General features: G+C 59.7%; 201 protein-coding genes, 1 other RNA gene and 3 pseudogenes (1 of these 205 only partly in view). 112 read left to right on the top strand and 93 right to left on the bottom strand.

Annotation, left to right across the window (positions count from 1 at the left end; all coding sequences use genetic code 11):
* The 3 genes from JFT85_RS19275 to JFT85_RS19285 form a co-directional block, all read right to left on the bottom strand.
* On the bottom strand, positions 1-233 hold the 5' end (the start) of the coding sequence (locus JFT85_RS19275; RefSeq protein ID WP_201230278.1) for an ABC transporter permease. It extends 1,033 nt beyond the left edge of the window; only the first 233 of its 1,266 coding nucleotides appear in the window; its start codon is at positions 231-233; its stop codon lies beyond the left edge, outside the window.
* Position 234: 1 nt separating this feature from the next.
* Positions 235-945 (bottom strand): ABC transporter ATP-binding protein, encoded by a 711-nt coding sequence (locus tag JFT85_RS19280; RefSeq protein WP_053258242.1) that lies wholly within the window; start codon positions 943-945, stop codon positions 235-237.
* 88 nt (positions 946-1,033) lie between these two features.
* The gene (locus tag JFT85_RS19285) at positions 1,034-1,654 is read right to left on the bottom strand and encodes a DUF2796 domain-containing protein (RefSeq protein WP_053258241.1); all 621 of its coding nucleotides are present in this window, start codon (positions 1,652-1,654) and stop codon (positions 1,034-1,036) included.
* 131 nt (positions 1,655-1,785) lie between these two features.
* Here JFT85_RS19285 and JFT85_RS19290 point away from each other — a divergent pair, with 131 nt between their 5' ends.
* Positions 1,786-2,127, top strand: a complete 342-nt coding sequence (locus tag JFT85_RS19290) for a hypothetical protein (protein ID WP_053258240.1) — start codon at positions 1,786-1,788, stop codon at positions 2,125-2,127.
* On the opposite strand, the gene trxA is transcribed toward JFT85_RS19290, so the two are convergent.
* From trxA to JFT85_RS19305, 3 genes are all read right to left on the bottom strand, one after another.
* Positions 2,124-2,996 carry a thioredoxin gene (gene trxA / locus JFT85_RS19295; RefSeq protein ID WP_053258239.1) on the bottom strand — a complete coding sequence of 291 codons (873 nt, stop codon included), beginning with the start codon at positions 2,994-2,996 and terminating at the stop codon, positions 2,124-2,126. The genes JFT85_RS19290 and trxA overlap by 4 nt on opposite strands.
* A 127-nt stretch (positions 2,997-3,123) precedes the next feature.
* A complete protein-coding gene (locus JFT85_RS19300) occupies positions 3,124-3,780 on the bottom strand; it encodes a class I SAM-dependent methyltransferase (RefSeq protein WP_069551241.1) in 657 nt (218 codons plus the stop codon).
* The gene (locus tag JFT85_RS19305) at positions 3,777-4,232 is read right to left on the bottom strand and encodes a YbaY family lipoprotein (RefSeq protein WP_053258237.1); all 456 of its coding nucleotides are present in this window, start codon (positions 4,230-4,232) and stop codon (positions 3,777-3,779) included. The genes JFT85_RS19300 and JFT85_RS19305 overlap by 4 nt, the downstream gene beginning before the upstream one ends.
* 139 nt (positions 4,233-4,371) lie before the next feature.
* On the opposite strand from JFT85_RS19305, the gene nrdR reads away from it, so the two are divergent.
* The 12 genes from nrdR to JFT85_RS19365 all read left to right on the top strand — a co-directional run bounded on the left by nrdR (position 4,372) and on the right by JFT85_RS19365 (position 13,248).
* A complete protein-coding gene (gene nrdR / locus JFT85_RS19310) occupies positions 4,372-4,842 on the top strand; it encodes a transcriptional regulator NrdR (protein ID WP_053258286.1) in 471 nt (156 codons plus the stop codon).
* Positions 4,839-5,975 carry a bifunctional diaminohydroxyphosphoribosylaminopyrimidine deaminase/5-amino-6-(5-phosphoribosylamino)uracil reductase RibD gene (gene ribD / locus JFT85_RS19315; protein ID WP_078827413.1) on the top strand — a complete coding sequence of 379 codons (1,137 nt, stop codon included), beginning with the start codon at positions 4,839-4,841 and terminating at the stop codon, positions 5,973-5,975. Before nrdR ends, ribD begins: the two co-directional genes overlap by 4 nt.
* 47 nt (positions 5,976-6,022) lie before the next feature.
* On the top strand, positions 6,023-6,685 hold the full coding sequence (locus JFT85_RS19320; protein WP_116629434.1) for a riboflavin synthase: 663 nt from the start codon (positions 6,023-6,025) through the stop codon (positions 6,683-6,685).
* 15 nt (positions 6,686-6,700) lie between these two features.
* Positions 6,701-7,792 (top strand): bifunctional 3,4-dihydroxy-2-butanone-4-phosphate synthase/GTP cyclohydrolase II, encoded by a 1,092-nt coding sequence (gene ribBA / locus JFT85_RS19325; RefSeq protein WP_053258234.1) that lies wholly within the window; start codon positions 6,701-6,703, stop codon positions 7,790-7,792.
* An 88-nt stretch (positions 7,793-7,880) separates the two neighbouring features.
* Positions 7,881-8,357, top strand: coding sequence for a 6,7-dimethyl-8-ribityllumazine synthase (ribH, locus tag JFT85_RS19330; RefSeq protein WP_003194576.1), 477 nt, complete (start codon positions 7,881-7,883; stop codon positions 8,355-8,357).
* Positions 8,354-8,854, top strand: a complete 501-nt coding sequence (gene nusB / locus JFT85_RS19335) for a transcription antitermination factor NusB (RefSeq protein ID WP_053258233.1) — start codon at positions 8,354-8,356, stop codon at positions 8,852-8,854. Before ribH ends, nusB begins: the two co-directional genes overlap by 4 nt.
* Before the next feature lie 179 nt (positions 8,855-9,033).
* Positions 9,034-9,999 carry a thiamine-phosphate kinase gene (thiL, locus tag JFT85_RS19340; RefSeq protein ID WP_053258232.1) on the top strand — a complete coding sequence of 322 codons (966 nt, stop codon included), beginning with the start codon at positions 9,034-9,036 and terminating at the stop codon, positions 9,997-9,999.
* Positions 10,000-10,055: 56 nt separating this feature from the next.
* Positions 10,056-10,778 carry a substrate-binding periplasmic protein gene (locus tag JFT85_RS19345; protein WP_053258231.1) on the top strand — a complete coding sequence of 241 codons (723 nt, stop codon included), beginning with the start codon at positions 10,056-10,058 and terminating at the stop codon, positions 10,776-10,778.
* A gap of 129 nt (positions 10,779-10,907) precedes the next feature.
* Positions 10,908-11,525: a GTP cyclohydrolase II gene (gene ribA / locus JFT85_RS19350; protein ID WP_053258230.1), complete on the top strand. Its 618-nt coding sequence runs from the start codon at positions 10,908-10,910 to the stop codon at positions 11,523-11,525.
* On the top strand, positions 11,522-11,941 hold the full coding sequence (locus tag JFT85_RS19355; RefSeq protein ID WP_053258229.1) for a nuclear FMR1 interacting 1 family protein: 420 nt from the start codon (positions 11,522-11,524) through the stop codon (positions 11,939-11,941). Before ribA ends, JFT85_RS19355 begins: the two co-directional genes overlap by 4 nt.
* The gene (locus JFT85_RS19360; RefSeq protein WP_201230280.1) at positions 11,938-12,738 is read left to right on the top strand and encodes a cobalamin-binding protein; all 801 of its coding nucleotides are present in this window, start codon (positions 11,938-11,940) and stop codon (positions 12,736-12,738) included. The genes JFT85_RS19355 and JFT85_RS19360 overlap by 4 nt, the downstream gene beginning before the upstream one ends.
* Positions 12,739-12,876: 138 nt before the next feature.
* Positions 12,877-13,248 (top strand): hypothetical protein, encoded by a 372-nt coding sequence (locus tag JFT85_RS19365; RefSeq protein ID WP_078827408.1) that lies wholly within the window; start codon positions 12,877-12,879, stop codon positions 13,246-13,248.
* A 262-nt stretch (positions 13,249-13,510) separates the two neighbouring features.
* Here the strand turns inward: JFT85_RS19365 and JFT85_RS19370 are convergent, their stop codons facing one another.
* The 8 genes from JFT85_RS19370 to JFT85_RS19405 all read right to left on the bottom strand — a co-directional run bounded on the left by JFT85_RS19370 (position 13,511) and on the right by JFT85_RS19405 (position 24,443).
* Positions 13,511-15,412 (bottom strand): TonB-dependent receptor domain-containing protein, encoded by a 1,902-nt coding sequence (locus tag JFT85_RS19370; RefSeq protein ID WP_201230282.1) that lies wholly within the window; start codon positions 15,410-15,412, stop codon positions 13,511-13,513.
* Positions 15,413-15,569: 157 nt separating this feature from the next.
* Entirely contained in the window at positions 15,570-17,468 is a 1,899-nt protein-coding gene (gene dxs / locus JFT85_RS19375; RefSeq protein WP_053258225.1) for a 1-deoxy-D-xylulose-5-phosphate synthase, read from the bottom strand.
* Between the two features lie 110 nt (positions 17,469-17,578).
* The gene (gene ispA, locus JFT85_RS19380; RefSeq protein ID WP_053258224.1) at positions 17,579-18,466 is read right to left on the bottom strand and encodes a (2E,6E)-farnesyl diphosphate synthase; all 888 of its coding nucleotides are present in this window, start codon (positions 18,464-18,466) and stop codon (positions 17,579-17,581) included.
* Positions 18,463-18,705, bottom strand: coding sequence for an exodeoxyribonuclease VII small subunit (locus JFT85_RS19385; RefSeq protein ID WP_003176346.1), 243 nt, complete (start codon positions 18,703-18,705; stop codon positions 18,463-18,465). Before JFT85_RS19385 ends, ispA begins: the two co-directional genes overlap by 4 nt.
* 89 nt (positions 18,706-18,794) lie before the next feature.
* Positions 18,795-19,934, bottom strand: coding sequence for a Fic family protein (locus tag JFT85_RS19390; RefSeq protein WP_201230284.1), 1,140 nt, complete (start codon positions 19,932-19,934; stop codon positions 18,795-18,797).
* Positions 19,935-20,060: 126 nt separating this feature from the next.
* Positions 20,061-20,438, bottom strand: a complete 378-nt coding sequence (locus tag JFT85_RS19395) for a MerR family transcriptional regulator (RefSeq protein WP_069551236.1) — start codon at positions 20,436-20,438, stop codon at positions 20,061-20,063.
* Entirely contained in the window at positions 20,377-21,021 is a 645-nt protein-coding gene (locus tag JFT85_RS19400; protein ID WP_073638335.1) for an NAD(P)H-dependent oxidoreductase, read from the bottom strand. Before JFT85_RS19400 ends, JFT85_RS19395 begins: the two co-directional genes overlap by 62 nt.
* 254 nt (positions 21,022-21,275) lie before the next feature.
* On the bottom strand, positions 21,276-24,443 hold the full coding sequence (locus tag JFT85_RS19405) for a hypothetical protein (RefSeq protein WP_169875965.1): 3,168 nt from the start codon (positions 24,441-24,443) through the stop codon (positions 21,276-21,278).
* Positions 24,444-25,050: 607 nt separating this feature from the next.
* Here JFT85_RS19405 and JFT85_RS19410 point away from each other — a divergent pair.
* The 8 genes and pseudogenes from JFT85_RS19410 to JFT85_RS19445 all read left to right on the top strand — a co-directional run bounded on the left by JFT85_RS19410 (position 25,051) and on the right by JFT85_RS19445 (position 30,281).
* Entirely contained in the window at positions 25,051-25,632 is a 582-nt protein-coding gene (locus JFT85_RS19410) for a YjfI family protein (RefSeq protein ID WP_094470401.1), read from the top strand.
* Positions 25,633-25,649: 17 nt separating this feature from the next.
* Positions 25,650-26,348 carry a PspA/IM30 family protein gene (locus tag JFT85_RS19415; protein WP_053258218.1) on the top strand — a complete coding sequence of 233 codons (699 nt, stop codon included), beginning with the start codon at positions 25,650-25,652 and terminating at the stop codon, positions 26,346-26,348.
* Positions 26,349-26,480: 132 nt separating this feature from the next.
* Complete coding sequence (locus JFT85_RS19420; RefSeq protein ID WP_069551233.1) at positions 26,481-27,041, top strand: rhomboid family intramembrane serine protease; 561 nt, start codon at positions 26,481-26,483, stop codon at positions 27,039-27,041.
* Between the two features lie 107 nt (positions 27,042-27,148).
* Positions 27,149-27,274 (top strand): annotated as a pseudogene (locus JFT85_RS19425) (potassium channel protein); the annotation flags it as partial.
* Complete coding sequence (locus JFT85_RS19430) at positions 27,261-27,935, top strand: DUF2491 family protein (protein ID WP_078827403.1); 675 nt, start codon at positions 27,261-27,263, stop codon at positions 27,933-27,935. The pseudogene JFT85_RS19425 and the gene JFT85_RS19430, both read left to right, overlap by 14 nt.
* A gap of 15 nt (positions 27,936-27,950) precedes the next feature.
* Positions 27,951-28,379, top strand: coding sequence for a DUF350 domain-containing protein (locus tag JFT85_RS19435; RefSeq protein WP_053258214.1), 429 nt, complete (start codon positions 27,951-27,953; stop codon positions 28,377-28,379).
* Between the two features lie 18 nt (positions 28,380-28,397).
* Positions 28,398-29,111, top strand: coding sequence for a DUF1190 domain-containing protein (locus tag JFT85_RS19440; RefSeq protein WP_073638332.1), 714 nt, complete (start codon positions 28,398-28,400; stop codon positions 29,109-29,111).
* Positions 29,112-29,123: 12 nt separating this feature from the next.
* Positions 29,124-30,281 carry a glutathionylspermidine synthase family protein gene (locus JFT85_RS19445; RefSeq protein ID WP_201230286.1) on the top strand — a complete coding sequence of 386 codons (1,158 nt, stop codon included), beginning with the start codon at positions 29,124-29,126 and terminating at the stop codon, positions 30,279-30,281.
* A 196-nt stretch (positions 30,282-30,477) separates the two neighbouring features.
* Here the strand turns inward: JFT85_RS19445 and ycaC are convergent, their stop codons facing one another.
* The 7 genes from ycaC to JFT85_RS19480 all read right to left on the bottom strand — a co-directional run bounded on the left by ycaC (position 30,478) and on the right by JFT85_RS19480 (position 38,321).
* A complete protein-coding gene (ycaC, locus tag JFT85_RS19450) occupies positions 30,478-31,110 on the bottom strand; it encodes an isochorismate family cysteine hydrolase YcaC (RefSeq protein WP_053258211.1) in 633 nt (210 codons plus the stop codon).
* A gap of 123 nt (positions 31,111-31,233) precedes the next feature.
* On the bottom strand, positions 31,234-31,614 hold the full coding sequence (locus tag JFT85_RS19455) for a Zn-ribbon domain-containing OB-fold protein (protein ID WP_053258210.1): 381 nt from the start codon (positions 31,612-31,614) through the stop codon (positions 31,234-31,236).
* Position 31,615: 1 nt separating this feature from the next.
* Positions 31,616-32,794, bottom strand: a complete 1,179-nt coding sequence (locus JFT85_RS19460; RefSeq protein WP_169875968.1) for a thiolase domain-containing protein — start codon at positions 32,792-32,794, stop codon at positions 31,616-31,618.
* Complete coding sequence (locus JFT85_RS19465; RefSeq protein WP_201230288.1) at positions 32,791-34,788, bottom strand: acetoacetate--CoA ligase; 1,998 nt, start codon at positions 34,786-34,788, stop codon at positions 32,791-32,793. Before JFT85_RS19465 ends, JFT85_RS19460 begins: the two co-directional genes overlap by 4 nt.
* Before the next feature lie 119 nt (positions 34,789-34,907).
* Entirely contained in the window at positions 34,908-35,636 is a 729-nt protein-coding gene (locus tag JFT85_RS19470; protein WP_073638330.1) for a TetR family transcriptional regulator, read from the bottom strand.
* A gap of 74 nt (positions 35,637-35,710) precedes the next feature.
* The gene (locus JFT85_RS19475; RefSeq protein ID WP_201230290.1) at positions 35,711-37,006 is read right to left on the bottom strand and encodes an aspartate aminotransferase family protein; all 1,296 of its coding nucleotides are present in this window, start codon (positions 37,004-37,006) and stop codon (positions 35,711-35,713) included.
* Entirely contained in the window at positions 36,990-38,321 is a 1,332-nt protein-coding gene (locus JFT85_RS19480) for an amino acid permease (RefSeq protein ID WP_242486546.1), read from the bottom strand. Before JFT85_RS19480 ends, JFT85_RS19475 begins: the two co-directional genes overlap by 17 nt.
* A gap of 638 nt (positions 38,322-38,959) precedes the next feature.
* Here JFT85_RS19480 and JFT85_RS19485 point away from each other — a divergent pair.
* Complete coding sequence (locus JFT85_RS19485; protein ID WP_201230294.1) at positions 38,960-39,196, top strand: hypothetical protein; 237 nt, start codon at positions 38,960-38,962, stop codon at positions 39,194-39,196.
* 65 nt (positions 39,197-39,261) lie between these two features.
* On the opposite strand, the gene fic is transcribed toward JFT85_RS19485, so the two are convergent.
* The 10 genes from fic to exaC all read right to left on the bottom strand — a co-directional run bounded on the left by fic (position 39,262) and on the right by exaC (position 50,301).
* Positions 39,262-40,383 (bottom strand): protein adenylyltransferase Fic, encoded by a 1,122-nt coding sequence (gene fic / locus JFT85_RS19490; protein WP_053258204.1) that lies wholly within the window; start codon positions 40,381-40,383, stop codon positions 39,262-39,264.
* 496 nt (positions 40,384-40,879) lie between these two features.
* Entirely contained in the window at positions 40,880-41,650 is a 771-nt protein-coding gene (locus tag JFT85_RS19495) for a LexA family transcriptional regulator (protein WP_201230296.1), read from the bottom strand.
* A gap of 215 nt (positions 41,651-41,865) precedes the next feature.
* Positions 41,866-42,393 (bottom strand): inorganic diphosphatase, encoded by a 528-nt coding sequence (gene ppa / locus JFT85_RS19500; RefSeq protein WP_201230298.1) that lies wholly within the window; start codon positions 42,391-42,393, stop codon positions 41,866-41,868.
* A 93-nt stretch (positions 42,394-42,486) separates the two neighbouring features.
* Complete coding sequence (locus JFT85_RS19505) at positions 42,487-43,317, bottom strand: M90 family metallopeptidase (protein WP_201230300.1); 831 nt, start codon at positions 43,315-43,317, stop codon at positions 42,487-42,489.
* Between the two features lie 6 nt (positions 43,318-43,323).
* Positions 43,324-43,980 carry a DedA family protein gene (locus tag JFT85_RS19510; RefSeq protein ID WP_053258201.1) on the bottom strand — a complete coding sequence of 219 codons (657 nt, stop codon included), beginning with the start codon at positions 43,978-43,980 and terminating at the stop codon, positions 43,324-43,326.
* Positions 43,981-44,304: 324 nt separating this feature from the next.
* Entirely contained in the window at positions 44,305-44,763 is a 459-nt protein-coding gene (locus tag JFT85_RS19515) for a GNAT family N-acetyltransferase (RefSeq protein ID WP_053258200.1), read from the bottom strand.
* Between the two features lie 88 nt (positions 44,764-44,851).
* Positions 44,852-45,688: an ethanolamine ammonia-lyase subunit EutC gene (gene eutC / locus JFT85_RS19520; RefSeq protein WP_053258199.1), complete on the bottom strand. Its 837-nt coding sequence runs from the start codon at positions 45,686-45,688 to the stop codon at positions 44,852-44,854.
* Positions 45,685-47,079, bottom strand: coding sequence for an ethanolamine ammonia-lyase subunit EutB (locus tag JFT85_RS19525; RefSeq protein WP_053258198.1), 1,395 nt, complete (start codon positions 47,077-47,079; stop codon positions 45,685-45,687). Before JFT85_RS19525 ends, eutC begins: the two co-directional genes overlap by 4 nt.
* Before the next feature lie 64 nt (positions 47,080-47,143).
* Positions 47,144-48,577, bottom strand: coding sequence for an ethanolamine permease (eat, locus tag JFT85_RS19530; protein ID WP_053258197.1), 1,434 nt, complete (start codon positions 48,575-48,577; stop codon positions 47,144-47,146).
* 203 nt (positions 48,578-48,780) lie between these two features.
* Positions 48,781-50,301 carry an acetaldehyde dehydrogenase ExaC gene (gene exaC, locus JFT85_RS19535; RefSeq protein WP_053258196.1) on the bottom strand — a complete coding sequence of 507 codons (1,521 nt, stop codon included), beginning with the start codon at positions 50,299-50,301 and terminating at the stop codon, positions 48,781-48,783.
* A 272-nt stretch (positions 50,302-50,573) separates the two neighbouring features.
* Here exaC and JFT85_RS19540 point away from each other — a divergent pair, with 272 nt between their 5' ends.
* From JFT85_RS19540 to JFT85_RS19570, 7 genes are all read left to right on the top strand, one after another.
* Positions 50,574-52,481, top strand: coding sequence for a sigma-54-dependent Fis family transcriptional regulator (locus tag JFT85_RS19540; protein ID WP_201230302.1), 1,908 nt, complete (start codon positions 50,574-50,576; stop codon positions 52,479-52,481).
* Between the two features lie 176 nt (positions 52,482-52,657).
* Positions 52,658-55,858 (top strand): hypothetical protein, encoded by a 3,201-nt coding sequence (locus tag JFT85_RS19545; protein ID WP_201230304.1) that lies wholly within the window; start codon positions 52,658-52,660, stop codon positions 55,856-55,858.
* 278 nt (positions 55,859-56,136) lie between these two features.
* Entirely contained in the window at positions 56,137-57,087 is a 951-nt protein-coding gene (locus JFT85_RS19550; protein ID WP_053258193.1) for a hypothetical protein, read from the top strand.
* 588 nt (positions 57,088-57,675) lie between these two features.
* A complete protein-coding gene (locus JFT85_RS19555; RefSeq protein WP_186353901.1) occupies positions 57,676-57,921 on the top strand; it encodes a hypothetical protein in 246 nt (81 codons plus the stop codon).
* 113 nt (positions 57,922-58,034) lie between these two features.
* Positions 58,035-59,384: a UDP-N-acetylmuramate:L-alanyl-gamma-D-glutamyl-meso-diaminopimelate ligase gene (gene mpl, locus JFT85_RS19560; RefSeq protein ID WP_053258191.1), complete on the top strand. Its 1,350-nt coding sequence runs from the start codon at positions 58,035-58,037 to the stop codon at positions 59,382-59,384.
* The gene (gene ubiX, locus JFT85_RS19565) at positions 59,381-60,010 is read left to right on the top strand and encodes a flavin prenyltransferase UbiX (protein ID WP_053258190.1); all 630 of its coding nucleotides are present in this window, start codon (positions 59,381-59,383) and stop codon (positions 60,008-60,010) included. Before mpl ends, ubiX begins: the two co-directional genes overlap by 4 nt.
* Complete coding sequence (locus JFT85_RS19570) at positions 60,003-60,287, top strand: YceK/YidQ family lipoprotein (protein WP_069551223.1); 285 nt, start codon at positions 60,003-60,005, stop codon at positions 60,285-60,287. The genes ubiX and JFT85_RS19570 overlap by 8 nt, the downstream gene beginning before the upstream one ends.
* 132 nt (positions 60,288-60,419) lie before the next feature.
* Here JFT85_RS19570 and JFT85_RS19575 read toward each other — a convergent pair whose 3' ends face one another.
* The 3 genes from JFT85_RS19575 to JFT85_RS19585 form a co-directional block, all read right to left on the bottom strand.
* Positions 60,420-61,061 (bottom strand): oxidoreductase, encoded by a 642-nt coding sequence (locus JFT85_RS19575; RefSeq protein ID WP_053258188.1) that lies wholly within the window; start codon positions 61,059-61,061, stop codon positions 60,420-60,422.
* Between the two features lie 29 nt (positions 61,062-61,090).
* Positions 61,091-62,809 carry a C13 family peptidase gene (locus JFT85_RS19580; RefSeq protein WP_053258187.1) on the bottom strand — a complete coding sequence of 573 codons (1,719 nt, stop codon included), beginning with the start codon at positions 62,807-62,809 and terminating at the stop codon, positions 61,091-61,093.
* Between the two features lie 105 nt (positions 62,810-62,914).
* Complete coding sequence (locus tag JFT85_RS19585; protein WP_201230306.1) at positions 62,915-63,370, bottom strand: MaoC family dehydratase; 456 nt, start codon at positions 63,368-63,370, stop codon at positions 62,915-62,917.
* Positions 63,371-63,528: 158 nt separating this feature from the next.
* Here JFT85_RS19585 and JFT85_RS19590 point away from each other — a divergent pair, with 158 nt between their 5' ends.
* The 3 genes from JFT85_RS19590 to JFT85_RS19600 are packed head-to-tail and all read left to right on the top strand — an operon-like array spanning position 63,529 to position 65,210.
* Positions 63,529-63,882 (top strand): CidA/LrgA family protein, encoded by a 354-nt coding sequence (locus JFT85_RS19590; RefSeq protein WP_053258185.1) that lies wholly within the window; start codon positions 63,529-63,531, stop codon positions 63,880-63,882.
* Positions 63,879-64,595: an LrgB family protein gene (locus JFT85_RS19595; RefSeq protein ID WP_201230308.1), complete on the top strand. Its 717-nt coding sequence runs from the start codon at positions 63,879-63,881 to the stop codon at positions 64,593-64,595. Before JFT85_RS19590 ends, JFT85_RS19595 begins: the two co-directional genes overlap by 4 nt.
* A 21-nt stretch (positions 64,596-64,616) precedes the next feature.
* Positions 64,617-65,210, top strand: coding sequence for an LON peptidase substrate-binding domain-containing protein (locus JFT85_RS19600; RefSeq protein WP_053258183.1), 594 nt, complete (start codon positions 64,617-64,619; stop codon positions 65,208-65,210).
* On the opposite strand, the gene JFT85_RS19605 is transcribed toward JFT85_RS19600, so the two are convergent.
* Together JFT85_RS19605 and JFT85_RS19610 are read right to left on the bottom strand one after the other, a co-directional pair.
* Positions 65,204-66,520, bottom strand: a complete 1,317-nt coding sequence (locus JFT85_RS19605) for a bifunctional DedA family/phosphatase PAP2 family protein (protein WP_053258182.1) — start codon at positions 66,518-66,520, stop codon at positions 65,204-65,206. The genes JFT85_RS19600 and JFT85_RS19605 overlap by 7 nt on opposite strands.
* Before the next feature lie 79 nt (positions 66,521-66,599).
* A complete protein-coding gene (locus tag JFT85_RS19610; protein WP_053258181.1) occupies positions 66,600-67,283 on the bottom strand; it encodes a DNA-3-methyladenine glycosylase in 684 nt (227 codons plus the stop codon).
* 175 nt (positions 67,284-67,458) lie between these two features.
* Here JFT85_RS19610 and JFT85_RS19615 point away from each other — a divergent pair, with 175 nt between their 5' ends.
* From JFT85_RS19615 to JFT85_RS19675, 13 genes are all read left to right on the top strand, one after another.
* Positions 67,459-68,724, top strand: coding sequence for a glutamate-5-semialdehyde dehydrogenase (locus tag JFT85_RS19615; protein ID WP_053258180.1), 1,266 nt, complete (start codon positions 67,459-67,461; stop codon positions 68,722-68,724).
* On the top strand, positions 68,724-69,368 hold the full coding sequence (nadD, locus tag JFT85_RS19620) for a nicotinate-nucleotide adenylyltransferase (RefSeq protein WP_053258179.1): 645 nt from the start codon (positions 68,724-68,726) through the stop codon (positions 69,366-69,368). Before JFT85_RS19615 ends, nadD begins: the two co-directional genes overlap by 1 nt.
* 69 nt (positions 69,369-69,437) lie before the next feature.
* Positions 69,438-69,932: a ribosome silencing factor gene (gene rsfS, locus JFT85_RS19625; RefSeq protein WP_053258178.1), complete on the top strand. Its 495-nt coding sequence runs from the start codon at positions 69,438-69,440 to the stop codon at positions 69,930-69,932.
* A gap of 9 nt (positions 69,933-69,941) precedes the next feature.
* On the top strand, positions 69,942-70,409 hold the full coding sequence (gene rlmH, locus JFT85_RS19630; protein WP_003176297.1) for a 23S rRNA (pseudouridine(1915)-N(3))-methyltransferase RlmH: 468 nt from the start codon (positions 69,942-69,944) through the stop codon (positions 70,407-70,409).
* A 15-nt stretch (positions 70,410-70,424) separates the two neighbouring features.
* Positions 70,425-72,323: a penicillin-binding protein 2 gene (gene mrdA / locus JFT85_RS19635; RefSeq protein ID WP_053258177.1), complete on the top strand. Its 1,899-nt coding sequence runs from the start codon at positions 70,425-70,427 to the stop codon at positions 72,321-72,323.
* A 31-nt stretch (positions 72,324-72,354) separates the two neighbouring features.
* A complete protein-coding gene (gene rodA, locus JFT85_RS19640) occupies positions 72,355-73,458 on the top strand; it encodes a rod shape-determining protein RodA (protein WP_053258284.1) in 1,104 nt (367 codons plus the stop codon).
* A 17-nt stretch (positions 73,459-73,475) separates the two neighbouring features.
* Positions 73,476-74,486: a lytic murein transglycosylase B gene (mltB, locus tag JFT85_RS19645; protein ID WP_053258176.1), complete on the top strand. Its 1,011-nt coding sequence runs from the start codon at positions 73,476-73,478 to the stop codon at positions 74,484-74,486.
* Positions 74,486-75,487, top strand: a complete 1,002-nt coding sequence (locus JFT85_RS19650) for a septal ring lytic transglycosylase RlpA family protein (protein WP_053258175.1) — start codon at positions 74,486-74,488, stop codon at positions 75,485-75,487. Before mltB ends, JFT85_RS19650 begins: the two co-directional genes overlap by 1 nt.
* Positions 75,488-75,665: 178 nt before the next feature.
* Complete coding sequence (locus JFT85_RS19655; RefSeq protein ID WP_053258174.1) at positions 75,666-76,823, top strand: D-alanyl-D-alanine carboxypeptidase family protein; 1,158 nt, start codon at positions 75,666-75,668, stop codon at positions 76,821-76,823.
* An 85-nt stretch (positions 76,824-76,908) separates the two neighbouring features.
* Positions 76,909-77,184: a DUF493 domain-containing protein gene (locus JFT85_RS19660; RefSeq protein ID WP_053258173.1), complete on the top strand. Its 276-nt coding sequence runs from the start codon at positions 76,909-76,911 to the stop codon at positions 77,182-77,184.
* On the top strand, positions 77,184-77,831 hold the full coding sequence (lipB, locus tag JFT85_RS19665; RefSeq protein WP_053258172.1) for a lipoyl(octanoyl) transferase LipB: 648 nt from the start codon (positions 77,184-77,186) through the stop codon (positions 77,829-77,831). Before JFT85_RS19660 ends, lipB begins: the two co-directional genes overlap by 1 nt.
* A 26-nt stretch (positions 77,832-77,857) precedes the next feature.
* Positions 77,858-78,859: a lipoyl synthase gene (gene lipA, locus JFT85_RS19670; protein WP_162163623.1), complete on the top strand. Its 1,002-nt coding sequence runs from the start codon at positions 77,858-77,860 to the stop codon at positions 78,857-78,859.
* 154 nt (positions 78,860-79,013) lie between these two features.
* Positions 79,014-79,943, top strand: a complete 930-nt coding sequence (locus JFT85_RS19675; RefSeq protein ID WP_201230310.1) for a S66 peptidase family protein — start codon at positions 79,014-79,016, stop codon at positions 79,941-79,943.
* Positions 79,944-80,068: 125 nt separating this feature from the next.
* Here JFT85_RS19675 and JFT85_RS19680 read toward each other — a convergent pair whose 3' ends face one another.
* The 5 genes from JFT85_RS19680 to leuS form a co-directional block, all read right to left on the bottom strand.
* Positions 80,069-81,394, bottom strand: coding sequence for a lytic murein transglycosylase (locus JFT85_RS19680; RefSeq protein ID WP_053258170.1), 1,326 nt, complete (start codon positions 81,392-81,394; stop codon positions 80,069-80,071).
* A 61-nt stretch (positions 81,395-81,455) separates the two neighbouring features.
* Positions 81,456-81,620: an alternative ribosome rescue factor ArfA gene (gene arfA / locus JFT85_RS19685; protein ID WP_003176285.1), complete on the bottom strand. Its 165-nt coding sequence runs from the start codon at positions 81,618-81,620 to the stop codon at positions 81,456-81,458.
* 148 nt (positions 81,621-81,768) lie between these two features.
* Positions 81,769-82,806 (bottom strand): DNA polymerase III subunit delta, encoded by a 1,038-nt coding sequence (holA, locus tag JFT85_RS19690; protein WP_073638318.1) that lies wholly within the window; start codon positions 82,804-82,806, stop codon positions 81,769-81,771.
* Between the two features lie 39 nt (positions 82,807-82,845).
* Entirely contained in the window at positions 82,846-83,451 is a 606-nt protein-coding gene (locus JFT85_RS19695; RefSeq protein WP_053258168.1) for an LPS-assembly lipoprotein LptE, read from the bottom strand.
* 88 nt (positions 83,452-83,539) lie between these two features.
* On the bottom strand, positions 83,540-86,146 hold the full coding sequence (gene leuS, locus JFT85_RS19700; RefSeq protein ID WP_201230313.1) for a leucine--tRNA ligase: 2,607 nt from the start codon (positions 86,144-86,146) through the stop codon (positions 83,540-83,542).
* 261 nt (positions 86,147-86,407) lie between these two features.
* Here leuS and JFT85_RS19705 point away from each other — a divergent pair, with 261 nt between their 5' ends.
* Positions 86,408-86,725 carry a hypothetical protein gene (locus JFT85_RS19705; protein ID WP_053258166.1) on the top strand — a complete coding sequence of 106 codons (318 nt, stop codon included), beginning with the start codon at positions 86,408-86,410 and terminating at the stop codon, positions 86,723-86,725.
* A gap of 97 nt (positions 86,726-86,822) precedes the next feature.
* The gene (locus JFT85_RS19710; RefSeq protein ID WP_053258165.1) at positions 86,823-87,584 is read left to right on the top strand and encodes a YdcF family protein; all 762 of its coding nucleotides are present in this window, start codon (positions 86,823-86,825) and stop codon (positions 87,582-87,584) included.
* 123 nt (positions 87,585-87,707) lie between these two features.
* Here JFT85_RS19710 and lnt read toward each other — a convergent pair whose 3' ends face one another.
* The 5 genes from lnt to miaB form a co-directional block, all read right to left on the bottom strand.
* The gene (lnt, locus tag JFT85_RS19715; protein ID WP_069551258.1) at positions 87,708-89,231 is read right to left on the bottom strand and encodes an apolipoprotein N-acyltransferase; all 1,524 of its coding nucleotides are present in this window, start codon (positions 89,229-89,231) and stop codon (positions 87,708-87,710) included.
* 272 nt (positions 89,232-89,503) lie between these two features.
* Entirely contained in the window at positions 89,504-90,343 is an 840-nt protein-coding gene (locus JFT85_RS19720; protein ID WP_015373027.1) for an HlyC/CorC family transporter, read from the bottom strand.
* Between the two features lie 43 nt (positions 90,344-90,386).
* On the bottom strand, positions 90,387-90,845 hold the full coding sequence (gene ybeY / locus JFT85_RS19725; RefSeq protein WP_053258164.1) for an rRNA maturation RNase YbeY: 459 nt from the start codon (positions 90,843-90,845) through the stop codon (positions 90,387-90,389).
* Complete coding sequence (locus tag JFT85_RS19730; protein WP_053258163.1) at positions 90,838-91,842, bottom strand: PhoH family protein; 1,005 nt, start codon at positions 91,840-91,842, stop codon at positions 90,838-90,840. The genes ybeY and JFT85_RS19730 overlap by 8 nt, the downstream gene beginning before the upstream one ends.
* A 228-nt stretch (positions 91,843-92,070) precedes the next feature.
* Positions 92,071-93,399 (bottom strand): tRNA (N6-isopentenyl adenosine(37)-C2)-methylthiotransferase MiaB, encoded by a 1,329-nt coding sequence (miaB, locus tag JFT85_RS19735; protein ID WP_201230314.1) that lies wholly within the window; start codon positions 93,397-93,399, stop codon positions 92,071-92,073.
* Positions 93,400-93,530: 131 nt separating this feature from the next.
* On the opposite strand from miaB, the gene JFT85_RS19740 reads away from it, so the two are divergent.
* A complete protein-coding gene (locus JFT85_RS19740; RefSeq protein ID WP_003194436.1) occupies positions 93,531-93,857 on the top strand; it encodes a DUF1820 family protein in 327 nt (108 codons plus the stop codon).
* 38 nt (positions 93,858-93,895) lie between these two features.
* Here JFT85_RS19740 and JFT85_RS19745 read toward each other — a convergent pair whose 3' ends face one another.
* From JFT85_RS19745 to JFT85_RS19760, 4 genes are all read right to left on the bottom strand, one after another.
* Positions 93,896-94,450 carry a tetratricopeptide repeat protein gene (locus JFT85_RS19745; protein ID WP_053258161.1) on the bottom strand — a complete coding sequence of 185 codons (555 nt, stop codon included), beginning with the start codon at positions 94,448-94,450 and terminating at the stop codon, positions 93,896-93,898.
* Between the two features lie 225 nt (positions 94,451-94,675).
* On the bottom strand, positions 94,676-95,959 hold the full coding sequence (gene hemL / locus JFT85_RS19750; RefSeq protein ID WP_069551220.1) for a glutamate-1-semialdehyde 2,1-aminomutase: 1,284 nt from the start codon (positions 95,957-95,959) through the stop codon (positions 94,676-94,678).
* Between the two features lie 11 nt (positions 95,960-95,970).
* Positions 95,971-96,600, bottom strand: coding sequence for a thiamine phosphate synthase (gene thiE, locus JFT85_RS19755; protein ID WP_053258159.1), 630 nt, complete (start codon positions 96,598-96,600; stop codon positions 95,971-95,973).
* A 32-nt stretch (positions 96,601-96,632) separates the two neighbouring features.
* Positions 96,633-97,430 (bottom strand): hydroxymethylpyrimidine/phosphomethylpyrimidine kinase, encoded by a 798-nt coding sequence (locus JFT85_RS19760; protein WP_053258158.1) that lies wholly within the window; start codon positions 97,428-97,430, stop codon positions 96,633-96,635.
* A 288-nt stretch (positions 97,431-97,718) separates the two neighbouring features.
* Between JFT85_RS19760 and JFT85_RS19765 the strand changes: the two genes are divergently transcribed.
* The 4 genes from JFT85_RS19765 to JFT85_RS19780 all read left to right on the top strand — a co-directional run bounded on the left by JFT85_RS19765 (position 97,719) and on the right by JFT85_RS19780 (position 104,196).
* A complete protein-coding gene (locus tag JFT85_RS19765) occupies positions 97,719-100,097 on the top strand; it encodes a hybrid sensor histidine kinase/response regulator (RefSeq protein WP_078827379.1) in 2,379 nt (792 codons plus the stop codon).
* A gap of 87 nt (positions 100,098-100,184) precedes the next feature.
* Complete coding sequence (locus tag JFT85_RS19770; RefSeq protein ID WP_053258156.1) at positions 100,185-101,834, top strand: acyl-CoA dehydrogenase family protein; 1,650 nt, start codon at positions 100,185-100,187, stop codon at positions 101,832-101,834.
* A 182-nt stretch (positions 101,835-102,016) separates the two neighbouring features.
* On the top strand, positions 102,017-103,489 hold the full coding sequence (amn, locus tag JFT85_RS19775; protein WP_162232034.1) for an AMP nucleosidase: 1,473 nt from the start codon (positions 102,017-102,019) through the stop codon (positions 103,487-103,489).
* 71 nt (positions 103,490-103,560) lie between these two features.
* Positions 103,561-104,196, top strand: a complete 636-nt coding sequence (locus JFT85_RS19780; protein ID WP_053258154.1) for a pseudouridine synthase — start codon at positions 103,561-103,563, stop codon at positions 104,194-104,196.
* Here JFT85_RS19780 and JFT85_RS19785 read toward each other — a convergent pair.
* On the bottom strand, positions 104,191-104,400 hold the full coding sequence (locus tag JFT85_RS19785) for a DUF2788 domain-containing protein (RefSeq protein ID WP_025999909.1): 210 nt from the start codon (positions 104,398-104,400) through the stop codon (positions 104,191-104,193). The genes JFT85_RS19780 and JFT85_RS19785 overlap by 6 nt on opposite strands.
* A 204-nt stretch (positions 104,401-104,604) precedes the next feature.
* Complete coding sequence (locus JFT85_RS19790) at positions 104,605-105,084, bottom strand: Lrp/AsnC family transcriptional regulator (protein ID WP_003194418.1); 480 nt, start codon at positions 105,082-105,084, stop codon at positions 104,605-104,607.
* 456 nt (positions 105,085-105,540) lie between these two features.
* On the opposite strand from JFT85_RS19790, the gene JFT85_RS19795 reads away from it, so the two are divergent.
* Complete coding sequence (locus JFT85_RS19795) at positions 105,541-106,629, top strand: DUF6515 family protein (protein ID WP_201230316.1); 1,089 nt, start codon at positions 105,541-105,543, stop codon at positions 106,627-106,629.
* Here JFT85_RS19795 and JFT85_RS19800 read toward each other — a convergent pair.
* Both JFT85_RS19800 and JFT85_RS19805 read right to left on the bottom strand, forming a co-directional pair.
* Positions 106,626-107,519: a cation diffusion facilitator family transporter gene (locus JFT85_RS19800; RefSeq protein WP_069551215.1), complete on the bottom strand. Its 894-nt coding sequence runs from the start codon at positions 107,517-107,519 to the stop codon at positions 106,626-106,628. The genes JFT85_RS19795 and JFT85_RS19800 overlap by 4 nt on opposite strands.
* A gap of 15 nt (positions 107,520-107,534) precedes the next feature.
* On the bottom strand, positions 107,535-107,954 hold the full coding sequence (locus tag JFT85_RS19805; protein ID WP_053258151.1) for a hypothetical protein: 420 nt from the start codon (positions 107,952-107,954) through the stop codon (positions 107,535-107,537).
* 252 nt (positions 107,955-108,206) lie between these two features.
* On the opposite strand from JFT85_RS19805, the gene hrpB reads away from it, so the two are divergent.
* Positions 108,207-110,714: an ATP-dependent helicase HrpB gene (gene hrpB / locus JFT85_RS19810; protein ID WP_078827376.1), complete on the top strand. Its 2,508-nt coding sequence runs from the start codon at positions 108,207-108,209 to the stop codon at positions 110,712-110,714.
* A gap of 137 nt (positions 110,715-110,851) precedes the next feature.
* Here the strand turns inward: hrpB and JFT85_RS19815 are convergent, their stop codons facing one another.
* Entirely contained in the window at positions 110,852-111,940 is a 1,089-nt protein-coding gene (locus JFT85_RS19815) for an endonuclease/exonuclease/phosphatase family protein (RefSeq protein WP_201230317.1), read from the bottom strand.
* A 40-nt stretch (positions 111,941-111,980) separates the two neighbouring features.
* Positions 111,981-112,640, bottom strand: coding sequence for a YciC family protein (locus JFT85_RS19820; protein ID WP_053258282.1), 660 nt, complete (start codon positions 112,638-112,640; stop codon positions 111,981-111,983).
* 180 nt (positions 112,641-112,820) lie between these two features.
* Here JFT85_RS19820 and JFT85_RS19825 point away from each other — a divergent pair, with 180 nt between their 5' ends.
* The 3 genes from JFT85_RS19825 to JFT85_RS19835 all read left to right on the top strand — a co-directional run bounded on the left by JFT85_RS19825 (position 112,821) and on the right by JFT85_RS19835 (position 114,853).
* A complete protein-coding gene (locus JFT85_RS19825; protein ID WP_053258148.1) occupies positions 112,821-113,594 on the top strand; it encodes a DUF2076 domain-containing protein in 774 nt (257 codons plus the stop codon).
* 128 nt (positions 113,595-113,722) lie between these two features.
* A complete protein-coding gene (locus JFT85_RS19830) occupies positions 113,723-114,199 on the top strand; it encodes a LabA-like NYN domain-containing protein (protein WP_053258147.1) in 477 nt (158 codons plus the stop codon).
* 42 nt (positions 114,200-114,241) lie between these two features.
* A complete protein-coding gene (locus JFT85_RS19835; RefSeq protein WP_053258146.1) occupies positions 114,242-114,853 on the top strand; it encodes a 3'-5' exonuclease in 612 nt (203 codons plus the stop codon).
* Positions 114,854-114,992: 139 nt separating this feature from the next.
* Here JFT85_RS19835 and JFT85_RS19840 read toward each other — a convergent pair whose 3' ends face one another.
* Positions 114,993-115,301, bottom strand: a complete 309-nt coding sequence (locus JFT85_RS19840; protein WP_201230918.1) for a DUF6124 family protein — start codon at positions 115,299-115,301, stop codon at positions 114,993-114,995.
* A gap of 484 nt (positions 115,302-115,785) precedes the next feature.
* Between JFT85_RS19840 and JFT85_RS19845 the strand changes: the two genes are divergently transcribed.
* Together JFT85_RS19845 and JFT85_RS19850 are read left to right on the top strand one after the other, a co-directional pair.
* Entirely contained in the window at positions 115,786-116,352 is a 567-nt protein-coding gene (locus tag JFT85_RS19845) for a hypothetical protein (RefSeq protein WP_069551212.1), read from the top strand.
* Positions 116,342-116,605, top strand: coding sequence for an acyl carrier protein (locus JFT85_RS19850; RefSeq protein WP_201230318.1), 264 nt, complete (start codon positions 116,342-116,344; stop codon positions 116,603-116,605). The genes JFT85_RS19845 and JFT85_RS19850 overlap by 11 nt, the downstream gene beginning before the upstream one ends.
* Positions 116,606-116,725: 120 nt before the next feature.
* Here the strand turns inward: JFT85_RS19850 and JFT85_RS19855 are convergent, their stop codons facing one another.
* Entirely contained in the window at positions 116,726-117,187 is a 462-nt protein-coding gene (locus JFT85_RS19855; RefSeq protein WP_053258144.1) for an Lrp/AsnC family transcriptional regulator, read from the bottom strand.
* A 160-nt stretch (positions 117,188-117,347) separates the two neighbouring features.
* Here JFT85_RS19855 and yedA point away from each other — a divergent pair, with 160 nt between their 5' ends.
* Together yedA and JFT85_RS19865 are read left to right on the top strand one after the other, a co-directional pair.
* Positions 117,348-118,244: a drug/metabolite exporter YedA gene (yedA, locus tag JFT85_RS19860; RefSeq protein WP_053258143.1), complete on the top strand. Its 897-nt coding sequence runs from the start codon at positions 117,348-117,350 to the stop codon at positions 118,242-118,244.
* 48 nt (positions 118,245-118,292) lie between these two features.
* The gene (locus tag JFT85_RS19865; protein ID WP_078827370.1) at positions 118,293-119,630 is read left to right on the top strand and encodes a DEAD/DEAH box helicase; all 1,338 of its coding nucleotides are present in this window, start codon (positions 118,293-118,295) and stop codon (positions 119,628-119,630) included.
* Between the two features lie 116 nt (positions 119,631-119,746).
* Here the strand turns inward: JFT85_RS19865 and JFT85_RS19870 are convergent, their stop codons facing one another.
* Entirely contained in the window at positions 119,747-120,973 is a 1,227-nt protein-coding gene (locus tag JFT85_RS19870; RefSeq protein ID WP_078827369.1) for a TIGR03862 family flavoprotein, read from the bottom strand.
* Between the two features lie 170 nt (positions 120,974-121,143).
* Positions 121,144-122,064 carry a histone deacetylase family protein gene (locus JFT85_RS19875; protein ID WP_053258140.1) on the bottom strand — a complete coding sequence of 307 codons (921 nt, stop codon included), beginning with the start codon at positions 122,062-122,064 and terminating at the stop codon, positions 121,144-121,146.
* Between the two features lie 75 nt (positions 122,065-122,139).
* Here JFT85_RS19875 and JFT85_RS19880 point away from each other — a divergent pair, with 75 nt between their 5' ends.
* The 3 genes from JFT85_RS19880 to JFT85_RS19890 are packed head-to-tail and all read left to right on the top strand — an operon-like array spanning position 122,140 to position 124,204.
* Positions 122,140-122,709 (top strand): GNAT family N-acetyltransferase, encoded by a 570-nt coding sequence (locus JFT85_RS19880; protein WP_069551208.1) that lies wholly within the window; start codon positions 122,140-122,142, stop codon positions 122,707-122,709.
* A gap of 41 nt (positions 122,710-122,750) precedes the next feature.
* The gene (gene tesB, locus JFT85_RS19885) at positions 122,751-123,620 is read left to right on the top strand and encodes an acyl-CoA thioesterase II (RefSeq protein ID WP_053258138.1); all 870 of its coding nucleotides are present in this window, start codon (positions 122,751-122,753) and stop codon (positions 123,618-123,620) included.
* The gene (locus tag JFT85_RS19890) at positions 123,617-124,204 is read left to right on the top strand and encodes an HAD family hydrolase (RefSeq protein WP_053258137.1); all 588 of its coding nucleotides are present in this window, start codon (positions 123,617-123,619) and stop codon (positions 124,202-124,204) included. Before tesB ends, JFT85_RS19890 begins: the two co-directional genes overlap by 4 nt.
* 136 nt (positions 124,205-124,340) lie before the next feature.
* Here JFT85_RS19890 and JFT85_RS19895 read toward each other — a convergent pair whose 3' ends face one another.
* From JFT85_RS19895 to JFT85_RS19905, 3 genes are all read right to left on the bottom strand, one after another.
* A complete protein-coding gene (locus JFT85_RS19895) occupies positions 124,341-125,327 on the bottom strand; it encodes a hypothetical protein (protein WP_073638308.1) in 987 nt (328 codons plus the stop codon).
* On the bottom strand, positions 125,328-126,215 hold the full coding sequence (ypfJ, locus tag JFT85_RS19900) for a KPN_02809 family neutral zinc metallopeptidase (protein ID WP_069551206.1): 888 nt from the start codon (positions 126,213-126,215) through the stop codon (positions 125,328-125,330). It abuts the gene before it with no gap.
* 170 nt (positions 126,216-126,385) lie between these two features.
* The gene (locus JFT85_RS19905) at positions 126,386-126,802 is read right to left on the bottom strand and encodes a membrane lipoprotein lipid attachment site-containing protein (RefSeq protein ID WP_053258134.1); all 417 of its coding nucleotides are present in this window, start codon (positions 126,800-126,802) and stop codon (positions 126,386-126,388) included.
* A 199-nt stretch (positions 126,803-127,001) separates the two neighbouring features.
* Here JFT85_RS19905 and JFT85_RS19910 point away from each other — a divergent pair, with 199 nt between their 5' ends.
* Positions 127,002-127,880: a DMT family transporter gene (locus JFT85_RS19910; protein WP_053258133.1), complete on the top strand. Its 879-nt coding sequence runs from the start codon at positions 127,002-127,004 to the stop codon at positions 127,878-127,880.
* Position 127,881: 1 nt separating this feature from the next.
* Here JFT85_RS19910 and JFT85_RS19915 read toward each other — a convergent pair whose 3' ends face one another.
* A complete protein-coding gene (locus tag JFT85_RS19915) occupies positions 127,882-129,216 on the bottom strand; it encodes an MFS transporter (RefSeq protein WP_053258132.1) in 1,335 nt (444 codons plus the stop codon).
* Positions 129,217-129,441: 225 nt separating this feature from the next.
* Here JFT85_RS19915 and quiC point away from each other — a divergent pair, with 225 nt between their 5' ends.
* Positions 129,442-131,343 (top strand): 3-dehydroshikimate dehydratase QuiC, encoded by a 1,902-nt coding sequence (quiC, locus tag JFT85_RS19920; protein WP_073638306.1) that lies wholly within the window; start codon positions 129,442-129,444, stop codon positions 131,341-131,343.
* Between the two features lie 76 nt (positions 131,344-131,419).
* Entirely contained in the window at positions 131,420-132,085 is a 666-nt protein-coding gene (locus JFT85_RS19925) for a TetR/AcrR family transcriptional regulator (RefSeq protein WP_053258130.1), read from the top strand.
* 59 nt (positions 132,086-132,144) lie between these two features.
* On the opposite strand, the gene JFT85_RS19930 is transcribed toward JFT85_RS19925, so the two are convergent.
* A complete protein-coding gene (locus JFT85_RS19930) occupies positions 132,145-132,999 on the bottom strand; it encodes a shikimate dehydrogenase (RefSeq protein ID WP_069551204.1) in 855 nt (284 codons plus the stop codon).
* Between the two features lie 5 nt (positions 133,000-133,004).
* Positions 133,005-133,445, bottom strand: coding sequence for a type II 3-dehydroquinate dehydratase (gene aroQ / locus JFT85_RS19935; protein WP_069551203.1), 441 nt, complete (start codon positions 133,443-133,445; stop codon positions 133,005-133,007).
* Positions 133,446-133,718: 273 nt separating this feature from the next.
* On the opposite strand from aroQ, the gene JFT85_RS19940 reads away from it, so the two are divergent.
* The gene (locus tag JFT85_RS19940; RefSeq protein ID WP_053258127.1) at positions 133,719-134,147 is read left to right on the top strand and encodes a DUF4160 domain-containing protein; all 429 of its coding nucleotides are present in this window, start codon (positions 133,719-133,721) and stop codon (positions 134,145-134,147) included.
* On the top strand, positions 134,144-134,584 hold the full coding sequence (locus JFT85_RS19945; protein ID WP_053258126.1) for a DUF2442 domain-containing protein: 441 nt from the start codon (positions 134,144-134,146) through the stop codon (positions 134,582-134,584). The genes JFT85_RS19940 and JFT85_RS19945 overlap by 4 nt, the downstream gene beginning before the upstream one ends.
* Before the next feature lie 6 nt (positions 134,585-134,590).
* Here JFT85_RS19945 and trmA read toward each other — a convergent pair whose 3' ends face one another.
* Together trmA and JFT85_RS19955 are read right to left on the bottom strand one after the other, a co-directional pair.
* Positions 134,591-135,670: a tRNA (uridine(54)-C5)-methyltransferase TrmA gene (gene trmA / locus JFT85_RS19950; protein ID WP_073638302.1), complete on the bottom strand. Its 1,080-nt coding sequence runs from the start codon at positions 135,668-135,670 to the stop codon at positions 134,591-134,593.
* On the bottom strand, positions 135,667-136,962 hold the full coding sequence (locus tag JFT85_RS19955) for an NCS2 family permease (RefSeq protein WP_053258124.1): 1,296 nt from the start codon (positions 136,960-136,962) through the stop codon (positions 135,667-135,669). The genes trmA and JFT85_RS19955 overlap by 4 nt, the downstream gene beginning before the upstream one ends.
* A 210-nt stretch (positions 136,963-137,172) precedes the next feature.
* Between JFT85_RS19955 and JFT85_RS19960 the strand changes: the two genes are divergently transcribed.
* The 4 genes from JFT85_RS19960 to JFT85_RS19975 all read left to right on the top strand — a co-directional run bounded on the left by JFT85_RS19960 (position 137,173) and on the right by JFT85_RS19975 (position 141,400).
* Positions 137,173-137,616 (top strand): DUF4879 domain-containing protein, encoded by a 444-nt coding sequence (locus JFT85_RS19960; protein WP_053258123.1) that lies wholly within the window; start codon positions 137,173-137,175, stop codon positions 137,614-137,616.
* Positions 137,617-137,712: 96 nt separating this feature from the next.
* Positions 137,713-138,234, top strand: a complete 522-nt coding sequence (locus tag JFT85_RS19965) for a (2Fe-2S)-binding protein (RefSeq protein ID WP_169875990.1) — start codon at positions 137,713-137,715, stop codon at positions 138,232-138,234.
* Positions 138,231-139,220, top strand: a complete 990-nt coding sequence (locus tag JFT85_RS19970) for an FAD binding domain-containing protein (RefSeq protein WP_053258121.1) — start codon at positions 138,231-138,233, stop codon at positions 139,218-139,220. Before JFT85_RS19965 ends, JFT85_RS19970 begins: the two co-directional genes overlap by 4 nt.
* Complete coding sequence (locus JFT85_RS19975; protein WP_053258120.1) at positions 139,217-141,400, top strand: xanthine dehydrogenase family protein molybdopterin-binding subunit; 2,184 nt, start codon at positions 139,217-139,219, stop codon at positions 141,398-141,400. Before JFT85_RS19970 ends, JFT85_RS19975 begins: the two co-directional genes overlap by 4 nt.
* Before the next feature lie 156 nt (positions 141,401-141,556).
* On the opposite strand, the gene JFT85_RS19980 is transcribed toward JFT85_RS19975, so the two are convergent.
* Positions 141,557-142,795: an MFS transporter gene (locus tag JFT85_RS19980; RefSeq protein ID WP_053258119.1), complete on the bottom strand. Its 1,239-nt coding sequence runs from the start codon at positions 142,793-142,795 to the stop codon at positions 141,557-141,559.
* A 329-nt stretch (positions 142,796-143,124) separates the two neighbouring features.
* On the opposite strand from JFT85_RS19980, the gene JFT85_RS19985 reads away from it, so the two are divergent.
* Genes JFT85_RS19985 through JFT85_RS19995 form a run of 3 tightly spaced genes read left to right on the top strand, consistent with a single transcriptional unit; the run spans position 143,125 to position 145,753 of the window.
* Complete coding sequence (locus tag JFT85_RS19985) at positions 143,125-144,564, top strand: cytochrome ubiquinol oxidase subunit I (RefSeq protein WP_053258118.1); 1,440 nt, start codon at positions 143,125-143,127, stop codon at positions 144,562-144,564.
* 1 nt (position 144,565) lies between these two features.
* Positions 144,566-145,573: a cytochrome d ubiquinol oxidase subunit II gene (cydB, locus tag JFT85_RS19990; RefSeq protein WP_053258117.1), complete on the top strand. Its 1,008-nt coding sequence runs from the start codon at positions 144,566-144,568 to the stop codon at positions 145,571-145,573.
* A 12-nt stretch (positions 145,574-145,585) separates the two neighbouring features.
* Positions 145,586-145,753: a DUF2474 domain-containing protein gene (locus tag JFT85_RS19995; RefSeq protein WP_064502999.1), complete on the top strand. Its 168-nt coding sequence runs from the start codon at positions 145,586-145,588 to the stop codon at positions 145,751-145,753.
* A 64-nt stretch (positions 145,754-145,817) separates the two neighbouring features.
* Here JFT85_RS19995 and JFT85_RS20000 read toward each other — a convergent pair whose 3' ends face one another.
* Positions 145,818-146,942, bottom strand: coding sequence for a methyltransferase (locus JFT85_RS20000; RefSeq protein WP_187602049.1), 1,125 nt, complete (start codon positions 146,940-146,942; stop codon positions 145,818-145,820).
* 181 nt (positions 146,943-147,123) lie between these two features.
* Complete coding sequence (locus JFT85_RS20005) at positions 147,124-147,834, bottom strand: helix-turn-helix transcriptional regulator (RefSeq protein ID WP_053258115.1); 711 nt, start codon at positions 147,832-147,834, stop codon at positions 147,124-147,126.
* 454 nt (positions 147,835-148,288) lie between these two features.
* Between JFT85_RS20005 and JFT85_RS20010 the strand changes: the two genes are divergently transcribed.
* Complete coding sequence (locus JFT85_RS20010; protein WP_053258114.1) at positions 148,289-149,065, top strand: ferredoxin--NADP reductase; 777 nt, start codon at positions 148,289-148,291, stop codon at positions 149,063-149,065.
* Between the two features lie 43 nt (positions 149,066-149,108).
* Here the strand turns inward: JFT85_RS20010 and mscL are convergent, their stop codons facing one another.
* Positions 149,109-149,525, bottom strand: coding sequence for a large-conductance mechanosensitive channel protein MscL (gene mscL / locus JFT85_RS20015; RefSeq protein ID WP_053258113.1), 417 nt, complete (start codon positions 149,523-149,525; stop codon positions 149,109-149,111).
* A 287-nt stretch (positions 149,526-149,812) separates the two neighbouring features.
* Between mscL and katB the strand changes: the two genes are divergently transcribed.
* From katB to JFT85_RS20035, 4 genes are read left to right on the top strand one after another with little or no spacing between them, the layout of a single operon-like run.
* The gene (gene katB, locus JFT85_RS20020) at positions 149,813-151,354 is read left to right on the top strand and encodes a catalase KatB (protein WP_069551200.1); all 1,542 of its coding nucleotides are present in this window, start codon (positions 149,813-149,815) and stop codon (positions 151,352-151,354) included.
* Positions 151,355-151,410: 56 nt separating this feature from the next.
* Complete coding sequence (locus JFT85_RS20025) at positions 151,411-151,950, top strand: ankyrin repeat domain-containing protein (protein ID WP_053258111.1); 540 nt, start codon at positions 151,411-151,413, stop codon at positions 151,948-151,950.
* Between the two features lie 35 nt (positions 151,951-151,985).
* The gene (gene radA, locus JFT85_RS20030) at positions 151,986-153,353 is read left to right on the top strand and encodes a DNA repair protein RadA (protein ID WP_053258110.1); all 1,368 of its coding nucleotides are present in this window, start codon (positions 151,986-151,988) and stop codon (positions 153,351-153,353) included.
* Between the two features lie 26 nt (positions 153,354-153,379).
* Positions 153,380-154,114 carry a hypothetical protein gene (locus JFT85_RS20035; protein ID WP_169876000.1) on the top strand — a complete coding sequence of 245 codons (735 nt, stop codon included), beginning with the start codon at positions 153,380-153,382 and terminating at the stop codon, positions 154,112-154,114.
* A 43-nt stretch (positions 154,115-154,157) separates the two neighbouring features.
* On the opposite strand, the gene JFT85_RS20040 is transcribed toward JFT85_RS20035, so the two are convergent.
* Positions 154,158-154,526, bottom strand: a complete 369-nt coding sequence (locus JFT85_RS20040; protein WP_053258109.1) for a PilZ domain-containing protein — start codon at positions 154,524-154,526, stop codon at positions 154,158-154,160.
* 174 nt (positions 154,527-154,700) lie between these two features.
* On the opposite strand from JFT85_RS20040, the gene JFT85_RS20045 reads away from it, so the two are divergent.
* The 3 genes from JFT85_RS20045 (at position 154,701) to yjiA (ending at position 158,096) form a co-directional block, all read left to right on the top strand.
* Positions 154,701-156,767: a carbon starvation CstA family protein gene (locus JFT85_RS20045; RefSeq protein ID WP_053258108.1), complete on the top strand. Its 2,067-nt coding sequence runs from the start codon at positions 154,701-154,703 to the stop codon at positions 156,765-156,767.
* A 15-nt stretch (positions 156,768-156,782) separates the two neighbouring features.
* Positions 156,783-156,980 (top strand): YbdD/YjiX family protein, encoded by a 198-nt coding sequence (locus tag JFT85_RS20050; RefSeq protein ID WP_003194308.1) that lies wholly within the window; start codon positions 156,783-156,785, stop codon positions 156,978-156,980.
* A gap of 156 nt (positions 156,981-157,136) precedes the next feature.
* The gene (gene yjiA / locus JFT85_RS20055) at positions 157,137-158,096 is read left to right on the top strand and encodes a GTPase (RefSeq protein ID WP_069551197.1); all 960 of its coding nucleotides are present in this window, start codon (positions 157,137-157,139) and stop codon (positions 158,094-158,096) included.
* 194 nt (positions 158,097-158,290) lie between these two features.
* Here yjiA and glyA read toward each other — a convergent pair whose 3' ends face one another.
* Positions 158,291-159,544 (bottom strand): serine hydroxymethyltransferase, encoded by a 1,254-nt coding sequence (glyA, locus tag JFT85_RS20060; RefSeq protein ID WP_064454215.1) that lies wholly within the window; start codon positions 159,542-159,544, stop codon positions 158,291-158,293.
* A gap of 240 nt (positions 159,545-159,784) precedes the next feature.
* Positions 159,785-163,636 (bottom strand): sensor domain-containing protein, encoded by a 3,852-nt coding sequence (locus JFT85_RS20065; RefSeq protein WP_169875994.1) that lies wholly within the window; start codon positions 163,634-163,636, stop codon positions 159,785-159,787.
* Positions 163,637-163,919: 283 nt separating this feature from the next.
* Between JFT85_RS20065 and ettA the strand changes: the two genes are divergently transcribed.
* Positions 163,920-165,584 carry an energy-dependent translational throttle protein EttA gene (gene ettA, locus JFT85_RS20070; RefSeq protein WP_053258104.1) on the top strand — a complete coding sequence of 555 codons (1,665 nt, stop codon included), beginning with the start codon at positions 163,920-163,922 and terminating at the stop codon, positions 165,582-165,584.
* A gap of 348 nt (positions 165,585-165,932) precedes the next feature.
* The gene (gdhA, locus tag JFT85_RS20075; protein WP_053258103.1) at positions 165,933-167,270 is read left to right on the top strand and encodes an NADP-specific glutamate dehydrogenase; all 1,338 of its coding nucleotides are present in this window, start codon (positions 165,933-165,935) and stop codon (positions 167,268-167,270) included.
* Here gdhA and JFT85_RS20080 read toward each other — a convergent pair.
* Together JFT85_RS20080 and JFT85_RS20085 are read right to left on the bottom strand one after the other, a co-directional pair.
* Positions 167,267-167,764, bottom strand: coding sequence for a GreA/GreB family elongation factor (locus tag JFT85_RS20080; protein ID WP_201230319.1), 498 nt, complete (start codon positions 167,762-167,764; stop codon positions 167,267-167,269). The genes gdhA and JFT85_RS20080 overlap by 4 nt on opposite strands.
* Positions 167,765-167,834: 70 nt before the next feature.
* Positions 167,835-168,191: a hypothetical protein gene (locus tag JFT85_RS20085; protein ID WP_053258101.1), complete on the bottom strand. Its 357-nt coding sequence runs from the start codon at positions 168,189-168,191 to the stop codon at positions 167,835-167,837.
* A gap of 427 nt (positions 168,192-168,618) precedes the next feature.
* On the opposite strand from JFT85_RS20085, the gene JFT85_RS20090 reads away from it, so the two are divergent.
* Positions 168,619-168,909, top strand: a complete 291-nt coding sequence (locus JFT85_RS20090) for a DUF3077 domain-containing protein (RefSeq protein WP_053258100.1) — start codon at positions 168,619-168,621, stop codon at positions 168,907-168,909.
* A 55-nt stretch (positions 168,910-168,964) separates the two neighbouring features.
* On the opposite strand, the gene JFT85_RS20095 is transcribed toward JFT85_RS20090, so the two are convergent.
* From JFT85_RS20095 to JFT85_RS20105, 3 genes are all read right to left on the bottom strand, one after another.
* A complete protein-coding gene (locus tag JFT85_RS20095) occupies positions 168,965-169,270 on the bottom strand; it encodes a chorismate mutase (RefSeq protein ID WP_053258099.1) in 306 nt (101 codons plus the stop codon).
* A 1,389-nt stretch (positions 169,271-170,659) separates the two neighbouring features.
* A complete protein-coding gene (locus JFT85_RS20100; protein ID WP_201230320.1) occupies positions 170,660-172,513 on the bottom strand; it encodes an Lnb N-terminal periplasmic domain-containing protein in 1,854 nt (617 codons plus the stop codon).
* A gap of 91 nt (positions 172,514-172,604) precedes the next feature.
* Positions 172,605-173,093: a DUF3015 domain-containing protein gene (locus tag JFT85_RS20105; protein ID WP_017139294.1), complete on the bottom strand. Its 489-nt coding sequence runs from the start codon at positions 173,091-173,093 to the stop codon at positions 172,605-172,607.
* Between the two features lie 267 nt (positions 173,094-173,360).
* On the opposite strand from JFT85_RS20105, the gene JFT85_RS20110 reads away from it, so the two are divergent.
* Together JFT85_RS20110 and JFT85_RS20115 are read left to right on the top strand one after the other, a co-directional pair.
* Positions 173,361-175,799: a Lon protease family protein gene (locus JFT85_RS20110; RefSeq protein ID WP_053258097.1), complete on the top strand. Its 2,439-nt coding sequence runs from the start codon at positions 173,361-173,363 to the stop codon at positions 175,797-175,799.
* A 313-nt stretch (positions 175,800-176,112) separates the two neighbouring features.
* Positions 176,113-176,442, top strand: coding sequence for a PA4575 family protein (locus JFT85_RS20115; protein ID WP_069552508.1), 330 nt, complete (start codon positions 176,113-176,115; stop codon positions 176,440-176,442).
* Between the two features lie 3 nt (positions 176,443-176,445).
* Here the strand turns inward: JFT85_RS20115 and JFT85_RS20120 are convergent, their stop codons facing one another.
* A complete protein-coding gene (locus JFT85_RS20120) occupies positions 176,446-178,269 on the bottom strand; it encodes a hypothetical protein (protein ID WP_201230321.1) in 1,824 nt (607 codons plus the stop codon).
* A 162-nt stretch (positions 178,270-178,431) separates the two neighbouring features.
* Between JFT85_RS20120 and JFT85_RS20125 the strand changes: the two genes are divergently transcribed.
* Entirely contained in the window at positions 178,432-178,920 is a 489-nt protein-coding gene (locus tag JFT85_RS20125; protein ID WP_053258095.1) for a TIGR00645 family protein, read from the top strand.
* 15 nt (positions 178,921-178,935) lie between these two features.
* Here JFT85_RS20125 and JFT85_RS20130 read toward each other — a convergent pair whose 3' ends face one another.
* Together JFT85_RS20130 and JFT85_RS20135 are read right to left on the bottom strand one after the other, a co-directional pair.
* On the bottom strand, positions 178,936-180,369 hold the full coding sequence (locus tag JFT85_RS20130) for an ArnT family glycosyltransferase (RefSeq protein WP_053258094.1): 1,434 nt from the start codon (positions 180,367-180,369) through the stop codon (positions 178,936-178,938).
* Positions 180,370-180,497: 128 nt separating this feature from the next.
* A complete protein-coding gene (locus JFT85_RS20135) occupies positions 180,498-181,523 on the bottom strand; it encodes a hypothetical protein (protein ID WP_053258093.1) in 1,026 nt (341 codons plus the stop codon).
* 555 nt (positions 181,524-182,078) lie between these two features.
* Here JFT85_RS20135 and JFT85_RS20140 point away from each other — a divergent pair.
* Positions 182,079-182,618, top strand: coding sequence for a hypothetical protein (locus tag JFT85_RS20140; protein ID WP_201230322.1), 540 nt, complete (start codon positions 182,079-182,081; stop codon positions 182,616-182,618).
* A 178-nt stretch (positions 182,619-182,796) separates the two neighbouring features.
* Here JFT85_RS20140 and JFT85_RS28490 read toward each other — a convergent pair.
* A pseudogene (locus tag JFT85_RS28490) lies at positions 182,797-182,946 on the bottom strand (site-specific integrase); the annotation flags it as partial.
* A 62-nt stretch (positions 182,947-183,008) separates the two neighbouring features.
* Between JFT85_RS28490 and JFT85_RS20145 the strand changes: the two are divergent.
* From JFT85_RS20145 to JFT85_RS20170, 6 genes and pseudogenes are all read left to right on the top strand, one after another.
* Positions 183,009-184,171 (top strand): annotated as a pseudogene (locus JFT85_RS20145) (IS3 family transposase).
* Positions 184,172-184,792: 621 nt separating this feature from the next.
* Positions 184,793-188,059: a DISARM system SNF2-like helicase DrmD gene (gene drmD / locus JFT85_RS20150; protein ID WP_242486547.1), complete on the top strand. Its 3,267-nt coding sequence runs from the start codon at positions 184,793-184,795 to the stop codon at positions 188,057-188,059.
* Positions 188,056-193,137: an Eco57I restriction-modification methylase domain-containing protein gene (locus JFT85_RS20155; RefSeq protein WP_201230323.1), complete on the top strand. Its 5,082-nt coding sequence runs from the start codon at positions 188,056-188,058 to the stop codon at positions 193,135-193,137. The genes drmD and JFT85_RS20155 overlap by 4 nt, the downstream gene beginning before the upstream one ends.
* Positions 193,137-199,088, top strand: a complete 5,952-nt coding sequence (locus JFT85_RS20160) for a DEAD/DEAH box helicase (protein ID WP_201230325.1) — start codon at positions 193,137-193,139, stop codon at positions 199,086-199,088. Before JFT85_RS20155 ends, JFT85_RS20160 begins: the two co-directional genes overlap by 1 nt.
* Positions 199,089-199,475: 387 nt before the next feature.
* Positions 199,476-200,639 (top strand): dsDNA nuclease domain-containing protein, encoded by a 1,164-nt coding sequence (locus JFT85_RS20165; protein WP_201230327.1) that lies wholly within the window; start codon positions 199,476-199,478, stop codon positions 200,637-200,639.
* 33 nt (positions 200,640-200,672) lie between these two features.
* Positions 200,673-202,388, top strand: a complete 1,716-nt coding sequence (locus JFT85_RS20170) for a hypothetical protein (RefSeq protein ID WP_201230330.1) — start codon at positions 200,673-200,675, stop codon at positions 202,386-202,388.
* A gap of 63 nt (positions 202,389-202,451) precedes the next feature.
* Here the strand turns inward: JFT85_RS20170 and JFT85_RS20175 are convergent, their stop codons facing one another.
* From JFT85_RS20175 to JFT85_RS20195, 5 genes are all read right to left on the bottom strand, one after another.
* Positions 202,452-203,708 (bottom strand): integrase domain-containing protein, encoded by a 1,257-nt coding sequence (locus tag JFT85_RS20175; protein ID WP_201230331.1) that lies wholly within the window; start codon positions 203,706-203,708, stop codon positions 202,452-202,454.
* A gap of 184 nt (positions 203,709-203,892) precedes the next feature.
* Positions 203,893-204,289, bottom strand: a transfer-messenger RNA (tmRNA) gene (gene ssrA / locus JFT85_RS20180).
* Between the two features lie 104 nt (positions 204,290-204,393).
* Positions 204,394-204,672, bottom strand: coding sequence for a hypothetical protein (locus JFT85_RS20185; protein ID WP_053258092.1), 279 nt, complete (start codon positions 204,670-204,672; stop codon positions 204,394-204,396).
* 136 nt (positions 204,673-204,808) lie between these two features.
* Positions 204,809-207,619, bottom strand: coding sequence for an FAD-binding and (Fe-S)-binding domain-containing protein (locus JFT85_RS20190; RefSeq protein ID WP_201230333.1), 2,811 nt, complete (start codon positions 207,617-207,619; stop codon positions 204,809-204,811).
* A gap of 70 nt (positions 207,620-207,689) precedes the next feature.
* Positions 207,690-209,384: a lactate permease LctP family transporter gene (locus JFT85_RS20195; protein ID WP_053258090.1), complete on the bottom strand. Its 1,695-nt coding sequence runs from the start codon at positions 209,382-209,384 to the stop codon at positions 207,690-207,692.
* A 262-nt stretch (positions 209,385-209,646) separates the two neighbouring features.
* Between JFT85_RS20195 and JFT85_RS20200 the strand changes: the two genes are divergently transcribed.
* Positions 209,647-210,414, top strand: a complete 768-nt coding sequence (locus JFT85_RS20200) for a GntR family transcriptional regulator (protein WP_053258089.1) — start codon at positions 209,647-209,649, stop codon at positions 210,412-210,414.
* A gap of 38 nt (positions 210,415-210,452) precedes the next feature.
* Here JFT85_RS20200 and smpB read toward each other — a convergent pair whose 3' ends face one another.
* On the bottom strand, positions 210,453-210,935 hold the full coding sequence (gene smpB, locus JFT85_RS20205; RefSeq protein WP_003176160.1) for an SsrA-binding protein SmpB: 483 nt from the start codon (positions 210,933-210,935) through the stop codon (positions 210,453-210,455).
* A 166-nt stretch (positions 210,936-211,101) separates the two neighbouring features.
* Here smpB and JFT85_RS20210 point away from each other — a divergent pair, with 166 nt between their 5' ends.
* Together JFT85_RS20210 and JFT85_RS20215 are read left to right on the top strand one after the other, a co-directional pair.
* Positions 211,102-211,536 (top strand): type II toxin-antitoxin system RatA family toxin, encoded by a 435-nt coding sequence (locus tag JFT85_RS20210; RefSeq protein ID WP_053258088.1) that lies wholly within the window; start codon positions 211,102-211,104, stop codon positions 211,534-211,536.
* The gene (locus JFT85_RS20215; RefSeq protein ID WP_053258087.1) at positions 211,529-211,831 is read left to right on the top strand and encodes an RnfH family protein; all 303 of its coding nucleotides are present in this window, start codon (positions 211,529-211,531) and stop codon (positions 211,829-211,831) included. The genes JFT85_RS20210 and JFT85_RS20215 overlap by 8 nt, the downstream gene beginning before the upstream one ends.
* Positions 211,832-211,895: 64 nt before the next feature.
* Here JFT85_RS20215 and JFT85_RS20220 read toward each other — a convergent pair whose 3' ends face one another.
* On the bottom strand, positions 211,896-212,423 hold the full coding sequence (locus JFT85_RS20220; protein ID WP_053258086.1) for an outer membrane protein assembly factor BamE: 528 nt from the start codon (positions 212,421-212,423) through the stop codon (positions 211,896-211,898).
* Between the two features lie 98 nt (positions 212,424-212,521).
* On the opposite strand from JFT85_RS20220, the gene fur reads away from it, so the two are divergent.
* Entirely contained in the window at positions 212,522-212,926 is a 405-nt protein-coding gene (gene fur / locus JFT85_RS20225) for a ferric iron uptake transcriptional regulator (RefSeq protein WP_053258085.1), read from the top strand.
* A 97-nt stretch (positions 212,927-213,023) separates the two neighbouring features.
* On the opposite strand, the gene recN is transcribed toward fur, so the two are convergent.
* Positions 213,024-214,697, bottom strand: coding sequence for a DNA repair protein RecN (gene recN, locus JFT85_RS20230; RefSeq protein WP_053258084.1), 1,674 nt, complete (start codon positions 214,695-214,697; stop codon positions 213,024-213,026).
* Between the two features lie 253 nt (positions 214,698-214,950).
* Between recN and grpE the strand changes: the two genes are divergently transcribed.
* The 8 genes from grpE to JFT85_RS20270 all read left to right on the top strand — a co-directional run bounded on the left by grpE (position 214,951) and on the right by JFT85_RS20270 (position 225,418).
* A complete protein-coding gene (grpE, locus tag JFT85_RS20235; RefSeq protein ID WP_053258083.1) occupies positions 214,951-215,511 on the top strand; it encodes a nucleotide exchange factor GrpE in 561 nt (186 codons plus the stop codon).
* A gap of 102 nt (positions 215,512-215,613) precedes the next feature.
* The gene (dnaK, locus tag JFT85_RS20240) at positions 215,614-217,530 is read left to right on the top strand and encodes a molecular chaperone DnaK (RefSeq protein WP_053258082.1); all 1,917 of its coding nucleotides are present in this window, start codon (positions 215,614-215,616) and stop codon (positions 217,528-217,530) included.
* 317 nt (positions 217,531-217,847) lie between these two features.
* Positions 217,848-218,972, top strand: coding sequence for a molecular chaperone DnaJ (gene dnaJ / locus JFT85_RS20245; RefSeq protein WP_053258081.1), 1,125 nt, complete (start codon positions 217,848-217,850; stop codon positions 218,970-218,972).
* A 10-nt stretch (positions 218,973-218,982) separates the two neighbouring features.
* The gene (gene dapB, locus JFT85_RS20250) at positions 218,983-219,789 is read left to right on the top strand and encodes a 4-hydroxy-tetrahydrodipicolinate reductase (RefSeq protein ID WP_053258080.1); all 807 of its coding nucleotides are present in this window, start codon (positions 218,983-218,985) and stop codon (positions 219,787-219,789) included.
* Between the two features lie 259 nt (positions 219,790-220,048).
* Complete coding sequence (gene carA, locus JFT85_RS20255; RefSeq protein WP_053258079.1) at positions 220,049-221,185, top strand: glutamine-hydrolyzing carbamoyl-phosphate synthase small subunit; 1,137 nt, start codon at positions 220,049-220,051, stop codon at positions 221,183-221,185.
* 105 nt (positions 221,186-221,290) lie between these two features.
* On the top strand, positions 221,291-224,512 hold the full coding sequence (carB, locus tag JFT85_RS20260; RefSeq protein ID WP_201230343.1) for a carbamoyl-phosphate synthase large subunit: 3,222 nt from the start codon (positions 221,291-221,293) through the stop codon (positions 224,510-224,512).
* Entirely contained in the window at positions 224,509-224,985 is a 477-nt protein-coding gene (gene greA, locus JFT85_RS20265) for a transcription elongation factor GreA (RefSeq protein ID WP_069552500.1), read from the top strand. Before carB ends, greA begins: the two co-directional genes overlap by 4 nt.
* Positions 224,986-225,013: 28 nt before the next feature.
* Positions 225,014-225,418: an MFS transporter gene (locus JFT85_RS20270; RefSeq protein ID WP_169876296.1), complete on the top strand. Its 405-nt coding sequence runs from the start codon at positions 225,014-225,016 to the stop codon at positions 225,416-225,418.
* A gap of 23 nt (positions 225,419-225,441) precedes the next feature.
* On the opposite strand, the gene JFT85_RS20275 is transcribed toward JFT85_RS20270, so the two are convergent.
* A complete protein-coding gene (locus JFT85_RS20275; protein WP_017139256.1) occupies positions 225,442-225,750 on the bottom strand; it encodes a YhbY family RNA-binding protein in 309 nt (102 codons plus the stop codon).
* Between the two features lie 105 nt (positions 225,751-225,855).
* On the opposite strand from JFT85_RS20275, the gene rlmE reads away from it, so the two are divergent.
* The 3 genes from rlmE (at position 225,856) to folP (ending at position 229,477) form a co-directional block, all read left to right on the top strand.
* Positions 225,856-226,506, top strand: coding sequence for a 23S rRNA (uridine(2552)-2'-O)-methyltransferase RlmE (gene rlmE, locus JFT85_RS20280; RefSeq protein ID WP_032862906.1), 651 nt, complete (start codon positions 225,856-225,858; stop codon positions 226,504-226,506).
* A gap of 200 nt (positions 226,507-226,706) precedes the next feature.
* Complete coding sequence (gene ftsH, locus JFT85_RS20285) at positions 226,707-228,617, top strand: ATP-dependent zinc metalloprotease FtsH (protein WP_017478564.1); 1,911 nt, start codon at positions 226,707-226,709, stop codon at positions 228,615-228,617.
* A gap of 8 nt (positions 228,618-228,625) precedes the next feature.
* Positions 228,626-229,477 carry a dihydropteroate synthase gene (gene folP, locus JFT85_RS20290; RefSeq protein WP_169876299.1) on the top strand — a complete coding sequence of 284 codons (852 nt, stop codon included), beginning with the start codon at positions 228,626-228,628 and terminating at the stop codon, positions 229,475-229,477.
* Positions 229,478-229,488: the final 11 nt, after the last annotated feature.

The raw sequence follows: 229,488 nt of genomic DNA on the forward strand, positions 1-229,488 counted from the left end.
GTGGCGTTGCCGATGCGGAACACCGAGTACAGCAGCAGGTTGACCGAGCCGGAACGGGCGCCGACGATCAGGTCGGTGCCGCTGATGGTGCTGGCGAAGCTGTTGCGCGCCTCGACGCGCACGCGCTCCACCGCCAGCAGCAGGCACACCGACAGGGCGATGGCGAACGCGGTGAGGATCGCGGTAAAGCGGCGGTTAGCCAGGCTGGCCATGGCTAGACGAAACAAATACATCTCAAACCTCTGCGGGCGTGGCGGCGCGATTGAGTTCGGCCAGCGACAGGTTGCGGTCGAACAACGGCGCCAGGCTCTGGTCATGGCTGACAAACAACAGGCTGGCGCCCGCGTCGCGGCATTCGGCGAACAACAACTGTATGAATGCTTCGCGAGCGTCGTAGTCCAGGGCCGAGGTGGGCTCGTCGGCAATCACCAGTTCCGGTTGGCCGATCAACGCACGGGCTGCGGCCACCCGTTGTTGCTGGCCGATGGACAGCGAGTCGGCACGCCGCTCCAGCAGGTTTTTGTCGTTCAAACCCAAATGCGCGAGCAAGGTCGCGGCGGCCTGGTCCACACTGCCGTGGCGCTGAATCGCCCGTTGCGCGCGCAGCTTGGAAAAGTGGCAAGGCAACTCGACGTTCTCGCGCACCGACAGAAACGGCAGCAGGTTGAACTGCTGGAAAATGTAGCCGGTGTGGTCGACGCGGAAGCGGTCGCGGGCGCTCGCCGACAGCTCGGTCAATTCCTGGCCGAGCAGGCGGATGCTGCCCTGGCTGGGTTTCTGCACGCCGCCCAGCAGGCCGAGCAGGGTGGTTTTGCCACTGCCGCTCGGGCCCTTGAGAAACAGCGTTTCCCCCGCTTCCAGGCGGAACGCGGGAATGTCCAGCAACTGTGGGTGGCCGGGCCAGTTGAAGCCCAGGTCAGACAGTTCGATTAACGCTTGGGTCATGGGGAATCAGGGTCGCCTGGTGGTAGGAAGTAGCGCCGATCCACTGTGGCAGCAGGCAAGCCAGCCCCACAGTGATCGGGTTTTCACATCAGAATTTCAGGGTAGCTGCCTGTGCCGTCGCTTCCACACCTTGCTGGCCGCTTGGGCCGATCAACTGCACGTTGATTTTTTGGGTGGCAGGGAAGGTCTTGAACACTTGGCTCAGGTCCAGAGTGCTCAGGGCCGTCGGCGTGGCGCAGGTGAACTGGTAGTGGGCGTGGATTTCGCTGTGATCATGATGATGCGCGTGGGCGGCTGCGCCTTTGCCGTCGGTGGCGTGGTCATCATCATCGTCGTCGTCATGATCGGCTTCAGGCTTGTCGCCGAACAACGGGCTGTTGAGCTCCTGGGTGCTGATCACGCAACCGGCAGCTTTAGGCAAGTTGAACAGGGCCAACGGGTTTTCCAGCTGTTTGCGGCTGGCCGCGACCTTGGCTTTATCGGCGGGGGTGGTGGCCTGATGTTCAAAACCCACGAGGTTCATGGCCGGGCTGTCAAATTCCAGCTCCAGCGCCTGGCCGTCGAGCACCGCATTGAGGCGACCGACGCCGTGTTCGTGGGCGCCCAGGCTGCCGTGCTCGTGTTCATGGTCGTGGTCGTGCTCGTCAGCCGCATGAGCAATGGCGAGTGGCAGCAGGGCAAACGGCAAAGCGAGCAGCAGACGGCGCATGTGTAGGCTCCAGAACATGAAAGTTTTGTTATGTAATCTTATAACGATAGGCCGCGAGTTTGAACGCCCGCTTGGCGATGCGCAAGTCGCGTGGGAGCATGCGGGTCGGAAAAATGCTGGGAGTAAGGACGATGTTACGCATTCGTGGAACCGTCGGCGACTTGCCGGTGGATTTGACCCTGGAACTCGACGACGGCGATTGGGCACGGCTGGGCGCGCATTTGCAGGCGGCGCCGGCAGCCAGCGTGCCGACTGCTGCACCGGTCAAACACACCGACGATCTGTGGCAGAGCGCCCAGGACCTGTTGCGCCAGGCCGGGCAACTCAATGGGCTGGAGTTGCTCGACCAGTTGGAAGGTTTGGCAGGTGACGCGGCGTCAGGCAAGCGCCTGTTGGTGCGCCTGCGCCACAGTGCCAGCGTGAAAGTCGCCAGCGGCGGGGATACGCCGCTGTACAGCTGGGTCGGCGATTAATACAGCGCGGCGAACAACTTGCGGCGGTACACGGTGACCAGCGGGTGGTCATTGCCGAGCAATTCGAATACTTGCAGCAAGGTCTTGTGCGGCAAGCCTTCGCTGTAGCTGCGATTGCGGATAAACAGCTTGAGCAGGCCTTCCAGCGCGGCGTCGTATTGCTGGCGAGCGAGTTGCTGAATGGCCAACTGATAGGCCGCTTCATCGTCCTGCGGGTTTTGCGCCAGGCGGCTTTTCAAGTCGGCGGCGTCCGGCAAATCGGCCGCCTGGCGCAGGAAGGTAATTTGCGCCTTGGCCCCGGCGAGGGCGGCTTTGTGGTCGTCGCTTTTTACGGCGTCGAGCACGGTCTGGGCTTCGCCCAACTCACCGCGCTCGGCCAGGCAACGCGCATACAGGATCAGCGCGGCGGCGTTGGTGTTGTCTTCGCCCAGCAGTGCGACCAGGACCGCTTCGGCATCGCTGACACGGCCTTCGGCAAACAACGCCTGGGCCTGTTCCAGTGGGTCAGCGGCCGCTGGCGGCGGCATCTGCACATGCGGCTCCAGCATCGCCCTTACCGCAGACTCCGGCTGCGCCCCGGCAAACCCGTCCACGGGCTGGCCGTCCTTGAACAGCACCACGGTGGGCAGGCTCTGAATGCCAAAACGCGCGACGATATCCTGCTCGGCCTCGCAATCGATCTTGGCCAGCAGCAGCTCGCCTTGATAACTCTCGGCAATTTTCGCCAGCATGGGCATCAACGCCTTGCACGGCGCGCACCACTCAGCCCAGAAATCCACGAGTACGGGTTTTTCGAAGGAGTTCTGGATCACGGCCTGGTCGAAGTTGGCGGTGGTGACGTCGAAGATGTACGGCGTGGGCTCACTCATGGGGCGTCTCGAATCAAGCGGGAATGGGGCAACTATAAGGGGATGCAGTCCAGATCGCCATCGCGGGCAAGCCCGCTCCCACAGCGGCACTCAGTCATCTGTGGGCGCGAGCTTGCCCGCGATGGCCTCAAGAGCGCCGCGAATGGTACAGGCTCACCTTGCGAAACTCCCAAGGCTCGGCCAGATCGGGCAGGGTCAGCGCATCAAGGATTTCCAGGCGTTGGTAAGCCGGGTGCTGGAAGTCGCGTACCCGCGAGTCTGCCACCAGTGCCTCGCGGCCACGGGTAAGGAACTGGTCGAGCAGCGGCAGGTTGGCGCGGTCGTAGAGCACGTCGGCGACCAGGATCAGGTCGAAGCGGTCGGCTTCGGCGAAAAAGTCTGCTGAATAACTCAGCTCCACCGCGTTGAGTTCGGCGTTTACCCGGCAAGCGGCCAATGCCAGCGGGTCTAAATCACACGCGACCACTTCCCGCGCACCCGCCTTGACGGCGGCGATCCCGGCCACGCCGGAACCGGCGCCAAAATCCAGCACGCGTTTGCCGGCGACCCACTCGGGGTTGGCCGCCAGGTAGCGCGCCAGCGCCAGGCCGCTGGCCCAGCAAAAACTCCAGTAGGGCGGTTCATGCAGGATGCGTCGGGTCTCTTCGGGGCTGAAGGCGCGGTCCATATTGTCCGCGTCGAGCAGCCACAATGAGAGCGCGGTGCCCGGCAGTGGGCAGGGCACCAATTGCGCGTCGCCGATCAGTTCGCTCAGCGCCCGTTGCAGGTCCAGCGGTGGCGTCATGGTGCCTTGACGAGTTGCAGGGGGCCGGTGGTCTGGGTGATGGCTTGGGTGATGCGCACGGCAGGCAGGTGCAGGATCAACTGGCCGGACTGGCTGGCGCGACCGCGCAATTCAACCCGCGCACCGGCCGGGAAGGCGTCCGGGTTGAAGCGCAGACGGAAGGCCACGGGCTTGCCGTTGCCGGTCAGCACACTGCTGGCGAGCAGTTGTTGCGGGCGGTTGCGCTCGTCGATCACCAGCAGCGCCAGTTCGACTTCGGCGTTGGCCGGCACGCCGTTGAGGGTGCCGTTGATTTCACGCTGAAACGCCGGCAGCGGGCCCAGGTCTTCAATACCGGGGACTTTTTTCTCTTGGGCGGGCGTTGGTTGCGGTACCGACGGTTTCGGGGCTTCGCTGCTGCAGGCGACCAGGAAACTGAACAGGGTGAGTAAAACAAGTGGTCGTAACTGCATGTACGGCTCCAGAAAGGGCAAAATCCGTGGCTTAAAAAATATGAAACATAATAGTCAGCCTATATACCGTAAAGGCTATGGCTTGTCTTGCCATGGGGATGCGCTACCATGGCCCTCCCTTTTTTTGTTGCCTGCCACCATGCACTGTCCCTTCTGCGGTGCCAACGACACCAAGGTCATTGACTCACGTCTGGTCGCCGAGGGCGATCAAGTACGTCGCCGGCGTGAATGCCTGGCCTCTGGCTGCGGTGAACGTTTCACCACCTTCGAAACCGCCGAACTGGTGTTGCCACGTCTGATCAAGTCCGACGGCAGCCGCCAGCCTTTCGACGAAGAAAAACTGCGCGCCGGTATGCAGCGCGCGCTGGAAAAACGCCCGGTGAGTGTCGAGCGCCTGGAAGCTGCGCTGGCGCATATCAAGCACAAGCTGCGTGCGACCGGCGAGCGCGAGGTCAAGAGCCTGGTGGTTGGAGAGCTGGTGATGGGCGAGCTGCAAAAGCTCGACGAAGTCGCCTATATCCGTTTCGCCTCGGTGTATCGACGCTTCCAGGACCTCAATGAGTTCCGCGAAGAGATCGACCGCCTGGCCCGTGAGCCGGTAAAGAAATGACCGCACCTTCTGCAGAACAGGCCATCCTCGACGCCCATTACATGGCCCGCGCCCTCGAATTGGCGCGCAAGGGCGTGTACACCACCCATCCCAACCCGCGTGTGGGCTGCGTGATTGTGCGGGATGGGCAGATTGTCGGCGAAGGCTGGCATGAGCGCACCGGCGAACCCCATGCCGAGCCGAATGCGTTGCGCGCCGCCGGTGACAAGGCGCGTGGCGCCACGGTGTACGTGACCCTTGAACCCTGCAGCCACCACGGGCGGACACCGCCTTGCGCCGATGCACTGGTGAGCGCCGGTGTCGCGAGAGTGGTCGCCGGGATGCAGGACCCCAACCCGGAAGTGGCCGGGCGTGGCCTGCAGCGTTTGGCCCAAGCCGGTATCGAAACCCACAGCGGCGTGCTGGAAAGTGAAGCGCGCGCGCTCAACCCGGGCTTCCTCAAGCGCATGGAACACGGCCTGCCGTTCGTGCGGGTCAAGCTGGCGATGAGTCTGGACGGCCGCACCGCGATGGCCAGTGGCGAAAGCCAATGGATCACCGGCCCTGCCGCCCGCGCCGCCGTACAGCGCCTGCGCGCCGAGGCCAGCGTGGTGTTGACCGGTGCTGATACGGTGCTGGCCGACGGTGCCCGCCTGACCGTACGTGCCGCCGAACTGGGCCTGGACGAAGCCACCACTGCGCTGGCCATGTCCCGCCCGCCATTGCGCGTGCTGATCGACGGCCGCCTGCGGGTGCCGCTCAACGCGCCATTCTTCAAGGCCGGCCCGGCGCTGGTCATCACCTGCGTTACCCCAGAGAACCAGTTCCCCCGTGGGCCCGAATGCCTGGTCGTGCCAGGCGTTGACGGTCAGGTTGACCTGCGCTCGGCGCTGGTCGCGCTGGCGGCCAGGGGTGTCAACGACGTGTTGGTCGAGGCCGGCCCAAGCCTGGCGGGGGCGTTTGCCCAGCAGGGGTTGGTCGACGAGTACGTGATATTCGTCGCCGGCAAGTTTCTGGGCTCCGCCGCCCGCCCTTTGCTGGACTGGCCGCTTGATAAACTCGCCGACGCCCCCCAACTCAAGATCACTGAAATGCGCGCTGTAGGCGATGACTGGCGAGTCACTGCCATCCCTCTTCCAGCAGCGAGCGTATAATTCTGACCGGGCGCTCAAGCGCCCGTCCCGTTTTCCAGGAGAAGGCCATGTTCACCGGCATTATCGAATCCATCGGCAGCATCCGCGCCATGACCCCCAAAGGCGGTGATGTGCGCTTGCTGGTTGAAACCGGCAAGCTCGACCTGGGCGACGTCAAGCTGGGCGACAGTATCGCCGTCAGCGGCGTGTGCCTGACCGTCATCGAGCTGCCGGGCAATGGCTTTGCCGCCGACGTCAGCCGGGAAACCCTGGACTGCACCGCGATGAACGACCTCAAAGCCGGCAGCCCGGTCAACCTCGAAAAGGCGCTGACCCCAACCACCCGACTCGGTGGCCACCTGGTCAGCGGTCACGTCGACGGCGTCGGCGAGGTGGTGGCGCGCAGCGAAAACGCACGTGCCGTGGAATTCCGCATCCGTGCGCCCAAAGAGCTGGCCAAGTACATCGCCCACAAAGGCTCGATCACCGTCGACGGCACCAGCCTGACCGTGAACGCCGTGAATGGCGCCGAATTTGAACTGACCATCATTCCCCACACCCTGAGCGAAACCATCATGGCGTCATACCAGCCAGGTCGCCGGGTGAACCTGGAAGTCGACTTGCTTGCCCGTTACCTGGAGCGCTTGTTGTTGGGCGATAAGGCCGCAGAGCCAACCGGGAGTAACATCACTGAAAGTTTTCTGGCCGCTAACGGCTACCTGAAATCCTGACCAAGGGGGTGCCGCGTGGCGCTCAATAGCATCGAAGAACTGGTTGAAGACATCCGCCAAGGCAAGATGGTCATCCTGATGGATGACGAAGATCGCGAGAACGAAGGCGATATCATCATGGCCGCCGAGGCCTGCAAGGCTGAGCACATCAACTTCATGGCCAAGCACGCCCGTGGGCTGATCTGCATGCCCATGAGCCGCGAGCGTTGCGAATTGCTCAAGCTGCCCTTGATGGCGCCGCGCAACGGGTCGGGTTTCGGCACCAAGTTCACCGTGTCCATTGAAGCGACCACCGGCGTTACCACCGGTATTTCTGCCGCAGACCGCGCACGCACGGTGCAAGCCGCCGCCGCCAAAGACGCCAAGGCGGAAGACATCGTCAGCCCCGGCCACATTTTCCCGCTGATGGCCCAACCGGGCGGCACCCTCGCTCGCGCCGGCCACACCGAAGCTGCCTGCGACCTGGCGCGCATGGCCGGTTTCGAGCCGAGCGGCGTGATCTGCGAAGTGATGAACGACGACGGCACCATGGCCCGTCGCGCTGAACTCGAAGCCTTTGCCGCCGAACACAACATCAAGATCGGCACCATTGCCGACCTGATTCACTACCGCATGATCCACGAACGTACCGTTCAGCGGATTGCCGAGCAGCCGCTGGACAGCGAACTGGGCCAATTCAATTTGGTGACCTACCGTGATTCAGTGGAAGGCGACGTGCACATGGCCCTGACCCTGGGCACCATTTGCGCCGACGAACCGACCCTGGTGCGCGTGCACAACATGGACCCGCTGCGCGACCTGCTGATGGTCAAGCAGCCCGGCCGCTGGAGCCTGCGCGCCGCCATGGCGGCGGTCTCCGCGGCAGGCAGCGGTGTGGTGTTGCTGTTGGGTAACCCGGTGGATGGCGACGTGTTGCTCGCGCATATTCGCGAAACCGCCGAGAACACGCAGGTCAAAACGCCGACCACCTACAGCATCGTCGGTGCCGGTTCGCAGATCCTTCGCGACCTGGGTGTACGCAAAATGCGCTTGATGAGTGCACCGATGAAATTTAATGCGATATCCGGTTTCGACCTGGAAGTTGTAGAATACGTGCCCTCCGAATAACGGCCGGCTATTTTTGCCCCTTGTTCGCGGTTAAATCATCACTGAGGGACGCACTTTTCGCGTCCCGGCTCTTTAAGAGATTTGTCGAATGACCCTGAAGACCATCGAAGGTACCTTCATCGCCCCCAAAGGCCGCTATGCCCTGGTAGTTGGCCGCTTCAACAGCTTCGTGGTTGAAAGCCTGGTAAGCGGTGCCGTTGACGCCCTGGTTCGCCACGGTGTGAGCGAGAGCGATATCACCCTCATCCGTGCCCCTGGCGCCTTCGAAATTCCTCTGGTTGCGCAAAAAGTTGCCCAACAGGGTGAGTACGCGGCGATCATCGCCCTGGGCGCGGTCATTCGTGGCGGTACTCCGCATTTCGAATACGTGGCGGGCGAATGCACCAAGGGCCTGGCCCAGGTGTCCATGGAGTTCGGCGTGCCAGTCGCTTTCGGCGTACTGACCGTCGATTCCATCGAGCAAGCCATCGAGCGTTCCGGCACCAAGGCCGGTAACAAAGGCGCTGAAGCAGCCCTGTCCGCGCTGGAAATGGTCAGCCTGCTGTCGCAGTTGGAGGCCAAGTGATTTCTGACGAGAGCGATCAGTTCAACCCTCAGGACCCACGCCCTGCGGATGCCGGCAAGCCATCCAAAAGCGAGAAACGACGTAAAGCACGTCAACTCGCCACCCAGGCGCTGTACCAGCGTTTGCTGGCGGGCGCTTCGCTGAACGAAATCGAAGCGCAGTTTCGCGTCGATAACGACTTCACGTTTGCCGATCAGAGCTACTTCCACGACATCCTGCACGGTGTGCATGCCAACCTGACCGAGATCGACACGGCACTGGCGCCATGCCTGGACCTGACCATCGAAGAGCTGGACCCGGTTGAACTGTGCGTGATGCGCCTGTCGACCTGGGAGCTGCTCAAGCGCGTCGACGTGCCGTACCGCGTGGTCATCAACGAAGGTATCGAGCTGGCGAAAGTCTACGGTTCGACCGACGGCCACAAGTTCGTCAACGGCGTGCTCGACAAGCTGGCCCCGCGCCTGCGCGAAGCCGAAGTGAAGGAACACAAGCGCTAAGTTGCGCTTGAGTTCCTGTGCCTTGCCTTACCAATGCGTTCCTGTTTTGGTGAGTGGCTGTTGCTGCCAGACAAGGCGCCGCGACGACTCATAGCGTGCTATGGGGAGGAGCGGCAACGCAGTATGGCGGCAACAGACGCCGCCAAAAAGGAACCGCAGTGGTGAGGCAGGGCACATTGATGGGTGAGTTCGAGCTGATCCGCAAGTACTTCGCCGCCGCGCCGTGTGCGCAGGGCGGTGAAGGTATTGCCCTGGGGATCGGCGACGACTGCGCCTTGCTGGCGCTCCCCGCCGGGGAGCATTTGGCAATCTCCACCGATACCTTAGTGGCCGGCGTGCACTTTGCCGACCCGTGTGACCCGTTCCTGCTCGGCCAGCGCTCGCTGGCCGTGGCAGTGAGCGACCTGGCCGCCATGGGCGCCCATCCCCTCGCGTTTACCCTTGCCCTTACCACCCCGACGGTTGATGCCGATTGGCTGCAACGCTATGCCCAGGGTTTGAATGCCATGGCGCAAAGCTGCGGTGTGGGCCTGGTGGGCGGCGACACCACGCGCGGGCCGCTGAGCCTGACCCTGACGGTGTTTGGTCGAGTGCCGGCCGGGCAGGCATTGACGCGCAACGGTGCACAGCCGGGTGACCTGCTGTGTGTGGGTGGTGAACTTGGCAATGCCGCTGGCGCCTTGCCGTTGGTGCTGGGGCAACGTACGGCTGACGCCGCCATCGCTGAGCCGTTGCTCGCCCATTACTGGTCACCGCAACCGCAGTTGGCACTCGGCCTGGCGCTTCGCGGCAAGGCGACATCGGCCATGGATATTTCCGACGGCTTGTTGGCCGATTGCGGGCATATCGCCAAGGCGTCGGCTGTCAGCCTGCTGGTTGAGCGTCAGGCGTTGCCGCTGTCCGCGGCGTTGCTGGCGTTTGTCGGTGATGATGAAGCCCGTGTTGCCGCGCTGAGTGGGGGCGACGACTACGTGCTGGCCTTCACCTTGCCCCGCGCCGAGTTGGCACCCTTGTTGGCGAACGGCTGGCCGATCCATGTGATCGGCCGGGTCGAGGCAGGGCAGGGCGTGACGCTGCTCGACGCCACTGGGCAAGACATCACCCCGGTCGTGCGCGGCTATCAACATTTTCACGAGGCGCCGTAAGCCCACGAGCATGCGCTACCCTCTATACCGTTATCACGGTGTAGGAGGTTGTCACCATGGTTGTGCGCCGCTGGCTGCTGATCATGATGTGTGCCGCGTCGCTGGTGCTGGCAGATGAAGCCCCCGTCCCTGGCAAGGTGGTGCTGGCCAGCGAGGAATGGAGCAACTACACCAACAAAGATGGCAGTGGTCTGGCCTGGGATGTCTTGCGTCAGGTCTTCGAACCGGCCGACATCACCGTGCAAACCCGCACCGTGCCCTATACCCGCTCGATCGGGCTGGCCCAGCGGGGTGAGGTGGACGGCTGGGTGGGCGCCTATCGCGATGAAGCCAGCGGCGTGTTGTACCCGCACTGGCACTTCGACGCCGACCACATCTACGCACTCGGCTTGGCAACGGCGCCGACGCCGAGCCTCGCCACCCTGGGCAATTACCGCTTGGCGTGGGTGCGCGGCTATAAGTACGAGGCGTACTTGCCGAACCTGCACCGCTTCAACCAGATCGAGCGCCGTGACAGCATCCTGCCGATGCTGCAACACGCTCGCGTCGACTTCTATATCGACTCCCTTACCGAAGCCAACCTCGTGCTGAGTCAGTCGGATGAGCCGTCGCAATTCAAGCTCACTCATATTGCCGAGCTGCCGCTCTATGTAGGCTTCGCCGACACTGAGCGCGGGCGCGCCTTGATGGCCGTCTATGACCGGCGCATGGCGGCCTTGATCGACAGTGGCGAGCTGAAGCCGATTTTCCTGCGCTGGAAACAGCCGTATCCATTCTGACCTGCATAGAACCTGGACGAAGGCCAATCGAACCGATTGATCTTTATCAGCGATAATTCAGCTTAAGCGTCCGTAGGAACCTGCTGTTACAATGACGCCCTCTGTGAAATCTGAAATCAGGAGCACACGGTGCCCGTCGTTTTCGTCGCTGCTTCCAAGCTGCCTACCCCTTTTGCCACGTTCACCATGAATGGCTTTCTCGAAGAGGCCAACGGGCGCGAGCACGTTGTGCTCAGCCTGGGTGACATCGCCGACGGCGCGCCGGTGCTCGGCCGCGTGCACTCCGAGTGCCTGACCGGCGACGCGCTGTTCAGCCAGCGCTGCGACTGCGGATCGCAATTGGAAGCGGCCATGCGGGCGATTGCCCGTGAAGGCCGTGGCGTCTTGCTGTACTTGCGTCAGGAAGGCCGTGGCATTGGCCTGATGAACAAGATACGGGCTTACGAGCTGCAGGACGGCGGCGCCGATACTGTCGAAGCCAACGAGCGCCTGGGCTTCGCCGCCGACCAACGTGACTACGGCATCTGCCTGCCGATGCTGGAACATCTGGGGGTGAAATCCCTGCGCCTGATGACCAACAACCCGCGTAAGGTCAAAGCCTTGACCGACATGGGCATCACCGTGGCCGAGCGTGTGCCGCTGCACACCGGGCAAAACCCGCATAACAAACTCTACCTGGCCACCAAAGCCAGCAAGCTCGACCACATGATGGGTAACGAGCATCAAGGCGAGGTCGACCGCGCGTGACCCGTGGCCAGGTAAAACGCCGACTGTCCTTCAACTGGTGGCAGTACCTGGCCCTGGCAGTGCTCCCGTTGTTTGTCATCAACCTGGTGTTTGGTCAGGCCGAATCCCTGCTTCCCGTACTGGCCATGCCGTTCTTTATTGCCGGCGTGGCCTCGATGTTTCTGAGCCTGCGTTATTTCCATGGCTATAAACACGCGCTGATTGCCACTTCCAAAGCCCTCGACACGCCCGAAGAACCGGCTGCCTGGATCACCCTCGCGGCACGTCGGCGAACGGCGTTGCTGGTGGCTGCCCTGCCAGCCTGGATCGGTGCGTTAGCGGTGTTTGTCGGCCTGGAGGCGGTGCCGCTGTGCCTGCTGGCGCTGTCGACGCTGGTGCTGTTTTACCTCTATCGCATTCCGCGTCAGTTGGGATGAGGCGTTACTGGCTGGCGGTCCTGCTGCTGGTCTTCAGTGCCCAGGCATTGGCGGTCGAGCGGGTGGTCAGCCTGGCGCCGTCGCTCTCTGAAATTGTGCTTGAACTGGGCGCTGCCGACTTACTGGTTGGCGTGCTCGATGGCGGCGACCGGCCGGCGGCGTTGGCGAACGTGCCGTCGGTGGGGCATTACGGGCAACTGAACATGGAGCGCCTGCTCAGCCTCAAGCCCGACCTTATTCTGTTATGGCCCGGCAGCATTGGCCCGGCACAGCGCGAGCAGTTGCTGCGCCTGAATATCCCCGTGTACGTCGCTGAACCTCACAGCCTTGAACAACTGACCACCCAGATCCAGGCGATTGCTCAACAAGTGGGCCGCGAGGAGGCTGGCCGGCAGTTAGCCGCGCAGTTGCGCCAGCGTCTGGTCGAGCTGCGCCAGCGCTATCAGCGTACCGAGCCGTTGCGAGTGTTTTACCAAGTGTGGAATCAGCCGCTATACACCGTCGGCGGCGGGCAGATCATCAGCGATGCCCTGGCGGTCTGCGGGGCACGCAATGTGTTTGCCGACCTCAAGCTGCCGGCGCCGCAGGTCAGCGTCGAGTCGGTGTTGCAGCGCAACCCGCAGCTGATTCTGGCCGCCGATCAGGCACAACTCGACGCCTGGAAGGCTTGGCCCCAAATCGCCGCAGTGGCCGACGCTCGGTTGCAGATTGTGCCGGATAAGGGGCTGGAGCGGCCGAGTGGGCAGATGGTCGAGGCTATTGCGAAGCTCTGCCAGTCAATCGCGCCCGAGCGCTGATTAACCATCGTAGTTTCGCCTTATACGTTCGGATTGATCTGTCATGAATGCCGGACGTTGCCGCCAGAACTGCATGAGCCACGATGTTAGTTTCGCTGCCTGCCCACTCGGGTTGATCAAGCAGCTTAAGGACACATCATGCGTTACTTTTTGGCGTTGGCAGGTATGGCCCTCACATTGGCGTTAATCAGCGGGTGCGATCTCTCCCAACGGATCACCGCGCTCAGGACATTCGGTGCTCATCCTGTGGTGGACCGCTCTTCGTCGATGGACAGCACCCAGCAGGACATGCTGAACATTCAGGCACCCACGAAAATCACCGCTATCCGTGGCGGCACGGCACAGTGCTTCGATTACGCATTGGCACGTGACGGGAAAAAAGCGGATTACTTTGTGTCGTTCACCTCGCAGGGTTGGGCTAACGCCTGGGGGTATTCAACCTGCAGCGCAGCGCTGGCAGACGGCAGCCTTGCATCCAATGCGCGCATCAACAGAATCCCTCAGCGTTGATGGCGTGTTACCGCCATCGCGCTGGTGTGCGCGCGCACCGCGGCTGAGCGCCCGCGATCGGTCACCTGTAGGCAATTGGGTATTAACAGAACCCAGTGTCCGGCAGAAAATTTCTGCGGCAAGGCTGAGTCTTGATCGAGCGTGTGTTCGCAAGCATCGTCCATCAGACGGCTTGTGGCGTTTGCGTGCGTCTTCTGACTGCTTGCCTTGGAACACGGTTTTTTCCGCTACTGCGCCAGGTCCATCGAGATTCAATGTATGGCTAAAACATTGGCGTCCAGGTGACCCCGAACATCCATGCCCGGCCTTCTTCGCGATAATGCTGATTGTTCTGGAAATTGAGGTCCTGGTAGCTGTACATCGCCCTGGCATAGGTCTTGTCTAGCACGTTATCCACCTTGATCGACAGCAACACCTCGCGGCTCAACGCCCAACTGCTGCGCAGCCCCAACAACGCGTAACCGCCCAGGCGATTACGATTGTCTTCATCGTCGTAACTGCTGCTGATCGCTTGCCAGCTGGCGCCGACGCTCAACTGATCGAATTGTCGATCCAAATCCACGTTCAGCGTGCGGCGCGCACGGCGGGCCAACGTGTGGCCGGTATCGCGGTCACGCGGGTCGATGATCGAAACCCCCAGGTTGCCCTGCCAGCCGAACAGCTCTTGCTTGAGCGCCGCTTCAACGCCATTGATACGCGCCGACGCCACGTTTTGCGGCTTGCTGGTGCTGTCGAGGATGATCGCGTTGCTTAAGTCGGTGCGATACAGCGAGGCCTCTACGCGTGTGCTGTCACTCAGTTGGCTGCGCCATTGCAGCTCGTAGCTCTTCGAGGTCTCGGGCTGCAGGTTGGGGTTGCTGTACTGGGTGTCAGGGTAATAAAGGTCGTTGAAGGTCGGCGCGCGGAAGCCTTCGCTGTAGCTCAGCAGCACGTCATTGTCAGGGTTGATCGGCACGGTAAGGGTGCCGCTCCAACTGTTCTGGCTGCCAAACTGCTGGTTCTGGTCGCGCCGCAGGCCCAGTTCCGTGGAGAACCGCTCGCTATGGAAGCGATGCTGCACAAAGGCGGCACGGTTCCAGCGGCTGTTTTCGGTAAAGGCGGTGCTGCCGTTGAAGCGATCTTCGTACCCGTCACCGCCGAGAATCAGGCTGTTCTGATCATCGAGCGTCAGGTCGTTCTGCCAGTTGAGCGAATCGCGATAGGTGTTGAATACACTGAAATCAGCGCTGAGCTTATCGCGCTTGGTGTCGCGGTTTTCGCTGTGGCCCAGCTCCAGGCGCGACTGCCAGCGCTCATTGAGCTTGGCGTCGACATAGCCACTGGCGCTGCTCACGGTGTAGTCGGTGTAGGGTTTTTGCCCGACACTTTGCCCGCTGGCGGCGTCGTAGCGGCCGAAGCTGTTGTCGTACTCTGACTTGCCACGGTTATCCAGCAGGTTGAAGCCCACTTCCAGCGCATCGTTGATGGCGTGGCTGAGGTTCAGGCTAATCGATTGATTGCGATAGGCATCACGGTCGCCATCGCTGGCAAACGACGCGTGGGAGGCGTTGATCCCCGCCGTTTCATCCAGGCTCGCCCCCAGGTTGAAGCGTGTGTGCTCGTCACCGCCGGAGAGGCCAAGGCTACGCTCCCACGTCTGGTGGCTGCCAAACCCCAGCTTCAGGCGCGGCTGCAGGCCTTGTTCGGCATTACGCCGGGTAAATATCTGGATCACCCCGCCGATTGCATCGCTGCCGTAGATCACCGAACGTGAGCCGCGCAGCACTTCCACGCGTTCAATCTGATCGACGTTCAGGTACTGCAACCCGCTGTCACCGGAGGTGGTATTGGCGATACGTTGGCCATCGACCAGCACCAGGCTTTGCGCGGATTTGGTGCCGCGAATGTAGATCCCCGGCAGGCTGCCACGGCCACCGGTGCGCGCCACTTGCACGCCGGGTACGCGGCTGAGCAGGTCGGTCACGCTGGTCGGTTGCAGGCGGTCAATGTCATCGCGGGTGAACACGGTGTTGGCCGCACTGCTGTCATTGCGGGCCTGCACCTGACGGTTGGCGCTGATCACGACGTCCGGGAGTTTAAGCGCGTCGTCGCGCTCGAAGGCATCGGCGAGCAAGTCAGTGCTGGGGAGCAGCAGCAAGGGCAGGGCAAAGCGAAAGCGGGTCATGGGCTGTCCCTGGCATTTGAAAATGGCATAAAACCAATGTGGGAGCGGGCTCGCTCGCGAATGCGGCGGCACCTTCAACCTCTCGGTTGACTGATACCCCGCATTCGCGAGCAAGCTCGCTCCCACAGGTTGGCCCGGTTTTCACCGGGAGGTCGGGTTACAGGCCGAGCAGTGCCATGCGTTCGCGCACCGAGGCTTCAATCCCGGCCTCGTCCAGCCCGCATTCGGCAAGCATCTGCGCCGGCTTGGCATGTTCGACGTACACGTCCGGCAAGCCCAGGTGCAGCACCGACTTGAGGATATTCTCCCGCGCCAGGAACTCACTGACCGCCGCACCGGCGCCGCCCATGATGGCGTTTTCTTCGACCGTCACCAGCAGCTCATGGCTCGCGGCGATTTCGCGCACGAGGGCTTCGTCCAGCGGTTTGACGAAGCGCATGTCGACCACGGTGGCGTCGATCTTCTCGGCGACTTTGAGGGCTTCGGCCAATTGCACGCCAAACACCAGGAATGCGGTCTTGCTGCCCTGGCGGCGAACAATGCCCTTGCCGATTTCAATCGGCTCAAGGTCTTTTTCGATCAGCGCATTCGGGCCGTTGCCGCGTGGGTAACGCACGGCGGCCGGGCCGTTGTACACGTGACCGGTGCTGAGCATCTTGCGCAGTTCGTTCTCGTCGCTCGGCGTCATCACCAGCATGCCGGGAATGCAGCGCAAGTAGGACAAATCAAAACTGCCGGCGTGGGTCGGGCCGTCTTCGCCGACCAAGCCTGCGCGGTCGATGGCGAACAGCACGTCGAGATTCTGCACCGCCACATCATGAACGAGCTGGTCATAGCCGCGTTGCAGGAACGTGGAGTAGATCGCCACCACCGGTTTCGCGCCTTCGCAGGCCATACCGGCCGCAAACGTCACGGCGTGCTGCTCGGCAATCGCCACGTCGAAATAGCGCAGCGGGAAACGCTCGCTGAACGCCACCAGGTCGGAGCCTTCCTTCATCGCCGGGGTAATCCCCACCAGGCGTGGGTCGGCGGCGGCCATGTCGCACAGCCATTCGCCAAATACGCCGGAATACTTCGGCCCGCTGGCCTTTTTCGGCGCGGCGGCGGGAGCGTCCACAGGCTCGAGCTTGGTGATCGCGTGGTAACCAATCGGGTCGACTTCCGCCGGGGCGAAGCCTTTGCCTTTTTTGGTGACGATGTGCAGGAATTGCGGGCCCTTGAGGTCACGCATGTTGCGCAGCGTGGCGATCAGGGTCGGCAGGTCATGGCCGTCGATCGGGCCAATGTAGTTCCAGCCCAGTTCTTCGAACAGGGTGCCAGGCACCAGCATGCCCTTGGCATATTCTTCGGTACGCCGGGCAATTTCCCACGCGCCGGGCAGGCGCGAGAGCACCTTCTTGCTGCCTTCGCGCATGCTGGCGTAGGTGCGGCTGGAGAGGATTTTTGCCAGGTAGTTGGACAGGCCACCGACGTTGCGCGAGATCGACATGTCGTTGTCGTTAAGGATCACCAACATGTTGGCGTTCACTTCCGGCGCATGGTTCAGCGCTTCGAACGCCATGCCGGCGGTCAGCGCGCCATCGCCAATCACGGCAATCGCCTTGCGGTCGCTGCCTTGCAGGCGGGCGGCAATCGCCATGCCCAGCGCCGCACTGATGGAGGTGCTGGAGTGGCCGACGCCAAAGGTGTCGTACTCGCTTTCGGCGCGACGCGGGAAGGCGGCCAGGCCGTCCTTCTGACGCAGGGTGCCCATGCGCTCGCGACGGCCAGTGAGGATTTTATGCGGATACGCCTGATGGCCCACGTCCCACACCAGCCGGTCGTCCGGGGTGTCGAACACGTAATGCAAGGCGATGGTCAGCTCGATAACGCCCAGCCCTGCACCGAAATGCCCACCGGTCTGACCGACCGTGTAGAGCAATTCCAGGCGCAACTCATCGGCCAGGGTTTCCAGCTCGGCTTCACCCAGTCGACGCAGGCCGTCCGGCGTGGCAGCACGGTCGAGCAGGGGCGTGGACGGGCGCTTGCGGGGAATCTCTTGGAACGTCGTGGGCATCAGGCGAATCGTTATAGGTATAGAAGAGGCGGCAGTTTACCTCAAGCCGTGCAAACTGCCCACGCAGAGCGCCGAACTTGGCTGATATGCGGCGCTAATAGCCCGCGTTATCAGTGGCGGCGTTCGACGATATACCGCGCCAGGTCGCGAAGTGGCTCGGCCGCCGCGTCGAAAGGTCGCAGGGCATTCAGGGCCTGGTCACGCAGTTCCAGGGCATACGCCTTGGCGGCTTCGAGGCCGAGCAGGGCCGGATATGTCGGTTTATCGCGTGCGGCATCCGCACCTTGGCGCTTGCCGAGGGTCGCGGTGTCACTTTCGACGTCGAGAATGTCGTCTTGCACCTGGAAGGCCAGGCCGATGGCTTGGGAATAGGTCTGCAAGGACGCCAACTGCGCAGCGTCGGCCCGACCGCTGGCCAGGGCGCCGAGGTGCACGGCGGCTTCGATCAGTGCACCGGTCTTGTGGCGGTGCATGTGTTCAAGGGCTTGCTGGTCCAGCTTGAGGCTGACCGAACCCATGTCGATCGCTTGCCCGCCGACCATGCCGGCCGGGCCTGCGGCCACCGCAAGTGCCGTGACCATGCGCAGGCTGATCTCGGCATTCACGCTGTTCAGGCGCGGGTCCAGCAAGGCGCTGAACGCCAGGCTCTGCAAGCCGTCACCGGCGAGGATCGCATAGGCTTCATCAAAAGCTTTGTGGGTGGTCGGCTGGCCGCGACGCAAGTCATCGTCGTCCATCGCCGGCAAATCGTCATGCACCAGGGAGTAGGCGTGAATCAGCTCGACCGCACACGCCGCGCCATTGGCCTGCTCGGCAGGCGCGCCCAGGGCTTCACACGCGGCATACGCCAGCAACGGGCGCACACGCTTGCCACCATTCATCACGCTGTAGCGCATGGCAGCATAGAGGCGGTTCATTTCCGGGCTTGGCGCAACAAACAAGGGCTCGAGCGCCGCATTGACCCGGGCTTGGCTACTGGCCTGATACGCGTCGATCATTCCGGCTGTTCCGCATCGAAAGGTTCTTCGGCCAACTCCCCGTCACGTTCCAGCAGCACCTGGACCTTCTGCTCCGCCTGCGCCAAGGCGCTCTGGCAGTCGCGGGTCAGGCCGATACCTTGCTCAAACGCCGTCAGCGAGTCCTCCAGCGACAACTCGCCGTTCTCCAGACGCTCGACCAGGGTTTGCAGGTCGGCGAGGGATTGTTCGAAATCGAGTGCAACTTTTTTGCGGGCCATGGCGGCTATTCCGGTAGACGGTAAACCGGCGCGACACTAGCAGACATGGGGATTCTGGGCAAATGAGCGGGCAAATGAGTGGGGGCGCTTCAGTCGTCTCGGCCATTGATTTGATAACGCGTACTACGGCCTCCGCCGGGCAAGCGGACCAGGCAGTTTTTTTCCAGCAGATCAGCCAGATGGCGGGTTGCAGTAGCCTTGGACGCCTTCGCCACGGCCTGGTACTGCGCGGCGCTGATGCCGTGTTCGAAGCCCTTTTCATCGCCGTCGAGCAGGCGGTTGAGTACCTTGATCTGTTCGGTGGACAACGAGAGGTCGCGGTGCTGCTGCCAGAACCGGGGCTTGCCTAGGACGCGTTCTATTCGCGCCATCGCCTGCTGCAGGCTGCGCAACAGGGTTTTCAAAAACCACGCCAGCCAATCAGTGATATCCAGTGTGGCCTTCTGGCTGGACTCCAGCGCGCTGTAGTAACCGGCGCGGTCCTCGAGGATGCTGGCTGACATGGCATAAAAACGGATGGCCTGATGGTCGCCCTGGGCCAATGCCAAATCAGTGATTGCGCGGGTCAGGCGACCATTGCCGTCATCGAACGGATGCAGCGTGACAAACCAGAAGTGCGCGACGCCAGCGCGGATCAGCGGGTCCAGCTCTGGCTGGTTGCGGCTGGTTTCGAACCATTCGAGAAAATCACCCAGCCCTTGCTCCAGGCCTCGGCGCGGTGGCGCCTCGAAATGGACCGTTGGCCGATCAAGTCGCCCCGACACCACCTGCATGGACTCATCTCCCCTCAGTGCGCCGACATTGAGCGCACGTGGGGCAAAGCCAGCTTCCGGGGTGGGGAACACCCAGTGATGCCAATTCAATAAGCGCGTAAGAGTGAACGGCTGCGCGAATTGCTCGGTGGCGTCCATCATCAGTTCGGCGAGGCCTTCACTGCGTCGACTCACCTGGTCGTCCTGCATCGCCTCCAGGCCCAAGCGCCGCGCCAGAGAGGAACGCACGGAGCCGACATTCAGCTGCTCGCCCTCGATTGCCGAGGAGGTCAGAATATTTTGCAGCAACGCATCCAGCTCATTCTGCGCACTGACTGTCTGGCTGACGGAGCCAAGCATGCCCAGCAGCTTGCCTTGGGCTTGCCCGCACTCGCGCAGCAAGACCGCCAGCTGTCCGGGCTGCCAATGAAAGTGGGGCCAATCGGTGTGTTGCCAGATCCAGTACGGATGATCCATGGGGCATGCCTGGGTGCGTGAGCCGAATAAAAACGTTATTCGGCTCATTTTTTGAGCCGATTGTGCATCCTATTCGGCTCATCGTCCACCAGACACCGAGCCAGACGGCGGCGTCGTCCGGGAAAGTCAGTCACTGTCAGCGGTTAAATAACACTGCCCCTGCGCGTCCTTAAGCTGTGCTTCAAACGCGATCAACCCCGCCTGCATCTGCTGCAACCCGGCAATCTGTCCGGCCAGTTCGCGCTTCTTACTGGCGATGGCCTGCTCTGCCCGTGCCCAAGGCAGGGCATCGCCTTGGTGCCCGTGCAAAATCCCCTGCAACTCCTTGAGCTTGAAACCCAACTGCTGGGCGCACTTGATCAATGCCAACAGCTCGACACTGTGCGCGGAATAGACCCGATAGCGCCCCTCCCGCTGCGGTACTGGCAACAGGCCTATCGCCTCATAGTGACGAATCGCCTTGATGGTCGTGCCCGATAACTGCGCGGCTTTGCCGATGTACATGAAAACTCCCTTTTCCCATTAGTCCGCCCGCCTGTGTCAGCCACTTTGCGCGGTGCGCTGGCGTAGATCCCAGCACCGGCCCGAACAGCAACGTCTTGGTCGGCCGGATGCCGCAAAACGCCAGGGTCGCGCTGCGCAGTTGATGAATGCCCGGCATGCGGTAGAACCAGCGGTAATACCACGGCGGCGTGTCCAGGGTCACCAACAAGTGCGCGGTTCGGCCGAGCAGCAGCTTGTCAGGAAACAACTTGCCTTCGCGGTATTTAAAGGCAAAGCCGGGTAGGAAAATACGGTCGATAAACCCCTTCAACACCGCCGGAATACCGCCCCACCAGATCGGGAAAACGAAAGCCAGGTGGGTGGCCCAGAGGATGTCGGACTGGGCGCTGAGCAAATCGGGCTCCAACGCCTGGATCTGCGTGTAGCCGTGGTGAAGAATGGGGTCGAAAGTCAGATCGCCCAGGGATAGCACGCGTACCTGGTGACCGGCGACTTTTGCGCTGTGGATGTAGGCTTCGGCCAAGGCTGAACACAGGCTCGTGGTGGAAGGGTGGCCGAGGATGACCAGGATGCGTTGGTGCATGGGGTGAGGTCCTGAGCGTCGAAGCGTTCAGGGTAGGGTGTGCCGTATAGGGGAGAGTCAAGGGCCGCCCGGTTAAGCGAACCCAATACTCAAAGCAGCAACGATCCAAGGTGGGAGCGGGCTTGCTCGCGAAGACGTCGGCCCAGCAAACATTGAGGTTGACTGAACCACCGCTTTCGCGAGCAAGCCCGCTCCCACCGGGATCTGCACTTAACAGAACAGCAGGGGCTTGCCTGAAAAATGCCTACGCAACATCAGGCCGTGTGCTTGCTCCCTGTGTCCATGTCCGTGCTGCCCCAAGGCCGCCAATCATCAGTATGCCGCTCACTGCCATGTGGCCCGCTGGAGCTGGTCCCACCTGCCAGGAATTTTTCCCACAGGTTCTTGCTGTCGGGGTCACTGTCTTTGTGCAGGTAGGGCGCCAGCCGCGCCAGGGAGCTGCCTTTTTTGTCTTCGGTTTCCTTGAAGTGTTTCCACTCGTCCGACTGGTACTCGAACATCGACTTGTCGTCCGGCGTGTCACGGCCGCCATACATATAGGTGGCATAACGCGCGTATTCGAGCTTGTCGCCCCAGTCGTCCTTGGTTACGCCGGCAGCGGCGAGGTCCTTGAAGAACTTGCCCTGGGAATCGGTGAGCTTTTGCAGCTTGGCATGCTCGACCGCTTCGGCGATCAGGGTGCCTGCGACCCCGAAGATCACCCCGGCCACGGCGAAAATCGGGCCCGCCACACGGGCACCGATGGCGAGCCCGCGAATAACCGTCGCGGCCACATCACCGGCCAGTTTGCCGGCCAGGTGCGCGCCTTTGGGGGCGAACATCGCGATGGTATTGGCAATCGCCATACCGGTGCCGGACGCACCGCCGCCCAGCGTGAAGGCAGCGTCGGTTTTTTCCAGTGCGGTCTTGGCGTTTTTCAGTTTGCGCGCGCCGGAAACGATGTCCATCACGCCGCCGGTCAAATCCAGGCCGGCGCCGCCCATAAAGCGCAGGAACGAGCGCCCGGAGGCGATCGCAATTTCAGATTTCGAAGCCGGGGCGCCTTTGCCGGGAATGTCCTTGACGCCCATGTGTTCGCCAAGGGATTTGGCGGCGTTGTCATACTCCTTGACCTCATCGGCCGACAGGTTGCCCACGTCGAGCTGCTTGAGGGTTTCGGAAGACTCTTTGACGCGGCTGCTGATGGATGCGGCCAGCGCGTCAGATTGTTCGGTGGCTTTCTTGCCCCAGATATCCGGCAGGTTCTCATCGATCAGGCCTAGCCATTCGGTGGCTTTGATTTTAGGCGGGCCTTTGCCGTCTTTGTCCACGGCAGGGTCATAGGTTTTAGTGCCACCCAGGGTTTCCACAATGTTCGAGCCGAACTTGAGGAAGTCGTTGGTAAAGCTCAAGCCGGCGACCAGGTCTTTCGCGGCGGCGATTTTCTGGTCGTCGGTCATGTTGCCGCCGCCATTGGCGAGTTGCAGGGCGCCGCTGACCAGGTTCATGGTGCCCGCCATCGCACTCAGCCCGCCGGTGGAGCTGGCGGTGTGCAGTACCGTCTTCAAGGAACCGGCCGCCGCTTCGCGATTGGCGCCCAGGCCCTTCAATTGGGTGTCGACCACCTTGTCGATGGCTTTCGGGTCGCCGCTGGCAGCCGCCAGACGAATGGCCGCGGCGATCTGTTTGTTTTCTGCCGGGGTCAGCCCTTTGATATGGCCGTCGAGGATGTCGATCTCATCCTTCATTTTTTTGTACATGTCGTAGGCTTTGTCGCCCTTGTCCAGCCCACCCAGGGCGGCGTTGATGCCGCCCTTGATCATGGTGAACGAGGCCTTCAGCCCACTTTCGGCATTCTCCGGCGAGACCTTGTCGGGGTTTTCCATGTAGGTGTTGAGTTGGTGCGTCATCATGTTCTGGTCGAAGGTCTGACGGCGCGCGGTGAAGCTGTCCGGTTCGAGAATGCGCAGCGACTCGAAATAGCGGTCCACGTCCAACTCGGCCATTTCCGATTTTTTCGGATCGCCCGAGTCATTCATGGCGATTACATATTCTTCGAAGTTCAAGTTGGCATCACGGCTGCCATCTTTAAACAGCGCCGGGAACACTTGTTCGCGCACTTCATTCAAGCGGTCTTGCGACAAACTACCGACACTTTTCTTTAGTTCGGCGTCGTAACGATCTTTAATCCCTTCCTTGCCCATCAACGTGGAAATTTCTTTGGCGAGTTTGTCTTCGTCGACCATCTCCTTCACGTCGTTGCCGTTGAGCTTGGTCGGGGTCTTGTCCGTTTCCCGGTAAGTGCCGCTGCCCAGGTTGATGCTCTCGGCATAGCCGTACAGGTCGTAGCCACTGTCCAGTGCGGCCTGGGCGTCCATCAGCTTGACGATCTTGGCTTCATCCGAGTCTTCGCTCAGCTTGCCGCTCTTGATGTCATCGCGAATGCCCTGCACAAAGTTCTCGGCCGTCTGGCCGCCCACGGTCTTGTCGTTGGGCAACTCCATGTCCATTAACCCTTCGGCGCCGAAGGTGGGGATGTTGTAGGTGTCGCGCAGGGCCTGCACGTCCTGCGGCTCATCGGGTGGCGCGGCCTTGTCGGTATGGGTCGCGTCTTTGACGTGCATCAGGTCACCCTTGAGGCTTGAGTAGCCGTACTTGCCGAAATCCTGCAAGCGGCCGGCCTCGGTGCCGTGGCGGGCTTCTTTGTCTTTGGTGAAGCCATCAATGCTGTCGTTGTCTTTGTTGCGGGCGTCATAACCGGTCAGCAACTTGCCGTTTTCATCGATACTGACCACGTGCTCCAGCACCTGGGTGGCGCGGTACGCGGCGTCGGCATCGTGGTCGAAATCCCCCACCTGTTTCTTGAGGTTCTCCTTCACATCGCTCTGGTTACCGAGGTTTTTCAGCAGCGGTGTGGCGTCGATAATCTCCTTGGCCGAGCGCGTATCACCGTCGGGGCGCTTCTGCTGGTCGCCCAAGTCCGACTTCACCACCTCGCCGCGCAGGCTCGAATAGCCGTACTTGCCGAAATCCTGCAGGCGGCCGGCCTCGGTGCCGTGCCGAGCGTCGCCGTCCTTGGTGAACCCGTCGATGCTGTTGTTGCCGACATTTTCGCCAGCAGTCAACTTGCCACTCTCATCGATGTACTCGACATGTTCGAGCACTTTGGAGGCGCGATAGGCCGCGTCCGCGTCCTTCTCAAAATCGCCGACCTGCTTTTTAAGGTTGTCCTTGACCCCACTTTGATTGCCCAGTTGGGCGAGCAGCGGCGTGTCATCAATGATTTGCTGGGCCGAGCGGGTATCACCCTCAGGGCGTTTCTGGCCCTTGCCCAACTCATCCTTGGGCGCAGAGGCTTTTTTGACGGATTTTTCCCAGGCAGCGACGGAGCTTTTAGGGGTGACCGCGGCGTCCTTTGGGGTCGTTTCTACCTTCGCTACCATGGTTCTTCTCCTGATGTAATTAGTGCCCCGGCGTCTTTTAAGACGCGCAGGGGCGCCCAACTTCCTGGATAACTACCCGAGGCTGTTTATTGAATAACAAGAGGGCGGCCTTAGTGGCGCGGCCGCTGTGCATGAGTGCTGCCAATAACACTGTCACGCAACTTAGCATGATGAATTAGCCGACTAGCCCAGCCTTCACAACAATTCACAACGCCACGGCTAATGTGGAACATTCAGGGCGTAGTGCCGGCCCCTGCAAAAAAAGCGCGCCATTCAGTGCAGGCTTATCCTAGAGCGCGGCAAGCGACGTGTTGAGGCGCTGTCAGCGCCGCATAACCGTTCATCAGATTGCGATGCAGTCGTGTCAACCTTGGCCAAGGGGGGCTTTCGGCTGGGGCGCAAACGCCAGGTAAAAAATCTCACGCGTGAGCTATTGAGCATGCCGAACATTACCTGTAGATTTTCTCACGCGTGAGTTTTTCACAACGAGGTCAGTACAATGAAAAGCAGCTCTCCATCGAGCCCGCCAGCAGGGCCCGATACCGATTCAACAAGCCGCAAGGGAGAGCGCTTGAAATCGCCTGCGAAAAAGCCATCGAGCTTTTACATGAAGCAGATGCGCGCGGGCTTGGCGGCCGCCGGTTATGTGAAACACGAGACTTGGGTGCTTCCCGAAAACCGAAGCCTGCTCAAGCAGATGGAGAAACAGCTTCGCCAGCCGATTCTGGCTGGCTCATTCATGTCGGAGAATTTCATGAGCGCAGGTACTAACTGGAATATCGATCGCCTCTTCACGGCTTTTCAGGCGTTGGACGAAGTGGTGTCCAACGACATTACGCTTTCTCTGGTTCAAGGCTCCGAGTCCAGCATCAAGCTGGAAATGAACGACTTCGGGGGCTTGCCGATTTATATCGCGGTAGTGGGCGAGCAGATCATCGTGGACACCGTGCTGGTCGACGTCGAGTCCATCAACGACGTAACCGCCTTCAATGACGCAGTGCTGCGCAGTCGGGAAATGTTCCCGTTGTCTTCGATCGGTATCGAGTCCATGCCTAACGGGCAAGTTGTTTACAACATGTTTGGCGCACTGAGTTCCGACTCCAGCCTGACTAACATCGTGACCGAGGTGAAAACCCTGGTTGATAACGTGCAGCGCGCCAGCGAAGCCTTCGAACGTTTCTTCAATTAATTATTCGGGAGTATCCAATGACTCAGTCCATCTGGAGCAAATTGTTCACCGCGCTGCGTGGCGGTGCCAGCGAAGTCGGCGAATCGATCGTTGACCAACAAGCCCTGCGCATCCTCGACCAGGAAATTCGCGACGCCGACACGGCGCTGGCCAACGCCAAGCGTGAGCTGGTCAGCATCATGGCCAAGCACAAGCTGGCGTCTGATCGCGTGGGCGAGTACGACGCCAAGATCAAGGACCTGGAGTCCAAAGCGATGGCGGCTATCCAGGCCAATCGCGAAGACCTCGCCCTGGAAGTCGCCGAAGCCATTTCGACCCTGACCAACGAGCGTGACGTCGAGCAAAAGCAGACCACCGAGTTCGGCGGGTACGCTGAGAGCATGCGCAAAGACATCACCAAAGCCGAAAGCCGGATCAAAAGCCTGCGCCAGCAAGTGGACATGGCCAAGGCGCGTGAAAGCGTACAAAAGGCCCAGGTCAGCGCGTCCATCGCCAGTGGCGGTGCCAACGGCAAGCTGGAAACCGCCGTCGGTACGCTGAACCGCTTGCAAGCCAAGCAGCAGCAACGTGCCGCTGAACTGCAAGCCCAGGATCAACTGGCTGAGGCCTCCACGGGCAACGACCTGGAGCGCAAGCTGCGCGAAGCTGGCATTACGCCGGACACAGGCAGCGCCAACGCGATTCTGGAACGCCTGAAGCAAAAGTCGGCTGAGTAAAAAGCGCCGAAGCAGGCCGGGCAGGTCAGTTAAGTGAACGAAATGCTCAAAGCAGCGGCGCTCCCACAGAGGCCTTGCACTTAACTGACCGGCATTCAGGTCTGCCCTTCCTTTTTTTACCTCGAGGTCAGGATGAATACCCTCAAGGGTTTCAAGACAATCGCCGGCCTGGCCGTTTTTATGGTCGCGCTGCAACTGCTCAATGTCGCCACCGGTTACAGCCTCATGGCATTCGGCCTGGTCCCGAGAACCGTGCAGGGGCTGTTCGGCATCCTCGCCTCACCTTTTTTACACGCGTCCTTCGCTCACCTGAGCGCCAACCTGATTGCTTTTTTGGTGCTGGGCAGCCTGGTCATTGTCGAAGGGCTCAACCGGTTCATTGCCGTCAGCGCGATCATCATTCTGCTGGGCGGCTCGCTGGTCTGGCTGTTCGGTTTCAGCGGCGTGCACGTCGGCGCCAGCGGCTGGGTATTCGGCCTATGGGCCTACCTGCTGTCTCGCGCCTGGTTCCACCGCAGCTGGAGCAACCTGATCATCGCCGGTGTGGTGGCGGTGCTGTATGGCGGCCTGATTCTTGGCTTTCTGCCGCGCCAGGGGATTTCCTTCGAAGGTCATCTGTTTGGTGCGCTCGCCGGGTTTATTGCGGCCAAGGTACTTCTCTCTACGCCGCGCAGCAGGTTTAATGCCGGGTGAATGCCGAGGCGATGACGTCATCAGGAATCAAGTACCCAGGGAATCGGGACGACATGTCGATTTTTCTTTTATTGCGCCTATACGCGGCCTGCCGCTTTCACCGCTTCGGTTACCGCGCCAACGCGGCTCGACACCCCTCAATCAACCCGCCTGGCGCCACGTGCGTTGAAGGCGGCGAACGCTTCTACATCGCCTCCACCCGCCTCAAGGAAATCTCCAATGGGATGGTTTAAACAGTTGATGGGGCTTGAGGCCCCGCAAGCGAATACAGAATCGAAATGGACCGCAGGCCAAACCCTGCCGGCCACGGGCCCGTTGGGCCTGGCGCCGGGCAAAGGCGTGATGTTCGACACGAGCCTGAAATTGCTGCTCGATGAGAAAACCACGGTGGTGATCCCCGGCTCCCAGGAAATCTGGGCCAACGGCAGCGTTGACCTCGGGCAATCGACCTGGCTGTCGCGCTACTACATGAACGACGAAGATTACTGGCTGCAGGTGCACACCACCGGCGAGATCGCCGGGCAGGTCGAGTCGGTGATCCTGTTCAACTACCTGAGCGTCGTCACTATCAGCAGTGAAGCGGAACTGCGTCGGCTGGCCGGGCCACAAAGCCTGATCGGGCTGCCGACCTACACCCACGACGGCGTCGAATACGCCCGCGTGTGGGGCAGCGAGCCTGGCCAGACAGAACTGGTGGCGATGACCGAACAGGTGATCAACCCCGAGACCGCCTACACCGTCGAGCACCGTTCGATGCTGTACGCCCGCGACACAGGCCTGACCGATCGCCGAGAGTTTTTGCTGTTTTCCGTCGAAGAAGACGCCGAAGGCACCATCAGCTTGAGCACCTCGCTGGGCATTTCGCTGTACACAACCGACCTGACTGCGCTCTAAAAAAGGAACACGTCCATGCTAGAAGCTCTCTCCATCTCTCTGAACAAGGCGGCTGTGTTCGGGTTTGTCACCTATATCCTCGGGGCTGCGATCATTTTCGCGCTGTTCCAGTTCATCTACACCCGCGTCACCCCGCACAAGGAGTTCGAACTGATCCGTGCCGGCAACGTGTCGGCGGCGGTCGCCCTGGGCGGTGCCATCATCGGTTTCGCCATTCCGGCCAGCAACGTGATTGCCTACTCGATCAGCATCCTCGACTTCGTCGTCTGGGCGGTGATCGCCGCCGGCGTCCAACTGTTGGCCTTTCTGCTGACCAGCCTGGTGCTCAAAGGCACGTCCGAGCGCATCAAGAACGGCGAACTCGCGGCCGGTATCTACGTGGCCGCCGTGGCCATCAGCGTCGGCATGTTGAATGCCGCGTGCATGACGCCCACCCAGTACTGATTGCGCACGGAGCTCTCGATGAAACGAAGCAAGTACGTCCAGCTGTCGCTGGCAGCGTCGGTCGCCATGGCGATATCCGGTTGTGGGCCGACGGAAAAAACCTACGATTTGCAGAAGAAGTACAACTTCCAGTCGGTTCAGCAATGCGCCGATGAAAAGCTGCCGGTCGACGTGTGCTCGGACGCCTACATGACGGCCATGGCCGAGCATCGCCGCATTGCCCCGGTGTACGACAGCCAGACCGATTGCGATGCCGACTTTGTCGCCGGCTGGTGCCAGCAGGATTCCACCGGCAAGTTCATCCCCAAACTCGGCGGTTTTGAACTGACCGCCGCCGGCCAGGTGACCCAATCCCAGGTCGATGCGGCCAATGCGCAAGCCGGCGGTTCCCAAGCGAACAGTGGCGGCTCAGGCTTCTCCACCAGCAGCCTGCTGACCGGCCTGCTGATCGGCAACATGCTCAGCAACAATCGCAACAGCTACCGCTCCGAGCCGGTGTATCGCTATCGCGATGATCGCGGCAATTACGGCAACTCGACGCTCAACCAGCGGGTCTCGAATGGGGCGACATTCGGCCGTTCGAATCAGTCCCGGTACGGCAGCAGCAATTACACCAACACGCTGCGCTCCTCCAGCAAGCCGGTGTCCGTGGCGTCCTCTACCTCGCGTGGCGGCTTTGGCAGCAAAGCCAGCGCCCGCAGCGGCTGGGGCGGCGGTGGGTCGAGCAGTTAAGGAAACCGGGCCATGAAGAAGATCCACTGCGCAGAACGTCCTGACTGGCAACAGACTGCCGAGAGTCTCGGCTTTCTGTTCCACACCATCGACGGCGAACCCTACTGGGACGAGCGCGCGTACTACCAATTCACGCTCGAGCAAATCGAGCGCGACCTCGAAGACCCGACCACCGAGATCCATGACATGTGCATGGACCTCGTGGCCCGCGTGGTGCAAAGCGAAGAGCTGCTGGAACGGCTGAGCATTCCTGCGCCGTACTTCGACATGATTCGAACCTCATGGCTCGAAGGCCACCCGCACCTGTACGGGCGCATGGACTTCTCCTACAACGGCACTGGGCCCGCCAAACTGCTCGAACTCAACTACGACACGCCGACCAGCCTCTACGAGGCGGCGGCGTTTCAATGGGGCTGGCTGGAACAATGCATCGAACGCGGCCTGCTGCCCAAGCATGCCGACCAGTTCAATAGTATCGACACCAAACTGCACCAGGCCTTCGCCCAATTGCAGGTCAACCAACCGTTCTACTTCGCCTCGATGAAAGACTCGGTCGAAGACAAAGGCACCACCGACTACCTGCGCCTCGTCGCGGAAAAGGTCGGTATCGAATCACGCCACATCGACATCGAAGACATCGGCCTGACCAGCGACGGCCGTTTCGTCGACCTCGAAGATCGCTGGATTCCCCACCTGTTCAAATTGCACGCCTGGGAATTCATCTTCCACGAGCCCTTCGGCACCGCGATTGCCCAGTGCGATACGCAGTTTTTCGAGCCCGCGTGGAAAGCCATCCTCTCCAACAAAGGCATCCTGCCGCTGTTGTGGGAATTCAATAAAGGCCACTCCAACCTGCTCGCGTCCCACCTGGATACCGACCCCGGCAAAGCCGTGCCAAAAGGCTGGGTGCGCAAACCGTTCTTCTCCCGCGAAGGCGCCAACATCGAACTGCAAACCGCCGACGGCCTGATCGTAAAAGAAGACGGCCCCTACACCGATGCGCCGTTCATCCTCCAGGAGTTCGCGCCGCTGCCGCGCTTTGGCGACAGCTACACGCTGATCGGGTCCTGGGTGATTGGCGATCAAGCCGCTGGCATCGGCGTGCGCGAAGACAATAGTTTGATTACCAAGGATTCCAGCCGGTTTTTGCCGCACCTGATCCTCGACTGAGTAAGGGCAAACACCGCGTCTGTGGTGAGTGGGCTTGCCCCAATACTCAAAGCAGCGAAGATCAAATGTGGGAGCGGCGGTGCGACGATTCGACTTGCTCGCGAAGACGGTGTATCAGTCACCGAATTTATCGACTGATTCACCGCCATCGCGGGCAAGCCCACTCCCACAGTTTTTTGAGGGCCGCCCCTCAACCTCAGCCCTGACGCGCCGTCACCGCCGCGTACCCATTCATCAAATTCCGATAGTTAGGAATCCGCTGAGACAACAAATTCCCCAACCCTTCCATGTCATTGCGCCAGTCGCCCTGCAACTCACACGCCACCGAAAACCAATTCATCAACTGCGCCCCCGCCTGGGTCATCCGGCTCCACGCCGCCTGCTGCACCGTGGTATTGAACGTGCCCGAGGCATCCGTCACCACAAACACCTCAAACCCTTCCGCCAGCGCTGACAACGTCGGGAACGCCACACACACATCCGTCACCACACCCGCAATGATGATCTGCTTACGCCCAGTCGCCTTGACCGCCTTAACGAAATCCTCGTTATCCCACGCATTAATCTGACCAGGGCGCGCAATATACGGCGCCTGCGGGAACATCTCCTTCAACTCCGGCACCAACGGGCCATTAGGGCCTTGCTCGAAACTGGTGGTGAGGATGGTCGGCAAGTTGAAGAACTTGGCCAGGTCCGCCAGGGCCAGCACGTTGTTCTTGAACTCGTTGGGGGAGAAGTCCTGCACCAGCGAGATCAGCCCGGTTTGGTGGTCGACCAGCAGGACTACGGCGTCGTCTTTGTTCAAACGGCTAAGGGTTGGCGTGCTCATGGTTGAATCCTTTTTTTGTTTAGGTTGGGTTGGCGTTGCGTTCAACATGGGCACAGATTAATGGGTGAGTTAGCAGTGATAAATCGGCTGGCGCGTGTCTTACCGTCAACTCAAAAAGGACAATCAAACCGATGGAACAAACACGGGGACTTTTTGGCCGTTCGGCGTGGGCGCAAACGCCACCTTGAGCCGTTGCCCGATGCGCAAGCGGTGCGCAGCGTCACACTGGATGACCGACAACATCGTTGGCCCTTCGTCGAGCGTCACGTAGGCAATGCAATGCACGTCGTCTGCGCGCCCGCTATAGCTGAAGCTGTACAACGTGGCGCCACCGCTGGCGACGATCCAATCGGTTGCGGTGCTGCCGGTGAAGGGGCTGTGATCGCGGGGGTAGTAGTAGGCCTTGCCGGTGTCCAGGCAGCGGCGTAGCAACAGTTGGTCTTGATTGGCCGCGGCCCAGAAGGGCGCACTTTCCGGGGTGATGTGCGGTGAGGTCAGTGGCATATCAGAGGCGCTCCAGTATGAGTGTGGCGCTGCCGTGGCGTGAACCCAGCAGGCCGCCGGTGCCGTGGGCCAGAGCCAGTGCGCAATGCGGCCGTTGAACGGCCGGGTGTGCTTCGCCGCGCAACTGGCGCACGGCCTCGATCAGTCTGGCCATGCCGCCGCGATGGCCGGGGTGGTTATTGCACAGGCCGCCGCCGTCAGTGTTTACCGCCAAGGGGCCGACACCGCTGATCAACTTGCCGTCGGCGACAAAGGCGCCGCCTTGGCCAGGGGCGCAAAAACCAAGGTTTTCCAGCTGGATCAATACGGTGATGGTGAAGCTGTCGTACAGCGAGGCGTAGTCAATATCGCCCGGTGTCAGGCGCGCCTCGCCGAATGCGTCGGCGCCGGATTGCGCGCCGCCCGAGGTCAGCAGGTCGAAGTAACCACCGTTCAGATGGTTAATCGCGTAGCCCGAACCGATAGGCGTAATCAGCGGCCGTTTGAGCGAGCGCGCAATGGCCGGATGGACCAGCACCAGCGCGCCGCCGCCGTCGCTGATCACACAGCAGTCCAAGCGCCGCAAAGGGGCGGCGATCAAGGGTGAACTCAGTACGTCTTCCACCGTCACCACATTGCGCAACATCGCCTGCGGGTTGTGTTGGGCATGGTGCGACGCCGCGACTTTTATCCAGGCCAGTTGCTCGGCCGTGGTGCCGTGTTCGTACTGATGGCGCATGGCGCACATCGCGTAGAGGTTGACCACGGCAGCGCCATAGGGCGTTTCAAACGGCGCTTCACACGCGCTGTACGCGGGGTCTGATGCGCTGCTTTGCGGACGTTGGCGCTCGGCACGCGGGCGCCCGGCCTGGGTGATCAAGGCGACGCGGCAGCGCCCATCGGCGATGGCGCGTGCAGCCTGGGCGACTTGATGCATGTAGGACGAGCCCCAACTTTCCGTCGTATCCAAATGGCGTGGCTGGATGCCCAGGTACTCGACCATGGAGAACGGCCCTACGCCTGGCGCCCCCCAGCCCGGCACATCACTGGCGCAGAAATAGCCGTCGACATCACCGAGGCTCAGCCCTGCATCCTCCAGGGCGCCGCGTGCCACATCGGCATGCAACTGCGCCAGGGAGCGGTCCGTGGCGTGACGGGTAGGGTGTTCATAGGCTCCCGCGATATAAGCTTTACCCCTCATGGCTGGCAGCTCCGGGCGGCGTATTCGATAAAGAACTCAAGCGCCTGCGGGTCACGCATGGCGCTGGGGTTGGCGACTTTCTGCGGGTCGTGCCCCATCAGGATCCGGCGTACCGGCACTTCCATTTTTTTCCCGGTGAGGGTGGTGGGAATCAGCGGTACAGCCAGGATGCAGTCCGGCACATGCCGAGGTGTGCACGCCAGGCGCAGGCAATCATTCACGCGTTGCTGCAAAGGCTCATCCAACACCGCGTCGGCACGCAGCTGGACAAACAGCGGCATAAAGAAACCGCCCTGGGGCAAATCAAGGTTAACGATCAGTGCATCCTCGATTTCTGCGATGTGCTCCAGCGCCCGATAAATCTCCGCCGTGCCGATCCGCACGCCAAAGCGGTTCAGCGTCGCATCGGAACGCCCCAGCACCTGGCAGCCGCCGCGTGCATTGAGTAAAAAGAAATCCCCATGGCGCCATACGCCGGGCCACGGCTGAAAGTAGCTGTCGCGATAGCGCTCGCCCGTGGGGTCATTCCAGAAATACACCGGCATCGACGGCATGGGCGACCTCACCACCAGCTCGCCGACTTGATCGATCACCGGCTGGCCGTGCGCATCAAATGCATGGGCATCCACCCCCAGGGCGCGCGCCTGGATCTCGCCGGCATACACCGGCAAGGTCGGTACGCCACTGAGCAACCCGGTGCAGATATCCGTACCGCCGCTGCCCGTGTTGACCCACACCGCCGCGTTCAGGTTGCGATAAAACCATGCATTACACTGCGGTGAAACCGGCGACCCCACCGGCATTACCGTGCGCAGTGCGTGCAGGTCAAAACGCTCGCCGGGCACTATGCCCTCGCGCTGCATCAGCTCTATGTAGGTGGGGCTGGTGCCGAAAAAACTCGCCCGGCTGTCTTGCAGGATTTGCCACAGCGCATCGGTGCCTGGCCAGGTGGGATGGCCGTCGTAAAGCACCGGGCGTACACCGCAGAGCAAGGCGCTGAACAAGGTGTTCCACATCATCCAGCCGGTGGTGGTGAAAATAAAGGCGGTATCACCCGGACGAAAATCCAGGTGCAGATGCAGTGCTTTGAGCTGCTCCAGCAGAACCCCGCCATGGCTGTGAACGATGGCTTTGGGCACCCCCGTGGTGCCGGACGAGAACAGTACCCACAACGGATGATCAAAGGGGACTTGCGCGCACTGGAAATCGGCGGCGGGCACACTGGGGCGCCGGCGCAAACTGTGCCAGTCGATGGCGTTAGCCAGCGTCAATGGCTCATCAGCAAACAGCGTCGGCAGCACAATCACCTGCTGGATACTGCCTAACTCGTCGACGATCTGCCGGACCTGGTCACGCCGGTCAAACGCCTTGCCGCCATACCGGTAGCCGTCCACCGCCAACAACACTTTCGGCGCTAATTGCCGCACCCGATCCAGCACACCCTCACTGCCGAAATCCGGCGAGCAACTGGCCCAGATCGCACCGATGGCTGCGCAGGCACACAGCGCAATCATCGCCTCGGGGATGTTTGGCAGGTAAGCCACCACGCGATCACCGGGCACTACGCCGAGCTCTCGCAGATAGCTGGCGAGCGTGCGTACTTGGTCGGAGAACTCAGCCCAGGGCAAGCCCTGCAAGGCGGCGGATTCGCTCAGGTAGAGCAGCGCATCGCCTTGCCGTTCGTTGCGCAAAATGTGTTCGGCAAAATTCAGCTGCGCGCCGGGAAACCACTCAGTACCCGGCATCCTGCGATCACCCAGCACCGCGTGGTATGGGCTACTGGCCTGCACCCTAAAGTGATCCCAGATCGATTGCCAGAAAGCGTCCAGATCATCGACCGACCACTGCCATAGCCCGTGGTAGTCGACAAAGCTCAGCCCGCGCTCGCGTTTGAGCCAAGCCAGGTAATGCGTGAGGCGGGTAGGTTGGATATGTTCAGGGGAGGGCTGCCAAAGCCGTTGGCCCTGGACCACTTCGTTGAATGCAGTCGCCACGATTAAAGACCTCTGACGTTTTTGTTTTTAGGGTCATGGGGTATTCATACGTGGCGGACTGTAACGCCAAATTGTACGGCGTACAATTAATGGGCTTTCTGATTATGTTGTGCGATTTTTCAGTGACGCGCCGCCAGGGTTTCCAGGCCGCAGAGGAAGGTCTCGACATAAAACGCAAAGCTCTCATGCAGCGGCGCGTGCACACCATTTTGCCAGCGCAGGCTGAAACCGCGGTTGCTCAGTTGGTTCATGTTCTGCGCAAGGGTCGGGTGCTGCTCGGCGTCAATGGCCTGCAGGCTTTCCTGTACTTGGTGCTGCCACGCCTCGGTGTCCTCCGGCAGCGGGGCGAACTCCAAGGTGGTGAAACCGGCAAGGGCGGCGATAAAGGTGTTGTAGGCGCCAGCCAATGAAGGCCCGCTGAAACCCGCTTGCTGCAATGCCGCCAATACGCCTTCCACCAACTTGAAGTCGGTGCGGGTGTTGGAGACCAGTTGCGCACCAAGCAACGGCGCGACATTCGGGTGCTGGTGCACAGCGTTATGGCAATTAACCAGGGTGGCGCGAAGGTAGTCCTGCCAGCGTTCCTGAGGCTGCGGTGCGACCTGTTCGAGGACTTTGGCCAACACTTCGCTCAACAGCAATTCACGTGACGAGACGTACCAATAAATGGCCGTGGGGTACACGCCCAGGCTATTTGCCAAGTTGCGCAGGCTGCATTTTTCCAGGCCTTCGCGGTCAATCAACGCCAATGCGGCGGCGATAATCGTGTCTTTATTCAGTTGGTTTTGCGGGTCTTCGCCAACGGTTTTTTTACGCCTGCCTCGTGGGTTTGCGGTTCTGCTGGTCATGGACGTTGTTCCGGTTGAGCGACGGCGAAAGGATAGCCGGTCGTCGATTCGCTGTCGCTCTTCCAGGTAGGGCGTCAGTCGCCGGTCAACATGCCGCCATAGCGTTCGACAAAAGCCTGTGTAGCGTTAACCAGTCGATTCATTTCGCGCTCGGTCAGCGGCAGGCTCAACGCAAACAGCCCGCGCCGCGCACTGTAGATCCCACCTTCAAGCAGGTGGAAAAAGAACAGGTCCCGTAGGCTGTTTCGGTCTGTCGGGATATCCGTGGGCCGCAGGATCGGCCTGCCCGTGGGATGCAGGTTCATCACTGAACCCTGCCCGGTAAACTGCATCGGCATGCAGGCGAGCACCTCGTTCAGTTGCTCGCGTAACCGGTCGCCCCTCGCATTCAACGCAAGGGCTTGCTCACGGGTATACACCTGCTCCAATCCAGCGATACCCGCCGCCATGGTCAGTACGTTGTTGTTGAAGGTGCCTGCGTGAGAGAGGCGGCCATGGCGCGGATCGAACTGCGCCATGATGTCTCGTCGGCCACCCAACATGCCACAGGGCATCCCGCCGCCGAGGTATTTGCCCAGGGTCATCAGGTCCGGCTTTATACCGAGCTTTTCTTGTAAACCGCCTGGGCCAAGGCGTGAAGTCATCACCTCATCGAACACCAGCAATACCCCGTGTGCACGGCTCAACGCGCGCAAACCCTCGAGAAAGCCCGGCGCGGCGCAGATACAGCCACCGGCGCCCAACATCGGCTCCACGAGGATCGCCGCACACGCGCCAGGGTGCTCAAACAGCAAACGCTCGACACTGCGTAGATCGTTGTAATCCGCCAGGTACACGCGGTGGGGCACATTCATCGGCGTGCCTGGCCCGGCAAAACTCAGCACGCCGCCGTGATAAGCGCCGTTAAACGCGATGACGCCGTCGCGCCCGGTGTAGGCCCGTGCCGCCGCCAGCGCGAGCAGGTTCGCCTCGGTACCGGAATTGGTAAAGCGCACCTGTTCGATACAACCGAAGCGCTCCACGATCAGCGTTGCCAACCGCGCTTCCAGTTGGGTGTGGGCGCTGAGGTTCAGCCCGTTCGCCATCGCCGTCGTCAGCGCCTGGATGATCACCGGGTGAGAGTGCCCATACAGCGCTGCGGTGTATTCGGCGAGAAAGTCGACATAACGATGCCCGTCCAGGTCATCAAGAAAACAGCCCGTCCCGCCCGACATCACCAACGGAAACGGCTCATAAAACAGCACTGAGCGGGTATTGCCACCCGGCATTACCCGCGTGGCCAAGTCCAGTTGCCGGGCGCTGTTGGGGTTGGCGTGGGTGTAGCGGTTGATGCAGTGCTGCAACACGGACATATCAGGCGCTGTGAACATCGCTCACCTCCTTGGATGCGTTGCGCTTTGGATACACCAGCAGCAACAGCGCAAACCAGGCCGCCGCCACATAAAACGCCGTGCGCGTCTCCGGGTCGCGAATCACCAGCACCGTCAACCCAGCCAAAAACAACAGTACCAACACGCTGCTGCCCCGCGCCCACGGCAAGCGATACGCCATCAGCCGCAACTCACCGCGCTGCACCTTGCGCCGATACGCCATATGCGTGGCGATGATCACCGCCCACACCCAAATCAACAGGCCCAAAATGCCGGTGATCAATAGGTTGAAAATACGTTCCGGCATCAGATAGTTCAGCAAGACCCCCACCAGCAAAATCGCAGTCGACACCATCAAACAACGCGCCGGCACCTGGCGCGGGCTCAACACCTGCAATTGACGGGGTGCCTGCTGAATATGCGACAGCGCAAACAACATCCGGCTGGTGGCAAACAACCCGGTATTGCACGACGACGCCAGCGCACTGATCACCACAAAATTGATCAACCCGGCCGCAACCCCCAGGCCAATGCTGTCGAACACCCTCACAAACGGGCTTTGCGAGGTATCGATCTGGTTCCAGGGGTAAAGGGCCATGATCACTGCGATCGACCCGATATAAAAAATTGCCATCCGCCAGATGATGCTATTGATCGCGCGCGGCAATGTGCGCTCCGGGTTGGCCGTTTCCGCCGCGACCAAGCCAATCACCTCGACCCCGGCAAAGGTAAACGCCGCCAACGGTATCGCGTACCAAAAGCCACTCCAGCCATTCGGGAAAAACCCGCCGTGCCGCCACAGGTGGGTGATTGAAGGGGTGGTCTGCGACGATGTCTCGAGCCCGAACAGCAGAATCGCCAAGCCTGCAGCAATCAGCCCGACAATCGTCACCACCTTGATCAACGCCAGCCAGAACTCCACCTCGCCAAACGTCTTCACCGCAAACAAATTGATCACCATCAACACCACCGTGGTGACCAACGCCGGAATCCACTGCGCCAACTCCGGGAACCAATACTTCATCAACAAACCGATCCCCGTAACCTCCAGCACCCCCACCAGAATCCAGATCAACCAATACGACCACCCGGTGATAAACGCCACCCGCGGCCCCAAAAACTCCTCTGCATACGTTGCAAACGACCCGCTACCGGGCCGGTACAACGACAACTCCCCCAGCGCCCGCGCAATCAAATAAACCATCCCCCCACACAACGCATACGCCAGCAACAACGCCGGCCCCGCCGTGGCAATTGCCTTACCCGAACCCAGAAACAAACCGGCCCCAATAATGCCGCCGATAGCAATCAACATCACATGACGCTCCTTGAGCGACCGTGCCAAGCCATGGTTGGAAGAGTGAAGCGGTGGTGTGGACATCAGCATTCCCCGAGCTGTATTGCACAGCAGTAGTGAGGTGGCCCGGCTCAGACCGGATTTTATTGTACGGTGTGCAATAAGCAGGTTTTAGGCCAAATGCCAAACGTGGCGGCGAGCGGTTTTTAAAGGCGCTGTTTAGCTATGTTTGTAGGAAGGATTCTTGGGGCGATGTTGATTCTGGGGAGGAGGCAAGCGTGTCACCTGGGGAAACAGATGGGTGGGGGGATACGGTCGAGTATTGGGGCGATTTTCAAAGGCCAGCAGGGCGGATCCCTTTCATTTGCAGGACGTTTCCTAGAGAATTCCAGTCGCTTGCGCCAGCTAAACTCCGCGACTAGGCTGCGTTCCGTCACTGCCTATTCAGTGATCGGGTTTAGTCGCCCGGATTCGATTGGCGCATAAGCAATTCATGAGTCAGGCACCCCTTCGCCTGCATCTTATGGTGGCTGTGCGCAGGGCACCTCCGGGTGCGCCGGGTTCCCAATCGACCGGTCGACTAACCTGCGTACAGCTGCCGCCTTTCGTTTAGTCGCGGATCTTGGCAGCTCCAAATTATCGATTGGAGTTTTGCTATGGATAACGTTGTATCGGATTCGCCGTCATCGGCCGCGACTCAGCCATTTACTGTCAATGAAGAGCTGAGCTTTGAAGATGCCTGGCTGCGTGTGGCCGAGTTGCTGCAGTGCGCGGTGGCTACCTCGCAGGTACTGGGTGAACCGCTGGGCGCGCCGCATCGGGCGGTGATGCATTTGGTTGAGATGGCGAAGATGGTGGCGGATCGGGCTGTGGAGTGTTTGCAGCCGAAGTAAGAAAACGTCGCCTGTTCAGTCTTCACCGTGCAGGCGATTCAATACTCAATGTCCTTCACTACGGCTCAGGTGTACGTCTTGAAGTCGTTGCTGTCGCGAATCAGTAGCTGCATCAGCTTGGGATGAATGAAGAGCTTTTCCTTGCCAACCTGAACCTCCTGTAGAACGCCAATGGAGACCAACTCTTTGAGGTAGCGGGAGGCGGCCTGGCGTTGAGCGATCTGCTTATCCACGACGTTGCTAATGCGGCAGTAGGGTTGCTCGAAAATCACATCCACTAATTCGCGGGTATAGGTTTTCGGCAGACGTTCACGAACAAACTGGCTGGTGTGTTCGGATAGGCCGCGAATAGCGGCAATTTTGGCGCTGGTCCAACGGGCGGTTTCCTCTACGGCGGTGAGCATGTAGAGCAGCCAGGGCTCCCAGGCTTGCTCGCGGGTCACATCAAGCAGCAGTCGGTAGTAATCGGCTCTATGCGCAATGATGAAATGGCTGAGGTAGAGAATCGGCAGATTCAGCAGACCTTCCTGAATCAGGTACAGGGTATTGAGTACCCGGCCGGTACGGCCATTGCCGTCGGTGAACGGGTGAATGGCCTCGAATTGATAGTGCCCCACGGCCATTCGTACCAAAGGATCGAGGTCTGTCTCGTTGTGTAAAAAACGTTCCCAATTGGCTAGCAAGTCGCGTAAGCGATCTTCGCCCTCTGGTGGCGTGTAGATGATCTCGCCGGTGCGGTCATTGGCTAGCTGGACGCCTGGTACACGGCGAATGTCCATGTTCACGCCCTTGAGCGTGCGACAGATTTCTACTGCCGTGCCTGTGGAGAGTGGGCGCTCAGCCAACGATTGGTAACCGTTATGAAGAGCCTTGCGGTACCGCAGGGCTTCTTTGGTCGCGGGGTCCGCGTGATTTGCTCCATCCTGGGCATGCTGGAAGAGCAGGTCCGTGGTGGTGACGATACTTTCAATCTCGGAGCTGTCCTTGGCTTCCAGCAAGGGGATGGTATTGATCAGCATCGTTTGGTTAGGGATCAGCTCGGCAGCTTGTTTCAATTCGGCCAAGGCTGCGCGGGCCTCAATGCAGCGTTTGAGTACTGCCCGGGTTTCCAGCTGTGCTGACGGCGGTAGTGGCGGAAGCTGGTTGTAAGGCTTATCGGCTTGCCATGGGAAATGAGGTGTTGTCATGGATGAGGGTGTGTCCACGAGGTTCATTTATAGGCGAGGTCGCTTTCATAAGCGCTCTCTCATGGCGTCAGTGTAAGCATGTGGGTGTCATGTGTCGCTATTTTATGATTTTTGCGACATGTCTTGTTCTTGTGTCGCTGGCGGCGACACTTTAGCTATGAGTCAACGAGCTAGGCGGCTATTAATTGAGGCGCGCGCTTTAGAATAGAGTTTTTGCGGAGTAAGGGTGATAGTCGCAGCGTGCCTACTTGCCCCAGCAGGTACCAATGCGTTTTTGAGGTTAAAAGGGCATTAAAAAGCCGGCTTGTGGCCGGCTTCTCGGGGACTGCCTCAGCTTGTTTTTGACAAACCTCACCAGCCTTCAAATCGCTCAGCCAACATCAAGTCTGACTGAATAGTAGGGGCATCAGCGGGAACTCCTCCGCATCGCCAAGCAGGGTGGATAGCGCAAAGCCACCCCCTGCCAAATGTGGGCGGCATGATACCCACATTCATTTCAAATGCCTACCTCCGGGTCCGATTTAGAGCCTTCCCAGCCCAGCAGGTGTTCGTCCAGTGGCACCGGTCGGCGGTTGTTGAGGGTGGACCACCAGAACACCCAGCCGACGATCTCGAAGTTCTGTTCGAAGCGTTGTTCGTGGGTGAGGTATTCGTCGGGGTGTTCGCTGGCGTTGTGGCTGCGCATGCGCAGGCCGCCGCCGGGGCGGTTGTAGAGGTATTTGATGCGCAGCATGCCGTCGTGTTCGACGGCGTAGATTTCGCCGTCGGTGATTTGCGTGCGGCCGCGGTCGATGGCGAGGGTGGCGCCTTGTTGGATGATGTCGATCATGCTGTTGTCGACCATGTAGGCGCCTACCGCGCGGTCGGGGTTTACGTTGAGGGTTTCGAGGGTGTGCAGGGAGACGCGGATGCGTTCGCTGGAGGTGAAGGTGGGGTGGAGAAGAATCTCCACGTCGATTTTTTCCGGGAGGCAGGCGGGGCCTGTGAGGTATTTGCCGCTGTCTTCGCGGGTGCGCAATCCTTTGGCGGTGTCCGGGCCTTCCAGCAGGAAGTTGGCCGGTGGGTGTTTGAGGCCTTCGCCGGTGCGTAGCCAACGGCTGGAGACGCAGAGCAGTTCTGCGATCTCGTTGAGTCGGGCCATGGGCACGCCGCGTTTGAACCAGTTGTTCACGTGTTGAGGCGTGACACCGCGGTTCTTGGCGAAGTCGGAGGCGGAAAGATGAACTTCCCGCAGTAGTGCTTTTAGTCGATCACCTGATGTATTCATAAACGCAGAGTTTACTGGCCGAAAAAATACATCAAATAAACTATGCGTTGAATTGCGCGTGTAGGGATTTGCTTAGTTGTAGTCCGATATTTCAGAGTTCTAATTTGGTTAAACGCTGCGCATTAAACATTGAACTTTGAGTTTAAATTTTTCCCACAAAAAAAGCCCCGAATCGTCGGGGCTTTTTTGATTGCCAGGGCAATGAGGAGCGGGTATCAGCCTTTGTAGGCAGCGACCGACTTCATGATCTCGGCGCGGGCGGCGTCTGCGTTGCCCCAACCGTCGATCTTCACCCATTTGCCTTTTTCGAGGTCTTTGTAGTTCTCGAAGAAGTGCTTGATCTGTTCCAGCAGCAGTGGCGGCAGGTCAGTGTATTCCTTCACGTCCACGTACAGCTGGCACAGCTTGTCGTGGGGTACCGCGATAACTTTGGCATCGCCGCCGCCGTCGTCGGTCATGTTCAGGATGCCGACTGGGCGTGCGCGGATCACCGAGCCTGGGGTTACCGGGTAAGGGGTTACCACCAGCACGTCGAGGGGGTCACCGTCGTCAGCCAGGGTGTTCGGGATGAAACCGTAGTTGGCCGGGTAGAACATCGGGGTGGCCATGAAACGGTCAACGAACAGGCAGTCGCTGTCTTTGTCGATTTCGTATTTGATCGGCGCGTGGTTGGCCGGAATTTCGATGGCGACGTAGATGTCGTTCGGCAGGTCTTTGCCAGCCGGAATCTTGCTGTAGCTCATTGGGCGTTGCCCCCGTAGTTGGCCATGGAACATGGCCGGATTGGCCTAAAAGTGGCGGCGATTATAGGCATATTCTGACGCCGACGCTATGCGTCAGACGTCGTGTGGCGCGTGGTGTTCAGTCTGATAGCGGGTGTCGCTGGCTTGCAGCTGGGTCAGGCGGGCCAACGGGTCCTGGCGATAGAAGCGACTCAGTTGCGCGTACACCTGGGGATAAGTGCTGACCAGTAAATCCGGGGCGCTGAAAAAATATTCGCTGGTGACCGCAAAGAACTCTGCCGGGTTTTCGGCGGCGTAGGGGTCTATCTCGGTGTCGGCGTGCGGGTTGGCGTCCAGCTGGCGGTTGAGGTCGTCAAAGGCGCTTTGCATCACGCTGGCCCATTCCTGCACGCGCATGTCGTGGTGCAGCGGCGGCAGGCCGTTGGCGTCGCCGTTGAGCATGTCGAGCTTGTGCGCCAGTTCGTGGATCACCAGGTTGTAGCCTTCCCACTGGCCGCTGGCCAATACGCCGGGCCAAGCGAGGATCACCGGGCCTTGTTGCCAGGCTTCGCCGCTGTGTTCGCCGTCCCACTCATGCTCGACGCCGCTGGCATCGCGATGGCGCTGGGGGCTGAGGAAGTCGTCGGGGTACAGCACGATTTCGTGGAAACCCTGGTACCAATCGAGGTCGCCGAGGTTCATCAGCGGTAATTGCGCCTGGGCGGCGAGCAGCAGGCGTTGTTCCTGGTGCAGGTCGACGCCGGGCAGGGCGGTGAGGTGTTTTTCGGCGAGGAACACCACGCAGGCTTCGCGTAACCACTGGTCTTGCTCGGCGCTGATGCCGTCGAGGAAGGTCAGGTGGTGCCGCACCCGTTGCCAGGTGTCATCGGCAATCGGGTGCTTGGCCAGCAGGCGCCGGCGACGCCAGGCGCTGAGGGACCACATCGCGGGTTACTGCGGTTTGGCTTCGGAAGACGTGCGGCCAAAGCGGCTGCGGACCACACCGATGATCATCGGCACCAGCGACAGCAGGATGATAAACACCACCAGCAGCGAGAGGTTTTTCTTGATAAACGGCACGTTGCCGAAGAAGTAACCCAGGGTCACCAGGCCACCGACCCAGATGATGGTGCCGAAGACGCTGAAGCCGAAGAAGCGCGGGTAGGGCATTTTGGCGATGCCGGCGACGAACGGCGCAAAGGTGCGCAGGATCGGCAGGAAGCGCGCCAGGGTCACGGTTTTGCCGCCGTGCTTGTCGTAGAAGTCGTGGGTTTTTTGCAGGTAGTCGCGGCGGAAGATTTTCGAGTTCGGGTTGCTGAACAAGCGTTCCCCGGCCGTTCGTCCGATCACGTAGTTGGTACTGTCGCCGAGGATAGCTGCGAGCATTAACAGGCCGCCCAGCAGTACCGGGTCCATGCCGCCGCCTGCGGCGATGGCGCCGGCAATAAACAGCAAGGAGTCACCGGGCAGGAAAGGCATGACCACCAGCCCGGTTTCGCAAAAGATAACCAGGAACAGAATGGCGTAGATCCACACTCCGTAGTTTCTTACCAGCATGTCGAGGTACACGTCGAGATGCAGGATAAGGTCGAGCGGGTTGAAATCCATGGATGGCACCTGTGTGAATGGCCCGGCTCAGCAGGCCTGTGCGGAAGCTACGGGTAAGTTAGGCTACAAGCTTATGTCGCGATTCTTACAGCTCTGAGAGGTCCGCATTATACGGATTGAGAGGTGAAAAGCGTGTTGGTTTTGTAGCGGGGAGTGTCGCTGGTAGCAAGGCTTTACACCGATCTAAATGTTGCTCAGATGTAAATGTGGGAGCGGGCTTGTTCGCGAAAGCGGTGGGTCAGTCGAATCTTTATTAACTGATACACCGCTTTCGCGAGCAAGCCCGCTCCCACAGGGGGATCTATGGTGGTTGGGCTAACAGCGTCAGTCCTCACTGATCGGCAACACGTAGTTCTTGAACTCCGTGTCTTCCCGAAACCCGATCGACTCGTACGTCTTCTGCGCCACGTCATTGTTGCTGCTGGTCGACACCCGCAGCCGCACCGCGTGAGTTTCCTTGGCCATTTTTTTCGCCGTGCGCATCAGGTTATCCGCCACCAACTGCCGGCGGGCGTCTTCAGCCACGTAGATGTCGTTGAGGATCCATACCCGTTTCAGCGACAGCGACGAAAAGCTCGGGTATAGCTGGCAAAACCCAAGCAGCCTCTTGTCGTCGTCATCGGCCAGGGCCAGGTAGATCACCGACTCCTTTCGGCGCAGGCGCTTTTCCAGAAAGGCTCGCGACGAGTCCGGGAAGGGCAAAGCCCCGTAGAACTCGCGGTATTTGACGAACAGAGGCGTCAACAGGTCCAGGTGTTCCAGGGTCGCTTGAGTAATCCGCATGCCAGGCCTCAACTTCCAAAGGGGTATGACCACACACGCGGCCGTGACTGGATGCTGCCTAATGGTGAAAAAAAGTGCAATCGCGCTGCTATTGGTCATCCGGTGGGCTGAGTAGGAAATTGCCTTTCATCAGGTCGGGATCATCGGATTCGAGGGTCATCACCTGCGCCTCGTCCTTGAGATTGACCCCCGACAGCTGCCGACGGCACGCCTCTTTCATCAAGTACAGCAAGCGATGCGCGGCCATGCCGTAGCTCAACCCCTCAAGCCGTACGTTGGAGATGCAGTTGCGATAGGCGTCGGTCAGGCCGACCTTGGGGTTGTACGTGAAATACAGGCCCAGGCTGTCCGGCGAACTGAGCCCCGGGCGTTCACCAATCAAAATCACCACCATCTTGGCGCCGAGTAACTGGGCGACTTCATCGGCGACCGCCACACGGCCTTGTTCCACCAGGATCACGGGCGACAAGGACCAGCCTTCGGCGTGGGTCTGTTCTTCCATGCGCGTAAGAAACGGCAACGTATGTTTATGCACGGCCAGCGCCGACAGACCATCGGCCACCACGATGGCCAGGTCTACGCCGCCAGGGTTGGCCGCCGCGTAGTCGCGCAGGCGTTGCGCCGACTCATCACTCAAGCGCCGCCCCAGGTCCGGGCGTTGCAGGTACATATGGCGGTCAACCGCAGCGCTGTGCAGCAACAGGCTGTCGCGCCCACGCTCGGCCATCTGGCTGCTCAGGCCCGCGGCGTCGAAGGGCAGGTGCACTGCGTCGCGCGCCTGGGCGTGGGCGAACTGGAAGTCCAGCTGCGCGCCGGTGGGGATGCTGGTGCCGGTGCGGCCCAGGGCAATGCGCGCCGGGGTCAGGCGGCGCAGTTCCAGCCACGGATTATCAGGCAGTTCTACTTGCACGGGCGGCTCCTTCATCCCAATTGCTTCAAGGCGTGGCGAAACGCCGGTGGCAGGCTGTTGCCGAAGTGCACTTTGCCGTCGGCTTGCGTGAAGATGCCCATTTTCGCCAGCCACTGTTCAAACTCCGGCGCCGGCTTTAAGCCCAGTGTCTGGCGGGCGTACAGGGCGTCGTGGAACGAGGTGGTCTGGTAGTTGAGCATGATGTCGTCGGAGCCGGGGATGCCCATGATGAAGTTGATCCCGGCCACGCCCAGCAGGGTCAGCAGGGTGTCCATGTCGTCCTGGTCGGCTTCGGCGTGGTTGGTGTAGCAGATGTCGCACCCCATCGGCACGCCGAGCAGCTTGCCGCAGAAGTGGTCTTCGAGGCCGGCGCGGATAATCTGCTTGCCGTTGTACAGGTACTCGGGGCCGATAAACCCGACGACGGTGTTCACCAGGAACGGTTTGAAATGCCGCGCCACGGCGTAGGCACGGGTTTCGCAGGTTTGCTGGTCAACGCCAAAGTGCGCGTTGGCCGACAAGGCGCTGCCCTGGCCGGTTTCGAAATACATCAGGTTCTGACCCAAGGTGCCGCGATTCAGGCTCAAGCCCGCCTCGTAACCTTCCTGCAGCACGCTGAGGCTGATGCCGAAACTGGCGTTGGCGGCCTCGGTGCCGGCAATCGACTGAAACACCAGGTCCAGCGGCACGCCACGGTTGATGGCCTCGATGGAGGTGGTGACGTGGGTCAGCACGCAGGCCTGGGTCGGGATTTCGTAGCGCTGGATGATCGCGTCGAGCATCTCCAGCATCGCGCAGATCGAGGCGATGCTGTCGGTGGCCGGGTTGATGCCGATCATGGCGTCGCCGTTGCCGTAGAGCAGGCCGTCGAGAATGCTTGCGGCGATGCCCGCCGGTTCGTCCGTAGGATGGTTGGGCTGCAGGCGCGTCGACAGGCGCCCGCGCAGGCCCATGGTGCCGCGAAATTGGGTGACCACGCGGATCTTCTGCGCGACCAATACCAGGTCCTGCACGCGCATGATCTTGGAGACGGCGGCGGCCATTTCCGGGGTCAGCCCCGGCGCCAGGGCGCGTAGGCTGTGTTCGTCGGCCGCGTCACTGAGCAGCCAGTCACGCAGGCCGCCGACGGTCAGGTGGCTGACCACGCTAAACGCCGGTTTATCGTGGGTGTCGATGATCAGCCGCGTGACTTCGTCGCTTTCGTAGGGGATCAGCGCTTCTTCCAGGAAGTGTTTCAACGGAATGTTCGCCAACGCCATCTGCGCGGCCACGCGCTCGCCGTCGTTCTGCGCGGCCACACCGGCGAGGAAGTCTCCGGAACGCGCGGGGCTGGCCTTGGCCATCACGTCCTTGAGGCTGTCGAAGCGGTAGGTTTGAGTACCCACCGCGTGGGAAAAGCTTGCCATACAGTGTCTCCTTGGCGACGCGGGCGGGCTGAGAGTAAAGCGCCCGCGTCGAGGTTTACGGCAGTTAGTGCAAGGCGGCCTCTGCGGCCTGGATCGCCGCGAATTCCTCTTCCGGCGTGCCCGCTACCAAGTGATGCCGGCTGTAGAAAGCAAAGTAAGCAATTAATACTCCATAGATGATCGCAGCGCCAATCACCACCCGTGGATCCACCAGAAAGCCCGCCACGACGGCCACGCAGGCGAGCACCAGCGCAACGCCGGAGGTGAAAATGCCGCCCGGTGTGCGGTACGGACGGTCCATTTTGGGGCGACGGATGCGCAAGGTGATGTGCGCGGCCATCATCAGCACGTAGGAAATGGTCGCGCCAAACACGGCCACCAGGATCAGCAAGTCACCCTGGCCGGTCAGCGACAGGCCGAAACCGATGATGCCGGGGATCACCAACGCGAGCACTGGCGCCTTGCTTTTATTGGTCTGGGACAGTTTGCGCGGCAGGTAGCCGGCGCGGGACAAGGCGAAGATCTGCCGCGAATAGGCGTAGATAATCGAGAAAAAGCTCGCGATCAACCCCGCCAGGCCGACCAGATTGACGAAGCCGCCCATCCAGGTTGAACCGCCGTAGGAGAGTGCCAGTGCTTCCACCAGCGGGTTGCCGGATTTGATCAGCGCGTAAGTGCCGGCGCCGCCCGGTGCGATCACCAGAATCAGCAGGGCAAAACTGGTCAGCACCACAATGGCGCCAATCAGGCCGCGAGGCAGATCGCGTTTAGGGTTTTTGGTTTCTTCAGCGGCCAGTGGTACGCCTTCAACGGCCAGGAAAAACCAGATTGCATAGGGAATTGCCGCCCATACGCCGACGTAGCCGAACGGCAGGAACGTGCTGGCGCCTTTGGCTTCCGTGACCGGGATGTCCAGCAAGTTGGCGACGTTGAAGTGCGGCACCATCGACACCAGGAATACACCCAGGGCAATCGCCGCGACAGCCGTAATCACAAACATCAGCTTCAAGGCTTCACCCACGCCAAAGATGTGGATGCCAATAAAGATGATGTAGAACGCCAGGTAAATCATCCAGCCGCCAATGCCGAACAGCGACTCGCAATAAGCGCCGATAAACACCGCGATGGCAGCGGGGGCGATGGCGTATTCGATCAGGATGGCGGTGCCCGTGAGGAACCCGCCCCACGGGCCGAATGCGCTGCGGGCAAAACCGTAGCCGCCGCCGGCGGTGGGGATCATCGAAGACAGTTCAGCCAGAGAAAAACACATGCACAGGTACATGGTGGCCATCAGTAAGGTGGCAAGGAACATGCCGCCCCAACCACCCTGGGCCAGGCCGAAGTTCCAGCCGGCATAGTCGCCGGAGATTACATAGGCAACGCCGAGGCCGACTAACAGCACCCAGCCGGCGGCACCTTTTTTTAATTCGCGTTGTTGGAAGTAGTCGCTGCCGACTTTTTCGAAGTCGACGGAAGAGCCAGTAGGTTCGCTAGGCATGGGAAAGTACCGTCCGTTCTTATTGTTTTAGCTCGGCCTCTGGGTGCCGAATGCGAGTTGCAAGTACTTGCGAAGATCTAATGTGGGGGCTGGCTTGCCTGCGATAGCATCACCGCGCTGTGCCTGACACACCGAGGTGCCTGCATCGCAGGCAAGCCAGCTCCCACACTTGATTGCATTTCAAATGGGGGAGCGGGTGTTAGTTAGAAAAAGCCCAGCGGATTAATGTCGTAGCTCACCAGCAAGTTTTTGGTCTGCTGGTAGTGGTCCAACATCATCTTGTGTGTCTCACGGCCCACGCCGGACTTCTTGTAACCGCCGAACGCGGCGTGCGCCGGGTACAGGTGGTAGCAGTTGGTCCACACGCGGCCCGCCTTGATCGCACGGCCCATGCGGTAGGCGCGGTTGATGTCGCGGGTCCACACGCCGGCGCCGAGGCCGAACTCGGTGTCGTTGGCAATCGCCAGGGCTTCGGCTTCGTCCTTGAAGGTGGTGATGCTCACCACCGGGCCAAAGATTTCTTCCTGGAACACGCGCATTTCGTTGGTGCCCTTGAGCAGCGTCGGCTGGATGTAATAACCACCGGCCATGTCGCCGCTGAGCTGCTCGACCTTGCCGCCCGTCAGCAGTTGTGCGCCTTCGCCTTTGGCGATTTCCAGGTAGGACAGGATCTTGTCGAACTGCTGCTCGGACGCCTGGGCGCCGACCATGGTGTCGGTGTCCAGCGGGTCGCCGCGTTTGATCTGCTCGACCTTCTTCATCACCACTTTCATGAAGTCGTCGTAGATCGACTCTTCTACCAGCGCGCGGGAAGGGCAGGTGCACACTTCGCCCTGGTTGAAGAATGCCAGCACCAGGCCTTCGGCGGCCTTTTCGATGAACGACGGCTCAGCCTTCATGATGTCAGCGAAGAAGATGTTCGGCGACTTGCCGCCCAGTTCGACGGTGGACGGAATAATGTTCTCGGCCGCCGCGTGCATGATGTGCGAGCCCACAGGCGTGGAGCCGGTGAAGGCGATCTTGGCGATGCGTTTGCTGGTGGCCAGGGCTTCGCCGGCTTCTTTGCCGAAACCGTGCACCACGTTCAGCACGCCTGGCGGCAGCAGGTCGCCGATCAACTCCATCAGCACGCTGATGCCCAGCGGGGTTTGTTCAGCGGGTTTGAGCACCACGCAGTTACCGGCGGCCAGGGCCGGCGCCAGTTTCCACGCGGCCATCAGCAGTGGGAAGTTCCACGGGATGATCTGGCCGACCACGCCCAGCGGTTCGTGGAAGTGGTATGACGCGGTCAGTTCGTTGATCTCGGCGCTGGTGCCTTCCTGGGCGCGGATGCAACCGGCGAAGTAGCGGAAGTGGTCAGCGGCCAACGGGATGTCGGCGTTGAGGGTTTCCCGCACGGCCTTGCCGTTGTCCCAGGTTTCGGTGATGGCCAGCAGTTCGAGGTTCTGTTCGATGCGGTCGGCAATTTTCAGCAGCACCAGCGAACGGTCCTGAGCCGAGGTCTTGCCCCAGGCATCTGCGGCGGCATGGGCGGCGTCGAGGGCTTTGTCGATGTCTTTGGCAGTGGAGCGCGGGAATTCGGCGATGGGCTTGCCGTTGACCGGCGAGGTGTTGGAGAAGTAGTTGCCATCCACCGGCGCAACGAATTCGCCGCCGATGTAGTTACCGTACTTGGCCTTGAACGAAACGATCGCGCCTTCAGTACCGGGATGTGCATAACGCATGGTGGGTATCTCCTGACTTTTATGTTTATTGGAGTTCAGCGGTGTTGCGCTTGATAAAGCGTAGAGCAAAGGTTGGGCCACTGCGTTGCAGGCCAGGTAAATCAAGGGCTTGGGGTTTGTTGCAAGGCGTTGCTGTGACAGGCGTGGTACAGGTGGGGTGACAGTTTGTGCCATAAACGGTACAGCCTGTGACCGGTGGGTCTGCCCGGGATTGCAATGGCCGGATGGCTGGGGGATGCTGGCTGCTCTCCCGCAGAGAGAATAATAAGAACATGCACAACGATCATTTCAGTCGCCATGCCCAGCAAGTCCTGACCGTCACCCGTGGGCAAGACCTTGCCCAAGGCCCCGGCAGCGACCCGTCCATCGCCCGCTCCTGGCTGCGCTGCCTGGAGGAATACCACCTCGACCCCGCGTTGAGCATCGCCCCCACCGTGCTTGAGCATGGCCGCCTGCTGGAAAGCCGCGAACGCCTGCAACAGGTGCTGAGCATCGCCGGCAGTGAGATGAACAGCCTGCATCAACAGCTCTCCGGCGCAGGCCATGCGGTGCTGCTCACCGATGCGCGCGGGGTGATCCTCAACTGTGTCACCGCGCCGTCCGAGCGCAAGATTTTCGAGCGCGCCGGGCTGTGGCTGGGGGCGGACTGGAGCGAGGCGTGCGAAGGCACCAATGGCATCGGCACCTGCCTGGTGGAGCGCCAGTCCCTGACGATTCACCGCGATGAGCACTTTCGCGGCCGCCATACGGGGCTGACCTGTTCGGCGAGCCCGGTGTTCGATCCCCAGGGTGAGTTGCTGGCGGTGCTGGACGTGTCGTCGGCGCGCGAGGCGGTGTCGCGTCAGAGCCAGTTTCACACCATGGCACTGGTGAACTTGTCGGCGAAGATGATCGAGAGCTGTTACTTCCTGCGCCATTTTGAGAACCACTGGCTGCTGCGCTTTCACTTGCAGGCAGAATCGGTGGGGTTGTTCAGCGAAGGACTGCTGGCGTTCGACGGTGAAGGGCGTATCTGTGCGGTCAACCAGAGCGCGCTGAACCTGCTGGGGCAAGCGCGTGGCGGTTTGCTGGGGCAGCCGGTGGAGGCGTTTTTTGAATGCACCCTCGACCAGTTGCTCGGCCGCGCCAGCGCCAACGCTACCGCCAGCTGGCCGCTGCGAACGCGAGATGGCCGGTCTTTGTTCGCCGTATTGCGCGGGCAGGCGCGCCGCGCGCCGCCGCTCATGGCCAAGCCCGAAGCGCCACGCCTGCCGGGCATCTGCCTGGGCGACCCTGCGTTGCAGAGTGATTTTAACAAGGCGCTGAGGGTGTTCGAGCGTGACGTGCCGCTGCTGATCAACGGCGAAACCGGCTGCGGTAAAGAGGCGTTCGCCAAGGCCGTGCATCAGGCCAGTTCGCGTGCCAATAACGCCTTCGTCGCTCTCAACTGTGCCGCCATCCCGGAAAACCTGATTGAAAGCGAGTTGTTCGGTTACCGCGGCGGCAGCTTTACCGGCGCGTTGAAAGAAGGCATGCGTGGCAAATTGCAGCAAGCCGACGGCGGCACGCTGTTTCTCGATGAGATTGGCGACATGCCTTTCGCGTTGCAAACCCGTCTTTTAAGGGTACTGGAAGATCGCGTGGTGGTGCCCATCGGCGGTGCGCCGCAGGCGGTAGACGTCAGAATCATCAGCGCCACCCATCGTGACCTGTTAGCACGTGTTGCGAACGGTAGCTTCCGCGAAGATCTTTACTATCGTCTCAACGGTCTTGAAATAGCCGTGCCGCCCCTGCGTGAGCGGAGTGATAAAGCGCAATTACTGGCGTTTTTGCTGGCGGAAGAGGCAGCAGGACAGGTTGTGTTGCTTGATGAGAAGGCGCGCCACGCGTTGCTCGACTACGCCTGGCCGGGCAACGTTCGGCAATTGCGCAACGTACTTCGCACCTTGGCGGCCTTGTGCGAGAACGGGCGAATCAGGTTAGACGATTTGCCGCCCCTCATTCGCCAGGCGCGAGCGGCGATGGTTGTCGAGCCCCGGCAGGGGGGCGCTCTGGACGATGCAGAGCGCGTAGTGTTGCTCAACGCACTGAAGCAGCAACATTGGCACATGTCCCACGCAGCAGAAAGTTTGGGAGTGAGCCGGAATACGCTTTACCGCAAGTTACGCAAGCATGGAATCGAACGGTGTCCACAAGTGTGATCTGCACGTTGTTAGCGCAGCACGTATGAAGCGTGATTATTAGGCGCTGATAAGGGCACTATTTAGAGCTGAAATATCTGGATAAATTTTCCCGAATTTTTTTTGTATGATTTGTAAGACATTGCACCACTCAGCGTACGAAGAGTTATTCATTTGAATCGTACGCGGGTGTGGAAATGACAAATTTTCAAGACTTTAGAGTAACGCCTACCTTATCAGGCAGCGTGGTTGGCGAACCTCCTGCGGCGGCCATCAATAGTGCAGTCGTTCACAGCAACACACACGCGCAAATGCCTGACACTCCCGAAACGCGTGCAATGGCTGACGCTCAGTTGGCGAAGCCCTATGCGATCGCATTAGCGACGCGCTCCTATCACACCTCAATAGGGCCGCCTGACGTTCAAGTTACCCCTGAGTCCACACTCGGGCGTTGGCGCACCCTATTGGACAGTGCTTTCAAAAGCCCTGGATTTTTATCGTGGGCGAAAGTACAGGGGCTTGATACCAGGAGCCTCAAACTGGATCCCTTCCTCGGGGAGTTGACCGGCATTGTAAATGGCAAGATGCAAACGTTTTCCCTAAAAGATGATTCGGGCTGGGCAGATGTTTCTCGTGTGCTGTTGTCGATTGCCAGGGGCATCGCTCCAATGCCCGGGCAGGCGTTCAATTACCCCTGGCCGGACGGTAAGGTGCCGTTTTACACGGTGGGGCGATTTTACGGAGAGCCTATCGACCTCTCCCCTTCGCAAGCTGCCTCGCACATTAAGAAATTGAAAGAAGGCGCCGCGTTTGAGTTTGCACCTGTGGGGCATGCGGCGCAGCGATCGGTAGAAGCATTAGCGGAGCAGGGCAAGGCGCAGGGTGATGACGCTAACCGTCATGCACTTATCGCTGCACTGAGGTCCCAGGTAGACGATGCTGAAGGGAAGATCGATCTGAATAACGTTATGGTCCCGATTGACCGACGTTCAAGTTTATTTCTTACCGAACAGCGCCGGGAGATAAGTGTTGCACAACTGCTCGAAAGGCAAGGGCATAAACTACCCGTCGACAGCACGCAGGCGCATGGCCTGGCTAACGCACTGACCTTTGACCTTGCGCATAGGGTGCCTGGGGTTGACGCTGGGGGCGTCAGGCATATTGGTGGGCTGTTGAACAGAACTGAACTACGCAAGATGAAAGCGGTGGTGGATCAGTGGAAGTTGAAGCATGCAAGCCAGGCACCTGATCCGCAGACAGGGGGTGGGGCAGGCAGTTTGTTACGCGGCCTGATCAGCACACTTACGACGTCTACAAAGAAGGTGATTGCGGACAACCCTTCATTTGCTTTTGACCAACTCATCCGGTCGCCCGAGGCGCAGGCGTTGGGCAAAACCATACAAGGTAGAATCAAATTAGCAGCGTCGCCGACCGGTGCAACTGAGGCCTTGACTGCGGCGCTTGTGCAAGAGCTTGACCCTAATCCAGGAAAGTCACGTTTCAACGTGGCGGGTTATAACCTCTATAAAAGCGAAAATGTAGGTGCCACCGCTGCTGAAATCGTCAAGCGTTTTACCGCTTACCTTGAAACTAAGGTGGGTGTTGAAGCGGCGCCTCTTGCTGCGCAACTATTACTGTCAGCCGTCGCCCCTGAACTGCTGGTAAAAAACATTCCACCTGAACTTGTTTATGGGACTCATACGTGGGTGGATTTTTCTATAGCCGTTGCACTGGTAGAGCAAGAAGCGCCTGGCGCATCGGGGAACATGACGCTCAGTCAAGTCATGAACTATGCGGAAGCGCAACTTAGTATTCTTGACGGTGGGGATGAGTTAGCTGCCGCATCAACCGATGCGCTTATTGCGTGGGGCCTCGCTAATAAGGTGATTAAAAACAAACCCCAGGGTCACTATACGTTCGAAGACGTTGAGCAATCATTAACGGTGTTAAAAAAGCAGAAAAAGGAATTGGCGTGGGCACGCGCTGAGCTGATGAAGCCAGCGCCCACTCGGGAGGCGTTGGCGCTGGCTGAGTTCCAGCGGGTGTTCCCGGGGGTTGACCCGACGAAGATAACATTACGAAGTAAAATGGATGACAAGTATCGTGTCTCGCCACTTGATGTCTTCATGACGAAGCCTCTTAATCTGGACTGGTGGGAGCCGATAAATAAAGAGAAACTACCTTGGGAAACGATTAAGTCTCGCTTTTCCGAGCTTGGTCCAGACATCAATAAAACATTTTCTGAAGCGTTTGAAGACTATACAAAGACTCAAGCGGCGGCCTGGGCTATCCAGTTCAAGTACCAGGTTTCTCTGCTGCCTATAGCCGTACAAGAGCGTATAAACCAAGCGGATGTCACGTTCATGGGCGTGTCTCGCCCTTTTTTGGGTACAGAAGAAACGAACAACCACCGACTGTACCCCGGGCGCCGACCACGAACGCCGACCCCTAATGAACTCAAAGAGTTGGAAGGGCGGCAAGGTGTACTTATGAAAGTGCAGGGAGCTGATGGCAAGGTCGAGTACTATAGTTACTACCCAGGCCTGGGAAAAATCGTTAAGGAAAAGGGTAATCCGGGAGAACAGTCAAATTTTGACGACAGCAAGTATTTCGCCCCGAAGTACAGAGCCCGCGTACGCGGCACATATGATGTTTTTACGAAATTTGATGCCACCAATCAGGACCGTGATTTGCCTGAGGTAACCGGTGAAGGACGAGTTCCTTATTTTTCTCGACGAAACGGTTCGCTGGCTACCGTGGTGGGTAAGTTTTTTACAAAAGATTATGGGTATTTGAAAGCACTGTATGCCGGTCAAACGAGGATTGAAAAAAATACAGCAAGTATTCAAGCTGTCAATAATTTTTTGCTTTCGCTTATTCCTTTTTATGACGGTATTAAAGATGCGATAAAGGGTAATGTTGCGGGCGCAGTGTTTAATATCGGGTTCGATATTTTGGGGTTCTTTCTTCCCGGGGCAAGTGCCGCGAGCAAGGCGATGAAACTGGGCAAGTCAGCAGGTAAAGTACTCAAACGCTCTTTTTTTGCTGGTCTCGGCGCTTCGGCGGGCGTTACCGATGCTATTAACCTGCCGAGGAATATTAAGCGGGGGGTGGTGGCTGTCGGTAAGGATATGACGAAGGTGTACAAACACGCCGATGAGGTGCTTTCTCGACTCAAAGGCAACTATAGGTCTTATGAAGTAACACGGACTTATAAGGACGGTGATATCGTCAAGGGCTTCTATCAAGTGGAATCAGATGGTGTGCGTAGGCCAATCGTCGCTGTCTTAAATAAGGGGGTTTGGTATGCGTACAGTTCCCTCATGAATACACCCTTTGGTCCTCAGTTAGCGCAATTTGGTGTGCTGAACGCACTGACGCCGTCGAATAAAACGTAATGATGTTCAGGCGGGTGGATTGACGAGCGCTCACCGCATTAGTGTGAGTGCTTTATAAGCGATGCGCATCGATGAGCGATTTAGCTGGCTGATGAGTTTCAGGCTGGCTGTTGAAGTGTACCTGCGCGCCTGGAAAGTATTCTCCAAGATTGTTGCGTATTTGTCATAGGGCTAAACTATTTGTTTTGTAGCTTGGAACTGCTGCGGCCTGTCTGTTACACAGTAAGTGGAAGAAATGGATGGCTTTCTAATGCAAATCAATCATTAGGTAGATCATTATGATGTTTTCAAATGCAGCCGCAAGGCCGGTAGTATTCTCAAAGATTGGGGAGTTTTTCAGTGGTGGATTCACCAGAACCGAAACGCCTAGTTCTATAAAGGTAGGTGAAGCACCTAAGGTAGAAGGCCCGGGAGGGTCCAAGCCGGCAGACGGTAGCAATAACGATTTTGATCAGGGTTTTGTTGATAAAAAGGTGGGCTTCGACGGGCCGGGTCAAGCCACGGGTCATCGCCAGACTGGGAATGCCCCTGATACAGAGGCCCCAGTTACTCCGGAAGTGGCTCAATACAGAGAAGCCAACAGGAAGAAGTGGCAAGCTCAAAAAGATGCTGGCTCCCGGGATAAGCTATTTGCTCAGCCGACGGCAGGTCGAGTAGACGGAAAGGAGGTGGAGCCTTTTTCACAGAGTAAGCTGGAAGAAAGCGCCCAGGCGGTCGTGAATGCTAAAGCTGCGAAGGCGGATCGAGCACTCCCGCTTGAAAGGCGAAATATTGTCAAGGTCGCCGCAATTACGGCAGCGATCACAGTACCCTTAACAGTTGCCGGGACATTTGCCGCCAACGTCCTTCTTGAATTTCTCAAGCCCAAAATCAATCCAGCGCAAAAACCGGCCACAGAGCAACATGTTATGGAGTCGCGGTTGGTTGATGAATCTCAAAGGGGTGTATTCCTATTAGCCAATACGTTGGGTAGCCTTCGTACAGAATATGGTGTCACCCCAAGTATTGAATGGTTGGCAAAGACAAATGAAGAGCGGATGGACTATCTTGATGAAATACTTGACTTCCTCGAAGTAGAATTTGCTAAAGAAGCGGAAAAGCTGAAGATTAAAGTTGAGGCCCCGAAACCCGGTGCGCAGGAAGATGATATCAAGAGCCGGGCTATTGGCATGGAATCCAGAATGGCATACATCACCGAGCTGATGAAAGCTATCACCGCCAAGCAATAGTTAATCCCAGCGTTGTACACGTTGTAGTGGGTTGTTTCGACGGATCCACTGCTTAAGCAGTTGCTCACGTAACAGGGGCAACTGCTGACGCTGTTTTCATACAATAACCTCTGGTCACGCTGTCTCAAGGCGATCAGCCCGCATCACATGCACACCTCGCCTGTACCCATCCTTGGCCCGTACCTGCGCATCCCCGCACGCGTAAGTTTCCTCGCCGTGCAGCAACTGATCGTCGCATCCACCAGCGTGCCGTGACGCCGCAGCAAACCACGATCACCCAGATAGCCATTGGGGTAGGCTGTATGCAGTTGTTAGTTATATTAATCGACATAATTGTCTCGTGGCTTAGTTGTTCTGGGACTTATTGGGTGGTGTGGGCCAATTAATGTTTGAGTGCCGGGGAAGCCGCTCTTCAATGTCAAACACTGTCTGGTTGGCTTTCTGGTCAGTGGGTCTGCGCTCAGGGTATAGGGAATTAAAATAGCTCGCCAATTTGGACTGTTCGAATGATTGCCTTTGAAGGTTGGCGCTTATCAAGTAAGCCTTAAACTTGGTTGACCTTATAAAAATTTTTCGCAATTCGCGCTGTTGATTCAGGTGCGCTGGAAAAAAATGCTCGGGGTTTCAGAGCAACATCTAAAGAAAGCCGCTCGGCAGAACGGCATCGTTTATAAGCCGCATAAACCCGGCGAACAAATCCCTGCCGATGCAAAAGGGCGCCTTGGCCTGATTGAAAGGAAATTCGAACGCATGGTCGAGTCTTATGAAAACCTGCGCTTGCTGGCTGCGATAAAAGCCAGCCAGCGCGAAACCGGGGCCTCTGCCACCGCGTGAACAAGGCGCCATCGAGCGAGGTGCCTGGCGCATTTCGCTCGCGCTGCAACCGTTTAAAAGGTGCGATTTCCTACTCCCTGCGCTAACCTGCCTCGATGTTTACGAGGTCAACTATGCACATTCATATTCTAGGTATTTGCGGCACATTCATGGGTTCGATGGCGGTTCTGGCCAAAGAGCTGGGCCATCACGTCACGGGTTCCGACGCCAACGTCTACCCGCCCATGAGCACCCAGCTGCAGGCCCAGGGTATTGAACTGACCCAAGGTTACGACCCCGCGCAATTCGACCCGGTGCCGGACCTGGTGGTGATCGGCAACGCCATGTCCCGTGGCAACCCGGCGGTCGAATATGTACTCAACAAAGGTTTGCCGTATGTGTCCGGCCCGCAGTGGCTGGCCGACCATGTGCTGCAAGGCCGTTGGGTACTGGCGGTGGCGGGCACCCATGGCAAGACCACCACCAGCAGCATGCTGGCCTGGGTGTTGGAACACGCGGGCATGAGCCCGGGCTTTTTGATTGGTGGGGTGCCGCAAAACTTCTCGGTGTCGGCGCGCCTGGGCGATACGCCGTTTTTTGTGATTGAGGCCGATGAGTACGACAGCGCCTTCTTCGACAAACGCTCCAAATTCGTCCACTACCGCCCGCGCACCGCGATCCTCAACAACCTCGAGTTCGATCACGCAGACATTTTCCCCGATCTGGCCGCCATCGAGCGCCAGTTTCACCATTTGGTGCGCACCATCCCAAGCGAAGGCCTGGTGATCCACCCGACCACCGAACCGGCCTTGCAGCGCGTGATCGACATGGGCTGCTGGACGCCGGTGCAAACCACCGGTGTGGGTGGGCAATGGCAGGTTAACTTGCTCAGTGAAGACGGCTCGCGTTTTGAAGTGCTGTTCGAAGGTCAGGCCCAAGGCATCGTCGACTGGGGCATGACCGGCCAGCACAATGTCGCCAACGCTTTGGTCACCCTGGCAGCCGCCAGGCATGTGGGCGTGGTGCCTGCCATGGGCATCGCGGCATTGAGCGCGTTCAAGAGCGTGAAGCGCCGCATGGAAAAAGTCGCCGACGTGAATGGGATCACCATCTACGACGACTTTGCCCACCACCCGACGGCCATTGCCACCACGCTGGATGGCCTGCGCAAGCGAGTCGGTGATGCCAATATCATTGCCATTATCGAGCCGCGCTCCAATTCCATGAAGCTCGGCGCGCACCGCGATGGTTTGCCGGAAAGCGTCAACGACGCCGACCAAGTGGTCTGGTACGCCCCGGCCAACCTCGGCTGGGACCTGCCGGCGATTGCGGCGCTGTGCACAGTGCCTTCGATCGTGTGTGACTCCATTGAGTCGATCATCGAACACGTCAAACACCAGGCCAAGCCCGGCACCCATGTGGTGGTCATGAGCAACGGCGGCTTCGGCGGCCTGCACGGCAAGCTGGCCGAGGCGCTCAAATGAGTGGCCCGGAACGCATTACCCTGGCGATGACGGGCGCATCCGGTGCGCCTTATGGCCTGCGCCTGCTGGACTGTCTGGTACGTGAAGATCGCGAAGTGCACTTTCTGATTTCCAAGGCCGCGCAACTGGTACTGGCCACCGAGACGGATGTGCAACTGCCGGCCAAGGTGCAGATGATGCAAGCCTTCCTCACCGAGTACACCGGGGCGGCGGCGGGGCAGATCAAGGTTTACGGCAAAGAGGACTGGATGTCGCCAGTGGCCTCCGGCTCCGGTGCGCCGGCGGCGATGGTGGTGGTGCCGTGCTCCACCGGCACCTTGTCGGCGATTGCCACGGGCGCCTGCAACAACCTGATCGAGCGGGCGGCGGACGTGACCCTGAAGGAGCGCCGCCAGTTGATCCTGGTGCCGCGCGAGGCGCCGTATTCGAGTATCCACCTGGAGCACATGCTCAAGTTGTCGAACATGGGCGTGACCATCTTGCCGGCCTCGCCGGGTTTCTATCACCAGCCGCAAACCATCGATGACCTGGTGGACTTCGTCGTCGCACGGGTCCTCAACCTGCTGAACATTCCCCAGGACATGCTGCCGCGTTGGGGCGAGCACCATTTGAGCAGTGATGAATAAGGCGCTGCTGGTGGTGTTGGCGTTGCAGCTGACGGGCTGCGCCACGGCGCGCACGCTGGATGCGGCGCAACCTGGGGCGCCGGTGGTGTATGCCGGCACGCGGCTGGATTTGTATGCGATCAACGGCGGCTGTTGTGCCAAAGACCGCTTTGGCGCTGAGGCGCCGAGCTATCCGCATGTGGATCTGCCGGCCAGTGCGGTGCTCGATACCTTGTTGTTGCCGTTGTCATTATTGACGGTGTTGGGCGTGGGGTTTAATGCCACCGGCGGGCTTTAACCCCAGACTTATAAGCGACCTGAATCTATTGTGGGAGCGGGCTTGCTCGCGAATGCGGCGTGTCAGTCAGCTTAAGCATCGACTGAAACACCACATTCGCGAGCAAGCCCGCTCCCACATTTTTAGAGCGTATTACTTGCCGAGCTTGCGCAACTCATCCGACTCCACCACCCGCACGCCATCTTGCTCTTCCAGCGCCAGGCGCCACATGGCGCGGGCCAGTTCGCAAACTTCGATACCGTGGTATTTGCCCGGAATCAACCGCGACAACGGCCCGGCAATCTTCTCGGCCAGGCGCGATTCCAGACGCTCCCCCAGCAGCAAAGAAGGCCGCACGATGGTCAGTTGCGGCCAGTCCTGAGCCCTCAACGCCTGTTCCATCTCGCCTTTGACCCGGTTGTAGAAGATTGAGGATTTCGGGTCGGCGCCAATCGCGCTGATGACGATCAGGTGCCGTGCGCCCAATTCCCGTGCGCGCTTGGCGAAGGCCACTACCATGTCCAGGTCGACAGCTTTGAAGGCGGCCTCGGAACCCGCCTGCTTGATGGTTGTACCCAGGCAGCAGAAGGCGATATCCACCTGGCCGCTCAATTGCGGCAGGAACACTGCCGGGTCACCCACGGGATTTTCCAGGCGTGGGTGTTCGGCCAGTGGTTTGCGACTCGGCGCCAGTACGCGGGTCACCGTCGGCTCGTTGAGCAGGCGGTCCAGCAGGTGCTCGCCAGTCAGGCCGGAGGCGCCGGCAAGCAAAATATGCTGAGGTGTCAGGTACATGGTGTTTCCCCCTTGTTACACGTTACAGCTTAGTTGCCTTTGGCTTCCTTGCTATTCATTGAGACGCTTTCGAGCGCCTTTCGTGCCTGCTGTTTACGTAATAGTTGCCAATGGGCGATCACGCCTTTGGGCGCCCAGATCTGCGGTTCGGAGGCTTCGAAGTTGTCCGCCTGTTCGCGTTCGGCGACATGCAGTTGCGCCAGTTTGAAGGCTTGTTGCAAGTCATCGGTCTGGTTGAAGGCTTGTGCGAAAAGGGCATCGCCGAAGTAGGTGAAGTCTGCCTCTTCTGAGCAACCGAACGACACGCGGTCGGCGCGGGAGGCGGTCATGATCAGCGTGCGCTCGTCCTTCAGTGCCGGGATAAAACCGCCCGAGTAGCAGGCGGAAATCACGATGATCTTGTCGCGGTTTTTCAGCGGCGCGAGCACGGCGGCCAGTTCATCGGCAGGCAGGTCGGCCAGTTCCATGCGCGGTTGGTCCAGCACCAATTCATGTTCGTGGGTGCCGTGGCTGGTCATGTAGATAAACACCAGGTCTTGCGGCCCGGTGCGTTCGGCGAGGGTTTGCACGGCGCGGCGCAGGCTTTCGCGGGTGGCCAGGGGGCGGTCGGCGATGTGGTCGCGGTGGTTGACCAGGCGAATCTGCCCGCGCGCCCCGAAGCGGGTGGCGAGCAGGTTGCTGACGTAATCGGCCTCACGCAGGAACACGCTTTGCTTGCCATCACCGGCCAGCGCGAGGGTGTACAACTCGACGGCGCCCGTTGAGGGTGGCACGGCAGCGAGGGCGGCATCGAGCAGGCGGCCTTGGGCCAGTACGCCGATTTCCAGCGGGTCGGGCAGTAGCTTGCCGTCGGCATCGCGCACGCGCATGCCATTGACCCAGGTGCCGGCCTGCACGGTGCCGTCGGTGAGGACGAGGGTGCCGGTGCCTTGATAGCTGTCGCTGTCGAAGCCGCCGATGTAGAAGCTGCCATCCGTGAGGTTCAGGCGGCCTTGACCGGAGAAGCGCCATTCACTGAACTGGCCGACATAGTGGCTGCCATCAACGCCGATCAGCTCGCCTTTGCCACTGAGTGCGCCTTCCTTGAACTGACCGATCCACACGTCGCCGTCGGCGTTTTCATAACGGCCTTTGCCATTGAGCTGGTTCTGTTTGAACTGGCCGACATAGATATCGCCGTCGGCGCTGTTGAAGGTGCCGTTGCCTTCGAGCTGGCCGTCGACAAAGTGGCCGCTGAACTGGTTGCCACTGTCGTCGTTGCGCTGGCCTTCGCCATTCGGTTTGCCGTGGGCGAACTGGCCCTGGTACTGGCTGCCGTCGGGCAGTTCCAGGCGGCCGAGGCCGGAGTACTGATCGTCCTTGAATTCGCCGCGGTAGGTCATTTGCCCCTCTTTGAGGGTGCCTTCGCCGTTGCGTCGACCGTTCTTGAAACCGCCGACGTAGCTGCTGCCCGCCGTGGTCAGGCTGCCCTGGCCGTCGAACAGGCCTTGCTGGAACTGGCCTTTATAGACCTCGCCGTTGCTGCCATGCCATTCGCCCTGGCCATGCCACTGGCCTTTGTCGAACTGGCCGGCGTACCAACTGCCGTTGGGGTAGTCCACGCGACCCTGGCCTTGCAGTAAGCCATTGACCACATCGCCACGGTAGCGGCCGCCGTCGGGCAGGCGCGCATCGGGCGGCAACAGCGATTCGCCGTCTCCGCAAGCGGTGAGCAACAGGGCAAGGGCAAGGGGAGCGAGTGGGCGCATAGCGGGATCCGGATAATTGAGCGCCGAGTATGCCGCAGCTGCGAGTTTCATACATAAATTTACATACACTGTGGCAAGGTTTATCCCCTCACCACAGGCAAGGCCTTACACGAAGCAGAGTGACAGCGACTCAGCGATGTAAGCAGGTTTTTCCTGGCCTTCGATTTCCAGCGTGGCGGTGGCCTTAAATAGCCATTGGCCAGGTTTTTTCTCGTTGACGTCGGTGAGCGTGACGTTCAGGCGGACCTTGGATTCAACCTTCACGGGCTGGATGAAACGCACGCTGTCCAGGCCATAGTTGACGGCCATCTTCAGGTCTTCGGGCATGATCAGGATGTCTTCCATGAGCTTGGGCATCAACGACAGCGACAGGAAACCATGTGCGATGGTGCTGCCGAATGGCGTCTTGGCCGCCTTGACCGGGTCGACGTGGATGAACTGATGATCGCCAGTGGCCTCTGCGAACAGGTTGATACGCGCCTGGTCGATGGTGAGCCATTCGGAACGTCCCAGTTCCTTGCCGACATAATCTTTGAGTTGCGCTACAGGTACATAGGGCATTGCGACTCTCCTTGGTTCATCGTTTTTTTAGATGTGCGAATTCCATCTTAGATCATCATGGGCAACCAGCCCGGTCAACCCACCATGCTTTTGGCGAATGCCGGCGCATAGAGCGGGCGTGCTTATAATGCGGGCGAGCGTCGAGGGGGAGAGAACGCATGCTGTTACGTGGCCTGACATGGCTGGTGCTGTTTCAATTGATGGGCACCGCCATCAATCATTTGCTGTTGCCGGTGCTGCCGGGGCCGATCATCGGCTTGCTGTTGATGCTGGGGTTTCTGATCTGGCGCGGTGAAGTCGGCGAACCCTTGAGCCTGGCCGCCAGCAGTCTGTTGCGTTATTTGCCGTTGCTGCTGGTGCCGCCGGCGGTGGGCGTGATGGTGTATGCCAAGGACATTGCCGCAGACTTCTGGGCCATCATCGGCGCACTGGTGTTGTCGCTGGTGATTGCCATGGGCGTTGTCGGCGTACTCATGCAGTCCATGGTCAAGCGCAAGGAGGAGGATCAATGACCGTCGACTGGCACGGCGCATGGACGGCAGTGATTCATCACCCGCTGTTCGGCATCGGTATCACCCTTGGCGCCTATCAACTGGTGCTGGCGGCGTTCGAGAAAACCCGCTGGATCTTCCTGCAACCGGTCCTGGTGTCCATGCTGCTGGTCATCGGCGTCTTGCTCTCCTGCGGCCTGACTTACGCCGAGTACCGCAAGAGCACCGAGATCATGGGCATCCTGCTCGGTCCTGCAACCGTGGCCCTGGCGGTGCCGCTCTTTTTGAACCTGCGCAGGATTCGCCAATTGTTCTGGCCGATTTTTACTACGCTGGTGATAGGCGGTGTGTTGGCCACCGGTTTGTGCGTCTTGCTGGGCTGGGGGGTTGGCGCCGAACATCGGATGCTGATGACCATGGCGCCCAAGTCGGTCACCTCACCGATAGCCATGCTGGTGGCCGAGCAGATCGGCGGCGTGGCCGCGCTGGCCGCCGTGTTCGTGCTGATTACCGGCGTGATCGGCGCGATGATCGGCCCGGCGTACCTGTCACGGTTGGGCGTGCACAGCCCTGAGGCGCGCGGCATGGCCCTGGGCATGACCGCCCACGCCGTCGGCACGTCGGTGGCCTTGCAGGAAAGCGAAGAGTGCGGCGCCTTTGCGGCGCTGGCCATGAGTCTGATGGGTGTGGCCACGGCGGTTTTTCTGCCGCTTGCTGTGTCCGTGATCGTTTAAACCGGGTTTAAGGAAACCTTTATGAGTCTGGCGCTGTTCCCGCTCAATACCGTGCTGTTCCCAGGCTGCACCCTCGATTTGCAACTGTTCGAGGCGCGCTACCTGGACATGATCAGCCGCTGCATGAAAAAGGGCGAAAGCTTTGGCGTGGTGTGCATCCTCGACGGCAGGGAAGTGGGCGTGGCCCCGGACGGCTATGCACTGATCGGCTGTGAAGCGCTGATCCGCGATTTCAAACAACAGGATAATGGCCTGCTGGGGATTCGCGTCGAAGGCGGGCGCCGGTTTCGTGTGCGTGACGCGGGGGTGCAGAAGGACCAGTTGCTGGTGGCCGAGGTGCAATGGCTCGAAGAAGTGCCAGACCAGCCTTTGGAAGAAGAGGATGCCGACCTGTTGGCGTTGCTTCAGGCCCTGGCCGAGCATCCGATGGTCGCCTCGCTGGACATGGGCACCCACGCCGACGGCCAGCAAGCCCTGGGCAATCAGCTCGCGTACCTGCTGCCGTTCACCGAGGCCGACAAGATCGACCTGCTGCAACTCGATGATCCGCAGCAACGGCTGGATGCGATCCAGATGTTGCTCGACGAATTGCAGGGCGAACTGTTCACTCAATAGGCGTAGCGCAACAAGGCGTGCGGGGTGCCGGTGAGGGCGATAAAGCTCAGCACTGCCAGCAGCACCGGAAGCAGCAGCCACCAGGTTTTCTGCGGCATCGCCGGCAGCGGGCTGCGATACTGGATGACGGCCAGGCTGAACGCGCACACCGTCATCGCCAGCAGCGTGCCAGCGAGGATGTCCGTCGGCCAATGCGCGCCCAGGTAAACCCGCGACAGCGCAATGAAGGCGGCCGGAATACAGCCCAGCAGCATCCAGGTCAGGCGCAACCGCGTGGGTTGGCCGCGACCGGCCAGCACCGCCAGCGCCAGGAAAAACGCAAAGGCGCCGGAGGCGTGGCCGCTGGGCATGCTGAAGCTGGTCAGTGGGTCCGTGAGGATTTCCGGTCGACCACGGGCAAAAAACAGTTTGGTGCCGGTGTTGATCACCGCCGCCCCCGCCAAGGTGGCGCCGACGAACACGGCATGCCGCCATTGCCGCGCCACCAGCAACAGGCCAGTGAAAATCGCGCTGGCGATAAACATCTTCCTGAACTCACCCAGTTGGGTAATCCGCACCATCACCTCGTCCAGCCACGGGCTGCGGTGCTCCTGCACCAGCGCACTGAGGCCCTGGTCGAAGTGGTTGAGGTGGGGATAACCGATAAACAGGGCGATCAACAAGGTCAGGCTGGCGCCACCGACCCACACAGTGGCGCGACGATGGCCGCGCAGGCTGCTGTTCAAGCTCAAACCCAGCAACACCGCGATACACCCGGCCACAATCCCGGCTTCCAGCCAGAAACCTTCCGGCAGCGGCAGGCGGAACGCGGCGCCGGTGGCCCAGCCTGGCAGCAGGTAGGCCACCGACCAACCGGCGGCGGCCAGCACGCTGACGGCGGCAAACCGTGGGAACGGCATATCGCACATGCCCGCCACCATCGGCAGCATGGGGCGCAGCGGGCCGATGAAACGCCCGACCAGCAGGCTGGCGATGCCGTATTTGTGGAAGTAGGTTTCGGCGCCGTTCATCCATTCCGGGTGGTGGCGTAAACCGGGCAAACGCCGGATGTTCTGATGGAAGTGTCGGCCCAGGTAGTAGGAAACCCCGTCGCCAAGCAAACCGCCGAGAAAGCCCAGCAGCAAGGTTTCACTCAGCGACAGCGCGCCGCTGCCGGCCAGGGCCGCAATGGCAAACAGCAAGACGGTGCCTGGCACGATCAGACCGGCGATGGCCAGGCATTCAACGCACGCGACGATAAATACCGCCACCGCCAGCCATTCGGGGTTCAGTGTGAGCCAGCCGGTAATGCTATCGAGCCATTGGCCCATAAAACGTCACTCCATTTATGCAAGACATAACCTGAGTCAGTGGCCCCGTTGCGCGGCCGGTCTCACTGTTCAATTCAATTCAAATCAAAAAATAATCACGACCTTCGACCTGGCCCCGGCGCAGTGGGTTCCGGGTGCAATAAGGCGCATAGCCAGCATCGACGAAGCGGTACATCAGGTGTTCATCGCGCCCGCTGGGGATGCCCAGGCGGGTGGTCTGGATGATCTGTGTCGGGGTTTGGCCTACGTCTTCAACAAACAGCCGTTCCTGATCGAAGCGCTTGGCATCCCACACCGGCACTTTCAGGCCCAGGGCTTTGCACAGCAGCGTTTGGCCGGCGCAGAGCTTTTGCGATGGGCGCGGATGGCCATTGGCGTCCGGGTTGTTGAGCAGCATCTGCGCCAGGCTGGCCGGGCCGGACACCTCATCGACCCACGGATAAGCCGATTTGATCAGCACCGCATTGCCGGGGCCGTGAGCGCTGAAGTTCAGCGAATCACCACCACGGGCGTAGTACATGTAGATGTGACCGCCATCCAGAAACAAAGCCTTACGCTTTTCTGTGTAGCCAAGCGATGCATGGCTGCCTTTTTCGGCCACGTAATAGGCTTCGGTTTCAATAATTCGCGCGCAAAGCCAGATATCGCCGACGCGATGACGTATGACTTTTCCGAGTAGTTCTCGCGCAAGAACTTGCGCGTCACGGTCGAAGAAACGGTCGGGCAGGGCGCTGGCGGTGGGCTGCGGAGCAAAACTGGGCATGGCTGTCTGGGGTTAATACGGCTAAATGTGACGGAATAATAACAACTCCCGCCTTAATTACGGCTGAACCCCAGGTTTTTACAGTTCATTTCGACCATCCGCCCCTCACCGCTGTCAGTCAGGCGGCGTCACAGCTATAATCTGCCGCTTTCCTCTTTGCCAAGACTCCCTGACCATGACTGAGTCCGTTCTTGACTACATGACCCGCCTGGGTCGCGCTGCCCGGCAGGCCTCGCGGTTGATCGCCCGTGCGAGCACTGCGCAGAAGAACCGCGCCCTGTTGGCCGCCGCCGATGCTCTGGATGCTTCGCGCTCCGAGTTGGCGGTCGCTAACGAACGGGACCTGGCCAATGGCCGCGCCAATGGCCTCGAGCCAGCCCTGCTGGACCGCCTGGCGCTGACGCCGGCGCGTATCGACGACATGATCGAAGGCCTGCGTCAGGTGGCCAAGCTGCCTGACCCCATCGGTGAAATCCGCGATATGCGCTACCTGCCATCCGGCATTCAGGTGGGCAAAATGCGCGTGCCCCTGGGCGTGATCGGCATTATTTATGAGTCGCGCCCGAATGTGACCATCGACGCTGCGAGCCTGTGCCTCAAGTCGGGCAACGCGACCATCTTGCGTGGCGGTTCCGAGGCGATCAATTCCAACCGCGCCATTGCCGCGTGCATTCAGCAGGGCCTGGCCGTGGCCGAGTTGCCGGCCGAAGTGGTGCAGGTGGTGGAAACCACCGATCGCGCCGCCGTAGGCGCGCTGATCACCATGCCGGAATTTGTCGACGTGATCGTGCCACGCGGTGGCAAGGGCCTGATTGAGCGCGTCAGCCGTGATGCCAAAGTGCCGGTGATCAAGCACCTCGACGGCGTGTGCCACGTGTTCATCGACGTCGCCGCCGATATCGACAAGGCGATCCGCATCGCCGACAACGCCAAGACCCACCGCTATGCCCCCTGCAACACCATGGAAACCCTGCTGGTGCACGTCGGCATTGCCGATCGCGTGCTGCCGCCGCTGGCTGCCATCTACCGGGACAAGGGTGTGGAATTGCGCGGTTGTGAGCGTACCCGGGCGCTGCTCGGTGCGGACGTGATCGAGGCGACCGAAGAAGACTGGTACACCGAGTACACGGCGCCGATCCTGTCGATCAAGATCGTCGACGATCTGGACCAGGCCATCGAACACATCAACACGTACGGCTCCAAGCACACCGACGCTATTGTTTCCGAGCATTTCAGCGACGCCCGGCGTTTCCTCAACGAAGTGGATTCCGCTTCGGTGATGGTCAACGCCTCGACGCGGTTTGCCGACGGCTTCGAGTATGGCCTGGGGGCGGAGATCGGCATCTCCACCGACAAGCTCCACGCACGCGGCCCGGTTGGCCTGGAAGGCCTGACCAGCGAGAAGTACGTGGTGTTCGGCGACGGTCATGTGCGCACTTGATGGCTAAACGCATCGGGCTGCTCGGCGGTACCTTCGACCCCGTGCACATCGGCCATTTGCGCAGTGCCCTGGAAGTCGCGGATGCCCTCGCGCTGGATGAGCTGCGCCTGGCACCCAATGCACGGCCGCCGCATCGCGATACGCCGCAGGTGTCTGCGCAGCAGCGCCTGGAAATGGTGCGCCTCGCCGTAGACGGGATTGCGCCGCTGGTGGTGGACGACCGCGAGCTCAAACGCGATAAACCGTCCTACACTGTCGATACCCTGGAACTGATGCGTGCCGAGTTGGCCGCGGATGACCAGTTGTTTCTGCTTTTGGGCTGGGACGCATTTTGCGGCCTGCCCTCTTGGCATCGCTGGGAGGAACTCCTCCAGCATTGCCACATCCTGGTTTTGCAACGCCCGGATGCCGACAGCGAACCGCCGGATGCCTTGCGCAACCTGCTGGCCGCGCGGTCGGTAAGTGACCCCTTGGCCCTGACCGGGCCGAACGGGAATATTGCATTCGTCTGGCAGACCCCGCTTGCGGTGTCCGCCACCCAGATCCGTCAACTGCTGGCCAGCGGGAAGTCGGTACGTTTCCTGGTGCCTGACGCGGTCCTGGCCTACATCGATGCGCACGGACTTTACCGTGCGTCGAACTGAAAAGGCGCGCTTGAACGCACGAACAATCGTGCAGCGAGCGCCCGAACATACGAGCAAAACGAGTTTTATATGACGAACAAAGACGTAAGCAAAGTTAAGCGCAAAGGCACGTTCAAAAGCGCCCCGCTGCCAGTTGAAGCGCACACCGGCCCTGAGCTGGCTGGCGAAGAGCTGGTAAAAGTCGCCGTGGCTGCCCTGGAAGATGTTAAGGCCCAGGACATCCAGATTCTGGACGTGCGCGACAAGCAGAGCATCACCGACTTCATGATCATCGCCACCGGTACCTCCAACCGCCAGATCGGCGCGATGCTGGACAAGGTTCGCGAAGCCGTCAAAGCCCAAGGCGTGAAGCCGCTGGGTGAAGAAGGCAAGGGCGACAGCGACTGGGTACTGCTGGACATGGACGACGTGATCGTTCACATGATGACTTCCAACGCCCGTCAGTTCTACGACCTGGAGCGTCTGTGGAAAGGCGCCGAGCAGAGCCGTGCCGCTGATGGCAAGCACCACAGCCCGGAAGTGGGCCACGCGCACTTCGACAAGCTCAACAAAGACCAGGAATAAGGAACGGCTGTGCGCCTGCGTCTGATCGCTGTCGGTTCACGCATGCCCAAGTGGGTGGAAGAAGGCTGGCATGAGTATGCCAAGCGTCTGCCCGCTGAGCTGTCGCTGGAACTGGTGGAAATACCGCTCAACACCCGGGGCAAGAATGCCGACGTGGCGCGCTTTATCCGTCAGGAAGGCGAAGCCATGTTGGCCAAGGTCGGCCCCAACGAGCGCATCGTCACCCTTGAGGTGCACGGTAAGCCCTGGAGCACCGAGCAGTTGGCGGTGGAACTGGACCGCTGGCGCCTGGATTCGCGCACCGTCAACTTCATGGTCGGCGGTCCCGAAGGGCTGGCGCCGGAGGTCTGTGCACGGGCGGACCAGCGCTGGTCGCTGTCGGCACTTACGCTGCCGCACCCGTTGGTAAGGATTCTGATCGGTGAACAGCTGTATCGCGCCTGGACAGTTCTGTCCGGGCACCCTTACCACAAATAATCTGCGCCCCTCCCGATGACCCAGCCGATCCGCATCAAGGACCACGAGAAAGACGCACGTCTGGTGCGCTCGCGGGTCATTTTCGGCGCGTTTTTGGTGGTGGGTCTGATTGCGGTGCTGATTGCGCGCCTGTATTTCCTGCAGGTGATCCAGTACGACTATCACTCCACGCTGTCGGAGAACAATCGGGTGCATGTGCAGCCGATTCCGCCGACCCGTGGGCTGATTTTCGACCGCAATGGCGTGGTGGTCGCGGATAACCGGCCCAGCTTCAGCCTGAGCATGACCCGTGAGCGTTCCGGCGACTGGCAGCAGATCCTCGATGTCATCGTCGAAGTGCTGCAACTGACGCCGGAAGACCGGGTGATCTTCGAAAAACGCATGAAGCAGGGGCGCCGGCCCTTCGAGCCGGTGCCGATCCTGTTTGAGCTGACTGAAGAGCAGATCGCACGGATCGCGGTGAACCAGTTCCGGCTGCCCGGTGTGGAAGTGGTGGCGCAGTTGGTGCGGCATTATCCGCAAGGGGCGCATTTTGCCCATTCGGTCGGCTACATGGGCCGAATCAACGAGAAAGAGCTGAAAAGCCTCGATCCGGTGAATTACAGCGGCACCCACCACATTGGCAAAACCGGTATCGAGCGTTTCTACGAGCCCGAGCTGCATGGCCAGGTGGGTTACGAGGAAGTCGAGACCAACGCCCGAGGCCGCGTGCTGCGGGTGCTCAAGCGCACCGACCCGGTGCCGGGCAAGGACATTGTGCTGAGCCTGGACATCAAGCTGCAGGAAGCGGCCGAAATGGCGCTCGGCGGTCGGCGTGGCGCCGTGGTGGCGCTGGACCCGAAGACCGGCGAAGTGCTGGCGATGGTCAGTCAGCCGAGTTTCGACCCTAACCTGTTTGTGACCGGAATCAGCTTCAAGGCCTACGCCGAACTGCGTGATTCGGTTGATCGACCGCTGTTCAACCGCGTACTGCGCGGGCTCTATCCGCCAGGCTCGACGATCAAGCCGGCGGTGGCGATTGCCGGCCTGGATTCGGGCGTCGTGACCGCATCGAGCCGCGTGTACGATCCGGGCTACTACATGCTGCCCAACTACGATCACAAATACCGTAACTGGAACCGCACCGGTGACGGCTATGTCGACCTGGATACCGCGATCATGCGCTCCAACGACACCTATTTTTATGACCTGGCCCACAAGCTGGGGATCGACCGGCTATCTGCCTATATGGGCAAGTTCGGCCTGGGTCAGAAAGTCTCCCTGGACATGTTCGAAGAATCCCCCGGCCTGATGCCGTCGCGGGAGTGGAAGCGCGCGACCCGTCGACAGGCGTGGTTCCCGGGTGAAACCCTGATTCTCGGGATTGGCCAGGGTTATATGCAGGCGACGCCGCTGCAGCTGGCTCAGGCCACGGCGCTGGTGGCCAACAAGGGCATCTGGAACCGCCCGCACCTGGCCAAGACCATCGAGGGCGAGAAACCTGTGGATGAGAACCCGATTGCTGACATCGTGCTGCGCGACCCGTCCGACTGGACCAAGGTCAACCACGGCATGCAGCAAGTGATGCACGGCGCCCGTGGTACCGCGCGCAAGGCAGCGGTCGGCGCGCAGTATCGGATTGCCGGCAAGAGCGGTACCGCCCAGGTGGTCGCGATCAAGCAGGGCGAGAAATATGACCGTTCCAAGGTTCAAGAGCGCCACCGTGACCACGCCTTGTTTGTCGGGTTTGCCCCGGCCGACGACCCGAAAATCGTGGTGGCGGTGATGGTTGAAAACGGCGAGTCCGGCTCCGGCGTCGCAGCGCCCGTGGTGCGTCAAGTGATGGATGCCTGGCTGTTGGCCGACGACGGCAGGCTCAAACCCGAGTATGGCGGCCCCCCTTCAAGCACCGAGGTTACGGCCCGTGAAGAGTAATTTTGACCGCATCCTCTCCAGCGAAGATGTGATGCGTCGGCGTGCGACGTTGCTGCAGCGTTTGCACATTGATGGCCCGTTGCTGATCCTGCTGCTGACCCTTGCCGCCGGCAGCCTGTTCGTCCTTTATTCGGCCAGCGGCAAGAACTGGGACCTGTTGATCAAGCAGGCCTCATCGTTCGGCCTGGGTCTGTTGTCGATGGTGGTGATTGCCCAGTTGGAGCCGCGTTTCATGGCGCGCTGGGTGCCACTCGGTTATGTCGCCGGCGTATTGCTGCTGGTGGTGGTGGACGTGATGGGCCACAACGCCATGGGCGCGACGCGCTGGATCAACATTCCAGGGGTGATTCGCTTCCAGCCGTCGGAATTCATGAAGATCCTGATGCCGGCGACCATCGCCTGGTACCTGTCCAAACGCACCTTGCCGCCACAGCTCAAGCACGTCGGGATCAGCCTGATCCTGATCGGCGTGCCATTCATTCTGATCGTGCGCCAGCCGGACCTCGGCACCTCGCTGCTGATCCTCGCGGGCGGTGCGTTCGTGCTGTTTATGGGCGGTTTGCGCTGGCGCTGGATCCTCAGCGTGCTGGCTGCGGCCATCCCGGTGGCCGTGGCCATGTGGTTCTTCTTTATGCACGACTACCAGAAGCAGCGGATCTTGACGTTCCTCGACCCGGAGAGCGACCCGCTCGGCACCGGCTGGAACATCATCCAGTCCAAGGCCGCGATCGGCTCTGGCGGTGTATTTGGTAAGGGCTGGTTACTGGGCACTCAGTCGCACCTCGACTTTTTGCCCGAGAGCCACACCGACTTCATCATCGCGGTAATGGGCGAAGAGTTCGGCCTGGTGGGCATTTGCGCGCTGTTGCTGATTTATTTGCTGTTGATTGGTCGCGGGCTGGTGATTACCGCGCAAGCGCAGACGCTGTTCGGTAAATTACTTGCCGGCAGCCTGACCATGACTTTTTTTGTTTACGTTTTCGTCAACATCGGTATGGTCAGTGGCCTGTTGCCGGTGGTTGGGGTGCCGTTGCCGTTCATTAGCTACGGCGGAACTTCGCTGGTGACATTGCTGTCAGCGTTTGGGGTTTTGATGTCGATTCACACGCATCGCAAGTGGATCGCGCAGGTTTGAATAAGGTGAAGATGTCAATGCAAGTAATGCGCGGCTGGGCGACTCGGCATGCGTCCTGGATGGGCCTGATTGGGCTGCTGGGCGCGACGCAAGAGGTGCAGGCCGGTGACTACGATGGCTCACCCCAGGTCGCCGAATTTGTCGGTGAAATGACCCGCGACTACGGTTTCGCCGGTGAACAGCTGATGGGCGTGTTCCGCGAAGCCCAGCGCAAGCAGGCGATCCTCGACGCGATCTCGCGTCCCGCCGAGCGTGTAAAACAGTGGAAAGACTATCGCCCGATGTTCCTCACCGACGCCCGTGTGGCCCGTGGTGTGGATTTCTGGCGCCAGCACGAGGCCGTGCTGGCGCGCGCCGAGCAGGAGTACGGCGTGCCGGCTCAGGTGATCGTCGCGATCATCGGCATTGAAACCTTTTACGGGCGCAACACCGGCAGCTATCGGGTGATCGACGCCTTGTCGACCCTGGGCTTCGATTACCCGCCGCGCGCCGAGTTCTTCCGCAAGGAGCTGCGCGAGTTCCTGCTGCTGGCCCGCGAAGAGCAGGTTGATCCGCTGACCCTCAAAGGCTCCTACGCCGGTGCGATGGGCTTGCCGCAGTTCATGCCGAGCAGCTTTCGTGCTTATGCGGTGGATTTCGACGGCGACGGCCACATCAACATCTGGAGCAACCCCGACGACGCCATTGGCAGCGTGGCCAGCTACTTCAAGCGCCACGGTTGGGTGTCTGGCGAGCCGGTAGTGGTGCGTGCCGAGGTTACCGGTGATCGCGCCGACGAAGGCCTGACCCAGGGAATCGAGCCGGTCAAGACCGTCGGGGAGTTGCGAGCGCTGGGCTGGTCGAGTCAGAATGCGCCACGCGATGATATGCCGGTGACGGCGTTCCGCCTCGAAGGTGAAAACGGCCCGGAATACTGGATGGGCCTGAAGAATTTTTACGCAATCACGCGTTATAACCGCAGTGTGATGTACGCCATGGCCGTGCATCAGCTGTCAGACATGCTGGTCCAAGCACGGGGCAACAAGTAATGCGGGTATCGCCGTTCAATAAACCGCTCAAGCTGGTGGCGTTCGCCGCGTTGTCCCTGCTGGTCGTCAGTTGCTCATCCACCACCAGTCGCGCGCCTGCGAAGAAGGGCGGCGCTATTGTCCGTGCCCAGCCGGGGTTGGACATCAACCGCGCGCACAAAGACGGCGCGCCCTGGTGGGATGTCGACGTTTCGAAAATCCCGGATGCCACGCCAACCCTGCACACCGGGCCGTACAAGGCCAACCCCTATACCGTGCTGGGCAAGAACTACTTTCCGCTGCAGGATTCCAAGACCTATGTCCAGTCGGGCACAGCGTCCTGGTATGGCACCAAGTTCCACGGCCAGAACACCGCCAACGGCGAAGTGTATGACCTGTACGGCATGAGCGCGGCCCACAAGACCTTGCCGCTGCCCAGTTACGTACGCGTCACCAACCTGGACAACAACCGCTCGGTGATCCTGCGGGTCAACGACCGTGGCCCGTTCTATTCGGACCGGATCATCGACTTGTCCTACGCCGCGGCCAAGAAACTCGGTTATGCCGAAATCGGCACCGCGCGGGTGAAAGTCGAGGGCATCGACCCGGCGCAGTATTGGGCCCAGCGTGGCAAACCGGCACCGTTGATGCTTAATGAACCGCAAACTCCGCAACCGCAAGTGACCGCATCCGCCGGCAAGATCGAACAGTGGACACCGCCTCCGGCACAGCACGCGCCGGACACCGTTGTCGTGCCGCGCGCGGCACCGGGGGCCTCTACCGTGGGCGGTCAGTACCTGCAAGTGGGCGCTTTCGCCAACCCGGACGCGGCAGAACTGTTAAGGTCCAAGCTCAGCGGCATGGTCAATGCGCCGGTTTTTATCAGCTCCATCGTGCGTAACCAGCAGACCCTGCACCGTGTGCGCATGGGGCCGATTGGCTCGCCAAGCGAAGTGGCGCAGGTTCAGAACAGCGTACGCCTGGCCAACCTGGGGCAACCCAGCGTGGTCACCGCTGAATAACAAAGATTGATGGCTCTGGCGCGTACGCGGGCCTGAGCCCTGGTTGTTGGCTCGTTGAACAATAAAAACCCAGGGGCAAGGGGTGAGCGGGCAACCGAACACGTGACAGTCTGGCAGCGGGCTGTCTGAATAGTTTTGCCCGCGAGGGCAAGTTTCCATAAGCAATTTCGAGAGACGGATGAACATCACCACCTTAGCCAAACGCACGTGCCTGCTTCTTTCGCTGATCATCACTCCGGCCGCCTGGGCGGTTGAAATGGTGCCGGCTTCCCCGCAACTGGCCGCCAAGGCCTGGGTTCTCATGGATGCCGCCAGCGGCAACGTGCTGGTCGAGAACAACGGTGACCAGCGTCTGCCACCGGCCAGCCTGACCAAGCTGATGACGGCTTACATCGCGACCCTGGAAATCCGTCGCGGCCAGATCGGCGAAAACGACCCGGTCACGGTCAGCGAAAATGCCTGGCGCACCGGCGGTTCGCGGATGTTCATCAAGGTGGGTTCGCAAGTCACCGTGAGCGACCTGCTGCACGGCATCATCATCCAGTCGGGTAACGACGCCAGCGTGGCCCTGTCCGAGCACATCGCCGGCAGTGAAGACGCGTTCGCCGACTTGATGAACAAGACCGCCGGCGACCTGGGCTTGACCAACAGCCACTTCATGAACCCGACTGGCCTGCCGAACCCTGAGCACTACTCGTCGGCTCACGACATGGCGGTGCTGGCTCGCGCGATCATCCGTGTCGACCCGGTGCACTACGCGATCTACTCCCAGAAGGAATTCTTCTGGAACAACATCAAGCAGCCTAACCGCAACCTGCTGCTGTGGCGCGACAAAACCGTTGATGGCCTGAAAACCGGCCACACCGACGAAGCCGGCTACTGCATGGTGTCGTCCGCTGTACGTGATGGCCAGCGCCTGATCGCCGTCGTATTCGGCACCAACAGCGAGCAGGCCCGTGCGGCCGAGACGCAAAAACTGCTGACCTACGGTTTCCGATTCTTCGAAACCCAGACCTTCTACCAGAAGGGTGCCGAGCTTGCGTCCGCGCCGGTATGGAAAGGTGCTACCCACCAAGTCAAGGCCGGCCTGGCTGAAGACCTGACCCTGACCATGCCTAAAGGCCAGCTGAAAAAGCTCGCTGCCAGCATGACCATGAACCCGCAATTGGTCGCGCCAATCGCCAAGGGTGACGTTATCGGTAAAGTCGAAGTGAAACTGGACGACAAGGTGGTGCACAGCGCCGACCTGATCGCGCTGGACGCCGTCGACGAAGGTGGTATCTTCCGCCGCGTGTGGGATAGCATCCGTCTATTCTTCTACAGCTTGTTCAACTGATAAGTGTGCACCTGCAAAGCCCCGTGTTAATCCGACACGGGGCTTTGCCCGTCGCCACGGCTTACGCTTACGAGGCCGTTACGCCATGACCGATAAAGAAGTAAAGGCGCCAAAGATCGAATTCCCAAACGTGGACTATCCCGTCAAGGTGATCAGCGATACCGGTGTGGGCAACAAAGACACGATTCTTGAGATCGTGCGTAAACACGCGACAATCAATGACAACCGGGTGGACGAGCGTTTGAGCTCCAACGGTAAATACACCACGATCCAGTTGCACATCGTTGCGACCGGTCAAGATCAGCTCTACGACATCAACAGTGAACTGCGGGCCACCGGCTTCGTGCACATGGTGCTGTGATGTCAGAGGTCCTGGGCTTTCGCGAGCTCGGCCAGATGGACTACGAGCCCGTCTGGCACGCCATGCAGCGCTTCACCAATGAGCGCGGAACCTCGGCCCCGGATGAAATCTGGCTGGTGGAGCACCCGCCGGTGTTCACCCAGGGCCAGGCCGGCAAGGCCGAGCACCTGCTGTTGCCGGGGGATATTCCGGTGGTGCAGGTCGACCGAGGTGGTCAAGTGACATACCATGGCCCGGGTCAGCTGGTGGCTTATCTGTTGCTGGACGTGCGCAAGCTTGGGTTTGGCGTACGTGACCTGGTAAGCCGTATGGAGGCTTGCCTGATCGAGCTGTTGGCCAGTTACGGCGTGAATGCCGCGGCCAAGCCCGATGCACCCGGTGTGTACGTGAACGGCGCGAAAATCGCCTCACTCGGTTTGCGGATTCGCCACGGTTGTTCCTTTCATGGCCTGGCCCTGAATGTGGACATGGACCTGGCGCCGTTTCGGCGGATCAACCCGTGCGGTTATGCCGGGCTGGCGATGACCCAACTGAGCGACCACGCCACACCGATTAAATTTGCCGAGGTAAGTGCCCGGCTGCGTGCGCAGCTCGTCAAACACCTCGACTATGCTGAGCAGACGACCCTCACGGGCGGAATCGACTGATTATGACTACTGATGCAGTGCAAACCATGATCCCGACGCTGGATGTTACCGAACGTCCGGCCCCGGCCCCGCGTGCCAAGGTGGAAGCCGGCGTCAAGCTGCGCGGCGCCGAGAAGGTTGCACGCATCCCGGTGAAGATCATTCCGACCACCGAACTGCCGAAAAAACCGGACTGGATTCGCGTGCGTATCCCGGTTTCGCCGGAAGTCGACCGTATCAAGGCCCTGCTGCGCAAACACAAGCTGCACAGCGTGTGCGAAGAAGCGTCCTGCCCGAACCTGGGTGAGTGCTTCTCCGGCGGCACCGCCACCTTCATGATCATGGGTGACATCTGCACCCGTCGTTGCCCGTTCTGCGACGTTGGCCACGGCCGGCCGAAGCCGCTGGACGTGAACGAGCCGGAAAGCCTGGCCATTGCCATTGCCGACCTGAAACTCAAATACGTGGTAATCACCTCGGTAGACCGCGACGACCTGCGTGACGGCGGTGCTCAGCACTTTGCCGACTGCATCCGCGAAATCCGCAAGCTGTCGCCGAACGTGATGCTCGAAACCCTGGTTCCTGACTATCGCGGTCGCATGGACGTCGCGCTGGAAATCACCGCGGCCGAGCCACCGGATGTGTTCAACCACAACCTGGAAACCGTGCCACGCCTGTACAAGGCGGCGCGCCCGGGTTCGGACTACCAGTGGTCGCTGACCCTGCTGCAGAAATTCAAGCAGATGATGCCGCACATCCCGACCAAATCCGGCCTGATGCTGGGCCTGGGCGAAACCGACGAAGAAGTGATCGAAGTCATGAAGCGCATGCGCGAACACGACATCGATATGCTGACCCTGGGGCAGTACCTGCAACCGTCCCGCAGCCACTTGCCGGTGCAGCGTTTCGTGCACCCGGACACCTTCGCCTGGTTCGCCGAGGAAGGTTACAAGATGGGCTTCAAGAACGTGGCGTCCGGCCCTCTGGTACGGTCCTCGTACCACGCTGATGAACAGGCCAAGCTGGTCAAGGCGAGCCTGGTTTCCTGATAGGGTTTGCGTAACGCCGCTTATCCAATGTGGGAGCGGGCTTGCTCGCGAAAGCGGTGTTTCAGTCGACGGATGTGTTGGCTGGCACTCCGCCTTCGCGGGTAAGCCCGCTCCCACATTTCGTTCTGCGTTGTTATAAAGAGGGAGAGCATGGATGACGACTCAACTCGCGGCGGCGGTGCCTGTTTTGCGTGCCGAAGGTGTGATCGGCCTGATCGCCCCTGCCGGCCCTGCCGCACTGGAGGTTGAAAAAGCCGGGCAATGGATGCGCGCCCGTGGCCACGAACTGCGGATATTCTCGGGTGTGTATGAGCGCGACGGCTACCTGGCCGGCAGTGATGACGTGCGCCTGCGCGACTTGCACGCGGCTTTTGCCGATCCGCAAATCGATGCCATCTTCTGCCTGCGTGGCGGCTACGGCACACCGCGCTTGCTCGACCGGCTGGACTTCGAGCTGATTCGCGCCAATCCCAAACCGTTCGTGGGTTATAGCGATATCACGGCGCTGCACCTTGCCATCAACCGTTACGCGGGTTTCGTGACCTTTCATGGGCCGATGCTTAACGCCGACCTGCTCGGTGACAAGCAGCCGCCTACCGAGTCGTCCTTGTTCAGCCTGCTACGGGGCCAACTCCGCGCCGGTAGCGTGCTCGCGCACCCGGTGGCCTACCCGCTGACGACGATTGAGCCTGGCATCGCCTGTGGGCGCTTGCTCGGCGGCAACCTGTCAATGATCGCGGCGGTGATGGGCACAGCCTACGAAATCGATGCGCAAGGCATCATCCTGTTTATCGAAGACGTCAACGAGCCGATTTATCGAATTGACCGCCTGCTGACCCATTTGCGCCTGGCGGGCAAGCTGGCCCAGGTCGCGGGGGTGTTGGTGGGCGACGTGTCGGGGGTGGATAACGCGGCGCTTTCGCGGCTGCTGAAGCAGACCTTCGAGCCGTTGTGCATACCGGTGTTGTCCGGCTGGCGCAGTGGCCACTGCGATCCGAACCTGACGCTGCCAATGGGCGCGTTGGTGCGTTTGGATGCAGGGGAGCAGCGGGTGGTGCTGGAGCAGGATGTCGTTCTGAGCTGATTTTCGTCTGTCATACGGTCTTCGAGAGCAAGCCCGCTCCCATATTCAACCGTGTCCATACGTTGGAGTGCGGTCTAATGTGGGAGCGGGCTTGCTCGCGAATAAGGCAGCCGCCGTATGCCGATCTAGCGGCTCTGCAACGACTCCAGCAGTTTCACCGTCGGATACCCATCCGCCGGCCAACCCAACGACTGCTGCGCCGCTCGGATCGCCTTACGCGTATTCGCGCCGATAATGCCGTCCGGGTTGCCGGCGTCATAGCCTTTGGCGCTGAGCGCCGTCTGCAAATCGATGCGCTGGGAACGACTCAGCGGCAGTTCATCTTTTGGCCAATCGCCACGAATCACACCGGCGCCCCCAAACCGCTCTGACAACAGGCCCACCGCCAGCGCGTAGGACGACGAGTTGTTGTACTTGAGAATCGCGCGGAAGTTATCCAGCACCAGGAACGCCGGGCCACGGTAGCCTGCCGGCAGCAGCAGGGCAGCGGACAATTGGTCGACGTTTGGCGGCATGCTCGCGCCTGGCGGCAGCTGGATGCCGAGCTTCATCCACTCGCCAACGGGCTTGCGTATGCCGCCATCGGCGAGGGCGTAATCGAAGTTCGCCGGCAACTGGTTGACCTCAAAGCCCCACGGCTGGCCTTTCTGCCAGCCGGAGCTTTGCAGGTAGTGCGCGGTAGAGGCGAGGGCGTCGGCTGGGCTGTTCCAGATATCGCGACGACCGTCACCATCGAAGTCGACGGCGTGGGTGTTGTAGGTGGTCGGGATGAACTGGGTCTGGCCCATGGCGCCGGCCCAGGAGCCTTTCATCTGGTCGGCGGAAATATCGCCATGCTGGATGATTTGCAGCGCCGCCAGCAGTTGCGCCTGGGCGAAGGCCGGGCGACGGCCTTCATAAGCCAGGGTCGCCAGGGAGCGAATCACCGAATTATTGCCCTGGAACTGACCGAAATTGCTTTCCATCCCCCACACCGACACCAGCGCCTGGCGGTCGACGCCATAACGTTGCTCGATGCTTTGCAGGATATCGGCGTACTTGATCAGCAAGGCCTGGCCGTTACGTACGCGCACCGGCGACAGGGCGCCGTCGAGGTATTCCCATACCGGCCGGGAAAATTCCGGTTGGCTGCGGTCTGCGCGAATCACCGCCATGTCGGGGGTGACGCCGGCAAAGGCGTTATCGAAGACGGTAGGCGCAATCCCGGCTTTCATGGCTTCCGCGCGAAAGCCAGCCATCCATTCGGCAAAGGTCTGGGTCGGTTGGATATCAAGATTATCCACCGCCAAGGGCGCCACCACAGCAGGCGCAACGGCCGGCACGGTCTGGAGTTTTGGCAGGGGTTGAGCGTCCGCGGCGGTCGGTTTTTCCGCGCAGGCGACAAGCAGAATGAGGCTGGAGGCAGCAATCAATTGGCGAAGGTGCCAACGACGGGAAAGACTAGAGGGCATGCACAGGTCCAGGGATTACAAATCAGGTACAGACCTTATCATGCCGGAGGGGCGCTTGCCTTCAGGCAGCCAGAAAGTAAGAAGCCTCCCAGCTATTAGACTGGAAGGCTTCGCGGCGGTAGCTGCCTTTGCCCTTGCCGGCGCGTTCCTGACGGCTGCGGAACAGTGGCTGGGCGATGATGGATTTGGCCTTGTTGGGGCCATGCTTGGATGGCTTTTTGCTCATGTCGGTGCTCTCTTTATGCAGGCTTGAGATGGGATGAAGCGGTGCAAATCATCTGCCGAAGTGGCGCCGCTGTAAAGCCCGGCGCTGTGTAGGAAATAGACAGGCTCTGAACGGTTGCACCGTTAAAAGGTGGGAGCGGTTGAAACCGTTATTCAGCAGGCAATGTCAGGCGCTGGCCAGACATCAACAGTGACAAACGACTCAGGCTCATCCACGGCGAGCCGGCAGCCTGGCCTTTGATCTGCGCATCGATGCGCTGCGCTTCCAGCAACAATTGCGCCCAGCGTTGCGCCGAGTAGCGTTGCAGGGCTTTGCTCATCAGCGGTTTGCGCTTGTCCCACACGGGCGGTTTGGCCTGGCTGAAGCATTTGTCCAACGGTGTGCCCTGGCTGTATTGCAGGGAAATATTGGCCAGTACCCGCAGTTCCCGGGCCAGGGCCCACAGAATCACCGGTGGCTCCACCCCTTCGCCACGCAACCCTTCAAGCATGCGCAACGCGTGGGCGGGTTCGCCGTTAAGAATCGCATCCACCAGCCCGAACACGTCAAAGCGAGCGCTATCGGCCACTGCGCCCTGGACGGTTTCGACCGTGATCTGCCCATCTTCAGCCATCAACTTGAGCTTTTCGATTTCCTGGGCGGCGGCAAGCAGGTTGCCTTCGACCCGGGCGGCAATCAGCTCTACCGCGTCTTGGGTCGCCGACAGCCCGGATTGGGACAGGCGCTGACGAATCCACTGCGGCAACTGGTTGCTGTCCACTGGCCAGATCTGGATGAACTGGGTTTGCGGACCTTCTACCAGTGCCTTGCCCCACTTGGTTTTCTGCGCGCTGCCATCAAGCTTGGGCAGGCTGATCAGCAACACCGTGTCTTCAGCGGGGCGCGAGCAGTATTCCATCAAGGCCGCCGCACCCTTGTCCCCTGGCTTGCCCGAAGGCAGGCGCAGTTCCAACAGGCGTTTTTCGGCGAACAGCGACATGCTCGCTCCCGCTTGCAGCAGCGTCCCCCAGTCGAAACTGGCATCGGCACTGAACACCTGGCGTTCGTCGAAGCCTTGCTGGCGTGCGGCGGTGCGAATGGCGTCGGCGGCTTCCTGGCACAACAGCGGGTCATCACCGCTGACGATATAGACAGGCGCGAGGCCGCCTTGCAGGTGTTTGGCGAGTTGGGCGGGGGCGAGTTTCATAGGCGGGGCGAACGGGGCGCCAGAGGCGCCCCGTCTGGCTTACTCGACAGGGACTTCAACAGGCGACTGTTTCGGCGTGTTGTCTTCATACTCTTTCGCGGCTTTCAGGGCATCGGCGTCAGCCTTGGCCTTGTTGTCGGCCGTTTGCTGCAAGGCAGCCAGTTTGTCCGGGGACAGCTGTTGCAAGCGAACCATCAGGCGCTGCACCAGCTCACTGCGCATTTCCTTGCGAGCCTGGAGGATCTCCGAGTCCGAACCCACCAGGTTGTTACCGTCGTGGCTCACAACCTTCTGCACTTCAACCTTGTCACCCATCAACGGCAGGTGGTCGCGGCCTTGCAGTTCATAGATGACCAGGCTGCTCAGCTCAATGTCCGACGCACGGCCGGCACTGGCGTAGCTGAGGTTGCGCTGGGTTTCTTTCTCGTCCACCAGGACCAGTTTGTAGGGCGCACCGGCGCCGACACGCACACCGCTGTTTTCCAGGGTCTGGCGCAGTTGCGTCACGGTATTGCCGTAGGCGTTGCGGGCGCTGACGTCCAGTTCCTTGATGCTCAGTTCATTGGTGCCGGTGCCGCGCAGCTGGAAGCCGCAAGCGCTCAGCAGCACAGCGAGGCCCATCACCAGCAAATTGCGTTTGATCATTTTGTTGCTCCCCTTGAAACCATGTGGGCCTTATCGAGGCCTTAAAGGTTTAGTTCGGCGCAGGGCTCAAGCCCTGCGCCCGATCCGATTAGCTGGCGACGATATTGACCAGTTTGCCAGGCACTACGATCACTTTGCGGATCGTCAGGCCTTCGGTAAAGCGCAGCACGTTCTCGTTGATACGCGCGGCCGCTTCCACTTCTTCACGGCTGGCACTGGCCGGCATGTCGATCTGGCCACGCAGTTTACCGTTGACCTGAATCATCAGTTGCAACGTGTCCTGTACCAGGGCGCTGTCATCCTGTACCGGCCATTCGGCGTCGATCACCGCGCCGTCGTGGCCCAAGCGGCTCCACAGTTCGTGGCTGATGTGCGGCGTGATGGGCGCCAGCAGCAGCACGACCGTTTCCAGGCCTTCCTGTACCAGCGCGCGGTCCTGTTCGGTGGCTTGCGGAGCTTTTTCCAGCACGTTCATCAGCGTCATCACCTGGGCGATGGCGGTGTTGAATTTGTGGTTCTGGCCTACGTCCTGGCTCGCTTGGCGGATGGCCAGGTGCGTGCTGCGACGAATGGCTTTCTGTTCATCGCTCAACGACGCCACGTCCAGCGTGCCCGGAAGGCCCTGGCTGACATGAGCGTGCGCCAGGCGCCAGACGCGCTTGAGGAAGCGGTGCGAACCTTCGACGCCGGAGTCGGACCATTCGGCGCTCATGTCAGGCGGCGAGGCGAACATCATGAACAGGCGGCAGGTATCGGCGCCAAACTGATCGATCATCGACTGAGGGTCGACGCCGTTGTTCTTCGACTTGGCCATCTTTTCGGTGCCGCCGATTTCCACCGGCAGGCCGTCGGCGATCAGCTTGGCGCTGATGACCTTGGCTTTGCTGTCACGCTCGAGTTCGACATCCGCCGGGTTGAACCAGGTGTAGGCGCCATTGGCTTCGCGGCGATAGTAAGTATCGGCGATCACCATGCCCTGGGTCAGCAGGTTCTTGAACGGCTCATCGGAGCTCACCAGGCCTTCGTCGCGCATCAGCTTGTGGAAGAAGCGCGCATAGAGCAGGTGGAGAATGGCGTGTTCGATGCCACCGATGTACTGGTCCACCGGCAACCAATGGTCGGCTGCGGATTTTTCCACCAGGCCGCCTTCATAGTGCGGCGAGGCGTAGCGAGCGTAGTACCAGGAGGACTCGACGAAGGTGTCCATGGTGTCGGTTTCACGCTTGGCCGGTGCGCCGCATTTCGGGCAGCTGCATTCGTAGAACTCGGGCATGCGCGCCAATGGCGAACCGGCGCCATCCGGCACCACGTCTTCCGGCAGTACCACCGGCAGCTGGTCTTCCGGCACCGGCACATCACCGCAGGTTTTGCAGTGGATGATCGGGATCGGGCAGCCCCAGTAGCGCTGGCGGCTGATGCCCCAGTCGCGCAGGCGGAACTGGGTGCGCGAGGCACCGAGGTTTTTCTTGATCAGTGCGACTTCGATGGCGTCGAAAGCGCCTGCGAAGTCCAGGCCGTCGAATTCGCCGGAGTTGATCAGTTCGCCGTGCTCACCGTAGGCGTCCTGCCACGGGGCCGGGTTGGTATCACCCGAGCTGGTGCGCACTACCGACTTGATCGGCAGGTTGTACTTGGTGGCGAATTCGAAATCGCGCTCGTCGTGGGCGGGCACAGCCATTACTGCGCCATCGCCGTAGTGCATCAGCACATAGTTGGCGACCCATACCGGCAGCTTCTCGCCGGTCAGTGGGTGCTCGACGAAGAGCCCGGTTGGCAGGCCTTTTTTCTCCTGGGTGGCGACGTCGGCTTCGGCCACGCTGCCGCCTTTGCATTCGGCGATGAACGCCTGCAGCTCAGGGTTGTTCTGTGCAGCCTGGGTGGCCAGCGGGTGCTCGGCGGCCACGGCGACGTAGGTTGCGCCCATCAGGGTGTCTGGACGGGTAGTGAAGACTTTGAGTGCGCCGGCTTCGCCGATCGAGTCGACGTTGTACGGGAATTGCACTTCCATGCCTTTGGACTTGCCGATCCAGTTGCGCTGCATGGTCTTGACCTGTTCAGGCCAGCCCGGCAGGTCGTCGAGGCTCGACAGCAGTTCATCCGCGTAGGCGGTGATCTTGAAGTAGTACATCGGGATTTCGCGCTTTTCGATCAGCGCGCCGGAACGCCAGCCGCGACCGTCGATAACCTGTTCGTTGGCCAGTACGGTCTGGTCGACCGGGTCCCAGTTCACGGTGCCGCTCTTTTTGTAGATCACCCCTTTTTGGAACAGGCGAGTGAACAGCCATTGTTCCCAACGGTAGTAATCCGGCTTGCAGGTGGTCACTTCGCGGGACCAGTCCACCGCCAGGCCCAGGCTGCGCAGTTGGGTCTTCATGTAGGCGATGTTTTCGTAGGTCCACTTGGCGGGCGCTACGTTGTTTTTCATCGCGGCGTTTTCTGCCGGCATGCCGAAGGCGTCCCAACCCATGGGTTGCAGGACGTTCTTGCCGAGCATGCGCTGGTAGCGCGAGATGACGTCGCCGATGGTGTAGTTACGCACGTGCCCCATGTGTAGCTTGCCGCTGGGGTAAGGGAACATCGATAGGCAGTAGTAAGTCTCCTTGCCTGGCTGTTCACTGACTTCAAAGGACTTTTGCTCGTCCCAGAAGGATTGGGCGGCATTTTCTATTTCACGGGGCTGATATTGTTCGTGCATGGCTACTTTTGAACTGAATAGGGGTGGCCTAATCCTCTTCGGTGCAACGTTCAGGTTGATCGACACCAAAAAGCGGCGCGTCCGTGCCCAAACCCTGCGGGAAGTGGAGTTACAGGAAGCGCCGTAGCATACATGACCCCACTCTATCGAGGGAAACCCTGATTGCGCAGGCAGGGCCGTCTGTCGCGGCGCCGGGCAGGCGCAGCGATGGAGACTACGCTGTTTATTGGGGAGTGAGTCTTATCTTCAATGAGGTGAGGGATGGTTGAATCGCAGCGAACTCTAACGAAACCGCAGTTGTACGAAGGATTGATCGACCGTTTGGGTCGGGCATTGGATGCTGCAAGAACCGCAGGCCGATTGCGTGATGAACGGCCTTTGGAACTGGAGTTGCGAGGCTTGAGCCAGGCAGAACTTGAATTGATCAAGGTCTACCTGGAATTGAATCACCACCGTGCCTCTCGGGAGCAGGCTTCCCCGCCTGTTCAAGTGCCCTCGCGTTCGGCCAAGGTGATCTGGCTGAAAGACGTGGCTGCCGGTCGCGGCTCCGAAAAACACCGGGCCGTACGCTGCAAGTGACACACAGTGTTAGCCGTCAGCCTTATCTAAAAAGGCGCGTAAAGATTGTCGCTGAACCCCGTTGCATCTAGGCTTCGGGCATCTTTGGAGATGCCCGATGCCTTTTCGTTATTTCATTAAACAGTTGCTGCTGCCGCCCGGTATTTTTTTGCTGTTGCTGGTGTTTGCCTGGTGGTTTCGCAAAAGTCGCCCGCGCCTGGCAGGCTTTTGTTTCGCCGTGGGGTTGGGCGGGATGTGGCTGATCAGCCTGCCGGTGGTGGTGCAATGGGGCGCACATGCCCTTGAAACCGAACCGCCCTTGGCCCGCGAAGAGTGGGCAACGCTGGCCCAGCGCGCCGATGCGATTGTGGTGCTGGGCTCCGGGCGTGAACGCGGTGACCCCGCATGGGGCACCGACCAACCCACCGGGATCGGGCTTGAGCGCCAGCGTTATGCGGCGCGTCTGGCCAAGGCTTCCGGGTTGCCGGTGCTGACCAGCGGCGGCTTGCACTATGGCACGCCGCCGAGTGAGGCTGAGCTTATGGCGGTGTCGATGCAGGATGACTTCGGCGTTACGGTACGCTGGAAGGAAGAGCGCAGCCGTACCACTTGGGAAAACGCGCAGATGAGCGCCGAGATTCTGTTGCCGCAAGGCATCAAGCGTGTGGTGGTGGTGACCCAGGCCTGGCACATGCCGCGCGCCGTCTGGAGCTTTGAGAAGGCCGGTTTCACTGTGGTGCCGGGGCCGGTGGGCTTTTTGGGCGTGGACAATGCCCGGCCCTTGGGCGGCTGGATGCCTGAGTTTGTGTCGGTGTGGCGCAGCGGGCAGTTGATCAATGAGGCGGTGGGGCAGGTGGGGTATCGGTTGTTTTACCGATAGCACCGCAATTCAAAATGTGGGAGCGGGCTTGCTCGCGAATGCAGTGGTTCAGCCAGCCCATACAGTGACTGACACCCCGCTTTCGCGAGCAAGCCCGCTCCCACATTGGTTTTGCAGTGTCTGTTAAACCGTTTTGGACATCCGACCCGCCAGCAGCGCCCAGCCAAACAAGCCCAGGCACACGATGATCAGCGGCCACGAGCGCCATTGCAGGTACGGCGTCAGGTTGTGCATCGGCACCACTTCACCGTAGAGAATCCCGCGCTCGAACTGCGGGATCTGCTCGGTGATCTGCCCAAACGGGTTGATCAGGCCGGTGACACCGTTGTTGGTCGCGCGGATCATCCAGCGACCCGCTTCCAGTGCGCGCATCTGCGCCATTTGCAGGTGTTGCAGTGGGCCGATGGAACGGCCGAACCAGGTGTCGTTGCTGATCGTCAGCAACAGATCGCTCTGGGCCGACAGGCCGGCGGCAAATTCCGGGTACACCACTTCATAACAAATGAACGGCGCAATCTGATAGCCCTTGGCTTGCAGCATCGCCTGATCGGCCGGGCCACGGGCGAAGTCGGACATCGGCAAGTCGAAGAAGGCAATCAGCCCGCGCAGCATGTCTTGCAGCGGCACGTATTCGCCAAAGGGCACCAGCTTCTGCTTCAAGTAAGTGCCTTCGCCCTCGCCAACCACGGTAATGCCGTTGTAGTAGCGCTTCTGGTGGTGCACTTCCTGGCGGATCGGCACGCCGGTGATCAGCGCGGTGTGCCGGTCGGCGGCGAATTTGCCCATCATGCCCAGGTAGCCTTCGACGGATTCCTTGAGCACCGGTACGGCGGTTTCCGGCCACACCAACAAATCGACACGCTTGGAGCTGAAGCTCATGTCGCGGTACAGCGCCAACTGCGCATTGAGCTGCTCAGGGTCCCACTTCATGCTTTGTTCGACATTGCCCTGCACCGCGGCCACGCTCAGGGGGGCGCCAGAAGGCGTCGTCCAGGCATGATGCTTGAGTGCCAAGCCGATGGCCCACGGCGCAACCAGCAGCACCAGGCCCGCACCGATAAAACCGTTGCGCTTGCTCGCCAGCAGGCGCGGCAGGTTGCACAGCACGGCAGCGGTCAATGCCAGGGCGAAGGAAATCAGCCACATCCCACCCAGCGGCGCGAGGCCGGTGAGTGGGCCGTCCAGCTGGCTGTAGCCGGAGTACAGCCATGGGAAACCGGTCAGGAACCAGCCACGAAACGCTTCCTGGCCAACCCACAGCGCAGCAAACGTCAGCGCATCGGCCAGCGGCGCTTCATTACGACGCAGCCAGCGTGCCCATAACCAGGCGGGCAGGGCGAAGAACCAGGCAATCGCAGCGGTAAACAGCAGCATCAAAAAGCCAGCGAGCAACACCGAAGCGCCGCCGAAGTGGTGGATGCTGTAGTAGATCCAACTGGTGCCAGCGCCAAACAGGCCGAACCCGAAACACCAGCCACGGCCCAGGGCCTGACGGGGAGTCAGCTCGCGCAGGCCGATATAGAACACGCCGACGGCCACCAGTGCAAATGGCCACAGGTCGAACGGCGCCAGCGCCAGGGTAGTGATGGCGCCGGCCACCACGGCCAGCAAATTGCCGGGCCAGCCGGGAGCAGTGAGACGGCGCATGTCGGGGTGGGTCATCAGCTATTTCCTGTGTCGCGCCGGGCCTGCTGCGACACAGGGCAGGCGCGAGGAGTGTGGTTTGGTTGTTCCAAATGAATGACGAGTAACGCAGCCCTGTTCCGCAGCAGGCCCGGCCCTTCGGGTTGCCCCTTAGAACGGGCCATGCTGCGTTGCAGGCTTTGAAAAGGGGATGCCATTTCCTCTGGCCTGCGCCTTGCCTGGCCCGTTCTAAGGGGCAATGCGACACAGGAAACAGCTAATGACCCACCCCTTCCTTAGCGGGCAATCGGTGTCAGGCGAATCAGATGAATCCGGCGGCTGTCGGCATTCAGGATGCGGAACCGATACGCGCCGATCTCGGTGGTCTCGTTACGCTTGGGCAGGTGCCCGAACGCACTCATCACCAGGCCACCGACGGTGTCGAACTCATCGTCGGAGAATTCGCTGTCGAAGAACTCGTTGAAGTTTTCGATCGGCGTCAGTGCCTTGACCAGGAAGTCACCGCTGGGCAGAGGCTTGATGTAGCTGTCTTCTTCGACGTCGTGCTCGTCTTCGATATCGCCGACGATCTGTTCCAGCACGTCCTCGATGGTCACCAGGCCCGCTACGCCACCGTATTCGTCGATCACAATGGCCATGTGATTGTGGTTGGCGCGGAATTCGCGCAGCAGCACATTCAGGCGCTTGGATTCAGGCACGAAGGTGGCTGGGCGCAGCAGGTCCTTGATGTTGAAGTTGTCGCCGTTCTCCTTGAGGATCAACGGCAGCAGGTCCTTGGCCAGCAGGACACCCATGACGTCGTCATGGCTTTCACCGATTACCGGGTAGCGCGAGTGCGCCGAATCGATCACGGCCGGGAGGAATTCCCGTGGAGTCTGGGTCGCCTTGATGCTGATCATCTGCGAGCGCGGGACCATGATGTCCCGAACTTGCAGGTCAGCCACCTGGATGGCGCCTTCGACGATGGCCAGTGCTTCGCTGTCCAGCAACTTGTTCTGATGAGCCTCGCGCAGCAGCTCCAGCAGCTCCTGGCGGTTTTTCGGCTCGTGGGCAAAAGCCTGGGTCAGTTTACCCAGCCATGACTTCTGCCCGTTGCTCGATCGGTCTTCGCTCATAGCGATTACTCTAAATCCTTTGTTGTGTCAGTAAGGTGTCGTTTCAGTTTTCGTCGTCAGCGTAAGGGTCGCGGTGACCCAATTCAGCAAGCAACGTTTGTTCCAGTGTTTCCATTTCCTCGGCTTCGTCATCGTCTATATGGTCGTAACCCAAGAGATGCAAGCAGCCGTGGATGACTAGATGGGCCCAATGGGCCTCAAGTTCCTTGCCTTGTTCCTTCGCTTCGCGTTCCACCACCTCGACGCAGATCACCAGATCGCCCAGCAAGGGGATATCCAGTAACTCATCCGGTACGTCGGCGGGGAAGGACAGCACGTTGGTCGCGTAGTCCTTTTGGCGCCAGGTGTGATTCAGTTCACGGCCTTCGGGCTCGTCCACCAGGCGGATGGTCAGTTCGGAGTCGGCGGTGCGCTGGCGCAGGGCCAGTGCGCACCATTGACGGAACTGTTCTTCGCTGGGGGCGGGCGCTTCGGTGGCCAGCTGCAGGTCAAGCTCAAGCATCGCGGCGAACGTCCTTGGCGGGTGCGTCGTCCTTGTGGTCGAAGCGCTCGTAGGCCTCGACAATGCGCTGCACCAGCGGGTGGCGCACCACGTCTTTAGGCATGAAATGCGTGAAGCTGATGCCCGGCACGTCCTTGAGCACTTCGATCACCTGCGCAAGCCCCGACTTGGTGCCCTTGGGCAGGTCGACCTGGGTGACGTCACCGGTGATCACGGCGGTGGAGCCGAAACCGATACGGGTGAGGAACATCTTCATCTGTTCGACGGTGGTGTTCTGGCTTTCGTCGAGAATGATGAAACTGTTGTTCAAGGTACGGCCGCGCATGTAAGCCAGCGGGGCGATCTCGATGACCTGACGCTCGATCAGCTTGGCCACGTATTCAAAGCCGAGCATCTCGTAGAGCGCGTCATAGAGCGGGCGCAGGTACGGGTCGATCTTCTGGGCCAGGTCGCCGGGCAGGAAGCCGAGCTTCTCGCCGGCTTCGACCGCCGGGCGCACCAGCAGGATGCGGCGAACTTGCTCGCGCTCCAGGGCATCCACCGCACAGGCCACGGCCAGGTAGGTCTTGCCGGTACCCGCGGGGCCGATGCCGAAGTTGATGTCGTTGCCGAGAATTTCTTTGACGTAGCGCTGCTGATTCAAGCCGCGTGGGCGAATCATGCCTTTTTTGGTGCGCAGGGCCACGCTGGCTTCGGCCACCGGGTTGTTGGCCAGGTCTTCCACGGCAGATTCCTGCAGGTACAGGTGCACGGTCTCCGGCGACAGCTCACTACCCTTGGTTTCGCGGTAGAGGCGGCGGAGCAGGTTCTCTGCAGACGTGGTGTGCTGGGGTTCACCAATAAGCTCGAACTGATTGCCGCGGTTGCGGATCTCGATGCTCAGGCGTTGTTCGATCAGGCGCAGGTGCTCGTCGAACTGTCCGCACAGGTTGGCGAAACGGCGAGCCTCAAAAGGTTCGAGGATAAAACGATGGGGTTCTGCTATGGGTGCGTTCAAGGTTGCTTTTAGCCGCCCTTTGGCTGTTTAGGTGAAGGAGAGGATAACGCCAGCGCTCGGCGTGCGAAAGCACTTATATATAGCGCGAGTTCAGCGCAGTTCCTATGTGGGAGCGGGCTTGCTCGCGAAGGCGGTGGGTCAGCTAATACATGTATCAACTGATCCACCGCCTTCGCGAGCAAGCCCGCTCCCACATTTTGATCTCAATCAGTCAGAAATATGGGTGGGTTACTGCACCAGCGAGCCGCGCAGCGAGTGCGGTTGCGCCGCATCAATGTGTACGTCGGCAAACTGGCCGATCAGGGTTGGATTGTCGCAACGGAAATTGACGATTCGGTTGTTCTCGGTACGGCCTTGCAACTCGCCCGGGTCTTTTTTCGAGTAGTCGGTGACCAGGATCCGCTGGATCGAACCGACCATTTGTCGGCTGATCTCGAAGCCTTGTTGGTTCAGGCGGTGTTGCAGCGCATTCAGGCGCTCTTTTTTCAGCGCTTCCGGCGTCTCATCCAGCAGGTCCGCGGCCGGGGTGCCCGGACGCTGGCTGTAGACGAACGAGTATGAGAAGTCGAAGCCGACGTCCTCGATCAACTTCATGGTTTGCTGGAAGTCTTTCTCGGTCTCACCGGGGAAGCCGACGATGAAGTCCGAGCTGATGCAGATACCTGGCACTGCCGCACGCAATTTGCGCAGTTTGGATTTGTACTCCAGCGCGGTGTGGTTGCGCTTCATCGCCGACAGGATACGGTCCGAGCCTGACTGCACCGGCAAGTGCAGGTGCTTGACCAGCTCCGGCACCTCGGTGTGTGCCTGAATAAGGCTGTCGGAGAACTCCAGCGGGTGCGAAGTGGTGTAGCGGATGCGCTCGATGCCATCAACGGCGGCAACCACGCGGATCAGCTCCGCCAGGTCGGCCAAGCGCCCGTCGTGGGTCTGGCCGCGATAGCCGTTGACGTTCTGGCCCAGCAGGGTCACTTCGCGCACGCCGTTTTCGGCCAGGTGGATGATTTCCGACATCACGTCGTCAAACGGCCGGCTGACTTCTTCGCCACGGGTGTAAGGCACTACGCAGAAGGTGCAGTACTTGCTGCAGCCTTCCATCACCGACACATAAGCGCTCGGCCCATCGATGCGTGGCTCGGGCAAATGGTCGAATTTTTCGATTTCGGGGAACGACACATCGACCTGCGGCAGCTTGGTGATGCGCGCGGCGTCGATCATTTCCGGCAGGCGGTGCAGGGTTTGCGGGCCGAACACCACGTCGACATACGGCGCGCGGTCGCGGATCGCGGCGCCTTCCTGGCTGGCCACGCAACCACCGACGGCGATCACCATCTCCGGGTTGGCCAGTTTCAATTCGCGCCAGCGGCCCAGCTGCGAGTACACACGGTCCTGGGCCCGCTCGCGAATCGAGCAGGTATTGAGCAGGATTACGTCGGCATCTTCGGCGCGGGCAGTGACTTCCAGGGCCTGGTGTTCGCCCAGCAGATCGACCATGCGCGAGCTGTCGTACTCGTTCATCTGGCAACCGTGGGTTTCGATGTAAAGCTTCTTGGCCATGGGAATCGTCAACTGGTGGTAAAGAACCGCGCATTATAGGGGGCATGCCCATTGGTTCCTAGCGCTGTGCATCGGGTGCCATGCTATAGTTCGCGCCCTCTTTTATATCCCCGATGTGTTATTCGCCCACCATGACGAAACGTGAAGCTCCAATCTACAAGGTGATTTTCCTTAACCAGGGCCAGGTGTTCGAAATGTACGCCAAGCAGATCTATCAAAGTGATCTGTGGGGCTTCCTGGAAGTGGAAGAGTTCGTCTTTGGCGAGCGCACCCAGTTGGTCGTCGACCCGGGCGAAGAAAAACTCAAGGCGCAGTTTGAAGGCGTGGTGCGCAGCTTTGTGCCGATGCATTCGATTGTGCGCATCGACGAAGTGGAGCGCCTGGGCACGCCGAAGATCAGCGAGGCCCGTGGCACCAGCAATGTCATGCCGTTTCCGATGCCGATGCCTGAGAAGTAAGGCGTTAGACCGAGCAGGCCTAAACAGGCACTGAAGAATTAAGGCAGTGGTGAGAAGGGCGAACGCCCATCGGCACTCTGCAATTCCTGCAGATAATTGCGGAAAATCTGGCCCAACACTTGGGTGGCCAATTCCAGCTCATCGCGCTGCATGTGCTCGGCGACTTCGTCGGCCGTGTCCAGCGCGTCTTCCGCACCGTTGACCGCCGCCATTTTCAGCACAATGTACGCCTGGACGTTGTTGGCCGGCACGCCTTCGCCTTTGAAGAACATGTTGCCCAGCTGGAATTGCGCCTGGGCGTGGCCCTGCAACGAAGCCTTCTCGAAGTAGCTCAGGGCTTTGTTGAGGTCGCGGGCAGGGTTTTTTTCGTCGTGGTAGTACTGGCCCAACTCGTATTGCGCCTGCGCATCCCCGCCGTCAGCCTGTTTCTGGCACGCGCTCAGGGCTTCGGCCTGGCTGTCTGGCTGGGTATTGAGGGTGCAACGACCCATCGCTGGGATTAACAACGAGTTGCCGCCTGCTTGTGCATGTGCCAGCAGAGGCTGAAGGAGCAACAGGCAGCCCAGAACCAGGGTGCGGCCGGTGCGTTTCATGGGAATCGACTTACCTCTGACGGGGCACGCGGACCCTCGTGGAGTCCAATAAGCGCGCATTATGAAATAAGCAGGCCCCTGCTTACAAAGTCTTTACTCGTTTTTCTGCTGCGTAGGCAAGTTATCTGCCGGATTGCAGGTGATTTCTCGAAAAAAGTAGGAAATCTCTGTAGGCAAGGTAGCAAATCTGACGCTGCCAGGGGCAACGTCAGATTTATCTGCCCCTTACTTCAGGGCCGCGAAGGCGCGCTCGGCAGCATCCAGGGTCAGTTTCAACTCCGCTTCGCCATGGGCGATCGACGTGAAGCCGGCTTCGAAGGCGCTCGGTGCCAGATAAACGCCGCCTTCCAGCATCAAGTGGAAGAAGCGCTTGAACAGGTCGGCATCGCTGCCCATCACGTCATCGAAAGTGACGATATCGTCGGCGCCACTGAAGTACAGGCCGAACATGCCGCCCGCCTGAGTGGTGACAAACGGAATGCCGGCCGCATCGGCGCGCTGTTGCAGGCCATCCAGCAGGCGAGTGGTGTAGTCCGTCAGTTCGGCGTGGAAGCCCGGGCGACTGATCAGGCGCAGGGTGGTCAGGCCGGCGGCCATGGCCAGTGGGTTACCCGACAGGGTGCCCGCCTGGTAGACCGGGCCCAGCGGTGCGATGTGCTGCATGATTTCGCGTTTGCCGCCGAAGCAACCCACCGGCATGCCGCCACCGATGATCTTGCCGAAGGTGCTAAGGTCCGGCGTGACACCGTAATAAGCCTGGGCGCCACCGAGGGCAACGCGGAAACCGGTCATCACTTCGTCGAAAATCAGCACCACGCCGTGCTTGTCGCACTGTTCGCGCAGGCCTTCAAGAAAGCCTGGCGCTGGCGGTACGCAGTTCATGTTGCCGGCGACCGGCTCGACGATGATGCACGCGACCTCTTGACCGACTTCGCTGAGCATCTGCTCGACGGCGGCGATGTCGTTGAACGGCAAGGTCAGAGTGTGTTTGGCAAACGCTGCCGGTACACCGGCCGAACTCGGTACGCCCTGGGTCAGCAGGCCGGAGCCGGCTTTCACCAGCAGGCTGTCGGAGTGGCCGTGGTAGCAGCCTTCGAACTTGATGATGCTGTCGCGGCCGGTGAAACCACGGGCCAGGCGAATCGCACTCATGGTGGCTTCGGTGCCGGAGCTGACCATGCGCACCATTTCCATCGACGGCACGATCGCGCACACCAGATCGGCCATCTCGGTTTCCATGGCGGTCGGGGCGCCATAGGACAAACCGTGTTGCAACTGCTGGCGCACTGCGTCCAGCACCTGCGGATGGCTGTGGCCGAGGATCATCGGGCCCCAGGAACCCACATAGTCCACGTAGCGCTTGTCATCTTCGTCGGTGACGTACGCGCCTTCGGCGTGCTTGAAGAACAACGGCGTGCCGCCCACGCTCTTGAACGCACGCACGGGGGAGTTCACACCGCCGGGGATGTGTTTCTGGGCATTGGCAAACAGGGTTTCGGAACGGGACATGATCGGGCTCTCTAAACTGAATACTTAAGAAGATCGTTGAACGCGCGCGCGCGGCGGGTGACTTCCTGGGTGCTGTCGGCACCGAACAGGCCGTGCACCACGGCGAGCAGGTCGGCACCGTGGGCCACCAGCGGTTCGGCGTTCTCCAGGGTGACGCCGCCAATCACACAGATCGGCAGTTGCAGGCGCGCGCGGGCCTGGGACAGCATTTCAACAGTGGCGGCGGGTGCGCCGGGCTTGGTGCTGGAGTTAAAGAAGCGACCGAAGGCGACGTAGCTGGCGCCTTCTTTGGCGGCGTGTTCGGCCAGTTCGATCTGGCTGTGGCAAGTAGCGCCGATGATCGCCTTGGGCCCCAGTAATGCTCGGGCCGGGGTCAGCGGGCCGTCGGTCTGGCCCAGGTGCACGCCAACGCCCAGGCGCGCGGCCAATTCGGCGTCATCGTTGATGATCAGTTGCGTCTTGTAGCGCGAGCACAGCTCTCGCAGTTTCTCCGCTTCACGCAAGCGCCGGGCTTCATCGCTGCTTTTGTCGCGGTACTGCAACAGGGTCACACCGCCGTCCAGCGCCGCTTCGACGTAGGCGAGGAATTTGCCGGCCAACAGTTGACTGTCGGTAATGGCGTAAAGGCCACGTAGTTTCATGGGGCAGGCCTCTTGCTGTTAAAAGCACAAAGTTACGAGCAGAAATCCAGCGGCAGCCGGCGCGGCACAAACTGGCCCTGGCCGAGTTGTTCAGCGTCACGCAGGGTGCGCCAAGTGTAGTTGAGCGCCGATTGCACGGCGCTGACCAGGCCTTCGCCTTGAGCGATCCGACCGGCCAACGCGCTGGCGAGCGTGCAGCCTGAGCCGTGATAGCTGCCGGGCAGGCGCTGGCAGGTGAAGGTCTGGTGTGTGCCATCGCGGCTGTAGAGGCGGTTGTGCACTTCATGCTCGTCGCCGTGGCCGCCGGTAATCAGCAGGTGCTTGATAAACGGCAAGAGCTTCTCGGCGCACTCGTCGGCCGTGCCATTTGGCAACTCGGCGAGAATGCGCGCTTCCGGCAAGTTGGGCGTGGCGATCAACGACAGCGGTAACAGCCGCTCACGCATGGCGTAACCCACTTCGTCCTTGCCCAGGCTGCCACCGCCGCCGGCACGCAGCACCGGGTCGCACACCACCGGCAGGTGCGGGTGCGCCTGCAGCAGTTCGACCACGGTGTCGACCATCGCGGTGGAGCCGAGCATGCCGAGCTTTACGGCTGCCACTTCGGAGTCGCCGAGCACGGCATTGGCCTGGGCCATTACCCACTCGCGGTCGAGCACACGGAAGTCGATGACATTGACGGTGTTTTGCACGGTCAACGCGGTGACGGCCGGTGCCGCATGACAGCCTTGGGCAAGCAGGGCTTCGATATCTGCCTGCAAGCCGGCGCCACCACTGGGATCATGGCCGGAGAGACAGAGGACAACGGGGCGAGAGCTGTAGATATTCATGGTGCGCGAGCTTACCACCAAACGCTTTTTGCGTGGCTGTTGGGCGAAGGGGAAATTTCGGTGTCTGCCCGGGCGTGTTTAGCGCTGTTTACGCGTTGCTTTTTACGTTTAAAAAACGCGCTGAAAGGCCCGTTTTAGAGCCTTTCAAAAAATTATTTCAATGGTGTCCAATGGCCTCTACCGGCTATGCTAAAGTGGATCCAAACAAACTACTGTATCGCCGGTGTACGTCTACTCAAAAGGAATGGGGGGCTTTTGACACAACCGGGCAGGCCACGCTGGGGCTTTATGCGCTATTTGCTGATCTTATTATTGTGCGGGCTGCCGATGCTCGCCGGCGCCGTCGAGTTCAACCAGGGCACGCGAAGCCTGCCGCTGGGCCGGGTCATGCAAGTGCTCGAAGACCCCACCGACGCCCTCACCATCGCTGACGTCAGTTCCCCCGCTTACGCTGCTCAATTCAAACCCCATGACAAAGCCACCCTCAACGCCGGTTACTCGCGCTCGGTGTTCTGGCTCAAGGTCGACCTGCATTACACCGCCACTGACCCCCGCGCGCCACGCACCTGGTTTCTGGAGCTGGCATACCCACCGCTGAATCATCTGGACCTGTACCAGAACGACGGCACCGGCAACTACCGGTTGGCCACCCGCACCGGCAGCACGTTGCCGTTTTCCAGCCGTGAAGTACGGGCGAGCAACTACCTGTTCAAGCTCAACTTTGTGCCCAACCAGCAACACACCGTCTACCTGCGCCTGCAAAGCCAAGGCTCGATCCAGGCCCCATTGACGCTCTGGTCCGCCACTGCCTACCTTGAAGAACAGCCTCTGCGCCTGTATGTGTTGGGCGCAATCTATGGCGTCTTGCTGGGGATGCTGGTCTACAACCTGTTCATCTACTTGAGCGTGCGCGACACCAGCTACCTTTATTACATCCTCTATATCGCCTCGTTTGGCGTTTACCAGCTGTCGGTCAATGGCGTGGCCGTGGAGTACTTCTGGCCCAACAACCCGTGGTGGGCGAACGCGGCGGTGCCGTTCCTGATCGGGTCGGCTGCGCTGTTCGGCAGCTTGTTTGCCCGCAGCTTCCTGCACACCGCACAACACAGCCGCTGGCTCAATCGCATATTGCTGACCCTGGCTGCTTGCGGTGGCGTGGTGATGGTATTGGCGCTGTTGACCAGCTACGCCGTGGCCCTGCGCCTGGCCACCGGCCTGGCGCTGGTGTTCACCGTGACCATCTTTATTGCTGCTATCAAGGCCTGGTGTTGCGGCCAGCGCATGGCGCGCTATTTCATCATTGCCTGGTCGGCGTTTCTGCTGGGTGGGGTGGTCAACACGCTGATGGTGTTGGGTTACCTGCCCAATATGTTCCTCACCATGTACGCCAGCCAACTCGGCTCGGCCATCGAAGTGGCACTGCTTTCCCTGGCCTTGGCGGATCGCATCAACGGCATGCGCGAGCAGCAGGCGCAGATTCTGTTCGACGCCAGCCAGAAGCTTGAAGTGCTCAACCAGCAATTGGCGCGCAGTAACCGGCTGAAAGACGAGTTCCTCGCCACCCTGACCCACGAGCTGCGCACCCCCATGAACGGCGTGATCGGCTCTTTGGAGTTGATGCAAACCGTGCCGCTGGACGAGGACCTGGCCCAGTACCAGCAAACCGCCGCCGGTTCCGCGCGGGACATGATGCGTATGGTCAACGGCATACTCACGCTGACCGAGTTGCAGGCCGGACGCCTCACGGCCCAGCCCCAGGTGTTCAGCCTGCGTGGCGCGCTCGACACCTTGCGTCAGCAATTCTGCGCCAGCGCCCAGAGCAAAGGCCTGGCATTTTCCATCGACGTGGCCGACGAGCTGCCGGACCGGGTGATCGGCGATGCGGACAAACTGATCCACTGCCTGGACTGCCTGCTCGACAATGCCTTCAAGTTCACCCACGAAGGCGCTGTGCGCTTGCGCGTGGTGGGTGTGCCGCAAAGTGATGGCGGGCTGTGCCTGAGCTTTATTGTGACCGACAGTGGTATTGGCTTTGCCTTTCTCGACGAGGCCACGCTTTATCAGCGCTTCTTCCAGCTCGACGGCTCGACCACCCGTGAATACGGCGGCCTGGGGATCGGCCTGGCGATTTGCCGGCAGTTGATCGAGCTGCTCGGTGGGCGCCTGACCCACCATTCCGAGCCGCGCAAGGGCAGCCGCTTCCAGTTGGACGTGAGCGTCAGCCCGGTGCCGCTTGAGCCAAAGCCGGTGGGGCAGGTGCCCCTCACCCAGCGCGCCGCACAGGATTGCACGGTGCTGTTGGTGGACGACAATAGCGTGGGCCAACTGGCGGTGCGCGGCATGCTGCTCAAGCTGGGTTACCGGGTGAAAACCGTGGACAACGGTGCGGCCGCTCTGACCCTGTTGCAGGCTGAAACATTTGATGCGGTGCTGCTCGATGTGCCTGAAGGCGGCTTCTCTCTGTGTTGTCAGATTCGTGCGCTGCCCGGCTGCGGCGAGCTGCCGGTGATCGCCCTGAGTACCTCGCTGCAAGCCCCGGATCGCGAGCGCTGTCATGGCGTAGGCGTTACAGATCGTCTCAGCAAGCCGGTGCGTTTCGAGGCGTTGCAGGGCGTGCTGGAGCGCCTTCTGCTGTGCCCGTTAGAGGGCGAAAGCGCCGGACATTAGGCGCGTATGCCACTTTTTTAAGCCGGATGACGGTGCTTAACTGAAATCCAGGCCTCAATGCACGTGGCCTTTTCCAGGAGGCCCGTCATGAACCTGCATCAGTTCGCCGAAACCCACGACGTCACCAACCAGCCGCCGTCTCTGGACGGCACCAACCTGTACCGCATCGACCTGCCGCTGCAAGAGTGGTCGCGCCGCTATGGCGCCGGCTGGGCCGAGGCGCGTATCGACGCGTATGGCGCGCTGGCGGGTGGGCCACTGATGGCGGCCGGGTTCCTGGCGAACCAGAACAAACCGGTGTTCAACAGCCATGACCGTTATGGCCATCGTATTGACCTGGTGGAGTTTCATCCGGCGTATCACGAACTGATGCGCACGGCCGTCGAGCATGGCCTGCCGTCGCTGCCCTGGGCCCATCCGCAGTCGGGCGCGCATGTGGCCCGCGCCGCCATGACGTACCTGCACAGCCAGGCCGAAGCCGGTACCGGTTGCCCGCTGACCATGACGTTCGCCTGCGTCCCGGCGCTGCGCCTGCAACCGGATCTGGCGCAGACCTGGCTGCCGAAAATTCTCAACACCGAATACGACCCGCGCAACGTCGGTATTGCCCACAAAGCCGGCGCCACCATTGGCATGGCCATGACTGAGAAACAAGGCGGCACCGACGTGCGCGCCAATACCACGCGTGCTTACCCCGTGGGCGCGGGCGGCCCTGGCCAAGCCTATGAACTGGTGGGGCACAAGTGGTTCTGCTCGGCGCCGATGTGCGACGGGTTCCTGACCCTGGCCCAGACCGACAAAGGCCTGACCTGTTTCCTGCTGCCCCGGCACCGCCCGGATGACACACGCAACGAGTTCTACATCCAGCGCTTGAAAAACAAACTCGGCAACGGCTCCAACGCCTCCAGCGAAGTGGAGTTTCGTGGCGCCCTGGCCTGGATGATCGGCGAAGAGGGCCGTGGTGTGCCGACCATCATCGAAATGGTCGCGATGACCCGTTTCGATTGCATGGTGGGCTCCAGTGCGTTGATGCGTCAGGCGCTGACCCAGGCCAGCCATCATTGTGCCCATCGTTTGGTCGGCGGCCGCGTCCTCAGTGAACAGCCACTGATGCAGAACGTGCTGGCCGACCTGGCCCTGGAAAGTGAAGCGTCGCTGGCCTTGAGCATGCGCATGGGCCGCGCGCTGGATCACCTTGATAACGAGCAGGAAGCCAAATTCGCCCGGCTGGTGACGGCGGTGGGCAAGTATTGGATCTGCAAGCGCGCGCCGGCGATGATCAACGAGGCCGCCGAGTGCATGGGCGGCGCGGGCTATGTTGAGGACAGCATTCTGCCGCGCTTGTACCGGGAGGCGCCGGTGAATTCGACGTGGGAAGGCTCCGGCAATGTTCAGTGCCTGGACGTGCTGCGGGCGCTGTCCAAAGAGCCGGGTGTGCTGGAGGCACTGTTTGTCGAGTTGGGGAGTGGGCATGGCGACAAACACGTGGCGCGGCACATCGAAGCGTTGAAGTCGGCCTTCATGGACACTCAGGATATCCAGTACCGTGCGCGCCAATTGACGGAGGACATCGCCGTGGCGTTGCAGGCCAAGCTGTTGCTGGAGGCCGGGAATGCGGCGGTCAGTGATGGTTTTATTGCCAGCCGACTGGGCGAGTCGTCCGGTCGGGTGTACGGCACTTTGCCGCGCGGTGTGAATGTTGAGGCGATTGTCGCCCGCTCGACCCCAAACCGCTGACTAAACTCGCTCAAAATGTGGCAGCGGGCTTGCTCGCGAATGCGCTGTATCAGTCGCCTATTCAGCAACTGACAGACCGTATTCGCGAGCAAGCCCGCTCCCACATTGATCGCAATCCAATTCCACTGTTTCAGTGAGGCCGGGATACAGGCAAGATAAAGGTCTGCACGTCAGAACACAGGATGCTTACCGTGACCGAAGCTTTTGTTGTCGTTCAAACCGCTGAAGAAGCCGTGGATCGGCTGGCGGCTCTTCATGAGCGTGCTACCGGCGCGCTCAATCAAGCCCTCAAGCAATACCTCAAGGACCGCGTCGAACCCGACGCCGAACAACGCGCACTGTTCCGCTATCCTGAACTGCGCCTGACCTACCACTGCCACGGCGAAGTCCCACAGACCACCCGCGCGTATGCCAAAGTCCAGCTGCCGGGGACCTACAGCGTTACCGTTACCCATCCGGCGGCATTCCGTAAATACCTGTTGGAGCAACTGGTGCCGCTGATGCACGACTTCACCGTAACGGTGGAAGTCGGCGTCAGCCAGCAGAACATTCCCTACCCGTATGTGGTGGAGCAGGGCGACGAATTGGCCGGCTCCGGCGTGACTGCCGCGACCCTGGCGCGCGTGTTCCCCAGCACCGATTTGTCCGCCGCCACCGATGGCATTGCCGACGGCCTCTACGACTGGGAAAACACCGACCCGCTGCCGCTGGCGCTGTTCGATGCCGCCCGCGTGGACTTTTCCCTGCGCCGCCTGGTGCACTACACCGGCAGTGACTGGCGCCATGTGCAGCCGTGGATCCTGCTGACCAACTACCACCGCTATGTTGACCAGTTCATCCTGCATGGCCTGGAGCAACTGCGTAGTGACCCACGGTTTATCCGCATGGTGCTGCCGGGCAACGTGATCATCGACAAGAGCATGGATCACGGCGAAGCGTCGGCAATTGCTGCCGGCGTGGTCTGGCATCGTTATCAGATGCCGGCCTATCACCTGCAGGCCACTGACGGCCACGGCGTGACGTTGGTGAACATCGGCGTCGGCCCGTCCAACGCAAAAAACATCACCGACCACCTTGCGGTGCTGCGCCCACATTGCTGGCTGATGATTGGTCACTGCGGCGGCCTGCGCCAATCCCAGACCATCGGCGACTACGTACTGGCCCACGCCTATATGCGCCGCGACGGGATTCTCGACCGCGTGGTACCGCCGAACATCCCGATCCCGGCCCTGGCCGAAGTGCAGATGGCCTTGCAGCAAGCGGCGGCGAATGTCACCGGCGAAAAAGGCGAAGAGCTGAAAAAACGCCTGCGCACCGGCACCGTGCTGACCTACGACGATCGTAACTGGGAGCTGCGTTGGGCCCAGGAACGGCCGCTGATCAACTTGTCCCGCGCGGTGGCCGTGGACATGGAAAGCGGCACCATCGCCGCCCAGGGTTATCGCTTGCGGGTGCCGTATGGCACGTTGCTGTGTGTTTCGGACAAACCACTGCACAGCGAAATCAAGCTGCCGGGTTCGGCCAACGCGTTCTATGAACGTGCGGTCAGCCAGCACTTGAAGATCGGCATCGAGGCGGTGGACCTGTTGCGCACCGAACTCAACTCGCTGCACTCGCGCAAACTGCGCAGTTTCGACGAACCGCCGTTCCGCTAAGCGGTTGGGATGGTCATTTAACGGTCAGGCCACTAGCATTGTCGGTCCTGACCGTTAGATGTTCCTTTGCCATGTCCCGTCCCTCCCGTCCCGATTCGCGCCGCCCTGGCGTGAAACCGCCTTACTCCGCAGCGCGTCGTGTCGCCAAAGCGCCACCGGCCGAGCCGAAGTTGGTGCTGTTCAATAAACCGTTCGACGTGCTGACCCAGTTCAGCGACGAAGGCGGGCGCGCGACCCTCAAGGATTTTATCGACATCCCCGGCATCTACCCGGCGGGCCGCCTGGACCGTGACAGCGAAGGCCTGTTGCTGTTGACCAACGATGGCCAACTGCAGGCGCGGATTGCCGACCCCAAGCACAAGCTGGCGAAAACCTATTGGGTGCAAGTCGAAGGCGAGCCCACCGAAGAGCAACTGCAACGCCTGCGTGACGGCGTGGAGCTTAACGACGGCATGACCTTGCCCGCCGAAGCTCGGCAATTGGAGGAGCCCGAGCTATGGCCGCGCAACCCGCCGGTACGGTTCCGTAAAAGCGTGCCGACGCACTGGCTGGAGCTGGTGATTCGCGAAGGGCGTAACCGCCAGGTACGGCGCATGACCGCTGCGGTGGGCTTGCCGACCTTGCGCCTGGTGCGCGTGCGTATCGGCGAGTGGTCGATTGATGGCCTGGATCAAGGCCAATGGAAGGAAGTGCCGGCGCGGTTATAGCGCGCCGGACTCGATCAGGCCGATCACCACGCTTTTGATGATGAACGCCGCCACGCCCAGGCCCAGCACAAAAAACAGAATGAACGAGCCAAAGCGCCCGGCTTTGGACTTCTTCGCCAGGTCCCAGACGATAAAACCCATGAAAATGATCAGAATGGTGACCAGGCCGGTCATCATCCATTCTTCAAACAGGGCAGGGTCGATGTTGTTCATGGGCTTTTTCCGACAGGGCGGGCGGGCAAGTATACGGCAGCGTTACAGACGCAATATTGACCTGAGTCGAAGTGCAGTCCAAATGTGGGAGCGGGCTTGCTCGCGAATGCGGTGGGTCAGCCACCTATTCATTAACTGACAGACCGCATTCGCGAGCAAGCCCGCTCCCACAGGGGATCTTCAGTGTGTTTGAGATCAGGTACGCAGGTGCGTCAGCGGCAGCTCGGTGCTGTTCAATACCTGGTTGAGCACAAAGCTGGAGCGCACGCTGGTCACGCCTTCAATGCGGGTGAGGTGGCCCAGCAGCAGTTTTTGATAGTGATCCATGTCCGGCACCACCACTTTCAACTGATAGTCAGCATCCATCCCGGTCACCAGACTGCATTCCAGCACTTGCGGCAGCGTGCGAATCGCGGCTTCAAAGTTCTCGAACCGCTCGGGCGTGTGGCGGTCCATGCCGATCAGCACATAGGCCGTGAGGCTCAAACCGAGCATCTTGCGGTCGAGCAGGGCGACCTGGCGTGCGATGTAGCCGTCATCTTCCAACTGCTTGACCCGGCGCGAGCAGGGCGACGGCGACAAGCCGATGCGTTCGGCCAACTCCTGGTTGGAGATCCTCGCGTCGCGCTGCAATTCCGCCAAAATACTCAGGTCGTATCGGTCAAGCTTGCTCATTGGGTTGGCCTTTGTCGTAACTATTGCGGCGAATTATCTATGAAGGGTTAAAAATTGCGCAAGCACTGTTTATTGACGCAATCTTCGCAATCATCTATCGGCGCGTTGGGCCTATGATTACCAACAGAATCACCGCCTGGACAACAGTCCACTGCAGCCAGCCCAATCAGGCCCGCTGCGGCCGCCACCCCAGCAGGGTTGAGCCGGCCTCCAGGCTGCACACTGTCCACAAGACGGCGTGAGGTGAGCCAACGTCAAAAGCGTTGAGCCAGGACGAAATTCTCAAGGGGTGGCCGACGGGTCACCCCTTTTCTTTTGCGTGGGTTTTACCTGCCTCTCTTTATCTGCAAACAAAGTTCTCGTGACTGATAACCTGTCTCAGAACCGGGTGAGGCTTTTCCAGTCTCATACTATGAGGCCGGACACTCGAGGCCCTAATCCGCAGTGAGGAATAGCATGAAGCGCATCTGGCGTATGGCAGGTGTAGGTTTGCTGATGGTCACCGTCGGCACGCAAGTGATGGCCGACGACCCGCGCTCAGAAGGCGGCGGTCAGCATGAAAGAGGCCCGGAAGGCGGGCGGCAAGGTAACGAACAGCCGCGCCCGCAAAATAACCCACCGCGCCCGCAGAACAATCAACCGCGCCCGGAGAATAACCAGCCGCGGCCACAGAACCCACAGTTCGAGAACCATCCGCCGCGCCCGCAGAACCAGCACTTTGATCGCGCCGAGCAACCGCCGCACGGCGGCGGGCAGTGGCAAGGTCGCCCGCAAGGTGCCGAGCCGCCTCGGCCAGCACCGCAACCGGCGAATAATCTGCCGATTCAAGGTCGCCCGGACACGGTTCGGCAAACCCAGGAGCCGCGCCAGGGCAACTATCAGGACATCCCGCGCCGCAACGACGGCAACCCGCATTGGCAGGCAGGGAATGGCGCACGCCCAGTTGGCGGCTTCAATGGCCACCCCAATGACAACCGCTGGCCAGGTCGCCCTGATGGGCACGGCAACGGCTGGGGCCCGGGGCCGCAATATCGCCCAGGCCATATGGTTGATCGCTTCCCCGACCGTAACTACCGCGTGCCCTACCGTGGCCAGGATTACTTCTTCTCTGGCGGCTACTGGTATCGCCCGCAAGGCCCGCGTTACGTGGTGGTGACGCCGCCCTACGGCATCCGTGTGCAGTACCTGCCGGACTATGCGCGGGAAGTGTGGGTGGGCAGCGCGCTGTTTTTCCTCGCCGCCGGTGCCTATTACACCTACGAAAGCAGTACCCAGCAGTACGTGGTGGTGCAACCGCCGACAGAAGTGCCGGCGCCGCAACCCGCACCGCAAGGCAATGGTTATGACGTGGTCGCCTATCCGGCGAACGGCCAATCACCGGCCCAGGTGCAGCAGGATGGCTACGACTGTTATCGCTGGGCGGTGCAGCAAAGTGGTTTCGATCCGCAGGCGGTCTCCTACGCCCCGGCCCCGGCGGTGGTGCAAACCTACCGCCAGGCCCAGGGTAACTGCCTGACCAGTCGTGGCTATCAGGTGCAGTATTAGGCCTTGGCGCCCGTGACGACTTCCCTCGGGTCGGCGTGCACCAGCACTTCGGCCCGAGGGTAGGCTTTGTGAATGGCATCGGCGGCCTGGTCGCTGATGCCATGGGCCACTGACAGCGTCAATTCGCCGGGCAATTCCAGATGCAGTTGCACAAACCAATGGCTGCCGGAGATCCGCGTGCGTAAATCATGGGCACCCAGCACGCCGGGGACGCCACGCGCCAGTTCCAGCATGTGCTGGCTGACGTCCGGCGGCAGTTCCTCGTCCATCAACACCGCAAAGCTTTCCCGGGCGATCTGGATCGCACTCCACAAAATGTAGACGGCAATTCCCAGGCCGAACCACGCGTCGACTTGATGGAAACCAAAACCGGCCAACACCAAGGCCACCAGGATGCTGCCGTTGAGCATCAAGTCCGAGCGGTAATGCAACGAGTCGGCACGCACCGCGTTGGAGCCGGTTTCGCGAATCACGCGGTGTTGCAGCATCAGCAACGCCACGGTCATCACCAGTGAAAACACGATCACGCCGATGCTCAACCACGGTGCGCCGACCGGTTCAGGATGCTGCAAACGCTGGTACGCCTGGAACGCAATCAGCAGCGCACTGCCGGCGATAAACAGTGCTTGAGCCATGCCCGACAGTGATTCCGCCTTGCCATGCCCATAGCGGTGATCGTCATCGGCCGGGCGCAGTGCGTAATGCACCGCCAGCAGATTCAGCAGCGACGTCACGCCGTCGAGCAGTGAGTCGGTCAACCCGGCGAGCATACTCACCGAGCCACTGAGCCACCAGGCGATGGCCTTGGTGATAATCAGCGCACAGGCCACGCCCACCGAAGCGCGGGTGGCCAGGCGCAAGAGCCTTGCGTGTTCGGGGCTGCTCGTCATAGGCGGGTCGAATCCTCAAGCGGCAGGTTGCAGGCCCAGGGACGCGAGTTGTTGCACGCTGCCCTTGAACTGGATCATGCGCGGGTCATCCAGCGGCAGGGTGTGACCGGTTTCTTTCTGGATGATGGTTTGCAGCTTGGCGTTGTCGACTTTGCCGTCGGCACCAATGGCTTCATGCAACTTCTCTGGCGCGACTTGCGCGGTTTTGCCTGGCTCGAAATAGATCGCGCCGGTGGCGAAGTCGACGCCGAATGCGATCAACCCCGGGATCACATAAAACAGCAGGCCAACGGCATCGAGCACGGCAATCGCCGGGTCGATCTTGCCGTCGATCTGGCCACGGCGGTCGGGGTAGAAAATCGAACCGCAGGCCGTGAGTTGGCTCAGCAGGGTGACGGCGAGGACACCGCCGATGACACGGGAAGCGATACGCATAAAATTCTCCTGAACACGGTTGAAAGGTGACTATAAGCCAGATCCACGCGACGACGACTATCCAATGTGGGAGCGGGCTTGCTCGCGAATGCGGTCGTTCAGAAACATATTCGTCGACTGACAGATTGCGTTCGCGAGCAAGCCCGCTCCCACCGTTGGCCGTTTTTATCTTCGAAGCCAGTGGTGTCTTTGAGACCACCACCGGCATCCGGCAGTTCGCCGTTATACTCGCCGCTCTGCTTTGGAGCCAGTATGAATTCGTTGCCGATTGATGATGTTTTACCTGCCCTGCGTGACGCCTTGGCGAATCGCCATGAAGCCGTGCTGGAAGCGCCGCCCGGCGCCGGTAAAACCACCCGCGTGCCCTTGGCCTTGTTGAACGAGCCATGGCTGGCGGGGCAAACCATCCTGATGCTCGAGCCCCGCCGTCTCGCCGCGCGCGCGGCCGCCGAACGCCTGGCCAGTGAGCTGGGCGAAAAGGTCGGCGAAACCGTTGGTTATCGTATCCGCCTCGACAGCAAGGTCGGCCCCACGACGCGCATCGAAGTGGTCACCGAAGGCATCCTCACCCGCCGCCTGCAGGACGACCCGGCGCTGGAGGGCGTGGGCCTGCTGATCTTCGACGAATTCCACGAGCGCAGCCTCGACGCCGACCTGGCGCTGGCCCTGAGCCTGAACGGCCGCGACCTGTTTCGCGATGAACAGCCGCTGAAAATCCTGCTGATGTCCGCCACCCTCGAAGGCGAGCGCCTGGCCGGGCTGCTGGATGACGCGCCGATCCTGCGCAGTGAAGGGCGCATGTTCCCGGTGCAGATGCGCTGGGGGCGGCCGTACCAGGCCGGTGAATTTATCGAGCCGCGCGTGGTGCAGACCATCCTTGAGGCTGTGCATGACCAAACCGGCAGCATTCTGGTGTTCCTGCCGGGGCAAGCGGAGATTCGCCGGGTTAACCAGCAACTGGCTGACGCTTTGGGGGATCGCAGTGATGTCCTGCTCTGCCCGCTGCATGGCGAGCTCGACCTTAATGCCCAGCGCGCGGCCATCGACCCGGCGCCGGCGGGTAAACGCAAAGTGGTGCTGGCCACCAACATCGCCGAGACCAGCCTGACCATCAACGGTGTGCGCGTGGTGATCGACGCCGGGCTGGCGCGGGTGCCGCGGTTCGACCCGGGCAGCGGCATGACCCGCCTCGACACCCAACGCATCTCCCGTGCCAGTGCTACTCAGCGCGCCGGCCGGGCAGGGCGGCTGGAGCCGGGCGTGTGTTATCGCCTGTGGTCCGAGGACCAGCACGAAGGTCTGGCTGCGTACGGCAGCGCGGAAATCCTCGCCGCCGACCTCGCCGGCCTGGCCTTGCAGTTAGCGCGCTGGGGCGTCACACCCACGCAGTTGGTGTGGCTGGATGCGCCGCCGACTGCCGCGTATGCCCAGGCCCAGGACCTGCTGGTGCGCCTCGGTGCCTTGAATGACGAACAACTCACCGCCCATGGCCAGAAAATGGCCGAGTTGCCGGCCCATCCGCGTATCGCCCATCTGCTGCTGCGCGGGCAGGATTTGGGGCTGGCGTCGACTGCGTGTGATGTCGCCGCGCTGTTAGGTGAGCGGGATATCTTGCGCGGTGGCGGCGCCGATTTGCACAGCCGCCTGGCCTTGATGTCCGGCGAAGAACGCGCACGTGGCACCCAAGCTGGCGTGCAGCGGGCCAAGCAACTGGCGCGGCAATACCGCAGCTACTTAAGAGGCACGGCGACTCAAGCCGTGGCCGATCCCGACCACCCGCGCTGGCTCGGTGCTTTGCTGGCGCTGGCCTACCCGGACCGCGTCGCCCAGCAACGTCGCCCCGGTGGCGCCGAATACCGCCTGGCCAACGGCCGCGCCGCGCTGTTCGCCGACGCCGACAGCTTGATGAAACAACCCTGGTTGGTGATCGCCGACCTCGGCAGCCGGCAGGGCCAGCGCGAAGAACGCATCTACCTCGCGGCGGACTTCGATCCGGCGCTGTTCGACACGGTGCTCGCCGAGCAAGTGCGCAACGTTGACCAGTTGGATTGGGACGAACGCGAAGGCGTGCTGCGTGCTGAACGCCAGCGCAAAGTCGGCGAACTGGTGCTGAGCCGTGAACCGCTGACCGGCCTCGACGAGTCTGCCCGCAGCCAGGCGCTGGTTAACCTCGTGCGCCGCAAAGGCCTGGAGCTGCTGCCGTGGACGCCTGAACTGCGCCAATGGCAGGCCCGCGTGATGCTGCTGCGCCACCTGGACGCCGGTAAAACCAGCGAATGGCCCGACATCAGTGACACGGCGTTGCTTGCCAGCCTGGAACACTGGCTGATGCCGTATCTGGGCAAAGTCTCGCGCCTGAGCCATTTCGCCAACCTGGATATTTCCAGTTTCCTGCACAACCTGCTGCCGTGGCCGCTGCCCCAACGCCTGGACGAGCTGGCGCCGCAGCATGTGAAAGTGCCGTCGGGCTCCTCGGTACGTTTGGACTACAGCGAACAGCCGCCGATTCTGGCGGTGCGCTTGCAGGAGTTGTTCGGGCTGGCGGACACCCCGCGCATTGCCGGTGGGCGCCAAGTGGTCAAGCTGCACCTGCTGTCCCCGGCGCGACGGCCGGTGCAGGTGACGCAGGACCTGGCGAACTTCTGGCGCAGCACGTATGCCGAGGTGAAGAAGGACTTGAAGGGGCGGTACCCGAAGCATTACTGGCCGGATGACCCGTTGGTGGCCGAACCAACCGCCCGGATCAAACCCCGCAAGTAGGTCGTGTGGAGATCAAATGTGGGAGCTGGCTTGCCTGCGATACAGACGACTCGGTCTATCTGGTTCACCGAGGCGATGCTATCGCAGGCAAGCCAGCTCCCACACAAGCCCGCTTTCTACAGGGTTTGAGGTGTTGGTTATTGCGCAGCCGGCAGCAGGAAGCGGGCAATCACCGGCAAGTGATTGGAGATGCGCAGCGTGTCTTCCTGGCGTACTTTGGCTTCCACCCGCTTGATGCGTGGGCTGTAGAACAGATAGTCGAGCGTACGATCCGGCCCTTCTACGCTGGGGTCATTCGGGAAGTTTGTCAGCCATTTCTCACGATCAATCCCGCTGGATTCACTGTTACTCGGGATCATCGGGTACTTGTCCCACAGCAGATGCAGCTCACTGTCCGGCGAATACTGGCCGCGCTTAACCGCGTCCAGGCGCAGGAATTGCCCCAGTGGCAGCAAGTTGAAGTCCCCGCCGATCAGCCATGGCGTGCCACGGCCTTCGAACTTATCCAGCAGCTTCACCGTGGCTTTCGCTTGCGCTTGCACTGCTGACCGCCCAGGCATGTTGCCATCCAGCCGGGTATTGAGCACCGCCAGTTGGCCGCCATCGCTCAGCGGCAAATAGGTCAGCAACAAGGCCGGTCTGGGTTGGAACTGGCGGCTGATAAAGTTGGCCGGCGACACCGGGAGTTGCAGGCGTTCGGCGTGTTCGATCTGGTAACGGCTCAGGGTCACCAGTTTGCGGCCGACGCTGCCGAAGATATGCAGGTTGGGCACAAAATCGGCTTTCCAGTCGAAGGCCTGGGCGCTGCACGGGTAGAGGTCGACCAAGCGTTCCTGAAGCAAGGCCACCTGGTCCTGGTAGTGGGACGATTTGGCGCCTTCGTCGAGTTCCTGCAACAGCAGAATGTCGGGGTGTTCGTCGCGGATCACCCGCGCCACTTCATCCAGGCTTGAGGCCATGTCTTCCACGGTCGGGCGGTCGTCCGGGCCGCTGCCGTCGGCGGTGTCGTACCAGAACACGTAGTTCTTGCCGGCCAGGTATTGCACGTTCCAGGTCATGACCTTGAGCGCTTGCCCGGGCAGCAGGGTCGGCGCACGGGGCGCGACGCAGCTGACGGGCAGGGTTTCCTTGTCGACAGGGCGCCAGGTCAGGCTGTAGATCAGGGCTGTGAGCAGGCCCGCGATGATCAAGAGGCTCAACAGGGTGATGCGCAATAAACGGGTCATTGGCTCGGCTTATAGCGTTTCAGAGGTGGCACGGAGCATATCACCGTGCGTCGGCATCGCCACCGATCAACATGAATAAACGGAACAGCACCACACTGGTAAACAGTTGCAGAAAGCTGTGGGCGCTGTCGATCAGTACGCCCAGCAGCGGCGCGGGATCGGGATACGCCGCCACGCTGGCGCCCTTGAGCAGCCACAGGGGCGTCATCACGCACAGCAGGCACACCAGAATTCGCCAGAAGTGCCCGCGAGTCAGGCGAAAGCTTTCCTTCATCGCCTCCAGCGCCGACAGGCCGCGCAGCACCAGCAGGTACTCGGCAAACGCGAGCACCACCATCAGCCACAGGCCCGGCAGGAAATACAACGACAGGCCGAGCAGAATCAGCAGCGTGCTGATAGCCGTGAGCAGGGCGAAGCGTGGCCACAGGGTCAGGGCCATGGCCCACACATCTTTAGTGCGCGGCGACTCGCCACGGGTGCGCGCGTCCAGAAACAGGATCAAGGCGCCCGTGTACAGCGGGTACACCAACAACCCCACCACCACGCTGTAGCCGGGAAAGGCATCCGGGCCCAGCGTGTGGTCGAGCACCTGTTGCAGCAGGGCTTCGAGAATCACCAGCGGCAGGCACAGCTGGACGATGGCGCCCAGGTTGCGTTGGGTGAAACGGAAGGAGTCGCGCAATACGTCTAACGGATTCATCAGGTTCATCACAGGCCGAAAAGCAAGGCCGACACTTTAACCGATCATGACGAGAGGTGAGCAAACGTAAACCTTTCGTAAAGACCATTGAAACGTCTAGTAACAGCCCCATTACTGTTACGTAGCGTGCCTGACCCTGGGCAAGCCCATGATTTCTACCGGCAATCTAACGAGGTCGCCATGAACAGCGAAGAGCAAACCCTGATCGATGGACTGTTTTCACGGTTGCAGCAAGCCGAAACGGACTCAGCCCCCCGCGACGCCCTGGCCGAAGCGCGGATCAAGGAGCACATGACTCGCCAACCGGCCGCCGGGTACTACATGACCCAGTCGATTCTGGTGCAAGAGCACGCGATCAAGAGTCTCGACGCGCAGAACAAGCAACAGGCGCAGCAGATCCAGCAATTGCAGGACGAATTGCAGCAGGCCAAATCCCAGGCGGCGCAACCTGCGCAGAGCAGCGGGGGGTTCCTGTCGAGCATCTTTGGCGGCGGCAGTTCGCGTGACGCCCAGCCTGCGCAAAGCGCCCCGGCGTCTTCCGGTGGCGGCTGGCGTGAGCCGGCGCGGCCCTCGTTCGGCCAGCCCGCGCCGCAACAGCAGAACTACGGTGCGCCGCAGCAGAACTATCAACAGCCGCAACAGGCGCCAGCAGCGCCCATCGGCAGTGGCTTCCTCGGCGGCGCGCTGAAAACCGCCGCCGGTGTCGCGGGTGGCGTAATGCTGGCCGAAGGCATCAGCAGCCTGTTCAACCACAACTCGCAACAGCCGCAAGTCGTGGAAGAAATCATCCGCGAAGAACCGGCGCCCGCCAGTGACAACAGTAACTGGGGCAACGACGACCAGAAGTTTGCCGGCAATGACAACTGGGGCAGCGACAACGGCTCCGACAGCTTCGCCGACAACGACTATTCCGACGATTCCTCCTCGTTTGGCGACGACGACTCCTTCGTCTGAGCCGCACTCAACCGGGGCGCTTCGTCGCCCCGGGCTGATTTTTCGCTGAAACTTTCCCATGGCTGGCATACTGGCGCCTTTGCGGGCCTTCGCGTTCGAGGTCCAAGCGGCAGCCATGGGGAAGTGCGGTGAAGAAAATTGCGGTGTTCGCCGATGTACAAAACCTCTACTACACCGTGCGCCAGGCGTATGGCTGCCACTTCAATTACGCCGCCCTGTGGGCTGACATCAGCGCGCGCGGGCAGATCGTCGAGGCGTATGCGTATGCCATCGACCGTGGCGACAGCAAGCAGCAGCAATTCCAGCAGATCCTGCGCAACCTGGGCTTTACGGTAAAACTCAAGCCGTACATCCAGCGCGCCGATGGCTCGGCCAAGGGCGACTGGGACGTGGGCATCACCCTCGACATCATGGATGCCGCCGACCACGTCGACGAAGTGGTGCTGGCCTCCGGCGACGGTGATTTCGACATGCTGCTCGACCGCATCATCCAAAAGCATGGCGTCGAAGCCGTGGCCTACGGCGTGCCAGGGCTGACGGCCAACTCGCTGATACGCGCCGCCAGCCGCTACGTGCCGATCGAAGGCGCACTGCTGCTCAAATAAGCGCAGCGGCTCAATAAATAGTTAGACGGAGTTGGAACAGGTTTGGAACGTATAGCGGTCATCGACTTTGAAACCACCGGCATCACCCCGAGCAGCCACTGCCGGGCCACGGAAATCGCGGTGGTGATCCTTGAGCGCGGCCAAATCGTGGACCGCTACCAGAGCCTGATGAATGCCGGCGTGCGTGTGCCGGGCTTTATTGAACAACTCACCGGCATCAGCAACGCCATGTTGCGCAGCGCGCCACCGGCCGAGCGGGTGATGAACGAAGTCAACGAGTTCGTGGGCACCACGCCATTGCTGGCGCACAACGCCGCGTTCGACCAGAAGTTCTGGGACTTCGAACTGGGCCTGATCCGCCGCACCCGCCTGCAAAAATTCGCCTGCTCGCTGCTGCTGGCCCGTCGCTTGATGCCGGCGGCACCGAACCACAAACTCGGCACGTTGAATTCCTTCGCGCAACTGCCCCACACCGGCAAGGCTCACCGGGCGATGGCGGATGCGGAAATGGCGGCCAACCTCACCGCGCACCTGGCCGAGCAATTGCGCGGTACGCATGGGTTGCGAGAACTGTCCCACGACCTGCTGTGCACCTTGCAGAAAGTGCCGGCGGCGAAGATCAATGAACACCTGAAGAAGCATCGCGGGTTCTAAACCGGCCACCCGCCCAAGAACACCGACGTTTCAAATGTGGGAGGGGGCTTGCTCCCGATCGCGGTGTGTCCGCTAATCATCCAGTGGCTGACACACTGCAATCGGGAGCAAGCCCCCTCCCACATGAGTGATGCGGTGTTCATCGCGGTTGCACACACTCCAACGCCCGACCTACCACGTCCTTCGCCATCCCCACCAAATGCATCACCGCTCGCTGTTGCGCATTCATCGCTTCAGCCGACCCGTGCGCCGTCTCCACCGCGCAATGCAGCAAGTCGGCCGCATGGGCGAGGGCGTCTTCGAAGCTAAGGTTGTCATTTAGAACAAAGTTGGGCGCGTCCTGGGCGGAAGCTTTGAGGTAGTAGTCGATGGCTCGGCGGTTGAGCAGGGCGTCTTCGCTGAGGAAGTCTGGTGTGGAGCGAGGTGGATCGGGGGTAACTTTGATCATCATGTAGCCTCTCCGTCAGTTAAGAAGCTGCAACCGTTCGCTTGCACACGAATTTAGGGTGGCAGCAGTACGCGGGTGTGCAAGACCGTGACGGAGTCCGGTAGATCCGAAGATCTCCCGCGTACAGCTGCCATAACGAATCACGCCTGAAATACAGACGTTGAGAGTTAAGGCTGATGCGTATTACCGTCGTCGGACTTGCACGTCCAGTCATCGAACACTCGATGACTGGGCGAGACTAGCGACCTGATCCGACGGAAACAAGGCCGTGGAATTCTCTAGGAAACGTCCCGCAAATGAAAGAGATCGGTCTTGCTGGCCATTGAAATATCAGCGTTTTGTGGGGGCTTTTACGCTCTTTCTGAGTGGTCAGTAGGCTGAGCCCTATTGCTCCGTCGGACCTTTCTGGTTTTTCTTTTCACCCATCCCTCGCCCTTGCTGCGACCTAACATTACACCTGTTATTTACGTAAAAGGACTACGTCATGCAGGAAAGCGACCTCCACACAGCAATTATGCGAAGCCAGTCTGAACTCCAACGTAATGGCGTAGACCTCGGCTCAACTTCCAGCATGGCGTTTCATTTGGGCAACACAATGACAAGCTGCCCGGCAGTCATGCTTTTACCTCATTCGCCAGGTTGGACGCATGGCGCCAGTTACACGTTACTCAGGCCCATTCAGGCGGACTCCACTGTGCCTGACACCACTGTTGACGACCTCTGGAAATGTACACAGCAACACTACGGTTTGACGGCGGCAACGGCGCTTACTGGCGCGGCGGGCATACCGATCAGCAAGATCGCCGTGGGAACTTGGGTCCACGTTGGCTCCAGTAAAACGACGAACCTGGCCAGCCTCATTGGAATGCGCTTTTTCCCTCGTACACTGATCAGGCAACCAACAATGGCTAGGATGGCAAAAGCAACGTTTGGCACCGTCCGGGTATTTGGCATTATTGGGCGGGGCATTCCCTTCGTTGCTGTGGGGTTAGCCGTTTTTGACTTAATCAGTATTGGTAAGTGTGCCTATGAGGCGAGAAGTGGAAGGTAGCCCTACCAGAGCCGAGATCACAGAAAAAGTGATCCAACTGTTCGTCGATATCATTGGTTTTATTGACCGAAGCCAAGTGACGGAAAATACGGATTTCATCCATGACTTCAAGATCATCGATGACGATTTGACCTGCTTCGTCATGCAGATCAAGTGGCAATTCAACCTGCAGGCGACTCAGGAGGATTGGGATCACATCATGAGCATCAAGCAGATTGTCGACTTGATCGTTCAGCGCTCAATTTTGCAGTGAGGCCGCTGACGCTATCGCAGGCAAGCCAGCTCCCACATTTGACCGAGCTCGCCAGGGCTGGATGCAATCTATTGTGGGAGCGGGCTTGTCGGATCGCCGCATCGCCGCGATGGCGGTGTATCAGCCGCCATTTTTGCCATTGGCCTCCAACTGCCCCAACGGCACCCGCCGCTCTATCGCGCTGGACAAAATAATCGAGGTCTTGCTGAACCCGAACTTCGCCACCCGGTTGATCAGGTTCTCCAACTCCGGCATCGAGCCCACTGCCGCCTGCATGATCACGCACGGGTCGCCTGTCACCCGGTGGCATTCGGTTAGTTCGGGGATTTCAGCCAATGCGTCGTACACCTTCTGGCTGCCGTTGTTGGTCAAGCGCAGCTCGATCGTGCACTGGATCGGCAAGCCGATTTTGGACAGGTCCACCTTGGCCTGATACCCGGTGATTACGCCGCTGGCTTCCAGCTTGGCCACGCGTTCAGCCACGGCCGGCGCGGAGAGGTTTACCGTGCGGGCCAGTTCGGCGTAGGAAGCGCGGCCGTCTTTGAGCAGGGCGCTGAGGAGCATGCGGTCGTATTTGTCCATGATAAGGCTCCGGTCATGCGTGGCTTTCGAATCCACGGGTTATAGCCCTCATAACCATGCTTTGAAAAGTGTATGGGCGCTTTAAACAGGTTTTGTAACTTATGTTTAGCGTGCTGCCTTTTTAGAATAAGCCTCCCGTTCCCTGCCGCAGAGCTACCCAATGCCTGGCCCACGTCGCTTTCCCTTACCGTTGATCGCCGCCTTTTTTGCGTTGTATGTGATCTGGGGTTCTACCTACCTGGTGATTCGAATCGGCGTGGAGTACTGGCCGCCGCTGATGTTGGGCGGGATTCGATTCCTGGTGGCGGGGTTGGCGATGTATGGCTTTTTGCGCTGGCGCGGGGCGCCTGCGCCGACGTGGGTGCAGTGGAAGGCGGCCGCCAAGATCGGCGTTTTGCTGCTGACCTTTGGTAATGGCGCGGTGACGGTGGCCGAACACACCGGGGTGGCCTCCGGTGTGGCCGCGCTGGCGGTGGCGACGGTGCCGTTGTTCACCTTGTTGTGCGGGTATTTCTGGGGCGCGCGTAATACGCGTCTGGAGTGGGCCGGGGTGGTGCTGGGGATTATCGGCATCGCCATGCTCAACATGGGCTCCAACCTGCAATCGAGCCCGACAGGTGCCATGTTGTTGCTGTTTGCTGCCGCTTCCTGGGCCTTCGGTTCGGTATGGAGCCGGCATTTGCCGCTGCCGCCGGGCGCCATGGCCAGCGCGGCCGAGATGATCATTGCGGGTGTGTTGTTGCTGGTGGGCAGTGCACTGACCGGTGAGCGACTGCATTCCATCCCGCCGCTTGAGGGCTGGCTGGCCTTGGCGTATCTGGCCGTGTTTGGCTCGATCATCGCCTTCAACGCCTATATGTACCTGCTCAAGCACGTGCGCCCGGCGGCGGCGACCAGCTATGCCTATGTGAACCCGGCCGTCGCCGTGTTGTTGGGCATTGTGTTCGTCGGCGAGACCATCGGCATGGAAGAAGCCTTGGCCATGCTGGTGATCATCAGCGCGGTGCTGTTGATCAGCCTGCCCCAGTGGCGAAAGCCCAAGCCGGAAATAAGGTAAACTGCGGCGCATTACGCCTATGCGCTGAATTTTTCCTACGGTAAACACATGACTTTCGCCACCCTTGGCCTGATCGAACCCTTGCTGCGCGCCCTTGAGACGCTTGGCTACCAGACCCCGACGCCGGTGCAGGCGCAAGCCATTCCGGCGGTGCTGGCCGGTCGCGACCTGATGGCTGCGGCCCAGACCGGCACCGGCAAGACCGCCGGTTTCGCCCTGCCGCTCCTGCAACTGCTGACCATGGAAGGGCCGAAAGTCGCTGCCAACTCGGCGCGCGCGCTGATCCTGTGCCCGACCCGTGAACTGGCCGAGCAGGTTCATGCCAGTGTTGCCGAGTACGCCCAGCACCTGCCGCTGACCACTTACGCGGTGTATGGCGGCGTGAGCATCAACCCGCAGATGATGAAGCTGCGCAAGGGCGTCGACATTCTGGTCGCCACGCCTGGCCGCCTGATCGACCTGTTCCGCCAGAACGCACTGAAGCTCAATCAGCTGCAAACCCTGGTGCTGGATGAAGCCGACCGCATGCTCGACCTGGGCTTCTCCGAAGAGCTGGCCAACATTTATCGCATGCTGCCGAAAAAGCGCCAGACCTTGCTGTTCTCCGCAACCTTCTCCGATGAGATCCGCTTGCTGGCCGGGCAGATGCTCAACGACCCACTGACTGTTGAAGTCAGCCCGCGCAACGTCGCCGCCAACACCGTGAAGCAATGGGTGGTGCCGGTGGACAAGAAGCGCAAGCCGGAGCTGTTTGTGCACCTGATGCGCAAAGGCCGCTGGAAGCAGGTGCTGGTGTTCGCCAAGACCCGTAACGGCGTGGATGCGCTGGTGGATAAATTGCAGGGCCTGGGCATCAATGCCGATGGCATCCACGGCGACAAGCCCCAAGCCACTCGTCAGCGTGCACTGGACCGTTTCAAGTCCAGCGATGTGCAGATTCTGGTCGCCACCGACGTGGCCGCGCGGGGGTTGGATATTGAAGACTTGCCGCTGGTGGTCAACTTTGACCTGCCGATCGTGGCCGAGGATTACATCCACCGTATCGGCCGCACCGGCCGCGCAGGTAACACCGGTGAGGCGATTTCCCTGGTGTGTGCCGATGAGGTGAACATGCTGTCGGCCATCGAGATGCTGACGCGTCAGACCTTGACCCGCAAGATGGAAGCGGATTTCGAGCCTGAGCACCGCGTGCCGGATACCGACGCCAGTGGGCAGGTGGTGAAGAAGCCGAAGAAACCGAAGAAGCCTAAGGCGTCGGGTGGCGGTGGCGGTAAGCGCAATTTGGGTAAGTGGGTGGACAGTGGCGACGTAGCGCCGGCTGAGCCGTCGATTAAGCCGGTGCGCAAGGTGCCGGTGTTTAATACTGGGCCGCGTAAGAAAAAATAAGATTTGAGGCGTTATTGAGGGCCTCTTCGCGAGCAAGCCCGCTCCCACATTTGAAATGCATTCCAAGTGTGGGAGCGGGCTTGCTCGCGAAGGCGACGTTGAATTCGCCACAGACCTCAGCGCTTAAGCCACTCCAACAGGCCACGCCCAGCCGCTCTGCCGCTGGCAAAGCATCCTGTGAGTAGGTAGCCGCCGGTCGGCGCTTCCCAATCCAGCATCTCCCCCGCACAAAACACCCCCGGCAATTGCTTGAGCATCAACCGCTCATCCAACGCCTCGAACGGCACGCCGCCCGCGGTGCTGATCGCCTCATCCATTGGCCGTGTCTTCACCAGCGTCAGTGGCAGTGCCTTGATATCCACCGCCAACAGCGCCGGATCATTGAAGTGCGCGCTAGGCGCCAACTCACGCAACAGCGCCGCTTTCACCCCGTCCAACCCCAACTGGCTGTGCAAATGCTTGCTCATCGAGCGCGAACCACGCGGTTTGGCCAAGGCCGCCTGGACTTTGTCCAACGGCTTGCTTGGCAGCAGGTCGATGTGCACGGTGGCTGAGCCCGCGCGGTTGATCGCTTCACGAATCGGTGCCGACAGTGCGTAGATCAAACTGCCCTCGATACCCGTGGCCGTGACCACACATTCCCCCAGCCGAGGCTTGTCATCCGCCACGCCGATGGCGACGTTTTTCAACGGCGCGCCGGCGAATTTGCTGACCATCAATTCGCTCCAGGCTGACACCTCGAAGCCGCAATTGCTCGGTTGCAGCGGGGCGCAGGGCACGCCTTTGTCTTCCAGCAATGTGAGCCACGCGCCGTCGGAGCCCAGGCGTGACCAACTGCCGCCACCCACGGCCAGCAGCATGGCATCGCTGTGGACAGTTTTCTCGCCGTCCGGGCTGTGGATAAGTGAACCGCCGTCGGCGGTCCAGCCCAACCAACGATGCCGGGTGTGGATAACCACGCCATGGTCGCGCAGGCGCTTGAGCCAGGCGCGCAGCAGCGGGGCGGCTTTCATGTCGGTAGGAAACACGCGGCCGGAGGTGCCGACAAAGGTTTGAATGCCCAGGCCATGAATCCATTCGCACAACGCCTCGGCACCAAACCCGCGCAGCAATGGCGCCATCTGCGGCGCGCGTTCGGCGTAGCGCGACAGGAACGCGGGGTAGGCCTCGGAGTGGGTGATGTTCATGCCGCCCACGCCCGCCAGCAGGAATTTGCGCCCCACCGACGGCATGCCGTCATACAGGTCCACCTGCACGCCCGCCTGGCTCAAGACTTCAGCGGCCATCAGCCCGGCAGGGCCGCCGCCGATGATGGTGACGTGGTGAGAAGGGGCTTGAGGCATGGGCAAGGCTACGGTCGCGGAATAGGCCGAGCATTCTACCCGACGGCGGCATCGCTGCCTGATCAAAAAACGTACACTTTCCTACAAGCCATACGGTCACTCGCTCTCAGGCGCTTACGCTCAAGTTATCCACAGGCCGTTCCACAGGCATTGTGGGTAACGCTCACACTTCAATGACAACCGGATGACGTCCACACCCGCTGTGCACTGTGATGCAGGATGCCGTGGCGGCGGGCCAGGGCAGGGCGGTCCTTGCTGTAGCCACCACCAATCACGCCCATGACCGGAATGTCGCGGCCCAGGCAGTGGCGCATCACGCTTTCATCCCGCGCGGCGAGGCCTGCATCTGTCAGCTTGAGGTAACCGAGGGCGTCATCTTTATGCACATCGACACCGGCGTCGTACAGCACCAGGTCCGGCTGGTAGAGCGGCAGCAAATAGTTGAGCGCGTCGTCCACGGTTTTGAGGTAATCGGCATCGCCCATGCCCATGGGCAGCGGGATGTCCCAGTCACTCTGGGCCTTGCGGGCGGGGAAGTTTTTTTCGCAGTGCAGCGACACGGTGATTGCATCCGGCGTGTCGTGGAGGATGCGTGCGGTGCCGTCGCCCTGATGCACGTCACAGTCGAAGATCAGTATGCGGTTGACCCGCCCGCTGGCCAGCAGGTAATGGCTGATCACCGCGAGGTCATTGAAGATGCAAAAGCCGGCCGGGTAATCGTAATGCGCATGATGGGTGCCACCCGCCAGGTGGCAGGCCAGGCCGTGTTCCAGCGCCTGTTCGGCGGCCAGTATCGAGCCGCCGACCGCGCGCACAGTGCGCCGGGCCAGGGCTTCGTTCCAGGGCAGGCCGAGGCGGCGTTGGTCTTCACGGGACAACTCGCCGCTCAGGTAGCGTTCGATATATCCAGGTTCATGGGCGAGGGCCAGAATCTCTGCCGGGCACAGCTCCGGGCGCAGCAATTGGCTGTCCTCGGTCAGGCCGCTGTCCACCAGGTGGTCGCGCAACAGGCGAAACTTATCCATGGGGAACCGGTGGTCCGCTGGGAACTCGGGGCTGTAGTCGTCGTGGTAGATCAGTGGCAAGGGCATGGGATTTTCTGACGGGAACCTGCGAAGGATCTTACCAGCGCTGTACACTCACGCACATGGCAAGGGAGGGGACCCATGGAGCCGATACTGGAGTTGGAAAGCGCACGTCTGGTGCTGCGCCAATGGCGCGACAGCGACCTGCCGGAATTTGCGCGCATGTGCGCCGACTCGCAGGTGATGCGCTATTTCCCGGCCAAATTGAGCCATCTGGAAAGCGCCGCACTGATTGGGCGGATTCGCGGCCATTTTGCCGAATACGGTTTTGGCTTTTGGGCCTTGCAGCGCAAGGACACGCGCGAGTTTATCGGCCTGACCGGGCTGCAAAATGTCAATTTCGCAGCCGATTTTGTGCCGGCCGTCGAGATCGGCTGGCGCCTGGCCCGTGAGCACTGGGGCCTGGGCTACGCCAGCGAAGCGGCCTGGACTGCATTGCGCTGTGGTTTCGATCGGCTGCAACTGGATGAAATCCTGTCCTTCACCACCGAAACCAATCTGCCATCACAAAAAGTCATGCAGGCCATCGGTATGCATTACGATCCCCAGGCAGATTTTGAACACCCCAAGGTCGCAGCCGATGACCCGCTGCGCCATCACGTTTTGTATCGCATCACCCGCGCCCAATGGTTGGACACGCTGCACGGATAAGCAGCCCGGAATGCCCTATCGATTGTTGTAGGAGTTGCTCTATGAGCCAAGTATTGGAAGATCTGGTGGACTTGCTGACCCTGGAGCCGATTGAGGAAAACCTCTTTCGCGGCCGCAGCCAGGACCTGGGCTTTCGCCAATTGTTCGGCGGCCAGGTGCTCGGCCAGTCGTTGTCGGCGGCCAGCCAGACCGTAGAAGAAGCGCGGCACGTGCATTCCTTGCATGGTTATTTCCTGCGCCCCGGCGACGCCGCATTGCCGGTGGTGTATTCGGTAGACCGCGTGCGCGATGGCGGCAGCTTCAGCACGCGGCGCGTCACCGCGATCCAGAAGGGCAACCCGATTTTCACCTGCACCACCTCGTTCCAGTACGACGAACAAGGCTTCGAGCACCAGACCACCATGCCGGTGGTCGTCGGCCCGGAAAACCTGCCGTCGGAACTGGAGCTGACCAAACAACGCGCGCACCTGATCCCTGAGCACATGCGCGAAAAGTTGCTGTGCCCCAAGCCCATCGAAGTGCGCCCGGTCACTGAGAAAGACCCGTTCAACCCGCAGCCGTCCGACCCGGTCAAGTACGTGTGGTTCAGGGCTGACGGTGCCTTGGCCGACGCGCCGGCGCTGCATAAATACCTGTTGGCCTATGCGTCGGACTTCGGCCTGCTGACCACCTCGCTGCTGCCCCACGGCAAGACGGTGTGGCAGAAAGACATGCAAGTCGCCAGCCTCGACCATGCACTCTGGTTCCACGCTGACCTGCGCGCCGATGACTGGTTGCTGTACGCGATGGACAGTCCGTGGGCCGGCAACTCGCGTGGTTTCTCGCGGGGCAGCGTGTACAACCGCGCCGGCCAACTGGTGGCTTCGGTCACCCAGGAAGGGCTGATTCGCCATCGCAAGGATTGGGCATGAGCCTGTCGGAGGTTAAGCACTGGGTCTTTGATATGGACGGCACCCTCACGGTGGCCGTGCATGATTTTGCGGCCATTCGCGTGGCTCTGGAGATTCCGCCCGAGGCTGACATTCTCACCCACCTCGCGGCGTTGCCGGCCGATGTGGCGGCGGCCAAGCATGCGTGGTTGCTGGAGCATGAGCGGGCGCTGGCCGTCGGCTCGGTTGCTGCCGATGGCGCAGTGGCGCTGGTGCGTGAATTGGCCGGGCGGGGTTACCGTCTGGGCATCCTGACCCGCAATGCGCGGGAGTTGGCGCATATCACGCTGGAAGCGATTGGTCTGGCGGACTGTTTCGCTGTCGAGGATGTGCTGGGGCGTGAAGATGCGCCGCCCAAGCCGAATCCGGGTGGTTTGCTGAAACTGGCGACGGCTTGGGAAGTGGCGCCAAGCGAGATGGTGATGGTCGGGGATTACCGCTTTGACCTGGACTGTGGCCGCGCGGCGGGGACCAGGACAGTGTTGGTGAACTTGCCCGAGAACCCGTGGCCGGAGTTGGCGGATTGGCATGCTGAGGATTGTGCAGCCCTGCGCCAGATGATCTGAACCTGGCACCACCGATCAAATGTGGGAAGGGGCTTGCTCCCGATAGCGGTGTATCAGTCAGCCTATACGAAGCTGACAGACCGCCATCGGGAGCAAGCCCCCTCCCACATGTTTAATCCGGTTTCGTCAGTGCCTGCTATTTCCCGAACAACACCTTCTCGCCCTCAGGCGAGGTAAACATCTTATCGCCGTCGTGCCCGACCCCCGGTACTTCCACCAGTTTGTGGCTCAGCTGCGGATGGCGTGCTTTGAGGTAGTCAACGTAGTTATGCCCACGAACCAACCGATACGCGCCCTGGGTTTCGGCTTCGCAGCTCTTATCCAGCGCCGGGTGGTTTGGGTCGATGTCCTGCTGGCCCAGCAGGTAGGTGACGTTGCGTGACACGTAAGCCTGTTCAAGCTGCTGCGCACGCTGTCCTTTGGCGTAGTCGGGCAGATTTTGCATGCCGTACTTCCAGTCGTTGAAGCCAGGGCAACTGGCTGCATCAAAGGTTACCGGCCGCTGTGGGCTGAAGTAGGCGTAGGACGATGGGTTGGCCACCACATAACGCAGGCTGATGCCCTCGGTTTGCAACAGCGGGTGGTCGTGGCCGGTGAGGGCAAAACGCTGTATCACCTGGCCACCGCCGGAGTGGCCGGCCACGACGATTTCTTTCAGCGCCGGGAACAGCTTGCGGTTGCCCAAGTGCTTGATGATCTGGTCAAGCGCGCCGTAGGAGCTGACCTGGCCTGGACCGGTCGACGGTGCGCCGGCCATCCAGTCATTGCCGCTCCAACGCAGCACTGGGTTGCCCAGGTGATTGCGCGTTATGTCCGACTCATTGAGAAACTGCGGCGCGATCACCAGCGTGCTGGCGGCCACACCGGCGTGTTCGGCGGCATCTTCGCCACTTTTCAGGTAGGTCTGCGCGTTACGCAGGCGACCGTGCACGATGATGAGCGCGCGGGTGACCTGAGGCAGCGGCTTGCCCCAGTCCTGGCTCAAGCCAAGACTGAGGTCGCCCGCATCCAAATGGAAACGATCGGGGCTGACCACCTTGACGCCGTGGTCTTTCTCGGCGGCCCAGGTGAAGGAGGAACACGTGATCAACACGCTCAACAGCCATCCCAATCGTTTATTCATTTAAAGACTCTTCGCCGTAAACGTGTCGCATTGAGAGATCTGGCCCTGGGCGAAGCCGGTTTTGAACCAGCGAACACGCTGTGCCGAGGTGCCGTGGGTAAACGAGTCGGGCACGACGCGCCCTTGACCCTGTTGTTGCAAACGGTCGTCGCCGATGGCGTTGGCCGCATTCAGTGCTGCTTCAATATCGCCAGGCTCCAGCCAGTTCAGGCGTTTTTGCGCGCGGTTGGCCCACACGCCAGCGAAACAGTCGGCTTGCAGTTCCTGGCGTACCAACAACCCGCCGTCGCCTTGCATCTGCCGGCCCTGTTGGCGTGCGGCCTGGATCTTGGCCGAGATGCCCAGCAGGGTTTGCACGTGGTGCCCGACTTCGTGGGCGATCACGTAGGCCTGGGCGAACTCGCCGGAGGCCTTGAAGCGCTGCGACATTTCCCGGAAGAAATCCAGGTCCAGATACACTTGCTGGTCGGCCGGGCAATAGAACGGGCCGCTGGCCGAGGTGGCGCCACCGCAGGCAGAATTCACCCGGCCACGGAACAGAATCAATTTCGGGTTCTTGTAGGCCAACCCATTTTCCTGGAACACCTGGCCCCAGGTGTCTTCGGTATCCCCCAGAATCGCCCGGACGAAGTCGGCCTGCTGGTCATTGGCCGGCGGAGCCTGTTGCGGTTGCGTGCTCACCGAGGGCGCTTGTTCCATCTGGCCGGTCAACTGGCCGAGGATCTGCAACGGGTCCTGGCCGGTCAGCCAGCCGATGCCGACAATCAGCACAATCGCCGTGAGGCTCAGGCCCTTGCCGCCCCCAAAACGCATGCCGCCACCGCCGCCGCCACTGTCATCGCGGGCATCTACCACGTTGTCGCTGCGTCGGCCTTTTTTCCATAGCATGGGGCAATCCTCTCGATAAACCTGTGGAACACTTTTTTCAGAACAGTGTTGTTGGTGCGTATGAATGGCGCCAGCCCGGCTGTCCGACAAGTAACGAGAGCTGCGTAGTATCGCTGCTGTCAGGCGGAGTGGCACGGGCGCCAGATGAAAGTTGTGTCAGCAACGCCGGGTCAGTCGCGGCAATACCCTTCGCCGGTATCGACCACCAGGCAGTCCTTTTTATCCGCCAGCCATTTCAGGCCAGTGGCTTCACCGTCGCCGGCGTGCAGCAGTTGCGGGCCGTCCGGGCGAGTGAACGTGATGCCTTCTTCGTTGGCTTCACCCTTGAAGGTACCTGAGTCGTCAGCGTCGAGGCCGTATTTCATGGTGAGAAGGTAGTGGCCGCGGCCGATGCTGTCGTCCTTGGCGATGGTCAGGTTCAGGCCTTCGACGCCAATCCACTTGCCGACCCATTTGTCCGTGGGCGGGGTCGCCGGTACCAGCGTGGCTTGCACGGAGGCGGGTGCGGGTTTCGGGGCTTCCTTGGGTTCCTTGTTACAGGCGGTGAGCAGGGCAAGGGCAGAAAGAACAAAGAGTGTCTTTTTCATAGCGGCAAGGCCTTGGTTAAAAAGTGTGCAACGCGCGGGCTAACGTGCAGCGTTGGACTCAAATCCCGTGATTTAGTGCGCTGTTCGCACGCTGTTTGGTTATGCTCTTGGGGCAGACTACGGCCCGGCTGCTAGATTACCGGGTTGAGTGCTACCGCGTTCAATGCTCAGCGTTCAGCCCGCCATGCAAGAGAATTAAATGACTGTCAGCACCCCACTTTCCGGCGTCAACCATCCTTTCAAAGGCATCCTGCTGATTGTGGTGGCGACGTTTCTGTTTTCCAGCCACGACGCCTTGTCCAAATACCTGGCCGGGTTTTATCCGATAGTGATGGTGGTGTGGGCGCGTTACCTGGTGCACACCTTGCTGATGGCCGGGATCTTCCTGCCGCAATCGGGCCTGCGTGTGCTGCGCAGCAAGCGCCCGGGGATGCAGGTGGTGCGGGCCTTGTGCCTGTTGGGCACAAGCCTGTTCTTTACTGCGGCGCTGCATTACATCCCGTTGGCGGAAGCCACGGCGGTGAACTTCCTGGCGCCGATCCTGGTGACGGCGCTGTCCGTGCCGTTGCTCGGTGAGCGCGTGACGCGTGGTCAATGGCTGGCGGTGATCTGCGGGTTTATCGGGGTGCTGATCATCATCCACCCGGGCGGCGAGTTGTTCACACCGGCCGTGTTGCTGCCGCTGTGTTCGGCGCTGTTCTTCTGTTTCTACCAACTGCTCACACGCATCTTGAGCAAATACGACACCCCAACCACCAGTAACTTCTTCGCCGGCCTGTGCAATACCTTGGTGATGAGCGCGCTGGTGCCATTCTTCTGGCAGCTCCCTACGCTGTGGCACGGTGTGTTGATGCTGGCGCTGGGCACTTGCGGGATGACGGCGCACTTGCTGCTGACCCAGGCGTTCCGCTTCGCGGCGCCGGCCTTGCTGGCGCCGTTCGGCTACTGCCAGATCGTGTTCGCGGGGTTGTTGGGCTGGCTGGTGTTCAACCATACCCCCGACTTGACCACGGTGGTCGGCATCGGGGTGATCTGCATGAGTGGGTTGGCCGCTGCCTGGCAGCAGCGGCGTCGGTGAGTCAAACGTCGACGGTAGGAATCTTGCGCGGTGCCATGAAGTACATCCAGGTCAGCGCAATGAAGTACATCGCCGGGATCAGGGTGAACAGCACGGTGTAGTTATTGTTGGTCACCGTAAGGATATGGCCGACGATCTGGGTCATGAACATGCCGCCGATGGCCGCGCACATACCGCCGAAACCGAACACTGTGCTCATCATGTGCTTGGGCGTGTAGTCCATCACCAGGCTCCAGATGTTGGCGGTCCAGGCCTGGTGCGCGCCGATGGCCAGGGAGATGGCAAACACCGCGACCCACAACTGGCTGGAGCCGGCCGCCATGATCACGCCGACGATGCAGCAGGCAAACAGCAGCATCGACAACAGCCGCGCCTTGATTGCATTCATCCCGCGGCCGATCAGGAATGACGACAGAATCCCCCCACCCACGCTGCCGAAGTCCGCTGTCAGGTAAATGATGATCAGCGGGATCCCCATCTGCGTCACGTTGATGCCCAGGTTGTATTGCTGGTTCAAGAACGGCGGCAGCCAATACAGGTAGAACCAGAACACCGGTGCGGTCATCGCATAGGCGAGGGCGAAGGCCCAGGTGCCACGCATGCGCAGGATGCGGCTGAAAGGCACGCTCGGTTGTTCCGGTTCGGACTCCTGTTGCACGTAGTCCAATTCGGATTGTTTGGCCGTTGGATGGTCTTCCGGGTTGTAGTACTTCAAACCCCAGAACACCAGCCAGATTGCGCCCAGCGACGCCATGCACAGGAACGCTGCCTGCCAGCCCCAGACATGGAGGATCAGTGGCAGCAGCATCGGCGTCATCATTGCGCCCACGTTGGTGCCGGCATTGAAGATACCGGTAGCCACCGCGCGTTCACCGGCCGGGAACCACAACCGTGTGGTCTTGACGCAAGCCGGGTAGTTGGCGGCTTCGGTCAGGCCGAGGATGAAACGGCACACCATAAAGCCGACGGCCGAGGTGGCCAGGCCGTGGGCGCCGGTTGCCAGGCTCCATAACAGCACGGCGCAGAAGAACACGCGCTTCACGCCGACGCGGTCGATCAAGCGACCTTGCAGCACAAAGCCGATGGCGTAGCCGACCTGGAACCAGAAGTTGATGTTGGCGTAATCCATCGCCGTCCAGCTCATCTCTTTGGCCAGGATCGGTTGCATCACGCCCAGGGCGGCGCGGTCGATGTAGTTGAGGGTGGTGGCGAAGAACACCAGGGCCAGCATGCCCCAGCGAGTTTTACCCACGGCCATTGCGCCACGGATTTTGTCGCCGATGCCGGCGTGCGGGTTGCCCGGGCGCGCGGCCAGGGCGGAGTTTTGCAGAGGCATGAGGTCGTACCCGTTTTTTGAAATTTTTATGGTGTGTTCTGGGTCTTTTTTTCTGTGAAGGTTGCGTCGTCGATGGTGCGCAGCGGTTAAAAAACCGTCAATTCGCCAAACGGGCATAGTGTTCGGTAATCGCACGAAAAACTAACCGGTTCGTACATTTTAATTGCTGCGTGTAGGCTAGGGGCGAATAATTTGCCGCAAATAACAACTGCCGGGAGTCGCCTTATGCAACGTTCCATTGCCACCGTTTCCTTGAGCGGTACCCTGCCGGAAAAGCTTGAAGCCATTGCCGCCGCCGGGTTTGATGGGGTTGAGATCTTCGAGAACGACCTGTTGTATTACGACGGCAGCCCGCGCGAAGTTAAACAAATGTGTGCCGACCTCGGCATTGCCATCACGTTGTTCCAGCCGTTTCGCGACTTTGAAGGCTGTCGCCGTGATCGCCTGGCACGCAACCTGGAGCGCGCCGAGCGCAAGTTCGATTTGATGCAGGAACTGGGCACCGACCTGGTGCTGGTGTGCAGCAATGCCTCGGCCGATTGCGTGGGCGATGAACGCATTCTACTGGATGACCTCGGCCTTTTGGCGGAGCACGCCGGTCGCCGTGGCCTGCGTATTGGTTACGAAGCACTGGCCTGGGGCAAGCACGTGAACACCTGGCAGCAGGTGTGGAGCCTGGTGCGTCAGGTCGATCACCCGAGCCTTGGCGTGTTGCTCGACAGCTTCCACACGCTGTCGCTGAAGGGTGACCCAAGCGCCATCGCCGAGATCCCCGGTGACAAGATCTTTTTTGTGCAAATGGCTGACGCACCGATCCTGGCCATGAATGTGCTGGAGTGGAGTCGACATTTCCGCTGTTTCCCAGGGCAGGGCGAATTTGATTTGGCGGGGTTCCTGGCGCCGATTATCAAGACGGGTTACACCGGGCCGTTGTCCCTGGAAATTTTCAATGATGGTTTCCGCGCGGCGCCGACCCGAGCGAACGCGGCGGATGGCTTGCGCTCGCTGCTGTATCTGGAAGAGAAAACCCGTCAACGCCTGGCGCAGGAACAACCGGCTGCACCGGTGGACATCTTGTTTGAAACCCCGGCCGCCAGCGAATACGACGGCATCGAATTTCTTGAGTTTGCCGTGGATGAAAGCCTCGGCGCCAAACTGACTCACTGGCTGGAACGCCTGGGTTTCGTCAAGGCCGGGCAGCACCGGTCCAAAAGTGTCAGCCTGTTGCGCCAGGGTGATATCAACCTGATTCTCAACTGTGAACCTTATTCCTTTGCCCATAACTTTTTCGACGCCCACGGGCCGTCTTTATGCGCCACGGCGATTCGGGTCAAGGACAGCGCAAAAGCCTTGGAGCGGGCGGTGGCCTATAAGGGGCAGCCCTATCGCGGGCTGGTCGGCCCCAACGAGCTTGAGCTGGCGGCCGTCCGTGCGCCGGACGGCAGCCTGATTTACCTGGTGGACCAGAGTGAGGGCGGGCTATACGACACCGACTTCAACCTGCAACCGGCCACTGCCTCAAGTGGCGGCCTGTTGCGCATCGACCATATGGCCATGGCGCTGCCGGCCGACAGCCTCGACAGCTGGGTGCTGTTCTACAAGAGCCTGCTGGACTTCGAAGCCGATGACGAAGTGGTGCTCCCCGACCCCTACGGCTTGGTAAAAAGCCGCGCGTTGCGCAGCCGCTGCAGTTCGATTCGCCTGCCGTTGAATATTTCCGAGAACCGCAACACCGCGATTTCCCACGCGCTGTCGAGTTATCGCGGCTCGGGTGTGCATCACATTGCCTTCGACTGTGCGGACATTTTCGCGGAGGTGAGCCGCGCCAAAGAGGCGGGCGTGCCGTTGCTGGATATCCCGCTCAACTATTACGACGACCTGGCGGCGCGGTTTGATTTCGACGACGAGTTCCTCAGCGAGCTGGCGTACTACAACGTGCTGTACGACCGTGACGCGCAAGGCGGTGAGTTGTTTCATGTCTACACCGAGCCGTTCGAAGGGCGGTTTTTCTTTGAGATCATCCAGCGCAAAAATGGCTATGCCGGTTATGGCGCGGCCAACGTGGCGGTGCGCCTGGCGGCGATGGCCAAGTCCCGCAGCGGCGCAGCACGCCAGGCTCGGTTGTAACGGCTGACAGGTGCTTCCTTCAGAGAGCGCCGCGGCCCATAATCACGGCCTGCATAACAATGGCCGTGAGCGCACCATGACCTCGAGTCCCGATCTCCCCGCGGTGTCAGACGCACCGCGCAAGAGTCGTAAGAACAATCCCGAAAAGACCCGCGAAAATATACTGCAGGAAGCCATTGTCGAGTTTGTTCAACAGGGCCTGTCCGGTGCTCGCGTGGATGCGATTGCCGAGCGCATTCATACCTCGAAACGCATGATCTACTACTACTTCGGCAGCAAGGAGCAGTTGTACATCGAGGTGCTGGAAAAGCTCTACGGCGATATTCGCAACACGGAAACCCGCATGAACCTCACGGCCCTGGAGCCGCGTGAAGCGATTCGCAGGCTGGTGGAGTTCACCTTTGATCACCACGACCAGAACGTGGACTTCGTGCGTATTGTCAGTATCGAAAATATCAACAACGCCGAGTTCGTAAAGCGCTCGGATTCGATCAAGGCAATGAACAGCAACATCCTCGAAGCGCTGGGGGCCACGTTGCGGCGGGGGGCTGAGATGGGCGTATTTCGCCAAGGATTGAACCCGTTGGACGTGCATTTGCTGATCAACTCATTCAGCTTTTACCGCGTGTCCAATCGCCATACGTTCAGTGAGATTTTTCAGATCGAACTGTCGGATGAGGCCGTCAAACAGCGTCATCGCGAGATGATTTGTGAATCGGTGATGCGTTACCTGCAGGCTTGAGGACACCGTGGAACCGGATGTGGAGCGAGCAAGCCCGCTCCCACAGTTGCATTGGGTTTCTACTGCGAGGTGTTCATGCTCTGAAAATGCGCCAGCATCCTTTGCGCATCCGGCACTTCGCCACTGAACAATTCAAACGCCTTCACGGCCTGAAACACCGCCATGTTGCCGCCATCCAGCGTACGGCAGCCCAAGGCGCGGGCGCTGCGTAGCAGCTCGGTTTCCAGTGGGAAATACACGATTTCCGCGACCCATAACTCAGCCCGTAACAGGGCAGGCGGCACCGGTGTGCCGGGCAGCTTGGCCATGCCCATCGGGGTGGTGTTGACCAAACCGTCTGCCTCGGCCATGGCGTTTTCCAGGTGGCTGCCGACCTGCGCGCGACTGGCCCCGAACCGCCGCGCAAGGTTATCCACAAGGTCGCGGGCACGGCTGGCGTCGACGTCGAAAATACTCAAGTGCTCCACGCCTTCGGCCAGCAGCGCATGAGCCACCGCTGCGCCTGCACCGCCAGCACCCATCTGGACGACACGGTGGCGGTCGACGTCATTCAAGTTTCTGCGAAAACCTTCGGCGAACCCCAGGCAATCGGTGTTGTGGCCGATGCGTTTGCCTGCCTTGAATACCACCGTGTTAACCGCCCCAATGCCCCGGGCCTCGTCGGATAATTCATCGAGCAGCGGCAGGATCGCCTGCTTGCATGGGTAGGTAATGTTCAACCCGGTGAACTGCATCAACTCGGCCGCCTTCAGCAGGTCGGGCAGGGCGTCGATGCTCAGTTGCAGTGGCTCCAGATCGATCAGGCGATACAAATAGCGCAGGCCTTGGGCGTCACCTTCCTGCTCATGCAAGGCGGGTGTACGGGAGGCCTGGATGCCTGAGCCGATCAGGCCGGCGAGGATGCGCGGTTTCATCGGGCTCATCCTTTCAACGTGTGGCTGAAATGTTCCAGGGCAAGGTGATAGCCGTGGCTGCCAAACCCGGCGAGTACCGCGGTGGCAATGGGTGAGACAAAGGAATGATGCCGAAACGCCTCGCGCGCATGCACGTTGGATAAATGCACTTCGATCACTGGCACTTCACTGGCAACCAATGCGTCGCGAATCGCCACCGAGGTGTGGGTCCAGGCCGCCGGGTTGATCACGATCCCGGCGCAGCGGGCGCGGGCCCCGTGGATCCAGTCCAGTAATTCGCCTTCGTGGTTGGTCTGGCGGAATTCGATTTTCATGCCTAGTTTTTCGGCGCTGCGGCCACACAGCGCAGCCACGTCGGCCAGGGTTTCATGGCCGTAAGTAGCGGGCTCGCGGGTACCGAGCAGGTTGAGATTGGGGCCGTTGAGTACCAGCACGATCGGCGGCATAGGGAGTGTCTCCACAGTTATTATTGGTTGTGGAGATAAAATGTACTGAATGGTTAATTTGGTCAATTGGTGGCCGCAGATGTGTTCGATTATCGAACTGTTAATCGGTAACGGCGGTTCTCCAGACGCGGCCACGCGCGGTTACAAGACCTTATTCGACGCTTCCTCCTTCGCGACTAACCTGTGAAAAACCTCCCTGATCATGCAGCCGCCTATCGGGCTGCAGGAGGAAAAGTGTTACCTGACAGAAAATAACCTAACGGATGGGTTACGATGAAAGTAGGGGCTTACAAAGGATATGTGATTGCGGTTTTCCTCAGGGACGAACATTGCCCGCCTCATGTTCATGTCAAGGGAAAGGCATGGGATGCGCGCTTTCGTTTCAGCTTTCTGGATGGACGCGTGGCGTTGTGGGATGTGAACCCCGAACGGTGCCGGCCAGCGGGCGCGATTCTGGAAGGTATTCGCCAGGCCCTCATGCAGCCGCATTATTTGGCGCGGGCGCGCAGGATCTGGTGGCAGAAGCTGCAAACGGTCTGCCTGGAGAACCATTCCTGGGACTGGGATGCTGATGAGGTGGTGCCAGGGTTAGTCATTCGGCGTGGAGTGTATGTGATCGCCAATGCCCGACACGATGTCGTTGGGCAGAGAACCATTTTGAATCTGGTGAGGGCGCCAGGTTGCGTGGAGATTGATTTATGAAAAAAATCGTAAAAGCCAAAGTCTTGCCTGATCTACCGATCACCGAGGCTGATATCGACAAGGCCATCGTGCGTGGGCGCAAGCTGAAGCGTTTGTATGCCAATGCCAGTGATGTGCGTTACGCAGACGACTGCATTTCCATCGGCTTCGGCGATGGCTGCCGAATTGTGCTGCCGGTGGCCGGGCTTGCGGAATTCGAAGGGTTTTCTGCGCAGGACTTTCAGCAACTGGAGGTCGGGTTCGGTGGCAAGGCGCTGTGTTGTGAAGCCCGCGACTTGCACGTTTCCATCAGTGGCCTGATTGCTACGAGCCAGCCCTTGATGGACCTGGCTGCAAGCATGGTGGCGTCGCGTAACGGGCGTAAAAGCAGTGCCGCCAAGTCCGCCGCCGCCCGAGCCAATGGCAAGAAGGGCGGCCGGCCACGCAAGGAGACGTGAGCGTGTTTAACGCCGGGTCAACAACACGCCGGATTCCATATGGTGCGTCCACGGGAACTGGTCAAACATCGCACACTGGGTAATCCGGTGCGTGTCGTGCAGTTGCGCAATGTTCGCAGCCAGGGTTTCCGGGTTGCAGGAGATGTACAGGATGTTGTCGAAGCGTCGGGTCAGTTCGCAAGTGTCCGGGTCCATGCCTGCGCGCGGCGGGTCGACGAAGACACTCCCGAATTCGTAGCTTTTCAGGTCGATCCCGTGCAGGCGGCGGAACGGGCGCACTTCGTTAAGTGCTTCGGTAAGTTCTTCGGCCGAGAGGCGCACCAGGGTGACGTTATCCACCGCATTTTCATCGAGGTTGCTCAGGGCTGCGTTCACCGAGGTTTTGCTGATTTCGGTGGCCAGTACTTTTCGCACGCGGGTAGCCAACGGCAGGGTGAAGTTGCCGTTGCCGCAATACAGCTCCAACAAATCATCCGGGCGATCACCCAAGGCGTCGTACGCCCAGTTGAGCATCTTCTGGTTCACCGTGCCGTTGGGCTGGGTAAACGCACCTTCCGGTTGGCGATAGCTGAAGGTGCGGCCGCCGACCTCGAGCTTTTCAATCACGTAATCGTGGCCGATAACATCGCGCTTGCCCTTGGAGCGGCCGATGATGCTGACATTCAAGTCGGCAGCGAGCTTGTTCGCCGCAGTGTGCCAATGTTCGTCCAACGGGCGGTGATAACACAGGGTGATCATCGCGTCGCCGGCCAACGTGGTGAGGAACTCCACCTGGAACAGCTTGTGGCTCAGGGCGGCGCTGGCCTGCCAGGCAGCCTTGAGTTGCGGCATCAACTGGTTGATGCGTTGGCTGGCGATGGGGAACGCTTCGATCAGGATCGGCGTGCGTTTGTCGTCCTGGGAAAACATCGCGTAGTGGCGCTCACCACCTTCGCGCCAGAGGCGGAACTCCGCCCGCAGGCGGAAGTTCTGCAACGGCGAATCGAAGACCTGCGGCTCGGGCGCGTCGAAGGGTGCCAACAGGTCACGCAGGCGCGTGACCTTGTCTTGCAGTTGAGCGGTGTAGCGAGTGGCGTCAAAAGTCATGCGTTGAACCAGCCCAGCTTGATCACAAACAGAATCGACAGGATCACCAGCGCCGGGTTCAGCTCACGGTAGCGGCCCGAAAGCAGCTTGATGGCGGTCCACGCGATGAAACCGAAGGCAATGCCGTTGGCGATGGAGTAAGTGAAGGGCATTGCCAGGGCGGTGATCACCACCGGCGCTGCAACAGTAATGTCATCCCAGTCGATTTCGGCCAGGCCCGAGGTCATCAGCACGGCCACGAACAGCAGCGCCGGTGCGGTTGCGAAGGCCGGAACGCTGGCCGCCAGTGGCGAGAAGAACAGCGCCAGCAGGAACAGGATCGCAACCACCACGGCGGTCAAACCGGTGCGGCCACCGGCACTCACGCCCGCAGCGGATTCGATGTAGCTGGTGGTGGTCGAGGTGCCCAGCAGCGAGCCGGCCATGGCTGCAGTGCTGTCGGCGATCAGCGCACGGCCCATTTTTGGCATGTGGCCATCTTTGCCCATCAGGCCGGCGCGCTTGGCGACGCCGATCAAGGTGCCGGAGTTGTCGAACAGGTCGACGAACAGGAACGCGAAAATCACGCTGACCAGGCCGATATCCAGCGCGCCTTTGATATCCAGTTGCAGGAAGGTCGGGGCCAGGGACGGTGGCATCGACGTCACGCCGCCGAACGGGGTGAAACCCATGGCGATGGACACGATAGTCACCACGAGGATGCCGATCAGTACGGCGCCGCGCACGGCCAGGGCTTCCAGCGCCACGATCAGCGCGAAACCAAGGGTGGCGAGGATCGGTGCCGGTTGCTTCAGGTCGCCCAGGCCGACCATGGTGGCCGGGTTGCTGACCACGATGCCGGCGTTGTGCAGGGCGATCAGCGCCAGGAACAGGCCGATACCGGCCGCAATCGCCGAACGCAGGGGCAGCGGGATGCTGTTGATGATCCACTCACGGATGCGGAAGATCGACAGCAGGAAGAACAACACCGCCGAAATGAATACCGCGCCCAGCGCCACTTGCCAGGTGTGGCCCATGTGCAGGACCACGGTGTAGGTAAAGAAGGCATTGAGGCCCATGCCCGGCGCCAGTGCGATCGGGTAGTTGGCGATCAGGCCCATCACGGTCGAACCGATGGCGGCGGCCAGGCAGGTCGCGACAAACACCGCGCCCTTGTCCATGCCGGTTTCGCCGAGGATGCTCGGGTTCACGAACAGGATGTAGGCCATGGCCAAAAAGGTCGTGATACCCGCGAGAATCTCGGTGCGCACGTTGGTGTTGTGTGCTTTGAGTTGAAACAGCTTTTCCAGCATGCCGGCTCCCTGTGACGCTATTTTGCGTCGTTATTTGTTGACCTCTAAGTCAAAGCACAAACTGCGCCAAGCGCCTGTGGTTTCAGAGAGGATCGGAAAAAGCGGCGCATCATACCAGCAGCCGAAGGCCAATGGCGCATGGGCTTGGTTTTGATGGTTCATGGGCTTGAGGCATACTGCGCCGACGTTTAATACAGGGGCGTTATCAGCATGAAAAAAGCCAACGCCAGCAGTCTAGCTCTGTTCGCCATTATCGGCCTGGGGCTGGCGGCACCGGCTTGGGGCGCGCCTGCACCGGCCTTGAGCGAGGTGCGAGTGTTCAAGGTCGAGTCTGCCGGTTGCGCCGAAACCATCCCGGAGCGAGCAAGCAGTACGCAGATGTGCACGCACCGTGGCCCCACCAAGGTTTCAGTGATGGAAGTCGGTTTGGGCAAAAGCCCGATGGGCCGTTTCGATGGTGCAGAGTTGAACGGGCAACGCACGCCGATCTGCCAGGTGGGCACTATCAGCCAGGCCTGTAATGGTGCGGGCACGGTGATGGGCTACATCTATATATTCGACGTGAATGTCGAAGCGTCAGGCTGGTTCGAGTACAGCAATTCCTCGATCAACGGCGCACAAGCCCCGCTGAAGACGATGCTCAACATCCGCTGATCAATTTCCTTGAACGCTCGATACCCCGGGAAGTCGTACCCCTGAGACGGCGATTTCCCTGAACGCCGCGGATGTATACCAACCCGTGAGGTGTTTATGAGCGCAATTCCCAAGGCGGCGGCCCCTCCCTTCGCCAGCCATTCCATACGCCTGAGCCTCAATGGCCAGGACCGCCAGTTGGACGTGTTGCCCTGGACCACCTTGCTGGATCTGCTGCGCGAGCAACTTGACCTGGTCGGCAGCAAAAAAGGCTGCGACCACGGCCAATGCGGCGCCTGCACCGTGTTGCGTGATGGTAAACGCGTGAACGCCTGCCTGACCCTGGCGGTGATGTGCGACGGCGCCGCACTGACCACAGTTGAAGGGTTGGCCGACGGCGACGTGTTGCACCCGATGCAGCAAGCCTTTATCAAGCATGACGCTTTCCAGTGCGGCTACTGCACCCCCGGTCAGATCTGCTCGGCGATTGGCCTGGCCAATGAGGGCCGTGCCCACGATACCGCGCAAATTCAGGAACTGATGAGCGGCAACCTGTGCCGCTGCGGCGCCTATAGCAATATCCGCGATGCCATAGAAGAAGCCTTGCCCGCCTGCCGCACAAAGGGAGGTGAGCAATGAACCCCTTCCAGTACAGCAAGCCGGTCGATGTGCACGAAGCGGTGCACCTGAGCAGTGCGGCGTCGCGCTTCATTGCCGGTGGCACCAACCTGCTGGACCTGATGAAAGAAAATATCAGCCGCCCCGAACACCTGATCGACATCACCGGCCTGCCGCTTCACGGCATTGAAGAGACCGCTGAAGGCGGCTTGATGATCGGTGCCTTGGTGAGCAATGCCGACCTGGCGTGGCACCCTTTGATCGAACAGCGTTACCCGTTGCTGTCCCAGGCCATCCTCGCCGGCGCTTCACCGCAATTGCGCAATATGGCCAGCACCGGCGGCAACCTGTTGCAGCGCACCCGTTGCTATTACTTCTATGACGCCAGCGTGCCCTGCAACAAGCGCGAACCGGGCAGTGGCTGCCCGGCGCGCACCGGCTTGAACCGTATCCATGCGATTCTCGGCGCCAGCGAGCACTGTGTGGCCACGCACCCCTCGGACATGTGTGTGGCCCTGGCGGCCCTGGCGGCGCGAGTTCACGTGGAAGGGCGTGGCGGGGCGCGGGTCATCGAATTTGCGGACTTCCATCGACTGCCCGGCGATACGCCGCAGCGCGACAACTTGCTGGCCGATGATGAGCTGATAACCGCCATCGAGCTGCCCGCCGACCACTTGGCCAATCACAGCCATTACCTGAAAATTCGCGACCGTGCGTCTTACGCGTTCGCCTTAGTGTCCGTCGCCGCTGCCCTGGAGCTGGACGGTGACACCATCGTCGATGCCCGCCTGGCCCTCGGCGGTGTGGCCCACAAACCGTGGCGCGACCGCGCAGTGGAAGTCACGCTGATCGGTCAGTCCGTCAGTCGCGAAACCTTCAGTAACGCCGCCGATGCCTTGCTGCAAGACGCCGAGCCGCTGGAGCACAACGCCTTCAAGGTCAAGTTGGCGCGCCGCGCAATCATTCGCGCCCTCAGCGACGCTGCCATCGCAGGAGAACGGTCATGACGGCTATCGGTAAACCCTTGGACCGTGTTGACGGTCTGCTTAAGGTCACAGGTCAAGCACGGTATGCCGGTGAGTTTCCCGGCCAGGGCTTGCTTCACGCCAGCGTGGTCTCCAGCACCATCGCCAAAGGCCGGGTCGTCAGGATCGATGCCTCCAAAGCCCTGGCGCTGCCGGGTGTGGTCATGGTGCTCGATCACCTCAACCGGCCGAAACTCGCCAGCTACGATGACGCGTTCGCCGATGCCGACGCGGCGGACGGCTCGCCGTTTCGTCCGTTGTATAACGACCGCGTGCTCTATAGTGGCCAACCATTGGCACTGGTGGTCGCCGACAACCTTGAGTTGGCACGGCATGCCGGTTCGCTGGTGCAGATCGAGTACGCAAGCGAAGCCTTTGAAACCGACTTGCTGGCCATGCAGGAACAGGCGTACCCATCACCGCAAACGCCGCCCGGGCCCCGCGGTAATTTCCAGGCTGAATGGGCCGCAGCTGCCGTCAACCTCGATGTGCACTACAGCACGCCCATCGAACACCACAACCCGATGGAGCCCCACGCCAGCACCGTGCTGTATCAGCCGGACGGCACCCTGCATATCCACGACAAAACCCAAGGCCCGCAGAACTGCCAGGCGTATGTGCAAAAAGTCTTTGGTCTGGATAAAAGCCAGGTGCGCATCTTCGCTGCGTTCGTCGGTGGCGCCTTCGGTTCGGGCCTGCGCCCGCAATACCAGTTGCCGCTGGCGGTGATGGCGGCATTGGCGCTCAAGCGCTCGGTACGCGTCACGCTCACCCGGCAACAGATGTTCACGTTCGGCTACCGGCCGCGCACCTTGCAGCGTTTGCAGATGGGCGCCGCTGCCAACGGCCGCCTGCTGGCGTTAGGGCATACCGCGATTGGCCAGACTTCCCGCTTCGAAGACTTCAGTGAACACGTGGTGGAATGGAGCGGCATGCTCTACCACTGCGACAACGTGCAACTGACTTACAAACTGGTGCCTCTGGACGTATTTACCCCGCTGGACATGCGCGCGCCGGGCGCTGCGCTGGGGGTGATCGGCCTGGAGTGCGCCATGGATGAACTGGCCTGCGCCTTGGGCATCGACCCGGTGCAACTGCGGCTGATCAACTATGCCGAACGTAACCAGAACGAGGACAAACCCTGGTCCAGCAAAGCCTTGCGCGAGTGTTACAGCGAAGGCGCCGAGCGCTTCGGCTGGGCCCAGCGCAACCCGGAACCGCGCAGCATGCGCGACGGTAACCAGTTGATCGGCTGGGGCATGGCCGGTGGTGTGTGGGAAGCCATGCAGATGAAGGCCAGCGCCAAGGCGCGGATCGATGCGAAGGGCCAATTGACGGTGAGCAGCGCCACCACCGATATAGGCACCGGCACTTATACGGTCATGACCCAGATTGCCGCCCAGGCCAGCGGCGTGGCGATGGCGGATATCCGTTTTTTACTGGGGGATTCGTCGTTGCCCACCGCGCCGTTGCAGGGCGGCTCGTTTACCGTTTCGTCCGTGGGCACCGCCGTGCAGCAAGCGTGCGAAGCGTTGACCGGCAAGCTGCTGGCCATTGCCCGGCAAACTTACCCGGTCTTCAAGGATGCAGAAACCGTACGCTTTGAAGATGGCCAGTTGCACACCGGTGACGTGAGTGTGTCGTTGGCACAATTGGTCAAGGACAGTGGCGAGGAGGCCTTGGAAGTCCAGGTCGACAGCGAGCCGGACAAAAAGCGTCAAGGCTATGCGAGCGCTACCCACTCGGCGGTGTTTGTCGAAGTTCAGGTAGACGAAGACCTGGGCACGATCAAGGTGCGTCGTGTGGTCAGCGCCATTGCGGCCGGGCGCGTGGTCAACCCGAAGATGGCGCGCAGCCAGATTCTCGGCGGTGTGGTGTGGGGCATTGGTATGGCACTGCATGAAGAAACCCAGACCGACCATCAGTTGGGCCGCAACATGAACCACAGCCTGGCTGAGTATCACATCCCGGTGAATGCCGATATCGGCGACATTGATGTGATTTTTGTCGAAGAACATGACGAAATCGTCAACGCGCTGGGGTCCAAGGGTGTGGGCGAGATCGGCATTGTCGGGGTGGCGGCAGCGGTCGCCAATGCGATTTATCACGCCACCGGGAAACGGGTACGGGACTTTCCCATAACCCTGGACAAGGTGCTTTAACGCAAACCTTCAAACCACCGAAGATCAAAATGTGGGAGCGGGCTTGCTCGCGAATGCGGTGCATCAGTCAATAAATTAGGTGACTGACACTGCGCATTCGCGAGCAAGCCCGCTCCCACCTTTACTGCATTCCAACATCAAATCAGGTGGTGGGGCTTAGACGTTGGCCTCTTCCACCGGCACATGCATGCGGTCGCGGTTGGCCAGGGACGGGAACAGCTTGATCCACACGCCCGTCACCAGCAGCGTCCCCACCCCGCCCATGACCACGGCGGGCACGGTGCCGAACCAGTGGGCGGTGATGCCGGATTCGAACTCGCCCAACTGATTTGAAGCGCCAATAAACAGCCCGTTGACCGCACTCACGCGCCCGCGCATTTCATCGGGGGTTTCCAGCTGAACAAAGGAGGCGCGGATCACCATACTGATCATGTCCGCCGCGCCGAGCACCACCAGCACCGCCAGGGAAAACCAGAACGAAGTCGACAGGCCGAACGCAATGGTTGCCACGCCGAACACGCCCACAGCGGTAAACATCACGCGACCGACCTGGCGGTCCACCGAGAACCGCGCCAGCCACAGTGACATCAACAACGCGCCCACCGCCGGTGCCGAACGCAGCAGGCCCAGGCCCCAGGCGCCGGTCAGCAGGATGTCTTTGGCAAACACCGGCAGCAACGCCGTGGCGCCGCCCAGCAGCACGGCGAACAAGTCGAGGGAGATGGCACCGAGGATGTCCGGCCGGCTGCGGATAAAGCGAATCCCGGCCAGCAACGAGTCGAGAGTAGCCTTGGCTTTGTTCAGCGGGGTCTGGCGGGCAGGCAGGTTGAGGGTCAGCACGCAGGCAATCAAGTACAGCGCTACGGTGGGGCCATACACCCACACGCTGCCAAATGCATACAGCAAGCCGCCCAACGCCGGCGCGACAATGGTGGCCAGTTGCTGCGCTGATTGCGACGAGGCCACGGCCCGCGGAAACAGCGCGCTGGGCACGATGCTCGGCAGTAGCGCCTGGGTAGTGGGCATTTCAAACGAACGTGCGGCGCCGAGCAGGAAGGCCAGGATAAAGATCATTTCGCGGGTGACGCTGCCGGTCAGGCCACCCATGGCCAGCGACAACGCAATCAGTGCCTGCACGGTTTGGCAGATCGCGGCAACCTTGCGCCGTTCATAGCGATCGGCCACGTGCCCGGTATGCAACATGAACAGCACGCGCGGTATGAATTCCACTAGGCCGACCAAACCCAGGTCCAGCACATTGCCGGTCAGTTGGTAGAGGTTCCAGCCGATGGCCACGGTGAGCATCTGGAAGCCGCTGGCGGTAAAAATCCGCGCCAGCCAGAACGCAATGAAAGGGCGGTGGTGACGCAACAGCAACGCAGGTTCACTAGGCATCGGGAATACGGGTTCGGAACGGAGGGAGCAACGAGGTTAGCATCAAGCTGTAACAAATAGTTGCAAGGGTTTGCTGGGCGTCAGGCTGAGACAAGCTGTCACGCGGCAAAAGACCACGCCGTCCTACAGCCAAAATGGGACTACTCTTTCAGCAATGCTTGATCCAGATCAAAACCGGCCCCGGGTTTGTTCTGGCGGCCGAAAGGCCAGACTCCCTGCGAGATGGGTAAAAAAAGAAACGAATTGAAATTCGCCACACTCCATATCCGTGGGGGCAGTGGGTGCAGGCTCCCAGCCAGCAGCCGGTATTACCTGACAGAGGAAAACTTATGTTCGGTTTGGAGGCGCTAGATCTCGCCCGAATTCAATTCGCGTTCACCATCTCGTTCCACATCCTGTTCCCGGCGATCACCATCGGCCTGGCGAGTTACCTTGCGGTGCTGGAAGGCTTGTGGCTCAAGACTCACAACGACACCTACCGTGACCTCTACCATTTCTGGTCGAAGATCTTTGCCGTCAACTTCGGCATGGGCGTGGTCTCCGGGTTGGTCATGGCCTACCAGTTTGGCACCAACTGGAGCCGCTTCTCCGACTTTGCGGGTGCCGTTACCGGGCCATTGCTCACCTATGAGGTGCTGACAGCCTTCTTCCTCGAGGCCGGTTTCCTCGGGGTGATGCTGTTCGGCTGGAACAAGGTCGGGCGCAAACTGCACTTCTTTGCCACGGTGATGGTGGCTGTCGGTACGTTGATCTCGACCTTCTGGATCCTGTCGTCGAACAGTTGGATGCAGACGCCTCAGGGCTTCGAAATCGTTGACGGCCGCGTGATACCCACCGATTGGTTCGCTGTTGTCTTCAACCCTTCATTCCCGTATCGCCTGGCGCACATGGCCACGGCGGCGTTCGTTGCAACGGCGTTCTTTGTCGGCTCCTCGGCGGCCTGGCACTTGCTGCGCGGCAAGGACAACCCGGCGATTCGCACCATGTTGTCGATGGCGATGTGGATGGCCTTGATCGTCGCGCCTATCCAGGCGGTGATTGGCGACTTCCATGGCCTGAACACGCTCAAGCATCAGCCGGCGAAGATCGCCGCGATTGAGGGTCACTGGGAAAATATCGGCAACGAGCCGACGCCGCTGATCCTGTTCGGCTGGCCGGACATGAAAGCCGAGAAAACCAAATACGCGGTCGAAATCCCGTACCTGGGCAGCCTGATCCTCACCCACTCGCTGGACAAGCAGGTGCCGGCGCTCAAGGAGTTCCCACCGGAGGACCGTCCCAACTCGACCATCGTGTTCTGGTCGTTCCGGGTCATGGTCGGCCTGGGCTTCCTGATGATCTTCACCGGTTTGTTCAGCCTGTGGCTGCGCCGGGGCGACAAGATGTACACGTCGAGGCCGTTCCTCTACCTGGCGTTGTGGATGGGGCCATCCGGCCTGATCGCGATTCTCGCCGGCTGGTTCACCACCGAAATCGGCCGTCAGCCGTGGGTGGTCTACGGGTTGATGCGCACCGCGGATGCATCCTCCGGGCATAGCCTGGCGCAGATGACGATTACCCTGGTGTTGTTCGTGGTGGTGTACTTCGCGCTGTTCGGCGCCGGGTTGGGCTACATGATGCGCCTGGTGCGCAAAGGGCCTCAGACCCACGAGGGCTCGGAGCCAACCCATGGTGGCCCTGGGCAAAAACGCACACCGGCCCGTCCGTTGTCTGCGGCCGATGACGGCAGCGATGACGACCACACTCACATCCAGCACAAGGGGAATTGAGATGGGTATTGATCTTCCGCTGATCTGGGCCGTGATCATCATCTTCGGCATCATGATGTACGTGGTCATGGACGGCTTTGACCTGGGCATCGGTATTCTCTTCCCGTTTATCCCCGGCAAAGTCGACCGTGATGTGATGATGAACACCGTCGCCCCGGTTTGGGACGGCAACGAAACCTGGCTGGTCCTGGGGGGCGCGGCGTTGTTCGGCGCGTTCCCGCTGGCCTATTCGGTGGTGTTGTCGGCGTTGTACCTGCCGCTGATCCTGATGCTGATCGGGCTGATCTTCCGGGGCGTGGCCTTCGAGTTCCGCTTCAAGGCCAAGGACGATAAACGTCACCTCTGGGACAAGGCGTTTATCGGCGGCTCCATCGCCGCGACGTTCTTCCAGGGCGTGGCATTGGGGGCATTTATCGACGGTATTCCGGTGGTCAATCGCCAGTTCGCCGGCGGCTCACTCGACTGGGCCACACCGTTCACGATGTTCTGCGGCGTGGCCCTGGTGGTCGCGTATGCCTTGCTCGGTTGCACCTGGCTGATCATGAAGACCGAAGGCAAGTTGCAGGAACAGATGCACAACCTGGCGCGGCCGTTGGCTTTCGTGGTGTTGGCGGTGATCGGTATCGTCAGCCTGTGGACGCCGCTGGCGCACCCGGAAATCGCCTCGCGCTGGTTCACGCTGCCGAACCTGTTCTGGTTCCTGCCGGTGCCGATCCTGGTGCTGGTGACCATGTACGGTTTGATCCGCGCAGTGGCGCGTAATGCCCATTACACGCCGTTCCTGCTGACACTGGTGTTGATCTTCCTTGGCTACAGCGGCCTGGGGATCAGCCTGTGGCCAAACATCATTCCACCGTCCGTCTCGATCTGGGACGCCGCCGCGCCGCCGCAAAGCCAGGGCTTCATGCTGGTGGGCACGCTGTTCATCATCCCGTTTATCCTGGGTTACACCTTCTGGAGCTATTACGTGTTCCGCGGCAAGGTCACCCACGAAGACGGCTATCACTAGGAGGGTCGTAACATGCCCGGCAAACCTACGTTGCACGAGATCGAACAGGCCGAGAAACAGCCGTTGTGGCGGCGCCTGGGGTGGTTGGCGATGATTTGGACCGGCAGTGTGCTGGCCCTGTTCGTCGTGGCCAGCCTGATGCGTATGTTTATGAGCGCGGCCGGCCTGACGACTCACTGACATCCCGTTCCGGGCCTCGCGGCCCGGTTTTCAACCCTGCCTTTTGCGAGAAAGGCGGGGTTTTTTATTTGCGCGCTTTGAGAATCACGAATTTCGGCGTGGCAGCCACTTGCTCGACGCCACGGAATAAACGCGCCAACTTGCTGTGATAGCCCAGGTGGCGGTTCCCCACGATGTAAAGCGCGCCGCCGACCACCAAGGCCTCACGGGCCTGCTGGAACATGCGCCAAGCAAGGAAGTCGCCGACCACCTGTTGCTGGTGGAACGGCGGGTTGCACAGCACCACGTCCAGGGACTGCGGTTCCTGGCCGGCGAGGCCATCAGCAGCGCGAACGACCACCTCTCGCGGGCCAAGTGCCGCCTGCCAATTCTCGAGCGCCGACTGCACGGCCATATAGGATTCATCCACGAGCGTGTACTGCGCGTCGGGGTTTTGCAGTGCACTGGCAATCGCCAACACGCCGTTGCCGCAGCCCAGGTCGGCGACGCGAGCGCTGCCGAGGTTTTTCGGCAGGTGCGGGAGGAAGGCGCGGGTTCCGATGTCCAGGCCTTCACGGCAGAACACGTTGGCGTGGTTACGCAACTCGATGGCTGGTGTGTCCAAGGCGTAGCGGGTGGGGTAGGGCGAGGCGGCGACCGGGCGATCTTCAACGCTGGCGATCAGCAGCCGGGCTTTTTTGACCGCAAGCGAAGCGTGCATCGGCCCGATGTAGCGCTCAAGCAGCTCGCCTGCGGCGCGTGGCAGGTGCTTGATCATAGCGCCGGCGATGACCTCGGCGCCCGGCGCCAACTGCCCCTGTAGACGAATCAGTTGCTCTTCCAGCAAAGCCAGAGTTTTCGGCACGCGGATCAGCACGCGGTCGAACGGCCCGCTCGGCACCTGGCTGGCGGGGACGAATGCGACTGCATCAAACGCCTTGCCGTTGCGCACCAGGTTTTTCTCCAGGCCCTGGGCTGCCAGAAACGAGTCGCCGCTGGACGTCACCTGAACCTTGCCTGCCAGGCTGACCGCCAAAGCCCCGAAGCTGTCATTGAGCACCAGTACGCGAGTGACGGCGCCATGCTGCTGTTCGGCCAGGTAGCCGAGCAGATACTCGTCGGCGGCATCGAAAGCCTGCAGCGGGTCATTGTGTTGCTCTGGCTGGCGGATCAGATCGAGTTGGGCGAAGGGACTGTCAAGCAGGGGCATGGCGGGGGAGGCTCTGGGTCAACGATGGGCGGCGGCGGGTGTGGGCCACCGGCGGAACTGGCGGTGTGAACGGCAACTGAGTGGACGGCGAGGCGGCACGGAGGCGCAGCTTCAACACTCAGAATAGCCCGTAAATGTTACTTTTTTTTCGCAGGGATTACATGCGGTGTTTGTACGCCGGTTAAAACAGGCCTGCTTTCGAGGCACAGAGCACGGCGGCGATCTTGTTATTCACGCCCAGTTTTTTCAGGCAGCTGCTGATATGAAAGCCCACAGTCCGTTCTGACAGGCACAGGATGGTGGCAATGTCCGACGCCGTCTTGCCCATGGCTGACCATTTGAGGATTTCCGTTTCCCGTGGGGTCAATTTGCAAGGCGGCGTAATACTCGGTTTATCAGCATATTTTTGTGCCACGGCCGCGTGCAATACGTGACACAGCCACAGTGTCTGGCCAGCTTTCTCGTAAAGCTCTTGCGGACTGACTTCGCCGCTGCTTCGGCCCAGGGTCAGCATGCTGAACACGCCCTGGAAGTCGTGTACTGCCTGGGTCCAACCAAAATTCACGCCAAACGACTGGGCCAACGACCATAAGTGTGGCGTGGTGCTAAAGGTTTTTTCGTCCCACACAATAGGTAGGACGCTACGTTTGCAGTGGGCTACTACCGGGTCTATGTCAAAGAAATTCGCTTGTTTGTAGACGCTGTTCCATTCGTTTGGATAGTTGTTTAAGTGCACCGGTTTAGTTTGATGGGTAGGTTGTAGAGAACTCATCGTAAATGAGCAATATTCAAAGTCGAGTTCATAGGTGTGATTCACGACCATCTCATAAATAGTGGTGATCTTGTTCTCGCCTTCGAGTTTGGGAATCCTCGTGTTGCGCCAGTTGACCATCGGTAACTCTCCATGAATGTCGTTGTTGCCCGGGCACTTCCTGGCTCCCAATGAGGCACGCAAAGGAGTGTAGGATAAAGGCTACGTAGTAAGGTGAAAAAAATGTCATCCGGCGGTGGTCTTTACACTTCTTAAACTTGTACAGTAACTAAGCTTTTGTGTAAGTTCGCAGGTGCGTAATAAAAATGCTTGGGTTTTAACGGGTTGCAGATGATGCTGTATTGATATTACTTAGGATGGCTGTGTCATCTAATGGCATATAGAGCGTGGGGAAATAGCTAAATGATTAGTTAGGGTTTAATGCCTTCCCCGCGTTTAACTGTCACTGCAATGTAATAGTCTTACTATTTCTCTGGCTGTAAACATCGGGCTAACGATAATGCCAGTACAAACCAACGGTGTTTCCTTGCGCGACTTTGGGGGACACTAGGGCTCCTGTTGAACGGAGCCCCCTATGACGGCCAGTGCTGAGAAATTTACCCGCCAGACGTTGCTCGACGTGCAATCGCTGACGCCTAGCCTGTTTACCCTGCGCACCACGCGCGATCCGGGCTTTCGGTTTACCGCCGGCCAGTTTGTGCGCCTGGGGGTGAGCAAGGCGGACGGGAGTACCGTATGGCGTGCTTACTCCATCGTGTCTTCGCCGTTTGACGAGCACCTGGACTTCTTCTCTATTGTTGTTCCGGGTGGTGAATTCACCAGTGAACTGAGCCGCCTTCAGGTGGGTGACACCTTGATGGTGGAGCGCCAGGCCACAGGCTTCCTGACCCTGAACCGCTTTGTGGACGGGCGCGACCTGTGGCTGCTGGGCACTGGTACCGGGGTGGCACCGTTTTTGTCGATCCTGCAGGATTTCGAGGCCTGGGAGAAATTCGAGCGTATCGTGCTGGTGTACAGCGCCCGCGAGGCCAAAGAGCTTGCCTATCAGCAACTGATTGCCGCGTTGGGCGAGCGAGAGTACCTGGCCGAATACGCCCATAAACTCGTCTACATCCCCATCGTGACGCGTGAACAGCATCCCGGGGCGCTGAACGGGCGCATTACCACGCTGATCGAGAATGGCGAACTGGAACGCGCGGCCGGCGTCGAGCTGACCCCGGAATTCTCCCGCGTGCTGATTTGTGGCAACCCGCAGATGGTCGACGACACACGCCAACTGCTCAAACAACGCGACATGCAACTGAGCCTGAGCCGGCGCCCAGGGCAAGTGGCGGTGGAAAACTATTGGTAATAAAAAAGGCGCCTGCAATAGGCGCCTTTCTGGATCCGCCGGTTTAAAGCGGCTTGTCGTTCTGAGCCTTGAGCAGATCACGGATCTCGGTCAGCAAGGCTTCCTCTTTGCTCGGCGTTGGCGGCAGGGTCGGCGCCACAGCCTCTTCACGCTTGAGGCGGTTGATCGCCTTCACGCCCATGAAGATCGCAAACGCGATGATCACGAAATCGATGATGCTTTGGATGAATTTGCCGTACGCCAATACCACGGCCGGCGCACTGCCTTGCGCCGCCTTGAGTTGCACGGCCAGGTCAGCGAAGTCCACGCCACCGATCAGCAGACCGATGGGTGGCATCACCACGTCGCCTACAAACGAGGAAACAATCTTGCCGAAGGCCGCACCGATGATGATACCGACGGCCATATCGACCACATTACCTTTGACCGCGAAGGCCTTGAACTCACTGATCACGCCCATAGGTTATTCCTTGTTACAGATGAGAAGGGTGGAGGTCAGTGTAATTCAGTCGCAGGCGGCTTGCCCGAAACAACCGTTAACACTGTCAATTTTTATCGACACATTTAACCGCAAATAGTTTGCAAAGTGCCACCAATCGCGCGCGAAATACCGCTTGTTTCAGTGGGTTACCAGATTTTTTTCTTAATCGTGCTGGTGGTGTTTTTCTATTTATCTTCTGACTCGCAGGTCACTAGCCTCTGGCAAGCACAACTGAATGTGCACGAAAAAAACCAGAGGACACCTCGATGAATACTCCAATGAGCCGCGGGCCGGTTTCAGCGCGCTACGCGTTGGCACTGGTGACCGCCAGCCTGCTTTCCCTCTCTGTACAAGCCGCCAACCTGACCCGCGATAACGGCGCTGCCGTGGGGGACAACCAGAACTCACAAACGGCCGGCGCCAATGGTCCGGTGCTGTTGCAGGACGTGCAGCTTATTCAAAAACTGCAGCGCTTTGACCGTGAGCGCATCCCCGAGCGTGTGGTACATGCCCGCGGCACGGGCGCCCACGGCACCTTCACCGTCACCGACAACCTCAGCGACCTGACCAAAGCCAAGGTCTTCGCTGCAGGTGAGGCGACACCGGTGTTCGTGCGCTTCTCGGCCGTGGTCCACGGCAACCACTCTCCGGAAACCCTGCGTGACCCGCGCGGCTTCGCCACCAAGTTCTACACCGCTGAAGGTAACTGGGACCTGGTTGGGAATAACTTCCCGACGTTCTTCATCCGTGACGCCATTAAGTTCCCAGACATGGTTCACGCGTTCAAACCCGACCCACGCACTAACCTGGACGACGACTCCCGTCGGTTTGACTTCTTCTCCCATGTCCCCGAGTCCACCCGCACGCTGACCGAGTTGTACTCCGACTCCGGCACCCCGGCCAGCTATCGGGAAATGGACGGCAATGGCGTACATGCCTACAAGTTGATCAACGCCAAAGGCGAAGTGCACTACGTCAAGTTCCACTGGAAAAGCCTGCAAGGCATCAAGAACCTTGATCCCAAGCAAGTTACCGAGGTGCAAGGGCGTGACTACAGCCACATGACCAATGACTTGGTTACCCACATCAACAAGGGCGACTTCCCCAAGTGGGACCTGTATGTGCAAGTGCTTAAGCCCGAGGACTTGGCCACGTTCGATTTCGACCCACTGGACGCCACCAAGATCTGGCCGAACGTGCCGGAGCGTAAAGTCGGGCAAATGGTGTTGAACCGCAACCCGGCGAATGTCTTCCAGGAAACCGAGCAGGTGGCCATGGCCCCGGCCAACCTGGTGCCGGGCATCGAGCCGTCGGAAGACCGTTTGCTGCAAGGCCGGGTGTTCTCCTACGCCGACACCCAGATGTACCGCCTGGGGGCGAATGCCCTGCAACTGCCGATCAACGCACCCCGTGTCACCGTCAACAACGGTAACCAGGACGGCGCGATGAATTTCGGTAAAACCACCACCGGCGTGAACTACCAGCCAAGCCGCCTGTTGCCGCGCGAAGAGCCGCAAACTGCGCGCTACAGCCAGTCGGCGCTGTCAGGTAGCACCCAGCAGGCGAAGATCCAGCGTGAGCAGAACTTCAAGCAGGCCGGGGATTTATACCGCTCCTACACCAAGAAAGAGCGTCAGGACCTGATCGAAAACTTCGGCGGCTCCCTGGCAACGACGGATGATGAAAGCAAGCACATCATCCTGTCGTTCCTCTATAAAGCCGACCCGGAGTACGGCACCGGCGTGACCAAGGTCGCTAAAGGTGACCTGGCGCGCGTTAAAGCGCTGGCAGAAAAACTGACTGACTGACGTTGGTTCCGGTCGACGCCCTGACCAGGGTGTCGGCCCCTGTTAGGAGAAAACCCGTGCGAATCTCTCTCGGTTTACTGATGGCAATGCTTGCCTTCGTCGTCCATGCCGAGTCCCCGGACCCGGTCGCGCTCAAGGCGCAGTTGCAGGACTACTACTTCGACGCCGCGCGCCGTGGCGATGTCGATATGCTCAACACCTTCATTGAGTCCGGCTACAGCCTCAACACCCAGGACGAAAAGGGCTACACCGCACTGATCCTTGCCGCCTACCACGGCCAGGGCTCTTTCGTGGAGCGCCTGCTCAATGCGGGCGCCGACGCCTGCGTGCAGGACAAACGCGGCAACACCGCGTTGATGGGGGCAATCTTCAAAGGTGAGTTGAAAATCGCCCAGCGCCTGCTGGCCACCGACTGCAACCCCGACCAGCGCAACGGCGCGGGGCAGACCGCCGCCATGTACGCCGGGCTGTTCAAGCGCATTGAGTTGATGGATGAATTAAAAGCCAAAGGCGCCGACCTCAACGCCGAGGACCCGATCGGCAACAGTGCTTCACGATTAGCCAGTGGTGAAATCCGGACCCCGGCGCCGCGCTGAGCTATCATCGCGGTTTTTCGGTTGGAGGTTCTCAAATGGCAAAGGCCAAGCGCATGTACGGCTGCACGGAGTGCGGCGCGACCTTTCCCAAGTGGGCCGGCCAATGCTCCGAGTGTGGCGCGTGGAACACCCTGACTGAAACCATGATCGAAAGCGGCGGCGCCGCAGCCCCCACTGGCCGAGCCGGCTGGACCGGGCAGCAGGCGCAGATCAAGACCTTGGCCGAAGTCAGCGTCGAAGAGATCCCGCGTTTCTCCACGGCGTCCGGTGAGCTTGACCGCGTGCTCGGCGGTGGCCTGGTGGACGGTTCGGTGGTGCTGATCGGGGGCGACCCCGGCATCGGTAAATCGACCATCCTGTTGCAAACCCTGTGCAGCATCGCCAGTCGCATGCCGGCGCTGTATGTCACCGGCGAAGAATCCCAACAGCAAGTGGCCATGCGCGCGCGTCGCCTGGGCCTGCCCCAGGATCAACTGCGGGTGATGACCGAAACCTGCATCGAAAGCATCATCGCCACGGCGCGTATCGAAAAACCCAAGGTCATGGTGATCGACTCGATCCAGACGATTTTCACCGAGCAGTTGCAGTCGGCACCGGGCGGCGTATCCCAGGTGCGTGAAAGCGCGGCGCTGCTGGTGCGGTATGCCAAGCAAAGCGGCACGGCGATCTTCCTGGTCGGCCACGTGACCAAAGAAGGCGCGCTGGCCGGGCCACGGGTGCTTGAGCATATGGTCGACACGGTGCTGTATTTCGAAGGCGAATCCGATGGCCGCTTGCGTTTGCTGCGGGCCGTGAAGAACCGCTTTGGCGCGGTCAATGAGTTGGGCGTGTTTGCCATGACCGACCGGGGGTTGAAAGAAGTCTCCAACCCGTCAGCCATTTTTCTCACCCGCGCCCAGGAAGAAGTGCCGGGAAGTGTGGTGATGGCGACGTGGGAAGGCACTCGCCCGATGTTGGTGGAAGTGCAGGCGCTGGTGGATGACAGCCACTTGGCCAACCCGCGCCGGGTCACCCTCGGCCTGGATCAGAACCGCCTGGCGATGTTGCTCGCTGTGCTCCACCGTCACGGCGGTATTCCCACCCATGACCAGGACGTCTTCCTCAACGTGGTCGGCGGGGTCAAGGTGCTGGAAACCGCCTCCGACCTGGCGTTGATGGCGGCGGTGATGTCCAGCCTGCGCAATCGCCCGCTGCCCCATGACTTGCTGGTATTCGGCGAAGTCGGCCTGTCGGGCGAGGTACGCCCGGTGCCGAGTGGCCAGGAGCGCCTGAAAGAAGCGGCCAAGCACGGTTTCAAACGCGCGATCGTGCCCAAGGGCAATGCGCCGAAGGAATCGCCGCCGGGCTTGCAGGTCATTGCAGTCACGCGCCTGGAGCAGGCGCTGGATGCGCTGTTCGAATAACCGTGGAGCAATCAGGGATGAACGCAATGCAACAGACCCATCGTTGGGGGGTATGTGCCCTGTTCGTGGCCTTGCTCGGGTTGCCGGGCATTGCCTGGGCTGAGTCGGCCCCACTGCCGGCCGGTTACCGCCTGGCCCAGAAGTTGGCGACGGAAGACGGCAGCGTGTTGCAGGTGCTGGAAGACCAGCGCATCAGCGCGCAGTTGCACAAGGACAGTTGGGGCAATGGCCTGGATGAGGACTCGTTTGACGAGCCCGGCGATCTGGTGGAGAACCCGTTGCTCAACGCCCAGGTACGTTTGCTGTCGGCGTCCGGCGCTGTGCTGGCGCACGACGACCTTGGCTACCCCTTGGCCAAGGTCAAGAAGGCCCCGCTTAAAGGCCTGCCGGACACGGTGTACTTTTTGAGCATCGACCAGACGGCGCCGATGGGCAGTTACAGCGGCCCGGCGACTCAGTTGCTGCTGCCGGCCAAACAGCAACTCAAACCAATGAGCTATAAGGGTGCGGACGGTAAGGTCGAGCCGCTGACCCTGGCCCAGACCGGCAAAGCCGCCTGGCAGATCGCCACGCCAGCCGCCGGCGGTACGGATGAGTTACTGCAGGTCTCGTCCTTTATGGACGGTGACGGCGACGATGATTTCGCAACCCGCTACACGACCTATCGTTTTATCGATGGGCAATGGCAGGCCGTGTCGCGTCAGAAGGCGGGTTATTGGGACACGGAAAGCGACTTCCCCCCGAGTGCCGCGTTTCCCTGACTGTCGCTTCAGACACCCGTGGCCTCTGCGGTGTAGAGGGTTTTCAAATCTCTAACAATGCGCCCAGCTCACGTTCCAGTTCTTCCTGGTCGCCCACATTCAGCTCAATCAACCGCCGCAGGTGGCTGATCGAGTCCAAGTCAATGTGTTCGCACACAAACCCCAACTGGCTGGGGTCCTCGTGAGTCAGCCGTACCCGCATCTGCACGTCGGTCTCGGCGTCCAGGTGGATATCCACGTCAAAAGGTTCAGTGGCATTGCCAAGCCAGGGCGACGGGCGCTTCACCAACAAGCCCTTCAGCGACAAGTCCACTAGCTGTACCTGCCATTCCTGGCCGTTTTGCCGAAGTGCGGTCTTGGCATCAAAGGCTATCCGGCGAAAACGACGGCGATCAGACGGTTGCTCGGTCATGGTGAAACCCTCTTTTAATATAGGGATTGTAGCCCTGCGCCACTATTGGGCCGGGTTTTCTGCTTTTTTTACGCTGTGAAGGCTCTAGACCAACGTAGGGGGCTGGCCTTTAAGGCCAGTAGCGCTAAACTCGGACTCGCTGTCCTTTCTGTCCACCCTGGCTGGAATATAAAAATGAAAAATAATAATAGCCTGCTACGCCACCTACCCTGGCTGGTGCTGGCAATCGTAGGAGCGTGCGCCCTTGGCGTAGTGGCCTTGCGCCGCGGCGAGGCGATCAACGCCTTGTGGATTGTGGTCGCTGCAGTGGCCATCTATCTGGTTGCGTACCGTTACTACAGCCTGTTCATCGCTAACAAGGTGATGCAGCTTGATCCACTGCGGGCCACCCCGGCAGTGCTCAATAATGATGGTCTGGACTACGTGCCGACCAACAAACACATCCTTTTCGGTCACCACTTTGCGGCGATTGCCGGTGCAGGCCCGCTGGTCGGCCCGGTACTGGCGGCGCAAATGGGCTACCTGCCAGGCACCCTGTGGCTGATTGCCGGGGTGGTGCTGGCCGGTGCGGTGCAAGACTTCATGGTCCTGTTCCTGTCCACCCGTCGCAACGGCCGTTCCCTGGGGGACATGGTTCGCGAAGAGATGGGCCGCATTCCCGGGACCATCGCGCTGTTCGGCTGCTTCCTGATCATGATCATCATCCTCGCGGTGCTGGCGCTGATCGTGGTCAAGGCCCTGGCCGAGAGCCCTTGGGGCATCTTCACGGTGATGGCGACTATCCCGATCGCGATGTTCATGGGCGTGTACATGCGCTACATCCGCCCGGGGCGCATTGGTGAGATCTCGGTGGTCGGCGTGCTGTTGCTGCTGGGTTCCATCTGGCTGGGCGGGCAGATTGCGGCTGACCCGGTCTGGGCCAAAGCCTTCTCCTTCACGGGTATCCAGATCACCTGGATGCTGGTCTGCTACGGTTTCGTCGCAGCCGTACTGCCGGTGTGGCTGATCCTGGCACCCCGTGACTACCTCTCCACCTTCCTCAAAATCGGCACGATCATCGCCCTGGCAATCGGCATTCTGGTCACCATGCCCGTGCTGAAAATGCCGGCACTCACCCAATTCATCGACGGCACCGGCCCGGTGTGGAAGGGCGGCCTGTTCCCGTTCCTGTTCATCACCATTGCCTGTGGCGCGGTCTCGGGTTTCCACGCGCTGATTTCCTCGGGCACCACGCCCAAGCTGCTGGATAACGAAGTCAACGCCCGTTACATCGGCTACGGCGCGATGCTGATGGAGTCGTTCGTGGCCATCATGGCCATGGTTGCTGCTTCGGTGATCGAGCCTGGCGTGTACTTCGCCATGAACAGCCCGGCTGCGGTGGTCGGCGCTGACGTGGTGAGTGTGGCTCAAACCGTCAGCAGCTGGGGCTTTGCGATTACCCCGGAAGCCTTGACGGCGGTAGCCCATGACATCGGCGAAACCACCATCCTGGCGCGTGCCGGCGGTGCGCCGACGCTCGCGGTGGGTATCGCACAGATCCTGCACAGTGTGCTGCCGGGTGAAAACACCATGGCATTCTGGTACCACTTTGCGATCCTGTTCGAAGCCTTGTTCATCCTGACGGCGGTGGATGCCGGTACACGTGCGGGTCGCTTCATGTTGCAAGACCTGCTCGGTTCCTTCGTGCCATCGCTTAAGCGGACGGACTCCTGGCCGGCCAACCTGATTGCGACCGCCGGGTGCGTGGCGATGTGGGGTTACCTGTTGTACCAAGGCGTAATCGACCCGCTGGGTGGCATCAACACCTTGTGGCCGCTGTTCGGTATCTCCAACCAGATGCTGGCCGGTATTGCGCTGATGCTCGCCACCGTTGTGCTGATCAAAATGAAACGCCAACGCTACATCTGGGTGACCATGTTGCCGGCTGTCTGGCTGCTGATCTGCACCGTGACTGCAGGCTTCATCAAGCTGTTCGACGCTAACCCGGCGATCGGCTTCCTGTCGCTGGCCAAGAAATACAGCGATGCCCTGGCTGGCGGCCAGATCCTCGCGCCGGCCAAGAACATCGACCAGATGCAACACGTGATCTGGAACGCCTACACCAACGCAACGCTGACGGCGCTGTTCCTGTTCGTGGTATTCAGCATCCTGTTCTATGCGCTCAAAGTCGGCGTCGCCGCCTGGGGCAACAAAGAGCGTACGGATAAAGAAGCCCCATTCCAGGCTGTACCGGACGCGTAATCGAGGATTGCAAGCATGTTCAATGACATCAGTCGCCTCGGTAAATACCTCGGTCAGGCGGCGCGCCTGATGGTCGGCATGCCCGACTACGATACGTACGTCGAGCATATGCAAACCAAGCACCCGGACAAACCGGTGATGGACTACAAGGCGTTCTTCCGGGAACGCCAGGAGGCCCGTTACGGTGGCAAGGGTGGGCCTAAGTGCTGCTAGCCCGGTTCTCGGGTTTGCAGTGATCCTCTGTGGGAGCGGGCTTGCTCGCGAAGGCGGTCTGTCAGTTGATGCTGACTTCGACTGATACACCGCCTTCGCGAGCAAGCCCGCTCCCACATTTGTTTTGTGTTCCTTCAGTTATCAGGAGAACTGTCTTTGTCCTCTCCCATCCCCGTCACCGTCCTCAGCGGCTTCCTCGGCGCCGGTAAGACCACCTTGCTGCGTCACCTGCTCAAGGCCGAACACGGCCTGAAAATCGCCGTGATCGAAAACGAATTCAGTGACGCCGGTATCGATACCCAGCTGTTGGGCGCCGAACCGGTGCAAGTCATGACCCTGTCCAACGGCTGCGTGTGCTGCACCATCCACACCGACCTGACCAAAGCCCTGTACCTGCTGCTTGAGCGCCTGGACAGCGGCGAGATCGCCTTCGATCGGCTGGTGATCGAGTGCACCGGCCTGGCGGACCCTGCGCCTGTGGCCCAGACCTTTTTTATCGATGAAGAATTGCGCGAGCGCTACATCCTCGACGGCATCATCACCCTGGTGGATGCGGCGCACGCCGAGCACCACCTGACCCAGACCATCGCCCAGGCTCAGATCGGTTTTGCTGATCGGCTTTTGGTGAGCAAGCGCGACCTGGTGGATGAGGCGACCTTCGACGCCCTCAGCCAACGGCTGACCCGCATCAACCGCCGAGCGCCGATACGCGTGGTCGACCACGGCGCCATCGACCTGGCTGAATTGCTGGATGTACGCGGCTTTAACCTCAACGCCGGCATGAGCCTGCGCCCGGTCAGCGCCGCACCGTCCATCGACCGCATCTCCAGCCTGGTGCTGCGCACCGACCAGCCGCTGGATATCGACCGCCTCAGCGCGTTCATGAACGAACTGCTGGAAGACCACGGCAAGCAACTGCTGCGCTACAAGGGCGTGCTGAATATTGCCGGGGAAGACCGGCGCATGGTGTTCCAGGGCGTGCTCAAACTCTACGGGTTCGATTGGGATACCGAATGGGCCGAGGGCGAGGCGCGGGAAAGTGTGATCGTGTTTATTGCTGACGAACTGCCGGAAGACAAGATTCGCGAAGGCTTTGCCCGGGTCTATCAACCCTGAATGGGAACCCGGTCACTGTGGGAGCTGGCTTGCCTGCGATGGCGGTGGCTCAGTCACCACTGCATTGACTGACAGCCCGACATCGCAGGCAAGCCAGCTCCCACCTTTGAATGTATTTCGTGTTGAGAGGGCAGGGTTTTCAGGCATAAAAAAGCCCGGCGCTAGCGCCGGGCTTTTTGTTCAAGCAACTGCAATCAAGCGCCGTATACCGGCAGCTTTTTGCAGATGGCCTTGACCTTCTCACGCACCGCGTCAATCACGGCTTCGTTGTTCAAGTCAGCCAGGATGTCGCAGATCCAGCCGGCCAGTTCCTTGCACTCTGCTTCCTTGAAGCCACGTGTGGTCACCGCCGGAGTACCGAAGCGCAGGCCGGAGGTGACGAACGGCGAACGTGGGTCGTTCGGCACGGAGTTTTTGTTCACGGTGATGAAGGCTTTGCCCAGGGCGGCGTCAGCGTCTTTACCGGAGATGTCCTGCTTGATCAGCGACAGCAGGAACAGGTGGTTTTCAGTACCGCCGGAGACCACGTCGTAGCCGCGTTCGATGAACACACCGGCCATGGCCTTGGCGTTTTTCACGACTTGCTGCTGGTAAGTCTTGAACTCAGGCTGCAGGGCTTCTTTGAAGCAGATCGCTTTAGCGGCGATCACGTGCTCCAGCGGGCCACCTTGGGCGCCAGGGAATACGGCAGAGTTCAGCTTCTTCTCGATCTCGGCGTTGGCGCGAGCCAGGATCAGGCCGCCACGTGGACCGCGCAGGGTCTTGTGCGTGGTGGTGGTCACGACGTCAGCGAAAGGCACCGGGTTCGGGTAGACGCCAGCGGCGACCAGACCGGCTACGTGAGCCATGTCGACGAACAGGTAAGCGCCGACCTTGTCAGCGATTTCGCGGAAACGGGGGAAATCCAGGATCTGCGAGTAGGCAGAGAAACCGGCCACGATCATTTTCGGCTTGTGTTCAACCGCCAGGCGCTCGACTTCGTCGTAGTCGATCAGGCCGTTGGCATCGATACCGTATTGAACGGCGTTGTACAGCTTGCCGGAGGAGGAAACGCTGGCGCCGTGGGTCAGGTGACCGCCGTGGGCCAGGCTCATGCCCAGGATGGTGTCGCCGCCTTGCAGCAGGGCCAGGTACACGGCGCTGTTGGCTTGGGAGCCGGCGTGTGGCTGGACGTTGGCGTAATCGGCGCCGAACAGTTCCTTGGCGCGGTCGATGGCCAGTTGCTCAACCACGTCGACGTACTCGCAACCGCCGTAGTAGCGCTTGCCTGGGTAGCCTTCGGCGTACTTGTTGGTCAGAACCGAACCTTGAGCCTCCATGACGGCGGGGCTGGTGTAGTTTTCCGAAGCGATCAGCTCAATGTGCTCTTCCTGGCGCACGGCTTCTTGCTCCATGGCGGCAAAGAGATCGGCGTCGTACTTGGCAATAGTCAAATCACGGCTGAACATGGCGGTCCTCAAGGATCGGGGGCAGAAAAGGAGGGCATTCTAACCCAATGGGTTTTAGATGGCATATGAAAGGACATCATGTCGCGGACAAGTGGGGCTCATCTGGAGATGGGCGGTGCCGTGACCGGCCTCTTCGCGAGCAAGCCCGCGCGCACATTCGAGCGCTTTTCAAAGTTGCAACTCGGTCAAGTGTGGGAGCGGGCTTGCTCGCGAAGAGGCCATCAGCATCACTGCAGGGTTTCAGTCAAACATGAACAGCGCTTCATTGCTGAACTGCGCCTCGAACCGATTCGCCGGCATCGGCCGCCCGAACAAGTAGCCCTGCACCTCATCGCAGCCATGCTCACGCAGGAAATCCAACTGCTCATGGGTTTCCACGCCTTCGGCGATCACCGCCAGGTTCAGGCTGTGGGCCATGGCAATAATGGCTCGGGCGATCTGCGCGTCTTGCTCGCCAGAGGGCAGGCCGTCGACAAAGGTGCGGTCGATCTTCAGCACATCGATGGGGAATTGCTTGAGGTAGTTGAGCGACGAATAGCCGGTGCCGAAGTCGTCGACCGCAATGCTCAGGCCGAGGTTTTTCAGGCTGGCGAGGATCTGCATGGCTTCGTTGACTTCGCGCATCAGGATACTTTCGGTCAGCTCCAGCTCCAGGCACGCCGGTGGCAGGCCGGTGTCCTTGAGAATGGTGGCGATGCGTTCGCCCAGTTGGCCATCCGAGAATTGCCGCGCCGAAATGTTGACCGAGACTTTCGGCACGCGCACCTTGTTCTGGTGCCAGCTCTTGAGCTGGCGACAGGCTTCGCTGATCACCCAGTCGCCCACATCCACCACCAGCCCGAGCTCTTCCAGCACCGGAATGAAATCCCCAGGCGGCACCAGGCCGCGACGCGGGTGGCGCCAGCGCAGCAGGGCTTCGGCGCCGGTCAAACGTTTGCCATCGCCGCTGAACTGCGGCTGGTAATACAGCACGAATTCGTTCTGTTCCAGGGCGTGGCGCAGGTCGCTTTCCAGCTCCAGGCGCTCCAGGGCACTGGCGTTCATGTCCGCCTGGTAAAACTGGAAGTTGTTCTTGCCGCGTTCCTTGGCGTGATACATCGCGGTATCCGCGTTTTTCATCAGTTGGCTCAGCTCGTTGCCGTCCTGCGGGCTCAAGGCGATGCCAATACTGGCGGTCACAAAGAACTCGCGGCCTTCCAGCACAAACGGCTTCACCAGGCTCGCCAGAATCTGCTCGGCCACCGATATGGCGCGGTTCAGCGCCATCTCACGGCTGACTCGCGGTTGCAGGAGCAAGGTGAATTCGTCACCGCCCATGCGCGCCACGGTGTCGTCTTCGGCCACGCAACCCAGCAGGCGGGTGGCCATCTCCTTGAGCATGCGGTCGCCGGCGGCGTGGCCCAGGGAGTCGTTGATCGGCTTGAAGCGGTCAAGGTCGAGGAACATCAGCACCACCCAGGACTTCTGCCGCTCAGCCGACTGCAGTGCCGTGTGCAGGCGGTCCTGGAACAACGTGCGGTTGGGCAGGTGGGTCAAGGCGTCGTAATACGCCAGACGGTGGATGCGCTGTTCGCTGGCCTTGCGCTCGCTGATGTCACTGAAGAAACACACGTAGCTGGCCAGGTCGCCTTCATCGTCGAACACGGCGGTAATGCCCACCCAGGCCGGGTAGTGCTCGCCATTGCGTCGTTTGAGCCAGACTTCGCCTTCCCAGGTGCTGTGCTGGTGCAGTTGCTTGAGCACGTAACGCAGGTGCGCTTCCTGTTGCTCGTCGACGGTAAGCATGTTTGGCAATTGGTCGAGCACGTCCGCCACGGCATAGCCGCTGACCCGGCTGAACGCCTCGTTGGCCTGCACGATATAACCTGCCGGGTCAGTGATCAGAATCGCTGAGGTTGAGTGTTCAAATACCGTAGCGGCCATGCGCAGGTCTTTCTCTGCGCGGCGTTGCTGGCTGATATCGCGGCCCACCCCGAGGATGCCTTCAAACGCGCCGTGGTCGTCCCACACCAGCACCAGGCGCAGCTCGATCGGCACTTTGCGCCCATCGGCGCGCAAGCAGTCGAACAGGAACAACTGGGTCTGCACTTCATCGCGCAGCTTGTTCAACGCGGCCGCGTCGCCCAGCGCGCGGCTGACGTGTTCCACCAGGCTGTAAATGCCGCTCAGTTGCTGGGGGTTGGCAATGATCGACTGCCAGCCGTTCTTGAACACCCAGTCCACGTCATAGCCCAGCACAGCGCTGACCGACGGGCTGACGTAGTTGAGGGCCAGGTGGCTGTCGGTGGAGCAAATCACGTCGCTGATGCTTTCGGCCAGCATGCGGTAGCGTTGCTCGCTGTCGCGCAGGGATTCGCTGGCTTCGATCTGATCGGTAATGTCCTTGGCCACGCCAATGATCCGGGTGACCTGTGCAAATTTGTCACGGGCGAGGGCCTGTTCGCGGATATCGAAGCGCCGCCATTGGTTATTGCGGTGACGAAAGCGCAACTGACAGTGCAGTTGAGTGGTGTAGCCGACTTTGCGTTGCTGCTGGCGCAAGTCGTGGTAGTGCTCGGCGTCTTCCGGGTTCAGCAGGATTTCCCAGAAGTACTCGCCCATTTGCTGCAGTTCGGCCTTGTTGTAGCCGAGGGTGTGGCCCAAGTGATGGTTGCTGAACAACATGCGTTGGCTGATCACATCCTGCACATACAGGTGGTCGGGCACGGTACGCACCACGTCCGACCAGAAGCTTTCGCGCTCCACCAGCGACAGCTCGATCAACTTGCGGCTGGTGATGTCGCTGATGCTGAGAATCACCGCCTTGAAGTCGTCCTGCTGCTCCGGCAGGCGCATTACCAGCCACAGGTATTGGTCATTGCCGGCGAAGTCGTTGAGCTGGATTTCCAACTCCAACTGTTTTTGCTGGGTCAGCACCGCCTCCAGCACCTGGAAGCCAATGGCCGTGGCGTTGCGTGGGCAATCATCAATGAGCCGCTCCCACGCTTGCTCGCAAGAGCTGACGTTCAGCAGGCGCACGGCCACCTGGTTAACCTCGGTGACGCGCAATTCCTTGAGCAGTTGTTGGCGCTCTGCGGCGTTGTTGCGCAGCCAGACCTGCCATTGCTCGCGAGTCTGCAATTTGGATTTGTCGAAAAAAGCCTTCAACCCCGACAGGTCAAGCACACACAGGGCCACGCCGGTGCCTTCGAAAATATCCTGATAACGCCTGCGGCCTTCATGCACCTGACGCTGACGGCGACGCATATTCAGCAGCACAATCACCGGAATCAGCGAAAAGGCCAGGCCCAACAGGCATTTGCCGATAAACGCCGGCAACAGTTGCTCCAGCACGGCGCTGCGGTCGAACAGCCCGCGCAACTGCCAGTCACTTTTACTCAGGGGCGTGACCAACACGCTTTTATTCAACTCATCCGGCGTCAGCGCCGAGCCCCACTGTGCCGGCATGCCGGAGTCGCGGCTGACCACGCGGTGGTTCAAGCGGTTTTCGATGGCCCACATCGGGCGCTGGCCCTGGCCATCCTGGCGGGTTAGGTTGCTCAGATAGCTGGGCGCCAGGCGCAGGGCCCAGTACATTTTTGAACCGCCACTGGGCTGCTGCAGCAACAAATAAATGAGGGTGCCGTCGGCATTGTTGCTCAGGTAATAAGGTTGCGAGTGGCTGCGCTGTACCAGTTCTTCAAGCCAGGCGCGGTCCTGGCTGTCTTTGGCGCTGTCACTGATCAGCGCACCGCTGGGGGCGAGCAGGGCGAAACTGCGCAGCTCCGGCAACGAGCGTTGCAAGGTGCGCATCAGCGCTTGCTGTTGTTCGTCGTTACGCGGCGGCTCGACCATCGGTAACAGGTTCAGGGCGATTTTCGCGCTCAGGGCCATGTTCAGGCTGATCTGTTCAGCCAGGTCGGCGCTGTAATCAATGGTGTATTGCTGCTGGTTTTTCTGGTTTTGCTGCAATTGGTCCAGCAGTTGCCAGAACAATAGCGCGAGCAGCATAAGGACAAGCGTCGCCAATGCGCCTTTCAAGGTGCCGTGCAGGGGCGCTCCCGGCGCTATATGAGCGGCGCGCAGAGGAGTGGGCGGCGTGACTTTGGACAAGCTGTGATCCTGCGGTTTGGCTGGATTGGCGCGCGACGTGCACTATAAGCCGGACGCCCGGAGGGCGGCTAGCATGCCTTGAGTTGTGGCAAAGTGCCAGTCCCGCCTGGCTGGACTGCCCAAGCGCATTCAGGTAGCTTTGCCGGTTACGCGGGGGCGTTCCAGCCCCAGACTTCAGGCTTTTTTCGCACGCAGGCATTGATCACCATCAACGGCCCGCGCGGCGCATGGCCTGCACGGGCTTCGCCCGCTTAATTCATCAGTCACTGACGCTAGGTTCACCATGGCTCAATACGTCTTCACCATGCATCGGCTGGGAAAAGTTGTTCCGCCGAAGCGGGAAATCCTGAAAAACATTTCGCTGTCCTTCTTCCCAGGCGCCAAGATCGGCGTGCTCGGCCTCAACGGTTCGGGTAAGTCCACGCTGCTGAAAATCATGGCCGGCGTCGACACCGAGTTCGAAGGCGAAGCACGCCCGATGCCCGAACTGAACATCGGCTACCTGCCGCAAGAGCCTATTCTGGACCCGACCAAGACCGTACGTGAAGTGGTCGAGGAAGCGGTCAGCGTGATCAAGAACGCCCAGGCCCGCCTGGACGAGGTCTACGCCGCCTACGCCGAAGAAGATGCCGACTTCGACAAGCTCGCCGCCGAACAGGCCAAGCTCGAAGCCATCCTGCAAGCCAGCGACGGTCACAACCTGGACCGCCAACTGGAAGTCGCCGCCGATGCACTGCGCCTGCCGGCGTGGGACGCCAAGGTCGAATTCCTGTCCGGTGGTGAAAAGCGTCGTGTGGCCCTGTGCCGCCTGCTGCTGTCGGCACCCGACATGCTGTTGCTCGACGAACCGACCAACCACCTGGACGCCGATTCCGTCGCCTGGCTTGAACACTTCCTGCACGATTTCCCGGGCACCGTGGTTGCGATCACGCACGACCGGTACTTCCTGGACAACGTCGCCGGCTGGATCCTCGAGCTCGACCGTGGCGCCGGCATCCCTTACGAGGGCAACTACTCCGGTTGGCTGGAAGCCAAGTCCGACCGTCTGGCCGCCGAATCCAAGCAGCAATCGGCCCACGAAAAAGCCATGAAGGAAGAACTGGAATGGGTGCGCAAAGGCGCCAAGGCCCGCCAGTCCAAATCCAAGGCACGTCTGCAACGCTTTGAAGAAATGCAGTCGCAGGAATTCCAGAAGCGCAGCGAAACCAACGAGATCTACATCCCGGCCGGTCCGCGCCTGGGTGACAAGGTCATCGAGTTCAAGAACGTTTCCAAAGGTTATGGCGACCGCGTGTTGATCGATAACCTGTCGTTCTCCATGCCAAAAGGCGCGATCGTCGGCGTTATCGGGGGTAACGGTGCGGGTAAATCCACGCTGTTCCGCATGCTGATGGGCAAGGAAACGCCGGATTCGGGCACCATCGAAGTCGGCGAAACCGTGCAGCTGGCGTGTGTGGATCAGAGCCGTGAGGACCTGGATGGCAGCAAGACGGTATTCCAGCAGATCTCCGACGGTTCCGACCAGATCCGCATCGGCAACTATGAAATCCCGTCGCGTACTTACGTCGGCCGTTTCAACTTCAAGGGCGGCGACCAGCAGAAGTTCGTCAAGGACCTGTCCGGTGGTGAGCGCGGTCGCTTGCACCTGGCCCTGACCCTGAAAGAGGGCGGCAACGTGCTGCTGCTCGACGAACCGTCCAACGACCTCGACGTTGAAACCCTGCGTTCCCTGGAAGAAGCCCTGTTGGACTTCCCGGGCGCCGCCATTGTGATCTCTCACGATCGGTGGTTCCTTGACCGCGTCGCGACCCACATCCTGGCGTACGAAGACGACTCCCAAGCGGTGTTCTTCGAAGGTAACTACACCGAGTACGAAGCGGACCGCAAAAAGCGTTTGGGTGAAGCTGCTGCCCAGCCGCACCGTGTACGGCACAAAAAACTGGCCTGAGTCGGGCTGGTTTGAAAAAAGCGGAGCCTTCGGGCTCCGTTTTTTTTGCGCGTTATTCAGGTGGACCGCGTTGAATTCATTCGCGAGCAAGCCCGCTCCCACATTCGACCGCATTCCAAAGTGGGAACCCGATCAAATGTGGGAGCGGGCTTGCTCGCGAAGGCGGTTTAACTGTTGGTGCATGCCGTGTGTTGAAATCCCTTTCATGGTGCAAAAAAACACAATAATTTATATACAATGCACCATTTAAATTCACAAAGGCGACATTTTGCGCTTTTCAGGTGCAACATGAATTGCTAAGGTCCGGCTCAATCTCCCTTAAAAACAATCAATTTGCCGAGACTTTTCATGATCGAATCCGTCGAATCCTTCCTCGCTCGCCTGAAGAAACGCGACCCCGACCAGCCGGAATTCCACCAAGCGGTAGAAGAAGTCCTGCGCAGTTTGTGGCCGTTTCTCGACGCCAACCCTCACTACCTGACGTCGGGCATTCTGGAGCGCATCTGCGAACCGGAACGTGCGATTACCTTCCGAGTGTCGTGGGTGGATGATCACGGTAAGGTCCAGGTCAATCGCGGGTTCCGCATCCAGATGAACAGCGCCATCGGCCCCTACAAAGGCGGCCTGCGTTTCCACCCGTCGGTGAACCTGGGCGTGCTCAAGTTCCTGGCTTTCGAACAGACCTTCAAAAACTCCCTGACCTCGTTGCCCATGGGCGGCGGCAAAGGCGGCTCGGACTTCGACCCCAAGGGCAAGAGCGATGCCGAAGTCATGCGCTTCTGCCAGGCGTTCATGAGCGAGCTGTACCGCCACATTGGTGCGGACGTGGACGTGCCGGCCGGTGATATCGGCGTGGGCGCCCGTGAAATCGGCTTTCTGTTTGGCCAGTACAAACGCCTCAGCAACCAATTCACCTCGGTGCTGACCGGCAAAGGCATGACTTACGGCGGCAGCCTGATTCGTCCCGAAGCCACCGGTTTCGGCTGCGTGTACTTCGCCGAAGAAATGCTCAAGCGCAATGCTCAGCGAGTTGAAGGCAAACGCGTGGCCGTGTCCGGCTCGGGTAACGTGGCGCAATACGCGGCACGCAAGGTCATGGACCTGGGCGGCAAGGTGATTTCACTGTCCGACTCCGAAGGCACCCTGTACGCCGAAAGCGGTTTGACCGAGGAGCACTGGTCGGCCCTGCTGACGTTGAAAAACGTGCAGCGCGGGCGCATCAGCGAACTGGCCGAGCGCTTTGGCCTGGAGTTCCGCAAAGGCAAAGCCCCTTGGGAGTTGGCCTGCGACATCGCGCTGCCGTGCGCCACCCAGAACGAACTGGGCGCCGACGCCGCCCGCACGCTGCTGCGCAACGGCTGCATCTGCGTGGCTGAAGGCGCGAATATGCCGACCACGCTTGAGGCTGTGGATATCTTTATCGAGGCGGGCATTCTGTTCGCGCCCGGCAAGGCATCCAATGCCGGCGGCGTGGCCGTGAGTGGCCTGGAAATGTCGCAGAACGCCATGCGCCTGCTGTGGACCGCCGGCGAAGTGGACAGCAAGCTGCACACCATCATGCAGTCGATCCACCACGCCTGCGTGCATTACGGCGAGGAAAACGGCCGGGTCAACTACGTGAAGGGCGCGAACATCGCGGGCTTCGTGAAGGTGGCTGACGCGATGCTGGCGCAAGGTATCGTTTAACGCTCGGGCTCGACCTGCAGCACTTCAATCATTTGATCGCCGACGGGGCGCTTCCACAGCACCTCGTCGCCCACCTGGGCGCCCAGCAATGCGCGGCCTAACGGCGAGCCCCAATTGATCAGGTTAGCGCCGGCATCGGCCTGGTCTTCACCCACCAGTTGAATGCGCTGCTGCTCGTCCTGTTCGTTGGCGAAGGTGACCCAACTGCCGATCTGCACCTTGTCGGTGGAGGTGGCCGGCGCCACCACGTGTGCGCTTTGCACGCGCTGGTTGAAGTAGCGCAAATCCCGTTCAAGATCCGCCTGGCGCTGCTTATCGACCTGTTCGCCTCTGGCGGATTCGACGCTGTATTCCTGCTGCAATTGCGCGACCTTGGCCTGCAACTGCGCCAACCCTTGCGCGGTCAGGTGATTAGGTTGCTCACTGACCTGGCGCTCCACCGGCTGGTCGGCCTGTGCGGCGGCGTTGTCTTCGTTAACAAAAGCTCGGCTCATGACATGCTCCCTCTATGGAAGTTGGGCCATGGTCGCCGGGCTTTAGTTTCGCTGGATGTCTGAAAGCGACCTATTGCGCGCGATAAGCCCTGCCGGCGTCGCGGTCTTTCTCGTGCTGCCAGGCGCGCTCACGGTCATCCCAGTGGTTGTCCTTGTAGTCGCGCAACTCCTCGTTCTCGCGCATGGCCTTGCACTGGCGAAAGCCATCTTCCCAGCCCTCGGCGTATTCGCGGTCTTTCAGGTAGCGCGGTACGTTTTTGCGAAACTCCCCACTGATCACCCCAGCGGCCTGGCGACCGCTGCTGCAACCGTCATCAAAACCGTCGGCAAAGGCCGGTGGATAACCTTTAGCCAGCAACTCCTGGTGGGTCGATTGGCAGCCCGACAACCCCACTACCGCGCACAGCATTAACGCGTACCGCCACATTGCTTGCTCCCTGGCCGTTTCACGGCTGATAGGGCAAGTCTAGTCAGGGATTTGTCGGGGAGGTGTGAAAGCGAGGTGAGAAAGGTGTTGGGCTAAAGGGCCATCAACGACGATTCTCTTTAAATTGCAGGACGTTTCCTAGAGAATCCCTGGCCTATTGTGCCTTAGGGTTTGAGTGTCTAGCCTCCTCGGGTCGCTGCAAAACAGCGACTGGGTTTAGCGACCCGAGAAACGTAGGTACGACTTCCTCAACTCCTTTGGCTCGCGCTTTTTGCCTGCCTTATCGTGTTATGGCGGCTGTGCGCGGGAGACCTTCGGGTCTACCGGGTTCCTAGGTTACCGGTTCGCTAACCCGCGTACAGCTGCCACCTCTCCATGTTTAGCGACGTGCTGTGGCGGTTCTTACTTATTAACCTAAGGAAAAACCATGTCTAAAGTCGTCCCCGATCCACCCCTGTCCTCAATCACCACCCTCGGCGTTGTCACCTTTGGCGACTACGGCGAAAACGCAAAACCGCTGTTCCGCGTCAATGCCGGCATGCCGATTGATCAAGCGCTGGAACACGCCTCCACCTTGCTTTTTTACTCGAAGAAACTCGCCATGGAAGCCGCCATGGATGTGCGCGGCGAACAATACGCCTGGGCCGCGCATTATCTGTGTGAGATGGGCAAGGCCGTCGTCGATGACCTGACCCAAGCGATGACACCCGCCGCTTAGCAGGCAAATCCTGCTTCTGTGGCGAGCGGGGCAAGCCTGCTCGCCACAAAGGGGGTTATGCCGTCTGGTTATTCGTCAGCGCGGCATGTTCAGCCAATTCCTGCTGGATAAACGCCGCAATCATGGCGCGATACACCTGCTCAGTCACCTCAGGGTTAGCGCCCAACGCCTCGGATAACCCCCGCACCTTGGCGATCACCTGTTCAACCCGTTGCGGTGCCTTGACGTCGTCCGAGTCTTTTTTGAAGCGAGCGGCCTGGGAAACGTAGTGGCCGCGTTCAGCCAGTAGGGCGACGATTTGCTGGTCGAGGCGGTCGATGTTTGCGCGGACTTGTTCAAGGGTGGTGCAGTTAACGGCCATGTTGATGGAGCTCCTGATTGGGCTGGAATGCAGTGCATCTGACTCTACGCGAGCCAAATGTGGGAGCGGGCTTGCTCGCGAATGCAGTGGGTCAATCAATACATCATTGCCTGAACCACCGCCATCGCGGGCAAGCCCGGCTCCCACCTTTGAACTGCGGCGGGCGCAGAATTCAGGCCTGGCACAAAACAAGTGTGGGAGCGGGCTTGCTCGCGAATGCGGTGGGTCAATCAATACATCATTGCCTGAACCACCGCCATCGCGGGCAAGCCCGGCTCCCACCTTTGAACTGCGGCGGGCACAGAGTTCAGGCCTGGCACAAAACAAGTGTGGGAGCGGGCTTGCTCGCGAATGCGGTGGGTCAATCAGTACATCATTGCCTGAACCACCGCCATCGCGGGCAAGCCCGGCTCCCACCTTTGAACTGCAGCGGGCACAGAATTCAGGCCTGGCACAAAACAAGTGTGGGAGCGGGCTTGCTCGCGAATACGGTGGGTCAATCAATACATCATTGCCTGAACCACCGCCATCGCGGGCAAGCCCGGCTCCCACCTTTGAACTGCGGCGGGCACAGAATTCAGGCCTGGCACAAAACAAGTGTGGGAGCGGGCTTGCTCGCGAATGCGGTGCGTCAATCAATACATCATTGCCTGAACCACCGCCATCGCGGGCAAGCCCGGCTCCCACCTTTGAACTGCGGCGGGCGCAGAATTCAGGCCTGGCACAAAACAAGTGTGGGAGCGGGCTTGCTCGCGAATGCGGTGGGTCAATCAATACATCATTGCCTGAACCACCGCCATCGCGGGCAAGCCCGGCTCCCACCTTTGAACTGCAGCGGGCACAGAATTCAGGCCTGGCACAAAACAAGTGTGGGAGCGGGCTTGCTCGCGAATGCGGTGGGTCAATCAATACATCATTGCCTGAACCACCGCCATCGCGGGCAAGCCCGGCTCCCACCTTTGAACTGCAGCGGGCACAGAATTCAGGCCTGGCACAAAACAAGTGTGGGAGCGGGCTTGCCTGCGATGGCGGTGGGTCAGTCAGACTGTCTGCTGCTGATACAGCGCCATCGCGGGCAAGCCCGGCTCCCACCTTTGCACTGCAGCGGGCACAGAATTCAGGCCTGGCACAAAACAAGTGTGGGAGCGGGCTTGCCTGCGATGGCGGTGGGTCAGTCAGACTATCTGCTGCAGATATACCGCATTCGCGAGCAAGCCCGGCTCCCACCTTTGAACTGCGGCGGGCACAGAATTCAGGCCTGGCACAAAAACAAGTGTGGGAGCGGGCTTGCTCGCGAATGCGGTGGGTCAATCAATACATCATTGCCTGGACCACCGCCATCGCGAGCAAGCCCGGCTCCCACATCGGGTCATCGCCGGGGCTTGCAGATCAGTAGTGGTACCACTTCACTTCAAGCATCACTTCATTCACTGGCGTGGAAAGGTGGCTGTACTCGCGTTGGGCGCTCAGGCGTAACCCGAGGTTGCGCGACAATTCCCACTGCTGGTTCAGGCTCACACTGCGGCGCACTTCACCATTGGTGAAGAAATCGCCTTTGGCTTCCAGGCTCAAATTGCCCAGCGGGTTTTTCCACAGCAGGCCCGTGTTAAACCCGGCTGCCGGGGAGATGGCTTCGCTGAAGTCATTATTGTGTTCCACGCGCACCGTGCCGAGGGCGAAGCCGAGCATGTCGTCGCTCAGTTGCCAGGTGCCGCCAGCGCCGCCGTTAACGTGAGAGACCAGGGTTTGGTCGTCGTGTTTACCCGGCACGCGCTCCAGGCCTCCGGTCACTTGCCATGACCACGGCTGCAACAGCGCGTTGCGCGGGGTCAGCGAGCGGATGGTCGCCAGGTCCAGTTGCTGCACCTGCCAGTGGTTGCCTTCGTACTGGCGCAGCTTCATTTGCAGGATTTCAATCTGCGCGCCCAAGGGGAAGCCTTCGGCGTTGTCGTTAAGGTCGTGGTAGGCCATGCGCAGGCCGTATTCACCGAAGGTTTTGCTGCCACGGGTGCCGATGCCGGCTTGCCAGGTGCGTGATTCATGGCCATCTTCGGGCAGGCCCGGGCGCGCGATGTTGAGGTCGGGCGCGGGGTTTTGGTTGATCGCACGCAGCAGTTCGAAGCTGCGTTGGGAGCGTTCGGTGTCGCGCTCCAGGCCGTTGGCGCGGTAGCGACCCAAGCGATAGGCGGCGTCGATGATCAGCGCCTGGCGATCGCGGGGCAGGGCTTTGAAGGCCGGCTCCTGCAATTGCTTCTGGTCATCGCTGACTTTCAGTACCCATTGTTGCTCGTCGCCATTCAGCGGTTTGGCGCGTTCGAGCAGCTCGCGCTCACGGGACGGGCGGTAATCAATCTTCTCCACCAAACCGGCTTCTTTTACCGCCTTAACGGTGTCGGTCGGGATCGCCGTCAACGGGAATTGCTCGGTCAGGCGCAGGCTTGGGCGGGCCACCTGGAGCAGTTCCAGCAGGCGGTAGGAGCAGTTTTCGTCGAAGAAGAAGTAGTCGAACTGGATCTGCTTGAGCTCCCACACGTGCCGGACCATGCGCTCAGTCTCGAGCTGGGTCAGGTTGAGGCGGTATTCCCACAGGTCGCGGTTTTCGAGGCTACGGTATTCCGAGAGCTTTTCTTGGTACGGCACCAGCGCAAACAGGCCGGGATAGCCGCCCATCAGGCCTTTCCAGGCATAGAGAATGCTGTTGTCGGAGCCTTCGATGTAGGCGCCGAAGTTGATCGCATAGCTGAGCAGGGCGGTGTTGTTGCTCTGCACGTCAGCCTGGTCGATGCGCAGCAGCGTGTGGCCGAACATCGACGACGGGCTGTTGAGGTAGGCCGCCGGGAAGATCATCACCGCGCTGTGGGGCGCGACGTCCTTGAACCATTGGGTGAATTCTTTGCACTCCAGTGCGGGCAGATCGGTGAGGTGCAACTGTTCCTTCAGCCAGCGGGTACGTGCCGGGTAAACGCACTGCGCATGTTTTTCACCCAGGCTTGCCGGAGCATACAGCGCTTCAACGGTGGCCTTGAGCTCGGCGTCCGGGTGGTGGGCACCGTCGGGGGCGAGGAAGAATTTCTTGTCGCTGACATAGCTGCGCCAGCCTTTGAGCTTGCCGGCTTCGTAATGGCCCAAAGACAGCCAGAACGGATCGTTGGCCAATTGCTGCAAACGTTGATCATCAATATGCGGGGCCGCGTATAGCGGGGCGCAGGCGAAGAGTGCCAACCAGGCAAGGCGTTTGAGCATAGGGGCAACTTAAGTCGGGAAAAGTGAGACCCAAAGGGGAGGCGGGTCCAAAAGTAAAACCCGCGCCTCGAAAGACGCGGGCCGGTCGAGCTTAAGCCTGGGTAGCGTATTTGGCCAGGCGGGTATCGCTTTTCAGTACAGCCAGGGTGTTGTTGTGCACGTCGTCAGCGGTCACGTCAGCTTTGCTGAAGATTTGCTGGAAGTGCTCGTGGGTCACGGCAGCAAAGTGCTCGCGATCTTCAGGCGCAACGCCCAGTACCACGGCATAGGTGGTCAGCGCTTCGCCGTTGCCCTTGGCCATGTCTTCGGAGAGCTCGTTCATCATGCCATTCATGGCAATCCAGGACTTGCCGCCGTAGGTCAGGGCGCTGTTGGTGCTGCAACCGTTGGTGCCCGAGGTCATGCCGAAGGTGGCGTTACCGGAGGTGCCGTTGGTGGTGGAAGCGAGGAAGTGGGCTGGAGTACCGCGCTGGCCTTCGAACAACATGTTGCCCCAACCGCAGTTCGGGCCACCTGGAGATTCAGCCATTGCATTGAGGGAGACAACGGTGAAGAGAGTACCAAGAAGGATCCGTTTCATAGCTTTGTTCTCTTTGTGTGCAAACCAATGGACAAGGGTTCAGGCGCTTCGCAGCGCCCTAGGGGCCAGTTATTAGTCCAACCCGCGCAATTTGGAGTTTAGGCACGTTCCTAGGGTTCCGTTATTTTTTATAAAACAAACCGAGTTGTCGCGATTTTTTTGTAGGAGGCCTCCCGTGTCCAGGCTTTCCCAAAGGCTCGCCTTGCCAGAGCGCGCAACCGGGAGCCAGAATGCGCTCATCTGCCCCGCCTGATGTAAGGAAGCCCGATGCCTGATCCTGTTGCTGCCAGCTTGCGTCTAGCGCCCGAAGCGCTGACTCGCCCTTTCTCCGCTGAACAGTTCAGCTTCTCGACCACTAATGATTTGGAGCCCTTTCGCGGTGTGCTTGGCCAGGAACGTGCGGTTGAAGCCTTGCAGTTCGGCGTGGCCATGCCACGCCCCGGTTACAACGTGTTTGTCATGGGTGAGCCGGGTACCGGCCGCTTTTCGTTCGTCAAACGCTACCTGAAGGCCGAAGGCAAACGCCTGCAGACCCCGGCGGACTGGGTCTATGTGAATAATTTTGATGAGCCGCGCGAACCGCGCGCCCTGGAATTGCCGGGCGGCGCTGCGGCGGCGTTCATTGCCGATATCAATGGGTTGGTCGACAACCTGGTGGCGACGTTCCCGGCCGTTTTCGAACACCCGACCTATCAACAGCGCAAAAGCGCCATCGACCGCGCCTTCAACCAGCGCTACGACAAGGCGTTGGATGTGATCGAACGCCTGGCCCTGGAAAAGGACGTGGCGCTCTACCGCGACAGCTCCAACATTGCCTTCACCCCGATGCTCGACGGCAAGGCGCTGGACGAAGCGGAGTTTTCGCAACTGCCGGAGGCTGATCGCGAGCGTTTCCACACGGATATTTCCGAACTGGAAGAACGCCTTAACGAAGAACTGGCCAGCCTGCCGCAGTGGAAGCGTGAGTCGAATAACCAACTGCGTCAGTTCAACGAAGAAACCATCACCCTGGCCCTGCAACCTTTGCTGGCGCCTCTGTCGGAAAAGTACGCGGAAAACGCCGGTGTTTGCGGTTATCTGCAAGCCATGCAGGTGTACCTGCTCAAAACCGTGGTCGAGCAACTGGTGGACGACGCCAAGACCGACGCCCAGGCCCGCAAGCTGCTCGAAGAGCAGTATTGCCCGAGCCTGGTGGTCGGCCACTCGGTCAACGGCGGTGCGCCGGTAGTGTTTGAGCCGCACCCGACCTACGACAACCTGTTTGGCCGTATCGAATACAGCACCGACCAGGGCGCGCTCTACACCACCTATCGCCAGTTGCGTCCGGGTGCTCTGCACCGTGCCAATGGCGGTTTCCTGATTCTGGAAGCCGAGAAAATGCTCAGCGAACCGTTTGTGTGGGACGCCCTCAAGCGTTCCCTGCAGTCGCGCAAGCTGAAGATGGAATCGCCACTGGGCGAGCTCGGCCGCCTGGCCACCGTGACCCTCAACCCGCAAATGATTCCGTTGCAGGTCAAGGTCATCATCATCGGTTCGCGCCAGCTCTACTACGCGTTGCAGGATGCCGATCCGGACTTCCAGGAGATGTTCCGCGTCCTGGTGGATTTCGACGAAGACATTCCGATGGTCGACGAGAGCCTGGAGCAGTTCGCCCAGTTGCTCAAAACCCGCACCTCGGAAGAAGGCATGGCGCCGCTGACGTCGGACGCCGTGGCGCGTCTGGCGACCTACAGCGCACGCCTGGCCGAACACCAGGGGCGTTTGTCGGCGCGTATCGGCGATTTGTTCCAGCTGGTGAGCGAGGCGGATTTCATTCGCCACCTGGCGGGTGATGAGATGACCGATGCCGGGCATATCGAGCGGGCGCTCAAGGCCAAGGCCACGCGTACCGGGCGTGTGTCGGCGCGGATTCTCGACGACATGCTCGCTGGGGTCATCCTGATCGACACCGCCGGTGCGGCCGTGGGCAAATGCAACGGGCTGACGGTGCTGGAAGTCGGCGATTCGGCCTTCGGCGTGCCGGCGCGGATTTCCGCCACGGTGTACCCGGGCGGCAGTGGCATCGTCGACATCGAGCGCGAGGTTAACCTCGGTCAGCCGATTCACTCCAAAGGCGTGATGATCCTTACCGGTTACCTGGGCAGCCGTTATGCCCAGGAATTCCCGCTGGCGATCTCGGCGAGTATCGCGCTGGAGCAGTCCTACGGGTACGTGGACGGCGACAGTGCCTCGTTGGGCGAGGCGTGCACCTTGATCTCGGCGTTGTCGAAAACGCCGCTCAAGCAGTGCTTTGCGATCACCGGCTCGATCAACCAATTCGGTGAAGTGCAGGCGGTGGGTGGGGTCAACGAGAAGATCGAAGGCTTCTTCCGCCTCTGCGAAGCGCGCGGGTTGACCGGCGAGCAGGGCGCGATCATTCCGCAAGCCAACGTCGCCACCTTGATGCTCGACGAAAAGGTGTTGCAGGCCGTGCGCAACGGGCAGTTCCACATCTATGCCGTGCGTCAGGCGGATGAGGCGCTGAGCTTGTTGGTCGGTGAGCCGGCCGGTGAGCCGGACGAGGAGGGGCAATTCCCTGAAGGCACGGTGAATGCGCGTGTGGTGGAGCGTTTGCGCGCGATTGCCGAGATGATCAGCGAGGACGACTTGAAGGAAGCGGAGAAGGAGCTGGCGCAGCAGGCGTTGGCGGAAGCCAAGCCGAGCTGATTGTCGTGACGCGGTCAGTGTGGGAGCGGGCTTGCTCGCGAAGGCGGTGGATCAGTCATTAACAATGTGTCTGACCGACAGCATTCGCGAGCAAGCCCGCTCCCACATTGGATCAGCGGAGTATTTGGAAACGGCGGTGAATTCGCCACTAAATTGACTCGCCTCTCAGGGACCAACGCCCGTTGGTCCCTACAGCCTTGGTTTGTACTGGTTTTCTTCTATTCTGAGCGTAAGGGATATCTACAGGAGTCGCTGGATAGAGACAGCTTCGCCAGGCGCGAGGTTGAACACCGATCTACCGAGGGTCGCCGCCATGTCGCGCAACCTTTGCCTTACCCGCCAATGTTTGGGCCTGGTTACCCGTATCGAATGCTCCATTCGCCCTCTCGCGGGGGATAACGGGATGTGGACGTTGTTGTTTGCCGCTGGCATGACCGGCGAACAGCCCTCCACCATCAAGTCCCAAGGCCCGTTTCACGGGCCCTTCGTGGCAGAAACCATTCTGCAGTCAATTGTTGAAAGCCTGACCCTGCACGGTTATGCGCTGGCCGACGACCCGCAGATCTGGTGCCTGCACCTGCAGGCACATCTGCGACAACTCAATGGTGGGCGAGGGCAGACGCTCAGTGATACCCATCACTGAACACTATTTGCCCTCGGGCTTGTCCAGCTTCACTTCGAAACCGTATTGCACGGTGCTCAGGTCAGTGCGCTGGTAACTTTCCAGCGTCGTCGGCTGGCCATAGAAATAAAACACGTCAAAGAGTGCCGTGCCGTACTCCTCGGCGCGGTGGCTCACGCCGAGAATTTCCTTGAGGTAGTGGCCGCTGGCGTCCTTGGCGTAGAAACGCCAGCTGTCGGCGGGGAATTCTTTTTGATCGACAATCAGCGCGTTGTCTTTCAGCGACAGGCCTTTAGGCAGCTTGCCCACGTCAATCGTGGCTTTTTCGATCGTGGCCAGAAACAACGGTATCGAGCCGACTACGAAGGCGGGGTTTTCCGGGAACAGGGTGAGATCGTAAGTCAGCGTGCCGCTTCCTGCATTCAGCTCGAAGGCCTCGGTCGGCAGTTCGATGGGCTCGCCGCGTTCGCCTTTTTCATCCGCGGTGAAGAAGGTAATCGGCGACTCGCCGCTGTTGCGATCAGCGCCGACCAGGTCGTCATTGAACGTGAACGGGTGGTCAAACACGATCTTCGCGGCACTCGCGTCTTCGGTCGACTGGCTGATCGTCACGCTTTTTTTCAGCTGCTCCTCGGTCATCGCGGCGTCTTTTAGCCAACTGGCGGCGCTGTCGTCGTACACCGTGACCGGCATCGGCAAGGCTTGCACGGTCTTTTGCAGGCTGTTCTTGTCGAAACGCATCACCGGCAGGTCGAGGTCCTTGCGCGTGAGCGTGGCCTTGGAGAAGTCCAGTACATCGACCTGCAGGGTGTCGATCAAGCCATTGAAATACACCTTGGCGTAGTGGCTGCTTTGTTTGTGCTCAAAGGCTTTCTGCTCGTCCGTCAGGTGCTTTTCAAAGGCATCCGACCAGGCCGTCTGCTTTTGCATCTCGGCCAGTTGTTTCTCGTAGAACGCTACTTGCGCGGCATTCTCGTTGATGGAGCCCGAGCGGGTCAGAAATTGCCCGCTACTGTCACGCGCCTGTACCAGTAAGGGGTTCGGCGATTCGTCACCGACCTCCGGTGCCATTGGCTCGCTGTTGGTCAGTTCGATCTCGGCGTAGTTTTTCTCAAGCAGCAGCAGGTTGAGGGTGATATTGCCCTCGGTGCGTGTGTGGCCCACATCTTTTTTCGACAAGTCGAATGTCAGCACCTTGCCGGGCGCAATCACCTCAACCGCGCCCTTGAGGCTGACCGGCTGCGGCTGGCTCTTGTTGTCGGTCTCGATACCCTCGATGAACGGGTAAGTCACGGTCAGGTCATCGGGGTTGGTCAGGTTGGAGCTGCTCGGGCTCAGTTGGATGCCTGGGTCGGTTTCCGACCATTCCGGCTGAAACGGGATGACTTTATTGTTGCTCAAGGTCACCGACTGCCATTCCAGGCCATGGGGGAAGGGGAACTGGTCCGGGGTGTTGAAGTTGAATGGGAACACCGGCTGCAAATCCGTCAGGTAGTCGGAATGCGAGGCTTTGCGCAGCACGAACAGGCCATTGATGTAGGTGTCCACCAAGGCTTGGGGCGTGGGGTAATGCTTGAGCAAGGCCAGGGTGTCTTCGCCGTATTCGGCTTCGATGGGCTTGTTGGCGAGTTTGACGCGCGCCCGTTCCAGCAACAGCAGCGAGCCGCCGAGGTCGGCAATGGCATCTCTGAGTTTGGGGTCTTGAATGGTGTCGAGCGACTGTTCGAACTTCGCGGTTTTTTCTTCGAGGGTCACCTGCTTCTGCTCTTCTTTGGGAGAGCAGCCGCCGGCCATCAGCAACGCCGCACACAGGCCGATCGTGGCCAAAGGGGATCGCACATCCATCATCTGAATCTTCCTGTCCGACATCATCGAGCCGAGTTAATGGACTCGACACTAGCAGAAAAATTCTCTTACAGATGCCGCTCAGGTCAGTTTTCTCGTGGTTACAGGGGTTTGTTAGCGGCTGGTATACTCGGCGCCATTTTTAGCCATGCTGTGTGAGAACCGATGGAACGCTTTATTGAAAATGCTATGTACGCCTCGCGTTGGCTGTTGGCGCCGATCTATCTGGGGCTTTCCCTGGGCTTGTTGATCCTGGCGCTGAAGTTCTTCCAGGAAATCATCCACGTGCTGCCTAACATCTTCACCATGTTGGAGTCGGAAGTGATCCTGCTGCTGCTGTCGTTGATCGACATGGCGCTGGTCGGTGGCTTGCTGGTGATGGTGATGATCTCCGGCTACGAGAACTTCGTCTCGCAGCTGGATATCGATGAGGATAAGGAAAAGCTCAACTGGCTGGGCACCATGGACTCCTCGTCACTGAAGATGAAGGTGGCAGCCTCCATCGTGGCGATTTCGTCCATTCACCTGCTGCGCATCTTCATGGACGCCAAGAACGTCGATCCGCAGCATTTGATGTGGTACGTGATCATCCACATGACCTTCGTGATCTCGGCGTTCGCCATGGGTTACCTGGACAAACTCACCAAGCATTGATGCCCGGCGCCGACCTTACTGCTCGACGAAGTAGTAAGGCTGGCGACCGATCGCCATCTGCTTGATCACGGTGACTTTCTCAGCCAGTTGCTCGGGGCGGTCCAGCAGCGCCATGTTGCCGGGCTTGGCAGTCAGAAAACTACGCAGCTGCGCTTCAGTTTGCAGGATCGGCAAGTAGCCCTGCAGATAGAACACGCTGGCCCCGGCGATGCGCTCGTTAGGCTGGAACAGCACCACCTCCTTGCCTTCGGTTTGATAAGCCTTGGCCTGACTGATCACCGGTACGAAGGACTCGCGCAAGTCGGCTTTTGGTGCAAACCAGAAGGCGGCAGTCATGTAACTGACGATCAACAGCGTGAACACACCGCTGATCACGCCGCGGTGATAACGGTACAGCCCCGGTTTACGCGCTTTGAGCCACTCCAGCAGCACCCCTGCATATTCCGCGGCAAGGACGGCAGCTGCCGGTGTCAGTGCCATCAGGTAAACCACGCGCTTGCTGGACGCCAGGGTCAGCAGGGTGAACTGCGCCACCAGCCACACGCTGAAAAACAGGCGGTAGCGGTTACGCACCAGGCTTTTGCGAAAGTGCCACAGGCCCAGGTACACCAGAATGTTCCAGGGCAGGAAGGCCTCGGGCAGTTTTGCAAGGTAGTAATAGAACGGCTCGTAGTGCCCGGCCTCGACAAACGAGCCACTGAAGCGCCCGACGCTGTTGGTCCACAACACCTCGGCCACGGCCTGCAGGCCGCCACGCTGGAACAGAAACCCCAGCCAGATCAGCAGCGGCACCAGCGCCAGCAGCGTGAACAGCCCAGGCTTGAGCCAGTCGCCGATGCGCAGGCGCTTGTCCATTACGCTGGTGCTGAGCAGGTACACAAAAATCACAATGCCCGGCATCGCCAGGCCAAGTACACCTTTGCTCAACGTCGCGATCGCCATCCCGACGGTAAACAACGCCCACGCCCACACACTGGAGCCTTGACGGTCGGGCCGCACGGCCTGGTAGAAGGCCAGCAACGCAGTGGTCACACCGAGGCTGAGCAATGAATCCTCACCCACGCCGCGCACATTGCCCCAATAGCTGGCCATGGTCGCGAGGATCAGCGCCGCGCAGAACGCCAGGGTCTGTGGCCGCCCGAACTTGCGCAGCATTGCGTAAAACAGCATCACGCTGAACAGCCCGGCAAACGCTGAGGCCAGGCGTACCGCCCAGGTTGTACCACCGAACAGGCGAATCGCTCCGGCATCCAACCAAAGGCTCAGCGGTGGTTTTTCCAGGAACGGCTCACGAAACAGGCGTGGGATAACCCAGTCATTGTCCAAGTGCATGGCCATGGCGATCCCGGCGACGCGGGCTTCGGTGGAGCCTTGCAGCTCATGGCTGCCAAGGGCGAAGAAGAACAACACCGCAACGAGAAGGAGCAGCAGCGAAACGGGACGCGTCATAGGTTTTAGCTACCGGGGCAAGGGGCCGTTCGGGGGAACGGCCGTGGCGATCGGCTAGTATAGGTAACGGATTCTTAATATTTCGTGAATGAATGTGCGGTTTTTGTAAGGCTCACAGGGCCCGATATTCATGGCTGTTTCAAGCTAGGCAGCGCCGCTTTGCCTTGCGCGGTCAGTACTGGTTCCAATTGCGCCCACGTGAAACTCAACTCGTTGTCGCAGCCGTCGCCCGTGGCGGGCGTGGAGAGTTGCAGGCCTTGGGTGTTGAAGCTCAGGTCGAAGGTGGAGTAGCTGGTCACCGCCGGGCAGCCTTCGTCGGTGGTGGTTTGCTTGGCGAGCCAGTCGCTGAATGGGGTGGGCAACTTCACTTGGCCGGAGTAGGCGTCGTACCATTCCTGCTGCCCGCCGAGCCAGGTCCACGGGTCTACGCTGTCGCCGGTTTGCAGGTTCCAACTGTGCAGGCCCCAACTGATGCCGCCGCGCCCATAACCTGCCGTCCAGCGATAGAACCGCACCGTGATCCACTGCGAGGACCAGTAAAACGGCTCCACCGTGATCTCACTGGTGGTCGTGCCGCCGCTCTGGTCCAGTGCATTGCGCCGCTCACGATAGAAGTCGGCCTGGCCGTCCGGGCTGACCGCCAGCCGCGCGAGGTCACGGTTGATCTTCTCGATAGCCGGCCCTTCGCCTTCCAGCTTGAAGGTGACCTGCCCACCTTGGGTGTGCACTTGGTAGGCGTGCTCGCGGAAAGCCTTCTTCTCGACCGTCACCTTCGGCGGCACTGCCTCGAGTGGCGTGTTATAGGTGTCGCTGGCGCAGCTTTCGGTATCCGCCCGCTTGAGCAGCACCGCCAGGCCTTTGCCTCCCGGGGCTTTGCTCCAGGTTCCCGTCAGCGTGTCACCTTGCGGCTCATCCAGCTGCCAGAAACCCGTGTTGCCTTCTTCGGCCCACGGTTCACTGGCGTTGGCCTGGGTCAGTTGGATGGGAGTGAGGATGCGCTGGTAGTAGTAACTGCCGTTGGCGCCATGGGCACCATTAAAACACGCGGTAATGGCGGATTTACCCAACGTGCCTTTCCACACACCTGCCAGGTCGGCAGCGTGGGTGAGCAAGGGCGCGCAGGCGAGGGCGATGACAGCGAAGGGCTTGAACACGGGTATCGGACTTCCGGTTGTCTGATAAAGGCGGTCAGGGTAATGGGAAGTGTGAGGGGATTCCAGCGGGCGAGGCCTGTGAGGTGTCTCGCCCGGCTAATCGAAACAGGGTAGCAACTGTACGCGGGTTAGCAGACCAGGAATCAACAAACCCAGCGCACCCGAAAGGGCCTCACGCACAGCTGCCATAACGTAGTCCAGCAGATGCTGAGCGGATGGTGATGTTGCAGGCCTTGATATGAGCCGAGCGGCTAACCCCGGTCGCTGATTTTGCAGCGATGAGAGGAGGTTAGTCATGTCGGTGGAGTGGGAACAGTGCACCAATGGCGCGACATCTTGAAGGAACAATCCGAAGGCCCGCTGGCTGGGGTTTCCATCCTCCAGAAACAACAAAACCCGCACTAGGCGGGTTTTGTTGATGCTTCGAATTGGTGGAGCCGGGGGGGTTTGAACCCGCATCCGAGCCATGTAGACCGGGGCCTTCAGGCTTGAGGCTGGCATAATGCTGTCATTTCGGTAAGATCTACGGCAGTGCTCAAAGGAGAGAGGCTCGATATGAAAAGCATGTTGACGGATTCTGATTACTTCGCTATCGGTAGCCTTCATGTAAAGATTCATGCATGTGAAGTGTTCCTAAAGTCTGCTTTGGACTTCGGGCTTTCTAGCAAGACCCATGGTTCAAGTACTGCTCAGAAATTAACTTTAGGACAGTTGATCGCGGCACTAAAGAAGAAGGTAGAGGTGCATCAAGCACTCAAAGATTTGTTATCCCGATTTTTGCAGTCTCGTAACGACTTTGCGCATAATATATCGAAAATACCAGGTGTAGACTTTGGTACCGAACAAGGAGTTAATAATCTAAGGGAGTTTTTGGAGTCTCTCGATGAAGACACGGACGTTGTGCTCAATGTGTTTGCTGCTGTTATGTATCGGTGGCAGAAATTAAATTTTCCTGATTTTGAAAGTGAACCGGAAGCTAAGCAGATTTTAGATAAGACTTTCGCATTGCATGGACCGAACCTAGGCCAATATTTTTCTATCCGTTCAGAAGTGCTAGAACCCAAAAAGAATAGTAATAAAAAGAAAAAACGTTAGAGCAGAGGTTTTATTATTCCCCAATGAGCCCAGTCTGGCCGCTATACTCAGAATCGGCCGAGGTAATCAAACGTTGGATACCTCGGCCGTACATTTTCCGTTTTCTGACTTGCAATATGCCCAATGTTCGCTCATCGGCTGACAGCAGAGCGCTATTTTAATGTCACAAGCGCCTTCTTTACCGAGCGGCGGGCTTAGATCGAGTATCGCCTTTAAACCTTCCGTCTATTTGATCACTCCATAGCGTTTCTGCTTTGTTTCCCGCGTTCAGATCTGCTGACGGCATCCATCGCCCGTAAACCCTTGCGATCATCGTCCAGTCAGTGTGTAGTGGTCTAATGAAACCGGACATCTATTTAGGCGAGAATGCTCGCCAGATCGAGGTGTCAGATGACCAAACAACGCCGCTCCTTTACTCCTGAATTCAAGCGCGAGGCTGCCGACCTTGTGCTCAAGCAAAAACTACAGCTACATCGAAGCCAGCCGTTCACTCGGCATTGGTGAGTCGGCATTGCGTCGCTGGGTTGACCAGATTCAGAAAGAACATAAAGGCGTCACCCCGCAGAACAAAGCACTGACTCCTGAACAGCAAAAAATTCAGGAGCTGGAAGCCCGGATTGCTCGGTTTGAGCGAGAGAAATCAATACTAAAAAAGGCTACTGCGCTCTTGATGTCGGAAGATCACGAGCGTTCGCGCTGATTGACCAGTTGAACGCCGATGAACCGGTTGATTGGCTGTGCAAGGTGTTTGACGTCACTCGCCCGTGTTACTACGCCCAGCGCCTGCGGCGCCGCACGCCCGATGTTGAACGGCTTCGATTGCGTAGTCGCGTCAGTGAGCTGTTCTCGCAAAGTCGCAGCTCTGCGGGCAGTCGCAGCATCCTGTCGCTGATGCGTGAAGACGGTGAGCAACTCGGTCGATTCAAAGTGCGTAGCTTGATGCGCGAGCTTGATTTAGTCAGCAAACAACCCGGCTCCCATGCCTACAAGCGAGCAACAATAGAAAGACTGGATATCCCGAACACATTAAACCGCGAGTTCGACGTGCCAGCGCCCAATCAAGTCTGGTGCGGCGATATCACCTACATTTGGGCGCAAGGAAAGTGGCATTACCTGGCTGTCGTCCTGGATCTTTGTACGCGTCGGATCGTGGGCTGGGCGCTGTCGGAACAGCCAGACGCTGAGCTGGTGATCAAAGCGCTGGATATGGCTTACGAGCAGCGTGGCAGGCCTTCGGATCTGCTATTCCACTCGGACCAGGGATCGCAATATGCAAGCCGACTCTTTCGCCAGCGGTTATGGCGATACCGCATGCGCCAGAACATGAGTCGACGAGGAAACTGCTGGGATACTCACCGATGGAGCGCGTGTTTCGCAGCTTGAAAACAGAATGGATACCGACCGTGGGCTATCGAACTGCGCAGGAAGCACAGCGCGATATCAGCCATTTTTTGATGCATCGCTACAACTGGATTCGGCCTCACCAATTCAACGATGGGTTGGCGCCAGCGCGGGCCGAGGAAAAACTTAACGTCGTGTCCGGGATTAGTTGACCACTACAAGGCAGATGCCTATCGGTCCGGCAATAGCGCCGACAGCGGTCCCTAACTGTCCGCCAGCCAACGCAGCGCTTGCGCCGCGCGCTGCGCCGCCAATGGAGCCTATAGCGGCGCCAGCTTTCATGGCGGTTCTGAATGAGGCAATTTTTTGGGAGTTGCAAAGGGGGCTCTGCAATGACATGGGATGGCTCCATGAGTGGTTGTCATGGCGGTGATGTATGACTGACAACATTTTGATTCGAGTTTCTTTGTGGCCTTCGTATGGTAGCTAACGGCGACGCAAGTACTAAGCGACCCAGTTTGCCCGGCTGCGTATCAGTTGTAATCGTGGCCCCGATCTCCGTTGTCGTGCTCATCCGGAAAACTGACCTGTCCATAACCCCGTGATCGGGCGGCCAGGTAAGTTAGTGAATGCAAGGTGTGTTACGTCTAACTGAAAGCAGATGTAGGGCATAATTGACATGCTCTAGCTCTAGCTCCTCTAGCCAGGTAAGGTTTGTAGGTGGCAATAAGCCATATTTTTCTTGTGATCAATATAATTTTTCGGGTAGAGCAGAGAGCTTTTTTACTTACAGCCTTTTCGTCGATTCACATCCGATCTGAACGGAATCACCAATGAATAATTCACACCCTACGGCCAATCACCTGCCCCGTGTCGGCATGCTTGCAACTGTCCGTAACCGCCGCGGTGTAATCTCTTCTGTAGAGCCCTTCAGCGATAGCAAGTCCTCTGCCTTGCTGCACCTGGTTACCATCGAGTTCAGCGATGCCGATGGTGATGCAGAAGAATCCCTGCTTTGGGAGCGTGAACGCGGCCCAGTGGTATTGGAGCCGAACGCGCTGCCCAAAATAGATCGCGAAGCTCCGATGCAGCAGGATGAGTTTCTGGCCTTGCAACGCGCAGCTCGCTGGAGCGCGCTCACGCCGTTCCTGTCGGCCAGCAATTCGCAGGAACGTTCAGAGCCAGTGCCCACTGCCCCTGTCTACGGTGCTGTCAGTGTCGACGACTTCCAGTTGGTACCGCTCGCCCGGGCCATGCGTATGCCGCGTGTTTCTTTGCTGTTGGCCGATGATGTGGGTTTGGGCAAAACCGTTGAGGCCGGCCTGATTCTGGCCGAGCTGATTCGTAAACGACGCATTCGTCGGGTGCTAATCATCACTCCTGCAGCCCTGCGCACCCAGTGGCAGCAGGAGATGGAGGAAAAGTTCTCCCTCGGCTTTGATATCGTCGACAAAGCCGCCACCCACAAGCTGCAGAAAGAGATGGGACTGGATGCCAACCCCTGGCGTGCACTGCCGCGCATCATCACGTCCTACCACTACTTGCGCCAGCCGGATGTGCTGGAGCAGTTCATCGCCAATTGCGAATCCATCAAACAGCGGGGTGGTGCACAGCTGCCGTGGGATCTGCTGATTGTCGATGAAGCCCACAACCTGATGCCGTCCAACTTCGGCGAAGACAGCGATCTGGCCAAGATGCTGCGGATTCTGACGCCGTATTTTGAGCACCGCCTGTTCCTGACAGCCACACCACACAACGGCCATACCCGCTGCTTCTCTGGTCTGCTGGAACAGCTAGATCCGGTGCGCTTTACCCAAACGCCGAATTTCACGGACAAAGAGCGCAAGATGATCGGCGATGTGCTGATCCGGAGGCTGAAAAGCGAGATCAACGATCAGGATCGCCAGGCGGGCCGAGTGCCGCGTTTCGCCAAACGCTATCTGGAACCGTTGCCGCTGTATATGTTTAAGCCGGAGCAGGAGCTGGCGGCTGCCGTTCGCAAGTTTTGCGCGCAATTGAAAGGCATTATTCGCACCGCTCCCGAAGCACGCATGGTGCTCAATTTCGCCATTGAGATTTTGCGCAAGCGGTTGCTGTCGTGTCCGGTGGCCTTTGCCGACAGCTGGTTGCGCTTCAAGGAGGGCCTGGCTGTCAAAGAGGCTTTACAGGTAGCTGAAGTGGCTGCAGCCCGTCGTGCCAGTGAAGAAGATATCGATGATGATCAGGAACGCGAGAGCCGCAACCGCCATGCCGCGCAGGTCGTTGGCGCCTGGATGCACCCCTACGTGGATGTACTGCAGCCAGAGATTGACGCAATTGATGCCGCGCTGAAGTCTTTGGGGCTAGACAAACAGCCTGTGGTTAAGGCCAAGCCGAAATCGGATGCCCGCTTTGATCGCCTGCGTGAGCTGATTGGCAAGGAGCTGCGTAACGCTGAACAGTGGAAAAATGATGAGCGACTGATCATTTTCACCGAGTACAAAACCACGCTCGACTATTTGGTCAACCGCTTGAATGACGAGTATGGCGCTGAACCCGGCAGCATCTGCATGCTCTATGGCGGCATGCATGAGGGCGAGCGTGAGGCGGTAAAGCGCGCCTTCAACGATCCGGACGCACCGGTACGTATTCTGGTCGCGACCGACGCTGCTTCTGAAGGCCTTAACCTGCAGCACACCGCCCGCTTGTTGATGCACTACGAGATTCCGTGGAACCCCTCGCGTCTGGAGCAGCGTAACGGTCGTATTGACCGTCATGGTCAGTCGCGGGATGTCACCATCTTTCACTTCACCAGCGAAGATGACAGTGACCTGCAGTTTGTTGCCCGCGTACTGAGCAAGGTCAACGACATCCGCGAGGATCTAGGCTCGGTGGGTGAGGTGTTTGATGCCGCTTTTCAGCGTCGCATGATGGAGATGAACGAAGACCACGACGTGCTGGGTGATCTGGATCTGGCGATAAGCAGTCGCAGAAATGCAACCGAAGATGCCCAGGTTCACACAGAGGAGCGTGGCGAAGACGAAAAACAACGGTTGCAACAGCTGCTGGACGATCTAGACCTTAATCCCAGTACCCTCAAAGACACGCTCGGCGTTGCCATGGGGCTGGGTGCCTCGCGCGAAGTGCTGGATGGTCCCGATGCCCAGGGCCGCATGCGCTTGCGGACGCCGCTACCTATGCGTTGGCAGGCCGTAGTCGATGACAGCCTGCGCTTGCCCTCACAGAAAGGTGTCAGCGGCGCCATGCCATGGCTGGTGTTCGACAACCACTTCTTTATCCACAACATCAATGGTCGCCCGGTATTCCGCCCCTCCCCGGACACTGTGCTGCTGCACCTGGGCCATCCGTTGCTGCGTCAGTCGCTCAATGCCTTTGCACGCTTGCGCTTCCCGGGCGGGCAGACCGACTTTCAGCCGCCTAGCCGCTGGCTGGTAAGCCGTGGTCAGGTGCCGGCTGGCGCTGAAGCGCTGGTGCTGTTCACAGTGGAGGAAATGGCCGTTAACGATCTACGCGAAACCTTCCACCACTGGACCCGCACCCTGGCCCTGCCGGTGCAAAACAATACCTTGGGTGAACCGTTGCCTTATAACGGGCCGCACCATGGCTTGCTTGGCCAGCAAAGTTCAGCCGATGTATCCGCCGCACGCGACCTATGGGACGAGCTGGAAGACAAGATTAAAACCTTATTGGGCAGTTACCGAGCTGAGTTGACTCAGATCCTTCGTACCCAACTCAAGAGTGCGTACGAGCAAGCGAAGGATCATGAAAAGGAAGCCTTCGAGCAGCGCATTCGTGAAGTTGCTGCCCTACAAAAGGCACAGAGCATCGACAAGCTAAAACGAGAAATTGAACAACAGCGGGTTGCCAGCATCCAGCAGCAACTATTCGATGATGCCGACGCACTGGCCGAAAAGCGTCTGCGTGATCTGGAGGACGAGCTCAAACGCCGCCAGAACCAGTTTGGTGACCTGCAAGAACGTCTGACCGAAGAGAAGCGTCGTATCCTCGAGCAGGTTCTGCCGCGCCGCTTTGCCCTGCGTGGCGAAGCTCAAGTCTTTCCGGTAACCATTGAAATTCGTTTCCCGGAGGTGGGTGTATGAGCCTGCATGCGGAAGGATGGGCTCAGCTCAAGCACGGCGGCCTGCTGATTTCTCCGGCCAAGTTGGATGAATGTTTCCCAGCAGCCGCACCCGTCATGAGGGAATCCGCGGCCGAAAAACTCCGTCGTGCACTCACGGCGTTTGACGGCAGTAATGAAAGCCTGAGCAGCCTGCTGGATTACATCCTGCAAGATCTTTCAGGCCTACCTGCAGATGACTGGCAAAAGGCCCAGGGCGTCGACAGTCGCTGGGCCGTACGTAGCTTTACTGGCGCCCAGATCAAACCCCGCCGCCTGTGGCTGGGGCCAAACGGCGAAACCCTGGCCGTGTTCGTGCCTGATGATGGCGGCTCGCGTCAGTTCGCTAGCCGCTTGGGGGTAGGGCGCTCACGCCAGTTGTTGGGACGCGTGGTCGAATGGCTGCGCCGCACCGGGCAGGCGCTGGCGCTGGTGACTAATGGTCGCCAATGGCGCCTGGTACACGCTGGCGCTGATTACGACGCTTGGTGTGAATGGGATATCGACCTCTGGTTCAACGAAGGTCAACCCTCTGCGCAGACAGTGGTCTGGCGCACACTGCTCAACCGCAACACTCTGTTGGCAGCGCAGGGCCAGAGCCTCCTGCTTCAAGCCATCAGCGCCTCCCGCAAGGGCCAGGCCGAGCTCTCTAACGTATTGGGTGAGCGCGTGCGGCAGGGAGTGGAAGAGCTGATCACCGCTTCCCATGTCGCCATCGAGCTGGCTCAACAGCAAGGACAGGCGCACGATTACACAGATCTATACGTCGCCGGCTCGCGCATCATCATGCGCTGCATCATTACCCTGTTTGCCGAAGCCCGCGGCCTGGTGCCGGTCGACAACCCTATTTATCAGCAGGCCTACAGCCTGGAAGGTTTGCGCCATCAAATGGACCGCCGCGCCGGCGGCCGAGGCAACGAACGCCTGAGTCAGGGCCGCAGCGCCTGGCCGCGCCTGATTGGCCTGTTTAACCTGATCCATGAAGGCTCCGCCCACGAACGCCTGACTGTACCTCGTTATGGCGGTGCGCTATTCGAACCGGGAAATCCTGGCAGCGACGATGGCATTTCCCGTGCACTGGCGCTGCTGGAAAGCAGTCAGAATCTGGTCAGCGATCTGCAGGTGCACAAACTGCTGCGCCTGCTTACCCGCACCAAAATGAAGGTGCGCCAGGGCCGCGGCAGCCGCTGGGTCGATGCTCCGGTGGATTTCTCTACCCTGTCTTCGGAATACATCGGCATTCTTTACGAAGGCCTGCTCGACTTCGAACTCAAACAGGCTGCCGACAATGACCCGGTGATCTTTCTCGCTGTAGGCAACCAGCCGGCCCTGACTTTGTCGCAGTTGGAGGCGATGGACGACAAAGCCATCAAGCAGCTATTCGAAGCCCTCAAGAAAAAAGACAAGGCCGGGGATGGCAGTGGCGACGAGGGTGACGAGGACGCGGAAGAAACCGCCGACAGCGAAGACAGCGAAGAGAACGTCGACGAAGAAACCGAATCCGTCGAGGACGACAGCCAAGAAGAAATTGTTGCCAGCGACGACAGCGCAGAAGAGCTGACCCTTAGCGAAGACCATCTAGTCCGGGCCAATGCCTGGCTGCAGCGTGCCGCGCAGATTGCCGGGCTGGTAAAGAAACCCCGTGGCCGCAAAGCCAATGCCACCGGTGATGAAGAACAACAGGCACGGGAGAAGGCCGGCAAACAGCTGTGTGCTCGTATGGTCGCCCCCGGCCAGTTTTTCCTGGTGCGCTGGGGTGGTACCCGTAAGGGCGCCGGCACCTTCTACACCCGGCCGCAACTGGCAGCGCCCACCGTGCGCCGCACCCTGCAACCATTGGCCTATGAGGCCGTGCGCAGCGAAATCGATTCGCGCACTGGGCTGGACGCGGTAGTGGAGTGGGCGCCGAAAACGCCCGAGCAGATTCTGGCCCTGAAGGTGTGCGACCCGGCCATGGGCTCCGGCTCTTTCCTTGCGGGTGCCCTGCGTTACCTCACAGAAGCACTCACCCAGTCGCTGTTCCACCATAAGCTGATTGAGCGTAGTGAAGACGGCGGTGTGCCGCGCATGGCTGACGGCAAGTTGGCCGAACTGCTCAGCGATGAGCTGACCAAACTCAATCCCAAAGATGACGGCTTTGAAGAGGCGCTGCGCGCCCAGCTCAAGCGTCACATTGTGGAGAACTGCCTGTACGGCGTGGATCTCGACCCGCTGGCAGTGGAACTGGGACGTATGGCGCTGTGGGTGGAAACCATGGACCGCGATCTGCCCTTTGGCTTCCTTGATCACAAGCTCAAGGTCGGCAATGCCCTGGTGGGCACCTGGTTTGACACCTATCGCGACTACCCGGCCTTGGCCTGGGAGCGGGAAGGCGGCGACAAGGACTACCAGAAGAACAAGCCAGACAACCTGATCAACCACGGGTATGAAGATGCCAAAGGTAAGCGCAAGGGTGACGTCTTTACCGATGCGATCAAGACCCGCAGCAAGGCTGTGCCCGAGCAACTGCAGGCGTTGCTCAGCGGCCAGATGAACCTGGTGGACGGGCTGGATGCCAGCAACGTGCACGACGAGTTGCTCAAGATATTCAAAAAGCTACACCGTCTGCCGGTACACGAAAGCGAAAAACGCGCTGAGGTCTACCACCACGAGGTGTTGAACAACCCTCACTACCATGCCCTGAAGGCACGCATGGACCTATGGTGCGCGCTGTGGTTCTGGCCCGGCGAGCAGATCGAGCTGGCACCGCTGCCGCGTGACTTTGCCAGCCCCAATGAGCAGGCACTGGCCATTGCCGGCGAAGTAGCGCGCTGCCAGCGCTTTTTCCACTGGGAGCTGGAGTTCCCGGATGTGTTCACCGCCACTCAGGACGGCTTTGATGCCTTGCTGGGAAACCCCCCATGGGAAATCCAGAAGCCCAACTCCAAGGAGTTTTTCTCCAACCACGACCCGCTCTACCGCGCCTATGGCAAGCAGGAGGCGCTGGCCAAGCAGCTGGAGTATTTCTGCGCCTGGCCGCAACTTGAGCACGACTGGATTGCTTACAACGCCGGCCTGAAAGGGATGTCCAACTGGGCGAAGTATGTGGGTAAGCCATTTGGTGATCGCGTTACCGAAGACAAGAATGGCAAGAAGAAGCACGACCTGAGCTTGGGCAGCGGCAGAAACAGCTTTGAAGCCTCGGCGGCGGTGCATAAAAAGTGGCTGCAACAGCGTAAGAAAAACAAGGGCTTTGCCGATACCGCACATCCTTTCCAGCATCAGGGCTCAGCCGACCTCAATACCTACAAGCTGTTTCTGGAGCTAAGTCATGCGCTGCTGCGCGGGCAGGGGCGTCTGGGCATGATCGTGCCCAGCGGTATTTATACCGACAAGGGCACCACCGACCTGCGTGAGTTGTTCCTCAGTCAGTGCGATTGGCAGTGGCTGTTTGGATTCGAGAACCGCGAAGGAATTTTCGATATTCACCGCTCTTTCAAATTTTGCCCGCTGATCGTGCAGAAGGGAGGGCAAACCGAGGCCATCCGTGCTGCCTTTATGCACCGTAACGTGGATGACTGGGAGCAGGCCGAACGCCATGTGCTGGCCTACCCGCGCGCGCGGGTGGAGGAGTTCTCGCCGTATTCCAAGGCCATTCTGGAGATCCGCAGTGAGCAGGACCTGCGTGTACTGCAGAAGATGTACGCCAACGGTGTGCTGCTGGGCGACCAGAGCGAGAACGGGTGGGGCATCAAGTACGCCCGTGAGTTTGACATGACCAACGACTCTAAGTTGTTCCCGCCTCGGCCCAAGTGGGAAGAAAAGGGCTATCGCCCCGACGAGTACGGTCACTGGCTGAAAGGCCCCTGGCGCGATTACCATGGCCCGCAGCACATTCTGGAGCGTGAGCCGGGCTTGGTGCTGTCGCGGGATGGGCAGCAGGGGATGCCTGTGGAGGCGATTGAGGATGTGGCATTGCCAATTTACAACGCCAAGATCTTTGATCTTTGGGATTATTGTGTTTCTGGTTGGCTATCCGGAAAGGGACGTGGCGCGAAGTGGGAAAATATCGATTTTCCGAAGGTGATGAGGCCCGAATACCTAATGGGTTTGGCTGACTGGATAGATACAGGTGCAGTCCGTAAAACAAGCCGCCTCTTGTTTAAAGACATCAGTACAGCCGTCCACAAACGTACGATGATGTCTGCTGTTACACCAAACTTCCCGGCGGTTAACGCTTCGCCGGTGCTCTCGTGTAGTCGATTCGACGGGGAGCTTGAGCTTCAATCAGTACTGGGGTCTTTTGAATTTGACTATATTGCCAAGTTCAAAATTGGCTACCTTCATCTGAATTACTTCATCGTGGAAGAGTGTGCGCTAGCCAGGCCGGAATCAATTGGCAGTGTGCAGCAGGTCATCAAAAGAATCAGCGCGCAACTTTCATGCTGCTCAGAGAGCTTTTCTCCCGCTTGGATCGATGCCGTGCGTTCTGATACTGCAGTCTCATGGAGAAGGCTGTGGGCGCTTACTCAGGCCGAAAGGTTGAGACTTAGAGTTATTCTCGATGCTCTTATGGCTCATTTGTATGGATTAGATGGCAACGAATTTTCTTGGATTTTAAAAGATACGGATTACCCTTTGGAGTTTTTGAGGGTAAAGGCAAATACGCAGGCTCTTGATCAAAAAAGGTTCTGGCGTATCGACAAAGACAAAGACCCCGAACTGCGCCATACAGTCCTGTCACTCGTCGCCTTCCACGACCTCCAGGAAAAAGGCCTTGTTGCCTTCCTTGCCCAGAACGATGGTGAAGGCTGGATGATTCCCGAGGAATTGCGTCTGGCGGACTATGGTCTGGGCCATGACGAGCGCGCCCATGGCTACCAGCCGGTAGCTTCACGACTGGGACCACGATTCTTCGACTGGCAGTTGAAAGAAGATGTGGAGCGTTCCTGGCAGGAGTGCGCCGCCCATGCCGAGTTGATCCGCCGCATTGTGCCGCTGCCGGAGTCGGAACAATCCGACCGGGTCGCCGAAGCGCACGCGTCCTATAAAACAGAATCACCGCAGGGAGCACTGTTCTGATGTTGAACCCCATTACCTACACCGAAGACGTGGTCAGCGACTTTCTGCGCTATCAGCTCAGTACCTATGCCTTTGCCGACGAGAATCTGTATCGACAGATGCGTGAACTGCTCAACCTCGAGCACACCCGCAATACGCCGCTGATGAAAGGGCCATTTATCTCTCTGTCGCGCACCTTTATGAAGGGTGCGAGCCTTGAGCAGTTGGTCAAGGACGGCGTGTTGCATCCGCATATCCGCCAGTTGTCTCCCTATCCGGGGGCCTACCTGCACCAGGAAAAGGCTTTCCGCTCCATCAAGGCTGGCCGCACCACGCTGGTGGCCACCGGTACTGGGTCGGGTAAGACTGAATGTTTCCTGCTGCCTATCATCAGCCGTTGCCTGCAATTGCGCGACGAGGGTGCCGAAGCGGGTGTGACGGCGGTGATCGTTTACCCCATGAACGCCCTGGCTGAAGACCAGTTGCAGCGGATGCGCGAACTACTGGTCGGCACCGGCGTCACCTTCGGCATGTATGTGGGCAAAACTCCGCGTACCGAAGCCGACATCAACGGCGTGCGTCTGGCGCCCGGCAGCACGGTGGTCGATTACCGCAGCAAGTTGCAGCAGATGCAGCAACAGAAAATGGACGTGGCTCTGCACCCGGCCGAGGAACGGGTGAGCCGTGAAGCCATGCGCACACCCGGCCAGCAGCCACGTATTCTGCTGACCAACGTCAAGCAGCTGGAGCTGCTGCTTACCCGCCAGCAGGACCTGGAATTGTTCGACAATGCACTGCTGGAGTTCATGGTATTCGACGAGGCGCATACCTTCACCGGCGCTGGCGGCGCCGAAACCGCCTGCCTGATTCGGCGTTTGCGTGCCTATTGCGGCAAGGACGAAAACAGCACCACCTGTGTCGCCACCTCCGCCACCATTGCTGACCCGCGCCGCGGTATTGAAGCCGGCCGCGAGTTTGCAAGTCGTTTCTTTGGCGTGGATGGCCAGAATGTCGAGCTGATCGGCGAAGCCTACGAAGAGGATATCTGGGGCGAGCCGCGCACTGTCAGCGCGCCCTTCAATGGTGATCAGGCCATGCAGCTGAAAACCGTGCTGGAAATGCTAGGCACGCTGGACCGAGCCGAGGTAGAGCCTGCTGACCTGCAGGCATTCCGCATCTGGTTCCAGACCACCAGCGGCATTCGCATGGCCGGTGACAACTGGCGTGAGGCGCTGAACCAGTGGCTCAGCCATAACGAGGTGGTGTTTCAAATCGCCGATGTGCTGCGCCGTCCGCGAGCCGTGGCTACCTTGTTGGAAGAGCTGAACGACAAACTGGGGCGGCCGATCACCGAAGAGGAAATCCTGATCTGGCTAGCCCTGGGAGCTGCGGCCCGTAACGGTGACCGGCCGTTGCTGCGCCCGGTGGTACACGGCTTTGTGCGCGGTGTCAGCGGCGCAGTGGTGACCTTTGAAGAAGGGCAAGGTCAGCTGGGGCGACTGTGGCTGTCGGCTGAAGATGCACTGGCTGCGACTGAAGGACGTGATCCTGAACTGAAAACCTTCCCACTGTCGAGCTGCACGACCTGTGGCCAGCACTACTTCGAGCATGGGCTGGAGGATTTCGATTACACCGGTGAAGCGCCTGGCGGTGGCTCCGCAGAGGGCAAGAGTCGTGTATGGCGTGCCCAGGACATTACGTTGGGGGGCGTACGTGCGGTTTCACTGGATCATCAGGTTGGCTCCGATGGTGAGGAGGAACCCTCGCGTACTGAGGTGCTCTTCGTCTGCCGTTATTGCGGCACCACGCATGACCGGCAGGGTCCTGAATGTGTTGGTTGTGGCCGCGACAAGACCCTTAAGGCATTGCACTTCGTACAGCAGAAAGAAGAACACATTGGACGTTTGACCCGCTGTGTATCCTGCGGCGCTCATGGCCGCCGGGTGAGCGGCAGCTACCGTGAGCCGGCTCGTCCAGTACGCGCGACGGGCGTGGCGGATGTGCATGTGCTGGCCCAGAGCATGATCCACCGTGCCGAGCGCAAGCGCCTGCTGGTGTTCGCAGACAACCGCCAGGATGCCGCTTTCCAGGCGGGCTGGATGCAGGATCGCTCCCGTCGTTATCGCCTCAGGGAATTGATCTACAAAAAGCTGCGCGAAGGCGCCGTCTCGGTCGGTGATCTGGTGTTGTGGCTGGACAAGTTTCTGGATGCAGATGATGAGTTGTCGCGGGCGTTGATCCCGGAGGTCTGGCGGGTCGAACCCAAATCGGAAACCAGCCTGGCGCATGCCGAGGAGCGCAAGTGGTTTTTGCGCGCCCAGGTGCTGCGTGAGCTGACCTTGGGGGCGCGCCAAAGCACCGGTCTGGAGCCGTTGGGGCGTTTGAAGATCAAATATCTGGGGCTGGATGAAGCACTTCCGGTTATTCAGAGGTGGGCAAGGGCGTTGGGCTGCTCACCGGCTGACTTGCGCGACGGCATTGCCTCGTTGTTGGATGTCGCCCGGTCCCGGCGCATGCTGTTTGACCCTGTCACCCGCATGTTTTCCAAATTCTGGCTGGACGGTGAAAAGGAAGTACTGCGCGGTTATCTGCCGATCATGCGTGGCGTACCTGAAGGCTTGGTGTTTGAGCGCGATGGTCAGCACGACAAAGGGCGTATCAAGCAGTGGTTCAGCACTTACGACAGTTCCGCCAAACAGGCTGCTGTGAGTTGGGGAGTGGATCCCGATCACGTTCAGTCGTTTCTGGATGATGTTTGGCGGCTCTGTACCGATGAACTGGAGTTGCTGACGCAGGTGCAGTTCAAGGGCGCCCGCGGCAAGAACTTGCCAGGCTGTCACGCCGCCACCCAGGTACATGTGGATCACATGATGCTGGTGCCTGCGTCAGGCATGTATCGCTGCCAGACCTGCCGACGCCTGCATGCCCGGGTCAACCCGGGTATGACCTGTATGGCCTGGCGTTGTAGTGGCAAGCTGGTATTCGAGGCCGAGAATCCAGACAACTACGACCTACTGCTGCTGGATCAAGAGTTTTCTATGCTCCGTGCCCGCGAGCACTCTGCGCAGATTCCGGGGCCGGAGCGCGAACGCATCGAAAACGCCTTCAAGGGCGAGAGCGAGCGGATCAACACGCTAGTGTGTACGCCCACGCTTGAGATGGGCGTGAACATCGGTTCGCTGGATGCAGTTTTGATGCGCAACGTACCGCCCCTACCGGCCAATTACTGGCAGCGGGCTGGTCGTGCCGGGCGTCAGTTCCGCATGGCGTTGGATCTGACCTATGCACGCACAACCAGTCATGACCGAGCTTATTTCAATGAACCGCTGAAGATGCTCGAGGGGTTGGTGGAGCCTCCCAGCTTCAACCTGCGCAACCCCGTCATGGTGGCGAAGCACGTGAATGCCACAGTACTGACCACGCTGCTGCAGATGCTGCGTAGTAACAGTCTGCCAGGACAACAGGTCACTGCGCTGCAGGAGGCCTTGTCTGCCTGCTTGCCACCTCAAATCAGACCTTATCTTTTTACCTCTGATGGCATGGTGAGGGCTGAGCCTCTATCGGTTGAAGCACTGAGCCAGCAGATAGCGCAGCATAAAGCAGCACTCTTGAATGCGGTGATTAAAGCCTTCCATCAGGGGTGGCCGGCTAGTGACTGCGAGGTAGTAAGCCGTGGCCAGTTAGAGGTGCTCATTGGTAGTTTTGCTGAGCAGCTCCAGGGGGTAATCAATCGTCTATTCCAGCGCCTGCAATGGGCTTTGGGGCAGTTGGAACGGTTGCGTAAGGTGGCCGCTGGCAAGGGCGCACTGGACGCCGATGAAGAGGCTTTGCGCGCCCGCTGCGAAAGGCTGGTAAAAAAACTAAAAGGCGAGGCCAAGCGCAATCGTAGCCAGGCAGAGGGTTTTGATGACACCAATACCTACGGCGTATTAGCGGCTGAAGGCTTTTTGCCGGGTTATGGATTGGACACCGGTGCGGTTACCCTGACCCATGTAGCGCCTCGTCACAGCAGTGACATTAGTGATTGGGAGTTACGCCGTAACACTGCGCTGGCTGTTCGCGAATATGTGCCTGGTAACCTGATTTACGCCAATGCTCACAAATTTGTGCCTCGTCACTTCCATCTAGTCCCGGAAGAGCCTCTGGTATTCGCTGTGGATGTGGCAAGTGAGTCAGTCCAGGAAACTGGTCCGAACACTAAGGCTGGCAGTGAAGCCAGCTCCATGTCGGTCACGCAAATTCCGGGTGTAGCGATATGCGATGTGGATGCCCCCCATCATTCCTATATTTCGGACGATGAAGACTATCGCTTTCAGATGGCGGTGGCAGTCTTTGCTCAAGACCAAGGGCGGCACTCCGGCGGTAAAGTTTATGAGTGGGGCAAAGCGCAGTTGCAACTGAAGCATGGCCTGCACATGCGTTTGGTGAATGTTGGCGCGGCTTCGCAAGTGCGATCCGGGGCGTTGCTGGGTTATCCGCTTTGTCTGGTGTGTGGTGCTAGCCGCTCGGCCATGAGCAGCCAGCAGGAGCTGGATAAGTTCAATGAGCATCATATCGAGCGCTGCGGCCGTCCCGTTCAGACCATCGCTTTCTACGCCGAGGTGGTAGCCGACGCACTAGTACTGCAGGACTGCGCCTCCCAGGAAACGGCCTACAGCGTCATGGAGTCGCTGCGTCAAGGAGCAGCCGACGTTCTGGATATGGAGATATCCGATCTCCAGGTACAGGTGATAGGCAAACCGGGGAGTGAGTCGGTAGATGCGCTGCTGTATGACCCCATGCCGGGTGGCTCGGGCCTGCTGGAACAGTTGCTGGAGCACTGGCCGGATGTGGTGAGTGCGGCAAGGCGCTTGGCCGAGGAGTGTCCGTCTGCCTGTGAGTCGTCCTGTGTGGACTGCCTCCAGCATTTCCGCAACTCCTTCTATCATGACAAACTGAATCGCCATACCGCGCTTGAAGTGTTCAACGACTGGGGAAGCACCCTGAACTTTGCCCATGAATTGGCGCCTGTGTTGCCGGATGAAACACTGACTCAGCAACCGGGTAATCCCCCTGAGCAACAGCTAGTGGCAATGCTAAGGGCGGCAGGCATGGCTGCGTTTGAGACTGAGCGGCCGATTCAGCTATCCGGTGGCATCACGACCCGTCCGGACGTGTATTTCCATGAGCCCAACGATCAGTACGAGGGCGTTTGCATCTATTTAGATGGCATGAGCGAGCACCTGCACGGCAATGCCCTAACAGCCGCCAAGGATCGTCAGATCCGCCAGGAGTTGCTGAATAAAGATTACGAGGTGATCGAAATCCATTTCCAGGAGCTTTATGACAAGACTGTGATGCGTGAGCACATGCGCCGCATTGCGCGAGCAGTGATCGGCAAGGCGAAGGCCAAGGAGTTGGCGGCCAGTGATGACTGGTTTGATTTGGCGTCTGATCCAAAGTCTGGAGCGGCTATATACAGTGCCAAAGTATTGCCATTCAAAACCCTAGCCCCGGAAGACGCGGGCTTTGTGCCATACCACAACTGCGTTCCCTTGGTTGGCCTGCAGGTCGCTGCTGGGGCCTGGAGTCAAGAGCAGGGCGGGCTAACTGCGCTGGCCGAACATGCTGAAGATTGGGTCGCGTTGGATGACGGCAAGTTGGAACCAGGCATGTTTGTGGCGCAGGTGGTAGGTCGCTCCATGGAACCCTTGGTGCCTGATGGTAGTTACTGCCTGTTCCGGCCGGTGCCGGCTGGTAGCCGCCAGGGCCGAAAGCTGCTGGTCAGGCATGCTGGTGTGGCCGACACTGAAACTGCTGGTGAGTACACTCTGAAGGTTTATACCAGTGAAAAAACTGCCAGTGATGACGGTGAATGGCAGCACGAGCGTATTACCCTCAAGCCATTAAATCCGGAGTACCAGCCATTGGTACTTGAGCCGGAAGAGGAGGGGGCGGTTATAGCTATCGCAGAGTTTATAAAAGTGCTTTAAAGCAGCAGCGATTTCGAGTACCCATGATGAGTAAAAATGAGTGCACTTATGTTGACGTCGCTGCGTGTAATAAATTTGAAAGTTTGGAAGTAAATCGGCGAGATTCGTCCGGCTATCAAACAGTACGGTAGCGGCTAGCGCCAGCTTGCAGATTGACCTTCTCGGGCACGCCTTCCTCCCGAAGGCGTGCCCGATCTATGCCGAATTGCATTCGAGGATTTTGCACTTCGCTTGCAGTCAATCACCTCTCGTTAGCGAGTATCGAAGAGTAAGCGAACGGGCAACACATCTTTCGGAGTAGAAGGCGGGCACCTTTACAGCGACCGCAATGTGAATGATGATGACAAGGTGCCATCCTAGGTGGCGAAAGTGCATAGGGAGCATGCCTTGACCATTTCAGCTGGCGCCGCAGAGTTACTCCTCGTCGCGAACAAACCGGGCCTCACAGAGACAGGCGGTGGCCACGGTGCTAAAGGTGTGGACTTTCAGCGGTGGTGGGCCGTGCTCCGAATGGTGGAGCTGGAGCAGGCGGGCGAGATTGATTTCTTGCTGCTTTTCGAAGCGGTGCAGGATGTCACTGAGCTGGACTCGTCAGACACTCCGTCGCGTGCGCGCGTTTACCAGATAAAAAAGAAAGATCGGGGAGAGTGGAGCTGGTCTGTACTCACTGGGACAACAGTGCCTCCGAAAAAGAAGAACCCAGCAGCTTCAGCGAAGTCGGTATTACCTAAGTTTGAAAAAGTCGGCGACAGTGCCCTTGGTAAGCTTCAGCTCAGCCTCGCAGCTTTCGATAAGTTACCTGTTCAGGCCTTCTTTATCTCGAACGCTGGCTGTGACATTCCCCTTGCAGCGGGGGGGAATGCAGCGACGTCGATGCCTTGCTCGCTCGCGGATTTTTCTCCTGATCATGCAGATTTGTTGTCTCAAGCTTTGAGTTCGCTAAATGCGAGCGGCTCGCCTGCTCCGGATTTGACGAAGCTTATGCTGAAGAGAGTTGCTATCCACCCTGATGAGCCCAGTAGCTACGTCATCAAGGTTGCGCTAGAACTATTGATGCAGCGCAGTCCTGCTCATGCGGGCCAAGCTGCTTCGTTCGTCGAATCCCTCGTCACAAAGATTTCGCCTCTAGGTCGCCACACTGATACTTGTTCGTCTTTCGGAGAGCTCATTAAGCAGCGTGGGTTCGCGAGGCATGAATTTATATCCGCAATGGGGGCACTTGAGGCAATTCCAGATTATTCGGCCTATCTGAGTGTCTGGCTCACGCAACTACAAACCGAAGGAATGGACTTCATGTTGGTTACCGCGGTGCGAGCGGAAGCTGCGCGCGTGGTTCGGGAGCAACTAGCAGGCACAACACCTTCCGATGTGCGATCTGTTCACAATTTCTGTGACAGCTGGCTCGATGTCAATGCGGCAGGACCTCATTTGCGGCCGTACTTCGAGGCATGTTTAGCCGAGCTGAAAAAGAATTTCACTAGCTTTCGCGATGCCGAACTACTCGCGCGCTTTGCAATGAGGGCTATTAAAAAATGCGTGGACCCGAACTGAGATTCCTCGTTCGTAGCTTGAGAACTAAGAACTATGAAAAGCTTTCGATTCGAAAACATCTGGCTGCTCTCGCACCGCGACAGGAAGGCGAGATACGTGAGTTTCCACCCGAAGAAAAACCTGTTGAGGGGGAGGAATCACACTGGCAAGACGAGTCTGATTCGAAGCATTTTTGAGACACTTGGTGCAAAGCCCCAGGGAAAGCTAGAGTCGTGGGATGAAAATGTCGCCTCTCTTCTGGAGTTCTCCATTGGGGGGTGTCATTTCTTCGCACTGCATCAGAATGGGCGACGTGCACTTTTCAACGCAAATCAGGAGATGATCTTGGCTACCTCTAAATTCGGAGAGTGGTCCGAGGCATTCTGCAGCATTACTGATTTTAATTTGGTGTTTACCGATAAAAGAGAGTCGGCAATTAAACCGGCGGACCCCGCATGTTTTTTTTTGCCGTTCTACGTTAATCAGGATGGCAGTTGGCAGTCCGGCTGGAACACTTTTAGCGGCCTTCAAAGGTTCAGCTCTCCCTGGAGTGCAATCTTGGAGTACTTCACTGGCGTATGTCCGCCGGAGTACTACCGGGCTAGAGCCGAGAGAGTTCAAGAATCCAAAGCGCTTGAGGATCATCGGAGAGAATACAAACTTCTAGAGCGCACTATGGAGCGGTTCAGTCGAACGCTGCCCTTATCTGGTCCCAAACTCAACCCTGAGAACTTTGCCGATGAGATTGCGCTGCTGACCCACGAGGTGACTGACCTTAATCAGAGGCAGGAGATGCTCCGGAGTGCTGCCGTTCGTGAGCAAGATTTGCTTTCCAGTCTTGAGCAACAGATTCGATTGGCAGATGACGCTCTGGCGGCATATGGTCATGATGCAAAGTACCTACGGGCTGAAGGGGCGGAACCTCTGATTTGCCCAACCTGTAATGCAGAGCACACTAAGTCGTTTCATGATTTGCTCCAATTCGCTGAGGATGCACGCGTGCTACGAGAGCTCGCAGGGCGTCTTAGGGATGACGCAAACGAGGTTCGTAATCGATACGCCGCCACGTTAGCCAAGCTCCATACACTAGACGAGAGCTATCAGCGAATTTCTAGGCTTTTGGATACCCGCAAAGGAGAATTAAAGTTTCAGGATGTCGTTGAGAGCATTGGGGCGGAAAGCGCAGTCGCGGCTTTCGAAGCCGAGCGTAAACTTCTGCAAGGCGCGATCGATAAGGCCCTGAGGGCAGTGGATGCTCTAGATGAAAAAATGAAGTTACTCCGTGCCCCGAAAAGGACTCGGGCGATATTGGAAAAGTTCAGATCCTACTACGTGTCTGGGCGCGTCGCGTTGCAGCTTCCCGCAGTAGACGCATCGAAGATGAAGCTTTCTGGACGTCCAGATCTATCAGGAAGCGGAGGTCCTCGATCAATTTTGGCTTACTACGCAGCACTCTGGCAAACGTGCCAAGGTGTAACGGGGACTTTCGATGTGCCGGTGGTGATCGACTCGCCAAACCAGCAGGCTCAGGACGACGTCAACCTGCCGGCGGTGCTTCAGTTCATCGCAAAAGAGTTACCAGATGACATGCAGCTAATCGTTGGATTAGAGACCGAAACGGACTTTCCGTTCGACAAAGAGATCCACCTAGATGTGCCGTACTCAATGCTCCGGGAAGATCATTGGGCTGAGGCGGAGTTCGTCGTCGAGCCATTGCTCGAGAAGATGTATGCAAAAATGACATCTGATGTTGAGAGGGGCAGCAAGTGATGGAAGGGCCGATGGCGCTTCACGTTCAAAAATCCAGGCTCTCGATCGCCACCGGCTCCAGTCTCAGCGGATAGAAACGACTTTTCGGTCCCTATTTTCATTTGTTGCTGAAACCGAAAGGCTGCCGGTGGCCGCACCGTGGATGTGTTCGCTCCACCAGGCCATCATCGGCCTCCTGCGATCAATATAATCAGCTCGATTATAAGCGCTACGTACCTCGTCTTTGTCGACGTGTGCTAACGCGACCTCGATTAGCTCAGGATCCCAACCGTTTTCATTAAGAGTGGTACTAGCCATTGATCGCATGCCGTGACTTACCAGGCGCCCCTCGAAACCCATACGCTTCAGTGCCATGTTGGCGGTCTGGCTGTTGCAGTGGGTACGAGGGTTACGATCTGCAGGGAAAACGTATTCCCGGTGTCCACTGTAGGGTTTAATTGCCTCCAAGAGCGCCACAGCTTGATCAGTCAGCGGAATGATGTGTATCCGGCGTTTCTTCATACGCTCAGCCGGTATCGTCCAGATCTTCTTTTCGAAGTCGATATCAGCCCATCGGGATGTTGCTGCCTCGGCTGGCCGGGTCATGGTGTGAAGTTGCCACTCAATCAGGCAGCGCGTAGTTCTTTTTATGCTGGCATTGGCAATTGCGACCATGAGCTCTTTCAGCTCTTCGGGCGGAAGGGCGGCCATGTTTTTCTTTTTGGGCTTTTTGAAGACCGAGCGGATTCCACTGAGCGGATTTGCGTGAATCAACCCTGAGTTGACACCGTAGGTCATGATTTCATTGAGGCGTTGTGTCAGACGTTTAACGGTTTCGAGGCTGCCCTTCGTCTCCAGCGGGCGGAGCAGATTGATGACTTTAGGAGCGGTGATACCTGAGATTGGGGTCGTGGCTAGATCTGGGAAAACATGCAACGTGAGAGAGCGCCAAATATCCTCGGCGTACGCTGGCGTGACTGAATCCTTTTTGAGCTCGAACCACGCTGTCGAGATATTTTCGAAAGTGTGTTCTGTGGCTGCTTTTTTCGCGTGCCGCTCGGCGTCGCGTTTCTCTTTAGGGTCCAGCCCCTGGGCGACGAGCTCTCTCGCTTCCACGGTTCTCTTGCGTGCTTGAGCCAGGCTTACCTCAGGAAAGGTGCCCAATCCCATATTTATCCGCTTTTTCGTCACGGGTTGGATGTAGTTGAAATTCCATAGCTTTGAGCCATTGATTCTCACTCGCATCTGAAGGCCGTTGCCGTCGGTGAGTATGTAGTCCTTTTCCTTTGGCTTCGCGGCTTTGACTTTTACGTCCGAAAGGCGCGTGGCTTGGGCCCCCATGGTGTATTCCAGTGCTGTTTATGTATTCCAAAAAATAGCAGGTGAGGGCTTGGAATACCACTTGGAATACACGAAATCGTAGATGGTCACGGATGATGGTGGACGCTCGTGGACTCTAAATCCCTATATTTACTGGATTTCAGGCACAAAAAAAGACGTCCGTGGACGTCTTTAGATGATCAAGTGGTGGAGCCGGGGGGATTTGAACCCCCGTCCGCCAGTACTCCGCTGTCGGTACTACATGCGTAGCCGTTTCTATTAAGTTAACCCTCAGCGACCCGAAGGGCAGGGTGCTTTGGGCGAGTTGTGTAAGTTTTAGCCGCTTCGTCCACAACGTACTGCACGGCGATTCTGTTCTATATGACAATCACTTTGGGTTTACAGACATCCCCTGGTGATTGCTGGACCCGAAGGTACCAGAAGCTCAGGGCTAAGGCTGCTTACGCAGCGAGAGCGAATTCCTGGCCGTAGTTTTCGTCATTGGCAACTATAAGAAGTTGCAACAGTGGATTTACGAGTTCTGTTACCAACTCGGCATGCACCTAAAGTTTCGCGACCGGCGTCGAATCCTAAACGGCCCCGTGCTTGTAACTCGTTGTTTCATAGTGAGTGACAAGCCTGTGCAGTGTACGCCAAACCGTCACGGAAGGCCAACCCGAAGGTTGGCCGCGACCGAGTGAGGCGCTTATTGACCGCCTTTTTCGCTGTTCTGCAGATCCTGCAGTGCTTTGGACGTGATCTCGATGCACTTCTTGTCATCACCGGCTGCGTGGGCTGCCTTGGCTTGGGAGACGGCGGTGTCGATTTCGCCGCTTTTGCCGCTGGTGTCGGTGGCTAGCAATGCTTTGCCGTTGTTGATTTTGTCCAGATTGATTCTGCACAGGTCAGTCTCACCTGCTGCGAAAACAGGGGAGGCCATCATCGCAGCGGTAACGAACAAACCAGCAAGAGCGGAACGCTTCATAGGGTATCTCCTTGCGAAAAAGGGCTCGACGCTGCTGGCGTTCAAGGCTTGCCGGCAGCATCACTGATGAGCCTCGTTCGCCGAGGCCTATGCAGATGACTACGCCGGCGCGCAGGGGTTCTGTTTTTTTGCAGGTTTAATGTGCGCGGGCCTGGGTGACCCGGTCCACGAGATACACCAAGCCGTGGTAATCGATGCCGCCATGCTGGCTCAAGCCTATTTCGCACGTACGGCTGGTGGAGATGCCTTCGCTGCAATATTGCACCGCGTCCTTGAGCGATCGCAGTGAGTGGGCATTGAGTTCCGGCGTGGTGAAGCCTTTGTCGCCGGCAAATCCGCAGCAGTGGATGCCTTCCGGGATCACCACGGTTTTGGCGCAGCGCCGCGCGAGTTCAATCAATGCCTGGCTCTCGCCCAGGTGTTGAGTGCTACAGGTGACGTGTACCGCAATAGGGGCTTCCTGAGGCGTGAAGTCGAGGCGGTCCATCAAGTGAGTGCGGATAAAGCGCACCGGGTCGTAGAGGTCCAGGCGCGTTTCGCCGAGGTCTTGTACCAGTCGCAGGGTGCAGGGGCTGGTGTCGCAGTAGATCGGGTCGAGGCCGCCACGACTGGCGTGGAGCAGGGCACCGATCAGTTCCTGACGCTTGTGCTCGGCCTGTTCGGCGTAGCCTTTGGAGGCGAAGGGCTGGCCGCAGCACAGGTTGTCCTGGTTGTCGGGGAAGACCACTTGGTAGCCGGCTTTTTCCAGCAGGCCACGGGTTTTGTCGTACAGCGACATCTGCTCTTTATCACCTGCTGCCGGGCCCATGGCGCGTGAGACACAGGCCGCCAGGTAGACCACACGCGGGCGCGTGTCCGTCACCGCCGGGCTGAAGCGAATGGCTTTTTCCGGCTGCGGCATGGCGTTGCTCCACTGCGGGATTTGCCCTTTGGACAGCTGAGTCAGTGTGGCTGACAGCTTGGCCAGGCGCGGCGCGCCCAAGAGCATCCGTGCACCGTTGGCGACGTGCAGGGTGAAGCGCGCACCTTGCATCGCCGTGGCGAAATGGCTGGCGAGCCAATCGGCTGTTTTCGTATGGTCAGCATTGCGTGCGCGGAGCTTTTTCACCAGGTCGCCGGTATTGATGCCTACGGGGCAGCGTTGGGCGCATAACCCGGTGGCGGCGCAGGTATCGATGCCTTGGTAGTGATAGGCCGCTTCCAGTTCGGTGGTATCGACGCCCGCACGTTTCTTCGCCTGGATGTCGCGCCAGATCACAATGCGCTGGCGTGGGCTCAACGTCAGGCCTTTCGATGGGCACACCGGCTCGCAGAAGCCACATTCGATGCACTTATCCACAAGCTCGTCGGCGGCGGGCAGGGGTTTGAGGTGCTTGAGGTGGATTTGCGGGTCTTCGCTGAGCACCACGTCAGGGTTGAGAATGCCGTTGGGGTCGAGCAGGCGTTTGAGCTGCCACATCAACTGATACGCATCGCTGCCCCACTCCAGCTCAACGAACGGCGCCATGTTGCGGCCGGTGCCGTGTTCGGCTTTCAGCGAGCCGCCAAACTCCACGGCTACCAGTTGTGCGACGTCGTCCATGAACGCTTGATAGCGTGCGACTTCTTCGCTGCTATTGAAGCCTTGGGTGAACACAAAGTGCAGATTGCCTTCCAGGGCATGTCCGAAAAGGATGGCTTCATCGTAGTGATGTTTGTCGAACAGCGCGATCAAGCGGTTCACGCCGATGGCCAGTTGTTCGACCGGGAAGGTCACGTCTTCGATGATCACCGTGGTGCCGGTTTTACGCACCGCGCCAACGGCCGGGAAGGTGTCTTTGCGGATAGCCCACAGGCGAGCGTTTTCTACAGGGTCTTCGGTGAAGTCGACCTGCTTTTCCACAGGGAATGCGGCCAGGGACGCCATGATCAGTGCCAGTTGCTCATGCAGCAATGCCGGCGAAGCGGCGCGGGATTCAATCAGCAGTGCGCAGGCATTTTCCGATAGCTGCTGTACGAAAGCCGGCATGCCCGGTTTGTCCTGTACCGAGCGCATGCTGCGCCGGTCCAGCAACTCGACGGCCGACACCGGTTGCGTCTTGAGCACCGTCACCGCGTTGCAGCAGGTCTCGACGTCCGGGAACACAATCAGCGCCGATGCTTTGTTCGGGTGATCAATGACGGTGTCGTAGGTCACTGCGCTGATAAAGCCCAGGGTGCCTTCGGAACCCACCAGCAGATGGCTGAGGATATCCAATGGCTCATCGAAATCCACCAGTGCGTTGAGTGACAGGCCGGTGGTGTTTTTCAGACGGTATTTGTGGCGGATTTTTGCAGCCAGTTCAGCGTTTGCCCGCGTTTCGCGACCCAGTTTCGCCAGGCGCTCCAGCAGTGCGCCGTGCTGTTCGCGAAATGCAGCGACGCTGGCTGCATCTTCGGTATCCAGACGGCTGCCGTCCGCCAGTACCAAGCGGATACCTGCCAGGGTGTGATAGGTGTTTTGCGCGGTGCCGCAGCACATGCCGCTGGCATTGTTGGCGACAATGCCGCCAATTTTGCAGGCATTGATCGACGCCGGGTCCGGCCCGATCTTGCGCCCGAACGGTGCCAGCCAGGCATTGGCTTGTGCGCCGATCACGCCGGGTTGCAGGCGGATCTGCGTGCCTTGCGCGCGAATCTCGCGGCCGTTCCAATTGTCACCCAGTACGATCAGCACCGAATCGCTGATGGCTTGGCCGGACAAGCTGGTGCCCGCGGCGCGGAAGGTCACGGGGACACGGTCACGCTGGGCGAGTTGCAGCAGCGCCACCACTTCCTCTTCCGATTCCACGCGAATCACCAGCTGTGGGATCAGTCGGTAAAAACTGGCGTCGGTGCCGAAGGCGAGCGTGGAAAGTGGATCGTCGAAGCGACGATCTTTTGGGATCAGTTGTGCGGCGTCGCTCAGAAAAGCAGCAGGCAGGCTCATCGGTCCTCCAGAAATAGCAGACGCCGGAACCGTGTTCCGGCGTCGATTCTTACCCTATTGCGTGCAGGTCTCAGTGCACCAGCATACCGGTGAACCAGTAGGCCTGCGCCAGGGTGATCAGCCCGACGATGGTGGCGAAAAACAGGCTGTGCTTGAGGGTAAAGCGGAACAGGTCGGATTCCTTGCCTACCAGGCCGGTCGCGGCGCACGCCACGGCGATCGATTGCGGCGAGATCATTTTGCCGGTCACGCCGCCGCTGGTATTGGCGGCGACCAGCAGCACGTCATTAACGCCAATCTGGTGGGCGGTGGTGGCTTGCAGCGAGCTGAACAGGGCGTTGGACGACGTGTCGGAGCCTGTCAGGAAAACCCCCAGCCAGCCGAGGAATGGCGAGAAGAATGGGAAGGCTGCACCCGTGCCGGCCAGCACAAGTGCCATGGTCGAGGACATGCCCGAGTAGTTAGTGACGAAGGCGAAAGCCAGCACCATGCCGATGGACAGGATGGGCCAGCGCAATTCGTAGAAGGTTTCTTTTAAAGTGGTCAGACCAGTTTTTACGTCGATCTTGAGCACCAGCATCGAGATCAGCGCAGAGAAGAAAATCGCGGTGCCCGTTGCAGAGATCGGGTCCAGCTTGAATACCGCCGGAATCGCCGTCGGGTTGGCGACAATCGGGGCGACCTTGATGACCAATTGATCCAGGTGCGGGATCGCGAAGTTGAAGACCCAGCTGTACATCGAGCCGCCCGCAGCGAACATCGCTTTGAAGGGCTTGAGGGTCCAGAGGGTGACCAGTACGGTCAGAATCAGGAACGGCGACCACGCCTTGAATATTTGCCCCAAGCTGTAGGGCGAAGCGATGGTTTGACGCGGCTGGCCGAAACCGCCGACGCTGGCGGTGGCCGTAGCGCTGCCGGTGGCGCCAGCAATCTGTGCGCCGGCGGCGCGCTTGGGTTGCCAGACTTTCAAAAACAGGGTCAGGGCTACCAGGCTGACGAGTGCCGAGGTGATGTCCGGCAGTTCCGGGCCGATGAAGTTGGACGTGAAATATTGGGTGACGGCAAAGCTCAAGCCTGCCACCAAAGCCGCCGGCCAGGTTTCGCGAACGCCGCGCAGGCCGTCCATCATGAACACCAGCCAGAACGGTACAAACAGCGACAGCAGCGGCAGTTGGCGGCCGGCCATGGCGCCGATTTTGAAGGAATCAATACCGGTCACTTGCCCTGCGACGATGATTGGAATGCCCAAGGCGCCAAAGGCGACCGGCGCGGTGTTGGCGATCAGGCACAAGCCGGCGGCGTACAGCGGGTTGAAGCCCAGGCCGACCAGCAGTGCGGCAGTAATCGCCACGGGGGCGCCGAAACCGGCCGCACCTTCAAGGAAGGCGCCAAAGCAGAAACCGATCAGCAGCACCTGAAGGCGCTGGTCGTCGGTGATCGACAGGACCGAGCTGCGGATGATTTCAAACTGGCCGCTTTTCACGGTCAGTTTGTAGAGGAAAACCGCGGCGACGATGATCCATGCGATCGGCCACAGGCCGTAGGCAAAACCATAACCGGCGGCGGCCAGCGCCATGTCGACCGGCATCTTGAAAGCGAAGATTGCCACCAGGATCGACAATGCCAGGGTAATGCTCCCGGCGACGTGGCCTTTGAGGCGAAACACGGCCAGGGCGAGGAAGAAGAATACGATCGGAATAACTGCGGCCAGTGCGGACAGGCCGAGGCTGCCGAGCGGGCTGTAGAGCTGTTGCCAGGTTTGCATATGGGGTGGCCCCTAATTGTTGTTGGTCAGGCACTGTTTAGTCAGCTTGGATAATTGGTAAGACCAATTTACAGCCGCTGTTGGCTAGAGTAAAAGTGTTGGCGTGGCTGTGTCAATTTGCCGCTGACGAAACTTTGGTCGTAGCGACGTGGCCGGGGTGGTCTGCTCTGGTTTATCGAAGGCGTTCTGATAGGTGCCGCAAGCGCGGCGATAGGCCAGAATAGAGGCCCCGGCGAGTGGTCGGGATTGTGGAGAATGAGTTATGGGGTTTGATCAGGTGCGTCAGCGCCGTTTGTCTGACGATATTGTCGAGCAGCTTGAGGGCATGATCCTCGAGGGCACGCTGAAGTCGGGCGAGCGCTTGCCGGCCGAGCGCGCTTTGGCTGAGCAGTTTGGCGTGTCGCGCCCGTCGTTGCGTGAGGCGATTCAGAAGCTGGCGGCCAAGGGGTTGTTGGTCAGTCGTCAGGGCGGCGGTAATTATGTAGCGGACTCTCTGGGGTCCACTTTCAGTGATCCGCTGCTGCACCTGCTGGAAAATAACCCGGAGGCTCAGCGTGATCTGCTCGAGTTTCGGCAAACCCTCGAAGCGTCCTGTGCTTATTACGCGGCGTTGCGGGCTACCGAAGTCGATCGCGAGCGGCTGACGTCGGCTTTTGAAGCGTTACAGGATTGCTATACGCGTGTTGATGAGGTCAGCCGAGTGGAGGAGGGCGCGGCGGATGCGCGGTTTCACTTGGCCATCGCTGAGGCCAGTCATAACGCGGTGCTGCTGCACACCATTCGCGGGCTGTTTGATCTGCTCAAGCGTAACGTGGTGACCAACATCGGCGGCATGTACCAGCAGCGTACGGAGACCCGTGACATGCTGATCAGTCAGCATCGGGATTTGTACCTGGCAATTATCGAGGGGCGTGCCGAGCAGGCGCGGGAAGTCTCAACACGTCACCTGTTGTACGTGCAGGAAGTGTTGGAAGAGGTGCGTCAGGAAGTTCAGCGGGTGGCTCGGGCGGAGCGACGTAAAGGCATGTAGCCCGGGGTGAATCACCCAAGGCTACAGTGTCACAAGGATTACTCTTCCTTGCCCTTGTTGCGCACGGCGCGGTGCAACTCACGGTTGGAGTCGCGTTCGCGCTCAGTGTCGCGCTTGTCGTATTCCTTCTTGCCCTTGCCGAGCGCGATCTCGCACTTGACCAGGTGCTTGCTCCAGTACCAGGACAGGCAGATGCAGGCATAGCCTTTCTGCTGTACGGCGGCAGCGAGTTTTTCCAGTTCGCGGGCGTTGAGCAATAGCTTGCGCGTGCGCACCGGGTCGGCGATTACGTGGGTGCTCGCGGTCGTCAGCGGGGTGATATGGCTGCCCAGCAGCCATGCCTCGCCATCCTTGAGCAATACGTAGCTGTCGACCAGTTGCAGCTTGCTGGCACGCAGACTCTTTACTTCCCAGCCGGCCAGGACCAGACCAGCCTCGAACCGATGTTCGATGAAGTAATCGTGTCGCGCCTTTTTATTTTGCGCGATGGTCCCTGTAGGGTGTTTCTTTTGTTTAGCCATAGGGGCGGCATTATAGGGAGTTGCGAGCGTGTCGGCTACGGTCAACCTGCGTGCTTGAGCGTGTTGGACGAATCCCGGACAATACGGGCAGTTCTTAGGTTTTTTTCTCTCGCGGATCGGGCTGTTTTTTCGCGATGTTTGCTTCAGCAGTGGAAATAACGCTCACATGACGACGCACATTCAACGTTCGGCCTTACTGCCTTATCCGGCGCAGGCGCTCTATGACCTGGTCAACGACGTTGCGCGTTACCCGGAATTCCTGCCTTGGTGCTCCACCGCCGAGGTGCTGGAAAACAGTGATGAGCACATGGTTGCCAGTGTTGGGGTGGCCAAGGGCGGTCTTAGCCAGCATTTTGTTACGCGCAATGTGTTGGTGCCTGGGAAATCCATTGAAATGAATCTGCAGGAAGGGCCATTCACCCAGTTGCACGGGGTGTGGGTGTTCAAGGCGCTGACCGATAAGGCCTGCAAGATCAGCCTCGACCTGTCATTTGATTATGCGGGCCCAATTGTGCGCGCCACATTGGGGCCATTGTTCAACCAGGCGGCCAACACGCTGGTGGATGCATTCTGCCAGCGGGCCAAGGAACTGCATGGTTGAGATTGAAGTGGTGTATGCCGCCGAGGATCGCCAGGTCTTGTTGGCGGTGACGGTGCCTGCGGGCACCAGCCTGAGGGCGGCGGTGCAGGCATCGGGAATTGCAGCGCAATTTCCGGGGTTGGTGGTGGCTGATTGTCCTTTGGGGATTTTTGGCAAGGTGGTTGCGGACGCGGATGCGCAAGCTGTGCAGCCGGGTGATCGCATTGAGATTTACCGGCCGTTGCTGGCAGACCCCAAGGAAGTGCGCAGGCTGCGCGCGGCGAAGGCCGCGATGGCCAGGCAACAAAGTTCGTAACGCTGCCAATCGACAGGCAACAAAAAAGCCCGGCATGCCGGGCTTTTTGTTGTGCGCCGCAAAATTATTGCGGGGCGGTGTCCAGAGGCTGTGGCGTCGGGACCGGAACGGTTTGCACGCCGTCCACGTCCTTCTGGATCTGATCCAGCAAGGAACCTGGCTTGGCCGGCACCTCGGATTTCGGCTTCTCTGCTTCCTGCGCGGGCGCAGTCACATTGGTGCCGTTGTCCTTGCCCAGCAAGGCTTCATCACGGCTTACGCCGGGCATGAAGTCACCGGACAGGCTGACAAGCTGGTCATTGCCATTGAAAATGACACTGACGCGTTCCTGCTGGCGCTCACCGCCACCTGGCTGGATGCTGTAGAGATAATCCCAGCGATCGGCATGAAAAGTGTCGGTCAGCAGGGGGTTGCCCATGATAAACCGTACTTGCCGTCGGGTCATTCCCGGACGTAACTGGTCTATCATGTCCTGCGTGACGACATTGCCCTGCTGGATGTCGATTTTGTAAACCCCGGGGAATGAACAACCGGCGAGTGCGAGCAGTCCCACAAGGGTGAAACTGGTTAGCAAGAGCTTGGTGTTTTGCATCGGTGGGCGACTTCCACTATCTTGGCTGGGACAACGTAAACGCCGATCATACCCGTATTAAGAGAAGCTGCGAAGCAGCATCCGCGAGAAAGCTAACCATGGTTGAAAATAGCGAACTACGCAAAGCCGGTCTTAAAGTGACTCTGCCACGAGTCAAGATTCTACAAATGCTCGATTCTGCTGAGCAGCGCCACATGAGTGCCGAAGATGTTTACAAGGCGCTGATGGAGTCTAACGAGGACGTTGGCCTGGCCACGGTTTACCGTGTGCTGACCCAGTTTGAAGCCGCAGGGCTGGTGGTTCGTCATAATTTCGACGGCGGTCATGCGGTGTTCGAATTGGCTGACGGCGGTCATCACGACCACATGGTTGACCTGGATACCAATGAGGTTATCGAGTTCACCAGTCCGGAAATCGAGAAGCTCCAGCACACCATCGCTGAGCAGCATGGGTTCGATTTGGTGGACCATAATCTGGTGCTGTACATCCGTAAGAAAAAGTAAAAATCGACGCAGATTTGTTCTGCGAAACGATAGAAGGCGACCCTGGGGTCGCCTTCGTGCTTTCTATAAGAGAGAAAAACTGCGAAAAAAGCCCGGCTCAGGCCTTGCTAGCCACGACCATTTTTTTCGCGTGGGCCAGGGACTCCTTGGTCAGGTCGATACCGCCCAGCATTCGCGCCACTTCTTCTACGCGTTCCGACTTGTTCAGCTTGGACACCGCCGTGTGCGTCGCATCGCTGCCTCTTACTTTATGCACAAACAAATGCTGATGCCCTTGCGCAGCCACTTGCGGCAAGTGCGTCACCGTGAGTACCTGGCCGCGATCCCCTAGTCGGCGCAACAATTGGCCAACAATCTCCGCGGTCGGCCCGCCAATACCAACGTCCACTTCATCGAATACCAATGTGGGTACTCGTGATGTCTGGGCGGTAATCACCTGGATGGCCAGGCTGATCCGTGACAGTTCGCCACCGGACGCCACTTTCGCCAGTGCCTTGAGCGGCTGCCCAGGGTTGGCACTCACCAGCAGTTCCACCTGCTCCAGGCCGTGAGGTTGCAGCTCATTGCTGGTGTTGGTGTGCAGTTCGATGGTAAAGCGCCCGCCAGGCATGCCAAGGCGCTGAATTTCCTGCTCCACGGCGCTGGCCAGGCTTGTGGCTGCTTGCTGGCGCAGGTCGCTCAGCTCGCGGGCTTTCTCTTGGTAATGTCGGGCGAAAGAGGCAAGTTCGTCGCCCAGTCGCTCAATGGATTCATCGTTGGCGTTAAGGGTTTCAATTTCATCCAGCAACTTTTGCTGCATCGTCGCCACTTCGGTCGGCTGAATGCGATGTTTGCGTGCCAGGGTGTAGATGGTATCCAGGCGCTCCTCTATTTCCTGCAAGCGGGCTGGGTCGGCATCGAAGTGGTCGAGAAAGCGATTGAGCTCTCCCACGGCTTCTTCAACCTGGATCTGTGCGCTGGTCAGTAACGTGGTGGCCTCGTTCAGCGAGCCGGACGCATTGTTCACGCTGGACAGGCGATTGAGGCTGGCGGTCAGTGCATTGAGCACGTTGCCGGAATCGCTTTCGCTGCATTGCTCCACCACTTGCCGGCAGATACCCAGCAGGGTTTCGGCGTTGGTCAGGTTCTTGTGTTCCTGTTCCAGCTGTTCCAGCTCGGTTTCGCCCAGGCCCAGGCTTTCGAGCTCTTCGAGCTGATAGCTGAGCAACTGGTGGCGAGCGCGTTGCTCGTCGCCGGAGTTGGAGAGTCGCTCCAGCTCCTGGCGCGTCTGTCTCCAGCGCTGGGCGGCAAGTTGTACTTGTCGGGCCAGATCGGTGGCGCCTGCGTATTCGTCGAGCAGGCGGCGATGGGTGTCGGTTTTCAGCAGGGATTGGTGTTCATGCTGGCTATGGATATCGATCAGCAGCTCGCCCAGGGCTTTCAAGTCGCCAAGGGGGCAGGGCGTGCCATTGATGTAGCCGCGTGAGCGTCCTTCTGCCGTGATGACTCGGCGCAGGATGCAGGGGCCTTCATTATTAAGGTCGCGCTCGGCCAGCCAGGCTTCGGCTTCGGGAATGTCTGCCAGGTCAAAGGTGGCCAGGATATCGGCCTTGTCGGCGCCTGGGCGCACCACGCCGCTATCGGCACGGTCGCCAAGGGTCAGGCCCAGGGCGTCGAGCATGATCGATTTGCCGGCGCCGGTTTCGCCTGTGATTACGCTCATCCCGCGATCCAGTTCGAGATCCAGATGTTCAACGATGGCGTAGTTATGTACGGACAGGTGCACGAGCATGACGGCCGCTCCCAGGCTTTAGGTCTGGTTATTTATACAGTGTTTTGTTTGGGGCTGACAATCCTGTCACTTAGCTCGATTTGCTTGGTCGAGTTAATTTATTAGTGCAATTGGGAATGACGGCCCAGGAATTGATCTGGCTCAACGAAAGACTTTTGGAAACGCCTGAGCCCTTGAACCTGGAAATTGTGGCCCCATATACCGGAACAGAAGCGCGAGTTCAGTTCGCGCAGGATTTTGAAAGGAGAAATCTATGGCTGACGAACAGACGCAGGATACGCAAACTCCAGACGCCAATTCGGCTGCCGGGGATGAACTGGCAACTCGTGTGCAAGTGCTCGAAGAGCAATTGGCCGCTGCGCAGGATCAGTCTTTGCGTGTTGCTGCCGATCTGCAGAACGTCCGCCGCCGCGCCGAGCAGGATGTCGAAAAGGCTCACAAATTCGCGTTGGAAAAATTCGCCAATGACCTGCTGCCGATTATCGACAGCCTGGAGCGTGGCCTTGAGTTGTCCAACCCGGCCGACGAAAACATCCGCCCGATGCGCGAAGGGATCGAGCTTACCCTGAAAATGTTCCAGGACACCCTGAAGCGTTATCAGTTGGAGGCCATCGATCCGCAAGGCGGCGAGCCGTTCAATGCAGAGCATCACCAAGCCATGGCCATGCAGGAAAGCCATGATCTTGAGCCGAACAGCGTATTGAAAGTGTTCCAGAAGGGTTACCAGCTCAACGGTCGCTTGTTGCGCCCGGCAATGGTGGTGGTGAGCAAGGCTCCTGCACCTGTTGCACCTTCTATTGATGAGCAGGCTTGAAATCCGCCGCAAGGCCCCCATTTATAAGTCAAGCGTTTAAGTGCTACCGCAGTTAGCCACCACTGCTGCGGCAACCAAATTCATGTTTCGGGAGAGTAAATCATGGGCAAAATTATCGGTATCGACCTGGGGACTACCAACTCCTGTGTCTCCGTGCTGGAAAACGGCGTTGCTAAAGTTATCGAAAACGCCGAAGGCGCGCGTACCACGCCGTCGATCATTGCTTACGCCAACGACGGTGAAATCCTCGTCGGTCAGTCGGCCAAGCGTCAGGCTGTGACCAATCCGCACAACACCCTGTATGCGGTGAAGCGTCTGATCGGTCGTAAGTTCGACGAAGAAGTCGTACAGAAAGACATCAAGATGGTCCCTTACAAAATCGCCAAGGCTGACAACGGTGACGCCTGGGTTGAAGTAAACGGCCAGAAAATGTCGCCGCCGCAAATCTCGGCTGAAATCTTGAAAAAGATGAAGAAAACCGCCGAAGACTACCTCGGTGAGACAGTGACCGAAGCGGTGATTACCGTTCCGGCCTACTTCAACGACAGCCAGCGTCAGGCGACCAAAGACGCCGGCCGCATCGCGGGTCTGGACGTAAAACGGATCATCAACGAACCGACCGCAGCTGCGCTGGCTTACGGCATGGACAAGGCCAAGGGCGACCACACCGTGATCGTTTACGACCTGGGTGGCGGTACGTTTGACGTCTCCGTGATCGAGATCGCTGAAGTTGACGGCGAGCACCAGTTTGAAGTGTTGGCCACCAACGGCGACACCTTCCTGGGTGGTGAAGACTTTGACATTCGTTTGATCGACTACCTCGTTGACGAATTCAAGAAAGAAAGCGGCATGAACCTCAAGGGTGACCCGCTGGCGATGCAGCGCCTGAAAGAAGCCGCCGAGAAAGCCAAGATCGAGCTGTCTTCCGCTCAGTCGACCGACGTTAACCTGCCGTACATCACTGCAGACGCTACCGGTCCTAAGCACTTGAACGTGAAAATCTCGCGTTCCAAGCTGGAAGCGCTGGTTGAAGACCTGGTTCAACGCACCATCGAGCCTTGCCGCATCGCGCTGAAAGACTCGGGCATCGACGTTGGCTCGATCAACGACGTGATCCTGGTCGGCGGTCAGACCCGTATGCCGCTGGTTCAGAAACTGGTCACCGAGTTCTTCGGTAAAGAAGCACGTAAAGACGTGAACCCGGACGAAGCCGTTGCCATGGGTGCTGCTATCCAGGGTGCGGTACTGGCCGGCGACGTGAAAGACGTGCTGCTGCTGGACGTCAGCCCGCTGACCCTGGGTATCGAAACCATGGGTGGCGTGATGACCGCGCTGATCGAGAAAAACACCACGATTCCTACCAAGAAATCGCAAGTGTTCTCGACTGCCGACGACAACCAGGGCGCTGTGACCATTCACGTGCTGCAAGGTGAGCGTAAACAAGCCGCTCAGAACAAGTCCTTGGGCAAGTTCGACCTGGCTGAGATTCCACCAGCACCACGTGGCGTGCCACAAATTGAAGTGACCTTCGACATCGATGCCAACGGCATTCTGCACGTAGGCGCTAAAGACAAGGCCACCGGCAAAGAGCAGAAGATCACCATCAAGGCCAACTCCGGTCTGTCTGATGAAGAAATTCAACAGATGATTCGTGATGCTGAAACCAATGCTGAAGCTGACAAGAAGTTTGAAGAGCTGGCCGGCGCCCGTAACCAGGGTGACGCACTGGTTCACTCGACGCGCAAAATGATCGCTGAAGCTGGCGATAAAGTGACCGCCGAAGAGAAAACTGCAATCGAAGCCGCGTTGGTTGCCCTGGAAGCCGCTGTTAAAGGCGACGACAAGGCTGCCATCGAAGCCAAGGTTGAGGAGCTGTCGAAAGTCTCCGCGCCAGTCGCTCAGAAAATGTACGCCGAGCAAGGCCAGCCGGCAGAAGGTGCTGCGCAACACGCAGAGCCTGAAGCCAAGCACGATGACGTTGTCGATGCCGAGTTCGAAGAAGTCAAAGACCACAAGTAAGTTGGTCGCCCGGTTGACCGCTATCAAGCGGTGACTGGTAGGATGTCGCCGCGCGGGAGCTTGCTCCCGCGTTGGCGTGTCTGGGGTATGCGAATTTTTACAACATGCGACAAGGCTCGGATGTTGGCGGTGTGACTGGGAATGCTCCTGCTTTCCGGGCGACAATCACCGCGTTTTTGGCCGGGTCCCTGGCTGAAAGCAGTAATGACCAGGATCGTTGAATTGACGTGAGTTGGGTCCGGGCCTGTATTGGGGCTCAACGAGTTTGGCAAGGCTCAGGAGGGTCTGGCCGAACGTCCTTAAGAGTGCAAAGACTTATGGCAAAGCGTGACTATTACGAAGTATTGGGTGTGGAGCGCGGTTCCAGCGAGGCGGACCTGAAAAAGGCTTACCGTCGCCTGGCGATGAAGCACCACCCGGACCGTAATCCGGATAGCAAAGAATCCGAAGAGATGTTCAAAGAGGCCAACGAGGCCTACGAATGCCTGTCTGATCCCAACAAGCGTGCGGCCTACGACCAGTATGGCCATGCCGGTGTCGACCCAAGCATGGGCGGCGGCGGTGCCGGTTTTGGTGGTCAGAACTTCTCCGATATTTTCGGTGATGTGTTCAGCGACTTCTTTGGTGGCGGCCGTGGCGGCCAGCGTGGCGGTGCCCAGCGTGGCAGCGACTTGCGTTACACCCTGGAGCTGAATCTGGAGGAGGCCGTACGCGGCACCACCGTCAATATCCGTGTGCCGACGCTGGTCAATTGCAAGCCGTGCGACGGTTCGGGTGCCAAGAAAGGCTCCTCGCCTATCACTTGCCCGACCTGCGGCGGTATCGGCCAGGTGCGCATGCAGCAGGGCTTCTTCTCGGTGCAGCAGACCTGCCCGCGTTGCCATGGCCAGGGCAAGATCATTTCTGACCCGTGCGATTCCTGCCACGGCGAAGGCCGTGTCGAAGAGTACAAGACCCTCTCGGTGAAGGTGCCGGCGGGTGTGGACACAGGTGATCGCATTCGTCTGTCGGGCGAGGGTGAGGCGGGTACGCAGGGTGGCCCAACAGGCGACCTGTATGTGGTGATCAATGTGCGCGAGCACTCGATCTTCCAGCGTGATGGCAAGCACCTGTTCTGCGAAGTGCCGATCAGCTTTGTCGACGCTGCATTGGGGGGTGAGCTGGAGATCCCGACGCTTGATGGTCGCGTCAAGCTGAAGATTCCTGAGGGGACGCAGACCGGCAAGCAGTTCCGTATTCGTGGCAAAGGCGTTGCGCCGGTGCGCGGTGGCGGTGCGGGTGACCTGATGTGCCGTGTGGCTGTGGAGACGCCGGTTAATCTGGGTCGTCGTCAGCGTGAATTGCTTGAAGAGTTCCGCAGCTCGTTGGAAGGTGATGACTCCCATTCACCGAAAACCACGGGCTTTTTCGATGGCGTGAAGCGCTTCTTCGGCGACCTGTAAGGAAGTGAATATGCGACGTATAGCCGTAATGGGCGCTGCCGGGCGCATGGGCAAAACGCTGGTTGAGGCGGTGCAGCAGCGCTCGCCGGCTTGCGGGTTGACCGCGGCGATTGTTCGTCCCGGCAGCACGTTGTTGGGGGCGGATGCCGGTGAGCTGGCCTCGCTGGGGCGCATTGGCGTTTCGCTGGCCGGTAATCTGGAGGCGGTGGCTGACGAATTCGACGTGCTCATCGACTTCACTCTGCCAGAGGTCATGCTGAAAAACCTGGCGTTCTGCCGCAAGGCGGGTAAGGCCATGGTGATCGGCACGACCGGGCTGAGTGCCGAGCAGAAGCAGTTGTTGGTGGAGGCGGGCAAGGATATTCCGGTTGTCTTCGCTGCCAACTTCAGTGTCGGTGTGAACCTGTCGCTCAAGCTGCTCGATATGGCCGCTCGTGTGCTGGGTGACGAGGCGGATATCGAGATCATCGAGACGCATCACCGCCACAAGATCGATGCGCCGTCGGGGACCGCGCTGCGCATGGGCGAGGCAATCGCTGATGCGCTGGGGCGTGACCTGTCGAAAGTTGCTGTTTACGGGCGTGAAGGCCATACCGGTGCGCGTGCGCGTGACACCATTGGCTTTGCCACCGTTCGCGGCGGTGATGTGGTCGGTGATCACACCGTGCTGTTTGCTACCGAAGGCGAGCGCTTGGAAATCACCCACAAAGCCTCCAGTCGCATGACGTTTGCCAAGGGCGCCGTACGTGCTGCGCTCTGGTTGGAAGGCCGCGAGCCTGGTCTGTATGACATGCGCGATGTGCTGGATCTGCACTAATCAGTAGCTAAAACGGGGCCTCAGGATTATCCTGAGGCCCCGTTTTTAACCGCTAAGCGACGTCCTGTCGCATTCCCCTGCCTTTAAGGCTCATTAGCGGTGGACCAAAAAAGCCTTTTTCTGTAAGCTACAGCTTTAGTGTGTCCACTAAAAGCGCGCAGAATAATTCAGTGAAGAAGCGGGGTGACGTGTCCATACGTCACTCCGCTTTTTTACAACCTGCGATCGCCCTTTCAGGCTTTATTTACGGGAGGTCTTCTTGACTAAGCCAGCCATACTCGCCCTTGCTGATGGCAGCATTTTTCGCGGCGAAGCCATTGGAGCCGACGGTCAAACCGTTGGAGAGGTGGTGTTTAACACTGCCATGACCGGCTATCAGGAAATCCTTACCGATCCTTCCTACGCCCAACAGATCGTTACCCTGACTTATCCGCACATCGGCAACACCGGTACTACACCGGAAGACGTCGAGTCTGATCGTGTCTGGTCGGCCGGTCTGGTGATTCGTGACCTGCCACTGGTTGCGAGCAACTGGCGTAATACGATGTCGCTGTCCGATTACCTGAAAGCCAACAACGTTGTGGCGATCGCCGGTATCGATACGCGCCGCCTGACACGCATCCTGCGTGAAAAAGGCTCGCAGAACGGCTGCATCATGGTCGGTGACAATATTTCCGAAGAGGCGGCGATTGCCGCAGCGCAAGGTTTCCCTGGCCTGAAAGGCATGGACCTGGCGAAAGTTGTCAGCGTGAAAGAGAAGTACGAGTGGCGCTCCACTGTCTGGGACCTGAAGACCGACAGCCACGCGACCATCGAAGCCTCCGAGCTGCCGTACCACGTTGTGGCTTACGACTACGGCGTCAAGTACAACATCCTGCGCATGTTGGTAGCGCGCGGTTGCCGCGTTACTGTGGTGCCGGCGCAAACCCCGGCCAGCGACGTACTGGCCATGCAGCCGGACGGTGTGTTCCTGTCCAACGGCCCGGGCGACCCTGAGCCATGCGACTACGCCATCAAGGCAATCAAGGAAGTGCTGGAAACCGAGATTCCGGTGTTCGGCATCTGCCTCGGTCACCAGCTGCTGGCCCTGGCCTCCGGTGCCAAGACCCTCAAAATGGGTCATGGCCACCACGGCGCCAACCACCCTGTGCAAGACCTGGACACTGGCGTTGTAATGATCACCAGCCAGAACCACGGCTTTGCGGTGGATGAAGCGACCTTGCCGGGCAATGTCCGTGCGATTCACAAGTCGCTGTTCGACGGCTCCCTGCAAGGCATCGAGCGCACCGACAAGAGCGCGTTCAGCTTCCAGGGCCACCCTGAAGCAAGCCCGGGCCCGAACGACGTAGCGCCGCTGTTCGACCGTTTCATCAATGAGATGGCCAAGCGACGCTGACTGAGTGGCTTGCGGGCGGCCCCGAATGCCGGTGGCCCCCGCAAGCTCTTCAAAGATTGTTCAAGACGGCTTGCCGACTGACCTGCGGATTTGAGTGACAAACCCATGCCAAAACGTACAGACATAAAAAGCATCCTGATTCTCGGCGCTGGCCCGATTGTGATCGGCCAGGCCTGTGAATTCGACTACTCCGGCGCCCAGGCCTGTAAAGCCCTGCGCGAAGAGGGCTACCGCGTCATCCTGGTGAACTCCAACCCAGCCACCATCATGACCGACCCGGACATGGCCGACGCCACCTACATCGAGCCGATCAAGTGGCAGACGGTTGCCAAGATCATCGAGAAAGAGCGTCCAGACGCACTGCTGCCAACCATGGGCGGCCAGACTGCACTGAACTGCGCCCTGGACCTGGAGCGCGAAGGCGTGCTGGAAAAATTCGGCGTTGAGATGATCGGCGCGAATGCCGACACCATCGACAAGGCTGAAGACCGTTCGCGTTTCGACAAGGCCATGAAGTCCATCGGCCTTGACTGCCCGCGCTCCGGTATTGCCCACAGCATGGAAGAGGCCAACGCGGTTCTCGAAAAGCTGGGCTTCCCGTGCATCATTCGTCCGTCCTTCACCATGGGCGGCACCGGTGGCGGTATTGCATACAACCGTGAAGAGTTCGAAGAAATCTGCGCGCGCGGTCTGGACCTGTCGCCGACTAAAGAACTGCTGATCGACGAATCCCTGATCGGCTGGAAAGAGTACGAAATGGAGGTTGTCCGCGATAAGAAGGACAACTGCATCATCGTCTGCTCCATCGAAAACTTCGACCCGATGGGCGTGCACACCGGTGACTCGATCACCGTTGCTCCGGCACAGACCCTGACGGACAAGGAATACCAGATCATGCGTAACGCCTCGTTGGCGGTATTGCGTGAGATCGGCGTTGAAACCGGTGGTTCCAACGTTCAGTTCGGTATCTGCCCGGACACCGGTCGTATGGTCGTGATCGAGATGAACCCGCGTGTGTCGCGTTCTTCGGCACTGGCATCGAAAGCGACCGGCTTCCCGATTGCGCGCATCGCCGCCAAGTTGGCGATCGGTTACACCTTGGACGAGCTGCAAAACGAAATCACGGGCGGCGCTACTCCGGCGTCCTTCGAGCCGTCTATCGACTACGTTGTGACCAAGCTGCCACGGTTTGCCTTCGAGAAATTCGCCAAGGCTGACGCGCGCCTGACCACCCAGATGAAATCCGTGGGTGAAGTCATGGCCATCGGCCGGACTTTCCAGGAATCCCTGCAGAAAGCCCTTCGCGGCCTGGAAGTGGGTGTTTGCGGCCTGGATGAAAAGCTCGACCTGAGCAACCCGGAAAGCATGAGCGTGCTCAAGCGCGAGCTGACCGTGCCGGGCGCCGAGCGCATCTGGTACGTGGCCGATGCTTTCCGCGCCGGCATGACCGTCGAACAGATCTTCGGCATGAACATGATCGACCCGTGGTTCCTGGTGCAGATCGAAGACCTGATCAAGGAAGAAGAGAAGGTCAAGACCCTCGGTCTGTCCTCTATCGACCGCGACCTGATGTTCCGCCTCAAGCGCAAAGGCTTCTCCGACCAGCGTCTGGCCAAGCTGCTGGGTGTGACCGAGAAGAACCTGCGCACCCAACGCCACAAGCTGGAAATCTTCCCGGTCTACAAGCGCGTTGACACCTGCGCGGCCGAGTTCGCCACTGACACCGCGTACCTGTACTCCACTTACGAGGAAGAGTGCGAAGCCGCGCCATCGGGCCGCGACAAGATCATTATCCTGGGCGGCGGGCCAAACCGTATCGGCCAGGGCATCGAGTTCGACTACTGCTGCGTACACGCCGCCCTCGCCCTGCGCGAAGACGGGTACGAGACCATCATGGTCAACTGCAACCCGGAAACCGTTTCCACTGACTACGACACTTCCGACCGTCTGTACTTCGAGCCGGTAACTCTGGAAGACGTGCTGGAAATCTGCCGCGTCGAGAAGCCAAAGGGCGTGATCGTCCAGTACGGCGGCCAAACCCCGCTGAAACTGGCTCGCGCACTGGAAGCAGCCGGCGTGCCGATCATCGGTACCAGCCCTGACGCTATCGACCGTGCCGAAGACCGTGAGCGCTTCCAGCAAATGGTTGAGCGCCTGAACCTGCGTCAGCCGCCTAACGCTACCGTGCGCAGCGAAGACGAAGCCATTCGTGCAGCCAGCAAGATCGGCTACCCGCTGGTGGTGCGTCCGTCCTACGTATTGGGCGGCCGTGCGATGGAAATCGTTTACGAAGAAGAAGAACTCAAGCGTTACCTGCGTGATGCGGTGAAAGTGTCCAACGACAGCCCGGTGCTGCTGGACCACTTCCTCAACTGCGCGATCGAAATGGACGTGGATGCGGTTTGCGACGGTACCGACGTCGTGATCGGCGCGATCATGCAGCACATCGAACAGGCGGGTGTTCACTCCGGTGACTCCGCATGCTCGCTGCCGCCGTACTCGCTGCCGGCGCACATCCAGGACGAGATGCGTGAACAGGTCAAGAAAATGGCCCTGGAACTGGGCGTTGTCGGCCTGATGAACGTTCAGTTGGCGCTGCAAGGCGAAGACATCTACGTCATCGAAGTCAACCCGCGTGCTTCGCGTACCGTGCCATTTGTATCCAAGTGCATCGGTGTGTCCCTGGCCATGATCGCTGCCCGCGTGATGGCGGGTAAGACCCTGAAGGAAATCGGCTTCACCAAGGAAATCATTCCTAACTTCTACAGCGTGAAAGAGGCGGTGTTCCCATTCGCCAAATTCCCTGGTGTGGACCCGATCCTGGGCCCAGAGATGAAGTCCACCGGTGAAGTGATGGGTGTGGGCGACACTTTCGGTGAAGCATTCGCCAAGGCCCAGATGGGTGCCAGTGAAGTGCTGCCGACCGGTGGTACTGCATTCATCAGCGTGCGTGACGACGACAAACCGCTGGTTGCAGGCGTGGCCCGTGATCTGATCAACTTGGGCTTTGAAGTCGTGGCCACCGCCGGGACCGCCAAGCTGATCGAAGCTGCCGGCCTGAAAGTGCGTCGCGTGAACAAGGTGACGGAAGGCCGTCCGCATGTGGTCGACATGATCAAGAATGACGAAGTCACGCTGATCATCAACACCACCGAAGGTCGCCAGTCGATCGCGGATTCCTACTCCATTCGTCGTAATGCCTTGCAGCACAAGATCTACTGCACCACCACCATTGCTGCTGGCGAAGCCATATGCGAAGCGCTCAAGTTCGGTCCGGAAAAGACCGTGCGTCGCTTGCAGGATCTACACGCAGGATTGAAGGCATGACCAAATACCCAATGACCGTCCAGGGCTTCAAGGCCCTGGAAGAGGAGCACGCCCATCTGACCAAGGTCGTCCGTCCAAAGCTGAGCCAGGACATCGGTACGGCCCGCGAGCTGGGTGACTTGAAGGAAAACGCCGAATACCACGCTGCTCGCGAGCAGCAGGGTATGGTTGAGGCGCGGATCCGTGATATCGAAGGCCGCCTGCAGAATTCGGTGGTGATCGACGTAACGACCATTACTAAAACCGGCAAGGTGATTTTCGGCACCACCGTGGAAATCGCCAACGTCGAAACGGACGAAAGCGTGGTTTACCAAATCGTCGGTGAGGACGAGGCTGACTTCAAACTCGGCAAGATCTCCGTCGGTTCACCACTGGCCCGCGCCTTGATTGCCAAGGAAGAGGGGGATGTGGTGACCGTTAAGACGCCAGGTGGCGTGACCGAGTACGAGATTGTTGAAGTCCGTCACGTCTGAAAGGCGGCGCCCGCTTCGCGCGGGTGCCATGCTTTGGCAGCTCGCCCAGATGCTTTGGGTGGGCGGCCTATGGTTGTTGCACATCGGTGTGCTGCCGGTGCTGGGCCTGATTGGCCTGGCGCCGCTGCTGATCGATGAGCTCAACGGAATGCTGAGTGCGCTGCTGGTCGGTTTTGCAGCGGCGTGCGTGACGCTCCAGGCATTGGTGCTGGTCAAGGTCGAGGGTTTGGGGAGCTTGTGGCGGGATATTCGCGGCCAACTGCTGTTGATGGCGCTCTATGCGTGCGCAATGTTTTGCGTGGTGCATGTGTGGCTGCCGCAAGCGTTGCGCTGGCAGCTGTTCAGCTATCTTGTGCTAGGGTTCTCCGGCCTGGTGCTGGTTATACAGCCGGCGCCGGGATGGAGTGGCAGGGCGCGCGAAGCACGCCCGTGACCCTTGTTGTCATTTGACAGCTATTATTTGAAGCGGTGTACGTTCGACAGCTGCTTGTTGACGCTGAAGTTCTTGCGATACAGCAGCGCCATCTTGCCGATGACCTGAACCAGATCCGCTTTGCCGACCTTGCACAGTTCTGCAATGGCGGCCAAACGCGCTTCGCGGTCAAGGATGTTGACCTTGATCTTGATCAGTTCGTGATCGCCCAATGCGCGTTCAAGTTCGGCTAACACACCTTCAGTCAAACCGTTGTCTGCCACAATCAGAACTGGTTTCAGATGGTGGCCAATGGATTTGTACTGTTTCTTCTGCTCTTGAGTGAGCGGCATAATCTGACCCCTGCGTCTGATCTTGTAAAAAGCGGCGGCCAGTTTACCCGAGCGAGTCCGGGACCGCCCAGTTAATCACGACCCGTTTTATTTTCGAGGTGGCCCGTGGCCCGTTCCAAAACTAGTCTTAAGTGGCTGCAAGAGCATTTCAACGATCCTTACGTCAAAAAGGCGCAAAAGGACGGCTACCGTTCCCGGGCCAGCTACAAACTGCTGGAGATCCAGGACAAGGACAAATTGATTCGTCCAGGCATGAGCGTTATTGACCTTGGCGCAGCCCCTGGCGGTTGGTCCCAAGTGACCAGTCGTCTGATTGGTGGGCAAGGTCGACTGATCGCTTCCGATATTCTGGAAATGGACAGCATCCCGGATGTGACCTTTGTTCATGGTGACTTCACCCAGGACGCGGTGCTCGCACAGATCCTTGAAGCTGTGGGAAATTCGCAGGTAGACCTTGTGATTTCCGACATGGCCCCCAATATGAGTGGATTACCGGCTGTTGATATGCCGCGCGCGATGTTCCTTTGTGAGCTGGCGCTGGATTTGGCAGGTCGGGTTTTGCGTCCTGGCGGTGATTTTCTGGTGAAAGTCTTCCAGGGTGAAGGTTTTGACGAGTACCACAAGAACATCCGCAAGCTGTTCGACAAGGTGCAAACGCGCAAACCTGACTCTTCCCGAGACAGGTCTCGCGAGCAATACCTGCTGTGCCGCGGCTTCCGCGGTGTTGAAGGTGCAGCGAGTGAAGAGCGTTTTTGAGAAATTCGAGGAAGGCGATAGGTTTTTTTATATCGCTTTCGTCATGAAGCTTTACGAATATTGTGTAGTCAAAGTTTCACAAAGGGTTACAGACGGCGCCTGCCAGAGTTGTAGGTAATGTAGTAAGTTAGGCCGGTGAATATCATGCGAAGCGCGCGCCAGTAGCGGAGCTTGCTTCAGAGGGTAGTTAATTGAACGATATGGCAAAGAATCTGATCCTGTGGTTGATCATCGCGGCTGTCCTGGTGACGGTGATGAACAACTTCTCCAGCCCTAACGAGCCGCAGACCCTCAACTATTCCGACTTCATCCAGCAAGTTAAGGATGGCAAGGTCGAGCGCGTAGCGGTTGATGGCTACGTGATTACCGGCAAACGCAACGATGGCGACAGCTTCAAGACCATTCGTCCGGCAATTCAGGACAACGGTCTGATCGGCGACCTGGTGGATAACCATGTGGTTGTTGAAGGCAAGCAGCCTGAGCAGCAGAGCATCTGGACCCAGCTCCTGGTGGCCAGCTTCCCGATCCTGGTGATTATCGCCGTGTTCATGTTCTTCATGCGCCAGATGCAAGGTGGCGCGGGAGGCAAGGGCGGGCCGATGAGCTTCGGCAAGAGCAAGGCACGCCTGCTCTCCGAGGATCAGGTGAAGACCACCCTGGCTGACGTCGCAGGTTGTGATGAAGCCAAGGAAGAAGTCGGTGAGCTGGTTGAATTCCTGCGCGATCCGGGCAAGTTCCAGCGCCTGGGCGGCCGTATTCCTCGCGGCGTGCTGATGGTCGGCCCTCCGGGCACCGGTAAAACCTTGCTGGCCAAGGCGATTGCCGGCGAAGCCAAGGTGCCGTTCTTCACGATTTCCGGTTCTGACTTCGTCGAGATGTTTGTCGGTGTTGGTGCCAGCCGTGTTCGCGATATGTTCGAGCAGGCCAAGAAGCACGCCCCGTGCATCATTTTCATCGACGAAATCGACGCTGTTGGTCGCCATCGTGGTGCTGGCATGGGCGGTGGTCACGATGAGCGTGAGCAGACCCTCAACCAGTTGCTGGTGGAGATGGACGGCTTCGAAATGAATGACGGCATTATCGTCATCGCCGCCACCAACCGTCCGGACGTACTGGACCCTGCGCTGCTGCGTCCAGGCCGTTTCGACCGCCAGGTTGTGGTGGGTCTGCCGGACATCCGTGGTCGCGAACAGATTTTGAAAGTACATATGCGCAAAGTGCCGATGGGTGACGATGTGGCTCCGGCCGTGATTGCCCGTGGTACGCCAGGCTTCTCCGGTGCTGACCTCGCCAACCTGGTGAACGAGGCTTCGCTGTTCGCTGCCCGTACCGGCAAGCGCATCGTTGAAATGAAAGAGTTCGAACTGGCAAAAGACAAGATCATGATGGGCGCCGAGCGCAAATCCATGGTCATGTCCGAGAAAGAGAAGCAGAACACCGCTTATCACGAAGCCGGTCACGCCATTGTTGGTCGTGTGGTGCCTGAGCATGACCCGGTTTACAAGGTGTCGATCATACCTCGTGGTCGGGCGTTGGGTGTCACCATGTTCCTGCCTGAAGAGGATCGTTACAGCCTCTCCAAGCGTGCGCTGATCAGTCAGATCTGCTCACTGTATGGTGGTCGTATTGCTGAAGAGATGACGCTTGGCTTTGATGGCGTCACCACCGGCGCCTCCAACGACATTATGCGTGCCAGTCAGATTGCGCGGAACATGGTGACCAAGTGGGGCTTGTCTGAAAAGCTTGGTCCCTTGATGTATGCCGAAGAAGAAGGCGAAGTGTTCCTGGGTCGTGGCGGTGGCGGTCAAGCTGCCAGCTTCTCGGGTGAAACGGCCAAGCTGATCGACTCCGAAGTGCGCAGCATCATTGACCAGTGCTACGGCACGGCCAAACAGATCCTGACCGACAACCGCGACAAGCTGGATGCCATGGCTGATGCGTTGATGAAGTACGAGACCATTGATGCCGACCAGATCGACGACATCATGGCGGGTCGTACACCTCGTGAGCCTCGCGATTGGGAAGGTGGTTCGGGCACTTCTGGCACTCCGCCAGTGGTTCAGAACGAGCGCCCTGAAGCCCCGATCGGCGGTCCGGCAGCTGACCACTAAGGTTTGAAATGACTTCTGCGTTGTCCTTAACCCGGTTGCCTTGCGGCAACCGGGTTCTTGATTTGGCCCATACACATGTCATGGGCATTCTTAATGTAACCCCCGATTCCTTTTCCGACGGTGGCCGCTTCAGTCAACTCGATGCCGCATTGCGTCATGCCGAGGCGATGGTGGCGGCTGGCGCGACCTTGATTGATGTGGGGGGTGAGTCGACTCGCCCGGGTGCTCGCGTTGTTTCTCCCCTTGAGGAGTTGGAGCGAGTGGCGCCGGTCGTCGAGCGCATTGCTCGCGAGCTGGATGTGATCATTTCGGTGGATACATCCACTCCGGCCGTGATGCGCGAGACAGCGCGCCTGGGGGCGGGGCTCATCAACGATGTGCGCTCCCTGCAGCGGGACGGTGCCCTGGATGCAGCAGCGGCAACCGGTCTGCCGGTGTGCCTGATGCATATGCTGGGCGAGCCCGGCAATATGCAAGACAGTCCGCACTATGACGATCTCGTGGGTGAAGTGAGTGGGTTTCTTGCTGAAAGGATCGCTCAGTGCGCCAAGGTGGGAATCGCTGCCGAGAAGATCATCCTTGATCCCGGGTTTGGCTTTGCCAAGACCCTTCAGCACAATTTAAGCCTGTTCAAGCATATGGAAGCCTTGCATGCGCTTGGTCGGCCCCTGTTGGTCGGTGTTTCGCGCAAGAGCATGATAGGGCTTGCATTGAATCGTCCGGTGGGTGAGCGGTTGTACGGTGGCCTTGCTCTGGCAGCGCTTGCGGTTACCAAGGGCGCGCGTATCTTGCGTGTGCATGACGTCGCCGAGACTGTCGACGTGGTGCGTATGCTTGCCGCGGTAGAATCAGCCGAATAAGAACGATGGAG

This window comes from Pseudomonas sp. TH04 (assembly GCF_016651355.1).
GTDB classification, from domain to species: Bacteria; Pseudomonadota; Gammaproteobacteria; order Pseudomonadales; family Pseudomonadaceae; genus Aquipseudomonas; species Aquipseudomonas fluorescens.

What these genes read in the sequence shown, in the direction of transcription:
- JFT85_RS19280 (WP_053258242.1), bottom strand. Translation starts at nt 945, where the DNA reads ATGACCCAAGCGTTAATCGAACTGTCTGACCTGGGCTTCAACTGGCCC.
- JFT85_RS19285 (WP_053258241.1), bottom strand. Translation starts at nt 1,654, where the DNA reads ATGCGCCGTCTGCTGCTCGCTTTGCCGTTTGCCCTGCTGCCACTCGCC.
- JFT85_RS19290 (WP_053258240.1), top strand. Translation starts at nt 1,786, where the DNA reads ATGTTACGCATTCGTGGAACCGTCGGCGACTTGCCGGTGGATTTGACC.
- trxA (WP_053258239.1), bottom strand. Translation starts at nt 2,996, where the DNA reads ATGAGTGAGCCCACGCCGTACATCTTCGACGTCACCACCGCCAACTTC.
- JFT85_RS19300 (WP_069551241.1), bottom strand. Translation starts at nt 3,780, where the DNA reads ATGACGCCACCGCTGGACCTGCAACGGGCGCTGAGCGAACTGATCGGC.
- JFT85_RS19305 (WP_053258237.1), bottom strand. Translation starts at nt 4,232, where the DNA reads ATGCAGTTACGACCACTTGTTTTACTCACCCTGTTCAGTTTCCTGGTC.
- nrdR (WP_053258286.1), top strand. Translation starts at nt 4,372, where the DNA reads ATGCACTGTCCCTTCTGCGGTGCCAACGACACCAAGGTCATTGACTCA.
- ribD (WP_078827413.1), top strand. Translation starts at nt 4,839, where the DNA reads ATGACCGCACCTTCTGCAGAACAGGCCATCCTCGACGCCCATTACATG.
- JFT85_RS19320 (WP_116629434.1), top strand. Translation starts at nt 6,023, where the DNA reads ATGTTCACCGGCATTATCGAATCCATCGGCAGCATCCGCGCCATGACC.
- ribH (WP_003194576.1), top strand. Translation starts at nt 7,881, where the DNA reads ATGACCCTGAAGACCATCGAAGGTACCTTCATCGCCCCCAAAGGCCGC.
- thiL (WP_053258232.1), top strand. Translation starts at nt 9,034, where the DNA reads ATGGGTGAGTTCGAGCTGATCCGCAAGTACTTCGCCGCCGCGCCGTGT.
- JFT85_RS19345 (WP_053258231.1), top strand. Translation starts at nt 10,056, where the DNA reads ATGGTTGTGCGCCGCTGGCTGCTGATCATGATGTGTGCCGCGTCGCTG.
- JFT85_RS19360 (WP_201230280.1), top strand. Translation starts at nt 11,938, where the DNA reads ATGAGGCGTTACTGGCTGGCGGTCCTGCTGCTGGTCTTCAGTGCCCAG.
- JFT85_RS19365 (WP_078827408.1), top strand. Translation starts at nt 12,877, where the DNA reads ATGCGTTACTTTTTGGCGTTGGCAGGTATGGCCCTCACATTGGCGTTA.
- JFT85_RS19370 (WP_201230282.1), bottom strand. Translation starts at nt 15,412, where the DNA reads ATGACCCGCTTTCGCTTTGCCCTGCCCTTGCTGCTGCTCCCCAGCACT.
- dxs (WP_053258225.1), bottom strand. Translation starts at nt 17,468, where the DNA reads ATGCCCACGACGTTCCAAGAGATTCCCCGCAAGCGCCCGTCCACGCCC.
- ispA (WP_053258224.1), bottom strand. Translation starts at nt 18,466, where the DNA reads ATGATCGACGCGTATCAGGCCAGTAGCCAAGCCCGGGTCAATGCGGCG.
- JFT85_RS19385 (WP_003176346.1), bottom strand. Translation starts at nt 18,705, where the DNA reads ATGGCCCGCAAAAAAGTTGCACTCGATTTCGAACAATCCCTCGCCGAC.
- JFT85_RS19390 (WP_201230284.1), bottom strand. Translation starts at nt 19,934, where the DNA reads ATGGATCATCCGTACTGGATCTGGCAACACACCGATTGGCCCCACTTT.
- JFT85_RS19395 (WP_069551236.1), bottom strand. Translation starts at nt 20,438, where the DNA reads ATGTACATCGGCAAAGCCGCGCAGTTATCGGGCACGACCATCAAGGCG.
- JFT85_RS19400 (WP_073638335.1), bottom strand. Translation starts at nt 21,021, where the DNA reads ATGCACCAACGCATCCTGGTCATCCTCGGCCACCCTTCCACCACGAGC.
- JFT85_RS19405 (WP_169875965.1), bottom strand. Translation starts at nt 24,443, where the DNA reads ATGGTAGCGAAGGTAGAAACGACCCCAAAGGACGCCGCGGTCACCCCT.
- JFT85_RS19410 (WP_094470401.1), top strand. Translation starts at nt 25,051, where the DNA reads ATGAAGCAGATGCGCGCGGGCTTGGCGGCCGCCGGTTATGTGAAACAC.
- JFT85_RS19415 (WP_053258218.1), top strand. Translation starts at nt 25,650, where the DNA reads ATGACTCAGTCCATCTGGAGCAAATTGTTCACCGCGCTGCGTGGCGGT.
- JFT85_RS19420 (WP_069551233.1), top strand. Translation starts at nt 26,481, where the DNA reads ATGAATACCCTCAAGGGTTTCAAGACAATCGCCGGCCTGGCCGTTTTT.
- JFT85_RS19430 (WP_078827403.1), top strand. Translation starts at nt 27,261, where the DNA reads ATGGGATGGTTTAAACAGTTGATGGGGCTTGAGGCCCCGCAAGCGAAT.
- JFT85_RS19435 (WP_053258214.1), top strand. Translation starts at nt 27,951, where the DNA reads ATGCTAGAAGCTCTCTCCATCTCTCTGAACAAGGCGGCTGTGTTCGGG.
- JFT85_RS19440 (WP_073638332.1), top strand. Translation starts at nt 28,398, where the DNA reads ATGAAACGAAGCAAGTACGTCCAGCTGTCGCTGGCAGCGTCGGTCGCC.
- JFT85_RS19445 (WP_201230286.1), top strand. Translation starts at nt 29,124, where the DNA reads ATGAAGAAGATCCACTGCGCAGAACGTCCTGACTGGCAACAGACTGCC.
- ycaC (WP_053258211.1), bottom strand. Translation starts at nt 31,110, where the DNA reads ATGAGCACGCCAACCCTTAGCCGTTTGAACAAAGACGACGCCGTAGTC.
- JFT85_RS19455 (WP_053258210.1), bottom strand. Translation starts at nt 31,614, where the DNA reads ATGCCACTGACCTCACCGCACATCACCCCGGAAAGTGCGCCCTTCTGG.
- JFT85_RS19460 (WP_169875968.1), bottom strand. Translation starts at nt 32,794, where the DNA reads ATGAGGGGTAAAGCTTATATCGCGGGAGCCTATGAACACCCTACCCGT.
- JFT85_RS19470 (WP_073638330.1), bottom strand. Translation starts at nt 35,636, where the DNA reads ATGACCAGCAGAACCGCAAACCCACGAGGCAGGCGTAAAAAAACCGTT.
- JFT85_RS19475 (WP_201230290.1), bottom strand. Translation starts at nt 37,006, where the DNA reads ATGTTCACAGCGCCTGATATGTCCGTGTTGCAGCACTGCATCAACCGC.
- JFT85_RS19480 (WP_242486546.1), bottom strand. Translation starts at nt 38,321, where the DNA reads ATGTTGATTGCTATCGGCGGCATTATTGGGGCCGGTTTGTTTCTGGGT.
- JFT85_RS19485 (WP_201230294.1), top strand. Translation starts at nt 38,960, where the DNA reads ATGGATAACGTTGTATCGGATTCGCCGTCATCGGCCGCGACTCAGCCA.
- fic (WP_053258204.1), bottom strand. Translation starts at nt 40,383, where the DNA reads ATGACAACACCTCATTTCCCATGGCAAGCCGATAAGCCTTACAACCAG.
- JFT85_RS19495 (WP_201230296.1), bottom strand. Translation starts at nt 41,650, where the DNA reads ATGAATACATCAGGTGATCGACTAAAAGCACTACTGCGGGAAGTTCAT.
- ppa (WP_201230298.1), bottom strand. Translation starts at nt 42,393, where the DNA reads ATGAGCTACAGCAAGATTCCGGCTGGCAAAGACCTGCCGAACGACATC.
- JFT85_RS19505 (WP_201230300.1), bottom strand. Translation starts at nt 43,317, where the DNA reads ATGTGGTCCCTCAGCGCCTGGCGTCGCCGGCGCCTGCTGGCCAAGCAC.
- JFT85_RS19510 (WP_053258201.1), bottom strand. Translation starts at nt 43,980, where the DNA reads ATGGATTTCAACCCGCTCGACCTTATCCTGCATCTCGACGTGTACCTC.
- JFT85_RS19515 (WP_053258200.1), bottom strand. Translation starts at nt 44,763, where the DNA reads ATGCGGATTACTCAAGCGACCCTGGAACACCTGGACCTGTTGACGCCT.
- eutC (WP_053258199.1), bottom strand. Translation starts at nt 45,688, where the DNA reads ATGAAGGAGCCGCCCGTGCAAGTAGAACTGCCTGATAATCCGTGGCTG.
- JFT85_RS19525 (WP_053258198.1), bottom strand. Translation starts at nt 47,079, where the DNA reads ATGGCAAGCTTTTCCCACGCGGTGGGTACTCAAACCTACCGCTTCGAC.
- eat (WP_053258197.1), bottom strand. Translation starts at nt 48,577, where the DNA reads ATGCCTAGCGAACCTACTGGCTCTTCCGTCGACTTCGAAAAAGTCGGC.
- exaC (WP_053258196.1), bottom strand. Translation starts at nt 50,301, where the DNA reads ATGCGTTATGCACATCCCGGTACTGAAGGCGCGATCGTTTCGTTCAAG.
- JFT85_RS19540 (WP_201230302.1), top strand. Translation starts at nt 50,574, where the DNA reads ATGCACAACGATCATTTCAGTCGCCATGCCCAGCAAGTCCTGACCGTC.
- JFT85_RS19545 (WP_201230304.1), top strand. Translation starts at nt 52,658, where the DNA reads ATGACAAATTTTCAAGACTTTAGAGTAACGCCTACCTTATCAGGCAGC.
- JFT85_RS19550 (WP_053258193.1), top strand. Translation starts at nt 56,137, where the DNA reads ATGATGTTTTCAAATGCAGCCGCAAGGCCGGTAGTATTCTCAAAGATT.
- mpl (WP_053258191.1), top strand. Translation starts at nt 58,035, where the DNA reads ATGCACATTCATATTCTAGGTATTTGCGGCACATTCATGGGTTCGATG.
- ubiX (WP_053258190.1), top strand. Translation starts at nt 59,381, where the DNA reads ATGAGTGGCCCGGAACGCATTACCCTGGCGATGACGGGCGCATCCGGT.
- JFT85_RS19570 (WP_069551223.1), top strand. Translation starts at nt 60,003, where the DNA reads ATGAATAAGGCGCTGCTGGTGGTGTTGGCGTTGCAGCTGACGGGCTGC.
- JFT85_RS19575 (WP_053258188.1), bottom strand. Translation starts at nt 61,061, where the DNA reads ATGTACCTGACACCTCAGCATATTTTGCTTGCCGGCGCCTCCGGCCTG.
- JFT85_RS19580 (WP_053258187.1), bottom strand. Translation starts at nt 62,809, where the DNA reads ATGCGCCCACTCGCTCCCCTTGCCCTTGCCCTGTTGCTCACCGCTTGC.
- JFT85_RS19585 (WP_201230306.1), bottom strand. Translation starts at nt 63,370, where the DNA reads ATGCCCTATGTACCTGTAGCGCAACTCAAAGATTATGTCGGCAAGGAA.
- JFT85_RS19590 (WP_053258185.1), top strand. Translation starts at nt 63,529, where the DNA reads ATGCTGTTACGTGGCCTGACATGGCTGGTGCTGTTTCAATTGATGGGC.
- JFT85_RS19595 (WP_201230308.1), top strand. Translation starts at nt 63,879, where the DNA reads ATGACCGTCGACTGGCACGGCGCATGGACGGCAGTGATTCATCACCCG.
- JFT85_RS19600 (WP_053258183.1), top strand. Translation starts at nt 64,617, where the DNA reads ATGAGTCTGGCGCTGTTCCCGCTCAATACCGTGCTGTTCCCAGGCTGC.
- JFT85_RS19605 (WP_053258182.1), bottom strand. Translation starts at nt 66,520, where the DNA reads ATGGGCCAATGGCTCGATAGCATTACCGGCTGGCTCACACTGAACCCC.
- JFT85_RS19610 (WP_053258181.1), bottom strand. Translation starts at nt 67,283, where the DNA reads ATGCCCAGTTTTGCTCCGCAGCCCACCGCCAGCGCCCTGCCCGACCGT.
- JFT85_RS19615 (WP_053258180.1), top strand. Translation starts at nt 67,459, where the DNA reads ATGACTGAGTCCGTTCTTGACTACATGACCCGCCTGGGTCGCGCTGCC.
- nadD (WP_053258179.1), top strand. Translation starts at nt 68,724, where the DNA reads ATGGCTAAACGCATCGGGCTGCTCGGCGGTACCTTCGACCCCGTGCAC.
- rsfS (WP_053258178.1), top strand. Translation starts at nt 69,438, where the DNA reads ATGACGAACAAAGACGTAAGCAAAGTTAAGCGCAAAGGCACGTTCAAA.
- mrdA (WP_053258177.1), top strand. Translation starts at nt 70,425, where the DNA reads ATGACCCAGCCGATCCGCATCAAGGACCACGAGAAAGACGCACGTCTG.
- rodA (WP_053258284.1), top strand. Translation starts at nt 72,355, where the DNA reads ATGCGTCGGCGTGCGACGTTGCTGCAGCGTTTGCACATTGATGGCCCG.
- mltB (WP_053258176.1), top strand. Translation starts at nt 73,476, where the DNA reads ATGCAAGTAATGCGCGGCTGGGCGACTCGGCATGCGTCCTGGATGGGC.
- JFT85_RS19650 (WP_053258175.1), top strand. Translation starts at nt 74,486, where the DNA reads ATGCGGGTATCGCCGTTCAATAAACCGCTCAAGCTGGTGGCGTTCGCC.
- JFT85_RS19655 (WP_053258174.1), top strand. Translation starts at nt 75,666, where the DNA reads ATGAACATCACCACCTTAGCCAAACGCACGTGCCTGCTTCTTTCGCTG.
- JFT85_RS19660 (WP_053258173.1), top strand. Translation starts at nt 76,909, where the DNA reads ATGACCGATAAAGAAGTAAAGGCGCCAAAGATCGAATTCCCAAACGTG.
- lipB (WP_053258172.1), top strand. Translation starts at nt 77,184, where the DNA reads ATGTCAGAGGTCCTGGGCTTTCGCGAGCTCGGCCAGATGGACTACGAG.
- lipA (WP_162163623.1), top strand. Translation starts at nt 77,858, where the DNA reads ATGATCCCGACGCTGGATGTTACCGAACGTCCGGCCCCGGCCCCGCGT.
- JFT85_RS19675 (WP_201230310.1), top strand. Translation starts at nt 79,014, where the DNA reads ATGACGACTCAACTCGCGGCGGCGGTGCCTGTTTTGCGTGCCGAAGGT.
- JFT85_RS19680 (WP_053258170.1), bottom strand. Translation starts at nt 81,394, where the DNA reads ATGCCCTCTAGTCTTTCCCGTCGTTGGCACCTTCGCCAATTGATTGCT.
- arfA (WP_003176285.1), bottom strand. Translation starts at nt 81,620, where the DNA reads ATGAGCAAAAAGCCATCCAAGCATGGCCCCAACAAGGCCAAATCCATC.
- holA (WP_073638318.1), bottom strand. Translation starts at nt 82,806, where the DNA reads ATGAAACTCGCCCCCGCCCAACTCGCCAAACACCTGCAAGGCGGCCTC.
- JFT85_RS19695 (WP_053258168.1), bottom strand. Translation starts at nt 83,451, where the DNA reads ATGATCAAACGCAATTTGCTGGTGATGGGCCTCGCTGTGCTGCTGAGC.
- leuS (WP_201230313.1), bottom strand. Translation starts at nt 86,146, where the DNA reads ATGCACGAACAATATCAGCCCCGTGAAATAGAAAATGCCGCCCAATCC.
- JFT85_RS19705 (WP_053258166.1), top strand. Translation starts at nt 86,408, where the DNA reads ATGGTTGAATCGCAGCGAACTCTAACGAAACCGCAGTTGTACGAAGGA.
- JFT85_RS19710 (WP_053258165.1), top strand. Translation starts at nt 86,823, where the DNA reads ATGCCTTTTCGTTATTTCATTAAACAGTTGCTGCTGCCGCCCGGTATT.
- lnt (WP_069551258.1), bottom strand. Translation starts at nt 89,231, where the DNA reads ATGCGCCGTCTCACTGCTCCCGGCTGGCCCGGCAATTTGCTGGCCGTG.
- JFT85_RS19720 (WP_015373027.1), bottom strand. Translation starts at nt 90,343, where the DNA reads ATGAGCGAAGACCGATCGAGCAACGGGCAGAAGTCATGGCTGGGTAAA.
- ybeY (WP_053258164.1), bottom strand. Translation starts at nt 90,845, where the DNA reads ATGCTTGAGCTTGACCTGCAGCTGGCCACCGAAGCGCCCGCCCCCAGC.
- miaB (WP_201230314.1), bottom strand. Translation starts at nt 93,399, where the DNA reads ATGGCCAAGAAGCTTTACATCGAAACCCACGGTTGCCAGATGAACGAG.
- JFT85_RS19740 (WP_003194436.1), top strand. Translation starts at nt 93,531, where the DNA reads ATGACGAAACGTGAAGCTCCAATCTACAAGGTGATTTTCCTTAACCAG.
- JFT85_RS19745 (WP_053258161.1), bottom strand. Translation starts at nt 94,450, where the DNA reads ATGAAACGCACCGGCCGCACCCTGGTTCTGGGCTGCCTGTTGCTCCTT.
- hemL (WP_069551220.1), bottom strand. Translation starts at nt 95,959, where the DNA reads ATGTCCCGTTCCGAAACCCTGTTTGCCAATGCCCAGAAACACATCCCC.
- thiE (WP_053258159.1), bottom strand. Translation starts at nt 96,600, where the DNA reads ATGAAACTACGTGGCCTTTACGCCATTACCGACAGTCAACTGTTGGCC.
- JFT85_RS19760 (WP_053258158.1), bottom strand. Translation starts at nt 97,430, where the DNA reads ATGAATATCTACAGCTCTCGCCCCGTTGTCCTCTGTCTCTCCGGCCAT.
- JFT85_RS19765 (WP_078827379.1), top strand. Translation starts at nt 97,719, where the DNA reads ATGCGCTATTTGCTGATCTTATTATTGTGCGGGCTGCCGATGCTCGCC.
- JFT85_RS19770 (WP_053258156.1), top strand. Translation starts at nt 100,185, where the DNA reads ATGAACCTGCATCAGTTCGCCGAAACCCACGACGTCACCAACCAGCCG.
- amn (WP_162232034.1), top strand. Translation starts at nt 102,017, where the DNA reads ATGCTTACCGTGACCGAAGCTTTTGTTGTCGTTCAAACCGCTGAAGAA.
- JFT85_RS19780 (WP_053258154.1), top strand. Translation starts at nt 103,561, where the DNA reads ATGTCCCGTCCCTCCCGTCCCGATTCGCGCCGCCCTGGCGTGAAACCG.
- JFT85_RS19790 (WP_003194418.1), bottom strand. Translation starts at nt 105,084, where the DNA reads ATGAGCAAGCTTGACCGATACGACCTGAGTATTTTGGCGGAATTGCAG.
- JFT85_RS19795 (WP_201230316.1), top strand. Translation starts at nt 105,541, where the DNA reads ATGAAGCGCATCTGGCGTATGGCAGGTGTAGGTTTGCTGATGGTCACC.
- JFT85_RS19800 (WP_069551215.1), bottom strand. Translation starts at nt 107,519, where the DNA reads ATGACGAGCAGCCCCGAACACGCAAGGCTCTTGCGCCTGGCCACCCGC.
- JFT85_RS19805 (WP_053258151.1), bottom strand. Translation starts at nt 107,954, where the DNA reads ATGCGTATCGCTTCCCGTGTCATCGGCGGTGTCCTCGCCGTCACCCTG.
- hrpB (WP_078827376.1), top strand. Translation starts at nt 108,207, where the DNA reads ATGAATTCGTTGCCGATTGATGATGTTTTACCTGCCCTGCGTGACGCC.
- JFT85_RS19815 (WP_201230317.1), bottom strand. Translation starts at nt 111,940, where the DNA reads ATGACCCGTTTATTGCGCATCACCCTGTTGAGCCTCTTGATCATCGCG.
- JFT85_RS19820 (WP_053258282.1), bottom strand. Translation starts at nt 112,640, where the DNA reads ATGAATCCGTTAGACGTATTGCGCGACTCCTTCCGTTTCACCCAACGC.
- JFT85_RS19825 (WP_053258148.1), top strand. Translation starts at nt 112,821, where the DNA reads ATGAACAGCGAAGAGCAAACCCTGATCGATGGACTGTTTTCACGGTTG.
- JFT85_RS19840 (WP_201230918.1), bottom strand. Translation starts at nt 115,301, where the DNA reads ATGATCAAAGTTACCCCCGATCCACCTCGCTCCACACCAGACTTCCTC.
- JFT85_RS19845 (WP_069551212.1), top strand. Translation starts at nt 115,786, where the DNA reads ATGCAGGAAAGCGACCTCCACACAGCAATTATGCGAAGCCAGTCTGAA.
- JFT85_RS19855 (WP_053258144.1), bottom strand. Translation starts at nt 117,187, where the DNA reads ATGGACAAATACGACCGCATGCTCCTCAGCGCCCTGCTCAAAGACGGC.
- yedA (WP_053258143.1), top strand. Translation starts at nt 117,348, where the DNA reads ATGCCTGGCCCACGTCGCTTTCCCTTACCGTTGATCGCCGCCTTTTTT.
- JFT85_RS19865 (WP_078827370.1), top strand. Translation starts at nt 118,293, where the DNA reads ATGACTTTCGCCACCCTTGGCCTGATCGAACCCTTGCTGCGCGCCCTT.
- JFT85_RS19870 (WP_078827369.1), bottom strand. Translation starts at nt 120,973, where the DNA reads ATGCCTCAAGCCCCTTCTCACCACGTCACCATCATCGGCGGCGGCCCT.
- JFT85_RS19875 (WP_053258140.1), bottom strand. Translation starts at nt 122,064, where the DNA reads ATGCCCTTGCCACTGATCTACCACGACGACTACAGCCCCGAGTTCCCA.
- JFT85_RS19880 (WP_069551208.1), top strand. Translation starts at nt 122,140, where the DNA reads ATGGAGCCGATACTGGAGTTGGAAAGCGCACGTCTGGTGCTGCGCCAA.
- tesB (WP_053258138.1), top strand. Translation starts at nt 122,751, where the DNA reads ATGAGCCAAGTATTGGAAGATCTGGTGGACTTGCTGACCCTGGAGCCG.
- JFT85_RS19890 (WP_053258137.1), top strand. Translation starts at nt 123,617, where the DNA reads ATGAGCCTGTCGGAGGTTAAGCACTGGGTCTTTGATATGGACGGCACC.
- JFT85_RS19895 (WP_073638308.1), bottom strand. Translation starts at nt 125,327, where the DNA reads ATGAATAAACGATTGGGATGGCTGTTGAGCGTGTTGATCACGTGTTCC.
- ypfJ (WP_069551206.1), bottom strand. Translation starts at nt 126,215, where the DNA reads ATGCTATGGAAAAAAGGCCGACGCAGCGACAACGTGGTAGATGCCCGC.
- JFT85_RS19905 (WP_053258134.1), bottom strand. Translation starts at nt 126,802, where the DNA reads ATGAAAAAGACACTCTTTGTTCTTTCTGCCCTTGCCCTGCTCACCGCC.
- JFT85_RS19910 (WP_053258133.1), top strand. Translation starts at nt 127,002, where the DNA reads ATGACTGTCAGCACCCCACTTTCCGGCGTCAACCATCCTTTCAAAGGC.
- JFT85_RS19915 (WP_053258132.1), bottom strand. Translation starts at nt 129,216, where the DNA reads ATGCCTCTGCAAAACTCCGCCCTGGCCGCGCGCCCGGGCAACCCGCAC.
- quiC (WP_073638306.1), top strand. Translation starts at nt 129,442, where the DNA reads ATGCAACGTTCCATTGCCACCGTTTCCTTGAGCGGTACCCTGCCGGAA.
- JFT85_RS19925 (WP_053258130.1), top strand. Translation starts at nt 131,420, where the DNA reads ATGACCTCGAGTCCCGATCTCCCCGCGGTGTCAGACGCACCGCGCAAG.
- JFT85_RS19930 (WP_069551204.1), bottom strand. Translation starts at nt 132,999, where the DNA reads ATGAAACCGCGCATCCTCGCCGGCCTGATCGGCTCAGGCATCCAGGCC.
- aroQ (WP_069551203.1), bottom strand. Translation starts at nt 133,445, where the DNA reads ATGCCGCCGATCGTGCTGGTACTCAACGGCCCCAATCTCAACCTGCTC.
- JFT85_RS19940 (WP_053258127.1), top strand. Translation starts at nt 133,719, where the DNA reads ATGAAAGTAGGGGCTTACAAAGGATATGTGATTGCGGTTTTCCTCAGG.
- JFT85_RS19945 (WP_053258126.1), top strand. Translation starts at nt 134,144, where the DNA reads ATGAAAAAAATCGTAAAAGCCAAAGTCTTGCCTGATCTACCGATCACC.
- trmA (WP_073638302.1), bottom strand. Translation starts at nt 135,670, where the DNA reads ATGACTTTTGACGCCACTCGCTACACCGCTCAACTGCAAGACAAGGTC.
- JFT85_RS19955 (WP_053258124.1), bottom strand. Translation starts at nt 136,962, where the DNA reads ATGCTGGAAAAGCTGTTTCAACTCAAAGCACACAACACCAACGTGCGC.
- JFT85_RS19960 (WP_053258123.1), top strand. Translation starts at nt 137,173, where the DNA reads ATGAAAAAAGCCAACGCCAGCAGTCTAGCTCTGTTCGCCATTATCGGC.
- JFT85_RS19965 (WP_169875990.1), top strand. Translation starts at nt 137,713, where the DNA reads ATGAGCGCAATTCCCAAGGCGGCGGCCCCTCCCTTCGCCAGCCATTCC.
- JFT85_RS19970 (WP_053258121.1), top strand. Translation starts at nt 138,231, where the DNA reads ATGAACCCCTTCCAGTACAGCAAGCCGGTCGATGTGCACGAAGCGGTG.
- JFT85_RS19975 (WP_053258120.1), top strand. Translation starts at nt 139,217, where the DNA reads ATGACGGCTATCGGTAAACCCTTGGACCGTGTTGACGGTCTGCTTAAG.
- JFT85_RS19980 (WP_053258119.1), bottom strand. Translation starts at nt 142,795, where the DNA reads ATGCCTAGTGAACCTGCGTTGCTGTTGCGTCACCACCGCCCTTTCATT.
- JFT85_RS19985 (WP_053258118.1), top strand. Translation starts at nt 143,125, where the DNA reads ATGTTCGGTTTGGAGGCGCTAGATCTCGCCCGAATTCAATTCGCGTTC.
- cydB (WP_053258117.1), top strand. Translation starts at nt 144,566, where the DNA reads ATGGGTATTGATCTTCCGCTGATCTGGGCCGTGATCATCATCTTCGGC.
- JFT85_RS19995 (WP_064502999.1), top strand. Translation starts at nt 145,586, where the DNA reads ATGCCCGGCAAACCTACGTTGCACGAGATCGAACAGGCCGAGAAACAG.
- JFT85_RS20000 (WP_187602049.1), bottom strand. Translation starts at nt 146,942, where the DNA reads ATGCCCCTGCTTGACAGTCCCTTCGCCCAACTCGATCTGATCCGCCAG.
- JFT85_RS20005 (WP_053258115.1), bottom strand. Translation starts at nt 147,834, where the DNA reads ATGGTCAACTGGCGCAACACGAGGATTCCCAAACTCGAAGGCGAGAAC.
- JFT85_RS20010 (WP_053258114.1), top strand. Translation starts at nt 148,289, where the DNA reads ATGACGGCCAGTGCTGAGAAATTTACCCGCCAGACGTTGCTCGACGTG.
- mscL (WP_053258113.1), bottom strand. Translation starts at nt 149,525, where the DNA reads ATGGGCGTGATCAGTGAGTTCAAGGCCTTCGCGGTCAAAGGTAATGTG.
- katB (WP_069551200.1), top strand. Translation starts at nt 149,813, where the DNA reads ATGAATACTCCAATGAGCCGCGGGCCGGTTTCAGCGCGCTACGCGTTG.
- radA (WP_053258110.1), top strand. Translation starts at nt 151,986, where the DNA reads ATGGCAAAGGCCAAGCGCATGTACGGCTGCACGGAGTGCGGCGCGACC.
- JFT85_RS20035 (WP_169876000.1), top strand. Translation starts at nt 153,380, where the DNA reads ATGCAACAGACCCATCGTTGGGGGGTATGTGCCCTGTTCGTGGCCTTG.
- JFT85_RS20040 (WP_053258109.1), bottom strand. Translation starts at nt 154,526, where the DNA reads ATGACCGAGCAACCGTCTGATCGCCGTCGTTTTCGCCGGATAGCCTTT.
- JFT85_RS20045 (WP_053258108.1), top strand. Translation starts at nt 154,701, where the DNA reads ATGAAAAATAATAATAGCCTGCTACGCCACCTACCCTGGCTGGTGCTG.
- JFT85_RS20050 (WP_003194308.1), top strand. Translation starts at nt 156,783, where the DNA reads ATGTTCAATGACATCAGTCGCCTCGGTAAATACCTCGGTCAGGCGGCG.
- glyA (WP_064454215.1), bottom strand. Translation starts at nt 159,544, where the DNA reads ATGTTCAGCCGTGATTTGACTATTGCCAAGTACGACGCCGATCTCTTT.
- ettA (WP_053258104.1), top strand. Translation starts at nt 163,920, where the DNA reads ATGGCTCAATACGTCTTCACCATGCATCGGCTGGGAAAAGTTGTTCCG.
- gdhA (WP_053258103.1), top strand. Translation starts at nt 165,933, where the DNA reads ATGATCGAATCCGTCGAATCCTTCCTCGCTCGCCTGAAGAAACGCGAC.
- JFT85_RS20080 (WP_201230319.1), bottom strand. Translation starts at nt 167,764, where the DNA reads ATGAGCCGAGCTTTTGTTAACGAAGACAACGCCGCCGCACAGGCCGAC.
- JFT85_RS20085 (WP_053258101.1), bottom strand. Translation starts at nt 168,191, where the DNA reads ATGTGGCGGTACGCGTTAATGCTGTGCGCGGTAGTGGGGTTGTCGGGC.
- JFT85_RS20090 (WP_053258100.1), top strand. Translation starts at nt 168,619, where the DNA reads ATGTCTAAAGTCGTCCCCGATCCACCCCTGTCCTCAATCACCACCCTC.
- JFT85_RS20095 (WP_053258099.1), bottom strand. Translation starts at nt 169,270, where the DNA reads ATGGCCGTTAACTGCACCACCCTTGAACAAGTCCGCGCAAACATCGAC.
- JFT85_RS20100 (WP_201230320.1), bottom strand. Translation starts at nt 172,513, where the DNA reads ATGCTCAAACGCCTTGCCTGGTTGGCACTCTTCGCCTGCGCCCCGCTA.
- JFT85_RS20105 (WP_017139294.1), bottom strand. Translation starts at nt 173,093, where the DNA reads ATGAAACGGATCCTTCTTGGTACTCTCTTCACCGTTGTCTCCCTCAAT.
- JFT85_RS20110 (WP_053258097.1), top strand. Translation starts at nt 173,361, where the DNA reads ATGCCTGATCCTGTTGCTGCCAGCTTGCGTCTAGCGCCCGAAGCGCTG.
- JFT85_RS20115 (WP_069552508.1), top strand. Translation starts at nt 176,113, where the DNA reads ATGTCGCGCAACCTTTGCCTTACCCGCCAATGTTTGGGCCTGGTTACC.
- JFT85_RS20120 (WP_201230321.1), bottom strand. Translation starts at nt 178,269, where the DNA reads ATGATGGATGTGCGATCCCCTTTGGCCACGATCGGCCTGTGTGCGGCG.
- JFT85_RS20125 (WP_053258095.1), top strand. Translation starts at nt 178,432, where the DNA reads ATGGAACGCTTTATTGAAAATGCTATGTACGCCTCGCGTTGGCTGTTG.
- JFT85_RS20130 (WP_053258094.1), bottom strand. Translation starts at nt 180,369, where the DNA reads ATGACGCGTCCCGTTTCGCTGCTGCTCCTTCTCGTTGCGGTGTTGTTC.
- JFT85_RS20140 (WP_201230322.1), top strand. Translation starts at nt 182,079, where the DNA reads ATGAAAAGCATGTTGACGGATTCTGATTACTTCGCTATCGGTAGCCTT.
- drmD (WP_242486547.1), top strand. Translation starts at nt 184,793, where the DNA reads ATGAATAATTCACACCCTACGGCCAATCACCTGCCCCGTGTCGGCATG.
- JFT85_RS20155 (WP_201230323.1), top strand. Translation starts at nt 188,056, where the DNA reads ATGAGCCTGCATGCGGAAGGATGGGCTCAGCTCAAGCACGGCGGCCTG.
- JFT85_RS20160 (WP_201230325.1), top strand. Translation starts at nt 193,137, where the DNA reads ATGTTGAACCCCATTACCTACACCGAAGACGTGGTCAGCGACTTTCTG.
- JFT85_RS20170 (WP_201230330.1), top strand. Translation starts at nt 200,673, where the DNA reads ATGAAAAGCTTTCGATTCGAAAACATCTGGCTGCTCTCGCACCGCGAC.
- JFT85_RS20175 (WP_201230331.1), bottom strand. Translation starts at nt 203,708, where the DNA reads ATGGGGGCCCAAGCCACGCGCCTTTCGGACGTAAAAGTCAAAGCCGCG.
- JFT85_RS20185 (WP_053258092.1), bottom strand. Translation starts at nt 204,672, where the DNA reads ATGAAGCGTTCCGCTCTTGCTGGTTTGTTCGTTACCGCTGCGATGATG.
- JFT85_RS20190 (WP_201230333.1), bottom strand. Translation starts at nt 207,619, where the DNA reads ATGAGCCTGCCTGCTGCTTTTCTGAGCGACGCCGCACAACTGATCCCA.
- JFT85_RS20195 (WP_053258090.1), bottom strand. Translation starts at nt 209,384, where the DNA reads ATGCAAACCTGGCAACAGCTCTACAGCCCGCTCGGCAGCCTCGGCCTG.
- JFT85_RS20200 (WP_053258089.1), top strand. Translation starts at nt 209,647, where the DNA reads ATGGGGTTTGATCAGGTGCGTCAGCGCCGTTTGTCTGACGATATTGTC.
- smpB (WP_003176160.1), bottom strand. Translation starts at nt 210,935, where the DNA reads ATGGCTAAACAAAAGAAACACCCTACAGGGACCATCGCGCAAAATAAA.
- JFT85_RS20210 (WP_053258088.1), top strand. Translation starts at nt 211,102, where the DNA reads ATGACGACGCACATTCAACGTTCGGCCTTACTGCCTTATCCGGCGCAG.
- JFT85_RS20215 (WP_053258087.1), top strand. Translation starts at nt 211,529, where the DNA reads ATGGTTGAGATTGAAGTGGTGTATGCCGCCGAGGATCGCCAGGTCTTG.
- JFT85_RS20220 (WP_053258086.1), bottom strand. Translation starts at nt 212,423, where the DNA reads ATGCAAAACACCAAGCTCTTGCTAACCAGTTTCACCCTTGTGGGACTG.
- fur (WP_053258085.1), top strand. Translation starts at nt 212,522, where the DNA reads ATGGTTGAAAATAGCGAACTACGCAAAGCCGGTCTTAAAGTGACTCTG.
- recN (WP_053258084.1), bottom strand. Translation starts at nt 214,697, where the DNA reads ATGCTCGTGCACCTGTCCGTACATAACTACGCCATCGTTGAACATCTG.
- grpE (WP_053258083.1), top strand. Translation starts at nt 214,951, where the DNA reads ATGGCTGACGAACAGACGCAGGATACGCAAACTCCAGACGCCAATTCG.
- dnaK (WP_053258082.1), top strand. Translation starts at nt 215,614, where the DNA reads ATGGGCAAAATTATCGGTATCGACCTGGGGACTACCAACTCCTGTGTC.
- dnaJ (WP_053258081.1), top strand. Translation starts at nt 217,848, where the DNA reads ATGGCAAAGCGTGACTATTACGAAGTATTGGGTGTGGAGCGCGGTTCC.
- dapB (WP_053258080.1), top strand. Translation starts at nt 218,983, where the DNA reads ATGCGACGTATAGCCGTAATGGGCGCTGCCGGGCGCATGGGCAAAACG.
- carB (WP_201230343.1), top strand. Translation starts at nt 221,291, where the DNA reads ATGCCAAAACGTACAGACATAAAAAGCATCCTGATTCTCGGCGCTGGC.
- greA (WP_069552500.1), top strand. Translation starts at nt 224,509, where the DNA reads ATGACCAAATACCCAATGACCGTCCAGGGCTTCAAGGCCCTGGAAGAG.
- JFT85_RS20270 (WP_169876296.1), top strand. Translation starts at nt 225,014, where the DNA reads ATGCTTTGGCAGCTCGCCCAGATGCTTTGGGTGGGCGGCCTATGGTTG.
- JFT85_RS20275 (WP_017139256.1), bottom strand. Translation starts at nt 225,750, where the DNA reads ATGCCGCTCACTCAAGAGCAGAAGAAACAGTACAAATCCATTGGCCAC.
- ftsH (WP_017478564.1), top strand. Translation starts at nt 226,707, where the DNA reads ATGGCAAAGAATCTGATCCTGTGGTTGATCATCGCGGCTGTCCTGGTG.
- folP (WP_169876299.1), top strand. Translation starts at nt 228,626, where the DNA reads ATGACTTCTGCGTTGTCCTTAACCCGGTTGCCTTGCGGCAACCGGGTT.